We start from the raw sequence: 230,686 nt of genomic DNA on the forward strand, positions 1-230,686 counted from the left end.
TTTGAAAATGCTAACTATGAGGGTTGAATGAAAATATTCTGCTGGATATTTATATTTTTTTTGCTCAAAAACTAAAGGTGTTTCTTTTAATATTTCTTCTGCTTTTGCGTGTATTCTGTTATGCGTAAAAGTAATAGACTTGTATATCGATTTGACAGCTTTAGTTTTAGCTAAATTCCACCTCTCTTCATCTTTTGTTTCTGAAAAATTTTCTATCTCATCCTCAAAACCAATTAAATCCCTAAAAGACAAATGATTATCAAAATATTCAATAACAGAATTACATGCCATTTTAGATCCTTCTCTAGACAAAGGTGCACTACCCGCTCCGTCTGAAACTGAAACAATAGACCAACCTGTTTTTTTATAGTACTTATAGGCTTCATGATCATCTCTAAAACTACCTACATTTTGATGTGATCTTCCTCTTTTAGAACAAGTAATTATCGATTTCTCTCCCAATTTATCAAAAGAAGAATAATCATCCTCTTTCCAAAAAACAGCTTCTCTATCGCTCGGTAAGTTTTTCCAAAGCGACTTTGGATCTGGATTAACGACAAAATTCATTATTCTTATATTATCCTTTATGGAGTCATTTTGCCCAATCACCTTGAATAAAATATCAAACTCAAAATCCCCGCTATCTATCGGTATACCTTTGATAGTCATAGTCGTCTGATTAAATTTCAAACCTACTTTTTCTAATCCTAGGATATTAAAACTCTCTAAATTATTAATCTCCAAAAAGTTATCATCAAAAGAATAATTATATTCAACTCCATAATTACCATTAGGCATTTGGATCCCTAAATTATTAAAATGTATTATTCTACTATTTATTTGCCATTTTTCCATAATATTTTGCTGAGTTTTAAAGATTGAATCAAATTCTACAGCTATATTATGTTCAGATATAAAACTTTGTATTGAATCTTTTGACACCTTACTTGTATTGATTCCTTTTTTTGAAAGTAAAACAATTAAATTCTCTATAGTTTTTTCTTCCATCTAACCTAATGTTCTATTAACATCAAAATCTCCAGAACCAGATGTATAATGCCCTTTATTACCACATGAAGGACATGTAGAAACTTCCTCATTGCCAATACAATGAATTTGACCACATTGGCATACTGCAAAAGCTGTTTGATTACCACAACTTGGACAAGTTGGCACACCAACTAACTCTTCTGTATTTACTGTTAAATTCAATTTTTTTCCATCTGATAACTCTGTATAAGTTTCATCAACAAGAAATGCTCCTTTTAATTTATAAATCTTTGTTGCTAACTCAATACCCGCAAAATTGGAAGGTTTTATTTTCCTCTCATATTTCATTAAGTACTTTTTAGTTGTGTTTTGACATAAACCTGAGAGCACCACAAAATTATCATCAATACTTACTGAGTTATCTTTCTTAGTAATATCAATTGCAGAAAGGTTTTCAGTATCTGTTTTTGTTAATTCAAACGAAGACTTAGATTCTATATTCTCACTATTCGTTTTAATTGAAGCAGTAACCCATGCAATAAATTCCTTAAAACTATTCGCATCTGTTTTTTCTAGCTTAAGGACATTTTCTGATAGTTTACTTAGAAGACTAATATCGGCTCCATTACCAACTGAAATTGAAACTAGGTTTGAAGATTTTCTCCATTTATTATTCCATTCCTGAATAACTTTAGTCGTATTATCTGTTGGTACACCATCTGTTAATAAGAAAATTATGGGTTTCCAATCTCCTTTTGTTTCAGCTGTAGTCTTAACAATATTTTGTCTTAACTCATACATTAAATGACCTAACCCTTTACTTAAAGACGTGCCACTTCCGATCGGAAACTTTGGTGGATAAAAACTAATAACATCCTGTAATGGCACTAATGTTTTTGCTTCACCAGCAAAAACAATTATAGAAATCCAAACAGTTTCTAATGCTACAGGATCTGTCTTAAGCTCCTTAATTATAGTTGCAATTCCATCTTGAACCTGTTGAATAGGGTCTCCAACCATAGACTCTGAAACATCAATTAAAAAATAAATAGGTAATCTTCTCATTATTAGGAATTTAAAATAATAATTAGTAATAGTATTAATAAAACAATTTGAGAGGTATCAATAAAAAGATTCACACCTATTTTGTAAGGCTTAAATAATGTTTTTAGAAAATTTAAGACAGGCTTAAAAATTGATTTTATTATGGTAAAAATTTTTAAATATTTTTCTGAAATTTGATTTTCAAAAGAACCTACCTTACTATAAATAAATAGAGATACTATAAGCACAGCTAGTAAAAATTTAAATATGATCATCAAACAACAATTATATCTTCTGAAGGCGGAGGAGGCAATGTAATTTGATCTTTTGTCCCCATGCTTTTATTGCCTTGCTCAATAGTATCTGAAACCCAAAGAAAAAACTGTTTTAAAGTATTGCTATCTGCAGTTTGTAAGTGTACGACTGTATCTGTTAATTCTTTTAATCTTTCATCATCTGCTTTGTGTCCAGCTGCGCAACCAACTAAAGCCCCCCAGTTAATCCCTTTCACCATTGGAATAACCCTATTATACGCCTGTACATCAGAAGGTTTTCCATCGGTAAAAAGAAAAAGAAGAGGCTTCCAATCTCCTTTTTGCTCTGAGTCTCCTTTTTTCACGTCCCTTTTTACTTTTTGAAGTAAAAATTCTAACGCTTTACCCGTAAAAGTTGGACCGCTTTCTGGACAAATTATTTCAGGTAATTGAAAAGATTGCAAATCAGTTAATGGTACTAATTCTTTTATTACCGCATCAAAAGTTATGATACTTAACCAAAGTGTTTCTGAAGCTTGTGGATCTGACCTTAATGTATTCACCATTCCACTTAAAGCATTATTTAAAGCTACAATAGGTTCGCCTTTCATTGAACCTGATGTATCCAATAAAAAATATACTGGAAGTCTCCTCATAATGTTAGTTCAATAATTTTTGTAAAGATTCAGGTAAAACACCTAAAGTCTTTTTTAAACTTTCTAATAAAGCTTTTTCGGTATCATCTAGTTTTCCATCTCCCTGTATTTGCTCAAGTAAATAAGAAGCCTCGTCTGCATCTATTTCTCCATTTGAATCATCATCATCTAAAACAAAACTACTTATTGCTTTAATAAACAAATCTTTCCAGCTACTATGATTGGCTTTCTCTGATACCGCATCATTAAGATCAAATAAAAAATCAGCTTCTTCTTTATCTATTTTTCCGTCTGCATATATAATAGATTCTATTTCTTTAACCTCTGCTGCATCAATAATACCGTCTTCTAATATTTCTTCTTTTAAAATTTTTAATGATTTCATATTCTTATATTTTTATATTACAATGTTTAACTCTGATGGTGGTGGTGGTAGTTCATTCATTCCAGAACTCTCAGATCCTGATTCTTCAACTTTAGAAGAAGAAACTCCGATTGAAGCTGTTACCCAAGCAAAAAACTTTGATATACTTGGACCATCAGCAATATCAAGACTAACCACATTTTCTGTTATTCTTTTTAAAGTGGAAGTATCAGCTCCATTACCTGCTGCACATGCTACAATAAAGGCTGTTTTACGTTTTTTAATTTCATCTAAACCTCTTTGTATGTCATCTGTTGGTATCCCATCTGTCATTATAAAGACTAAAGGCTTCCAGTCTCCTTTGCTTTCTGCTGTAGTTGTAGCAACTTCTTTGTCAATACAAGTACTAACAAGCTCTAACGCACTCCCTAATGAAGTAGTTCCTGAAGCATTTAAATCTGGACTTTGAAATGTAGATAAATCTGTTAACGGTACCACCTGTTGTGCTGTAGAATTAAAAGTGATGATACTTAAATATGCTGTTTCAATTGCTTGAGGATTTTGACGTAAGGAACTGATCATTATCTGGACTCCGTTTCTTACTGCCTCAATTGGTTCTCCCATCATTGAGCCAGAAGTGTCTATTAATAGGTATACAGGTAGCCTTCTCATTATATATACTTATTAATAATTGTTGCTAATGTTCCTTTTAACTCTCTATCAGCTGTTGGCTCTCCAATGGCACTAAATTTCCATTCATTATTTCTTTTGTAAAGCTTGCCCATTACCATTGAAACGTACCCTCTAAAACTTGAGTCTGTAGCAATATCGTATGTAGCTACAATATTATTAACCCTAGTTGGTGTCCCTTCATAAAGCCTAATTGCCGCAAAAGGCACAGTCTCAAAATCCTGCCCCTTAAAACTATTTAAGAAGAACACTACTTGATCTACATTTTGTGGTATCCTAGATAAGTTAACACTAATTATTTCATTATCTAATCCATCATCTCCATCTGTATCACCTACTAAATCATCACCACTATGATTTATTGATCCATCTTTAGATTTTAATTGCCCAAAATAAACCACATCCAAAAGATTGTTGTTTTCATCAAAGAGTGCACAGCTTGCATCTAAATCAACAGCAACTTTTTTAGTACCGAAGAACCCTTTTTTTTGAATCATCCCCCAATTAACACCGACACAGAAATTGGTTAAAGCATCACCTGATTTTTTTCTTAAATCAATTTTTTGACCTTTCGCTAAGTTTATACTCATTTTTTTTACTTTTTAATAATTTGAATATTAATTATATTTATTTAAAAACTCTTCAAGGCCACCTTTAACACCTGTACCGATAGCTTCAAACTTCCATTCGCCATTTCTTTTATAAATTCTACCAAATTCAACGGCTGTTTCTACTGAAAAATCTTCATCCAATTCAAATTTCATTAATTCTGTATTTGATAGGTCGTCCACAATTCTAACAAAAGCATTTCTTACCTGTCCAAAATTTTGTTTTCTAGCTTCATAATCATCTATAGTAACCACAATACAAATCTCTGTAGCACCTGAATCTATTTTGGATAAATCAATTATTACAGATTCATCATCCCCATCGCCTTCACCTGTTCTGTTATCTCCTGTGTGTTCTACCGCACCATTTGGTGATATTAGGTTGTTATAAAAAATAAAATGTTTGTCTGATAATATTTTCTTATTTTCTCCTAAAATGAAAATAGACGCATCTAAATCAAAATCCACACCTGTAGCTGTTTCATTTGTGTCCCAACCTAGGCCTACCGTGAACTTGCCACTCGATAAAGTTTCTCTTTGCCCTTTTTTTAAATTAATTGCCATATATTATTTATTTATTATTTAATCACCTCTCCACTGTAATGCTTTCCGACGAAATATGATAAATCTTCTTTGTAGCCTATACCCGAAGCTTCAAACTTCCATTTATCATTTCTTTTGTATAATCTCCCAAATTCAACAGCTGTTTCTACTGAAAAATCTTCATCAAGCTCGTACATAGCAACCACTTCGCCTGTTATATCATTAACAATACGCACATATGAATTTCTTACCTGACCAAAATTTTGTTTTCTGGCCTCATAATCTTCAATAGTCACTACAATTAATATTTCATTCGTGTTTTTTGGTAATTTTGATAAATCTACAATCACTGCCTCGTCATCATCTCCTTCGCTTGAAGAGCCGTCAGGATCATCACCTGTATGTCTAATTCCATATTCTCCACTAGTGCATCCATGTTTATTACAAGGATCGCTTTCGTTGTGGCCTAACCCACATAAATTATTGTAAAAAATAAAATGATTTTCTTTTTCTAATTTCCTGTCTTTATTTAATAAGAATGCAGAGGCGTCCAAATCAAAATCATGACCAGTACCTTCATTTGGATCCCATCCTAAACCAATTGTTAGCTTTGAAAGACCTAAATCAATTTTTTGTCCTTTTTGTAAGTTAATTGCCATTGTTATTTGCTTTTCTAAAAAAATTAAATTAGTAAGAGGTTCAAACTTATAACCAAAAAAAAAGAGAACCTTACGGTTTCCCGTAAGCCCTCTTTTTTATTAAAAATAATTATTGTTATCACTATTTTTTTTTTCGTAATGGCCTAATTAAGAGGTATGACATTTATTTGAACACGTTTTGCACCCCTTGCTTCTGCTATAATATTTCTTTGCTTCCACAACTGCCGAATAATAGGCTAAGTATGTTCCTAAATATTTCTTTCTTGAAATTTTACTCAACCAATAACACCCTTCTTTATGAACCTCATGATCACCATTGTTTTGAGCTGTTTCATTTACATTATACTTTGACATCGTTTATAAGTTTAAATCAACAACTAAAACAAACCTAAAACTATTAAAAATCAAACCCTTACAGAAACCCTCAATTGAATAAAAATAAAAAAAGAGGAATGAAATATGACTTGATTTCATTCCTCTAAAGTGTTCACTGATATTATTAGCCACCAACTATTATTTCGTCTGACGGAGGTGTTGTTGGGGGTGTTGTTGGCGGCGGTGGCGGTGGTATTTCTCCATTTTCACCACAACAAGCTTGCGGGGCTGCTTCATCTATCATATTTTCTGGATTACATGATAAAAAAACTGAATTAAGGAAAACCGTAAGTATTATAACATATATTTTTTTCATTTTGCTTTGTGTTAAAATTGAACAATAGTGTGGCTGTCCGAGAAATTCTCAGATAGATTGTTGGACTGCTACACAGACTATTTTTGAGGTAGAAACCTCTATTAAGGGAAGTATGAAATTGAGACGTAAAAAGCGCATTACCTTCCCAAAATATTGCGGCTAATTACATTACGATTTCATTATAGAATTGCTATTCGTAAGTCTCATTACGAGTGAGACGGTTATCAATTCTGAAGCAAATGAATGGGTTTTATTTAGGAAACTATGGAAATCCTTTGGAAAGGATATGGAAAAGAAATTCCACATTATTTCCATTATGAATTAGTAACTTTAAATCCTTTTAAATCAATAAAATGCATAAAAAATTACTTATAAAAGCTTTTAAAAAGGCAGGAGAAGACATTAAAACAGAAAGCGTATCACCAAGGGCACAATTACTCTCTGATTTTATTTTAGAAGATAGTAAAGCTCCGTATGGTGAGCGTATACTACGTGATAATTACAATAAACTAACTCATGATTCGGAAGCAGAGATTCGCTTAAAAAAACATGCAGAAACTGCACTGAGTCATTATTTAGGTTATACTGATTATCTTGATTTTGTAGACAAGCATAAGCCGCCAATACGACCAACCCCTTTACACCAGGAGTCAGCACCTCTTAAGGCCAAGCGAACTTATGGTCCTAAGCTGCTTGTCCTATTTCTATTATTATTAGTTATTGGAACCCTTGCCTATCGTTATACGACCAGACAACGCTGGATGATTTGGGAAGAAGATCATTATGTAGAAGTGAACTTTGATGTTGAGAAGCACTCCCTTAATCAATTGAAAATTTATAAAGAAGAACGCATTAAGCTGTTTAAGAAAGTGACGCCTGCTTGTGACTATTTATTTTTTGATAAACTTGGTAACGTTAGATTATGGTATGGGAAGAATAAAGAAAAAGATTTGGATTATTTTACCAGCTTAGGTTTACACCCTGAAACGGGAAAAACACTGAAACCCATAACATCCTACATGATTCAGAAATATATATGTCCCCATTGATTCAATTTAACCGAAAAACTATTGTACGCTATACCTGTTGCTATTTACTTTTAGTGCTGGTGTTGCTTACGATAGAGACCTAAAAAAACATCTCATTTTCGACATCTTTAACTACATCCGTTTATCTGAGCTCCCGGCAGGAAAGGTCAATAAATTAAACATGGCTCGCATTCTGGATCTGACGCGCTCTCCGTATTTATCCTCTATTTCTTCAGCGTTGAGGTTTGTTGTTAAATGTGTTTTAATCCCTTTTTCTTTGAATAGATCGTAACGTGATAATAGAATTTCGCCCATAACATTACAGTCTTTTCCGTAATGCCTTCCGATATGCTCTACCCCCAAATCATCAAAACAGTATACTTTGTTGTCGCTGTAATCTTCAATCATTTTAAAGCCTAAGCTGTTAAAACCAAAGACGATATTTCGCGCTGGTATGACGTTATAACTTTTTCTGTGGGGTACTAGATATTGCAATAATTTTAGTAAAGTTGTTTTACCACAGCCTACTGGACCCGATAGTAGAATTCCTTTTGCGGTATCGATATTTAATTTTTGACAGTAGTCGTGATCTTGGATAAAATAGCTCGCTAATTTTAGTAAGAGCCGATGGTCGTCTTCGTAGATTTTGAAATTTTCACCAAAGCATATTTTCCCTTTTGCATCTAGGTAAGTGCGTATTTTAGGAAAATCGTAAACAATGGATTTACCATCAAAACTGCCTAACTGAAATTGTGTAGCACCTTCGTAAATGATACTCGGATTCTTTACATTATATGTGCTAGCTATTTTTGTCATTTTGGAATTCATTTAATAGATTCCCGCCTTCGCGGGAACTAAAGTGGTTGGTTATAATTTTTATTTCTGATTGTATGTAGGTTGTCTTTGATTTGGGACTGTCGTTTATCATTTGTTCTCGTATCTCGACTGCGCTCGATATGACCTGCTCGAACTGACAACTCCTCTGCTTTTAGCATCCAATTTTTAGCAGAAGCGTGCCAATCTTCCATTTTAATCTTCCCGCCAATTTTCCAGCCTATAGCGCAATAATGATTATAGAATTTTTGAGCTTCTATTTCTGGCCATTTTTCTTTTTTAAAAAATTCTAAAACTTCATTTTCATTTTTAGGCTGCGGTAGTTTATAACTGTTTTCTATTGTTTGTATATGTTTATTAGAAGGTACCAGTGCTTGTCCTTGATTTGGGACACCTAAGTCTAGTGCTTGTCCAGAGGTTGTCTCGAATTTGAGCATCTTAATAATTGATCCTTTGAATGGGTTATGTGATGGTTCATAAACAAGGTATTTATAATGGTGCAACTCTTTGGTGCAGCGATGGTATGTCGATTTTGAACCTATTTTAGATAGCTTCATTATATCGTCTCGGTTAACGTGAAAGCTGTTTCTAAACCGATTGTAGTTCCACACCTGAAAAAAGGCTAGATATAAACTAATATGCGTGGGATTAAGTCTACTGTCTTTTGAGAACAGACTAAATACTGCGTTGAGGTGCTTGATGTAATTAACTTCTGCCACAACATCTCTTATGAAGCGACACGATTATCTTTGAGTACTTTTAAAATTTCGTCATACTCGTAGAGTATAATGCCTCCAATTTTTGTGTAGGGCAGCGTCCCATTGATTCTTAAATTTTGTAATGTTCCTGGACTCACTTGAAGCATTTCCATCACCTCTGCAGATTTCAGGTATTTCTTTGGTGTTGCTGCAGGGTTTTCAGTAAGTAGCTTTTTTAACTCTCCGAATAATTGCATTTTGAAGTCGTAAAGGTCCTCTGTAGTTAAGATTGTTGTTGCCATTGTAGAATTTGTTTTAATGGTTATTAAAATGGTTAAAGATCCCCCTTTGGGAGGTTCCGCATTAAGTGCGAGATAACTTAAAGTACTACCATATTGAGTTTTTACTCTCTATGATAGCACTTAGGTTAATTTAGTTCACGAACTTTTCTATTTTAATAAACAGATGTTCATGAATCTATCGATTTGACTTTCGTTCTACAAAGCTGCTATTATTTGCGTGGTTTTCTTCGGTATGCGTTCGGTAGTACCGAAGTAATTTAACAGTTAAGACTTGTGATTTTATGCCCCTATATATTGCCTTTATTTAGCATTGTCAAGGTCTATGCGTTTTTCAAGACTCATTTTTAATTGATCTAAAAATTTAGTGGTGTCCTTCTCTCTATTCTTGATTTCAGCATAGGTTTTATAGACGTTATTTAGGTTGAGATCGAATAACTCAGCACATACTTCTACCATTTTACTAATTTCCACTTGTCCGTTTCTGATGGATCCGGCACTATGTAATGCGTACATTAATTCTACTAAATCTGTTTTTGAAGCCGTCCATGAAAGATCGCAAGACATCAATGGATTGTGCTCTTCTCTTTTCATATTTATGTTTTGATTTGTTAGCGCATGAAGTTCTTTTTGATAATACACGGATAATAAATCATAACAAACAACTTGGGCCGCCAGATTATCGTGACTGGTTGAGAATTCTGGATCCGAAAAATAATGCGATGTATCTACAGGGAAATTTAATTTACAATCGCCTCGAACGAAATAAATATGATCTAGAGACGAGCTATTATGTTTGATATAATGAAAAAATTCGAGGTTTCGGATCTTCTGTTTCTCTAATTCGTCTATTAATAAACACACATATTTTGCTTGTTTTTTGATGCCCGCATTAGGCCTCTCAAAAATAAACTGTCTTATTTTTGAGAAGTATTTAATACGACCATTGACAAATGGTTTTATAACTTTAAAGAAGTAAATTTCTGCTTCTTGATTAAATAGACATTCTTTTGTTCTTAATAGTACCCTTAATTGATTTAACGTATTTATTGAAAGTTCTAATTCTTGCGTTAAAACATTGATGTCTTGTAGGTTTTGATTTTTGTTTTGCTCGAGCTGGTTTTTATACTGCTCAACGATTGGGGTGATGTGTAGCATAGATAGGGTTTTAAATAAACCCCATAAATTATGCAAGATTTTATGAAACTCAAAACAAAAACCAAATTAAACGTCTAAATGACAGAAATTTAGCTACTTCATTCAATCTGATTTTTTCATTTTTGTTTCTTTATTTTTAAGATCTAAGATGTCTTTTAAGGCCTTCATATCACCACTCACTTTATGTTCTAAAACACGTGCGTAAATTTGAGTGCTTGAAATCTTAGTATGGCCTAATAACTTAGAAACGGTTTCTATAGGGACTCCGTTTGACAGGGTTATTGTTGTTGCAAACGTATGCCGCGCCATATGAAACGTGAGATTCTTTTCGATGCCTACGAAGTTGGCCACCTCTTTTAAGTAAACATTTAGTTTCTCGTTTGTCATTATAGGAAGAAGTGATTCTGTTACTTTTGTTACCGGATGGTCTTTGTATTTGGTTATGATTTCTAATGCTTTCCCTAACAATGGTACTTTTACTATTGTATTGGTTTTTTGTCTTTTGGTCATGATCCAGTTTCCCCCATCCATACCTAATACTAAATGACTCGATGTGAGATTCATTAGGTCTACATAACTGATCCCTGTATAACAGCTAAAAACGAATAAGTCGCGCACGCGATCTAAACGTTTTGAAATAAAAACCTTGTCTTCAAGGTTTTTTAATTCGACTTCAGACAGAAACTCTCTGTTTGTTTTGTCATAAGTCATTTTCCATCTTACAAAAGGGTCTCGGTCCATCCATTCTAAGTGATAGGCTAACGTTACAACTTTTCGTAAGCGTTGTATGTGTTTCATTCTGGTATTATTACTTAGTGCTTTGGGATGACCTACTGGCCATATATCACAAAGGAATAGTTCGAAATGACTTAAGAATTCAAAATTGAGTTGGCTGAGGTGGATGTCAGTGGTGCTTTTTTTCTTCTCCAGGAACTTAAACACGTAATTTTCCGTAATGCCGAAGTTCCTAATGGAACCAGATGCAAGTGTATTTGCTATTTTCTGACTGTGATAACTAAAAATATTTTTCAAGGATTTACTTTCTTGATTATCTCCTGTGTAAAGTGATTTAATCAGTTTTGCTGTAATAAGTTCGTCTTTAAATTTTAAGTCTTGATAGATTTGGAAGAGTTTTGTGCTAACTTCCTCAATGTAAAAGTTAATTTGCTTTGATTGTGCAGAGGTGCCTTTTGCTTTTTTCTTTTTAGCATCCCATAAAGAAACTGGAACTCTTTTTTTTAAACTAAGGTTTACTCTTTTTCCATCTACAGTAATTCTAATGTAGAGTGATGCTTCATTGTTGATTGCTCTTGTGGTTTGTAACCAGAAGAATGTTGAAAATGTGTGTTTTGTACGCATAGTTGTCGTCTTTAGATATTAAACATCGTTAGGACGAAAGTCAAATCAACTGTACTCTTTCAAAACTGTTATTTTTTCAAAGTGTCTGCTAAGCAGACACTTTGAAGTCTGCTATCCGAATAGCAAACCATTTAAGTTGAAATAGAATCAAATTAAATGATTGGCTAAAAACCAGAAAACCACTCAAATCATAGTGATTGAGTGGTTTTAGTAAGAATTTATATTCTTTAAAGTGACCTCGACTGGATTCAAACCAGTAACCTCTTGAGCCGTAATCAAGTGCGCTATTCAGTTGCGCCACGAGGCCTTTTTTTGTGGGTGCAAATATAACACTTTTATTTAAATACAACCAAATTTTTATTCTTATTTTTGAAATATGATTTCTAAAGAATTACTTGAACCTTTTAACTACCTATTCGATTCCGAAATAATCGACAATATTGCTAATGTTGCCTTACTCAAAAGTTTCCGAAAATCGGATATTATTATAGATATTGGTCAAGAATTAAACTTCATCCCGTTACTTATAAAAGGAAACATAAAAGTTTTAAGAGAAGACCCTAATGGTGACGAGCTCTTATTATATGTTTTAGAGTCTGGAGATACTTGTGCTATGTCTTTAACGTGCTGCATGGTAAAATCTGTAAGCAAAATTCGTGCAATTGCAGATGAGGATGTCACTGTTATAATGATACCTATCGCAAATATGAAACTTTGGTTTAACTCTAATGAAAGCTGGAGGAGTTTTATATTACAAAGTTATCAAGTCCGTTTTGACGAAATGTTAGAAACCATAGATACACTTGCGTTTATGAAAATGGACCAACGCCTATTTAAATACCTCACAGATCAAGTAAAATTAACAGCCTCGACAAGCTTAGAAGTCACGCATCAAGAAATAGCAGAAGACCTAAACACCTCTAGAGTAGTCGTTTCTCGCTTATTAAAACAATTAGAAAGAGAAAATAAAATTGAGCTTGGCCGAAACAAAATTCTTGTATTAGATTTTTAGTAACATTTATCACACAGTCTAAATTACAGAACTCTATTTTTGCATCAAATTAAATTTATGGAATATATTTCACAACCTTGGCCATGGTATGTCTCTGGTCCATGTATTGCAATTATCATGTTTTTACTTCTTTATTTTGGAAGAACTTTCGGAATGTCGTCTAATCTTAGAACGATGTGTGCTATTGGTGGTGCAGGAAAACGTATTGATTTTTTCAAATTCGATTGGAAAAGTCAACGTTGGAATTTAGTCGTGGTACTGGGAGCTATTGTTGGTGGCTTTATTGCACAATATGTCTTATCTAATCCCAATCCCATAGATTTAAGTCAAAATACAATTACGGATTTAAAAGCTCTTGGTTTTGAAAATGCAGGAGAAAATCTTTTACCACCAGAATTATTTAGCTGGGATGCTGTTTTATCTATCAAAGGTCTATCTCTTCTTCTTATTGGAGGAATTCTTGTTGGTTTTGGTACGAGATACGCTGGCGGTTGCACATCTGGACATGCAATAACAGGCTTAAGCAGCTTACAACTACCTTCACTTATAGCTGTTATTGGCTTCTTTTTAGGAGGTTTAATTATGATTCATCTTATTTTTCCAATACTATTTTAATTATGAGTAAGTATATAAAGTTCTTTTTAGTCGGTATCTTTTTCGGAATTGTTTTAGTGAAATCTGAAGCCGTTTCATGGTATCGAATTTATGAAATGTTTAAATTTCAATCCTTTCACATGTTTGGTATTATTGGTACTGCTGTTGCAACAGGTGTTATTATACTTTTAATTTCGAAAGCTCGCAAGGTGAAAAATACAGAAGGAACAGATTTAAAAGTTCCATTAAAAGCTCGTGGATTCACACGCTATATTTTAGGAGGAACAATCTTTGGTTTAGGTTGGGCCCTAAGTGGAGCATGCCCTGGACCAATGTATATTTTAATTGGTACTGGTGCATTTTCAATCTTAGTTGTAATTATAGGCGCTTTAATAGGAACCTATTTTTACGGATTAATCATGAAAAAATTACCACACTAAATGGAACTTGTTGAAATATTAGGATACATAGGTGCTCTTATGGTAGGACTCGTTTTAGGCTTAATTGGCGGAGGTGGCTCTATTTTAACGGTTCCTATTTTGGTTTATTTTTTAGGATTTAGTCCTATTGTTGCTACAGGCTACTCTCTTTTTGTTGTAGGAAGCACTTCATTGATAGGTACTTTACGAAACTTTAAAAAAAATAATATCGATTTTAAAACCGCTCTTGTCTTTGCTATACCATCGATAATAACCGTATTTATGGTAAGAAGCTTAGTCATACCTAACTTACCCGAAGTGTTATTTTCAATTGGAAGTTTCCAACTCACCAATTCGCTTTTTATAATGTTATTATTTGCTTTAATTATGCTTTTAGCAGGTTGGTCTATGATAAAATCTAAGGATATAAATACCGAAAGCGTCGTAAAGCAATTTGATAACACACATTATTTTGCTATAGGAACACAAGCTATCGGAATCGGAACTTTAGTTGGCTTAGTTGGTGCTGGCGGAGGTTTCCTAATTGTACCCGCTTTAGTTTTACTCGTAAAATTGCCTATAAAAAAAGCAATTAGTACTTCGTTATTTATTATTTCTATACAATCCCTAATTGGTTTTTTAGGTGATTTAAACACTTTAATTATCGATTGGAAGTTTCTGCTTACATTTACTTTTATTTCTATTCTTGGAATTTTTATCGGCTTAACGCTTTCAAAAAAACTAAGCCCAAAAGGCTTAAAAAGAGGCTTTGGATATTTTACTATTTTTATGGCGACCTATATCGTTTACAAGGAACTCTTTTAGTACACTGTAACAATTATCACAGTGTAAAAATTGAAGTTTATTAATTTTACAAAACATAATACAATTTATAAATGAAAATTGAACAATTATATACAGGCTGTTTAGCACAAGGTGCTTATTATATTGAATCTGAAGGTGAAGTTGCTATAATTGATCCACTAAGAGAAACACAGCAATATATTGATAAAGCAAACTCTAATAATGCCAAAATTAAATATATTTTAGAAACTCATTTTCATGCTGATTTCGTTTCTGGTCACGTAGATTTAGCACAACAAACAGGAGCTACTATTGTTTTTGGACCTGGAGCTACAACTGAATATGATATTCTTTCAGCTAAAGATGGGGAAGAATTAAAACTAGGAAATATTACGATAAAGGTTTTACATACTCCTGGTCACACTTTAGAATCTGCTACCTATTTATTAATTGACGAAAACGAAAAAAATCATGCGATATTTTCTGGTGACACACTATTTTTAGGCGATGTTGGTCGTCCAGATTTAGCAATCAAATCTGACTTAACAAAAGAAGATTTAGCCGAAATGCTTTTCGATTCTTTAAGAACAAAAATTATGCCTTTAGCTGACGATGTTATTGTATATCCTGCTCATGGCGCTGGTTCTGCTTGTGGAAAAAATTTAAGCAAAGAAACTATTGGCGTTTTAGGTGAACAGAAAAAAACAAATTATGCTCTACGCGCCGATATGACCAAAGCTGAATTTGTTAAGGAAGTTCTTGACGGTATTGCTCCACCACCACAATATTTCGCAAAAAATGCCATGATGAATAAAATGGGGTACGATGCTTTTGAAACTGTTTTAAAAACTGGTGATGTCGCTCTTAACCCTGATCAATTTGAAGCTGTTGCAAATCAAGAATCAGCTTTAGTTTTAGATGTAAGGTCTCAAGCAGATTTTATAGTTGGTCATATCCCTAATTCAATTTTTATTGGACTTAACGGACAATTTGCTCCGTGGGTTGGTGCTTTAATTAAGGACCTAAAACAACCGATTGTTTTAGTTGTTCCTCAAGGAAAATCTACAGAAGCTGTTACTAGATTGTCTCGCGTGGGTTATGATAATACTTTAGGCTATCTTGAAGGTGGATTAGAAGCTTGGAAAAAAGCAGGTAAAGATATTTCTATTCTAGATTCCATATCTGCTGAAGAATTTGCAAAAAGAGCAAAAGCAAATAAGCTTCATATTTTAGATGTTCGTAAAGATGGTGAATATCAATCTACACATTTAGAAGAAGCGACACATTTTTCATTAGACGTAATTAATGAAAACATGGATAAAATTAATAAGGATGACACCTATTATGTGCATTGTGCAGGTGGCTATCGTTCTGTAATTGCAGAATCGATACTAAAAGCGAGAGGTTTCAATAACCTAATTGATATTGCTGGCGGATTTGGAGCTATTAAAAATACGGATTTAAAGACAACTGATTTTGTTTGTCCTTCTACCTTATAAGAGGTTATTTTTTTAGACAGAACCTCAATTATATGTTTAATTATAATAAAAAAATCCCACTCAAGGTGGGATTTTTTTATTAAACTATTTCTGCACTAAGTCCTGCTTGTAGAAGCTTAGAACATCGTGGTTCTAAATCTTCATAAGAGCCTGTCTTAACAGTACATTTTCCTTTGTAATGCACCAATAAAGCACATTGCTCTGCTTGTTCTGGCACATGATCGCAAGCGTAGATTAATGTATCAATAACATGATCGAACGTGTTAACCTCATCATTAAATAATACAATCTCGTTTTGTTTTAACTCTACTTCTTCTAAAAGTAGATCTTCTGCATATTTTTCTTTTGTCATTACGTTAACGGATTTACGACTCTATTACAATAACAATCAAACTGTCAATGTAATAGACTCAATAATTAACTTTATACTAATTTATAAATTTTAACGAAACCCATTGTCCTTTTTGTATAGTTTCGTTCAATTTTAACATGTGTTTATTACATTCTTCCTCAATCATAGGAATATCCTCGTTGTAAAAACCACTTAAAAACAAGGTTCCGTTTTGATTTAAACATTTAGCATATTCAGATATATCTCCTAACAATATGTTTCTATTAATATTAGCAATTATACTGTCGTATTTTTTCTCTTTTAATAACATTACATCACCTTCATAAACTGAAATATTGTTACATTTATTGCGCTCCACATTTTCTAAACTATTCAGGTAACACCAATTATCAATATCAATAGCATCGAGTTTACTTGCTCCAACTTTTTCAGCTAATATAGCTAAAACACCTGTTCCGCAACCCATATCTAAAACCGTTTTACCCTTAAAATCGTTTTTTAGAATATGCTGAATCATCATATGTGTTGTTTCATGATGCCCTGTACCAAAACTCATTTTGGGTTCAATGATCAAATCGAATTTGATATCTGGTTTATCATGAAATGGTGCACGCACAGAAACCAAATCATCTACGATAATAGGGTTAAAATTCTTTTCCCATTCTTCGTTCCAATTGGTTTGCTCAATTTCTTCGAATTCATAAGTGATCTCAAATTCATCTGAAGTTAAAATGTAAACATCATCTAAAATATTTTCATTCCACTCTTCTTTCTGAATGTAAGCTATGACCCCTTCTTCATTCTCTACAAAACTTTCAAATCCTGCATACCCCAACTCAGCGATTAAAATTTCAACTGCTGGTTGTAAAGGACTTACTTTAAATGTGTAACCTATATATATTTCAGACATTAATCTTTTTTTTTGCAAATTTACTAATCATTAATTTAGTTACTAGTATTTTTGCTTCAAATTAAAATAATATGAATAAATATATTGTTGCCTTTCTATTTCTGATCTTATCACAAATAACTATTGCACAAGACAATAATGATATCAAACTATCAGCTTTACCCTACTACAGTTATGGTAAAGGTTTAGGAATTACATCACCAGATAGTATTTTTAAATTAAACATTCGTTTTAGAATGCAAAACCGATTTACTTCTTTATATAATGAAGATGCAGAAGATGGATACGAGGCTATGATTAGACGTTTGCGTTTGCGTTTTGATGGTTATGTTGGTGATCCAAGTATTATTTATGTTATTCAATTATCATTCTCTCCAAACGATGTTGGTGCCATTGAAGACGGTGACAATCTAAATATTATTAGAGATGCAATTGTGTTTTATAGACCCGATGAGCATTGGAATATCGGTTTTGGACAAACCAAACTTCCAGGAAACAGGCAACGTATAAACTCTTCGGGAGCCTTACAACTTACAGATCGTTCTATTAATAACGCTAGCTTTAATATTGACAGAGATTTTGGTTTACAAGTCTATTACCTAAATGAGTTGCAAGACAAATTTTCCTATAATGTAAAAACAGCGATTAGTACTGGTGAAGGTCGAAACTGGACTAAGGAACCAGATAATGGCTTAGCATATACAGGACGCTTAGAACTCTTCCCTTTTGGAGCTTTTAAAAGTAATGGAATGTTATTTGAAGGTGATATAAAGCGTGAAGAAAGTCCTAAATTAATGCTTTCGGGTGTTTACCATTATAATAACAATGCTCGAAGAACTCGCGGTACTATTGGCGATGATTTATTTGAAGCAAGAGATATACAATCATTATTTTTCGATGCTATAGTAAAATATAATGGCTGGGCGTTTCAAACGGCTTATATGCAAAGAACGGCTGACAATCCTGTAACGTTTAACCCAGATGACGTTTTAGATTCCGAATACGTTTTTACAGGAAGCGGTTTCGACACCCAATTGAGTTATATTTTTAAAAGTAATTATGAAGTTATCGGACGTTTTTCTCACCAAGAGCCACACAAAGATATTGAAGCACTAACACCACAAACCAATCAATACAGCCTTGGTGTTACTAAATATATTTGGGAACACGCTTTAAAACTACAAGCTGAAGTTACCAACACTGAATTAAACTATTTAGATTCTAGCACTACTAATAATTGGTATTTAAGATTTCAGGTTGAAATAGGTATCTAATTCATTATAGAACTCATATTCTTTAGAACAAAATCTCAATTTTAAACAAAGAAAAAAGCCTTAAATATATTGGTTATCACCAAATAATTAAGGCCTTTTTTATTTACTCTAAGCTTATCGATTAAGCTTTTTAGAATGCATTTACAATTGCAAAGAAATCTTCTGCATTAAGCGCTGCACCACCAATTAATCCACCGTCAACATCTGGTTTTCCAAATATCTCTTTTGCATTTGCTGGTTTTACACTTCCTCCGTATAAAATAGAAACAGAATCAGCAACATCGTTTCCATATTTGTCAGCTAACGTTTTTCTTATAAAAGCATGCATATCTTGTGCTTGTTCTGGACTTGCAGTTTCACCTGTTCCGATGGCCCAAACTGGTTCGTAAGCTAAAACTATACTTTTAAAAGCATCAGCTTCTAAATGAAATAATGCATTTTTAATCTGACCTTCTACAACAGCTTCATGATTTTCAGATTTTCGATCTTGTAATTCTTCACCAAAACAGAAAATTGAACGCATACCATTAGCTAAAGCTGCATCTACTTTTTTAGCTAAAGATTCATCTGTTTCATTAAAATAGGCACGACGCTCGCTATGTCCTAAAATAACCGTTTTAATACCAATACTTTTTAGCATACTTGCACTAATTTCGCCTGTATAAGCTCCATTTTCTGCAAAATGCATGTTTTGAGCAACAACTTCAATTGAATCTTCATTTAAAGTATCAAAGGCTTGCTTTAAATTTGTAAAAGTTGGAGCAATCATAACTTCAGCATCTGACGTTTTAGTTTGCTTTAATAAATCCGTTATTAAAAGTTCCGACTGTGGTAAATCGTTATTCATTTTCCAGTTTCCGGCTACGATATGCTTTCTCATAATATATGTATATTGATTTTATAAAATTCTTTCACAAAAATAACAATTTAAAGACGATAATAAATTGACATTTGTCAGTTATCCTCAAGATAATTTAACTCTAGGGTCTAACCATCCGTATATCATATCTACAAAAATATTGATTGTGATAAATATGATGGCAATAACCAAGACGGCACCCATTATAACTGGTAAATCTAAGGTATTAAGTGCATTTACAATTTCTTTTCCTAGCCCATTCCACCCAAAAATATATTCTACAAAAACAGCTCCAGCTAGCATAGAGGCAAACCAACCCGATATTGCTGTAACTACAGGGTTTAAAGCATTCTTTACGGCATGATTTTTAATGACCTGAAATTCACTCAAGCCTTTTGCTCTCGCTGTTCTTATATAATCTTGATTTAAAACTTCTAATAATGAATTACGCATTAACTGAATAACAACTGCTAAAGGTCTTATACCTAAAACGATGGCTGGTAGTATTAAATTTTTCCATTTAATGGTCATTTGTTCGCCAAAATCATCAAGCTCATATAAACTACCTGTCATTTCTAAATGGGTGTATTTATGTAATACAAAACCAAATAACCAAGCAAATAAAATAGCACTAAAAAAGGACGGCACACTCATACCAAAAGTACTAAGGACCTGTATGGTTTTATCGATCCAAGTATCTTTATATAATGCAGAAATAATGCCGAATATAACACCTAAAGAAATTGCTAAGACGATAGCTGATGTTGCTAAAACAAACGTATTAGGAATTGTTTCGCCTATAATCTGAGTGACTTTTTTTCCTTGTTTTGTAAAGGATTCTCGCAAGTAAGGCGCTTTTAAAACGGTTGTGATACTCCCTATTTGAAACAGCTTTGCTGCCGTATATTTATTTGGTGATAAATAGGTATAATCTTTTGGTGTATTAGAATGAAATGAGATTGGAGATAAGTCATTGAGGTAATACAAAAACTGCGTACTAATGGGTTTATCAAATCCGTATTTTTGTTTTACAGCTTCTACTTGGGCTTCCGTTTGATTCTGCCCCAACATCATTTTAGCAGGATCGCCTGGAAGAATGTTGAACAAAAAGAAAATAACAGTAATAACCCCCACTAAAGTGATGAATGCATAACCGATTTTATGAATTAAATATTTTATCAAAAAAAGATTTTATTTTAAAATAGAATTATTAAAAGAATAGACTAAGCTTCACGTTGATCTGCAACAACTAAAAATCCAGTTTAAAATAAACATGGTTATAACAGTAAACCCAGTACTATATAATATTGCACCTTGCCAATATGATAATCTTGCTGGCCAATGCTTCCACATTTTTGCACCATATTCTTTCTTAGCATAACCACTCGTCAACATCCAAAAAAGAAAAATGAATACTACAAAAATCAGTATTGTTATTAATAATATCCATTTATTTTCCATTTGTCTAATTTTTAGATTTTCACTTTATTATTATTAAAGCTTTCTCTTAAATATACTAAAAATTTAGTTTTATAATTCAACATCATCAAAATCATTCCAATGTGCTTTATTTGTAACGGTTCCTTTATTTAGCATAATGATGCCTGGATTTGCACGTACTATCGTTTTAGCAACTTTCTCGTCACATAGATAAATTTCAAAATTCAATCCATAGTCTAATTTTACTTGTGCCTTATCGGTAGCACCAGAAGAAGACAAACCAATAACTGTATATCCTTTTGTGATGGCTTTATCTGTAAACGATTTCAACTTCGTCATTCCTTCAGCTTCACTCTTGTTAACATTATACATGGTAACCATAATTAGCTTTTCCTTTTCTAAGAAATAATCTGTTAAATTTTCATCTTCAGATTCTATAGAAAAATCTTGAATTGCAGGAACATAACCTTCATCTATCGTTTCAGTTTCTACACCAACATATTCTCCATCTACCGTTGGGTAACTTCCATTGGTTACAAATTCTTGCTCCTCCCCATTCACATTAAATACCCATGTATATTCTAAAATAGGTTTTTGTGCTCCTTCTGGAGTTGCCATTTCATCGGGTAAGTTTTTACCAATAGCGTAAGCTCTAAAGTCTATAGATGGTAAATGCATTAATACATGGTAACCAAACCAAAGCGAAACAATAAAACTTAAGAATGCAATTATAGTTGTAGGTAAATTTCCGAAAATAGGTTTAATGTATTTTACACCTACAAACAAAATTAAAATAAGTACTAATAAAACTAGATCTTTAGAGAAGCTTTCCCATGGTGTTAATTTTAAAGCATCACCAAAACAACCACAATCTTTTACTTTATCGAAATAAGCCGAATAAAACGTTAAGAATGTAAAAAAGACAATCATTAATAACAAGCTCCAAACCGTAAATTTAGGTTTATAACCAATTAATAAAAATACGCCTAAAACAACTTCAAATACAACTACGATAACAGATATACCAAGAGCGTAAGGAATTAAAAACTCAATATTTAATACATCCGATCCAAAATACTCTTGCAACTTATAAGAAAACCCAAGCGGATCATTAAGCTTTATAAATCCTGATATGATAAATAATATTCCCGTAAATATTCGGCTAAGGTGTACTAAGTATTTCATATTCTTATTGAATTATTTTTTTTATGGATTCTTATTTCCGCTAGAATGATAAATTAATTGGCTTCATTTAAATGTATCAAAGCAAAAACCGAATAGTTAATCATGTCTTGATAATTAGCATCGATACCTTCGCTAACAATTGTTTTACCTGCATTGTCTTCAATTTGCTTAACGCGTAATAATTTCTGTAAAATTAAATCGGTCAACGAACTCACACGCATATCTCTCCAAGCCTCACCATAATCGTGATTCTTATCTAACATTAATTGCTTCGTAATTGCAATCTTTTCATCGTAAAGTTCTGTAGCTTCTTCAGTATTTAAATCGGGCTGTTCTACAACACCTTTTTCTAGCTGAATTAAAGCCATTAAACAATAATTTATAATACCAATAAACTCACTAACCTCACCTTCATCTACTTTTCTAACCTCATTTTGTTGTAAGCCTCTAATACGTTGTGCTTTTATAAAAATCTGATCGGTTAAAGATGGTAATCTTAAAATACGCCACGCACTTCCATAATCACTCATTTTATTTACAAAAAGCGCTCTACACTTAGCGATAACAGCATCGTATTGTTTTGAAGTATCTTGCATTTATTATATTATAATTTCCGTAAATTTCGGACAAATAAATTAGAAGTTCAAAGTTTGAGGTTTAAAGTTTTCTTAACACTTTTTTTAGATAAAACATGAATATAAACTGTAAAGGAAAATTAATCGATTTAGCCACACCAAAAGTAATGGGAATACTTAATGTTACTCCTGATTCTTTTTTTGATGGTGGCAAATATAAAGATGAATCTAAAATATTAATTCAAGTTGAAACCATGCTAAAAGCTGGTGCTACTTTTATAGATCTTGGTGGTTACAGTTCTAGACCAAATGCTGAAGATGTTACTAAAACTGAAGAATTGAAACGCGTGATACCTGTAATTCAGTTAATCTTAAAGCATTTCCCAGAAACATTAATGTCTATTGATACCTTTAGAAGTGGTGTTGCTCAACAAAGTATTGAAGCTGGCGCCGCACTTGTTAACGATATTTCTGCAGGACAACTTGATAAAAACATGTTGTCTACAGTAGGGAAACTTGGTGTTCCTTATATTATGATGCACATGAAAGGAAACCCAAAAACCATGCAAGAGCACACCAATTATAACGATTTGGTAAAAGAAGTTATTTCTTATTTTGCCGAACGTATTTCTGCTGCGCACCATGAAAAAATAAAAGATATTATTATAGATCCTGGTTTCGGGTTTGCAAAAACTATTGAGCAAAATTTTGAATTACTTAACCAATTAGAATTACTTCAACTAACCGATCAACCCATTTTAGCAGGTATTTCTAGAAAATCAATGATTTACAAAACATTAAACTCTACTTCTCAGAATGCCTTAAATGGCACTACCGCATTACATATGGTGGCTTTACAAAAAGGCTCTAAAATTTTAAGAGTCCATGATGTAAAGGAAGCTATGGAATGTGTTATGCTTTACAAACAATTGAAATCTAATTAACCTATGCGCTATATTTATTTACTTATTGTTTTATGTTGTTTTAGCTGTAACAATGAACGTACTTTATTTCTTCCTGAAATTAAAAACACAGAAATTACTGAAGTTTTAGATGTTTCACCAGCCTATCTTTTTTATGACGAAACTCAACCCGACTCAATACTCCTAAATCGTAAAAATCTAATTAGCACTACAAATTGGTTGGTAAACGTAGACAAACGACTAACTTTAGAACAAGCGATTCCGAAAATCATATTGATGCAAAATAAAAAGCGAAATGCTAAAATGCACAAGAATGAAGCGGCTAAAAATTATTTTACTTGCAACGCTACTAGCATTAATACTTTAGGATTTATTGAGTTTACTAATGTTTATTTTATAAGTGAATCCTCAGAAAGATTAGACTCAGAAAAACAAACTAATGAAATCATTTTAGACATCAAGAGTCTAAATGATATTTCTCTTTTTAATAGTAAGTCTAAAAGCTCAACAATTAAAAAATCAAACTTAGATCAATTAGTAAATGTCATTCACCTTTTAGCTGAATCTGAAGGTTTTACTTCTGCAACTTTACGTCTTAATCTAAAAAAGAGTTTAACTTTTCAGGAGTATATTTCGGTAAAATCAAAACTATTGGAGCTTTCTTCTAAAAATATTACGGTTAACAAAAATGAGTTTATATACTGAAAATCAAAACTTTGCCTATTAAATAAGCTAAATATTTTAATTATTGACAAGCATTATCGGCTTCCACTAAACATAAATTGTTAAATTAGCAAAAAGACTAAACTTTTGGAAAACTTACAACTTTGGGATTTTAGATTTATTGACTTTGTAGATGTCTTCCTTGTTGCCATACTGCTTTATTACATCTATAAACTAGTAAAAGGAACTGTTGCCATCAACATTTTTATTGGTATTCTAATTATTTATTTTGCTTGGCGCTTAACAGATTACCTCAACATGCATATGCTTTACAGCATATTTGATGGTTTTATGAAGGTAGGAATTATTGCTTTGATTGTAGTCTTTCAGCCTGAAATTAGAAAATTTCTATTAATGGTAGGGTCTACGAATTTAGGTGGAAAGCGAAATTTATTTAAAAACTTTAAATTCCTTAAAAACGACGATCAAACAACTACAGATATCGATTCAATTATTAATGCTTGTACAAAAATGGGCTCTTCAAACACAGGTGCATTAATTGTATTAGAGCGTAATAATAATTTAGATTTTCTAACCACAACAGGTGACGAAATGAACATATTAGTATCGCAACCTATCATAGAAAGTATTTTTTTTAAAAATAGTCCGCTGCACGATGGTGCAATTGTTATTGATAAAAATGTAGTAAAAGCAACACGCGTCATACTTCCTGTAAATAACGAGAAAAAAATTCCTGAGCGTTTTGGATTAAGACATAGAGCTGCTATAGGAATTACAGAAAAAACAGATGCCGTTGCTCTTTGTGTCAGTGAAGAAACCGGACAAATTTCTTATATAAAAAATGGTGGTTTTGAAATGTTTAAAAACACAGATGAGCTTAGAGAAAAAATAAAACACGATTTAGGTTAATGAATTGTAAAAATTGTAGTAATAATCTCAGAGCTAAACAAAAATTCTGTGATGAATGCGGGGCTAAAATCATTCAAAATCGACTAAAGCCAAAAGTATTGGCTCAACAAGTCAATGAACATTACTTTTCGATTGATAATAAATTATTACTTACCTTTTTAGATCTTTTTAGAAAACCAGAGGTCGTTATAGTAGGTTATATTAATGGTACACGAAAAAAATATATAGATGTACTCCAGTATTTTGCCTTATCATTAACTTTAACAGGAATTCAGGTCTTTTTAATGAGTACATTTTTTAAAGAATCTACTGATATAAGCTCACAATTTATAAACGGCTTTAATGATGCATCAACTACAACAGATAATCCATTTAAAGATTTTGATGTTAATGCTCTAAATAATTACCAGGGGCTAATTTACATTTTAACGGTACCTTTTTCTGCAGTTGGAAGTTGGCTTGCATATTATATTATCGGAGAGAGAACATACAATTTCACGGAACATTTAGTAATTAATCTATACTACTCTGCTCAAATCATAATTATTACAGCATTACTAACCATACTATTTTTAGTCTTTGGGTTAGATTACTTGATTATATCCTCAATTGTATACATACTTACATTTGTATATTTATTTTATATTCTAAAACGTATTTTTAAAACAAATTTCTGGAATACATTAGGACGTTTTTCATTAGTTATGGCTATATATATTGGATCGTTTTTAATTATTGGATTAATAACTATGCTAATAGTTGTAATAATAGCCGTAGCATTACATAAATGAATTGTAAAAATTGCCATACAGAATTACAAGAACAAGACGATTATTGCAAAAGTTGTGGTGGTAAAGTGATTAGAAATCGGTTGACTTTCAAAAATCTTTTTGAGCACATTAGTGAAACATTCTTCAATTATGACAACAAGTTATTACAAACTTTTATTCAACTTTTTAAACAACCTGAAGATGTCATAGATGGTTATATAACTGGCACACGAAAAAAATACGCCAACGTTATAAGTTATTTTGCACTAGCAATAACTATTTCTGGATTCTACCTTATAATAGTTAATAAATATTTTCCTAAAACCTTCGATTTTTCTCAAATGACCATTTCTGGTCAAGAAGATTTTCAAAAGAAAAACTCAACATTTGTTCAAGAATATCAATCGATACTTATGATGCTTTATGTGCCTTTATATGCTTTTATGGCTCGTATAACATTTTTTAATATTAAAAAATACAATTACACAGAGTTACTTGTCATTTTTATGTATATACAGGCACAAATATCAATTGCGAGTGCTATAGTGGTCATTACTTTAGGTGTATTGGGCATAAGCTCAAGTATTGTAGGAATACTGATGATCCCTTTAATGATCATCTATACGACATACGTTCTTAAACGATTACTAAAACTTAGTGCTTCTGATATTGTTGTAAGAACATTGTTGTTTTCTGTTGTACTAGGTGTAACTTTGATAATTATTACAATACTGTGTTTAGTTATAATGTACCTAACAGGTGATTTGCAAGAAACGTTTGGACCAGCTTTTGAAGCCGGTAAAAAAATAGGAGAAGAAGCAGCAAAAGCAAAATCGGCAAACTAAGCTATCTCAGCTTTTAAAAACTGAACTTCATACAGGTTTTTGTAATAACCTTTTTCTTTTGCAAGAAGTGATTGGTGTGTTCCAATTTCTACAATTTCACCAGCATCCATAACAATAATTTTATCTGCTTGCTGTATTGTTGCCAATCTATGCGCAATAACAATAGAGGTTCTACCTTTAGTTATTTTATTGGTAGCATCTTGTATTAACTGTTCTGAGTAAGAATCTACAGAAGACGTTGCTTCATCTAAAATTAAAATACTTGGATTGGTAACATAAGCTCTTAAAAACGAAATTAATTGCCGTTGTCCTGAAGATAACATCACACCTCTTTCTTTTACGTTATAATGGTAACCTCCAGGAAGACTTGAAATAAAATCATGAATACCAATTGCCTTTGCTGCATTTACCACATCTTCTTCAGAGATGTTTTCATTATTTAAAGTGATATTATTCAGAATAGTATCTGCGAACAAGAATACATCTTGTAGTACAACAGCAATCTGACTTCTAAGCGAAGCTAAAGTCATATCTTTAATATCAGTCTCATCAACTTTTATAATCCCTGAATTGATATCATAAAAACGATTCAATAAATTAATAATTGTAGACTTCCCTGCGCCTGTTGCTCCAACAATAGCGACCGTTTCACCAGCATTCACATTAAATGTTATTCCTTTTAAAACCTCTTCTTCTTTAACATAAGAAAATCTGACATCTTGAAATGAAATATGTCCTTTAAATTGTTTTGCTTCAATGGTACCAGAATCGTCAATATTAGAGGTCGTATCTAAGACTTTAAATACACGGTCTGCAGCAACCATACCCATTTGAAGGGTATTAAATTTATTTGCAATTTGATTTAGAGGTCTAAATAACATAGGAATAAACATGGTAAACGAAATTAAGTGCCCCAAAGTCGTCTCCGGATTATCAGAAATAGTATCAAAACCCCCAACTAATATCACCATAGCCATAGTTAAAGAGGCTAAAAATTCTGCAATAGGAAAGAAAATAGAATTATACCAAACCGTTTTTAACCATCCATTTTTATGACGATTATTTATAGCTTTAAATCTTTTATACTCGGTATCTTCACGTGTGAATAACTGTAATATTTTCATACCAGTTACACGTTCTTGTACAAATGAATTTAAATTAGAAACTTCGGTTCGTACATCTTCAAAAGCAATTTTCATATACTTCTGAAAAATCTTAGTAGCAAAAAGCACAATAGGCATTGTAATAAAAACAATTAAACTCAATTTTAAGTTTATAAATGCCATAAAACCAGCAACTACAATCATTTTTAAGATATCACTAAAAATCATAAAAAGACCTTCACCAAAGATATCAGCAATACGCTCCATATCTGTTACTGCTCTTGTAATTAAAACACCGACAGAAGATTTATCGAAATAGGTCATTTTAAATTTAAGCATATGCTTAAATAATTTTACACGGATATCTTTAACAACAGATTGCCCTAACCAACTTGCATAATAGATAAAAAGTAATTGAGATAAAACTTCTAAAATCAGTAAAACAAGCATAATTACCATGTAGAAAACAAATCCGTCGTATTCTTTATTGGCAATTTTTACGTCAATAGCTTCTTTTAAAACATAAGGTCTAAAAGCCCCAAATAAAGCTAAACCAACAACACAAAACAAGGATATAACAAAGACTGTACGATAGGGTTTTATGTACTTTAATAATCTTGTAAATAATGATATATCAAATATTTTTTTTCCTTTTTCTGCCATTTTATGCTGAACTAATTCTAGTACTTATTTTTCGATAAAAAATTAATTATCAATTCTTATTGTTTCTGGGTAAACTATTTTAACTAAATACAAACCATGTGCAGGAACTGAAAACCCAGCTTCACTCCTGTTTTTAGATTTTATGATTGTATGTAAATCGTCTAATTTTAATTTTCCTAAACCGATATTAACCATTGTACCAACAATAGCTCTAACCATATTTCGTAAAAAACGATCGGCTGTTATTGTAAAAACTAATTGGTCGTTATTTTTAGTCCAGAAAGCTTCTTTTATATCACAATTATACGTTTTTACATCTGTTTTATTCTTAGAAAAACATTGAAAATCTTTATACTCAAATAAGATTTTACAAGCTTCATTCATCGCATCTAAATCTAAAGGCAAATGAACTTGGTAGCTAAAATCGTAATTGAATACATTTTTTGATGTCGAAATTTTATAATGATACGTTCTGCTCGTCGCATAAAACCTAGCATGCATCTCTGGCTTTACTTCAAAAATAGTACTGACTGCTATATCTTTAGACAAAAAAGAATTTAGTTTATAAACTAAATCTTTAGGTTCAAAACCTCCATCAAAATCAAAATGAGCAAACATTTGCGACGCGTGTACACCAGCATCAGTTCTACCCGCTCCCATTATTGCTATTTTGGTTTTCAAAATTGTAGATAATGCTTTTTCTAATACTTCTTGTACAGAAATTGCGTTCGGTTGATTTTGCCAACCATGGTAATCACTACCATTATATGAAAGTTCAATGAAAAATCGCAATAGAAATCTTACTTTTGTTGAAGTACAAAGTTACTGTTTTAGTTGCTAAAGAAAACCTAAAATATAAAGTTATCCTTTTTCTGATTTGTTATAAAAAGATACTGAATTAATTAAACTAGATTTTCACATTTTCCGAAAATAAACATGAAAAAAATACTCCTTTTATCTGACACACACAGCTATATAGACGATGCTATTCTAAAGCATGTAAAACAAGCAGATGAAGTGTGGCACGCTGGTGATATTGGTGACTTAGAGGTTACGGATCAAATTAAAGCGCTGAAACCATTGAAAGCCGTTTACGGAAATATTGATGACGCAAAAGCTAGAACTGAATTTCCATTACATAATCGCTTTATGTGCGAGGACATGGACATTTGGATTACGCATATTGGAGGTTATCCACCTAAATATAATTTAACGGTTAGAGAAGAACTAACTAAAAATCCACCTGATATTTTTATTGTAGGTCATTCTCACATTTTAAAAGTGATGCCTGATAAAAAATTAGATTTACTACATATGAATCCTGGTGCCGCAGGTAAACATGGTTTTCACAAAGTAAGAACAATGCTGAGATTTAAAATTGATGGTAAAACAATTAAAGATTTAGAAGTTATTGAATTTGAATCTTAACTTTACACTAAAATATTAAAGCTGTTAGCTTTTATGAAATTTAAACTTTATCTAAAACTCTAGTTTGAAAAAGAATTTATAATTTTAAAAAAAAACCCAAACGGCAGCGTTTGGGTTTTTCACACTAATACTACTAAGATTTTAGGTTCATCGTAATCTATCTACAGATTTCACGAGGTCTTCATCCTTTTTAATAGCCTTGTTAGCCAAGACTAAACACACAATAGAAAAAATAGGAAGAAGAACCCCAATACCTTTCTCAGAAACGTTAATTTCTCCAGATAAGCTTAGAGATTGATATACAAAGACTCCTAGTAAAATAAAGTTTAATATTATATTAAGTCGTCCCAAAACAAATTGAGATTTCCTGTCTTTAAATCTAAAAATCGAAATCAAAGATAATAAAGCTGATCCCAAAAACAAACCTAGACACCAATAATTATCTAAAGCGTAAACTTTAGCTCCTTCGTTGTTTGTCCACAGGTGAAACACAAATATTAAGCCTGATGAAATGACAGCTGCTAAAAATAAATATAAGGTTTGAATGCGTTGAATCATGTCTTTAACTATAAATCGAATACAAAACTAGGAGTTTATTTTTTAAAAAGATAGAAATTATTTTAAAATAAAATTGTATTATTGCAGTAGAAAGAAGTAACACACTGAATTGCATCCTTCTAATCTTCCAAATTAATCTCACTTTTTTTCTTTTTATTTCATTTAGAAAATATTGAATTAATAATATCAAAATTATAATACATTATACAACATACGAATGTTTGAAATTTCACAGTTAAAAGCTAAGAAACTTCCTGAATTACAGGAGATAGCGAAAAAACTAAATGTACCAAAATACCGTACACAAAAAAAATTAGACTTGGTTTATCAAATTCTAGATTACCAAGCTACCAACCCTGACGCTGTAAAAGCTAAGGTGGCTGCTGAAGCTCCTGTAAAACAAGAAGAGCCACAAAGTAAACCACCCCAAAAACGTGCTAGGGTTACACAAAAACCAAAAATGGCACCAGAGACTAAAGACGATAAAGATCAAAAATCTTTAGATTTAGAGGAAAAAACGGAAGAGGTAAAACCAACACCTCAAGTACGTAAGCCAAGAGCTCGCAAGCCACAAGAGCGCAAACCTCAAGAAAACAGCGCTCAAGAGGATAAGTCTACTACAGACAATTCTACAAAAAACAAACCTACACCAAGACCACAAGAACAAAAGAAACCTAATCCGCGTAAAGACGATAAAAGACGTCCACAAAGCAACGATAACAGGCAACCACGTGCTAAAGATGGTAACACTCATGGTAATAACTCAAAAAACAATGGTAACAAGGATAGCAGAAATCGCTACCGTGAGCCAGATTTTGAATTTGATGCTATTATTGAAAGTGAAGGTGTTTTAGACATCATGCAAGATGGATATGGTTTTTTAAGGTCTTCAGATTATAATTACTTGTCTTCTCCAGATGATATTTATGTATCACAATCTCAAATTAGATTATTTGGATTAAAAACAGGTGATACAGTCCTTGGACATGTAAGACCACCAAAGGAAGGTGAAAAATATTTCCCTTTAATTAAAGTGAGCAAAATTAATGGCCAAAACCCAAATGTTGTAAGAGACAGAGTTGCTTTTGAGCATTTAACACCATTATTCCCAGAAGAGAAATTTAACCTTGCGGATAAGCAAGCAACGATCTCTACTCGTATTATGGACTTGTTTTCTCCTATTGGAAAAGGGCAACGTGGTATGATTGTATCACAACCAAAAACAGGAAAAACAATGCTTCTTAAGGATGTTGCTAATGCTATTGCAGCTAATCATCCTGAAGTTTATCAAATGATTTTATTAATTGATGAACGTCCTGAAGAAGTTACAGATATGCAACGTAATGTACGTGGAGAAGTGATTGCTTCTACTTTTGATAAAGAAGCTCACGAACACGTAAAAATCGCAAATATTGTATTAGAAAAAGCAAAGCGTTTAGTAGAATGTGGCCATGATGTGGTTATTCTTTTAGATTCTATTACGCGTTTGGCAAGAGCATATAATACTGTTCAACCAGCATCTGGAAAGATTCTTTCTGGTGGTGTTGATGCTAATGCTTTACACAAACCAAAACGTTTCTTTGGTGCTGCTCGTAATATTGAAAATGGTGGTTCTTTAACCATTATTGCTACGGCATTAACAGAAACAGGTTCTAAAATGGATGAAGTTATCTTTGAAGAATTTAAAGGAACCGGTAACATGGAACTTCAATTAGATCGTAAGATTTCTAACCGTCGTATTTTCCCTGCTATTGATTTAACGTCATCAAGCACAAGACGTGATGATATTTTATTAGATGATCTTACAATTCAAAGAATGTGGGTGATGCGTAAGTATCTAGCTGATATGAATCCGGTGGAAGCTATGGAATTCATCAATGAGCGTTTCAAAAGAACTAAAAATAATGAAGAGTTTTTAATTTCTATGAATGGCTAAAGTTCGTAACACAAAGTATGTATAATGTAAAAAGCCTTGAATTTATAAATTCAAGGCTTTTTTTTATGTTTTTTTATCTCTTAAATTAATAATAAATTTAAACTCTTGGTTTATTTACTCCCCTATCATACATAACAATACTACCTGCCACAGATACGTTAAGGCTTAATTGAGATTTAAATTTTATTAGAAAATGACTTTTTTCAATGGCTTGGTTAGATAAGCCGTGATCTTCTGCGCCGAGCAAATAAACACATCTACGTGGATGATGAAAAGTTTCTAAAGCGACGGCATTATCAGTTAATTCTACACCAACAAGTCTAGCTCCTTTGGGTAGATTATTAAAGAATTCGTCAAAATTATCATAATGAAAATAAGGCATCGATTTTACTGCATTATGTGTATCGCTAGATTGTTTTGCATAACGGTTCCCGATAGTAAATATAAAACTCGCACCAAGGTTTTGAGCAGATCTCCAGAGTACCCCTAGGTTTTTTGGTGTTTTTCCATTCTGAATCCCTATTCCGAAAAATTCATTTGTAAAATTATCATTCATTAATCAAAAATATAAATTTCATTTTATCTTTCATAAATAATAATAAAAGAGGTTGTATAAATACGACCTAAGTAATAATTTACACAACCTCCTGATTTTAATAAATGGTATATTATGCTGTTGCAGCTAACTTAATGTTTTGTTTGTATTCTATTGGTGAGCAATTATACTGAGCTTTAAAAATTTTAGAAAAATAACTTCTACTTGAAAACCCAAGTGAATAAACAATTTCAGAAATATTTAAATCCGTATTCTTAATTAACTCTTCTGATTTTTTAACTCTTACATAACGAATGTAATTATTAAGCGTTTTATCATGCATTAATTTAAATCCTTCTTGAACTTTTGCTGGACTAATAGAAATTTTTGCTGCAAGTTCTGTTACGCTTAAATTAGTTTCAGGAAAATTATTAATATAATCTGACAACTCTTTTATTTGTTTCAATTCAAAACCCGTAAGTGATCCTGTTGGATTTTGGGCGCTTTTTACATCTATTGAATGTTGCTCAATTTCCATTGCTAAAATTACATTTACCAATCCTTGGATTAATAACGTCCTAACCACACCACTTTGCTTTATAGCTTTTAGTTGATTAATACTATCTGCTATTTTTAAGTTATAAGACCCTATATAACTGTAATCTTCGGTACTGTTTTTTATAAAAATCTCTGATACCATTTTATTAATAGGGTGTTCTCTACTACTTGTTTTAGAAGTATTCACAGAAATTATTGTTGAGTTTACATAGATATCTTTGTAAAAACTTATATGATTTTCGTTTGTTGTTATGTTAGCTGAAATCCCTGTTTGAAATGTTTCAACTGTTTTACTTTGATTTGAATTTAAAAACGAATGTGATAACTTACCTTCCTTACAATAAAGAAAATTAGCTACTGCACGTTGTGGACTTTTAATAACAAATTTTACGTCTTCTTTAAATTTTATATCAAATTCTACAAAGATCGTGTCTCTTTCTAATTCTATACCTCTAATAAAACCTTTACCCACCCCATTATCAACGTATAGTTCTCCTTCATTAAGCTGTGTAGTAAATGTTCCTCCAATAGTACTTTTTAAAGTTTGAAACATCGATTGTAAATTAGTTGCTTTTATATCTATAGTTTTCATGAGTATTGTGTTTTGGTTAGACTGATTGTTGTTTTAGTTTGTAAAAAAGAAAAAGGGAATAGAATTTGGTGAAATTCTAAGCAAGTTGACTTTTTCTCTCTCTCTCTACATTATGGAGACTAGCATTTATTTGAGAAGTAGCCTTAAATGTAGGTTTTGGGAATATTCTTCCGACTTTAGCAAATTGCTTTTGTAGTTGTGATTGGAATTTCATGCTTGTAAGTTTTTAAGTTCGATTTTGTTTATACAAAGTAACGAATCTTAACCTCTTAGCTTGTTATACAATTCTCCAGTTTTGTTATATCATTCCTATTTATTGTTAAACAAAACTTAATAAAAGTATTAAAGAATACGCTTAGAGACATTACATACCTATCTCAAAGCATTAGTAAACTGACAAATGAGTATCAGGAAATAGAATTTGATAAATTGAAAAAATATGAAGTTTTAAAAATTCTGAATCTTTTTAGCTATTACAATTAGAATAATAACTGCAAAAACTAACAGCAAGTGAATTTTAGAATTAAGTGAAAATACAAAATAACCAAATGCCCATAATATAACGAGAAGTACCAGGAATATGTAAAGAAGGGTTTTCATAAATGAAAAAACTATTTAATTAAAGATCTAGCTCTAATAAAACATATTAAATTACTATGGGAAGACTGGTAATATATTATGAGTGCTAAATAACATTAACAAATGTCATTAATACGAATCGACCACTGTTATATAATTTTCGAAATTTGTTATATAATTTAAACACGCGTTTAATATTTCTATTTTAAGAATGGTAAATAGATTGTGAAACTTGCTCCTATTCCTGGTTCACCTTTAGCGATAATCACCCCGTGATGATTATCTACAATTTTTTTACAAATCGCTAGACCAATACCTGTACCCGAATATTCAGATTTACCATGTAGCCTATTAAATAGGTCGAAGATTTTTTTAGAATAAGTTTGCTCGAAGCCTATACCATTATCTTTAAAGATGATTTTATGATGATATTTAAATAACGATTTCTGTAAGCATTCTACATCATTAGATAACACCTCTTGATGTTTAATTTCTATTACAAGAGGAACACCTTCTCTAGAATATTTTAAAGAGTTACTTATTAAATTGATAAATAACTGCTCTATTTGAAAAGAAACCACTTCCATGGTTGGCAAAATACTACTGATAATTTCTGCATTCTTATCTTCAATACTATCTGAAAGCTCCTGTTTAGCTTGCTCTAACAATTGGTTTATGTCAACATTTTTGAAATCGTTCTTAGATTTATTGGTACGAGAGTACTGTAATAGGTCTTCTATTAACATTCGCATTCTAGATGAAGAAGACTTTATTTTATCGATATAAAATTGCCCTTTTTCTGAAAGATTATTGAGCTCTTTAGCTTCTATACGCGATATGAATGTTTGAATCTTTCTAAGTGGCTCTTGTAAGTCATGACTGGCAACATAATTAAAAGCAGACAACTCTTTATTATTACGTTCTAGTTCTAGATTACGTTCTTCTATAAGCTTAAAATTATCAAACTCATCCGTAACATCTAACGTAACACCTAATAGCTGTTTATCTTCAAAACCATTATCAATAAGCTGCGCATGCGCCTTAAAATGTTTAATAGTGCCGTTAGGTTGTACAATTCTATAATTTACAAACGGCAGCTCTTCATTTTTAATCATACTATTCACTTCCTGACCTAAACCCTCACGGTCTTCCTCATGAATAAATTCAAATAAATTCTCTAAACTGGGCTCAAAACTATTAGGTTCTACTCCTAAAAGCTTGTATAAATTATCTGAGAAATGATACGTGTTTTCATCAACATACCAAATCCATGTACCACTTTTACTTACGACTTCTGCTTGCTCTGTTAATTTTTTAAAGATTTCTAGATCTTCATTTGTTTCACTCAAAACTGTTAAATCTCTATTGATTTTAGCATAAGCTACGAGTAAAAGTACTAACGTTAATACCAGGATACCATATAAGAACAACGGTGTTAACCCTAAAGCTTGTTCACTCTTTTTTTGATTTTCTAATAGAAGTTTGTTCTCATAGACCAACATTACAGATATATCATTTCTAATACGATCCATTTTAATCTTGCCTTCGTGCAATAACAATAATAACTCTTGACTAAGTATTATTTTATCTTCAGCAATATTTAGAGACTTATTAAAAATAGCAAAACGACTAGCAACATCGACCTCTAATTGATTCAAGTTTTCCCGCTGTACTTTATTTTTAATTATTAAAGTATCTAACCTTAAAAGGTTATTGTTTACTTTTTCTGCACTTTCTTCATAAGGTTCTAAAAAGATAGAATCGTGAGTAAGCAAATAACCTCTATGACCTAATTCTGCATCTTTAAGATTAGAAATAATATATTCTAACTCACTTCTTAAATTGTAGGTATCCTTAACGACTTCGGTCGATTCTGAGAGCGAATTAATATGCTTGTAGGTAAAACCACCGATACATAAGATCACAAATAGACCTAAGCCAAATACAATTTTTAAGAGGTTACTGGGAGTTAAAAACATAGATTATAGTCGTAATAGAAAATTTTCTTTATTTAAACCACTTGTCTCGTACTGCCAATTTGTGGTAACTACTTCTGAAAGTACTTTCTTTAATTTTTCGAAATCATTAGGCTTTTTAATATAAATATTAGCACCTAAAACAAACGTGTTTTCTACATCTTCTTCAGAAGAGGAGGTAGAATAAATGGCTATGATCATCTCTTTAAATTTTGAGCTTGCCTTAATTTCCTTTAGACATTCAATTCCAGATTTCTTTGGCATGTTTAAATCTAAAAATAATAAATCAGGCAGTAAACTGGCTTTTTCTAAAAACTCCATTAATTCAATCCCATCTTTAAAAGTAGATACCCTATTTTTAATTTTTAGATCCTCGAAGGCTTCGGTAAAAAAAAACCTATCATCTTCGTCATCGTCAGCCAAAGCTATATTGATGTATTCTTTATTCATATTTTAACACGCGCTAATATTAGTCTATCCTACTCTCTTTTCTCTTTATTATAATACGTTGAAAAGCAGAAGGTGTTATCCCTGTTGTATTTTTAAACTGTTTACTTAAATGTGCCACACTAGAGTAATTCAATTTATATGCTATTTCCGTTAATGAGAGCTCTTCATTTGTCAGTAAAATTTTAGTATACTCTATTTTCTGTAAAATAATATAATTCTCAATAGATGTAAACGTAACTTCTGAAAATAAATTGGACAGATAGCTATAATTTTGATTCAGTTTTTCTGCTAAAAACACAGATGTTTTTACACCTATATCATTCTCATCATTGAACACCATATCTATGATAGCATCTTTAATTTTCTGAACCATTATATTTTTAGCATCTTCAATAACATAGATACCATAATCCTTAATGCTATTATTAAATGCTTCTAACTGTTGCCTAGACACTTGCTCTAAAAGTTCTATTTCGCCAAAAGCGGTTTGTTGGTATTTAAAATTACAAGCATTTAATTTCTCCTCTAAAAGCACATTGCAAATTTTCGTGAAATCGAATTTTAAAAATAATTTCATTTTAAAGTCTGTGTAACTGGGTTAATATGACATCAGTTATAATTAATCAAATTTAATATTAAAAATTACATAAATCATCATCTAATTTTTAAGATTTTAAAGGTAAATATTAGTAGAAAACAAAAATTAACTAACGTCTTCTTTACAATTACATGGCGTACACCATCAATATACATGATCATAGTGTATTTGCTAAGCAATGTTGCAATAAATTATTTCAAATTTTAGCATAAAAAAAAGCCGATTATAATAATCGGCTTTAAATTTATAATTATCGTGATCTTGGTTTAAAACTCAGAATAATTAAATTTCTGACCACCAATTGAAGCATCTGCCATTGCACCCGCTTTAGATTTAGCAAAAATCACAACGCCATCATTATAGTTTGCATTTTTACTAGCTCCTTTATCAACGATTACAGCTTTTGCTTCAGCAGAAAACTCAAAGTTTTCAGCTTTAAACTCATTTAAAGCATCTTCTGTTTCAAAGAAAATAACCTGAGTATAGGCCTCTCCACCTGCTTGCATCCCTACATCTATTTTTTTCAAAGAAGCCATCCCTGTTGCGACTCCGTTTTCATATAGAACACCGTTTCCTGAAGCCGCACCAACAATTAGCGCTCCTTCACCTACGTTTGGGAAAATTACATAGCCTGAAGCGCTACTAAAAAACTTTTCTAATCCTTTATCTGAATTTTTTAAAGTTGTCATTGCCTTTTCCGCATCTTTCATAACTCGCATATCATCTTTATTTTGACTGAATGCAAATACTGTTACAAACATCAATGCCATTGTTACTATTGAATTTCTAATTTTCATAATTCTAGTTTTATTGATTAAACATTTAATTAATGAAAGCTATAATAGATTTAATAATAAAATCCTTCGCTCTCATATTGTAAAATTACAAGTACTTTGAGTGGCTGATTAATGCAATTAAATGAATTCTTAATGTTATTAATTATTGTGTGTACTATTAGTGAAGAGATAAGGTATAAAGAAGATTTATTTTAAGAATGACAAAGAAATACTCCTAATTCGTCTCTTTTAAGTCTTATAATTTAGATTTTCTTTAGGGAGCAAAAAAAAAGAGTAACCATCTCTGATTACTCTTACTTAGTAGCGGGAACTGGACTCGAACCAGTGACCTTCGGGTTATGAGCCCGACGAGCTACCTACTGCTCTATCCTCATAAATATCAACACTTTAATACTCTATATTTATCATGGACCTTCATAAATATTAATATCCATTTATAAAGTGATGCCGAAAAGTGTGCCTTATTTACTCTGCAATACTACTTGGCAATGGTATTTATCTTTGATTAGAACTTCAATAGCTACTTCTTTAAATGTACACTGATTAACTTTAGATTTTAGATAACTGTAATGAGATAGCTCAAATTCGCAAATTACACTATAGAGTATATCTCCATTATATTGCAAAATTGGATTACTACAAAAAGCAATTCCAAATAGAGTTTTAAAATCTCCTTTTATATACTCGTAATTTTCATACTCTAATCCATTATTAAAAGTTGATTCTAAAATCTTAAGATTAAACTCATTTAACTCATACTGTTCTCCAATCTTAAATGGTAGTTCTTTTAATAAGGAATTACACATATATTAATTAAAATGAATGTGTTTGCTCTTCAATACTAAAAGTATCATTATCTACATTGTATGTAAAAGTAACTTCATACCTTGAATCTGTACAGTAATACAACTCACCTAAAGATTCATTTAAAACAATCTCTCCTTCTTCATTTTCTATACTAACACTTATATCATAAATGTGTATATCCTTATCGAGAACATTAGCATTAAAATCTTCTAAAGTTAATTTAGCTGATAAAATGTTACCAATGACAGCTTCCTCCTTATCTACCTGATAACCTGGAAGCATTGAATAGTCATAAGAATTGATTTCTTCTCCATCTGAAAGAAAGACTAATTTAGTATTGATATTTTCTGTCTCTGATGATAAGCCATAACAAGAAGAACCCCATGCTGAGTTTAACACATTACCAGTATCAAAAATAATTTTCATCATACCATTATTACTATTATAATTTGTTGCTCCTTCTCTAAAATAGTCTCCATCATAAGCATTTTCTCCTGTCACTCCTGTTTCTTGAAACTCTACCACATTTTCATTTATAAATATTACTTTTTGAACAAAAGTTAAACTCACATCTTCTGGAAATGTCATAGTCATAATATCTCCACTAAAACTAAAAACACCTGTTTCACTATCATAATTATTTCCTTGACCACCATCCCAGTAAGAATATGTTACATTACCACTAGAGCTAAATGTAAACGAGTTATTAATTGTTGGGTTATTATTAGGATTTTCAAATAGCCATTTCCCTAGTAATTGTGTTTCTAGTTCACTTGAATTGCTACTACTATCATCATCACTTGAACAAGCAACTAATGACAAAATCGCTATTAATGTTAAAAAGATATTCTTCATAATTTATTATTTATTGGTTAATTGATTTTTTGTTAAAATGGCAAGTCATTATCTGCTTCATCTAAAAAGCTAACAGGTTCTTGCTGTGTTTGTATTTGAGGTGTAGGTTGTTCACTATTTACAAGCTCTATTCTCCAACCTTGAATAGCATTAAAGTATTTAGCTACTCCCTCAGGGTTAATCCACTCTCTACCTCTTAAATTAAGAGCTATTTTCACTTCTTGACCTACATCAAAACTATCTAGCAAATCACATTTATCTTGAATGAATTTTACTAAAACATGTTGTGGGTATTGTTCTTCTGTAGTGATAACTACTTCTCTTTTTCTAAAGCCATTGCTCCCTATATTTTGAACATCATTTAAGACCTTTATTTTCCCTGTTAATTCCATAGTTTTTTATTTAAAAAGGTAATGGTAAAATGTATTTATAATACAAATCCATTTCCTTTGTGTTTTTCTTTACTTTTGGTTTAGCATCTAATATCTCTACACTCCAACCATATAAATGATGTTTATACTCTTTAGTGCCTTCAGAATTTTGCAGCTCTCCACCTGTGAGTCTTGCAAATACTTTTACAAACTGACCTACACTTAAATTATCTAAGTGTTTTACCCTTCCATCTGTAAAAACCACTTGAAGTTCACTACAGCAGAAATCATCAATTGACAGTACTATTTTACGTCTTGTGTATGCTCTTGTATTTTCAGTTTTTTTATAAACTTCTAAATCATCTATTGATTTGATTTTTCCTTCAAAGTGGATAGCTTTAGCTTCCTCTATAATACTCATGTATTTAAGTGTGTACTTAAAATCTTCAGGGTTTAATGTTAGTTCATCTAATTCTAAACGATAATGAGTAAGCTCTCTACTATCATAAAATACAGAAGAAAATAATTGATATTCATTTTTGTTTTCTGCTTGATAAGAAAACCAATTTTCAAGTTTCAATACACTGTCTTTAACTCCGTTATAGTTATCTAGTTGTTGCCTAAAGTAAGCTTCCTTCTTATACAGCCTTGATAAAATATCTAACTTACCATATAAGACCTCAAAATCCTTTTTCACTAATACCTCTATCGAATTCAGTTTAGAAGCATATCTCTTATCTTCTAGTATTGTAACCACATCATCATAGAAACCTCTGTACATTTCTAACCATAACACTATAGTCTTCATTTTACAAACACTTTTAGTGCTGAATGTATTGTATTCACAAATCGGATTGGAATCATTTAGATGTTTCCTATATTCTGAAATGCTTTCTTTGTTTTCATCTTTACTAATTTCATCCATTCTCTTCTATACTTTTATTTATAAGTGACTTTCAAAACGAAATTTTTTGAGATAGTTTTTTAGGAATTCAACAACTTCAAACTGTTCATTCTCCATTATAAATAATGATTGTTCTTCTGATGAAATAACAACGAAGTCTATTTCATTAACATTTGTAGTTAGTATTCTTTTGGGAAACAAAACATCTACCTTTCTAGTAAAAAGGTTCTGTTCTGAAATGGTTAAATGGTCAATAACTATCCTACACGGAACTTTGAGCCCTTTAAATGTACCGAAAAGGAATGCTAAACTGATTAATATGTATATAAAATTACTTGTTAGATTACCATCACTATCTATACCCTTGGAACTCTCATGTAAAACTACTAAAACTGGAAATGCAATCAAGGCGACATAAAAATAACTAGATATAAGATATTTGTGCAACATCTTTAAGTGATTTACATTTCTAAATACTAGCTTATCTTTAGAACTCTTACCTCTATCTAGTTCATAGGAACAAAAACTATCTGACTCTAAATTTATCTGCTCTTTAATACTACTCAATTTATGTTCTAAACTGAAATGAAAATCAGCTTCTGTTATTCCTGTATTTTGAAATTTTGAAATTTTTACTTTCATAATATTTTATTTATAAACTTTGAAATTGCCATAAACACTTATAGATAATAGATTTAACAAACATACTTTTTTTATCATTTATGATAACCATAACAGCTTACTTAATTATCATTTTTGACAACTAGATAATGTATGTTTTAAAATGGACGATAAAGACCAACTTCAAATAGCAATTGGAAAGCGAGTTAAAATGTTAAGAGAAGAGCAAGGTATTGCTCAACAAGACCTTGCTGCCAAATGTAATATTGAAAAATCTAACTTTAGTCGTTTAGAAGCTGGTGGAACCAACCCTACTTTATACACCTTAAAAAGGATTGCTGATAATTTAGGTATCACTTTATGTGATATTGTAAACCTTGAAGATAAAAAGTAAGATTTAGCTATTAATATTAATCTATAGGGCTTACAAACAGTAATTTTTTACTTAAAAAGCCTACTCACACACTCTTTCATACATAAACAAAAGACAAAAAGTCCCACTTTTTCCAATTCACTATATATAGAAATGGAAAAAAGAGGACTATTTTATCAATCCATTATCACTAAAACTATAAAAATCATCTTTAGTTACTATTAAGTGGTCTAACAGCACTATATCTAGATACTGCCCTGCTTGTTTTAGCTTTTGTGTTAAATTCTTATCTGCTTCACTTGGCTGAAGGTTTCCTGAAGGATGATTATGTGCTATTATAATGTTTGAAGCATTACACTTAAGAGCAACGCTAAACACTAATTTTGCATCTACCACAGTAGCAGAAACACCTCCTTTAGAAAGCGGATAAACACCTAATATCTGATTACTCCTATTCATCATCAATATCTTAAACTCCTCTTGTAATTCTATAGTAGAATCACTCCAACAAGCTCTTATAATATCATAAGACTGCTTACTATTACTTATTTTTAGCCTATCACTCCTGTTATTTGAGTATGAGACACTTATTTCTGAAATTTTCATGATAATTATTTTTTTTATATACAAGCTTCTTTCTCAAATACTTCTTAGAAAGTCTTCTACAAAGTCTCATAATATGATTTACCCTCTGTGTCAAACAATAGTATAGTACTTTGACACAAGTGGTATTTTTTATTTTTAACTCTATTATTCTTAAAGAAATTTACACTTGAACTTTAACATTTCAATCAATTAGGCGTATTTCAACTGACCTTCAATATTAATAATACATCCTTATAGTAATAAAGTAAACTCGCTACAGTTAGACTATCTTTTATTTATGAAGGTATGAGCAATCAAGTACAATATTGTAGCGTATTTTATAACTCAAAAAACAAAGCCCAATCTATTTACATAGACTAGGCTTATATTTTTACTCTGCATGCTCAAGAATACCATTCTTTGAAAACACATCAGAATTAGCTATAATATTATGTTTAGGCACAAAAGTTTCTTGCTTTGGCTTTACAGCATCTTCTGTAACATAAACCCATCTGTGGGATAATGTAATTTCCTCTCCCGTTTCCTTTACAACATATTCAAAAGGCTCACAGTCCTCTTTAATGATGCTCCCTGGCATTTCTGTACCAATAAGCCCAGTACACACCTGCTCATCAAATGTTGAAGGTATATAAGCTTTCTTAGCAGTAGCATAAAAGTTTCCTGTAACTTTGCTTAATACCATTTCAATTCCTCCTTGTAGTTCCAGAACGAAGAATGAAGTACCATCCTCTTTCTGTCTCTCTTTGTAATTTACGATTCTAACCATTTTTCTAAAAGTTTTTGAGTTGTAGTATACCACACACAGAAAATCAATTACCAACAGCATATAAATCTCAACTATCACCTTGAATTTATTAACTCTGCCAGAAAATCTTCTTTACTATATAAAGTGGTAGGGGCATCTTTATCCCCAGAACTTAGTGGGGGTTTTGCACAAGGTATCTGGCACTCTCACAAAGCATTCAAAAAATATATTTTTTAAAAATTTTTTATAACAAAATTTCTAATTAGATTTAGACAATATTTGACAAGAACTAATTTGACTACCAAATGATACTCTCAGAATTACTAAAATCTAAAAGGGAAACTAAAAACCTATTACTGCGTGAAGTAGCCTCTATGATAGATGCAGATACTGCTTTGATAAGCAAAATTGAAAAAGGAGATAGAAAACCTACTAGAGAGCAAATAGATAAATTAGCAATTGCTTTAGATATTGAGCATAGTAAACTTTTAAAGCTATGGCTTAGTGAGAAAGTATATGAAGATGTAAAAGGAGAAGATTTAGCTATTGAAGCTGTTAAACTGACTTTAAAAAGATTGAAAACGGAGAAATAAATGATTACAGATTACCAAGCTAAATATTTTGCTCACGAATTAACTAGAAGACTCCCTGCTAATGATATAGGTAAGTTTACAGCATCCTTACAAGATGCCCAAGTAGACATGAACCCTCATCAAGTAGAAGCTGCTTTGTTTGCTTTTCAATCACCATTATCAAAAGGAGCTCTTTTAGCTGATGAAGTTGGTTTAGGAAAAACTATTGAAGCTGGTATTATAATATCTCAAAAGTGGGCAGAAAGAAAAAGAAAATTACTTATTATTTGTCCTGCTAACCTAAGAAAACAATGGAATCAAGAATTATCTGATAAGTTTTTCATTCCTTCAACTATACTAGAATCACAGTCTTTTAATAAATTAAAAAAGCAAGGCAAAAGAAACCCTTTTGACCAAGAACAAATAATTTTATCATCATTCCAATTCATAAGGTCTAAAGAAGAGCTTGTTAGAATGATAGATTGGGACTTAGTCATTATTGATGAAGCCCATAGATTAAGAAATGTATACAAGCCTAAAAACAAAATAGCTAATGCTATAAAATCTGCTATACAACATGCTCCTAAAATACTACTTACCGCTACTCCATTACAAAACTCTATTTTAGAATTATATGGACTAGTAAGTTTCATAGACGAGTATGCTTTTGGGGACTTAAAAAGCTTTAAAACTCAGTTTGGAAAAATAACTACCGAGGATGCTTTTTTAGACTTAAAAGAACGTTTAAAACCAGTTTGTAAAAGAACTCTAAGAAGGCAAGTTTTAGAGTATATTAATTACACCAACAGAATTGCTATTGTAGAAGAGTTCTATCCATTTAAGGATGAAGAAACTTTGTATGACCTTGTTTCTGAATACCTTCAAACTCCAAGACTATATGCCTTACCTAATAGTCAAAGACAGTTAATGACTTTAATTTTAAGAAAGTTATTAGCCTCTTCCACTTATGCTATTTCAGGTACTTTAGAAGCTTTAGAAAACAAGTTAAAAGCTATTTTAGCAGACCAAAAGTTTTTAAATGAAAAGGTTGAATTAGGAACTGAATTTGAAACTATCAATGAACTTGAAGATGAATGGGGAGATGAAGAGTTAAATTCTTTTGAATTACTAACTGATGAAGAGTTAGATGAAGTACAAGCTGAACTAGACAATGTTTCTACATTTAGAGAACTGGCTATTTCAATTGAAAAAAATGCTAAAGGAGAAAAGCTGCTCACTGCATTAACTAAAGGTTTTGAAAAGCTAGAAGAACTTGGAGCTAACCAAAAAGCTATCATATTTACAGAATCTAGAAGAACACAACAATATTTATTAGACCATTTATCTAGTAATGGTTACAAAGATAAAATAGCACTGTTTAATGGTACAAATACAGATGCTAAATCTAAACAGGTATACAAAGATTGGATAGAAGAACATAAAGGTACAGATAGAGTTAGTGGTGCAAGAGCTGCTGATATGCGACAAGCTATTGTAGATTATTTTAAAAATACAGCAACCATTTTAATTGCTACTGAAGCTGCTGCTGAAGGTATCAACCTGCAATTCTGTTCCTTGTTGGTAAACTATGACATGCCTTGGAATCCACAAAGGATTGAACAGCGTATTGGTAGGGTACATAGATATGGACAAAAACATGATGTCGTAGTTATCAACTTCTTAAACCAATCTAATGAAGCAGACCAAAGAGTTTATGAGTTGTTAGACCAAAAGTTCCAACTCTTTAATGGTGTATTTGGTGTTTCTGATGAAGTTTTAGGGAGTATCAGCTCTGGTGTAGATTTTGAAAAAAGGATTGCTCAAATTTATCAAGAATGTAGACAACCTTCAGAAATAAAAAATGCTTTTGATGCACTTCAACAAGAAATGGATGAAAGTATTAACACTAGAATTGATGAAACTAGAGAGCAACTACTAGAGCATTTTGATGATGAAGTACACAAGAAACTAAAGGTAAACCTAGAGAAAGGTAAAAGCTACTTAAATCAATACGAAAACTGGTTATGGGCTGTTACTAAACATTACTTAAATGGTTGTGCCGAGTTTGATTTTAAAAGAGATGTATTTAGGTTAAAAAAGAATCCATTTCCTCAATTTAAAATTAATGAAGGTCCTTATCAATTGTTGAAAAGTGGAGATGTTATTAAAAAATCGCAACAAGAACTAGATACTAATGCCAATTTATATAGGATTGGACACCCTCTAGCAAAACAAATAGTAGAAGCTTGTAAAACAAAACAACTAGAAGTACAAAAAGTAATTTTTGACTACTCTAACCATCCTAAAAACATGGCTATTTTAGAAGATTATGTAGGTTGCAAAGGCACAGTAAGGGTTATCCAATTAAGTATTCTGTCTTTTGAAGAAGAAGACTATTTATTAATACAGGTTTTAGATGAACAAGAAAACAAGATAGATAGTGAAATAGCTCAAAAAATGTTTAGCTTACCTGCTAAAACAAGTAATGAAGTTTCTATTTCTAATGAAACAGACCAACTACTTAAAGAGGTGTTTAAAGCACAGAAACAAGAGGTGCTAGAAGATAACTTAAAGCGTAATGCAGAGTTTTTTGACCAAGAATATGATAAGCTAGATAAGTGGGCAGATGATATGAAGATTAGCCTTGAAAGGGAAATACAAGATATTGATGCAGAAATTAAACTCCGTAAAGCAGAAGCTAGAAAAAAGTTAGATTTACAAACTAAAGTAAAGGAACAACGCGCTATTAAAGAATTAGAAAAAAAGCGTAATGAAAAAAGAAAACATCTCTTTGAAGCTCAAGACCAAATAGATGATAAAAAAGATGATGTTTTAAGTAACATAGAAGAGCGTTTATCGCAACGTATAGTAGAACAAGAATTATTTACCATTGAGTGGGAATTGATATAAAATTATGGCAAGCAAAAAACAACAAAAATTAGAATTAACTTGGATAGGCAAAGGAGAAGAACGAACTCTAGAGCCTAGAATATTAATAGAGAATCCTGAATATAGTTATGGAGACCCTAATACAGAAAACCTACTGATTTGTGGAGATAACCTTTTAGCTTTAAAAGCTTTAGAACAAGACTATGCAGGAAAGATAAAGTGTATATATATAGACCCACCTTATAATACAGGTAAAGCTTTTGAATACTATGATGACAATTTAGAACATTCTTTATGGCTTAGTCTTATGAAACCTAGGATTGAAATTTTAAGAAACCTACTGACAGAGGATGGAAGTTTATTTATAAATATCGATGAAATAGAACATGCTTATTTAAAAGTACTTTGTGATGAAGTATTTGGTCGAAGAAACTATTTAGGCGACTTAATTTGGAAGAAAAGAAAAGGTGGGGGAAATGATTCAAGATATTTTGCTATTGACCATGATTACATTTTAGTTTACGCAAAAAACAATGATAAAAAAATCCATCATGAAAAATGGAGAATTCCATATGAAGGAGACTATTTAAAAAGATACAAAGAAACTGATGAAAATGGAGACAAATATTATTGGGATACTTTAGCTCGTGATGGATTGCAAAACCCAATACCGGTAGAAATTAATTGTCCAGATGGAGAAATATTGAGTATAAATTCTCAAAAATCTCAAGAGTCAGTTCTTGAAGGTTTAAAAACAGATCATATAAGATTAATAAAGAACAAAAAAAACAATTGGACTTTACACCATAGGGTTTATGTTCCACAAGCAGGAAAAGCGTTAAGAACTATATTAGATGATTCAGGAACAAATAAAACTGCTGGGGATGAAATAAAAGCTTTATTTGGAACTACTAAATCATTTGATTATCCAAAACCTGAATCCTTAATTAAAAGAATTATTGATTTAACAACTAAAAAAGGAGATATAGTATTAGATTCATTTCTAGGTTCAGGAACAACAAGTGCTGTAGCTCAAAAAATGGGTAGAAAATATATAGGCATAGAAATGGGAGACCATGCCTACACACATTGTTATCCAAGGCAAAAAATGGTTACAGATGGAGAAGATGAAGGTGGTATTACAAAAGCAGTAAATTGGCAAGGAGGTGGTGGTTTCAAATTTTATGAATTAGCCCCAAGTCTATTAAATAAAGATAAATATGATAACTGGGTAATCAGTAAAGAGTACAGCCCAGATATGTTAGCTGCTGCAATGGCTAAACAAGAAGGCTTTACTTATGCTCCAGATAAAGACAACTACTGGAAACAAGGCTATAGTGCAGAGCAAGACTTTATTTTTACTACTACACAATTTGTAACTGTAGAGCTGTTAGACCAGCTACAAGACCAATTACAACATGGAGAAAGTTTACTTATTTGTGCTAAGAAGTTTCAACCAGAATGTCATAATAAGTTCAAGAATATTGTACTTAAAAAGATACCAAAAATGTTACTAGGTAAATGTGAGTTTGGTAAAAATGATTATAGCTTAAACATCATCAATCCACCAGTATTAACCGAAGAAGAATTAGGAGATGAATAATAGTACTAGAGATTATATTATAGAACAAGCTAACCCTAGTGTAGATACTATAATAAACAGAATTAACAATAGGTTATCACTACGAGACCCTTTACGAGATTCTTTACAATTGGTGGCGTATTTGGCAGAAGAGTTAGAGCTAAAAAAAGAAGTAGATTTAAAAGCAGAATTAGACAAAGTAAAACAACGTTATCCAAGTTGTAAAGACTTTGAAAGAGACTTTGTATCTCTTTGCTTTTCCATTGCTACTGGTGTTGGAAAAACTAGGTTAATGGGTGCTTTTATTACTTATCTGTACCTAAAAAAAGGTATTCGTAATTTTTTCATCTTAGCCCCTAACCTAACTATCTATGATAAACTAATTGAAGACTTTGGTAATCCCAACTACAAAAAGTATGTATTTAAAGGTATTAGTGAGTTTGTAACCAACAGACCTGTCATAATAAATGGTGATAATTATGCTGAAAAAGGAAATCTTTTTGGAGACCAAGAAGTTAGAATCAACATTTTTAATATATCAAAATTCAATTCAGACAACAAAGTAGGAAGAGGTAAAGCAGATAAAGGCAAACCGCCAAAAATGAAACGGTTATCAGAGTATTTAGGTCAGTCTTATTGGGACTATCTTGCTGGTCTAGATGATTTAGTCATATTAATGGATGAAGCCCACAGGTACCATGCAGATGCTTCTAAAAAAGCAATTAATGAACTAAAGCCTATTCTAGGTTTAGAATTAACAGCTACTCCTTTAGATGAAAAAGGCAAAGCCTTTAAGAATGTAGTATATGAGTATAATTTAGCTCAAGCTTTAGAAGATGGTAAATATGTGAAAGCTCCTGCTATAGCAACTCGTAAAGATTTTGACAAGAAAAACCTAACACCAAAAGAGGTGGAACAGTTTAAGTTGGAGGATGCAATTTCTGTACATGAAGACACTAAAAATGAATTAGAACTCTATGCCAGAAACAATGATGTACCATTAGTAAAACCTTTTATTTTAGTTGTTTGTAAAGACATTAATCATGCTTCAGAAGTTTATAACTATATAAGCTCTAATGCTTTTTACAATGGTAAATATGAAGGAAGAGTATTGCAGATAGATTCATCTACCAAAAAAGTAGAAGAAATTGAAAGACAATTTTTGTCCTTAGAAAGTCCAGATAATGAGATTGAAATTGTAATCCATGTAAACATGTTAAAAGAAGGTTGGGATGTTACTAACCTATACACTATAGTGCCATTAAGAGCAGCCAATGCTTCTGTATTAATTGAGCAAACCATTGGAAGAGGTTTAAGACTACCTTATAATGGAAGAAGAACAGGAGTTGAAAAAGTAGATAAACTGACTGTTTTAGCACATGACAACTTCAATAGAGTTATCCAAGAAGCTAAAAATCCAGATTCTGTATTAAACAAACTAACATATATAGAGTTAGACGAAGAAGATTTAAAAACAGAGTCTACAATAGTGACTTCTGAAACTAAGATTAATGCAGAAATAAGAAGAGAACAAGCTAAAATAAATACTGTTGTTAATCCTGAAAAGAAACTAGAATTAACACATGCTTTAGAGGCTAAAAAAGCTATTGTAAATGCTATACCAACGTTTTCATCTAATGAAGGTGTTAATAGTGTAAACGACTTATCCAAACCTGAAGTTAAGCAAAAAGCTATTCAGAAAATAAAAGAGACTTTATCTAGAGGTCAGCAAAATATTTTTATGCCTCAAATAGTAGCAGAAGCAGAAGCCCAATATGATTCTGTAGTTGCTAATTTTAAAAGTCAGATTATAGAAATACCTAGAATGGACTTAGTTCTAGAAGAGGTGGAAACTTGGTTTGAAGATTTCGACTTAGATACTAACAAAGGCTTTGATTTAAACATCATGCAAGAAGAGATTTTAAGGATGGACCTAAAGGACCAAACTAAAATAGATTCTTTAGGGGTTAAACAAGGTGCATTTGTTAATGAAACTCCAGTCAATCAAGTTATAGCAGAACTTATTAACTTCCCTGAAATTGACTATGATGAAAGTGCAGACCTACTGCATAAACTGGTTACTCAAGCTTTAGAAAAGCTATCAGAAAACTTATCAGATAAAGAACAACTTCCTGTACTGATTAGACAGTACAGAAAAGTAATTGCTGGTAAAATTTATGACCAGTTAAAAATTCATTTTAAAATGAGTAACCCTGATTATGTACCACCAACAATTTTACCTTTTATAAAAATTGAAGACTGGAACTTTACTGTACCTAAAGAAAATGGCTATAAGCATTATACAGATGTAATTACACCTTTAAGTCTAGTTACAAAATATGTATATAGAGGTTTTGAGAAATCTTGTCACCCAGAGTATAAGTTTGATTCTAATACAGAAAAGGACTTTGCTTTTGTAATAGAAAATGATGCTTCTGTGTTAAAATGGTTAAGACCTGCCACCAATCAATTTAGAATTTACTGGGGAAAAAACTCTAGTAAATATGAACCTGACTTTATTGTAGAGACAGCAGACTCAATCTTCATGTGCGAACCTAAAAAAGCTAAAGATGTAGAAACTGAAGAAGTTCAATTGAAGATGAAAGCAGCTTTAAAATACTGCCAATATGCCAATGATTTCACAAGTAAAAATGAAGGTAAAACTTGGCGTTATTTATTAATCCCACATGACCAAGTTGATAAGACCTCAAGTTTTCAAAATTTGGTTAATAGATTTGAGAGAGTATCATAATGGGAAACAAAGCAACTAACACAAGTGTTCAAATTGAAACCTTAAAAGAAAGAGGTTTAAACCTTGACTATGAAGAAGCAAAAATTAAAGAATTTCTACTAGATATTGGGTACTATAGATTAGGGTTTTATTGGCATCATTTTGAAATAGATAATGACCATAATTTTGCTAAAGACAGTAAATTATCTGATGTTATTGCTCTTTACTACTTAGATGTAGACTTAAGAACGATCTTACTAAGATACTTAAATCGTATAGAAATACATTTTAGAACTAAGGTCGTTTACTATGTTTCTAATAAGTTTAAGACTTCACCTGCTTGGTTTGCTGATGACAAAATAGTGAATAACAGTTTTATTCATAATACACCATACAAGACAAGTATGCTTCATAGAGTTTACACCCCAGATTTTATAAGCAACAATAAAACATTAAAGAAACATCATCTAAATAACCCTGAAGACACCTATGCACCTGCATGGAAAGCTTTAGAGTTTTTCACTTTTGGGGTTTTACTAAACCTATTTAAAAACATTAGAGATGAGAATATAAAAAAAAGAGTGACAGAAAGTTTGGGTATTTTAAACCCTAACAAGTTTGAGAATTTAATGAGTACTGTAGTTTTAATAAGAAATATTTGTTCTCATGGAGATGTTCTTTATGACTTTAAAACACCTAGAGGGCTATCAGTTGTTCCTGGCATAAATTTTGAAGGTAGTGATAGGAGCTCTTTAAATGCTTGTATTAAAGTCATTGCATATTTGCTAGAACACATATCAGAGAACAGGAAAAATGATTTTCTAAAGGAAATAGACGACCTGTTTACAAAGAACTTCAACAATGAGACTATAAAAGAAATTATTAACGATAAGATTAATTATAAATAACTTTTTGTACCTTTGCACCAGTGCACTACTATTCATCTAATGCTTTAGTCTCTGCACTTAAAAAGAATAAAACATAAAACCCAGACTTGCTCTGGGTTTTTTATTGGAATAAATTTAAAATAACCCAACCTCTAAATAAATAGAGATTGGGTTCTACTCAACTCAAAAACCAACGATGTTTAGAATCACCATTGATAGCATTTGCCAGACCTTGAGTAAAATCAAAGGCATTGACATTTCTTGATAAAAAAGAGTCTATATAAGAGCTCTTATTAGCTCCTGTAAAGAGATTATATACATTCCAAAGGTTAATATCTCCATTATCGTTTCTACAAAAGCTATCATCTAAATAATAGTCTTTAGCTACTGTAGAAATCTGTCCATCATTAAGCATTAATTCTGGAATTAGAGTCTTTTCCTCTTTAGGTAAAAAGTTATATAATCTTGCTCTACCTATAAGCTGAGCAAATTGTTTTTCAGTAATACTCTGTTGAGATAGTTGCTTCATTTCCTGTAAATGAGATTGTGCATTATAATTCTCTATTAAGTCCATAATTTTAGACTGTAATAGAGAATAGTTACCTACTCGCATTTCATCTTGATAACCATCTGTAGAAATACATAGATTACAACACACCATATTTTGAAAACCTATAAAGAACTTAAATTTCTCATAAGTTTTTCTGTTATACAGGTTTTCTTGGTTGTAAGCCCTAACACCTCCAACAGTTAATGAAACTTCATTACCATTAATGGTTTCTGTTATAGATGGAATTCTAATGATAAATGCCATTCTTTCAAAATACTGGGTTTTCTCATGCTCTAAAAGCTCTTTTACTGGCTTGTAAATAGCATCAGCAGTTCTGCCTTTAATTTGATGAGAAACTCTAACCTCTGGAACTTCTATTGTATGATGAGAAAACACCTTACCAACACAGTCTTGAGCTATCTCTATAAACTCTTGATGCGCTAAAGTCTTTTCATTATCTTTACTGAACACAGGAATGATACAATCCTGTTTTAAAGTAGAAAGGCTAACCTCTTTTGTGTTAGCCTCTATAAATGGGTTATGTTGATATACTTTATTTTTTGAAGGTATTTGCAAAGGATGCACAATTTCAGGAATACCTTCAGGATAATTAAATACTCCATTACGTTGCTTGTTAAGCTCTGTTACTGATACTATTTCCATTTTGACTAAAATTTTGTGGGTTAACTAATTTTTCTAATAAATCTTTTTTAGCTTGATACAAAGCTTTTAATGGCAACTGAAAACTAGGATGCTCTTTGTATAGCTCCATTAACTGACTAACAGATAAGCAATCTTCTATCCTTTGTTTTACATCTTCCTCTTTTACAGGGGAAGTACACCATTCTAAAATGCGTTTTCCTGTAGAAGTATTTATCATAAATTCTGGTCTGCCAGAAAATAGATTAGTTCTGTCTTTACTCGCTATTGCAAAGTGTTTTATATCTATATCAAATACTATGGTAAATTCATAAGATACATTATCTCTTTGTACAGCTTTAAGTCCAACTTTTTCAGGAACATACTTTCCATCTTTTTGCTGTAGTACATAATCTTGTTTAGTTCTCATTGTAGCTATAACATGAGCATCACATTGTAAAATCTTATTTATAAATGCTTTTTGTCTAGGTGTAACTTTATTCCAATTAGCAAAAGAATTCCCTGGTAGTTTAGAATGAAAATCCAAGAGTTCATCCCACACTTGGGATATTGAATCTAAAATTATAACTTCCATTCCTGCTTCTTCACAAACAGTTATAGCCTCTATGAATTTCTCTGGTGTATAAGGTGGTTGCAGTGGCAGCACATTGTAGTTACCTAGATGTGCATAAAGGTCTGCTGAACCATTCTCTGTATCTATTACAGCCACTTTATCTAGTTGGTCATTAGTTAGTCCTTTAGCAAGTAAAAGAGAGCTTAAACTCTTGCCTGAACCTGATGAACCTTGTAGAGCCATTTTAATTTTTGCTTGTTGTCTTTCGGATTTTCTTAATTGCATAATCTTATGTTTTTGAAGGTTAATATTAATTGCATAAAAAAGCATCTCAATTTTTGAGATGCTAAAAGTCATTGGCGGAAAACTTCTAATAAAAGAGTACACTCTTACACTTCTTTTAGTAATAAATATGAAGTTTTATGAAAGAGTGTAAATTTTTATAAAGCTTCTAATATACTTAAGTTCAATATTAAATAATGAAATACTCTTTTATTGAAAGAATTCCGCTAATTGAAAAAGGCTACTTATTCAGTAGCCTTTTAATAAATATTAAAGAATTTGTTATTGCATAATAGATGAAATTGATTTACTTTCTTTATTTATTGATGGCTTTAGATATTTTTCAATATCAGGCTGAGTATAAACATACCCATCTTCATCTTCGTTGCTATGCAGAATCTGAGGCAGTAAATCTATTAATTTCCCTCCATCAATATCAAAGTAGTTTATTTGCATTGGTCTTCCATCAATTTTAGTTTTCACTAACTCCATAGAGAGAAACCCTAGCTCAACAAATTTTTTAATAATCTTATTGGCTCTGTCTTTTTTAATTCCGACTTCATGAAAAATTTTTTCTTTAGACCAATAGAAAGGTTTAAAATCAAAGCACTTAAATTTAACTAACAACGTAATAAAAAACACTCTTTCATCACAGGTGAAAAAGTTTGAATTATACTTCATGAAATTTAGCACATCTACCCCCATAAAGCTACTATAAGAGACTGGCATCACATTGAATTCCTCAGCTAATTCCAATGTAGAAGTATTAATAACGCATTTAGTTTGTGGACAAGGTATGACATTCACTTTATCAGACACGCCAAACTCGCCATCTTTAGTAACTTTAAAAAGCACAAATTTATCATCACTATTAGTAAAATTCTCTTCTTTTGTTAAGGTATGGTCATATAGCGAGATTTCTTTAATCCCTACATCCCTATTGGTATTTCCAAACCAACCTTCATTTTCATCAAAATCATCCTCTTTATTATTAGTATCAGACTCTGAATTAATTTTAGGACTTTTAACTGTTTCTAAAACAGTATCAATATCAAAGTCCTCTCTGTCCAATGTAGCTACTGGAAATTGATTTAAATACTCACTCTGCTCTGGTGTATAAGCAGTCTTCTCATTTTTTATTGCTTGGAATAGCTCTCCAGCAACATTTCTTTGTTCTTTCATCATTATAATGTTAAATGATTAAAAATCAAATGAACTCTTTCATTTGACATAAAGAAAACTCGGTATAAGAGCTTAATGCTCCTTTAAAATGTAGAAAACTCGGTGTTAATCAGTTGTAGTATGAGATTATTTAATAAAAACCTCTGACTGATTTCCTGCAAAGGTAATAAAAAAGTTTACATTTTTAATTTTTTTATTAAACTTTTCATTTGACTGCTCACTTTATGTTGAACTACTTTAGCATAGTGCTTTTGCGTAATAGAGATGCTTGAATGACCTAGAAGCTCAGAAACTGTTTCAATAGGAATATCATTATAAAGCAAAACTGTAGTCGCAAAAGTCTTTCTAGCTATGTGATGAGTTAATCTTTTATCAATCTCAACCAACTCAGCTATTTCTTTTAAATAAGAATTAAACTTTTGATTGCTAATCACAGGAAGTAATCTTCCTTCAGGTCTATACTTATCTAGAATTTTTGATGCAGTAGGTAACAAAGGGATTGAAACTCTAGATTTAGTTTTTTGTCTCATCATTTCAATCCAGATTCCACCATCAACCCCTTTTATTAAATGCTCTTCCTTTAAAGTTGACATTTCTTGATATGCCAATCCTGTATAACAACAGAAAATGAACATATCTTTTACTTGATTCAATCTAGCCTGTCTAAAAGTATGATTTTCGAGTTTTCCTAGTTCTTTTTGATTTAGGTAAACTACTTTACTTTCATATTTTTTAGGTTTGTAAAGAATGAATGGGTCTTTCTTCAAATAACCTTTTGCTAGTGCTAGTTTAATAATCTTTCTAACACGTTGAATACTCTTATTAATAGTAATCTGCTTTTGTTTCTTTTCAGATTTTAAGTAGAAATCAAAATCATCTAAAAAGTTTTGATTGATAGATTCTAGTAGTATATCTCCTTTCTTGTATTGAAACCTTATAAAGTTTGAAACATGGTTTCTAGCCTCTGTAAACTTGTTATAAGTAGACTTTGAATACTCAACATCTACTAGCTTCTTCATTCTATTGTTATGTAATTCAAACACCTCTAAAAGCGTTTTATTAGCCTTTACATTCTTTCCTGCATACTGTAAGTAAATATCCTCAACATCAAAACTCTCATTGTTAACTTGTAGCAACAAAAAAGCCTGATTAATTTTTTGCTTAATCAGACTTAGTTTAGTGTTAATCTCTTTAGAATTGCTATCACTAGCATTTACAATCTGTTTTTTCCTATCCCAATCTTTAGGGTCTAAAGAAATTCCAGTTGCAAACTGCTTCCTTTTTTGGTTGTAAGTAATTCTACAAAATATAGGAGCTTGATTATTTTTCTTAATCCTATTCAATGCTATAACAAAGAGGATTCTTAATTTATGGGTGTTCATTGTTTACTGTGTTTTGCGGGTATATTAAAAAAGTGATACCTCGACATTAAAAATTGATACCGAAAAGTGCACCTTTAAATGAAGATATTAAGCTAATGAAGGTTTTTACAGAAATAGAAGATAGCGTGTAAACCCTTGAATTTACTGCATAAAAAAAGAGTAACCATCTCTGATTACTCTTACTTAGTAGCGGGAACTGGACTCGAACCAGTGACCTTCGGGTTATGAGCCCGACGAGCTACCTACTGCTCTATCCCGCGATGTTAATCAAAAAACGATAATCTTAGCTCTTAACTTTCGGTTCATAATGCCGACATATCCTTTTGGGACTGCAAAGATACAACTTATTTTCAATTACCAAAGTAAATTCGAAAAAAAATGCTCAATATTTCTATTGAGCACTAAACTTTGTAATTAATCATGGCATATAATTAATCCTCTTCTTCTTCAGAATCTAGTGTTACTAGTGATCCTTTACTATTAACGTCATCTAAATCGAAGTCTACAATGTTTGGTAATTTCTCTTTTAAGGCTGCAAAATTGCCTTTAAATTGATTCTGACCTAACAGTAATGTTTTTAAATTTGTAAGTTGTGCTAACTCACTTGGTATTTCCCCGTAGAAAGCATTGTTTGATAAAACTAATTCTTCTAATCCTGCAAGCTTCCCAATTGATGATGGAATAGTGCCTAGTAACCTGTTATCAAAAACACTTAAAATCTTTAATGATTTTAAGCTTGATAAGCTAGATGGTAATTTACCTTGTAATTGATTACTACTTAACATTAATCTTTCTAACTTAGAAAGATTACCCAGAGATGATGGAATCTCACCGGTAAGATCATTATTATATAATTCTAGAGCTTTTAAATTTGCTAAACTTCCTATTCCTGCAGGTATCCCCCCGCTAAATTCATTAGAAAACAATTTGAGCTCCTCTAAATTAATCATACTAGATAAAGCATTTGGTAATTCTCCTTCTAATTTGTTGAAAGCTAGATTAAGTACTTTTAAATTTTTTAATTCTGAAATTGATTCTGGTAAATTTCCTTTTAGATTATTAAAACTTAAATTTATAGCTACAATTTGATCGTTCTCAATAGTAAGGCCGGACCAGCTTGAAACTGGTTGGTCTAAATCCCATGAGTTATTCCATGCGTCTCCATTGGTAGAATTATATAAATCTAAAAGTGCAGATTTTTGATTTTGAAATACATCAGCGAAGGAATATACTGATACTAAACAGAGTAGTAATGTTATTTTTAGTGTCTTCATGGTGGTTCATTTATGTGGAGGGACACAATAACAACACGAATATATACTCAATAAGCTTAAACAGCAAACTTATTCGATGAAATACGCAATTTAAATTAAGATTTCAAATTCTAAAACTATGAGTTAAGCTCTTATTGTTCAATGTTTTCGGCTTTAAAACTTAAAATTTCACGATTTTCAGCTTGAACTGTAATTTGAATAGGATTACAACATGTTTCACAATCTTCAATATAGCTTTGTAAGCTTTGAGAGACATCAATAAGCATTGAAATCTCTTCCCAACAGTATGGACATTGAAAAAAATACTCGTTCATACTTTATTTATAATTGAACGTTGAGTAACTCACCACTTATTTGAAGTACTTCTAATTCTGATAATTTAGCTTCAAATTTAGCTTCATTTCTGCTTAATTCTACATTTAGTAAATTAAGTTGTGCTTGTCTAAATTCAATAGAATTAACTTGACCAACTTTAAATTTCTCTTGTGTTCGTTCAAAATTATTTTCAGCGGTTAATATATTTTTTTCTTGAATGTTATAAATTTCTAATTTGTTCAAATAATTATCCCAAGCATTACTAAAGTCACGCTCTATACTTAATAAAATATTTTCTTTTTCTAATTTTTGAGTTTCTAAATTCACTTTGGCGTTTCTAACAGTTGTAATCGTAGATCCACCATCAAACAAATCCCAAGTAAAATTTAATCCACCAGACAGACCTGTATTAGTGGAAACAGCAACAAAAGATGCAGCATTATTGTTATTCTTGTTCCAACCATAGGTTCCTATTAATCCAATTGTTGGTAGGTACGCGGATTTACCAGAATTAATATCTAATGTACTTATTGCTATATTTCTTTCGGTTTGCAATAAAGCCACATTTCTAGACTTTGCCTTTTCAAATAAACTATCTTTTTGAAATTGTAAGGTAAACTCTACTTCTGTTTCTATACCGTAATCAGTTGTATAAGTTTCGCCCAAAACAAGTTTTAAATCGCGTTTCGCATTTTTAATATCTTGTTTAATATTAATGATATTGATACTATCGTTGTTAATATCAACTTCTGCATTTAAAACTTCTAATTTTGTATTCTGACCATAGTCAAATTGATATTGAGCTCTTATCAATCGATCTTTTGTAATATTTAAAGTTTCCTCTAAAGTATTTAAATTATCGGTTAGCTGGGCTACATTATAATAGACTGAAAATAATTGGATAATAGTATTCTCTATCGTTTCTCTAGCTTGAAGTTCCGATAACCTGTACTGTTCCTTTAACCGTTTATAATTATAGCGTCTGCCTAAACCATCAAAAATTGTATAGTTTAAACTGACACTAGCATTATAATTAGTACTTTCTGCTCCGTTTAATACTGTAGTTGACCCATCAGAAAATTCAGCTTCCGTATTATCTAAATTATAGGTTGCACCAGCGCTACTAGTTACGGTAGGTAAAAATTCAGTATTAAGAATGCTTTTATTATTCTCTGCCACTGTAACGGCGTTTTTTGCAATCTTAACTCCGTAATTATTTTCTAAAGCTAATGCAATAGCTTCTTCCTTGGTTAACACTTCTTGTGCTTGTACATTAAAACAGCACATTAGAAGTAGTGTAATTAATTGATATTTAGTGCTCATTTTCTTCTTGTTGTTCTTTAATTGCACGTTCTACTTCTTCTTTTGTTACTTCCTTTCCGGAAGCTAACCATTTGCTTTTAGCTTTAATGGTATTGCTAAAGGATAAAAATAATGGCAACACTAATAATGTTAATATTGTAGCATAGGCGATTCCGAAAGAAATAGAAATGGCCATTGGTTTTAAAAATTGTGCTTGTCTACTTTTTTCTAATAGTAAAGGTGCTAAACCCGCAATAGTTGTTAATGAGGTTAAGAATATAGCTCTAAACCTAGATTTTCCAGCTTCAGATAGTGCTAAATCAAAAGTCATACCTTCTTTTAAATTACTATTAAATTTACCAATGAGTACTAAACCATCATTCACCATAATACCAATCAAAGCAATAATACCTAATAAGGATAAAACATTAACCTGAAAATCTAATAACCAATGTCCCCAAGCTACTGCTGTTAAACTAAATGGAATTAGTAGTAGTAATAAAAATGGTTGAGAATAACTTCTAAACGTAAAGGCAATGGTAATATATATTAATATTAAAATAATTGGGCCTGCCAATTTTAATGAATCCGTTAGTTTACTTGCCTCACGATTTTGACCTTCATATGATGTATTAATCGTTGGATATTTAGATTGCAATTGGGGTATAAAATCTGTTTTTATATCTTCTATAATATCTGTTGCACTAGAACTCGGGTCTTTTAAATCTGCATAAACTTGAATTTCACGCTTTCCTTCTAAGTGATTAATAGCAACATCCCCTCTTGCAATGGAATAATTAGCAATATCCTTAAGAGTTACACGCTCACCTGTTGGTGTTACAATTCGCATGGCATCTAAATCGTTGATAGAGCTTCTGTTGGTTTTATCGTAACGTACCCAAACTTTAATTTCATCTTGACCACGTTGAAATCGTTGTGCTTGAGCTCCAAAGAATCCAGAACGTATCTGAGACATTACAGTTTGTAAGTCTAACCCTAACAAATAAGCGCTTTCTTTCAACTCTAAACGAATCTCTTTAATACCTGCAGGATCATTATCTCCAATATCTTTAAGTAGTGGATTTGTTTGCATGTACTTTTTAAGCTCTAGTTTAGAAGCTTTTAATTCTTCTATATTATTACTTAATAAAGACACCGATACTGGACTACCACCAAAATTTCCACCAGAACCATAAATAAGACGTTCTGTACCAATTACAGGGCCAACTAATTCTTCTAGTCGATCTGTAATTAAGTTAGATTTTATGGCGTCTGGGCGTTCTTCTCCTGGTAACAAATTAATTCTAAGTCTTGCACTAGAACTACTACTAATATCTACAATCGTATTTTCGAAGAGTTGTTTACCTGTTCCTTTTAAATATTTTTCAGTTAATTCTTGATTTACAATAAACGATTTTTCCTCTATTAAAGAAATAATAGAATCTGTGATTTTTACGTTAGTACCTGCTGGCATAACCAATTCTATATTTGCCGCATCACTTGCTACTCTAGGAAATATAGTTACTCCGATAACTCCACCACCTAGCGAACCTAATGTTAATACTAATAAAGCTATGAAAACACCAAGTGAAAACAATTTAAATCTTAAAACAAGATCTAAAATTGGTGTATAAACCCGATCTCTTAAAAAAGACATAAGCATATCACCTCCTTTATTTATATATCTCATAAAAGAGAAAAACTGCTTAATTTTTGAAGGATTCTCATCAGCCTTCTGAGCTCTCAAAGCTTTAGAATGTGCTAAATGCGCAGGTAAAATAATAAGTGCTTCAATTAAGGATACTATTAATGTTAATATAACTATAACGGCGACTTCACTAAAAAACTCTCCTATCCTACTGTCTAAAAAGAAAAATAATGAGAATGCTAAAAGTGTTGTTATAATTGCTGAAACTACAGGTGGAATAACTTCAATTGTACCATCAATAGCAGCTTGAATAGGACTCTTACCTTTTTCGTAGTGTTGGTAAATATTTTCAGCAATGACAATACCATCATCTACTAAAATACCAATAACAATAATCATCCCGAAAAGAGACAACACGTTAATAGTAACATCAAATTGAGCAGCAAACATAAACATCCCTAAAAAAGAAATAGGTAATCCGAAAGCAACCCATGCCGCTAATCGCATGTTTAAAAATATAGATAGAAATAATAATACTAACAACATACCCACAATAGCATTTTCTGTTAAGAGTTGCGTACGTTGCATAAGTGTTATGGATAAATCCCTAACAACATCTAAGCGTATATTGGAATGTTTCTGATTGTATTCTTCAATGTAAACATTAATCTTATCTGCAGAGCTAATTAAATCTTCATTATTAGTACTTGTAATTGCAATACTGACTGCTAATTCTTGATTAAAATAAGTTGCATTTGGAGTTTCTGAAAATCGATCTCTAATAATAGCGACATCTTTAAGTCGGATTACTTTTCCGTCTGAAGAAGCTCTTACTACAATATTAGAAAGCTCACTTCCGTAGTATTGTTTATTATTTGCTCTAATTAAATACTCTTCAGCATCTGTTTTTACATTACCACCGGTTACTAGAATATTAGCATTCGTTACTGCTTCTGCAACTTCGTTAAATGTAATATTGTAAGCTAATAAATCTATTTCATTTACTGCAATCTCTATTTCTTCTTCAGGAAATCCAGACAATTCTATTTGAGAAATGCCCTCTATAGCGCGTAGATCTGTTTCTACCTGGCGGGCCAATTGTTTTAAAGTTACCAAAGGAATATTTTTTCCACTAATAGCAAAAGAGATTGTTTCTCTAACAATTTCTTGTTTAGAAACCACTAAAGGTTCCATACCTGTTGGAAATGTTGGCACTCTATCTACCGCATTTTTAACTTCGAGAAGCATAAAATCGATATTCTCACCTTTTTCAATCTCTACCGTAATAGAGCCGCTATTTTCTTGCGAAGTAGATGTTACCCTATCTACTCCTCTAAGACCTTTTAAGTTATCTTCAATTTGAAGTACAATACCTTCCTCTATTTCTTGTGGAGATGCACCAGGATAAGCAATAGTAATATTTATAATCTTGGTTTCTGTAAGTGGAAAGTAAGATGATTTTAGGGATAAAAGTCCTATTATTCCGAATACAAAAAATGCTACAATTAAAATGTTGACAGCAACATGATACCTGATGAAATATTCAATTATTTTTCTCATTACGGAATAGAATCAGTATTTGTAGGGTTAGTGGCTGCCTTAACATGCATACCAGCATAAGCACCTGGTACCGGTTTTCTTAAAATTATAGTTCCATTTGGTACATTCTTTAAAACAACCTTTTCATCAGAAAAATGAACTGGCTTTACAGAAATCACATCTAATAGACTATCTCTAACGACATAAACCTCTTCGCTATCTAATAATAAGTTTCTATCTATTTCTATTGCATCTTCTACTTTTTCAGCATTAAGTTGTGCTTCAAGATACATACCTTCTTTAAGGTCATCATGTTTTACTTCAATATAAACTGTAATTGTTTGTGTAGTTGCATCAATGCTTCCATTAACACGAGACACTTTAGCTTCATATTGCTTTGTGTTATCTAAGCTCGTTAACGTTACGCTTTCTCCTTCTTTTAAAATATCTGCAAAAGATTTACTTATTGCAACTTCCATTTCATAGACAGAAGGATTAATAAACTCACCCAACTGCTGACCACTTCTAACAAAAGTTCCTTCAGTTACTAAGGCCTCTGTTAGAATCCCAGAAAAAGGGGCTATAATTCTATACTTTGTTAAACGTTGTTCTAACGTTTTTACATTGTAATAAGCGCTTACAATACCACGACCTGTTATAAAGTAATTTTCTTTCTCTTCTACAATTTCTGGTAGCTTTGGTGTGGTTTTATTTAAATTAAATCCATTTAAATAATTCTGCCATTTTTGAAATACTTCAGGGAAGTCTAATCTTAAATCTGGCATAATAGCAGCGATACTATTATATAAATCACTTTTTGCAGATTGAACGCTTGCATAATATTCAGAGGCATCTAAACGAATAAGCGTTTCTCCTTTATTAAATTTCTGACCTGGTTTAAATAATTTAGATCCCGTTTTAAAAATCCCTTGTACTTCAGAATATAATTCTACCCGTTGTTTTGCTACCAAATTACCATTTGCAGAAATCACTAATGGTATTGTTCTGTTAGTTACTGTTTCTACAAGTACAGTTTTAATAACCTTTGGTATAATAGGCTTAGGTTTGTGCTTATTATCGATTAGATAATTAGCTACTAAAAATGCACCAATAATTAATGCAACTCCTATAACGGATAAAATAATTTTTCTCAACATAAAGCAAATAGTCGTAAGTATTTTACAAAACTAACTTTATAGTGAAGTGCTAACGTTAAAATAATCTTAATACTTAAGAAGAAAACTTATCTAAATCTGCCTGTACTTGTTCCCAATCATTTAGTAATTTATCTAATGATTTTTTCTTTATTTGATAAGCATCGAAAAATTTAGGATTTGAAGCCGTCTTATCATAATCTGAAGCAAGTTTTGCATCATCAGTTTTGATGTCTTTTTCAAGTTGATTTATCTTAGATTCAATGTTACTCAACTTATTATTTAAAGATTTTAATTTCTTTTGGTCTTCGTAACTCTGCTTATTACTTTCTTTAGGTTTATTTGCAACTACAGTTCTTTTTTCTGCTTCTCTTAAATTTTCAAGATTACGTTGTTCTAAATAAAAATCAATATCACCTAAATATTGCTTAATATTCTGATCCTTAAATTCGTAAACCGTATCTGTTAAACCTTGAAGAAAATCTCTATCGTGAGATACTAAAATTAAAGTCCCTTCAAAATTCTGTAAAGCTATTTTTAATACATTCTTAGATTTGATATCTAAGTGATTGGTTGGCTCATCCATGATAAGCACATTTAAAGGTTGCAACAATAATTTAGCCAAAGCTAAACGGTTACGTTCGCCACCAGAAAGTACTCTGACATACTTTTCAGCCTCTGACCCTCTAAATAAAAAGGATCCTAAAATATCTCTAACCTTACTTCTATTGGTTTCATTAGCAGCATCAATCATGGTATCTAAAACGGTTTTATTTCCGTCTAAATATTCTGCTTGATTCTGTGCAAAATACCCAATCTGCACATTATGTCCTAAATTTAAATTTCCTTCGTGCTCAATATCTCCAACAATAATCTTAGCTAGTGTTGACTTCCCCTGACCATTCTGACCAACAAAGGCCGTTTTCATATCTCTAGGTACAGATAAATTTACGTTATGTAAAACCTGTAAATCACCATATTTTTTTGAAATATTATCAATTTCAACCACTACTTTTCCTGGTGTAACAGAAACAGGAAAGTTTAACGTCATTACACTATTATCATCTTCATCAACTTCAATACGATCAATCTTATCTAATTTTTTTATTAAAGATTGTGCCATTGTTGCTTTAGAAGCTTTAGCTCTAAATTTCTCAATTAACTTTTCAGTCTGTTGAATTTGTTTTTCTTGATTTTTTTGAGCTGCTAATTGTTGCGTTTTCATTTCCTTACGTAGCACTAAAAACTGTGAGTAAGGCTTACTATAATCATAAATACGGCCTAATGAAATTTCAATAGTACGATTGGTTACATTATCTAAAAACATTTTATCGTGAGATACAATTACAACGGCACCATTATACCCTTTTAAGAAATTCTCTAACCAAATAATAGATTCTATATCTAAGTGATTGGTTGGCTCATCTAATAAAAGCAAATCATTATTCTGTAGAAGAAGCTTTGCTAATTCGATACGCATTCTCCATCCTCCCGAAAATGTATCGGTAAGTTTATCAAAATCTTCACGTTTAAATCCTAAACCTTGAAGGATTTTTTCCGTTTCTCCTTGATAGTTATAACCTCCTAGTATTTCGTATTGATGCTGAACATCGTTTAAATCGATCATTAATTGATGATACAATTCACTTTCGTAATCTGTACGTTCTGCTAATTGAATGTTAATCTCTTCAAGTTTAGCCTCACATTCTTTTATTTCTTTAAATGCTTCGTAAGATTCTTCTAGAACGGTCTTCCCTAAATCGAAATCAATATCTTGTTTTAAAAAACCAATTCTCATATCCTTATCAGCAGCAATCTGACCTGTATCTGGCTCTTGTTCTTTAGATAAAATTTTAAGCATGGTCGATTTACCAGCTCCATTTTTACCAATTAAACCGATACGGTCACCAGGCCCCAGTTTAAAGGTGATTTCTTCAAATAAATATTCTCCTTGAAATGATATAGAAAGATTGTGAATGTTTAGCATAAGTTTTATAAATAATTCAATTGCTTTTTGAGTTACAATTGTTACAATGTGTCAGCAATAAAATTTTATCTTTGCCTTGTTTTAAAAAACGTAAAAATAAAGGTTTTAGTTATGATTAGAAAAGGAATGAAACTTTATAGTATTCTTTTTGGGGCTTGCCCTAAATGCCATCAAGAATCAATGTACATCAATAAAAATCCTTATGCGCTTTCAGATGTTATTAAAATGCATAAAGAATGTTCTCATTGCCATACAAAATACGAAATAGAACCTTCTTTTTTCTATGGCTCAATGTACGTCAGTTATGCTGTAGCTGTAGCATTCGCTGTAGCTGCTTTCATTATTACCTTTGTTATTTTAGAACTTTCGTTAACAGCTGCTTTTGTTGCTATTATAGTCACACTGATAGGATTTATGCCTATCATTATGAGATTATCTCGTAATATATGGATTAACATTTTTATGAGTTATAACGAAGATCTAGTTGAAAAATCTGTTACAAAAGAGAAACACGCTTAATTAAGCGAAGCGAGAAATATTAATTTCTTCATCTAAATCCTCTTCTTTCTCAATAAATCTAAATAATTGATTAGCAACATAAGGTGCAATCATGACGCCTCTTGTTCCTAAACCATTAAGTACATAAAGATTTTTATATTCTGAATGTCTGCCTACTAGAGGTCTCCGGTCTTTTACAGTTGGTCTTACACCAGCAATGTGATCTACAATTTGAAAATCACAAGTAATAAAGGTTTTTAATTTTGAAATCAATTCCTCTTTAGCCAAATCAGTAGGCGTATTTGTTTTATCTTCATTATTATAAGTTGCCCCAACATTATACAAATCATCACCTAACGGAATAACGAATACTGATGATTTTATAGCATAATCAATTTTTAAATTTGGGGCTTTTACGGTAAGTATTTCACCTTTAGAACCTGCAAGTGGGATGTTATGAAAATAAGGATTCTTCTTTACTCCAAATCCTTCTGCAAATACAATCTGTTTTGTTTTTATGTTTTCATAATGAATGGCTTCTTCTTCAAACTGTATCTTATCATGAATAAAAGAAGCTCCAATAAAACTATTATTAGCTATTAAAAAATGTCTATAATTTGTAATAAGTGTTTCTGTATCTAAACGTCCTGCATGCAAAACTTCACCGAATCCAAAGTTAGCATCCACAAAAGGATTGTTGTTTTTAACAAGGTTAGTAGATAGATAAGGCTCTAATAGTGGTTTATCTGAAGCACTAAACCATTTATTTTGTTCTTGAATAGAAGTAAAACGTCTTAAAATAGGTAACTTATAATCGAATTTTATTTTTAAATCGTTCTCTATTTTAGCATAAAGTGGTGCTGCTAAAGCTAATTGCTCTTTTGCTTTCCAAACGGCTGAAAAACGTTTTAAAATAACAGGGTTATATAGTCCTGCGGCAACAATTGAAGACTTCTGCGATTGATTATCAAACACCACAAAAGTTTTATTATTAGCTCTTAATACCTCACAAAATGAAATGCTAGCTAGTCCGCAGCCCACAACAATATAATCTACTTCTTTCATAGTTACAAAAGTAAATAAATGTCAGTCATTTTGAATAGAGGTGAGAATCTAATTTTTAATTACGCATAAAAAAATTAAATTTATCGAGAAATAGAGGTAATAAAAAACGCCCACTTAAAAAGTGAGCGTTTATATATCTTATGTTATAGCCAATTAGTAGCTCCACATATCTTGTTCAAAGTTTCTGATTTTATCCTTGATACGTTCAGATTCTAAAAGTTGCATTAATGCATTTTCAGCAACGTACTCTTTAACTTCTCTATCACCATAAACATTTTCTTCTTTATAGATAAAAGAACTAAAACGTCTACTATTTAATAAGTGATCGAAAGATAAAGGCACAGCACTATTCTTATTATTGAATGCTTTAGCATCATGAAGAATATCTCTTATTTCTGGATAAAATATCCAAAATAAACCGATAGGTTCTTTATTAGCTTCATCATCAGAGTCAATAAAATTAACATCTGGTGCAGCAGGAGCGATACCTAAAATACGATACTTTAATTCACCTTGACGCTTATCAAAATACCATAATCCTTTAATTAAATAAGAATTAATATCTGCAGGCCCGATCTCTCTACGAATAACATATTCTTCAGGGATTAGAGACGTATCAGAAACACCTTCAGCATTCATCCAATCGATTCCTTGATCTGTTATTTCTTCTTTTCTTAAAGAAGGAGCCAAATCCTCCATAGTACGTTCTTCAGTAAAGTATGCATCAGCATATACCTTTGGTATAGTGCCATTGGCAACACCTTCCTTTATAACCATATATAAAGATTTTCTATCCTCACCTAAATTTTCTTCTATAGGAAAATATAAAGGAAAGTTAGCACGTTCATCTAAAACAATCTTTTCCCAAGTCATTTTAGAAAATAAGATATCTCTATCTCCGACATATCCATACTCTAAAGGCTTGTCGTTATCTAGAAGTAACTGCGCTTCAGTTTTCATACCAATTTCTTCTGGTATTTTTGCATTTAGGAGATTAGCTTGAGCAAACATACTGTTTACGGCTAAAACACCTATTCCTATACATAAAAAGCTTTTTAAATTCATCTTATTATTTATTATAATTTGGGATTTTCTTTTAGAGCTATAAACTAATTAAACAATTAGTTAGTTACCTCTACTGTTATAGGAGATACACCTTTTAAATTATAGCTAGAATTACCTTGAATTTTTGCTTTAATATTAAAAATTGTAACGACATCACCTTTACGAGCTCTACCTATTGCAGATTTTGCTTGACTATTCATTTTAGTACCTGCAACATTTACTGTTGGTTGACCAGGAACCTTAACTTGAAATGATGTTACGTTAATTGGTAAATCGAATACAAAATCATCTAATGCAGCACCAATAGTACCAATTTCTAGGTTACGTTTAGGCAATTTAACCATGCCATCTTTCCCTGAAATCGTACCTGTAGGCTTAGGAATATCTTTAATTCTAAAGGTTTTCTTATCATTAGCTGGAGAACCATCATCTAAAGTTGCTGATACACTAATAGTAACTTCTTTTCCTGTTCCTGGATTCATCACATAGCTACCACCACCTTTTGAAGAAAGACCTGCACCTGTAGCTCTAACTTTATTATCTGGAACACCAGCAAAAGAAATAGTCATTGGGTTAGCAACACCACGATAAACAACGTTCATCTTATCTGCAGAAATAGTTGCAGAATTTGGTCTTGGTACTACTACGTATTGACCTGTAAAATCGATTGGTAAATCTTGACCTTTCTCTGAAAAAGTAAACTGACCATTAATATCATGTTCACCAACATTACCAACTTTAAATTCGATACGTGCAGCTCCTGTAGAGTCAATTGCATTTTCTCTATTTAAATCTAATTCGTTATCTCCAACTTTTAATTTTGTTGGGATTACGTTAGCATACTTACCAAGAACAACTCTACCTGTAAATGTTTCACCTGCAAAAAAAGCATTTTTATCTGGAATTACAATAGCTGTATAGTTCTTCAAAGATGTTACTTCATCTACTGTGTTACCTAAAAACACATTGTAAAGGTTAGCTTCAGTACTTTTAATATCATTCTGCATAGCCGTAAGCTTAGTATATGATGCTACAGCTGGAAAATTCTTAAAATTATACTCTAACCAACTTTGGTTATTACCGTCCTTGTCTTTCATTTCAGCAGTAGTAAAACGGGCTTCAAGTGTTTCTTTCGCTGGATTAAAAGCTACATCTTCACCTAAAACATTTCTAATATCTGATTTATACTTTTCAATTCTAGCAACAAACGCATCACCATCTTTTGTTAAACGGTCACCAGTAAACCACGCTTCATCTAATACAGTACCCTTATCCATCTTTTCAGCTGGCAATAGTCCTTTTTCTTTATACTCTTCTGCATATCCGCCTTTGTCCAAAATCATTTTCTTTTGAACTTCTAAAAACGTGTAAAATTCATCAGATAAAGAACTGATCTTTTTCGCATTATTATACGTTACACCAAATTCATTTGGTTTTTCTTCAGCTTGTTTTTCTAAACCTTTTAATAAGGTTGTATTTGAATTTACGGCTAATTCATTTGCATTTTCAAATTTCTTATCAAAAAGACTAAATGCTGATAATATTTCTTTACTTGCAGTCATTGCAATCATTGCAATAAATACCAAATACATCAGATTAATCATTTTTTGCCTTGCGGACTGTTTTCCTCCTGCCATTTCTAACTAGTTTTTAATATTAATAATTTGATTATAAAAACTAATTAGTTTTTGTTCATTGCAGTTAACATACCTCCGTAAACACCATTTAAAGATGATAAGTTAGATGCTAATGATTGCATTTGTTCTTTTAATTTAGTTGCATTTTCTACAGCTTCTTCATTAATTGCAGCGTGACGGTTAGCAGATTCAACTTGTACTTTATAAAGACTATTTAAAGACTCCATTTGAGCAGCAGCTAAAGACATTTCTTCACTATATTTCTTTTGAGAAGCCATTGAGTCTACAGTAGGAGAAATTCCTTTTGCAGCACCTTCAAAGTTTTTAATACTATCACCTAAGCTAGCCATAAGTGCTCCATCAATTTTAGCATCTTTTAATAAGTTATCTAATTTTTTAGATAACATTCCATCTACTTCTGTAGGCGCTTCTACTTGTTTTTTACCACCTAACGACTGACCTCCTGCTAATTCAGGGTATACTAAAGACCAGTCTAAATCATCTCCTTGCTTTTCGAATGCAGATATAATAAATACAAGTGCTTCAACAACCATTCCTAATGTAAGAATAGCAGAACCGTACGGCCAGTGTTGAATTTTGAATAATGCTCCAACAATTACAATTGCAGCTCCTAGTCCATAGACCATATTCATTGTTGATAGTTTCTTTTTTGCCATGATTTTAGTTTTTGTTTTCAAATGAGCTTGGTTAATTAATACTCATTTTGGATTAATATTTAAGTTAAAGTTAAGTTTAATTAGTTAGTTGCTGCATTTTTAGTTACTTCTACTCCCATGTAATCTTGTACAGTACGGAAACCGATATAACTTCTTGCAGAATCAGCATATTCATAATCTCTTGAGCTTACTTGTAAGTAATAAGCAACATCTTTCCAAGAGCCACCTCTTACAACTTTACGTGCATTATCAGGATCATTTACATTTGGATTTATTGATGAAGCATATTCGTATGAAGATGGATCATAAGAACCATTTACCCATTCTGAAACGTTACCAGCCATGTTGTATAAGTTGAAATCATTTGGATCGTAAGAATCAGCTTCTACAGTATATAATGCTTGATCTGCTGCATAATCACCTCTCATAGGCTTAAAGTTAGCCATAAAACAACCTCTGTCATTTTTAGTATAAGGTCCTCCCCAAGGATAAGTTGCTCCTTGTAAGCCACCACGAGCTGCATATTCCCATTCTGCTTCTGATGGTAATCTGTAAGAGTTTACAGCTTGTTGTCCTCTTTTCTTTCTATCGGCATTATGGTATAATGTTCTCCATTGACAAAAAGCTTGAGCTTGTTTCCAAGACACACCTACTACAGGATAATCTCCATAAGCATCATGCCAGAAATAATCATTATGCATTGGCTCGTTGTAAGAGTAAGCGAAATCTCTAATCCAAGCTGTGGTGTCTGGGTAAATCTCAACTTCTTGTTGAACAACAACCTCTGAACGTTTAAGACCTCTATTTTTAGCTGCCTTTTGAATGTCCATATAAGTATACTGAAATTTAAATTGCTTTACATCCCAAGTACGTTGACCATTATAAGACTCTTCTAATGGCAAATACATTCCATCCATTACCTCTGCATATAATTCATCTGGATAATCGTTAGTATCAAATAATAACTCTGCATCGCGATTAATTTTTCTCTGCTCGTTACCATAAGTGTTAACCATGTAACTTTCATAAGCATTAAGATTTTCTGGATCAGAATCTACATAAGCAAACTCTCCGATATCTCCATTTCCAGGCGTCTTACCTTCTAAGTCTGCCATTTCAGCTAACTTTAAGCGTAGCGTTGAATCTCTAACCCATTCTACAAATTGACGATACTCGCTATTTGTGATTTCTGTTTCGTCCATATAAAAAGCACGAACTGTTGCCGTCCTTGTTGGTGCATCTTGTACGCCAGCTAAATCATCATCTGACTTACCCATTATAAATGCTCCACCAGGCACCAACGTCATCCCATAAGGCTTTTCTGGATGCCATTTCTTACCTTGCACACCCACTAACTGTCCTCGATCTCCAGAATTACAACTGGCTACCATAACTAGTACTGTGGTTAATAAAATAAACTTCTTAATATTCATAGTAACTCTAGGTTAAATTAGTCCTTATTATTTTTGAGGTCGTAAACATATTTATATATTTCCGAATAAACAACTTTTTTTAAATATTTTTTACACTTTACCCTAAAAATAAGTATTTCATCGATTAAAAAAGTGTTAAAATCCGATAAAGCGCTCATTTTAAAAGCTATTCTTGCGGTAGGCCTTATACCAACGTTCAGGTATTTCACCCTGAGTTGCGTGCACATAGTCTAAATGCATGCATGGTAATAACGTATGCTTTTTTAATTTATTATTAACATTTGGCAAAAATGGAATCTCGATCCACCAACGTCCCGTTTTTAAACTTTTGAAAAATATTAACTCATCTTCTTCTACTAATACGTTATATTTTTGGTAATGATTTTCATTATGAAAATCATCATCCTTAACTCGGCAGTTAACCCCTTCAATAAAATACCAGATCATCTGAGCCACTAACATTGATGTGGCGCTGTCGTTTTTAGACCCTTGGTATTCATAAATCCCGAATGAAGATACTTTATTACTTATACCTGCATATCTGCTTATAGCGCAAATCTCTTTACCTGAAAACCCATTAGGGGAATACTTTTGATTCTCACTAACCTCTGATGCTCGAACGGACTTTAAATCTAAAGAAACAATGTGTGCATCCCTCATTAAAGGTTCTACCTTACTGATATCTCCAGAGATTTCACCTAAACGATAGGCCTCAAAGTACAACTTTTCTAGGAGATCTATTTCTTCTTGGGAGTTAAAATAGGTTTGATACCCAATTGTAGTGTAATTAAAAAGATTATAAGGTTCTTCTACAATAACTTTACCGACGTAACTATTGTTTCTAATAGGTAAATTAGCGTCTCCGAGATCGAAATTTGTATCTACGCTAACAACATTTACCATTGGCATTAGTTCATCGTAAGCACGATAGTTAGCGTAAGTTAAATCTTGACTTCCTCCTAGGATAATAGGAATAACTCTTTTCTCTACTAGGTTTGTAATAGCTGTTCGAATAGCAAAATAAGTATCTTCGACAGTTTCACCTGGTTCTATATCTCCTAAATCGGCAAGCGTAGTATGCCAATTTCCCGGAAACAATGTATAAAGTGTTTTTCGAATAGTATCGAAATTAATAGGCGCCCCCATATAATTGACGTCATTTCTACTTTCTAGAACACCTATAATAGCCATTTGCACACCTTCTAAATCAGGTATTCCATGCTGGCGAGAATGGACCTTTATTTTTTTTCCTAGCGCTTGTTGTACAGTAAGTTGATTATGAGCTAAAACTGCGTCTGATACTGGCGTGAGAAAACTAAAATTCATATTCAATTACTTCTTTTTAGCTGTTGTTTTTTTCTTTGTAGTAGTCTTTTTAACGGCTTTCTTTTTAGTCGCTTTTTTCTTGGGTGCATTTTTTTCAAGCAGTGCTACAGCTTTTGCTAATGTCATTTTACTAACATCAACCGTTTTAGCTAACTCTACTTTTTGCTTACCTTTTATGATATTGTGCCTTCCCCATCGTGCTTTCTCAACTCGCACACCTTCATCTTCCCAGTTGTGGATCACTTTATCAATTTCTTTCTGAATCTTCTCTTCAATTAAAGTTACAATGTCTTCGTCTGATAAATTATCCCAGTCATACTTTTTATTAACATTGATAAACATGTTGTTCCACTTAATAAATGGTCCAAAACGTCCTTTCCCTTTTATAACTTCTAAATCCTTATAAATATAAATGGGTGCATCAGCTAATTCTTTCTCTTTAATATAAATTAATGCCTCATCCATTTCTACACCTAAAGGATCGACTCCTTTTGGCAATGAAACAAACTTTTTACCAAACCTAACATAAGGTCCAAAACGTCCATTATTTACCTCAACATCTTCATCTTTATACTGACCTAATGCTTTTGGAAGCTTAAATAAATCCATCGCTTCTTCATAAGTAATGGAATTAAGTTGTTGGTCTGGTGATAAGCTAGCAAACTCTGGTTTATCTTCATCCTCCATCGTTCCGATTTGAACCATAGGACCAAATTTACCTAAACGCACACTAACCTGACGGCCAGATTTTGGATCTTTACCTAAAATACGTTCTCCGGATTCGCGATCTGCATTTTCTTGAACATCTTTTACATGCGGATGAAAGCCTTCGTAGAACTCTTTCATCATTTCTCTCCAGTCTTGCTTACCTTCAGCAATATCATCAAAACGATCTTCAACTTTTGCTGTAAAGTTATAATCTAAGATACTTTCAAAATGATTAACTAAGAAGTCCGTTACAATAATACCGATATCTGTAGGTACTAATTTTCCTTTATTAGAACCCGTTTGTTCTGATAATGTATTGTCTTTTATTTTTTGATCTTCAAATACTAATTGCTTATAGCTTCTCTCATCTCCTTCATGTACTCCTTTTTCAACATAATTTCTATTCTGAATGGTAGAAATAGTTGGTGCATAAGTAGACGGACGACCAATACCTAATTCTTCTAATTGCTTAACCAAAGAAGCTTCTGTAAACCTTGCAGGGGGACGTGTAAAACGTTCCGTTGCTGTGATGTATTTGTTTTGAAGTGTTTCCCCTACTTTTAAATCTGGAAGAATACCTTCTTGTTCTGTATCTTCATCATCAGTTCCTTCCAAATAAACTTTAAGAAACCCTTCAAACGTAATGATTTCACCGTTTGCTGTAAATTGCTCGTTAATTTTTTTCTTAGCGTTAATTTGAATTTTAAGATTGGTACGTTCTAATTTTGCATCGCTCATTTGAGATGCAATAGCACGTTTCCAAATTAAATCGTATAATCTTGCCTGATCACGTTCTGCATTAACAGTGTGGTTTGAAAAATCTGTAGGTCTTATAGCTTCGTGAGCTTCTTGAGCACCTTTAGATTTCCCTTTATAGTTTTTAGGATTACTAAATTCTGCTCCATAAGCTGATACAATTTCGTTTTCAGCTCCTTTTTTTGCTTCATCAGATAAGTTAACACTATCTGTCCTCATATAGGTAATAAAACCAGCTTCATACAAACGCTGTGCATTGGTCATAGTTCTACTCACTGAATAACCTAATTTACGAGATGCTTCCTGTTGTAAGGTAGATGTTGTAAATGGTGCCGCAGGTGATTTTTTAGCGGGTTTCTTTTGCAAATCTGCAATCTCATAAGAAGCACCTACATTATCTTTTAAAAACTTTAAAGCTTCTTCTTCAGAGTTAAAATTCTTTGGAAGCTTTGCTTTAAATGAATTTCCTTTTTCGTTTGTGAATTCTGCATCAACTCTATAAGTTGCAGTCGTTTTAAAAGCTTGTACATCGCGTTCGCGCTCTACAATTAAGCGTACGGATACAGATTGTACTCTTCCTGCAGACAAACCTCCTTTTACCTTTCTCCATAATACAGGTGATAACTCATAACCAACAATACGGTCTAAAACACGTCTAGCTTGTTGGGCATCTACTAAGTTATAATCTATACTTCTTGGATTCTCTATAGCTTTATTTATAGCTGTTTTTGTAATCTCATGGAATACAATACGCTTTGTCTTATCTTTATCTAATTTTAGCGTCTCTGCTAAATGCCATGCTATCGCCTCACCCTCGCGATCCTCATCACTAGCTAGCCATACAATGTCTGCTTTTTTTGCTAAATCCTTAAGTTTCTTTACAACGTCTTTTTTATCTTTAGACACTTGATACTTAGGCATAAAATCACCTTCTACATCGACCCCTAACTCTTTAGAAGGAAGATCAGCAATATGTCCAAAACTGGACTCTACTTTATAGTCTTTTCCTAAAAATTTTTCAATAGTTTTAGCCTTTGCAGGTGACTCAACAATAACAAGATTCTTTGACATTCTTCAAAATTTACGTTTACAAATGTATATGAAATTTAAGATACAATCCTAATTTGGTCGTAAATACAATACATTTTATCGTGAAGCATACACCTCAAATTATAGTAAAAGCCCTACAGATTGTAAGACTTTTACGGTTAATAACATTTTATAAATCTAATAACAGATCTAAAATTTGAACGAAATGAATAACGCACTTATTTCATATAGGTCGTTAGATAATATGTATTTAAAATACACGACTTACTCTATACCTAACTGCTCAATGCGACTTAATTGATCGTTTTCATAATTAAAACCAACAACGTCTTTATAAATAAAATAAGCTGGTAATTGCCCAAATGATGATGTAACATAAACTCCAAAACCACACATTAAAAATCCAATAATCATGGCTAAAAAACCAGATACTATCATAAGCCCTGCTGAGAACAGCCATTTTTTGTTACCGAGAAAAAAAGCTAATTTTATGATATCTTTAATTGCCAAATCAGGATTAAAGGCGTAAACAACAACCATAAAGGACAATGGCACTATAACATATATAAGAGGTAGAAAACATAACATTGCAGATGCAATTGCAATACCAGAAAATGCCAAACTTAATTTAATGGTTTTCCCTAAGTATGGTTTTCTAAGAAAGTAAAAATAATCTTCTTTACCTAATTCTTCTAAATCTCTAAGTTTACAAATTCTGTAAAAAGCAGCTTTCAATGCTAAGCCTATAGTACTCAAAGCTACAATAAGGACTATATATAGCACAAACATTACTAAACTAATAAATATTGAAATACCTGTACTTCCATAAGAATCATACGAATTATAATCACTAGAGCGACTAAATGCATCTGCGACACCAAAAAGAATAAGAGGAATATAAACGGTTAACACAACCGGTATTGCTAAAACGACATTAAGCAATAATGTAATTAACCCTTGTACCCAAACTTTTTTAAACAATTCAATAGATTGATTAAATATAGTACCAAAGTCTAAAACCTTTGCATTGTTAATTCTTTGATTGATTTCTGTAGTATCCATTTTTACTATTTGTGATTAGAACGCCAAAAGAACTCTATTTTTTACATATATTCAAGAAAAAAGAATGCATAAGTAATAACAACACTAATCTCACAAAAGATAAATCTCAATCAAATTTTAACTGCCACTTTGTCAGAATCTATAAAATAATATTATCTTTGCATTCTTAAATGAAAATTGAAAAAGGAGATATTCCGTTTTCACGGAGCACTAACGATGGAGAAAATTATAGACGAAAACAAACAAGGTGAATCTTTAATACTAGACAATAAAGAAGAAAACAAACGCAAGCTTTTCATTGAAAGTTATGGCTGTGCTATGAATTTTAGCGACAGTGAAATCGTAGCTTCTATTCTGTCTGAACAAGGGTTTAATACGACTCAAATACTTGAAGAAGCAGACCTTGTTTTAGTAAATACATGTTCTATTAGAGATAAAGCAGAACAAACGGTTAGAAAAAGATTGCAAGAATACAACGCTGTAAAACGTATAAACCCAAAAATGAAAGTTGGTGTTTTAGGTTGTATGGCAGAACGATTAAAAACTAAATTTTTAGACGAAGAAAAAATCGTAGATTTAGTTGTAGGTCCAGATGCTTATAAAGATTTACCTAACCTATTAGCAGAGGTTGATGAAGGTAGAGATGCTATTAACGTTATACTTTCTAAAGAAGAAACTTACGGGGATGTTTCGCCTGTAAGATTAAACAGTAACGGAATTACAGCTTTTGTTTCCATTACACGTGGTTGCGATAATATGTGTACATTTTGTGTTGTTCCTTTTACAAGAGGAAGAGAACGCAGTAGAGATCCACAAAGTATCATTGAAGAGGTAAATGATTTATGGTCTAAAGGCTTTAAAGAAATTACGCTTTTAGGACAAAACGTTGATAGTTATCTATGGTACGGAGGTGGTTTAAAGAAGGATTTTGATAATGCTTCTGATTTTCAAAAAGCAACAGCGGTTAGTTTTGCAAATCTTTTAGAATTATGCGCCAAAGCACAACCAAAAATGCGTATTCGATTTTCTACATCTAACCCACAAGATTTCACTTTGGATGTTATTGAAACCATGGCGAAATATGATAATATTTGTAATCACATTCACTTGCCGGTACAAAGTGGAAGTGATCGTATTTTAAAAGAAATGAATCGTTTGCATACACGCGAAGAGTACTTTGAGCTTATTGATAATATAAAACGAATCATCCCTGAATGTTCTATAAGTGTCGATTTAATCGCTGGTTTTCCAACAGAAACAGAAGAAGATCATCAAGACACATTATCTTTAATGGAGTATGTAAAATATAATTTTGGTTACATGTTTACCTATTCTGAACGTCCTGGAACTTTAGCGGGTCGTAAAATGGAAGATGATGTACCAGAACCTGTTAAAAAACGTCGTCTAAAGGAAATTATCCTGTTAGAACGAAAGTATAGTGAAATGAACACACGAGCCCACCTCAATAAAACAGTAGAAATTTTAATAGAAAAAGCATCTAAAAAATCAGATTTGCAATGGTCTGGAAGAACTTCAGACAATACTGTTGCAGTTTTTCCAAAAGAACATTATAAAGTGGGTGATTTAGTTAATGTACTTATAACAGATTGCACAAGTGCTACACTTATAGGAAAAGCCATTGATTATTCAAAACATAATTAATAAACAACATTGATGAAAAAAATAGCTTTAATAGTATTCGCCTTTATCTTAGTCCTATCTTGTGACAATGAACCTCTTGATCCAGATTTAACTTCTGATGGTGAAGATGCAGGAACCGAAAATTCAGACTTAACACTTTCTAGTTACCAATTAGATACGCAGATTAGTTTAGAGTTTTTCGGAGCTCCTATTGAGACGACGACCAATTCAAGTTTCAATATTACAAACAATGCAATTAACTCTGGGACCAATGCTGTTTCTATAAACGAAAGTCCTTCTGAAACAGAAAACTTAGTTATTACAAGAAATAGTTCTAATCAAATAACAAGCAATACCTCGGTAAACACACAAGGTACAACCACCAATGAAACGTTAATTACATATACCAACGGAATTATTTCTCAAATATCTTACAACTATTACGGAGAAGATGCAGAAAACTACATTTACAATTTCACTTACAACGGTAATACCATAACGAGAACGAATGGAGACACTTCAATCTCTACCGTATTTACAGTTGATAGTTCTGATCGTATTGTTAAAAAAGAATCTTTCGATGGTGGTTTCTCTATCCAGACAGAAACAATTGCATACACTACAACAGGAAATATTAGCAGTAGCACAACTACAGGCGAAATAGAAAATAATACAATTTATCAATTTGATGATAACACCAACCCTCTAAAAGTAGTTTTTGAAGATAATTATTTGTTACAATTTTTAGAAGATGATTACTCGGATGAAATAGGGCCGCAAATTGCTCAATTCCTATCAACAAATAACTGGAACGGAGTTAGTTTTAATGGTACATCATTTAATTTCGAATTAGATTATAATACATCTGGAAGAATTACAAGTCGTGATATTGCTTACAACTTTGGAGAAGAATTATCTTTTGAATTTAATGAAAGATTTAATTACGTTAATTAAACTATGGAATCTATTCAAGCTATAAAACAACGTTTCGGTATTATAGGAAACGACCAAAAACTTAATCGCTCAATAGAAAAAGCGATACAAGTATCACCCACTGATATTTCTGTTTTAGTTACAGGAGAAAGTGGTGTTGGTAAAGAAAGTATACCTCGAATTATTCACCAACTATCACACCGAAAACACGGTAAGTATATTGCTGTTAACTGTGGTGCAATACCTGAAGGAACAATTGATAGTGAATTATTCGGACATGAAAAAGGAGCATTTACAGGTGCAACCTCTACCCGATCTGGTTATTTTGAAGTTGCAGATGAAGGCACTATTTTTTTAGATGAAGTTGGCGAATTACCACTAACGACTCAAGTTCGGTTACTACGTGTTTTAGAAAATGGCGAATTTATAAAAGTAGGTTCTAGTAAGGTTCAAAAAACAAATGTTAGAATTGTAGCGGCTACTAACGTTAACATGTTTGAAGCCATAAAAAAAGAAAAATTCAGAGAAGATCTATATTACAGATTAAGTACTGTAGAAATCAATTTACCGCCCTTAAGAGATCGTAAAGAAGATATTCATTTATTATTTAGAAAATTTGCCAGCGATTTTGCTCTAAAATACAAAATGCCAACTGTAAAATTAACAGATGAAGCGGTTGTTTTACTTTTAAAATACCGTTGGAATGGTAATATTCGTCAACTTAGAAATGTTGCAGAACAAGTTTCGGTATTAGAACAAAACAGAACTATTAGTGGTAGTACAATTCAAAACTACTTACCAAATATAGGAAGTAATTTACCCGCTGTAGTAAACAATTCTAAGTCTGAAAGTGACTTTAGTAGTGAGAGAGAAATTTTATATAAAGTTTTATTCGACATGAAAAGCGATCTTAATGACCTTAAGAAACTCACCATGGAACTCATGAAAAAAGGTAGTGATTCTGATGTTCAAAAAGACAATGAACATTTAATTCAGAAAATTTATGGGGAAGAGAAAGATGAAGAATTTGAAGCAGCTGTAGAAGATTTAGAAGTTTTATCTATTCCTGAACACACAGAAGATATGGACGAAACAATTTCCGAGCTAGAAGATAAATATCATTTTGCTGAAGAAATTGAGGAAGAAGAAACACTATCGCTACATGATAAAGAATTAGAATTAATTAAAAAATCTTTAGAACGCCATAGCGGAAAACGTAAATTAGCTGCCGCTGAATTAGGTATAAGCGAACGTACGCTCTACAGAAAGATTAAACAATTTGATCTTTAAAATAAGTTTTAGAACCTAAAGAGCAAGAAAGCTAGCTTAATTCAGTTCTTATATTAAAACATATAAGATACTTACACTCTAAAATCATTTAGGTGTATCTATCATAAAAAGACCTAACACCTATATTTAATGAAAATATTAAAATATCTTTTAGTAGTTGCCGTTTGTTTTACCTTCCATGGCTGTAAAGTAAATTATTCATTTACAGGGATTACGGATATGCCAGAATCTTTTCAAGTTAACTTCTTTAGAAATACAGCAGATATTATAGAACCTGGCTTAGACCTATTATTTACTAACTCACTTCAGGATTACATCGTCAATCAAACAAGTGCTAGTTTAGTTAACAATGGCGGAGAAGTTATTTATGAAGGTGAAATTGTTGAATATCGTATTTCTCCAATGACGGCAACAGCAGATAATACCGCGGCTCAAAACAGACTTACCATTAGTGTAAATGTTCGTTTTATAAATAGTAAAGATCCAGAAAAAGACTTTGAAACGCGTTTCTCTTTTTATTATGATTATCCAGCAGAAAGTCAACTTTCGGGAAGTATACAGGCCACTGCTTTTGACGAAATTATAGAGCGATTAACACAAGATATTCTTAATGCCTCTTTAGCAGACTGGTAATATTATGCAACCTCAAGAACTAACCTATTTATTAAAACATCCGCAAGCTGTAACCGCAGCTCAAACCGAAGAACTAGCTTCGGTTATTAAAGAGTATCCTTATTTTCAACCCTTAAGAGCACTGCACCTTAAAGGTTTAAAACAAAAAGAAAGTTACAAATACAATAATGCTTTAAAAACTACGGCCGCCCACACCGCCGATCGTAGTGTTTTATTTGACTATATTACATCAGACATCTTTAATCAGAATGAAATATCCGAACAAATAAAATTAAATATAGAGCATCTTAAAGCTATTGAAGTCAATGCGGCAGATGATATTTCTGTAAATAAAACAGTTACTATTGATGATGCTTTAAAAGCGCAAATTAAAGCAACTGAAGGTGTTTTAGATCCTGATTTATTTGAGGTTAAACCGCTACCAACACTACAAATTACAGTTAACAATCAAGAAAGTGAAACTTCAATCATCGCTATTGATAACAAAAAGAATACAGCAGAAAAACAATTAAAGATAGGTAAGCCTTTAGATTTTAATAAAACGGAAAATCATTCGTTTACAGAATGGTTAAAAATAACAAGCTTTAAACCTATTGAGCGTGAAAAAGTAGATATAGAAATCTCTACTGAACAAAAAAATGATGTTTTAAAGCAAGATTTATTAACACCGTTACAGAATAAATTAGCGATTATAGATAAATTTATCAGCAATAATCCAAAGATAAAACCTGTTTCTAAAAATGCTCCAAAACCTAAGCTAGTTAACAATGATAGCGATATTTCAGACAATTTAATGACTGAAACTTTAGCTCGAATTTATCTCGAACAAAAAAACTATGATAAGGCAATTCAATCTTACAAAATTTTAAGTTTGAAATATCCAGAAAAAAGTAGTTTCTTTGCACACCAAATAAAATTGGTAAAAGAATTAAAAGATAATAATACAATATAAAAATGAGTGCATTTACAATATTCCTAGTACTAATCATAATCGTTGCCTTTTTGCTTATCGTAGTAATTATGGTACAAAACCCTAAAGGTGGAGGATTATCATCATCATTTGGTGGTGGTGGAACTCAACAATTAGGTGGTGTAAAGAAAACTGGTGACTTTTTAGATAAGAGTACATGGTTTTTAGCTACAGCTTTAATTGTTTTAATCTTAGCTTCTAATTTAACTATTGGATCTGGTGGCGGAACTGAATCTAAAGCTTATGATGCTGACGAAGCTACAGATATGCCTGTAACACCTGCTGCACCAGCAACAAACGATAATACTGCAGAATAACAAAAACGTTACTCTTCAAAAAATATTTAGCCAACTTATTTAAGTTGGCTTTTTTATGCCCACAAATTTCGTCAGACCTATCTGAAACTTTGTCAGATATTCTCTATTGGCATAATTTTCGAACATTACATAAAAGATTAGATTAATAATTAACTAAAAAAACATATAGTAATGAGTTTAAATATTAAACCTTTAGCAGATCGCGTTCTTGTAGAACCTATGCAAGCTGAAACTAAAACAGCTTCAGGTATCATTATCCCTGATAATGCAAAAGAAAAACCACAAAAAGGAACTGTTGTTGCTGTTGGAAATGGTAAAAAAGACGAACCTTTAACGGTAAAAGTCGGAGATACTGTACTTTACGGAAAATATGGAGGAACTGACCTTAAACTAGAGGGTACAGACTATTTAATGATGCGTGAGAGCGATATTTTAGCAATTATATAATTGCACAATCTCATTAGATACAACTAAATTCTCTAATTAAAAACAAATTGATTTCTACATTAATAGAAATTACAAATAAAATTAAATTATGGCAAAAGATATAAAATTTGATATTGAAGCTCGCGACGGTCTTAAACGTGGTGTTGATGCTTTAGCAAATGCAGTAAAAGTAACTTTAGGCCCAAAAGGTCGTAATGTAATTATCGGAAAATCATTTGGTGCACCACAAGTCACTAAAGATGGTGTTTCTGTAGCAAAAGAAATTGAGCTTGAAAATGAGCTTGAAAACATGGGAGCGCAAATGGTAAAAGAAGTTGCTTCTAAAACTAATGATTTAGCTGGTGATGGAACAACTACTGCTACCGTTTTAGCACAAGCAATCGTTAAAGAAGGACTTAAAAATGTTGCTGCTGGTGCCAATCCAATGGATTTAAAACGTGGTATTGACAAAGCTGTTGAGGCTATCGTAAAAGATTTAGAAAAACAAGCTGTAAAAGTAGGTAGCGATTCTGATAAAATCAAACAAGTTGCTGCTATTTCTGCAAACAACGATGATACCATTGGTGATTTAATAGCTAAAGCTTTTGGTAAAGTTGGTAAAGAAGGTGTTATTACTGTTGAAGAAGCTAAAGGAATGGAAACTTACGTTGACGTTGTGGAAGGTATGCAGTTTGACAGAGGTTACTTATCGCCTTACTTCGTAACAGATTCTGATAAAATGATTGCTGATTTAGAAAATCCATACATTTTATTATTTGACAAAAAGATTTCTAACTTACAAGAAATTCTTCCAATATTAGAACCTGTAGCACAATCTGGTCGTCCGTTATTAATCATCGCAGAAGATGTAGAAGGGCAAGCCTTAGCAACTTTGGTTGTAAACAAATTACGTGGTGGATTAAAAATAGCAGCGGTTAAAGCTCCTGGTTTTGGTGACAGACGTAAAGCAATGTTAGAAGATATCGCTATCTTAACAGGTGGTGTTGTTATCTCTGAAGAAAGAGGTTTCTCTTTAGAAAACGCAGATCTTTCTATGCTAGGTACTGCAGAAACAGTAACTATTGACAAAGACAATACAACAATTGTTAATGGAGAAGGTAAAGCTGAAGACATTAAGGCCCGTGTTAACCAAATTAAAGCTCAAATTGAAACGACGACTTCTGATTATGATAAAGAAAAACTTCAAGAACGTTTAGCTAAATTAGCTGGTGGAGTTGCTGTACTTTATGTTGGTGCCGCATCTGAAGTTGAAATGAAAGAAAAGAAAGATCGTGTTGATGATGCTTTACATGCTACTCGTGCCGCAGTAGAAGAAGGTATTGTTGCTGGTGGTGGTGTTGCTTTAGTGCGCGCTAAACAAGTTTTAGAAAAGATTGTAACTGAAAACTTAGACGAAACTACTGGTGTACAAATCGTAAATAAAGCAATTGAAGCGCCATTACGTACTATTGTAGAAAATGCTGGTGGTGAAGGCTCTGTTGTTATTAATAAAGTATTAGAAGGTAAAAAAGACTTTGGTTATGATGCTAAATCTGAAACTTATGTAGACATGCTTAAAGCTGGTATCATTGATCCTAAAAAAGTAACTCGCATTGCTTTAGAGAATGCAGCTTCGGTAGCTGGTATGATCTTAACTACAGAATGTGCTTTAGTAGATATTAAAGAAGATGCACCTGCAATGCCAATGGGCGGTGGCGGAATGCCAGGCATGATGTAAGCTTACACTTATTATATATAATTGACTTTAGACAATTATTATTTAAAGCCTTTGATGAAAATCAAAGGCTTTATTATATTTACATTTTAATTAAACATTAGCATATATGACGACTGCAATAAAAAAAATTACACTATTCTGTTTACTCGCTTTCGTTTCCTTTTCGCTTTTCTCTCAAATAGATTCTACTTTAACGATCTCTAAACCCAGTAAAATATGGGATAATCTGAAATATGATGCTAAAATAACAGCCAAAGGCATTGGCCATTCTTTTACGAGACCTTTAAGTTGGAAAGGTAAAGATTTTGCAACATTGGGTGGTGTGGTTGCTGGTACCAGTTTATTATATTTAAGTGATAAAGAAGCTAATCGTATTTTTTATAAACAAGGCGTTGGCGCACCACAAGTCTTAAAAGACTTTGGTTGGTACTTTGGGAGTCCACAAAACTTCTTTATGGTATCTACAGGTATTTATGGCTTTGGTCTATTAACAGATAATGAAAAAGTAAGAAAAACTGGTGTATTAATCTTTTCGTCTGCAATTACTACAGGAATCATTCAATCTATTTCTAAAACCGTTGTTGGTAGAGCAAGACCCAATAGTGGTGATTATAATGAGTTTGAACCATTTAGTAACAAACCTGGCTTTCATTCATTTCCATCTGGACATAGTGTTTTATCATTTACTATGGCACACTCTATAGCTAAACAATTTAGTAATATTTGGGTTAAATCAGGGATTTATGCTATTGGTTCTATCGCCCCTATTTCAAGATTATGGGAAGAAGCACATTGGTTAAGTGATGTTGGTTTAGGTATGGCTATAAGTGTAATCGTTGTAGATAGTATTGATAATTTTATGACTGGAAATAATTCTTATTCAGACTCGAAACCAAAAACTGTAAGCTGGCGTATTAGTGCAGGTATGAGTACTATTGGCGTTGTTGGTACTTTTTAAATCTATATATTCAATTTTAAAAAAACTAAATGTTTTATTGATAATTTCTAATTCAGAATATAAATCAATGAAAATATTGAGATAAAAACCCATAAGGAAGAGGCTAAAATAAATGGTTTAATACCTGAAGATTTTAAATCTTTCACTGAAATTGTAGATCCTACAAGAAACAACGTAGCTATTAATAAACGTTTAGAGATGGTAACAATAAAACTTGTTGCTGGTTCAGGTATAATATGATAACTATTTATTATAATAGCTCCGATAAACAGAATAATAAAGTAAGGGATTTTAATTTTTTCTCCTTTCGTTTTAAAAAGGAACATTGAAAAAATTGATAATGGAATAATCCATAAAGTTCTTGATAACTTTACTGTTGTTGCTATCCTTAATGCTTCGTCACCATAACCTATTGCAGCGCCCACTACAGAACTCGTATCATGTATAGCGACTGCACACCATAACCCAAATTGTTCTTGTGTTAAGTTTAGCAAATGACCCAACGCAGGAAAAACAAATAAAGCTATAGAATTTAATAAAAATACAATTCCTAAAGCAATACTAATTGTTTCATTTTTTGCTTTAATAACAGGTGAAATTGCAGCTATTGCACTCCCTCCACAAATTGCTGTTCCTGAAGTAATGAGATGACCCAATTTTAAATCTATTTTTAATATTCTTGTAAGAGACAAACCTAACCCTACGGTTAAGAAGATTGAAAATGCTGTTAACCCTAATCCTTCTTTACTTGTTTCTAGTGTTTCTTTAAGTAACATTCCAAAACCTAATCCTACTACAGAAACTTTTAGCAGATAGTTGATCGCTTTGTGACTAAAAGATTGAAATGGATTATTAAAAATTAAGGTAAATATAAATCCTAATACTAATGCCGTAGGACTATTTAGCCATCCTAAAAGTGCAGATAAAATTAATAAGACATAAATTATTTTTGAAACAGAAACTTTCATATCACTTATTATTTGATACAAAAATAAGCCTAAGAAATAACTATTAAGAACATCAATTAGTTATTACAAATAACTAAAAGTTATAGTTGTTTCTAATGAAATTTTCAAAAAACAGAATATTACTCGATTGATACCCTGTTCGTTTTACAAAATAAAACCAACGTTCTATACTTAAATCTGTAATGTCTATTATTTTTAATTTATTATGTAACAGATCATTATTAATAGCACTGATTGAAAGCAATGCGTAATGATCAGAGTGATATAAATAATTTTTAATAGCTTCTGTACTACTCAAAGAAACAACCGTATTCAACATTTTTATGCCGTTATTTTTTAAGAATTCATCAATCACTGCTTTTGTACCAGATCCTTTTTCGCGTTCGATGATAGGAATTGTCTGTAATGTTTCAATATCAATACTTCCTTTTTTAAACACATTATTATTAACGTTGGTTACTAAAACAATTTCATCTTTTATAAATTTTTCAAAATGTAACTTGGAATGATTAGTCCGTCCTTCAGTAATACCAAAATCAATATCTTCATTCAATAATAAATCTTCGATATGAGATGAATTATCACTAATAATCTCGAATTTAGTTTGTGGAAACTGAACCCTAAATTTAGCAATCACTTTTGGTATAATATAGTTTGAAAGTGTTGTACTCACTCCGAAACTTACAAAATCCGGGAATATTTCTTTCTTATGAAGAAATTGTTCTTCCATTTCAGAATAGATGGCTAATATTTTATTGACATATAACAGAAACGACTTTCCTTCTTCTGTAAGCTCTATTGAGTTACGTTTTCTTATAAAAAAGGTTGTTTTATATTCTTCTTCTAAATTCTTTATTGACTTGGAAACGGCTGGTTGAGAAATAAACAATTGTTCCGCTGCTTGCGTAAAGCTTAAATGCTTAGCTACAATTTTGAATATGTGTAATTTAGTTTTCATGCGCTATATTCAATTTTAATAAAATAAGTATTTCAAAGGTATTGTTTAGTAATAACACAGCATAAAAAAGCCTGAACTTAAAATTCAGGCTTTTTCTAATTATTTTGTTTCTTTAATCGTTTTTATGATCATCAATGACTGCTTCATCACGATATCTACAACAAGGATGCACTGAATTATATTGTTCTTCCGTCGCTTTAATTTCTTTGGTATCATGACCAACTGAAGCAACTTGTTTAGAAATTGTCTCTAAATTTGTTTTACGCGCATCGTAAATTAATTTTAACTCATGAGTATCAACAGTCCAAACTGCAGATTTTACACCTTTAGTTCTCACTGCGGCTTTTTCTATACGTTCTTTACACATAACACAAATACCATCGACTTCTAGACTTGCTTTTGCATTTTTATTTTTATTTTGAGAGAATGCTATTGTTGTTATTAATAGCGAAAAGATTAAAATTATTTTTTTCATATTGTTTTGTTTTTTGTTAATCCCGTAATAACAGGAAACGAGTTATTTTAAGTTGATTTTTTATTTATAAAATTTTCTACAATCACAGAAAGGTACTAATTCATTCTAAATCGTAATCCTGCATAATACATACTTCCATAAATTGGACCATACACAAAATTACTATCAAAATTAGAGCCAAATGGGTTATCTGCACTTATAACTGGCTTATCTTGTCTTACGTTTGTTACGTTTTCACCTCCTAAATATAATTCAAATTTAGGCGAAAACACTTTAGTAATCTGTAAATTAAGAGTCGCTACAGTTGGGGTTCTATCTGATAATTGATATTGTGAAGGGCTTAAATCTGTACTAGAAAAACGTTGAGCACTTAACCAATTATAAGTCGCATCAAACTTCCAATGTGCTCCGTTTATTTTAACTTCTGTTTCATAAGAAGCATTTGCAAACACACGGTGCTTTGGTACTAAAGGTTTTTCTAATTTACCTGAATTATAATCCGTTTTAATGTCATAGAACTTATAAGCTGTTCTTAGGTCAAAACCTTCAAACACATTATAATTAAATTCAAATTGAAAGCTATTAGCATAACTATCTCCATCTAGGTTATAGAAATTAACTTGATAAGGATTTTCCCAATCTACAACCACTTGATTCTGAAAATCGGTTCTGTAAAAATCAAATGTAACATCTGCTTTTCTATCAAATAAATTAAAGCCTTGCAAATAACTAATACCGTAATTCCATGCAATTTCTGGATCTAAACCATAAATTTCACCACCAGAACTTAAGATATTGATTTGTCTAGAGCTCGAAAACATATTTTGGTTTTCAGCAAAAATATTAGCACTTCGTTTCCCTCTTCCTATAGACGCTCTTAATGCTGATTTTTCCCAAGGTGTATAACGAACATGTAAACGCGGCGTTACAAAAAAGCCTAATTTATTATGCTGATCTACCCTTACTCCTGCCGTCATGGTTAGCTTATCTAAATTATCGTAAGCATATTCAAAAAAACCACCAACAGAATTTTCTGTCCGTTCGTAAGTATTTGTGTTTACCAATTCATCATAGTGATCGTAAGTAAAACTTACTCCCGTTTTTACTTTATGACGCGAATCTGAAATAATGGTATTGTAAACAATGTTTGAATAAAAGCTATTATGCTCTATATCGTATAAATTTAATCCAAAATAAGAATCTTGTTTATGATGACTAAAAGCAATCTGAAAACCAATACTTTGATAAGGAATTTCAGGATTTACATACCCTAATTTTGTTGTTACTTCAAAACGTTCAGTATCTATTTCACTTCCCCAAAAATTAGTGGTTCCTTTATCTGTTTCAGGATCAAAATCAACTTGTCCGGCTTGTTTTTCGTCATTTAAGTATCTTAAATTAATAAAACTTACCAATCCTTTTTCGGAATTAGTATATTGCCAACGGTTCATTACATTGATCTGATTATAGATGGGCATATCCATAAATCTATCATTATTTACATCATGTTTTTCTTGATGTGTGTTACCATGTAAGTATAAACCTGTACTCCACTTATCAGAGACCTTTGTATTGAAGTGTGTATTTAATTCTAATCGTTCACTAGATGCTCCATAAAGATTTATAAACAATTTATCATCTGTTGTTGGCTTAACCAACTCAGCGTTAATCTGGCCTGCAATACTTTCAAAACCGTTAACTACACTTCCTGTCCCTTTTGTAATTTGAATACTTTCTACCCAAGTACCAGGAATAAAACTTAATCCATAAGCTTGAGAAGCACCTCTAATAGCAGGAATATTTTCGGTAGCAATTAATATATAAGGAGATGTTAATCCTAGCATTTTAATTTGTCGTGTTCCAGAAACTGCATCTGCAAAATTAACATCAATAGAAGGATTGGTTTCAAAACTCTCTGCCAGATTACAACAAGCTGCTTTTAATAATTCGTCACTTGTAACAGTAAATGTGTTTGTAGCTTGTAAGTAAGATTTACGTGTAGCCTGTTTCCGAGATGAAATTTCTACAGCATCTAATTCTTCACTTGCTTGAAGTACGTGTCTAATATTTTTATTTTCGTCTACAGTAATTGTATCGGTTTTAAAACCAACATAACTTACAACTAACTTGTTATAAGAAAACTTATAGGGTAACGAAAATGTTCCGTCTTCTGCAGTAATAGCTCCAATAGACGAATCTAGCCAATACACATTGGCGCCAGGTAGTGGCATTGCTTTTGTACTACTTGTTTCTAAAATAGTACCTGTTAACTGTTCTTGTGCAATTGCCACATAAGACAATAACGCAAAACTTATAATAAAATATGTTTTTTTCATTTATTTGATTTGTATGCATAACTAATAGCACAAAAGTATGTGCCTCCTTTTTTAAGGGTTATACACTATCAAATAAGGTAAGTTTCATCTAAAACATATATGTCTTTGATGAGTTTGGGTGGTGAATAGTTTTTATGAGGAATTACAGCATTAGGTAACTCTTCAAAAAGATTAATGTAAGAATAACTATAAGCTATAAGCACTAGCTTTTGTAAATCATGAAAATCGTCAAATGATTTTGTAACTAATTTATTGACACCATCAATAACTTCTTTCTCATTTTTACAACACGATTTTTCCATCATGTTGTCTTGATCCATCTTTATATCTTGCATTCCACATATTTCAGCTTCTGAAAATATAGCAATATCTATTAAAGTATCTCCACAGAAATGTTTCTCAATCGTTAATGACAACGTTGTAAACAATACCAGAAATGATAAAGCAATTGAAAAAACTTTATGTGTGTATGAAAATTTCACGATGTAAAGTTACAAAATTCTCGAATACTCTATATTTAATATTAGACTATTAACGATTTAACTTATAATAATAGAATGCTGGAAGCAGCAGTATAATACCAATAGGTTGAATTAAAAAGCGTCTGATATTAAAGAACAAATAATAATCGTCTTGATTAGGATTGATAACAAAATATACAAACGGAATAAGCAATAACACATAAGCGATACTGTAAATTAACATTGAAAATTTAATAATACCAGCATCCCTAAAAACAACAAATAAAATACCTAAAGAAATAAGGGTGTTTAATAAAAATCGAAGTGTTGTAAATAAAATTAGCTTTGCAATTTCTCTTCTGGGATTATCTAAATACAAATAGTCATTTTCAAAAAAGGTTAAATACGGATCGTAAAACAATACATCTTCAAAAGCTCTGATGAGCATTAAAAGCAAAATCAAAACCCCTAACAACAGTAACTTAACCAATTTACTCATACTATTTCTTATTATTTGAAAATCGATTAACCCAAAACATCCATAATAAAAAAACGGTTCCATAAATAATTACAGGAAATATAACAGAATGAAGAATTTCTTGTCTCCAAGGGTAATGATATAATCCTATAGTAAGTATTACCATTCTAATAAGGTTAAATGCATAAATTATAATACTACCAGCAAAACAATAAAATAAAGTCGTTTTAAACTTACCTGCAAATGCTGTTATAAATGACAAAAACAAGATAATAACACTAGCACTATTACAACCTTCAATAACTCGCGCTACATATTTTCCATTAACAATTACTTTTAGTGATGGCTGATCGGGATGCGGAATAACCTGAGAATCATAGCCTATGGCCGTCAGTAAAGAATTAGTTTGCTCAGCGACTAAATTTGTTAAATAATCTGGGTAGTATTTACTACCATCAGACATATTTAAGTATAAATTATAACCCATACTCAACACTCCATAAACCACTAAAAACGTAATTATAAAGCGAATAACTGACTTATATTTTCTCAAAAGAGCTTTCAAATTTGCTTCGTTATTAGTTTGGTGTTAAATTTATAAAAACAGTAATTTAAAATAGTGTATTTTAGATACTTTTGTAAAAAGTTATTACAACTATGAATTTACAAGACTTAAAACCAGAAATAAAATCGATCATCGCGCAAGAAAATCTAAGCTTAGATGAGCGATTATTGAAGATTTGTGAAACTCTAGAAGCTAACATAAGTTACTATAACTGGGTTGGATTTTACTTCAAAAATGGAGATAAAAACGAATTAAAATTAGGACCATACGTTGGTGAACCTACAGACCATGTTATTATTCCATTTGGAAAAGGAATCTGTGGACAAGTTGCTGTAAGTAATGAAAATTTTGTAGTTCCTGATGTCGCTGCACAAGATAATTATATTGCTTGTAGTATATCTGTGAAAGCCGAAATTGTGATTCCTATTTTTGTTAATGGAGAAAACGTTGGACAAATAGATATTGATTCTGGTACTCCAGACCCTTTTACCGAAGCTGATGAACGCTTTTTAGAATTTATATGTAAAGAAGTTGCGACACTATTAGTTTAAAAACTTCTATCATAAATTACATTCCTGTTCTAATAGCTTCTACAGGATCTAACCTTGAAGCTCTTAAAGCAGGAATTACACCTGAAATTAAGCCTATTATAGAAGATATAAAAAATCCTAAAAGCATATTTTGTATCGAAAGAACAAACTCAAAATCATCGGTAAGGCTACTCCCTATTAAGGTACCTATCCAAACTAAAAACAAACCTACAAGACCACCGACTACTGCTAAAATCACAGCCTCGAACAAGAACTGGAATAAAATGAATCTATTTTTAGCCCCTAATGATTTCTGAATTCCAATAAGATTCGTTCGTTCTTTTACACTTACAAACATAATATTAGCAATTCCAAAGCCACCTACTAAAAGTGAAAAGCCACTAATAACCCAACCGATGAGGTTTAATATCCCTAAAATTTGATCAATAGCATCCTGAAAACCAGAAATAACACTAATAAAAAACGTATCTATTTCATCTACCTTTAAACCACGTTTATTCCGCATCATTTGAGTAAGTTCAGCTTTTACTCCGTCGATATCAGCTCCTTTTTCAGGTTTTATGATCACAATATATTTCATAAACGGATTGTTATCACCGTATCTATTTCTTACATAATTAGCAGGTAGAAATATAGAAACATCATTACTATCACCAAACAAGCCAGAACCCTCTTTTTTAACAACTCCAATCACAGTAAATTTTTGGCCATATAGACGTACTTTTTTACCGATAGGCTCTAACTCTCCAAAAAGCGATTTTGCGATTTCTGAACCAATAACCACAACTGGTCGTCCCGAACTTGATTCAGATTCGTTATAAAACCTTCCTTTTTCAAATTCCATAACCTGAATGTCAATAAACTCATGAGATACAACAACCGTATTTACACTACTTACTAATTCAGATTCATATCTTATATTTTCACGCTTTACAAATAACTGCAATGCAACATGTTCTACTTCAGAAACGGAAGCTTTTATACTTCTATATTCATTATAAGACACCTCATCAAAAGTTTCTCTTTGCCATCGTGGTACATCTGTTGGTCCAAAAGACATATTTGCTAAATACATGGTATTACTATCTAGAGAACTTAATTGAGAAGTAATCGTTTTATCCAAAGAATCTACCGCTGCCAAAACAGCTATGATAGAAAAGATACCAACAGTAACACCTAAAAGTGATAAAAAAGTTCTGAGTTTATTATTACGAAGTGCATTAATTGCAAATGAAAAACTTTCTTTTAGTAAACGTAAATAGACCAGCATGCAACGGTTGTTTTTATATAAAATTCATCCTAAAATATTCTATTTCCTACAAAATAAAACGTCTTATGAATTCAACATTTTAAATATAGGACGTTTTCAACAATTTATTGTTACAAAAAACTGAAAGAAACTCGTTTTAGGACAAAACTATAACTCTGAATATACGTATTTTTGCACCATCAAAATCACAATACAACATACAACACAACATTATGAGTAACAAAACCATTTCGTCAGCACTAATTTCGGTATTTAGTAAAGATGGATTAGCACCTATTGTAAAAAAATTAAACGACTTAAATGTTACAATTTATTCTACAGGAGGGACAGAAAAATTTATTAAAGACTTAGGTATCGATGTCGTACCTGTAGAAGATGTTACATCTTACCCATCCATTCTTGGTGGTCGTGTAAAAACATTGCACCCTAAAGTATTTGGGGGTATTTTAAATCGTCAAAATCACGAAGGTGATGTGGCTGAAATCAAAGAATTTGATATTCCTCAAATAGATGTAGTCATTGTTGACTTATATCCTTTTGAAAAAACGGTAGCGTCAGGAGCAAGCAACCAAGATATTATTGAAAAAATTGATATCGGAGGAATTTCTTTAATTAGAGCGGCTGCAAAAAACTATGCAGATGTTACTTGTGTTTCTTCTGTTGATGATTATGCTGAATTTTTAGAATTATTAGAATCTAAAAATGGTGAAACGTCTGAAGATGACAGAAAGCAATTTGCAGCAAAAGCATTTAATGTATCCTCTCATTACGATTCTGCAATTTTTAATTACTTCAACAAAAATCAAGAAATTCCGACATTAAAAATTTCAGAAAACAACGGAAAAGTTTTACGATATGGTGAAAACCCACATCAAAAAGGATTTTTCTTCGGTGATTTTGATGAGATTTTCACAAAACTACACGGTAAAGAATTAAGCTACAACAATCTTTTAGATGTTGATGCCGCTGTAAATTTGATGTTAGAATTTAAAAACGACGCACCAACATTTGCTGTTTTAAAACATAATAATGCATGTGGTTTAGCGCAACGTGATACTTTACATCAAGCTTATGTAGATGCTTTAGCTGGTGATCCTGTTTCTGCTTTTGGTGGAGTTTTAATCAGTAATACTGAAATAGATGTTGCTACTGCCGAAGAGATTCACAAATTATTCTGTGAAGTTGTTATTGCACCTTCATTCTCTGCTGAAGCTTTAGAAATATTAAAAGGAAAGAAAAACAGAATTCTTTTAATTTTAAAAGATATTGAAATGCCTCAAACAAATGTAAGAAGTTGTTTAAATGGTGTTTTAGTTCAGGACAGAAATAACATTACAGATACACTTGAAGGTTTAAAAGCCGTTACAAAAACAACGGCAACTTCAGAAGAATTAGACGATTTAATATTTGCTTCTAAAATATGTAAGCATACAAAATCGAATACCATTGTTTTGGTAAAAAACAAACAATTGTGTGCTAGTGGAACAGGACAAACAAGTAGAGTTGATGCTTTAAACCAAGCGATTCATAAAGCGCAATCATTCAAATTTGATTTAAAAGGAGCTGTAATGGCTAGTGATGCATTTTTTCCTTTTCCAGATTGTGTAGAAATTGCGGACAACGCAGGTATTTCAGCTGTTATTCAACCAGGTGGTTCTATCAAAGATGAATTAAGTATTAACTATTGTGATGATCATGATGTAGCTATGGTATTTACAGGAACTCGTCATTTTAAGCATTAAAATAAAAACGTAACAATATTTTATTTAGAACCTAGAGTCAAAAATTGATTCTAGGTTCTTTTTAGGTTAAAGCATCAAGCAAACCTATCCTGGACGGACTTATTTTTTAAAATCAAAAAAAGTACAGCAATAAACGTCTAATATCATATAAATATCGTATTATTTATTACATTTACAGATAGTCTAATTAATTAAGACAAAATCAACCCAAAATAATCAATAATAGCACATGGGATTTTTTGATTTCCTTACGGAAGAGATAGCCATAGATTTAGGAACCGCAAATACATTAATCATCCACAACGATAAAGTTGTTGTTGATAATCCATCGATAGTCGCAAGAGACCGCATTAGCGGAAAAATCATAGCCGTTGGTAAAGAGGCCAACATGATGCAAGGAAAAACGCACGAAAACATTAAAACCATTCGTCCTTTAAAAGACGGGGTTATTGCTGATTTCGATGCCTCTGAGCAAATGATAAGTATGTTTATTAAAAACATTCCCGCATTGAAAAAGAAATTTTTCAATCCTGCTTTACGAATGGTTGTTTGTATTCCATCTGGAATTACGGAAGTAGAAATGCGTGCCGTAAAAGAATCATGTGAGCGTGTTAACGGTAAAGAGGTCTATTTAATACATGAACCTATGGCAGCCGCTATTGGTATTGGTGTAGACATTATGCAGCCAAAAGGAAATATGATTGTTGATATCGGTGGTGGAACCACTGAAATTGCAGTTATCGCTCTTGGAGGAATTGTTTGTGATAAATCTGTAAAAGTAGCAGGTGATGTTTTTACAAATGATATTATCTATTACATGAGAACACAACATAACCTATATGTTGGTGATAGGACTGCTGAAAAAATAAAGATTCAGATTGGTGCAGCAACAGAAGATTTAGAATTACCTCCAGAAGACATGAGCGTTCAAGGACGTGATTTATTAACAGGAAAACCAAAACAAGTTCAAATTTCATTTCGTGAAATTGCTAAAGCCTTAGATAAATCTATTTTAAGAATTGAAGATTCTGTAATGGAAACCTTATCTCAAACTCCACCAGAGTTAGCTGCTGATATTTATAATACCGGAATCTATTTAGCTGGAGGTGGATCAATGTTGAGAGGATTAGACAAACGTCTATCTCAAAAAACAGATTTACCTGTATATATTGCAGAAGATCCTTTAAGAGCTGTGGTTAGAGGTACAGGAATTGTCCTTAAGAGCTTATCTAAATACAAAAGTATATTGATTAAATAAGAAGTAAATAATGCAACAAATATTCAATTTTGTTATAAGAAACAAAACCTTTCTGTTGTTTTTATTACTTTTAAGTATAGCCTTATCGCTCACTATTCAGTCGCATTCGTATCACAAAAGTAAATTTATAAATTCAGCTAATATTTTAACTGGAGGAGTTTATGGTACAATGAACTCTGTAGACCAATATTTCTACTTAAAAAAAGAAAACGACCTCCTTGTTGAAGAGAATAGGTTTTTAAGAGAAAAACTGCTTAATTTACCTATTGTAAAAGATTCAACTCTTATAGATACCACATATCAAAAATCTAAATATAGAGTGACCACCGCTGAAGTTTATAAAAACAGTTATTCTTTACCGAATAACTATCTTACTTTAAACAGAGGAAAAAACGATAGCATAAAGGAAGATCTTGGCGTTATTACTTCTAATGGTATTATAGGAATTATAGACAATACGTCTAAAAATTATTCTAGAACATTATCTATCTTAAATCAAAAGAGTCAAATTAACGCGCAACTGAAGTCTTCTAATCATATTGGATCATTAACATGGAACGGAAAATCTCCTGTCTTTGTACAATTAGAGGATGTGTCTCAATTCGCACCAATTAAAGAAGGAGACACCATTATAACAGGTGGTGAATCTTCAATATTTCCAAAAGGAATTGGCATTGGTACAATTGATAGTTTTAAAACAGATATTAGTGGAGATACTTACACAATAGAGGTTAGGTTGTTTAATGATATGACTAATCTTGGCACAGTGTACATTTTAGAAAATCTAGACCGAAATCAAATTAGAACATTAGAAAACAAAAGTGATGAATAATGTGACTGGTACAAATATCGTTCGGTTTATTTTACTACTTTTAATTCAAGTTGTAATATGTAATCATATTAATTTTTTAGGCTACATCAATCCTTACGTCTATATTATTTTCATATTTCTATTTCCTGTTAGAGAAGAACGACTTCTATTTCTCTTTATCAGTTTTATGTTAGGACTTCTTGTAGATTTATTTTCAGATTCTGGTGGTGTACATGCAGCAGCTGCAGTAAGTTTAGCCTACGCCAGACCATTACTTCTAAAAAGCTCTTTTGGTATGCTTTACGAGCATCAATCGATTAAGTTTAATACCACCGAAATCGGAAGCTTACTTAGTTATATTACAATCGGGACGATACTTCATCATTTAATTCTTTTTTCTTTAGAAGTTTTTAACGTTTCTGAAATACTTTTAATCTTAAAGAAAACGTTATTCGCTAGTATTTTCACTATTATACTTAGTGTCTTACTAATAATTTTATTTAGTCGAAACCGAAAATGAGAAAACTGTTATTACTTACAACTGTTATTCTTGTTGGCCTTGTTTTTATAGCGCGTTTATTTTACCTTCAAGTTTATGATAATTCTGCGTATAATATTTTTGAAGATATTGCCATCAAAAAAGAATATAATTACCCCAAACGCGGTTATGTTTATGATAGAAATGGCCAATTACTAGTTGCTAACCAACCATCTTATGATGTTATGGTTATTCCTAGAGAAGTAACCCCTCTAGATTCGTTAGAAATTAATGAGTTTTGTAATCTTTTAAAAATAACAAGAGAGGATTACGATAAAAAACTAAAAAAAGCAACAAACTATTCACCTAGACTTCCATCACCTTTTGTGCCTCAGCTTTCAAAAAAAGATTATGCTGTGCTTCAAGAAAAAATGAGAAAATTTGAAGGGTTTTATATTCAAAAACGCTCACTTAGATCTTATCAAACAACCATTGGTGCTAATGTTTTAGGAGATATTGGAGAAGTTAATCGTTCTATCATTGAGAAACAACCCTACTATAAGTTAGGTGATTTAATTGGTAATCAAGGTGTAGAAAAAACATACGAAGACGTTTTGCGTGGCGTTAAGGGTATTAAATTTATTCAAAAAGATAGATTCAACAAAAATATTGGCCCTTACAAAGAAGGTATTTATGATACCTTACCAAAACCAGGCAAAGACATTACCATTACTATTGATGCAGAGTTACAAGCTTATGGTGAATTATTAATGAAGCATAAACGTGGGGGAATCGTAGCCATTGATCCAAATAATGGAGAAATATTAGCCATGGTAACAGGTCCTAGTTATAATCCAAATGATTTAGTCGGAAGAAATCGTTCTAAGAATTACACAAAATTACATTATGACACAATAGCAAAACCGTTATATGACCGGGGACTACTAGCGCAATACGCACCAGGGTCACCCTTTAAAGTTATGAATGCACTTATTGGACTACAAGAAGGAGTTGTCGATGTTAATGATACTTACACATGTAGAATGGGCTATTATTATGGTAGTAGAAAACTAACAGGTTGTCATCACCATAGCAACCCAACCAATATGAATTGGGGTATTTCTCAATCTTGCAATGGTTATTTTGTTAATGTGTATCGCAAAATCATAGACAAATATGATGATGCTGGTGAAGGAATGAACGTTTGGGCTAATCATGCTAAAAGTTTTGGCTTAGGTAACTTTTTAAATAATGATTTGTCTGTAGGTAGAAAAGGTAGAATTCCAGACGGGGATTATTACGACAGAGCTTACGGTGATAACCGTTGGGGTTCAACATATATTGTGTCTAACGCCATTGGCCAGGGAGAGGTTGAAACAACCCCTATTCAATTAGCCAACATGACAGCCGCAATTGCCAATCGAGGTTATTATTACACACCTCATATTATAAAAAATATTGAAGGAGATACTATTCCAAAAAAATATACAACACCAAAATACACAACAATAGATAAAGAAAATTTTGAACCCGTTGTACAAGGAATGTTCGATGTTTATAATTATGGTACTGCAGTGCATTTAAAAGTTCCTGGTATTGACATCTGTGGAAAAACGGGAACCGCAGAAAACTTTATTAAAATAGATAGCGTAAAAACACAACTGACAGATCATTCCATTTTTGTTGCTTTTGCTCCAAAAGACAACCCGAAAATAGCAATTGCTATTTTTGTTGAAAATGGCTATTGGGGAGGTCGTTTTGCAGGAAAAATGGCGAGCTTAATGATTGAAAAATACATTAACGGTAATATTACACGAACAGATTTAGAAGATTGGATTTTAACTCATAGCTTAGAAAACGAATACAAAAAACCTTATTCTGGTGAACCTTTTCAAATAAACAGAGGATCACAACTCCAAGTCATTGATAATTACGCTGTAGAACTGCCGGATACAAGCGACTTAAAATTATAAATTTACATGCTAAGAGCAAATCAAAGACACTTTAAGTTCGATTGGATTACTATTATTCTATTTTTATTATTAGTAGGTTTTGGGTTTCTTAATATTTTATCAGCTTCACATATAGGTGAAATTACTAGTTATTTTGACACCGATCAACTTTACGGTAAACACATGATGTTTATCGGGTTAACCCTTGTCCTCATTGTCTTAATACTCTCGGTTGAAGCTAAATTTTATGAACAATTTGCGAGTGTCATTTACGTCGTCGCCATGCTTGCCTTAGTTGGCCTATTCATTTTTGGAAAAGAAGTGAATGGAGCACGCTCATGGTATGGTATTGGTAGTATGACGATTCAACCTAGTGAATTTGCTAAATTTGCTACAGCACTTGCTGTTGCTAGGTATATGAGTGATTTGCAAACCAACATGCAAACCATTAAAGATCAAATTAGAGTGGCGGCTATAATCTTTACCCCTGCGCTACTAATTTTACTTCAAAATGATGCTGGTAGTACTATTGTCTATCTATCCTTTTTCTTTGTTTTTTATAGAGAAGGTTTACAACAAGTATACTTAACAATAGCTTTAAGCCTGATTATACTTGCCGTAATTGGTTTAAAATTTGGTATTTTAATTACTGCCATAGTCGTTGCTGTTATCATTTTTACTTTCTATTTTTCAAGAAAGAAAAAACGAGGAGCACTTATTCAACATATTACTGTTCTCGTTGCTTGTGTCCTATTTTCTTATGGTGTAAAATTGTTTTATGACCATGCTTTACAGCCACATCAACAAAATAGAATTAGTCTTTGGTTACGTTTAGAAAAAGACCCTGCTAAACTTGAACGAATGAAAAAGGTAGAAGCTTACAACCTTATTCAGTCCGAACACGCTATTAGTTCTGGTGGCCTTAAAGGAAAAGGATTTCTTCAAGGGACAAGAACTACAGGTAAATTTGTACCAGAACAACACACCGATTATATTTTTAGTACCGTTGGTGAAGAATGGGGTTTTATGGGGACGAGTTTTGTTGTACTCCTTTTTGTGATGCTTATAATTCGAATATTATATCTTGCTGAAGCACAAAAATCTCAATTTAGTCGTGTCTATGGCTACGGAGTTGCGTCAATATTATTTGTCCATTTCACCATTAATATAGGTATGGTTATGGGCTTAATTCCAACTATCGGAATCCCTCTACCCTTTTTTAGTTATGGAGGCTCAGGACTTTGGGGTTTTACTATTCTACTCTTTATTTTTGTAAAATTGGATAGTAATAAGATTAATGAATGGTAAATAAAAAAGACCACCTTTACGGTAGTCTTTTTTATTATAAAATATTTTAAAAAAATTTTATTTCAAACTCGCTAAACTCGCTTTGATTGTTTCAATCTTAGCTAAAGCATCAGCTTCTTTCTTTTTCTCAGAAGCTACAACTTGCTCTGGTGCACCTGCTACAAAACGCTCGTTAGATAGTTTCTTTTGTACAGACTTAAGGAAACCTTCTGTATAACTTAACTCTTCAGTAAGCTTCGCTATTTCAGCCTCAACATCTATACTTCCTTCCATCGGAATAAAGTACTCGTTAGATTTTACGCGATAAGTTAAAGCACCTTCTACAGCTTCCGTTACATAATCATAACTCTCTAGATTACCCAATTTAGAAATTACAGCATCAAAAGTAGTTGTTGCATTTTCATTATTAACCACAGAGAAACTAATAGCATCCTTAAAAGCTATATTCTTTTGTTTTCTAATGTTTCTAATTCCTGAAATAACTTCTGAGGCAAAATCGAACTCAGAAATTAAAGTTTCATTAATAGGTTTTGCTTCTGGCCATTTTGCTATAATTAAAGCTTCTTCTGGTGAACGCTCTTTAATATATTGCCAAATATCTTCCGTTAAGAAAGGCATAAATGGATGAACGATTTTTAAGTTATCTTCAAAAATAGACATTACTTTGTTGTAAGTTGTTCTATCTATTGGTTGTTGATAAGCGGGTTTAACCATCTCTAACATCCAACCACAGAAATCATCATAAATCAACTTATAAATAGACATTAAAGCATCACTTAATCTGTATTTACTAAAATGATCTTCTATTTCTACTAATACAGACTGAAACTTAGCTTCGTACCATTCTAAAGCAATTTTACTTGAGTTTGGTTGTTCAATATCTGCAACTTCCCAAAGGTTCGTTAATTGAAAAGCATTCCATATTTTGTTACCAAAACCTTTACCTTGTTGGCATAATGTTTCATCAAACATTAAATCGTTTCCGGCTGCAGAACTTAATAATAAGCCTACTCTTACACCATCTGCTGTATATTCTTCAATAAGTTTTAAAGCATCTGGTGAGTTACCAAGAGATTTAGACATTTTTCGTCTTTGTTTATCTCTCACTAATCCTGTTAAATAAACATTTTCAAAAGGCTTTTCATCTTTATATTCATAACCAGCAACAATCATACGTGCAACCCAGAAGAATAAAATATCTGGACCCGTTACTAAATCGTTGGTTGGGTAATAGTATTTTATTTCTTCATTTTCAGGATTACGAATACCATCAAAAACACTCATTGGCCACAACCAAGAACTAAACCATGTATCTAAAGCATCTGTTTCTTGTCTTAAATCTTCTGTTTTTAAATCTGAATTCTTTGTTTTCTCTTGTGCTAATTTTAAAGCTTCATCTATAGTTTCTGCAACTACAAAATCTTCTTTTCCATCCCCATAATAAAATGCAGGAATTTGTTGTCCCCAAAGTAATTGACGTGAGATATTCCAATCACGAATATTCTCCATCCAGTGTCTGTAAGTATTTTCAAACTTCTTAGGAAAAAGTTTAATATCACCATTCTTTAAAACAGCATCGATAGCAGGTTGCGCTAAATCTTCCATTTTTAAAAACCATTGATCACTTAAACGTGGCTCAATAACAGCCTTTGTACGTTCAGAAGTTCCTACTTTATTAATATGATTTTCAGTTTTAACTAAAATACCAGCTTCTTCTAATTCTTTAGAAATTGCTTTTCTAACTACAAAACGATCTTGACCTTCGTAATGCATTCCGAAGCTATTTAAACTCGCATCATCATTAAAGATATCAACCACTTCTAAATTATGTTTATCTCCTAAACCTTTATCGTTTTCATCGTGAGCAGGTGTTACTTTTAAACAACCTGTACCAAATTCAACATCTACATATTCGTCTTCAATAATAGGAATAACGCGTCCACAAATAGGAACAATCGCTTTCTTTCCTTTTAAGTGTGTAAAACGCTCATCATTTGGATTAATACAAATGGCGGTATCACCAAAAATTGTTTCAGGACGTGTGGTTGCGATGGTTAACTTTTCGTCACTGCCTTCAATTTTATATTCTAAATAATAAAGTAAGCCTTGTTTTTCAACATGGTTTACTTCTTCATCAGATAACGTTGTTTTTGCTTCAGGATCCCAATTCACCATTCGGTAACCTCTATAAATTAAGCCTTTATTGTATAAATCAACAAACACTTTAATTACAGCTTCAGACATATCATCGTCCATGGTAAATTTAGTTCTGTCCCAATCACAAGAACATCCTAACTTTTTAAGTTGGTCTAAGATAACACCACCATATTCTTCTGTCCACTTCCAAGCGTGTTCTAAAAATTCTTCGCGAGATAGGTCATTTTTATCAATGCCCTGCGCTTTTAGCTTAGCCACAACTTTTGCTTCTGTAGCAATAGAGGCATGATCCGTTCCAGGAACCCAGCACGCATTTTTCCCCATTAAACGTGCACGACGAATCAATACATCTTGAATGGTATTGTTCAACATATGCCCCATATGTAATATTCCTGTAACATTTGGAGGAGGAATAACTATAGTATAAGGTTCTCTTTCATCTGGCACAGAATGAAAGTAGTTATTTTGCATCCAGTAGTCGTACCACTTATTTTCTACTGACTGTGCATTATATTTTGATGGAATTTCCATGTTTTGGTATTGTTTTTGTAATATAACTGTCAAAAGTACTTATAATTCCTATTTCGAAAAATTATTAAGGTAATAATATGAGCTTAAAAACCGTAAAATCTGTTAAAAGCCATGCATTACAACTAATAAATTTTGATTGGAACGAAAAAGTGACTAGTTTTGACTAATCAATTTTAAAATTAAAATGATGAAAAATTTAATAGCAATTTTATTTGTAGGACTAATAAGCTTTGGTTCTTTCGCTCAAGAAAAAATAGCAAAAATCGAGTTTAAGACAGATGTTATTGACTACGGAACCATTGAGAAAGGTTCTAATGGAGTAAGAGTATTTGAATTTACAAATACAGGAGATGCACCTTTAGTAATTTCTAATGTAAAATCTACTTGTGGTTGTACGGTACCAAAGAAACCAAAAGATCCTATTATGCCAGGAGAAACCGGTGAGATAGAAGTAAAATACGATACTAAAAGAGTTAACCCTATTAGAAAAACAATTACTGTATTTTCTAATGCGGAAACACCTACTGTAGCTTTAAAAATTAAAGGTTTAGTGGTAGATTCTGATAAGACAAGTGTTTTAGAAAAGAAAAATAAAAGTATGCTAGAACAATAATCTAGTTTACAAATAACAGCTTAGAATGAGTCCTTAAATTAAGGGCTCATTTTTTTTACGCTTTTTAACCTATAAGCTTTAATAATTTTCAGAACTTTGCACTTTTAAAAATCATATTATATGCCAATAATATCAAACAAAGGCATCAACATGCCAGAATCGCCAATTAGAAAATTGGTACCGTATGCTGAAGCTGCACACAAACAAGGAAAAAACGTTTACTACCTCAATATAGGTCAGCCAGATATAAAAACTCCTCAAGTGGCTCTTGATGCCGTTAAAAACCACAATTTAGAAACTATAGCTTATAGTAGGTCTGAAGGTTCTGAGACTTATAGAGTGAAAATTGCGGAATATTACAAACGTAATTCTATAAATGTATCTCATAGCGATATCATTGTTACTACTGGAGGAAGTGAAGCTCTTTTATTTACATTTGGTAGCATCATGGATAAGGATGACGAAATTATAATTCCAGAGCCATTTTATGCTAACTATAATGGGTTTTCTATTGCTTCTGGTGTTAAAGTAGTTCCTGTAATTTCTAAAATTGAAGATAATTTTGCTTTACCTGCAATTGAAGAATTCGAAAAGCTTATTACTCCAAAAACCAAGGCTATATTAATCTGTAATCCAGGAAATCCTACAGGCTATTTATATTCTAAAGAAGAAATAAAACAATTGGCTGCAATTGTTAAGAAGCACGATTTATTTTTAATTGCTGACGAAGTTTACAGAGAATTTGTATACGATGGTATTGAACACTACTCTATTTTACAAGAACCAGGTTTAGAAGAAAATGCTATAATTATAGATTCTGTTTCTAAACGATATAGTATGTGTGGCGCACGTATTGGTTACTTAGTTTCAAAAAACAAAGAATTTATAAAAACAGCTTTAAAATTTGCGCAAGCAAGATTAAGTCCTCCTACATTAGCACAAATTGCTAGTGAAGCAGCTTTAGATACACCTCAAAGTTATTTTGATGATGTTAAAGAAGAATACGTAAAACGTAGAAATACGTTAATTACTGAGCTTGAAAAAATTGAAGGTGTAAAAGTTGCAAAACCTAATGGTGCATTTTATTGTATTGCTGAATTGCCCGTAAAAAATACGGACGATTTTGCTAAATGGCTTTTAGAATCTTTTGAATACAATAATGACACGGTAATGGTTGCTCCTGCTGCTGGTTTTTATTCTACACCTGGTGTTGGATTAAATCAAATTAGAATTGCATATGTATTAAACGAAGAAAGTTTAATCATTGCAGTTAAAATACTTGAAGAAGCTTTAAAAGTATATAAAGACTAATGACTATTATTAATAACGCTTCTTTAAAACCTTTTAACACCTTTGGTATTGATGCTAATGCACAATCTTATTGTGATATTAGGTCTATGGAAACGCTTAAAAATATTCTTAGAGAACAGCATTCTAAACCGCTCTTTTTTTTAGGAGGCGGGAGCAATATGCTATTGACCAAGGATATTGAAGCACTCGTTCTTCATATTAACTTAAAAGGTATCGAGGTTGTTAGCGAAACAGACGATAGCGTTATTATTAAAGCCATGGCTGGCGAAAACTGGCACAACTTTGTACTCTGGTGTTTAAAGCATAATTATGGTGGTATTGAAAACCTATCCTTAATTCCTGGAAATATGGGTACAGCACCAATACAAAACATTGGTGCTTATGGTGTAGAGCTTAAAGATGTATTTGTAAGTTGTGAAGCTATAAACGTAAATCATCAAAATTTAAAAATATTTTCAAAATCAGATTGTAATTTCGGTTATAGAGAATCTATTTTTAAACAAGATTTAAAAGGTAACTATATAATTACTAGCGTAAATTTAAAATTGACTAAAAACAATCATAAATTACGAGTAGATTACGGAGCTATTAAAAATGAATTACACGCTTTACAAATAGTAAACGCAACAATTCAAGACATCTCTAACGCCGTTATAGCTATTAGACAAAGCAAATTACCAGACCCTAAAGAAATTGGAAATAGTGGTAGTTTTTTTAAAAACCCAATAGTATCAACAGAAGTTTTTAAAACATTACAAACTAACTTTTCTGACGCTCCATCTTATGCAATTTCAGCAGATGAAGTTAAAATCCCTGCAGGTTGGCTTATTGAAAAAGCTGGATTTAAAGGAAAGCGGTTTAAAGATTATGGAGTTCATGATAAACAAGCCTTAGTCTTAGTCAATTATGGTAATGCTAGCGGAAAAGACATTTTAGAGCTAGCACAACTCATTCAAAAAACTGTAAAAAGGTTATTTAATATTAAGATTGAGACTGAAGTTAACATTCTATAATAACAAAATACACAGTTTAAATTGTGACTTATAATTTAGAATAGTTTTACCTTCTTAAAACACTATTAATCAATCCCTTTTAAGATATAGAACTATTCTATTTTTTTATATAGGTCACCATTTGGTGTATTTAATTATATTTACGCCTACAAATTCATTATTAGACGTTTTAAAACATCAAAAAAAACAAGATTTTAGTATTTTGAGTATTACTCCTACAGAACAAAAAATTATCGATTATCTTCAAAAAGGAGATAAACGAGCGTTGAATTTGCTATATGAAAATTATTCTAATAGTCTTTATGGTGTGATTTTAAAAATCACCATTAATGAAGAAGTAGCGCAAGATGCCCTCCAAGAAACCTTTATTAAGGTCTGGAAAAATCATTTGAAATACGACCCAAAAAAAGCAAAACTTTTTACATGGTTGTTCCGTATTGCTAGAAATACAGCCATAGATAAACTAAGAAGTTTTAATAATCGTTATCATAAAGAAGTCCAAATTGAAACTTCTAACGTATATATTCTACCAACAACAAATTTCAATGAAGATGTCATGGACATTAAGAAACATGTTGGAACACTAGAAGAAAAATATCAAATTGTGTTAGATGCTTTATTTTTTCAAGGTATGACACAACAAGAAGCTAGCGACGAATTAGATATTCCGCTAGGAACAATTAAATCTAGATTAAAAATAGGATTGAGAGAGCTGAAAAAAGTCTATAATCCATAAATTATTTGATCATGGAAAAACAAGTACAAACCTTTTTAAATTCCGACCTACTTCAGAAGTATTTGGTTGGAGACATTTCCTCAGAAGAGTCTAAAGAAGTCGAGCATTTTATTTCAAATTATCCTGAAGCAGCAGAAGCTTATGAAAAACTTCAAGATAATTTAGAAATTATTGCGAAAGCTGGCGCTGTAGATTTACCAAAAGATCTTCTCGGAGATATTTTAAATTCTTTAGATGAATCTAGCGATACTAAAGTGATTCATTTAACACAAGAGCGAAAAACCCCTTGGTACAGTTTTGCTGCGAGTGCAGCAGCAGTAATCTTTGCGGTAACATCTTTTATGTTTTATCAGAAAAATGAAGAACTTAAAAATGAAAACAACGTTGTAGTAGAAGAAATTTTTGATCTGCGCAGTGACATTCAAAATAACAATTCTAAATTAGATGATTTATCTAGAGAGTTATTAAAACTTAACAATCCGGATGCTAAGAAATATGTTATAAATGGTAATGAACGTGCTAAGAACTTAAAAACCGTAGCTTACATTAATTCTGTTGAAAAAACATCTATGATAGATGTTGTTACACTTCCTCAATTACCGAAAGAACAACAATATCAAATTTGGGCAGAACTACAAGATAAAATGGTTAATCTAGGTATTCTAGATGAGTCTGACCGTAGGTTAAAACAAATTCCTTACATGGAAGACGCTTTAGCACTTAGTATAAAAATTGGTACAAAAGGAGATAACGCTAACGAAAACGATACTGAAGTTGCAGAAATTTCTTTAAAAGACAACTAATAAATTATTAGTTAATTAATCCTAAAAGAGGCGCAATATTAATTGTGCCTCTTTTTTTGTTTAAAAAACAATCCCCTTAAAAGCTTATATAATTATTATTTGTGATGAAGTACCAACTAAAGGAACATTAAAATAAATGTAAAAGCGTTATCTTTGCATTAAATTCAAGAATTCAGATGAAATTACTCTTACTTACATTAGGATTATTAGCTTTAGCAGTAGCAGGAATTGCAATAAAGATTTGGGCAAAGAAAGACGGGAAATTTGCGGGCACTTGTGCGAGTCAAAACCCTATGCTTAATAAAGATGGAGAGGCTTGTGGTTTTTGTGGAAAATCGCCAGACGAATACAAAGACTGTAGCGAACCTCAACATTCATAAGTATTAATGACTCTTACTTTAATACTATTTTATGCATTTATTGCAGTAGTTAGTGTTCAAATTATTTATTACCTCAGTTTTCTCTTTTCTTTTGGAATTAAACATGCTGAAACACGCATAAAGAAACACATTCCAATATCTATTATTATCTGCGCTAAAAATGAAGCAGAAAATTTAAAGAAAAACATTCCTTTAATATTAAATCAGAACTATTCAAATTTCGAAATTGTTCTTGTTAACGACAGTTCTTCAGATGATTCATTAGAAATCATGGAAGAGTTTGCCTCTAATTATAATTCTATAAAATTAGTTAATGTTAAAGTAAGTGAAGCATTTTGGGGCAATAAGAAATACGCACTTACCCTAGGTATTAAAGCCTCTAAACATGAGTTTTTAGTTTTTACGGATGCAGATTGTAAACCAAACTCAAATGAGTGGTTAGCCCACTTAAGCAGTCATTTTTCTAATGAAAAATCTATAGTTTTAGGCTATGGAGCCTATGCTAAAAAGAAATTTTCTCTTTTAAACAAACTTATTCGGTTCGAAACTGTAATGACAGCCTTACAGTATTTTTCATATGCTAATATGAAATCCCCGTACATGGGAGTTGGCCGTAATATGGCTTACAAAAAAGATTTATTTTTTAATAATTGCGGGTTTAGCAGTCATATGTCCATTAAATCTGGAGATGATGATTTATTCATCAATGAAGTCTCTAACCCTTCAAATACAGCCATTTGTTTTACTAAAGAAAGTTTTACAATATCAGAACCTAAGACATCATTTAAAGCTTGGGTATTACAAAAAAGAAGACACATTAGCACTGCAAAACACTATAAGTCTAAACATAAAATATTGTTAGGCTTATTTTACATAACACAATTGTTATTCTGGATTTTAGGAATCGTATTATGTTTTATTGGATTCTCATGGCTATGGGTTACGATTTTAATAATATTGAGGTTTATAATTCAATGGTTTTGTTTTGGGTTCTCTGCTCAAAAACTTAAAGAATCAGATCTCATTTTTTGGATGCCTATTTTAGAAATATTACTTGTTACCTCTCAATTAAGTATCTTTATAATTAATTTGATATCTAAACCCAAGCATTGGAAATAAAAGAAGCTATAAGTAAAGCAAAAAACAACAATCAAATTGCGTTCAATTTCCTTTTGGATACGTATTGGAATGATGTTTTTGCGTTTCAACTTAAGCGAACTTCTAATGAGAATGATGCAGAAGATATTACCATTCAAACTTTCTCTAGAGCTTTTGACAAGATTGAGACTTACAATGAGGATTATAAGTTTAAAACGTGGCTTATTACCATTTCCAAAAATATCCATATAGACTTAGTTAGAAAACAAAAACATTCGATTAGAAATACCTCTAAAGATAACGACGACAATTATTTTAATATCGTTGATAATTCACCTACACCTGAAGATAAAATTATTACAGAACAAAATTTAGCAAAATTACTCCGAGATATTAAAAAGCTAAAACCACATTATCAAGAAATAATTAACCTTAGATATTTTCAAGAATTGAGTTATAAAGAAATTTCAGAAGTACTTAACGAACCTATTAATAATGTTAAAGTAAAACTCTTAAGAGCTAAAAAACTACTCGCTGCTATTATTACAAAAAGCTAACTCCTAAAGCTTTAGTTAAAGCACTACCTAGTTCTAAATTTTAAGGCGAGATTATTTCAAATTCTTTTACAATTAAAATCATATGCAATACAATAAAGTTAAGACTATAGTCCCTTTATACTATAAAGTATTTTAGTATTTACTTTGTATCTTTGTTCTAAGAAATTGATAATTGCATGGAAACTACAGTTGCTTCAAATATTTTACCAGAAAGAAAACCTAAATGGTTAAGAGTAAAATTACCTACAGGTAAAAAATATACGGAACTTAGATCGCTAGTTGATAAGTATAAATTAAATACTATTTGTACATCAGGAAGTTGTCCTAACATGGGAGAATGTTGGGGAGAAGGTACTGCTACGTTTATGATTTTAGGTAATGTATGTACAAGGTCTTGTGGTTTTTGTGGTGTTAAAACAGGACGACCAGAAACTGTAGATTGGGATGAACCTGAAAAAGTTGCACGTTCTATAAAATTGATGCAAATTAAGCATGCCGTTTTAACTAGTGTAGACCGTGATGACCTTAAAGATATGGGAAGCATTATGTGGGCAGAAACAGTAAAAGCTGTTCGCCGCATGAACCCAGAAACGACTTTAGAAACACTTATTCCAGATTTTCAAGGTCTAGAAAAACATATTGATCGTATCATTGATGTAGCACCTGAAGTTGTTTCTCATAATATTGAAACTGTAAGACGCTTAACACGTGATGTAAGAATACAGGCAAAATACGATCGTAGTTTAGGGGTTTTAAAATATTTAAAATCTCAAGGACAGCGCAGAACTAAATCTGGCATAATGTTAGGTCTTGGTGAAGAACGAGAAGAAGTGATACAGACGCTTCACGATTTACGAAATAATGATGTAGACGTTGTTACTATTGGGCAATATTTGCAACCAAGTAAAAAGCATTTACCTGTAAAATCTTTCATCAATCCCGATCAATTTAAAGAATACGAAGAAATTGGTTTAGAATTAGGATTTAGACACGTTGAGAGTAGCGCATTGGTTAGATCATCTTACAAGGCTCAAAAACACATTAATTAATGATTACTGTAGCGATTAATGGTTTTGGAAGAATAGGCCGTCGTGTATTTAGGTTGGCTTTAAATCATCCTCAAATTCAAATTGTAGCTATTAATGATTTAGCAGATACTAGAACCTTAAGTCATCTTCTTAAATATGATAGTATTCACGGAGTTTTAAAAGATGAAATTTCATTCGATGAAAAGCATATAATAGTAAACAATACTGCAATTCCGTTATACCGTAAATCACACCCTAAAGATTTAGATTGGTCTACAGTATCTCCAGATTTTGTTATTGAATCTACAGGTAAATTTAAAACGAAATCAGAATTACAACATCATATTTCAAACGGAGCAAAACGTGTTATTTTATCTGTGCCTGCGCTTGAAGATGATATAAAAACAATTGTTATAGGGGTTAATGATGATACTATAGATGGTACAGAAACTATTTTATCTAATGCATCTTGTACGACCAATAATGCAGCACCAATGATCGCCTTAATAAAAGAACATCTTGGTATAAAGCAAGCCTATATAACAACCATTCACTCATATACTACAGATCAAAGCTTACATGACCAACCTCATAAAGATTTAAGACGGGCAAGAGCAGCAGGCCAATCCATAGTACCTACAACAACAGGAGCAGCAAAAGCATTGACAAAAATTTTTCCTGACCTATCCGACGTAATTGGTGGTTGTGGTATTAGAGTTCCCGTTGCAAATGGCTCTTTAACAGATATTACAATTAATGTTGAAAAACCAACGTCTATTGCAGAAGTAAATTCAATTTTTAAAAATGCTGCAAAAAATCATTTAAAAGGCATTCTTGAATACACAGAAGACCCCATAGTATCTATTGATATTGTTGGAAATTCCCACTCTTGTATTTTTGATGCTCAAATGACCTCTGTTATTGGCAACATGGTAAAAATAGTAGGCTGGTATGATAATGAGACGGGCTATAGTTCAAGAATTTTGGACTTGATTAGCGATTAATCGGACAAAAAATAACTTTTGCCGAATAAATAATTATATTTGTTTAAATTAAACCGAGCTGAATGTCTCTTATCAAACATTGCCTATTTATCACACTAACCTTTTACTGCATAATCAGTTACGGACAACAAGAAGGTGTAATAGATAATGAGATGCTCTCCCTTAGACTTCTCGAACGTATCAATCAAGCAAAGTCAGATAGTGATCGTGGTAAATATCATAACGCTTTAGAAAACTTAGATGAAGCGTTAAGTATTGCCTTAAAAATTGAAGACCAATCTAACTTAGGTAAAATTTACACTAAAATATCAAAAATTCAATTCTTAGTTGGGGAAAAAGATAAAGCCGACGTTTCTATAAAAAAAGCCATGCAGATTCAACGAGACATCGATGATTATGGCAACCTAGCAATTGCCTATAATATAAAAGGTGTAATGCATAGCACACAGAATGAATATGAAGATGCTTTAGAATATTTTAACTCTGCTAAAGGCCTCTTTGAACAAGAAAATTTAGAGGAGTACACTTCAGATGTTTTATTAAATGAAGCAAAAATATATATTCAACAAAACCGATTAGAAGAAGCAAAATTCAACTTAGAAAAGACTATTATTTTAGCAAAAAAATACAATCAATTAAATCGTCTAAGTGCTGCTTTAATATATAGCGCAAAAGTTTATTTAGCTTTAGGAAATACTAAAATAGCATTATCTCAAGTTGAAGAAGGTTTGGAAATAGCGCAAGACAACAATATCATTCAAGATAAAAATGAAGCTTATTTAACTTTAAGTGATATTCACGAAAAAAATGAAGATTATAAAAATTCTCATTTATACATTAAAAAACATATTCACTTATCAGACTCTATTTTAAATGTAACTAGGGAAAACTTAGATATTGAAGCCTCTGGTGAATCAATTAATAATTATAAAGAAGCACAAAACGCACAGCTAAAAGCTCAGATTGATGAAGTAAGTGCAGAAAGTGCCTTTATAAGAATTACAACGATACTGAGTATTGCTTTAATTACAATACTCTCATTACTCACCTTATCATTGTATAAAAACAACAATATAAGACTGAACACCAACACAATGCTTCATAAAAAAAATGACGAACTTATTCTTGCTAAAGAAAAAGCCGAGTTAGCATCAAAAACAAAAGCAAACTTTTTATCTACAGTTACCCACGAGTTAAGGACACCATTATACGCTGTAACAGGTCTTACCAATATGTTGTTAGATGAAGACCCTAAACCGCATCAATTATCTCATTTAAAGTCTTTAAAATTCTCTGGAGATTATTTACTTACTTTCATTAACGATATTCTTCAAATAAATAAAATTGAAGCCAATAAAGTTGAAGTAGATCCAGAGCACTTTAATTTAAGAAATAAATTAGAAAATGTAATCTCAGCACTTAGCAACTCTGCAAACAACCAGGATACAAAAATTCATTTTGAATATGAAAATGGTATACCTGAAACATTTATAGGAGATCAATTAAAAATCTCTCAAATTTTAATCAATCTACTTGGTAATGCTATTAAATTCACGAAAGATGGAGATATTTGGGTAAGGACGTACAAAATTGACAAAAAAGATAACATTTATTATCTTCGTTTTGAAATCGAAGATAATGGTATAGGTATTACAAAAGAAAAGCAGAATCACATGTTTGAGAGTTTCTCTCAGGGTTCGGTACAAATTAATAGAAAATATGGCGGAACAGGTTTAGGTTTATCGATTGTTAAAGGACTTATTCAGATCCTTAAAGGAAAAATTTACTTGAAGAGTGAACTTGGAAAAGGCACAACATTCTTTTTTGAAATTCCTTTGGAGTATGATAAAAATGTAGACAAAACTGAAGTTGTAGAAGTTATAAAAGCAAATAAAATGGAAAGTTTAGATTTAAGCAATGTTAAAATTCTTATTGTAGAAGATAACAAGATTAATCAAATGATTACTAAGAAGATCCTTAATAAAATGAACCTCAATTGCGATGTCGTTGATAATGGTGAAGATGCTGTAGAAATTGTAAAAACAACGAATTATGATATTGTTTTAATGGATATACATATGCCTGGAATTAGTGGATTAGAAGCTACTAAAATGATTAGAGCATTTGATAAAAAAATAACCATATTTGCTTTAACTGCGGTAACTCTCGAAGATAAAATGCACGAATTTGGTGATGCTGGTTTTGACGATATTATATCTAAACCATTTAAGCAAGATGACTTTGAAGACAAGTTACATGCCGCTCTTACTGGAGAAAAAATTGTCTCCAGCTTCTTTAGTTAACAAACTGCTGTACTGCTGCATTAAATTGAGCAGACCTATCTATTTTTATTTCAATAGGTAAATAGTATAATTTGCCATTTAAACTTTTATAATCCTTTAACCTCACGTAATCTTTCTCAGTTGTAATCACCAGTCCTTTTGATTCTAGGTTATTAATATCAGAAGCTTTAAAATCATAATGATCATTAAATTCCAAATGATCAAACTCTAATTCTTTTTCTGTTAAAAAATCAACCAAAGGTTTAGCGTTAGCAATACCTGTAACCAACGTAAATTTTGGTAACGCAGATAATTCTAATGCTTCAAATTCAGATTTCACTTGAGGTGCATAATCGATATAACTAAAAAACAATTGCTGATTTCTACTTAATTTTAATCTTGAAGTTATCTCTTGTTTCTCTAGCGCTGTAATCCCTTTATCACATTTAGTCACCACAATTAAATCTGCACGATTAGCGGCAGATCGCGGTTCTCGCAAATTTCCTGTAGGCAGAACGATGTCTTTATAGTATAAATTATTATAAGCTGTTAAAAGCACATTAAACCCTGCTTCTACTTTTCTGTGCTGATAAGCATCATCTAATAATACAACGTCAGGTTTTACATCTAATGTTCTCAATTGCTCAATACCATTCTGCCGATTAGCATCTACGGCTACAATTACATCGTTAAACTTTCTATGGAACTGAAAAGGTTCATCTCCAATAGTATCTGCAGTGGCTCTTTCATCGGCTAATACAAAACCTTCTGTTTTACGCTTATAGCCTCGACTTAAGGTTGCTAATTCTTTTTCATCCTTTAACAATCGAATTAAATACTCTATCATCGGCGTTTTCCCAGTACCACCTGTACTAAGGTTACCGACGCAAATCACAGGAAAATCATAAGATTTAGACGTTTTTAATCCAACATCAAACAACCAATTCCGAAACCAAGTAATGAGGTAATAAATTGGTACTATAGGAAACAATATGATGCGGATAAACTTCACGACGGCTAAATTATATTATTTTTGAAAACAAATATACACTTATGATTATACAAGACGTCATTAATCACTTACACAACTTAGCTCCTTTAGCTTATGCTGAAGATTTTGATAACGTAGGTCTTTTAGTTGGTGATAAAAATGAAAGCGTTACAGGTATCCTTGTTACATTAGACACACTTGAAGAAGTTGTAGATGAGGCTATTGAAAACAAGTGTAACCTTATAGTAAGCTTCCACCCTATTATTTTTAAAGGTTTAAAAAAACTCACCGGAAAAACTTATGTAGAGCGTGTTGTAATTAAAGCGATTAAAAATAACATCGCCATATTTTCAATTCACACGGCTTTAGATAATGCTTTTCAAGGTGTTAATTCTATCATTTGTGACCAATTAGGCTTATTGAGTAAAAAAGTTTTAATCCCACAAACAGGCACGATTAAAAAACTGCAAACTTATGTTCCAAAAGAAAATGCAGAAGCATTAAGAATAGCTTTATTTGAAGTTGGAGCTGGAAGTATTGGCAATTACGAATCCTGTAGTTTTAATGTTGAAGGTGAAGGCACTTATTTAGGTAACGAAAATTCAAATCCTGTAATTGGTAAAAAAGGTGAGTTCCATACAGAAAAAGAGATCGCCATTTCTATAACTTACACAAAACATCTTGAGTCTAGTATTTTAAAGACACTTTTTGAAATGCATCCTTATGAAGAAGTCGCTTATGAAATTACAACCTTAGAAAACACCAATCAACATATAGGTATAGGTATGATAGGTGAGCTCGAAACAGCTTTAGAAACCAAAGATTGTCTTAATTTCATTAAAACTAGAATGAATACAGAATGTATTAAACATTCTAAATCATTAAGCAAACCTATAAAAAAAATCGCTGTTTTAGGCGGATCAGGCAGTTTTGCAATTCCGGCTGCAAAAGCTATGAATGCTGACCTTTTCATTACTGCAGACTTAAAATATCATGATTTTTTTAGTGCCGAAAACGATATTATTTTAGCCGATATTGGTCATTACGAAAGCGAACAGTTCACAAAATCGTTTTTAGTAGACTATCTGTCGAAAAAAATCACTAATTTTGCCATCATTTTATCAAAGACAAATACAAATCCGATAAAGTATTTATAATTATGGCAAAGAAAGCTGAAGTTTCTGTTGAAGAGCGATTAAGAGCACTATATGATTTACAATTAATTGACTCTAGAGTAGATGAAATAAGAAATGTCAGAGGTGAGCTTCCTTTAGAAGTGAGAGATTTAGAAGACGAAGTTGAAGGACTTAACTTAAGAATGGATAAGCTAAATGATAGCTTAACTATTATTGATGAAGACATTAAAGGAAAGAAAAACTTAATTGAAGAAGCAAAAACTTTAATTAAAAAATACACTGAGCAACAAAAGAATGTTAGAAATAACAGAGAATATAACTCATTGACAAAAGAAATTGAATTTCAAGAATTAGAGATTCAATTGGCTGAAAAAAACATTAAAGAATTCAAAGTTCAGATAGAGCAGAAAAAAGAAGTTATTTCTGGAACTAAAGATCGTTTAAAGGATCGTGTAGCACACTTAAAGCATAAAAAAGGTGAACTTAACGAAATCTTAAAGGAAACTGAAAAAGAAGAAGATGCTTTAAAAGGAAAGTCTGAAGATTTTCAAAAGAAAATTGATGACCGTTTAGTTAAGGCTTACCAAAGAATTAGAAACAACGTTAAAAATGGTTTAGCTGTTGTTGCTATTGAGCGTGGTGCTTCTGGAGGTTCTTTCTTTACAATTCCACCACAAATTCAAGTAGAGATTGCTTCTCGTAAAAAAGTAATTACTGATGAGCATAGTGGACGTATCTTAGTTGATGCTGAATTAGCTGAAGAAGAAAAAATAAAAATGAACAAATTATTCGCTAAACTTAGCAAGTAGTTTTTCAATACTTTATATAAAAAAAGCCTTTGCATTAGCAAAGGCTTTTTTTTGTGACTTAAAAGTAGAACATTGTTCTTAACATTATTTTACAATAATTGAGATTAAGGTTTTATAACTTAACCCGACTAAAAAAGAAAAATTAAAAGATGAAAAAGTTACTATCTGTTTTAACCATTGCCTTATTATTTAGTTGCCATAATCAGGCACAAGTAAACCCGAAACAACAAGCTGTTATAGATGCAGAACCTGTAACTGTTCCTTTAAAAGACGGAAAAGCCAAAGCTTATTTTGCAAGCGGATGTTTTTGGTGCGTTGAAGCTATTTTTGAAAGTGTAAAAGGTGTTGACGAATCTATATCAGGTTATTCTGGTGGATTTTCAAAAAATCCTACGTACGAAGCTAGCAATACAGGTAAAACAGGACATGCAGAAGCCGTAGAGATTATTTACGATCCAGAGATTATAAGTTTTAAAGAACTAGTTGACGTGTATTTTGGTTCTCAAATTCCAACGCAAGTTAATGGACAAGGACCAGATCATGGGTCTCAATACCGTTCTATTATATTTTACCAAAATAACGAGCAAAAGAAAATTATCGAAGATAAGAAAGCTGCTTTAGCAAAAGAATTAGATGCTGTAATTGCCGCTGAAGTTTATCCTTTTCAAAAATTTTGGATCGCTGAAGATTATCACCAAAACTATGAACGTCTTCATCCTAATCAAGGTTATATTCAAGGGGTTTCTATTCCGAGACTAAACAAGTTTAAGGCTAAATTTCCTGAGTTATTAAAAAGTGATTTAAAACATTAGTATATAGCAAAAGACCTATAACGTTATTTCAACATTATAGGTCTTACTGTTTTACTTCTCTAAGAGTTATTCAATCTCAACACTTATTACTGGATTTAATATTCCAATTTTAATAGGTTTGAGGTTTTGCATATTGATTCATTAACCATCTCCTAAAGGTAATTCTGGTTCATTATTTGATTTCGACTTTAAAAACGGATGTATAAATACATAAATTAACAACGCTATAGCAGCCAAAGTAATAGGTATCACAAGAGCATAAATTAAAATAACCTTATTAGGTGATGCTTCACTTATCCATCCTTTAATTTCCGTAACAACCAAACTAATATTAAGATATACAATAATGGCCGTACTAATCCAAGCTAAAATTTTAACCCATAATTTTATTGCAAATTCCTTCATCATTTTTTTATCTGAATTAAAATGAATGAGAGGAATAATAGCAAACCCCAATTGTAAACTTAAAACAACCTGACTCAATACTAAAAGGTTTCCTAAAGCAGATTCACCAAAATATAATATGGTAAACAACGCTGGGATTATAGCCAATAAGCGCGTTATTAAACGCCTTAACCACGGCTTTATACGAAGATTTAAATGCCCTTCCATAACAATTTGCCCCGCTAGTGTACCAGTAATCGTTGAACTTTGCCCTGCTGCAATTAAAGCAATCGCAAAAAAAGCTGGAGCTACACTTCCAAAAAGATTCTCCAATAATTTAGACGCATCTTGGATTTCTGCAATGTTATAGTATCCATTAACATAAAATGCAGATCCTGCTAAAACTAAAATAGCGGCATTCACAAAAAAAGCGAGATTTAAAGCTATTGTAGTATCTATAAAATTATATCTAATAGCTTTTGTTATCCCTTTAAAAGTTCGGTCAATCTTTCTTGTTTGTACTAATGAAGAGTGTAAATACAAATTATGAGGCATTACAGTTGCACCAATAATCCCAATACCAATATAAAGTGCGTCATCAGATAAACCCGTAGGCATAAGTCCTTTTACCACATCCGTATAAACAGGCCCCGTAATTAGCATTTCAACCACAAAAGATGCTCCTATGATAAAAACAAGACAAACGATAAATACCTCCATAGTCCGCATTCCTTTTTTTAGCAAGTATAAAAGTAAAACAGTATCTAGAGCGGTTAGACTTATTCCCCATATTAGAGGAAGACCAAAAAGTAAATTTAACCCAATGGCCATACCAATAATTTCAGCTAAATCGCATGCTGCAATAGCAATTTCAGCCAAAATATATAAAGGTATATTAGCCCAACTAGGATAGGCATTTCTAGAAGCTTGTGCAAGATCAAGTCCTTTTACAATTCCTAATCTAGCACTTAAAGACTGTAATAAAAGGGCTATAAGGTTAGACATTAAAAGCACCCAAATTAATTTATAGCCAAATTGAGAACCTGCTGCAATATCGGTAGCCCAATTTCCTGGATCCATATACCCTACACTTATAAGGTATGCTGGCCCTATGAAAGCTAGTATTTTTCTCCAGCCTTTTTTATTTGTGCTAACTGAAGAATTCACCTCACTTAATGATTCTAAACTCATAAGTCTTTGAAATTTTCCATCATAAACTAATTATAACTTAAGGCTACAAAACTACAACGGAAATTTGAGGAATAGCACTTCTAATACCGAACAAATCTCATTAGTAATAAAGAATAAATATATTTCAATATTTATTGTATTGAATTACATATTTCAACATTACGTAGAGAATAAATCAGAATAAAGCAATAATAAATAAAGAGCTTTAATAAGAGATTCTTTTAGCAAGTAATCCCTTTTTTACTTCAAAATAATTAGTCTCATTATACATCGTTGATTAATTTTGTATTGAATAAAAATCACTTTTACTATGAAATCATTTTATCTTGGCTTAATATGTTTAATGCTTGTTTCAAGTTGCAAATCCGATAACAAGGAAGAAATTGCAGTAGAAACTAAGAAAGAAATAGCATTAGCAGAAAAAATTGCCAATGCCCATGGTTTTGAAAATTGGAAAAATGTTTCAAAGGTAAGTTTCACATTCCAAGTAGATAAAGATACTCTTAAAGGAAAAGGAAGAACTTGGACCTGGTTTCCTAAAGAAGACAAAGTCCTTTTAAGAGATAACGACACGACTTATAATTATATAAGAAGCCAAGTAGACAGCACAACGATTGCTATAGATAAAGCATTTATTAATGATAAATTTTGGTTATTAATCCCTTTTCAAATGGTTTGGGATACCTCTGCAAATATAAGTGAGCCAAAAAAATCGGAAGCTCCAATAAGTAAAACAGAATTAAACATGACGACACTTACTTATTCTGATAATGGTGGTTATACACCAGGAGATGCTTATGATATTTATTACGATGACAACTACATCATTAAAGAATGGACTTATAGAAAAGGAAATTCTGAAGCACCTTCACTTTCTACGACATTTGAAAATATTAAAATTTTTAATGGTATCAAAATTGCTATAGATCACAAACAAGAAGGTGCAACCTGGAATCTTAATTTTACAGATGTGAGCATTACTTTGGACACCAAAAAATAAGGTCTTACATTTACAACCTATAATGTAAGTTTCACGCAGATAGTTTCGACTTAAAGCGTATAGCTTACATTTTCCGCCTTTTGGCGCCTATATATATTTAAAGCATCTCATCTTTTAAGATTGAGGTGCTTTTTCATTTAAGTCAATATCAATATTAAATAAAAAGGATGTTCCTTCTCCTTCTTTACTTTCTATGATTAAATTATCGCCTAGCATTTCAATGTAAGCTTTAGATATAGAAAGTCCGATGCCGCTGCCATGAAGTGCATTTTTGTTAGCGACATCGACTTGATAAAAAGGATTAAAGATGGTCTCTATTTTGTCTTCAGGAATACCAATTCCTGTATCTCTTAACATAAATTGTATTTGAGGTTTAACACTATCTAAATGACAACTTAGTGAAATATGACCACCTTCAGGCGTGTATTTTATTGCATTTTCTACCAAATGCATTAATGCTACTTTGAACTTATCAAGATCTGAGTTAACGTAACATTCTTTTTTAGGAATAAAATTATTTAAAACAAACTGAACCTTTTTAGATTTTGCTTCAGGTAAAAATAATTGATGAATTGACGCAACCGTTTCGCTAATATTAAAAGTCGATTTATTTGTACTCATTAAGCCTGTTTCTATTTTAGATATGTTCATAATATCCGTCATAGCGTTTAACAACTCTTGGCCATTATTTTCTATAATACTAATATATTCTTTAAAATCCTCATCCTCTACATTATAAGACTTTAATAGATCTGCACAGCCAAGAATACCGTACATTGGCGTTCTAATCTCATGACTCATATTAGCCAAAAATGCAGTTTTTAACTTATCGGTTTCCTCTGCTTTTTCTTTAGCCATAATTACATTTTTGTGTTTTTCCACTAATTCTTTCTGTAAATGATTTTCTTTTAAAAGAGCGTCGTACAAATGGCGTATTAAAAATGAAACCGAAAATACAGTCATCAAAATAAAAAGAGTGTTATTAACACATATAATGATTAAGACTTCAAGTCGTTCTCCTGTAAAAACTTTTAAATCAAAAAGCTTAAAATAAAATATTACAATAATAGTTAAGTACGCTAACCCAATAAAAACAACAGTTTTAATCCCCGCCTTTCGGCCACTAAACAAGGTGACCAAAATACTAAGCATAAATAATATAAGTCCACTACTACTTTTTAGTCCTATATATAAAATAAGAGCAAATCCTAATAGAAATAGATTAACAGAGAACACTTTTTTCTTTGTTTGCAAACTCATTTTATTATTAAAAAATAAAAATGCAATTACAGAAATAGCTACAGTATCTACACAAAAAACATACCATTTATCTAAAATAATAGCAGTAATAGCACTTGGCACATAAGACATTAAACCTAGAGGGAGAATTAATATCAATATAGAAACGAATAGTTTATCTCTAAAATAAGACAATTCATCTTGCCCACTTTCTCTAGAAAAACGACTATACGTAATATACCATTGGTGGTAAGAAGACCAAAGTTTCTTTAGCATCTATAAGTTGATTGATTTCACTAAATTTAATCAGAAAATATTAATTATACTAGTATTTCTTTACAATTAATCAACTGATAACGTATACTTTAATCTATTATTAAAATATCATATAATTATGCTATTTTTGTTAGCAACCGAAAACTTACTCACTTTGCCCAATTATAAAATAGATCTTGACTACGCTAAACAACAAGACAATTTAGACGAATTATCACACTACAGAGAACAATTTCATATCCCAAAAGATAAGAATGGCAATGAACTCATTTACCTCTGTGGAAACTCTTTAGGCTTACAACCTAAATCTACAAAAGCTTACATTAATCAAGAGTTAGACGATTGGGCCAACTTAGGTGTCGAAGGGCATACTGATGCTAAAAACCCTTGGCTACCTTATCATGAATTTTTAACGGAAGCTACTGCAAAATTAGTTGGTGCAAAACCAATTGAAGTGGTAACCATGAATTCCTTAACTGCGAATCTTCACTTCATGATGGCTTCATTTTACAAGCCAACCAAAGAGCGCCATAAAATAATTATTGAAAGTGATGCGTTCCCTTCAGATAAATATGCTGTAGAATCCCAATTACGTCATCATGGTTACGATGATAAAGAAGGTTTAATTTTATGGTCACCAAGAGAAGGAGAAGAATTATTACGCTATGAAGATTTAGAAGCGATTTTAGAAAAACACGGAAACGAAGTTGCCTTAGTGATGGTTGGTGGCGTTAATTATTACACAGGCCAGTTTTTCGACTTTAAACGCATTACCAACCTTGGACATCAATACGGCTGTAAAGTTGGTTTTGATTGTGCTCATGGCGCAGGAAATGTAGATTTAGATTTACATAATTCCGGTGCAGATTTCGCGGTTTGGTGTACTTATAAATATATGAATTCTGGTCCAGGAAGTTTATCGGGTTGCTTTGTCCATGAGCGTCATGCTTATGACAAAACCTTAAATAGACTTACGGGTTGGTGGAGCCACAATAAAGACACGCGTTTTAATATGCGTCATGAATTTGATGTTTTACCAGGTGCCGAAGGTTGGCAATTAAGTAATCCACCCATTTTATCTATGGCTGCCATTAAAGCGTCTTTAGATATGTTTAATGAAATTGGAATTAAAAAACTCATTGATAAATCAAAAAAACTAACTGGTTATTTCGAGTTTCTATTAAAAGAACTAGGCGAAGATACCATTAGAATCATCACACCCGAAAATCCTGAAGAACGCGGTTGCCAACTATCCATCCAAGTTTTAAACGCAGATAAATCCTTACACAATAAATTAACTGAAGCCGGAGTCATTAGCGATTGGAGAGAGCCCGATGTTATTCGTTGTGCACCAACACCATTATATAATTCGTTTGAAGATGTGTATTTAATGGTAGAGAAATTGAAAGCACTTTTATGAATAAAATATTTTCCATTATAAAAGATGAAAACATACTTTTAAAAATCAGAAAAAAATCAGAAACGAGTTTTTCAGAATATCACTTTTTAGGATTCCTCTCTTTTTTCTACAACTTAGGGCATGATTACTTAATAATTACAAATAAAAGAATCGTAGTCATTATTAAAGATGAATTGATAAAGAATGTAGAATATCAAGTATTTTCTAGTCTCGAATTCAATTCTAATAACAATAATTTACAATTCAAGAATCATAAAGGTCAAACGCAAATTATTAATTTAAATAGATTTAGACCTTCGTATGAAGACATTCAGAACATCAAAAAAATATTGAATAAGACAAGTGTTTAATCTGAATTCTAAAATATCAACACTTCAAATATAGCATTAGCAACAATTTGAAACCATAAAACTGATTTCTGCCTTTGTAGAGATAACAAAAACATTATGAGTAACAAACAACAAAACATACTGATTATTGGAGCAGGACTCTGTGGAAGTTTACTCGCATTAAGATTAGGGCAAAGAGGTTACAACGTTACCGTTTACGAAATGCGCCCCGATTTAAGAACAACAGATATTTCTGCAGGTCGTTCTATTAACTTAGCTTTTTCTGACCGTGGTAATAAAGCCATGAAACTCGTTGGTTTAGAAGACAAAGTAAAAGAATTGTGTATCCCCATGAATGGCCGAATGATTCACGATAAAGAATCGAACACGTTTTTATCTAATTACAGCGGAAGAGATCACCAATACATTAACTCTATTTCTAGAGGAGAACTTAATGCCCTACTCTTAACGGAAGCCGAAAAGCATGAAAATGTAAAAATTCACTTCAATAAGAAATGTAAATCTGTAGATTTTGAAAACACAGCAGCATTATTTCAAGATTATAACTCTAAAGATGAATTTGCAGAAGACGCAGATATCATTATCGCAACAGATGGCGCTGGCTCTGCACTTAGAAAAAGTTATTATTTAGGAAAGAAATTCTTATTCAGTTTCTCTCAAGATTATTTAACTCATGGTTATAAAGAATTAAGCATTCTACCCACAGAAACTGGTGATTACAAAACCTATAAAAACGCTTTACACATCTGGCCAAGAAGCAGCTTTATGCTCATTGCACTACCAAATTTAGACGGTAGTTTTACCGTTACTCTATTTTTAAGTTATGCTGAAGGTGAATACAATTTCAATAATTTAACAACCCCAGAGCTTGTTACAGAATTCTTCCAAAAAGAATTTCCAGATGCCTTAAAAATAATGCCCAATTTGGTTGATGATTTTTTCGAAAACCCAACCGCAGCATTAGGAACTGTAAAATGTTCCCCTTGGCATTATAAAGGCAACACTTTACTCATGGGAGATTCTGCTCATGCTATTGTTCCTTTTTATGGACAAGGCATGAATGCCTCTTTTGAAGATGTTGTAGAATTCGATAAAGTTTTAGACCAAAATTTAGAAAATTGGGAAGCTACTTTTACAGCTTACGAGAAAAACAGAAAGAAAGATACTGATGCCATTGCAGATTTAGCTATTGACAATTTTCACGAAATGAAAGGCCACGTATCAAATCCCATTTTTCAAGAAAAACGCAAGATTGAAATGGCACTCGAAAAAGAATTTCCAACAGCATACAATTCTAAATATAGTTTAGTAACTTTCAAGGAAACGGTTGGCTATAGAGAAGCGATGCTAAGAGGAAGAGCCCAAGACAAAGCGATTTTAAATATGCTTACAGATGGAATTATTTCCGTAGAAGATAATTTAAAAGATATTTTAGAAAAAGTAAAAAAAGAAACCGAAGCTATTTTAGAAGACGATAGGATTGCTGGGTTGTAGTGAGCAGTAAGCAGTAAGCAGTAAGCAGTAAGCAGTAAGCAGTAAGCAGTAAGCAGTAAGCAGTAAGCAGTAAGCAGTAAGCAAAATTTAAAATATAACTTGGGAAGAAAACAAAATTAAGTTAAAATTAATGTCCCAAATTTCGACGCAGTCGGAAACAACGATTTTAAGAAATAATGAGCGAAGAAGCGGAACTGCGAAGCGAAGCTTCAAGCATGTAGCTTCGAAAGCGAATGGTGCTTTAGCAATTTCCTGATAAATCGTTTTGAATTTTTGGTTCGTTTTGTTCCAAGACAAAATGAACATTAACAATAAAGAAGAAAATGAGTAATACAAAAAATGAGGTTCCTACTTCCGCAGGAACTGGCGTAACACCAAGAGGAGCCTATCCACACGTAAAACAAGTAGGCGATTTCATTTTCGTCTCAGGTACAAGTTCTAGACGTGCAGATAATACCATTGCAGGCGTTGACCTCATAGACGACATGGGAACAAAACGTTTAAACGCTTATGTACAAACACAAGAAGTCATAAAAAACATAGAAAAGAACTTAACTAAGGTTGGAGCAACATTAAAAGACGTGGTTGATGTCACTTCATTTTTAGTCAACATGAACGACTTCGCTGATTATAACAAAGCCTACGGAGAATTTTTTGAAAAAGAAACAGGACCAACCAGAACAACGGTTGCAGTACACCAATTACCACATCCAGATTTGGTGGTTGAGATTAAGGTAATGGCTTATAAGAAACAATAACTGTCATTCCTGAGAAGGCAAGAATCTTATCATGCTATTCTTAAATCATTCCGCTTTTAGAAATAACAAAAGAACAGAATAAATCGTAAAACCTTTGGCAACTATAAAAAACTACATCAACGGAGAGTTTACACTTCCCATGGCTAATGAATGGATAGACAATTATTGTCCAGCAAACGGAGAAATCTATGGGCAAATTCCAAATTCAACCAAAGAAGACGTAGAAGAAGCGTATAAAAGTGCCAAATCAGCCTTTAGGCTGTGGTCGCAAACCACATTAGAAGAACGCAGCAGAATTCTTATAAAAATTTCAGAATTACTAGAAGCGAACATAGACCGTTTTGCAGAAGCGGAAAGTAAAGACAATGGCAAACCTATAAGTTTAGCAAAAGCAATAGACATTCCAAGAGCTGCAAGTAACTTTAGATTCTTCGGTAATGCCATCACACAATTTGCAAGTGAAAGTCACGAATCTATTGGGCAACAAGCCATAAATTACACCTTACGTCAACCCATCGGTGTTGTAGGCTGTATTTCGCCATGGAATCTTCCACTCTACTTATTTACATGGAAAATTGCACCAGCAATCGCCGCAGGAAACTGTGTTGTTGCTAAGCCAAGTGAAGTCACGCCGATGACGGCTTATTTGTTAGGCGAAATCTGTAATGAAGCTGGTTTACCCAAAGGCGTTTTAAACATTGTTCACGGTTTAGGATCCACCACAGGGCAAGCCATCATTGAACATCAAGATATTAAAGCCATAAGTTTTACTGGAGGCACAGCAACAGGAGCACATATTGCAAGAGTTGCTGCACCAATGTTTAAAAAATTATCTTTAGAATTAGGTGGAAAAAATCCTAACATCATTTTTGCAGATTGCGATTATGAAGACATGTTAACAACAACGGTTCGTTCATCATTTGCAAATCAAGGTCAGATTTGTTTATGTGGCAGTCGTATTTTTGTGGAAATGTCTATTTATGAAAAATTCAAAACCGATTTTGTTAAAAAAGTAAACGCATTAAAAGTCGGTCATCCTTCACATGAAGACACCAATATCGGAGCTTTAGTTTCAAAATCACATTTAAAAAAAGTAAAAGAATATATCGCAATTGCTAAAGAAGAAAATGGAACCCTTTTATGTGGAGGAAATGAAGTCGTTGTCAAAGGTTTTGAAAACGGTTACTATTTAGAGCCAACAGTCATCGAAGTTATTAATGATGAATGTCGCGTCAACCAAGAAGAAGTTTTTGGTCCCGTAGTAACGATCATGCCATTTAACACCGAAGAAGAAGTTTTAGCGATGGCTAACAAAGTAAAATATGGTTTATCTGCTACACTTTGGACGAATGATTTAAAACGCACTATGAAACTAAGCAGCCAATTACAAGCCGGAATTATTTGGGTAAACACGTGGATGCTTCGTGATTTAAGAACCCCTTTTGGAGGTATAAAAGCTTCTGGTATCGGCAGAGAAGGCGGATTTGAAGCATTGCGCTTTTTTACGGAACCTAAAAATGTTTGTATAAAATATTAATACTTTTTGTAATGCAAAATCTCTCTCAGTAATACAATCTAATTTCAATCAATGAAGAAAATAGCCTACCTATTATTATTAATCTTAATCAATTGTTCTAACGATGATCAAACAGATAAAGCACTTTTAGAAAAAGACAAAAAAATGTTAGTTGAAAACCTGGATGCAGGAAAAGTAGCGGGCTATAAATTTGGTAAAATTTTAATTAGAGCATCTGCAAAAAAAGATTCTACATTTTATTCTCTAGAAGGCGATGAAATAGATGCTGAAAACTTTATCGATTTTAAATCTACTTTAAATAATACATTTCAAAAAGTTGAAAAAGTTAGTAAAAATGAAGAGTTATCTGTTTTAGACTATATTTCAATATACCGAGACTATAAGGAAATGGAAACATTTATTATGGAAACGGATGAAGACCTATTCCCAACGCTCGCTGAATCAATAAATGAAATTTATGGTGACACATCAAAAGTTCATCCAAGGTTAAAAGGAATTAAAAAGAAGGAGGCAGAAGCTTTTGAACATGCTGCTTTAAGCGCAATTGTTTTATTAAGCAAAGATTTAGGAAAAGAAGTAGCACTATATGAATGCTCTAAAACTGAACCTAAATTTCTACCCGATTCTGAATTTAAAACATTAATTCAATTTTTTAGAGGTTTTATATTTTTTGAAAAAAAACTTTTTTACCTTTCTGAAGATGAAATTACTAGAAATATAAATTGGCTCGATGCTAACAAAAATATAGACCTGCCATTAACAAGATCTATGTTCAAATGGGGCAACTTAGATAATAAGAAAACTCATATAGGCTTTCATTCTATCAATCATTTGTTTAGAGGCTTTGATAGACTTATGATGGATAGAGCCATCGATGAAAAGAGAGCACTTGAAGATTTTGAAATTTTCTTATCAGATTCTAAAAAATTAGGAGTAGACAATGAGCTTATATGGTCTGTTGAAACTTATTTATATTTAAAAAATGAAGAAAATGAAAAAGCCATAATAGCATTACAGAAACTAAAAACAAGCTCATTCCTAACTAGTAATGATAAAAAAAACATTGATCAATCTATAACGTATTTAAAAAACAGAGAACCAGGTAAAGTCTTAAATGGTTTTTATGATAAATATTTTTTAAGTAAAATAGCTACTAAATATATTTTCTCTATACTATCTTCTATTGATTGGGAAAGAATACTAATTGAGAATGATGTTAAGCATACAAAAGAAATTTTTGAAATGATTGAAACATTAAATAACCTCTCAAAAAAAATAGATAACCAACTAAGTGGCAAAACAATCAATGAAGCAAGTAAAGCAATAAAAGAAACAGGTAATAGTTTTTTTAATACCGCAAAAGACCTATTGAATAATGAGTAATTATTCATTTTTAATAAATTAAATATTAATAAAAAAACCTCATTTCTTATGAGGGCTATCGATAGAAATGAATCTAGAATTAAACAATAAATACGCATTAGTTTGCGGAAGTACAGCAGGAATAGGAAAAGCAACAGCTATGGCATTAGCTGCAGAAGGTGTTCAAGTAACTTTAGTCGCTAGAAATGAAGACAAACTTAAGGCCACATTAGCAGAATTACCGAAACAAAATCAGTATGATTACATTGTTGCCGATTTTTTAAATCCAGAAGATTTAAAAGCAAAAGTTTCTAATTATATTATCAAAAATCATGGGTTTCATATTTTAGTAAATAACACAGGCGGGCCAGCTGGTGGACCTATTTTTTCTGCAGAAATCAATGAATTTGAATCTGCTTTTACGCAACATTTAAAATGCAATCATGTCTTAGCGCAAACTGTCGTTCCTTTTATGAAAACCGAAGGTTATGGAAGAATAATCAATGTAATTTCTACTTCTGTAAAACAACCTTTAGACGGTTTAGGTGTTAGTAATACCATAAGAGGTGCTGTTGCGAGTTGGAGCAAAACTCTAGCAAATGAATTAGGGCAATTTGGTATTACCGTAAACAATGTTTTACCTGGTGCCACAGGAACCGATAGACTTGCTGAGATTATTAAAAACAAAGCAGCAAAATCTGGTAAAACAGAAGAAGAATCTGCTACGGCTATGAAAAGCACAGTACCAGCTAAACGTTTTGCAAAACCAGAAGAACTTGCGGATGCCATTACATTTTTAGCGAGTGAACGTGCTGCTTATATTAACGGAATTAATCTTCCTGTTGATGGAGGAAGAACAAAATCTTTATAATCCTTAAAATCTGTCAGGTTTTAAAAACCTAACAAGTTTGTGTAGTAGAATTTTGATTTTTTATTACTAATTTTAATGCATTGATGAATCTGCGTTAAGGGTTGCAACGGCATCCTTTTTTTGCTGCCATATATGGCAAAAAAAGATAGAGTGTAAAGCCTGACCCTTTTTCAGGGTAACGCCCAAAAACATAAAATAATGAGTAAAATATATCCACCAATCAATTTTAAAAACTGGATTAACGAAAATCGTCATTTATTAAAACCACCTGTAGGGAATAAAGTGGTTTGGAAAGATGGTGACTATATTGTTATGGTGGTTGGTGGTCCTAACAGCAGAAAGGATTATCATTATAATGAGACACCAGAATTTTTTCATCAAATTGAGGGTGATATTATCCTAAAAATTATTGATGAAGGTGTGCCTAAAGATATTCATATTAAAGAGGGTGAAATTTTTCTTTTACCACCTAAAGTTCCGCATTCACCTCAGCGTGGTGCTAACACGGTAGGTTTGGTTATTGAATATCCTAGAGAAGAAGGTGTAAAAGATGCGTTATTATGGTTCTGTGAAAATTGCACCACAAAATTATATGAAGAGGACTTTACCGTAAAAAATATAGAGACGGATATGCCTAAAATTTTTGATCATTATTACAATGACAAGGAAAAACGCAGCTGTCCTAATTGTAGAGAAATAATGGAGCCACCTAAAAAAGTACAAATTGATGAGTAAACGCAAACTTAGAATAAACGGCCATTCACACCTACTTCCCTATCCTGAAGAAATCCCTCAGTTTATGAAAGATAAAGAAATTTTTTGGGTGGATAAAGACCGAAAGTTTATGCTTCAAAAAGATTGGAACCGTCCGATTACTGATTCTAGTTTTTTCTTGGATGAAAAGTTAGAATGGATGGAACGCAATAAACTAGACCATGCTGTTGTCTTAAATTTATCGCAACTTTACGGAAATGGTTTAAGGGTTGAAGAAATGAAACAAGCTTTGAGGTTTCAGAATGATTTCAATGCCAAAATACAACATAATCACCCTAGTAAATTTACTTGTGGCTTTGTCGTTCATCCAGGTTTTGTAAGAAGTGCTTGTTGGGAAATTGAGCGTTGCGTAGAAGTTTTAGGCATGCAACTTTTGTGTTTACCTACACATTACATGGATTCTATTGGAACTTGGCGCTGTATTTTTGATGAAGAAAATGAACCCATCTTTGAAATGGCTAACAAATATAATTTGGCTATTGAAATTCACCCTTACGATGGTGAGAAATTTATAAAACTTGAAAACACGTCTTGGCGTTTTCATTTAATTTGGATGTTAGCACAATGTGGAGACGCTTATCATTTTTTAACTTTAAATGGCTATCAAGATAAATACCCAAATATGCGTACTTGTTTTGCTCATGGCGGACAATTAGCTCAGATTAACTTAGGAAGACGTATTCAAGGATTTGATGGACGCCCCGATTTATTTGAAGGCAAAAGTCATCCTAGAAAAGCGGTTGGTCATAAAAACATATTCTTTGATACACTAGTACATGATACTGGCGGATTAGAATTATTAATAAGAAATCAAGGTTCTAAACAGGTCATTATGGGCTTAGATGATCCTTATCCGTTAGGTGAAATGGAAAGTGAACAACAATCTTCTTATCCTGGTAAAATCATTGATTTAGCCATAGACAGAAAAATCATAACGGAGACTGAAGGTGATGCTATTTGGGAAGACAATGTTATTCAATGGCTTTGCGGAGATGATGAGGCTGCAAAACAAAAATTAGTTTCTCGTATTATGTCTTAACGATTTCTAATTGGTTTATTAATTTTGCGTTTAGGATTTCTAATCCTGAAGCAAACTCAAAAACCTATAGACTAACTGCATCTCTTTTAAATAAAAAATATTCCAATGTATTTCTTACCCGAAGCCTTAGACAATTATGTTGTAAAACACTCTGAACAAGAGCCCGATTTATTGCAACAACTAACAAGAGAAACGTACCAAAAAATATTACAGCCTATTATGCTTAGCGGTCCTTATCAAGGTCGGGTGTTGAGTATGATTTCTAAATTAATGCGACCTAAATCTATCTTAGAACTAGGAACATTTACGGGTTATGCGACTTTATGTTTAGCGGAAGGCTTACAAGCAGACGGAGAATTACATACTATAGATGTTAATGAAGAATTGGTGGATTTTCAACGTAAGTATTTTGACAAATCTAATTACGGGTCTCAAATTAAGCAACATACAGGAAGCGCCATCGATATCATTCCGACGTTAGATAAAACATTCGATTTAATATTTATTGATGCTGACAAACCTAATTACAGTAATTATTTCCACTTAATTATAGACAAATTAAACCCAGGGGGCATTATACTTTCTGATAATGTGTTATGGCACGGAAAAGTAGTAGAACCTGTTGGTGCAAAAGACATTTCTACACAGTCTATTTTAGATTACAATACGCTTTTAAAAAATGATGAGCGCATTGAAACGGTTGTATTACCTATTAGAGATGGCTTAACGATTAGTCGAAAATTATAACCACAACTATGAGTAAAATTGAAATAAGAACTGTAGATGTGGTAAAATACATCACACCTTTGCGAGAAGGCGGCTCACTGCCTGCCATTGTTGAGGCTAGTGATGGTTTTCTCTATGTTTTAAAATTTAGAGGTGCAGGGCAAGGAAAAAAAGCATTAATCTCTGAGTTTATTGGAGGTGAATTAGCCCGAGCTATTGGATTAAAGGTTCCTGAATTAGTCTTTATGAATTTAGACGATTCCTTTAGTAAAACCGAGCCAGATGAAGAGATTCAAGATTTATTAAAATTTAGTGTAGGTCTTAATTTAGGCTTACATTATCTAAGTAGTTCTATTACTTTTGACCCTTTAGTTTCTGTTGCAGATGCAATGACGTCTTCTAAAATAGTGCTTTTAGACAGTATTATTAGTAATATAGATCGTACTGTAAAAAACACCAACTTACTAAATTGGAATAAAGAATTATGGGTTATAGATAATGGCGCTAGTTTTTATTTTCATCATAATTGGAGTACTTGGAAAAATCACCTTGCAAGAACATTTCCTTTGATTAAAGATCACGTTTTATTAGAACGTGCTTCGCTTTTAGATGAAGCTTCTAAGGCTATTATTTCAGCTTTAAATTCAGACACTATAGAAGATATTGTTTCTAAAATTCCTGAAGATTGGTTGATAAATGAATCTGACACATTATCACCAGATGAAATGCGAAATGCTTATATAGAATATCTAAATTCTAGACTTTCAAAAATTGATTCATTAGTTAAAGAAGCCAAAGATGCCAGATAAAGTGACTTTTGAATACGCTATAATTAGACTCGTACCAAGAGTGGAACGCGAAGAATTTTTTAATATTGGGGTTATTTTATTCTCAAAACGAAAAAAATATCTCGGTGTTAAATTTAACGTCAATGAAAATAAATTGAAGGCTTTTTCTTGTGAATTAGACTTAGATGCGATTAACAACTACTTAAAATCTTGGGAATTAATTTCTAAAGGAGAAGTTTCTGCTGGAAAAATTGGTCACTTTGAAATTTCAGATCGGTTTAGATGGTTAGCCGCTTCACGAAGTACCATTATACAAAGTTCTAAAACACATTCGGGCTTAACAGATAATCCAGAAAAAGAGTTGAATTCTATTTTTGAAAATTATGTATTAGAGGCATAAATATTAATTCATATATAAAAAAAAGCAAGCCTTATTAATTAATAAGGCTTGCTTTTTTTTTGACTAATTTACTTCAATTACAATTTATTGAACAGCTTCTAAAGCATCAATATTACCATAACCAAAACTACCATTCTTACTAGGATAAAACTCAGCAGACTCCTTTAATCGATTTAATACTTGAGTTCTACTCCAAGAAGGATATTTAGACCAAATTAAAGCTGCAATACCTGCTGTAGTTGCTGTAGCTACAGAAGATCCGCCTGTGTAACGTCTCTCTCCATTATTAAAACCTAATACAGGAGGTGCTTTACTGGTATCATTATCTCCTTCCATAATAATTGTAAAATCTATTTTACTTCCGCTATGGCACACATCACATCTTTCATAACTAGAACCATCAGTAACACCTGTAACCGCAATAGTTTCATCCATTGTTGCTGGAAAAATAACACCATATCCATTCGTAAAACTAGTAGAAGTTCCACCTGCTGCAAATATTAATTTACCTTTACTATAGGCGTATTCAACAGCATCTTCAATATTACCTATAGACCAGACATAACCAATAGACATTGAAATGATTTTTACATCACTTCGATCACCTAATTGTGTTAAAGCGTCTGATACCCCCTTACGTTCGTGATAATCGTTTAACAAAACATCCTCTGTTGCTCTATAAGCCACTAAATTTGCATTATATGCTACACCAACAGGCATACCGTTATCATTTCTTGGAGAAGCCATCGTTGATCCCATAGCGGTTCCGTGTCCACATTTATCATGTTCACCATCATAATTACTAGACCACCACCAATTAGAATCTATAAAAGTCCCATATTTTTCTACAGTACGCCCCGAAGAATAACCATCATTAATTCCTGAAGAATTTAAAAGCAATTGCGACTTTGAAACTCCAGTATCAATTAAACCAATAGTAACACCTGAACCTGTAGATTGATTCCAAGCTTGTGGAATATTGTGCTCATCAAAATGCCACGATACTTGAGCATTATTAGGTGAAATTGTTGAGTAATGAGCGGCACTAATAGAAGCTCCTTCTGTATCACAGCCTGAACTTGATTTTTGTTCTACTGTATATTGATTATAACCATTAGGCTCTAAATACCTTACATAGTCACTTTCCATAAGTGCTATTACAGTTTCTATTTTAGTAACTTCGACATCAAAAACAGTTAAAATTTCATCTGCTCTAAATTTGAAATCTTCCTTACTCACTTCTTCTTGATCCTTGATTAAAGCAAGTAAATTATTTTTTTTCTCTTCGAGTTCTCTATCAAATGCTTCACTGAAACTTTGTCCTTCGTTACCATAGCCAATAGTCAATACATTTTGACCATGACCTAAGGCACTCCATAAGAAATGAGCGTCTTGTTTATTCCAATCAAAATCTCCAGAATCGTCGAGACTTTCTGTTATTTCCTGATTGATTTGATCTATTGTTAATGGGGTTTCAGAAAATTGAACTACTTCTGATTCGGTTTGAATAACTGCATCTTTAGAACAAGAGACAATGGTTATAACTAATAAAAGCATCACCAAAGAGTTGATTTTTTTCATAAAATATGATTTAGATATTTAATTAATTACCTAAATATATTAAAATAAAAATGCCTTAACGACAATACCTATTTTAAGAAATCTTAAAAAAAGTAGTTTATCGTTTCATAAAAAAAATTACTTATTACGTTTTAAGGAGCCGGTAAAGTCTTCTAAATCATCCTTTACTTTTTTAATTTCGTCATTGATGTTTTTAGTCACATCTGTGTCTATAATATTATTTTCTCTTGCGCTTTTGGTAACTTCATTCTTAATATCGTTGGTAGCATCTTTTATTTGACGCATTCCTTTACCTAAGCCACGTGCGATTTCTGGAAGTTTATCGGCACCAAAAACTAAGACTACAATAAATAATACAAATACTATTTCTGTGCCTCCTATGAATAAAAAAGTTAATTGCTGTATCACGTTGCAAATATAAAGTGAGTTTGTGAATAATACGACTTCAAATAAAGAAATAAAAAAGCCGACTTCAAAAAAAGTCGGCTTAAATTTATGTTATAATTATTAATCTCTAGTGCTTTCCTTAAACTTATCGAAATCACTTGCTTTAACTTCTTTCGGCCAAGCGTTGTTTGAAGTATCAACATCAGCTGTTTCTAAATCCGGATCTACCATAACTCCTACAATTTCTTTATTGCTAGCAATAGCTTTACTGACTTCTTTATCATTCAGTCTCCAGATTTGCGCAGGATATGTTTCTCGTTTTTTAGTCCCATCTGCATAAGTGTACTCTACTATAAGTGGCATTACTAATCCTCCTGGTTTTTCAAAAGTAACTTCATAGAAAAATTTAGGCGTTTCCTTCATTTCCTTTTGCTCTGCAGGAGTAAAGTTATCCATAATATATTCTTTTACCGTTGGTAAATCATTCATAGTAACACCTTTCTTCATGGTTTCTTCATAACCTTCTTCGCCTTCTTCAATAAAATAAATTAATGTTTTAGCATCAATGTTATTACGCTCAGCTATTTGCTTTCCATTTTCGTTTGGTGTAGATGTTACTGCAAATTTCTTCACACTTTTTACTCCAATATCTGTATAGTCAGTGGTATAAAACCAACCTCTCCAGAACCAATCTAAATCAATAGCGGAAGCATCCTCCATTGTGCGGAAAAAATCTTCTGGTGTTGGGTGCTTAAACATCCATCGGTTAGCATATTCTCTGAATGAATAATCAAACAATTCGCGCCCCATAACAGTTTCTCGTAATATGTTTAAACCTGTTGCTGGCTTACCATAAGCATTGTTACCAAATTGATAAGTGTTTAATCCTTTACTCATTATTGGAGCAATAAAATCTTGTTTTCCTCCCATATATCTCACTATGTTTTTAGCAGGACCTCTTCTAGAAGGATACGTCTTATCATTTGCAGATAGCGCTTTAGGATACCATTCTCCAAAATCTTGTTCTGCGACGTATTGTGTAAAGGTATTTAAGCCTTCATCCATCCATGTCCATTGACGCTCATCACTATTTATAATCATTGGAAACCAGTTATGACCAACTTCGTGTATAATAACGCTAATCATTCCGTATTTTACTCTATCAGAGTAATTACCGTCTTTATCAGGACGTCCATAATTCCAACAAATCATTGGGTATTCCATACCTTGCTGTTTAGCATGAACAGAAATTGCTTTATGGTAAGGGTAATCAAAAGTCATTCTAGAATACGACTTTAATGTACTCGCTACTGCTTTAGTTGACCATTCTTCCCATAACGGGTTCCCTTCTTTAGGATATAACGACACAGCCATTACATCTTTCTCCCCTAATTTCACAGCCATCATATCCCATAAAAACTTACGAGAAGTTGAAAAACCAAAATCACGAACCATTTTAGCTGATAATTTCCAAGTTTTTTTCTTTTTACTTTTAGACTTTTCTGCTTTTTCAGCTTCATCTTGTGTAACGATCATTACAGGTTCGTCGTATGATTTCTTCGCCTTTTTATAACGTTTCATCATATCTTTTGTAAAGACCTCTTCTCTATTCGTTAAGACACCTGTACCATCTAAAATATGATCTGCAGGTACAGTTATATTTACATCAAAATCACCAAATGGTAACGCGAATTCATCACGTCCCCAAAACTGAGAATTTTGCCATCCTTCTACGTCATTATAAACAGCCATACGAGGGTAGAACTGTGCTATGACGTAGGCACGATTATCATTTTCTTCGAAATATTCGTATCCAGAACGTCCACCATCCTTAACGTGATCGTTGATATTGTACCACCATTTTATCTGAAATGAAAATTGATCTCCAGATTGCATTGCCTTTGGTAACTCAACACGCATCATTGTACGATTGATAGTATGCGCTAAATCTTTACCATTTGTATCTTTTACATGCTCAATATGAAATCCACCATCAAAAGATTCTTTTAAATAAGATTTTACAACACTAGAAGATGTTGTTGCTGGTCTTACAACAGAATTACTAATTAAAGGAGTCTTAGAATCTTTAGCACGTACATTTTGGTCTAATTGTACCCAAAGATATTTAAGCTCGTCTGGTGAATTGTTTGTATACGTGATTGTTTCGTTACCGTACAATTTTGCAGTGGCATCATCAATTTCGATGTCCATTTTATAATCTGCTTGTTGCTGGTAGTATCCAGGTCCTGGTGCTCCAGATCCTGTTCTAAAAACGTTAGGTGTAGAAAACTCATCATACAATTGCTTGAATTTGTTCTGATTAGTGTGACCTTGTTCACGTTCTGGTTTTACATCATCTTGAGCATATGTGCTAAACGAAGCTAACAGCATTGCGCATAAGAAGTACTTAAGTCTTTTCATAGTTAAAGTTAGTGTTATTTAAAGTGATGCCTAAAATAAGAATTTATGATGGCTTTGGTAGTGTTTTACTCAAAGTTTAACAAGCAAGTATCGTTTTCTGGTACCAATAAAAAGCTCTTATTTCTATTTAAAAGTTTCATTCTAACGATATTCTGCTGGCTTGAATAAACATCAAATAAAACTTGATTGGTAATCTCAATGGACTTAATAGTTTCAACATTTTCTAGTTCTATATAACAATAAGCTATGTCTTCCTTGTACGCTTTACCTAGATAATTATAAGCTGCGGGTTTTCCATTAATATTAATCTGTAATTTACTAGTCAAATAACGCTGAATATAGTCATCAACAACTCTAGATTCTTCGTCAACACCTAGCGTAATACGCTCGTCGTAACGTTTACGGATTAGAACCTCTAAATCATCAATAAATATTTGACTTATAATTTGAAGTGATTGCTGTTCTTTAGAATATGCAACTTCGGTTACACTAACATAATATTCATGTTCTGTGTTACTAGAAATAAAAAGAGGTGAAATTAAAATGGCAATTAAGAGATGTAGTGGTTTCATATTTACAGTGTGAATTCAATTTTAGCAAGAACACAGCTCAAAATTAATCTTTAATGACCAATTTTCTATTTTCTAGATATAATTTTAATTTTGCCTGTAGAAATTCTATTAAAGCAAACTCATCTTTTTTATTGCATAGCCCTAAAAACCTAGCATCTTCTTCACAATATAGAAAATACTCTGCTCGTAAATTTTGAGTTAAAGTATCCTTTTCAAAAAGAAAAGATTCATAATCACGTTTTAAACGTTGAATACATCCTTCTCTATTATCTAGCTCTACAATGGCTTTTAATTTCTTTGTTCTTCCGCTTATAGTGTTCAGTAGTTTGTTTAGGTTAACACTAGGGCCTGTACCGTATGCGCCAGCAACTAAATCTACCATACTTCCTCCATTAGCATCATACAGTTTACGCTCGTTTTGAGTTAGTGGTTTCCCTGTGTAACCAGGGATTCCTAAATCGTAAAAATTAATTTCAGGTTTAACCTTTAAATTTTCTATATCGGACTCTAAGCTTCCTGTAAAAATCTTACCAACCACAACCTCATTTAGCGCACTTATATTCTCTATTAGTTGTACTCTTAAATAACCTGAATTTATAATTGAATCTGTAATTACAATTTCTTTTAATTGATATTTAACTCCTGAAATTATCAAAGTATCTGAAACCCTTGCAGGTATTACAAAACTTCCATTTTCTTCTGAAATTGTATATTTTAATGCCGACTTATTAAGTACATGAAGTCCTTCAACTTCATCTTTAGCTATGAGTTGCCCTTCTAAATCGATTCGTTGTGCACCTGCAAAACCTACAATTGAGAATAATATGATTAAAAAAAGAAATTTACTCTTTTTCACTAGATTCTTTTAAGAACGCTTTACTTAGTTGAGAAATACGTTCTAAAAGTTGCATTTCCTTACCTTCTTCAAACAAATTATGATCAACACCTTTTTGTTCTACGTAATCTGTAAATGCTCCAACTTGATCAAGAGGAATATTGAAATTATTATGAATATAATTAACACTATAGGTATCTAAAGCCTGTTTAAAAGGTGTTAATTCTTGTAGTTTATCTTTCTTTGTTTTTGGCTTTTTAGAGTCCAAATTAACAACTTGTTTTAATAAAAAACCTGCAACATTAACTATATCTAGCATATTGCCAACGTAAGGATTATACTCATTAAAAGCCAAATTATCTGCTTCTGTTTTATAATCTGCCGAAAATTCGAAATCTTCAATATGATCTAATCCAAAATAAACATCATCTAAACTAACATTGTATGTTCTTACATTTTCTAAATCTGCATATAAATTCCCTGTTAAATCAAAGGGTAATAAAACAACCTCATCTAATTTATTAACCTCTTCAACAAGAATTACAGTCAATTTTTTAGAAGCAACTATTTTAGCTGTAATAGTAACTTTAAAATCCTCAAACTGAACTGCGCCAAATTCTACAACTTCATTGAGACCAACGTTTATTTTAAAGTTTCCGTCTGCATCTGTATAAGTGCCTTTGTTAGAAGAAGAATTATAAACCGCCACTCCTCCTTTTTCGTCTGCAGACACTACAATCTTACCATCAACAGTGACTCTGTCAATGTCTTGTGCATAAATAGTAAATGAGAAAATCGTAAATAATAAGAGTAGTGTTTTTTTCATAATTAAGTTGTTTGACTAAATTTCGGTTTTATTCTTGACTTAGCATAGCTATCCACTAGTAAATATTTGTTAAATGATTAAATTGCCTTTTTAAAAAAGTTTAATTTTCTTTGCAAAATAAAGCTCTAAAACATAAATTTTGAAATCAATTATAATAGCGAGCACTTCTACCGTTCATGGAAGTGGTTATTTAGAATACCTATTAAAAGAACTCGAAATCCATTTTAAATCTGCGGACACCATTATTTTTGTGCCGTATGCAAGGCCTGGGGGCATATCTCATGATGCGTATACAGAGACTGCTGCAAAAGCATTTGCTAAAATTGGAAAAACAGTAAAAGGGCTTCACGAATTTGATAACGCAGAAGAAGCCATAAAAAAGGCACAAGGTATTTTTGTTGGTGGCGGAAACACCTTTGTTTTGGTGTCTCAACTTTATAAAAACAATGTACTATTACCTATTAAAGATGCTGTAAAAAATGGAACACCTTATTTAGGCACAAGTGCAGGTAGTAATATTTGTGGCTTAACGATGAATACAACTAATGATATGCCCATAATATATCCTCCTAGTTTTAAAACCTTGGGATTAGTGCCTTTTAATATAAATCCTCATTATTTAGATCCTATTGAAGGCAGTACACATATGGGAGAAACTAGAGAAACTAGAATTAAAGAGTTTCATGCCTATAATAGCCAACCAGTTATTGGTATTAGAGAAGGGAGCTGGATTGAAGTAAAAGATGACAAATTAACATTGAGAGGAACTTTAGAAGCCCGTATTTTTGAGTATAACAAAGCTCCTTATGAAATAGCAACGAATTCGGATCTTGATTTTTTAAAATAAGTTAAATTTTCTTTAGAAAATGATAACCTAAAACTTGAAACCCTTCATTATAATAAAATTTATGTGAAGGGTAATTTTGTACATAGGTATTCAGTTCAACCGCATTGCAACCTTTACTTTTTACATAAGTATTAATCCAAGCCATAAATTGCTTTCCTAAACCACTGCCTCTATATTCGGATTTAATATAAACATGATCCAGTTCTACTGACTTCCCCATATAGTGGCGTGTACAAAACCACATACCAGCAACTCCAATAATAACTTCTTCATCTGTAATAACGGCGCATTCGTAGTTTTGATCTTTCATTTCATTAAAACGAGATTTCAAGACATCTAAACTAATCTTAGCATTATTAAGTTCGTAAACTAAAGGAACAATTTTCTCCAATGCTTCATTCGAAAGAATTCTAAACTGATAATTCATAAGGTATAAATAAAAGGATAAAAGTAAATCTTTTCTAGCCTTCTTTTATAACTCTAGCCTGTAACTGATGTTAAAATAGTTGTAAAATATAAAAAGCGCCCTTTGGACGCTTTTTAACTGACTAACTTAAATTTTTGTCTACTCCTAGACGTTTTTATTTTTTAAATCGCTTAAGAAACATTTCAGCATCTTTAGCATTAGATTTTTCTGCATATCTTACTGCTGTAATCCCCTTATCACAAGATTCGTGAATTTCCGAACCTGCTGTTATTAAAGCTTTAATAATTTCTACACGGTTATATTTTGCAGCGTAATGTATGGGCATCATACCATTTGATTTTGCATTAACGTCTGCCCCATTTTTAATAAGCCCATTGACCTCCTCTAAATTCCCCATTGCAACAGCTTTACACAAAGCGCTAACTTCAACTGTTTTAATAATAACTTCATTTGTTTTTGATGTTAATAAGCCATTAGATGCATTTAAATTTGAAACCGAAAACCCTAATGCTAAGGCTAATAATATTACTGATTTTTTCATGATGAAAGATTTTAATTTAATTGATTTGTTTTTTGATTATACTAAATAGACGACATATCTCTTAAAATGTTACACTTTAAAATAGTTGATAACCATTTTTTAACACTTTGGATATTAATTTGTTAACATTATCACAAAAATCAACATGAAGTTGATCAGCTAATTATAAAAACATAAAATAGAGTTAACATGCCAAATTTTTTCTTGTTACAGATTTGTTGTAGCGTTGTAAGTGTTATCTTTGAGGAACAAATTTTATACAAATGAACAAGAAGGTTATTTTAATGATTTTAGACGGTTGGGGAAAATCTCCTGATCCTAAAGTTTCGGCTATAGACAATGCACAAACTCCATTTATTGATTCGCTTTATACAAAGTATCCAAGCGCTAGTTTAAGGACCGATGGTTTACATGTTGGTTTACCTGAAGGGCAAATGGGAAATAGTGAAGTTGGACACATGAATTTAGGTGCCGGACGCATTGTATATCAAGATTTGGTGAAAATTAATCTTGCCGTTGAAAATAAAACATTACGCGAAGAGCCCGTTTTAAAGACAGCTTTTGAATATGCGAAAACTAATAATAAAAATGTTCACCTATTAGGTTTAGTAAGTAATGGTGGTGTTCATTCTCACATTAATCATCTTTTTGGATTGCTTGATGCTACTCACGATTATGGTTTAGATAATGTATTTGTGCACGCTTTTACAGATGGTAGAGATGTAGATCCTAAATCTGGAGCTGGTTTTATTTCGGACTTAGAAAACCATTTAGAAAATAATTCTGCAAAAATAGCAACCGTTACAGGTCGTTACTATGCAATGGACAGAGACAAACGTTGGGAACGTGTAAAATTAACTTATGATGCTCTAGTAAGTGCTGAAGGTGATAAAACGCAAGATCTCGTAAAGGCTATTAAAGATAATTATGAAAATGATGTAACCGATGAGTTTATAAAACCATTGATTGCAACAGATAAAAATAACGAACCTTTAGCAACGATTAAGGAAGACGATGTGGTTATATTCTTTAACTTTAGAACAGATCGTGGACGTCAATTAACTGAAGTATTATCTCAAAATGATTTTCATGAGTTTAACATGCACAAATTAAACCTGCACTATGTAACGCTAACAAATTACGATGATAAGTACAAAGGGATCAATGTTGTTTTTAATAAGGATAACCTACAAGAAACTTTAGGTGAAGTTTTAGAAAAACACAATAAGAAGCAAATTAGAATTGCTGAAACAGAAAAATATCCTCACGTCACATTTTTCTTTTCTGGCGGACAAGAAAAACCTTTTGAAGGCGAAACTAGAATTTTAAGAAATTCCCCTAAAGTAGCAACCTACGATTTAAAGCCCGAAATGAGTGCTTACGAATTACGCGACGCTTTAGTGCCGGAATTAGAAAAAGGTGAAGTAGATTTTGTATGTCTTAATTTTGCCAATGGAGATATGGTTGGTCATACAGGTGTTATGGAAGCAGCAATCCAAGCTTGTGAACATGTTGACAAATGTGTAACTGATGTTGTAAACACAGCTTTAGATAATGGCTATACAACTATTTTAATTGCTGATCACGGCAATTGTGAAACAATGATAAATCCTGATGGATCACCAAACACAGCCCATACTACTAACCCTGTGCCTATTATTTTAATCGATAAAGACTTAAAAAATATTAAAGATGGAGTTTTAGGCGATATAGCACCAACAATCTTAAAATTATTAGATATACCTCAACCAAAAGCAATGACGCAGCACAGTCTTGTGTAGTACCTTTATTTAATATTGTACCTTTACTTTTGAATTGAATTATAGCATGAATTTTCACAATAAATTAATTATAGCCGTAGATTTTGATGGCACTATAGTAGATGATGCCTATCCTAAAATTGGTAAAACACGCATATTTGCTTTTGAAACCTTAAAACGTCTTCAAGAAGATGGACACCGATTAATTCTGTGGACTTATAGATGTGGCATAAAACTGCAAGAAGCGGTAGATTTTTGTAAAGAAAACGGCATAGAATTCTATGCCGTAAATGCTAGTTTCCCTGAAGAAAAATTCGACAATAAAAGAAGTCGAAAAATCCATGCAGACTTATTTATAGATGATAGAAATATAGGGGGAATTCTAGGTTGGGGAGAAGTTTATCAACTGATCACCAACGAAGAACCCAAAATCACAACTCCCCCTAAAAAATGGTGGCAGTTTTAATTACTTTATCATATCGTAGTAAGCTCTATCAATAGCTTCTCTATGATCTGGATGTGCAATTTCAACTAATGCCTTCGCTCTATTCTGAATTGTTTTACCATACAAATTTGCAATTCCATATTCAGTGACCACATAATGTACATGAGCTCTAGATGTTACAACTCCCGCACCTGGTTTTAATACTGGTACAATTCTACTTATGCCACTTTTAGTCACCGATGGTAATGCAATAATGGCTTTACCTCCCTGACTTAATGAAGCTCCTCTAATAAAATCCATTTGCCCTCCAACTCCTGAATACATATTAGAACCAATAGAATCTGCACAAACTTGCCCTGTTAAATCAATCTCAATAGCCGAATTTATAGCCACCATTTTTGGATTCTGCTTAATATAAGCAGTATTATTAGTATAATTTGACGCGCGCATTTCTACAAACGGATTATCATCTACATAATCATATAATCGCTTAGAACCAATTAAGAAAGTAGATAACGCACGTCCACGGTTAATTTTTTTATAATTCCCTGTAATTACATTACTAAGTATTAAATCGATAACACCATCTGAGAACATCTCAGTATGTAACCCTAAATCTTTATGGTTGGTTAAACGTGTTAAAACTGCATTAGGAATAGAACCAATTCCCATTTGTAAGGTACTTCTGTCTTCTATTAAACTGGCTACGTGGTTTCCTATTTCACTTTCAATAGCGCTAGGCTCTGCCATATGATGTTCAGGAAGCGTCTCATCAACTTCAACAAAATAATCAATTTCAGAAACGTGAAGAATACCTGCACCGTGCGTTCTTGGCATCTGAGGATTCACCTGAGCAATAACAATCTTTGCATTATCTATAGCAGCCAAAGTAGCCTCTACAGAAACGCCCAATGAACAATAACCATGACGATCAGGAACAGACACATGAATCAATACCACATCAATGTCTAAAATACGTTGCTGAAAAAGTCGTGGTAATTCACTTAAAAAAACTGGTGTATAAGAACCATTTCCGGCTTTCAGCGTATGTCTAACATTTTTACCAATAAAAAAGGAATTAACATGAAAGCTATCTCTATATTTAGGATCTGCATATGGTGCTACACCTTCGGTATGTAAATGACACACTTCAACATTTCTAAGCTCTTCATGTCTTGCGGACAATGCTTTAACTAACGATTGAGGCGCTGCTGCAGCGGCTTGAATATAAACACGATCATTAGACTTTACAACTCTTAAGGCTTCTTCTGCGGTAACGGTTTTGTACATAATAATTATATTTTATATTACAAATTTAGAGTAGAAAACGCTCCTATAAACTGTTATTTATCATGTTTTAAAAAAAAATTAATAATTTATGAATTAAATGCTTGATAAGATTAAACTACAGCAGTAGAATGTTTTAGTAACAAGCCTTCTAATCCTAGATCTGTCCATTTAATGGAGCTTCAAGTTTTTATAAAAGAAAACAACTCTGATAGATCATCTTTTCAGTTTTCACCTTTTTTTATCAATGCGAAAAAAACCAGAGATTCTTTCGCTGTATTTTCTAACAAGAAATACGGAATACCTATCTTTGTAATTCAATATTACGAATCATGATTATAGTAAAAACAGCAGAAGAAATTGAATTGATGCGTATCAGCGCACTTATCGTATCTAAAACTTTGGGTATGTTAGCAAAAGAAACCAAAGAAGGTGTGACCACCAATCATTTGGATAAAATTGCAGAAGAATACATAAGGGATATGGGTGCAATCCCTGGTTTCAAAGGCCTTTACGATTGTCCGTCTACCTTATTGTGTAGTGTAAATGATGCCGTAGTACATGGCTTACCTACAGATATTCCGTTAAAAGATGGAGATATTGTTTCAATAGATTGTGGTTCTATAATGAATGGTTTCTATGGGGATCATGCTTATACTTTTGAGATTGGAAATGTAGCTGAAGAAACTAAAAAATTAATTCAGACTACTAAAGAATCGCTTTACAAAGGTATTGAGCAATTAAAAATTGGTAACAGAGTTGGTGATGTTGGTTATGCCATTCAACAATACACTGAAGAACAAGGCTATGGTGTTGTTAGAGAATTAGTGGGGCATGGACTAGGTAGAAAAATGCATGAAGATCCGGAGATGCCTAACTATGGTAAAAGAGGTCGTGGTAAAAAGTTTATTGAAGGAATGGTGGTGGCCATTGAACCTATGATTAACTTAGGAACACATAAAATAAAACAACTTAGTGACGGTTGGACGATTGTAACCCAAGACGGAAAACCGAGTGTCCATTTTGAACACGATGTGGCCCTTGTTGATGGTAAGCCAGAAATACTTTCTACGTTTGCTTATGTACACCAAGCTCTAGGCATAACGTCTACTGAAGAAGATTCATTTAGAAAAAACGCGTTAGTTCTTTAAAAAGCAGCCATGACAGTTAAATATTTAGAAACAGAGTTAACAAGCTTAAGAACTGAACTTAATAACCATAAACTATATAGTGCTTTAGCTTCTATTGAAGATATAAAGATTTTTATGGAGCAACATGTGTTTGCCGTTTGGGATTTTATGTCCTTGTTAAAAGCACTTCAAAATCAATTAACAAATACTACAGTACCTTGGACTCCTGTTAAAAATCCATCGACCGCTCGTTTTATTAACGAAATTGTACTGGGTGAAGAAAGTGATATTAATGAATTAGGAGAACCTAAAAGTCACTATGAAATGTATTTGGAGGCTATGGATCAAATTGAAGCGAGTACCACGCAAATTGAAAATTTTGTATGTCATATTCAAAATGGTTTTTCAGTTAAAAACACAGCGACTAAAGTGGAGTTAAATACAGAAACTTCAAAATTTGTAGACTTTACTTTTGATGTTATTGCAACTAACGAACCTCATAAAATTGCTTCGGCTTTTACATTTGGACGTGAAGATGTGATTCCGGATATGTTTTTTCAAATTATAAACCAATCTAAAACTAGCGACAATACGTATAGTAAATTAACCTACTATTTAAAACGTCATATAGAGTTAGATGGTGACGAGCATGGACCACTTTCTTTAAAAATGATTGAAGAATTATGTGGTAATGATCAGCAAAAATGGAATGAGGTTTTAGAAGTTGCTAAAGAAGCTTTACAGCATAGAATTGCGCTTTGGGATGGTATTTATAATTTAATTTCGAGCCAAGTAGATGCTTAGCTATTTTTATTTATTAATATAATTTTCATTGAGTTAACTTGTATTAATTATTTAACAGAGATACTTAGAGGTTACACAGAGGTGCCCGGAGAGAGTTTTTTGTTCAATTAAAATATATGGTTTACAATAAGATTACAGAAAATATTATTGGAGCAGCCATTGAAGTGCTTAAAGCTCTTGGGCCAGGATTGTTAGAATCTGCTTATCAAGAATGCTTGTTTTATGAATTAAAAAAAATGGGATATTCAGTGCAAAAAGAAATTACTCAACCCATTACTTACAAGGACATAACACGAGATCACGGCTACAGAATTGATTTGTTAGTCGAAAATAGTATTGTTATTGAGCTCAAAACAGTTGAAAAATTCACAGATGTTCATACGGCTCAAATATTGACTTACATGAAATTAGGAAATTACCCTATTGGACTATTACTCAATTTCAAAACTAAACTTTTAAAAAATGGCATAAAAAAGATTCATCAATACTATCACGTAAACCCTCTGCGAAACTTTGTGAATCTCTTTTAGTTCTGAGTAATAAAAATGAAAAAACTCTTTAAACTTATATTAAACACCATACCAAGACCCTTATTAATAAGACTTAGCTATGTAGCACGTCCCATTTTGGCGTTCTTTTTAAAAGGAAACACATTTACGGATCCTATTGATGGTAAAAGTTTTAAAACATTTTTGCCGTATGGTTATGGTAATCAGCGAAACAATGTATTATCGCCTTCGACATTAAGTTTAGAGCGACACAGATTACTATGGTTGTACCTAAATAAGGAAACAAACTTCTTTTCTGCTGAAAAAAGTGTGCTTCATTTTGCACCTGAACAATGTTTTTTAAAACGCTTTAGAAAGCTGAAAAATTTAAAATACACAACGACAGATTTACTTTCTCCTATTGCTGATGTAAAAGCGGATATTTGCGATTTACCTTTTGAAGATAACAGTTATGATGTTATTCTCTGTAACCATGTCTTAGAACACATCCCAGATGATACCAAGGCAATGCAGGAATTATACAGAGTAATGAAACCTGGTGGATATGGTGTTTTTCAGATTCCACAAGAATTAGATAGAGCGCTTACTTTTGAAGATGATGCTATTACGGATAAAGAGGAACGTGCTAAGATTTTTGGACAATATGATCACGTTCGTGTGTATGGTCGTGATTATTTTGATAAGCTACGTTCTATTGGCTTTAAGGTTGAAGAAGTTGATTATACCGCTTCGCTTTCTAAGGAAGACATTGAAAAGTACTGCTTGGCTAAAGGCGAAATTATTCCCGTAGTTTATAAATAAATCAATTAACTTAAATGACACAACACATTATAATTGCTACAGGTGCTTTATTTGGCATGTTAGCTGTAATCTTTGGTGCTTTTGGTGCTCATGCCTTAAAGAAAATTTTATCTACAGAGCAATTACATAGTTTTGAAGTTGGTGTAAAATACCAAATGTATCATGCTATTGTTTTATTAGCCTTGAGATTTAATGCTAACAATATCACCTTAGCAACGTACTGGTGTTTTACTATAGGAATTATTTTATTTTCTTTCAGTATTTATGGTTTAATCTTATCGGATGCTAAAGGAAAAAAACTTCGCTTTTTAGGTCCTGTGACTCCGATTGGCGGATTGCTATTGGTAATAGGTTGGTTATTACTATTTATTAATGCTTGGTAATATATTGGCATAGCTGCACTAAAACAATGAAATGTAACCAGGATCGGCAATCATTAAGATTTTAAAGTTGCTTTTCCTATTCTGGAAAGTTATTTAAATTTAAAGTCTGAAGTTCTTTATGAGCATCTTCATAGATAAAATAGACTTTAATTTCTTTATGTTGTTCTGCAAAATCAATGACTTCTGCTATTCCCATAGCTTGAAATGCGGTTGCATAAGCATCTGCTGTCATACAATCTTCTGCTAAAACAGAAACACTTAATACATTTGTTTTTGAAGGATAACCTGTTTTAGTATCTATAATGTGCGCATAACGATTTCCATTCGCATCGATTTTAAATTTACGATAAGTACCTGATGTTGCCATAGCTTCATCTTTAAGCTCTATGACTTTTGAATACGATTGCTCACCTTTAAAGTTAGGATCATCAATACCAACTCTCCATGGCGCCTTTTTTTCTAGATTAATTCCTCTTGTTCTTATTTCACCTCCTATTTCTACTAAATAATCAGCTACATTCTGGCTTTCTAAAAACTCACCAATAACATCTACCCCGTAACCTTTAGCAATGGCATTAAAATCTAGATAAGACGAATTATTCTTAACAACCTTATTATTTTTTATCCCTAACCTGTTAAAACCAACAAACTTCATTAAGCGATCTATTGCAACACTATCTACATCAGTAATTTTTCCTTCTGGTCCAAAATCCCAAGCATTAACTACTGCTCCAATTGTTGGATCAAAAGCACCTTCGGTCATTCTATAAATTAACTTTGCTTTTTTAAATACACGTATAAAATGAGCATCAATTTCAATAGCTTCACCTTTATTTATTCTTGAAATTGTTGAACTAGGAATATACGTAGACATTGATTGATTGATCACATTAAAAAGACTATCAAATTGTTTTTGAAAGTTAACAGCTTCGTCTGAGTGGTATTGAACACTGTAAGAAGTCCCAAAAATTGGACCAGAGATTTTAATGTTTTTCGGGGCTTTCTGACACGAAAAAAAGATTAGAATAAAAATCAGGTAAATTATATTTTTCATAAGTAGGTAACTTGGGTTAGCTATTGTATTCTTAATTTAAATTCATCTCAATGACCTGAATGCCGTTATATTCAATAAGGTATTCTTCATTTAAATAAATGGGGTGATCATCTCCTTCTGGACTGCCTAAACCAACACCTGCATATAATACCTTAGCATCTTTTTCAAAAGCGTGCTTTTTAAAGGTCTCCATCCAAACGACATCATAGTTATTTGGATTATCTGGTAAACTAACAGCCCTCACGATGACAAAATAATACTGACTATTCTTATCAATACAAACAAATTGTGGATGACGTTTCAACTTGCTATTAATAGCTATGAACTCAAAACCACGAGCTTCTAAGTCCTTACCAACATGGTTCATGGCTAAATTGTGGATGTCTTGAGGTGTAAGTGGTTTACGCATTGTACAAAAATACAAACTTGATATGAAAAATCCACAAATTTAATATTACATATTGGGTTATAAAAAAGGTAAACATCTAAACCATCCGAATGCTATTAACAAAACCACAAAAGAAAGATTAACCCTACAAGAATAACAGTTTAGACATCCATTTATTGTGTTTTATCTATTATTTTACAAAAAAAAACTATATTTACGCAATAAACCCCCTTAACCTATCTATTTTGTTTATCCCCAATACACAAATAAAAAGTAGTATTAATTTATTAGATTTCATACAAGAACGTGCCTCAATTGGTACTTGGGAGTATGACCCTATTTCTAAAAATTTAAATTGGAGTAATGAAACAAAAAAAATTCATGAACTCCCCTTAGATTACATACCAGATTTACAGCAAGGTATTTCATTTTATAAAGAAGGCTATAGCCGAAATACAATCACCCAATTATTTACGCTTTGTATCGAAAGTCATATTGACTTTGATACTGAAGTGCTAATCGTTACACCTAAAAAAAAAGACAAATGGGTAAGGGTCATTGGTATCGCTATCATTGAAAATGATAAATGTATTTTAGTACAAGGACTATTTCAAGATATAGATAAAAAGACTAAAAATGCAAAAGAATTAGCCTTTAAGGAGCAGCAACTTAGAAAGACATTTGAAACTGCTTTAATTGGTATGGCAATCGTAGATTTAGAAGGCAACTGGATTGACGTAAATAATAGTTTGTGCAATATACTAGGTTATAATAAAGTTGAGATTAAAAAATTAACTTTTATGGATTTAACTCATCCTGAAGATTTACGTAGAGACCACCAAGCTCTTATGAGAATGATAAAGGGAGAACTAGATGATTATGAAATTGAAAAACGTTATATAAGTAAAAATGGAGAAACTGTTTGGGCTCAATTATCCGTATCAATTGTTAAAGATAATTTAGGACAACCAGAACATTTTGTTGCTCAGATCAATAATGTAACTCAAATTAAAAAAAACAGAAAAAAAGTTTCACAATTATTAGAAACGACAAAAAACCAAAATAAACGTTTACTAAATTTTGCACATATCGTATCTCACAATTTAAGATCTCATTATGGTAATTTAGATATGTTATTAGACATTGTAAAAATAGATTTACCTGAAACTACAAATAATGAAATTTTCCCATTAGTAGAGCTAGCGGTAAGTCATTTAGGTGAAACACTCACTAATCTAAATGAAGTAGCTGCAATTAACGTTCAAAAAGATTTAAAAACAGAACCATTAAATTTATTAAATAGTTTCCAAGGTGCTTTATCGAGTATTTCAGCACTCATTAGAGAGTCTAAAACTACGGTTTCTATTGATATAGATACGGACCTATTTATTCTAGGCGTCCCCGCGTATTTAGATAGTATAATTTTAAATTTCTTAACAAATGCTATCAAATATAAAAAAGCAACGGAACCTGCTAAAATCGAAATTAAAACGAACATCTCTAACGATTTTGTTGTATTAGAAATTAAAGATCATGGACAAGGTATAGATTTGAAAAAATACGGTGATAAACTGTTTGGAATGTATAAAACCTTTCATAGACATGAAGACTCTCGCGGTTTAGGTCTATTTATTACAAAAAATCAAATTGAAGCTATTGGCGGAAAGGTTGAGGTTAGTAGTATTGTTAACGAAGGAACAACCTTTTTCATCTCTTTAAAGAAATATGCGTAAAATCGATTTAGCATGTATCATCGATGACGACCCTATTTTTATTTTTGGCGCGAAACGAATGATGGAATTATCTGGTTTTTGTAATTCGTTTATAGTTTTCAAAAACGGAGAAGACGCCATTAATAATTTAAAACCTATGATGAATACTAGGCAGCCTCTTCCAGATATTATATTATTAGATATTAATATGCCCATTATGGATGGTTGGCAATTTTTGGATGAATTTATTCAAATTGACTCTCATAAAGAGATTACTATTTATATTGCAAGCTCATCAATAGACCCCATTGATCTTAAACGCGCAGAACGTTACGAAAATGTTTCTAATTACATTATAAAGCCTATATCGTTAAATACTTTAAAACGTATTTTAGGGGGATCTTTGTGATAATACAAACTTGTAACAAATAAGAAATATTGCAAAGTTTTAAACTATGAACGTTTTTGTAAATTTTATCGCAAGAAACTAAAATTTCAAAGTTATGACATCTTTAAGATATGTGTCAAATAATAAAATATCATGTAAATATTTTAAACATAGTATATTTTTATTGCTACTCATTTTCTATGCTTAAACTAATAATTATTAAATAACTATAATTTTGTTAAAAAAAAATAAATTATCTATCATTAATATGATATAATTGTAGCGAATGCAAAGAAATATCAACAACAAGTATGAGTTCTTTCATTTGTTTTTATCTATTTTTAAAAGCCAAGAAAGAATTCATAAAAAAACAATACATTACCTTATATTTCTGCTTTTTTTTAATAGAACGATTAATATATGCTTTTGAAAAAACTCAAAAATTTTAAATACTTCATCGATTTGTTTTTACAGAAAAAGTAAATTTCGTTTTATAGCAACGTGTAATTAATATACAATCTGATTTAAGAAATCTTAATCCTTAGCTTACATGAAATTGAAAACTCTTAGAGAAATATTATTCACTACTCTTAAAAATCTTTTTATAATTTATTTTATATTAAATCATGGTAATATATCAGGACAAAATAATGAAACAAACAATTGGATTTTTGGTGAGTATGCTGATTTAAATTTTACAGAACCTTCATCACCTTTATCAACTCAAAATAGTGCAATGCTAGCCACTGCAGGTTCTGCAAGCATATCTGATGTCGACGGGAATCTACTTTTTTATACAAATAGCGAAATGGTTTGGGACAAAAACAATAACACTATGGTTAATGGTTCTGGTCTTTTTGGCAACGTAAGTGCAGATCAAAACTCTATAATTGTACCTATCTCTGGTATTAATAATCTTTATTATTTATTTACTATTGGAGCACAAGGACTTTTCTATTCAAAGATTGACACATCTTTAAATAATGGACTCGGAGAAGTTATAGCATTGAATGTCCCTCTATTACCTGCTCTAGGAGTTGGTAAAATCTCAGCTGTACATCATGCAGATGGTGAGTCTATATGGGTAACAACAACTAAGCTAAATGAAGCAAATGAATATACTTCATTCTATACATATAAAGTTTTAGCTGATGGTAATATAGAAACTCCAATAATTAACGATAATTTATTTTTCAAAGGGGTTCCTGAAGGCATAATGAAATATTCCCCCAATGGAGAAAAATTGGCGATTACCAATATTTTACCAACAAGTATAAATAACCACCTTTTCCGTTTTAAATTTAATCCTGAAACAGGGCAGCTAACTAATAAAGTTAGTATTTTAACTACTTTTGAATTTTTTAGCGTAGTATCAGCCTATGGTATAGAATTTTCAAATGACTCTAATCGATTATATGCAAGCTTAATGAAACAAGGTTTTATTAATTCTTCAGATAATGGAAATCTAGCCGAGGATTCTCTTAAAAACGTATTATTATATAAATACGATGTAACATCATTTACTGCAAATGCTTCACCTAGTTTTCTATTACACCAGCAATTAGGAGATTTAATTCCAGCTAGCTTGCAACTTGCTAAAAATGGAAAAATTTATAGGGCTTTATCTGAGAATGAAAATGAAGGTATCAGTTTTTTGGGAGTAATTGATAGTCCGAATCTATCAGGTCCATTTTCATCTTACAATCATGAAGATTTAAATCTTCAGCAAAAGAAATCAAGACTAGGGCTCCCAAATTTTATACAATCTTACTTTAGAACAAGGATTTTAAATGAAAATATTTGTAATGGGGAATTTATAGATTATGAAATTGATACTTATGCAGAAATTACCGCGGCACAGTGGGATTTTGGAGATGGAAACATCTCAAATGAAATAACTCCAAATCATGCTTATGACGATGCCGGAAATTATGAAATTTCAGTAACTATAACCGTAAATAATCGTGAAATTACAACATCAAAAATAATTAATGTTTATGGGGTTCCAAATTTATTAACTAATCAAGAACTCATACAATGCGATAGCGATACGGATGGTATTTCTTTATTTAATTTAACAGATATTAAATTTAAAATAACGGATCCGAGTTTGAATGAAGAACTTGTTTTCTATGAATCAATTGAAGACGCTGAAGAAAATCTTAACATTATTGCCAATTATAATAGTTATACTAACATTGTACAAAATCAAGAAATATATGTTAGGGTTATTAATGCTAATGGATGCTTCTCCATAACATCCTTCACCCTAAATGCAAGTTTTATAGATGTTATAAATATCCCTAATTTTTATAGTTGCGAAAACTCAGACGGAATCATTGGAGATGAATCAGCAGTATTTAACATCGCAGACATAAGAACAGAAATTGAACTTTTACTTGAATTAACTGATGCGACAAGTTTAAAATTCTATCCTAGTTTGGTTGATGCACAAACGACACACAATTTAATAAGAACAACATTGACATCAGAGTCTACAACTATATGGATACGTTTAGAAGCTAATGATGCGTCATGTGGTGGTATTGCTCCTGTTAATTTGATTGTTAATAGCACACCAATAATAAATTTAAATGATACTTATACCTTTTGTGGTGATTCACCTATAATTTTATATGGTGATACTACTAATGATAGACTTGAGTGGTTAGATGCTGATGGTCTCGTTTTGTCAAATTCAAATCAATTCTCAACAAGCATTAGCGGTACGTATACACACGTAGCATATATCATAGAGAATGGATTAGAATGTTATGTATCAAAAACATTTACTTTAATAGAAAATGAGCCTCCATTTTTTGAAGATATAAACGTCATTTTAGATTATGATAATAATACCATTTCAATGCGTATTGGTGGAAATAGTGATTACGAATTTTCTTTAGATAATCTTAATTTTGTAGGAAACTCTAATAACTTTACTTTTAACAATCTTCCTTCTGGAACACAGACAGTATATGTTAGGAATATAACCCAATGTGAAGCAACAATAAGTAAAACATTCCACCTTATCGGATATCCTAAATTTATTACACCTAATAATGACGGTATCAATGATTTTTGGAAAATAAAAGGAGCCGATGAAAACAATTTAGAAACTATAAGAATATATGATAGGTATGGTAAAATTATAATTACCCTTAATCAAAGAAACGGATATAGATGGGATGGAAGAATTAATGATATATTAATGCCCACTACTGATTATTGGTTTAAAGTGTTTTTCACTGATGGACAAAATACCACAGGACACTTTACGGTTAAAAATTAGTTAATCTATTTTGATAAAAAAAATAAACTTCATCCTGTATTAATTGAACCTTGGTTACCTAACAAACTGCGCTCTTTTAAATAAAAAAAATATATCTAAATTATTAATTATCTAGAAAATTAATTTAGAATAAAATCTTGTAACAAATAAGAAATATTGCAAAGTTTTAAACTATGAACGTTTTTTTGTAACTTTTTAGCAAGAAACCAAAATTTTACAGTTATGAAAAGTTCGCTTCGTTTCGACAACGCTATCACTAAATTATATAAAGCTTTCCACCATAACACTTTAAATCCTGAAGATTTTAAACAGTGTGCTGTTGGCAATATCTTAGATAATAAAGATAGCTGGCAACATCTTACTAACAGACACGGCACTACCCAACTTAATTACATAGGATTAGTACATCAAAATATGAAAAGAAGGTTTAATGGCTATTTACCTAATGAGTTATTATCCATAGAAAATGCTTTTTTAAAAGGCTGTGATTATCATTTCACCGCTACAATGCAATTACATAGACCTGAAAATATAAACGACGATAAGCTTTTTAATGGCCTTTGTGCTGTAGTATCATTACTCTGTTCTTTTGATGGAAGAATGGATGTTATGGATTGCTCAAAATTATTTAATTACGAACGTTCCAATTCTAATAGAAATCTAAATAAACAAATAAATCACTTTAGATAAACCTTTAATCTTGTCTAACACAGTTCTAAATTAACTAGAGATAAAATCCGACATCAATTTCTCATAAACCTAAAAGGGCAGATAAAAATTCCTAATTATAATATGGTAAATACCATTTTATGGCATAAAATAAGCAAATCCTCTAACTGCTGTTATCACTAATGCAATCATATACAATTTCTATTTAAAAATCAGTCGAGATGAACAGGCATAGACATTCCTATTAAGCCTGTTATTAACGTATCGACAATCAAAAAATCAATATTTCATAACGCTTGGGACCGATGGTACAAGGCTCACTAATATTAAATAATATCCCAGCTCATGCCGAGTATGTAATTCCAAAGTGATTAAAATGAGTTAAATTTTTTATCCATAGTCTACTAAAAATCATAATAAGATAGTTAATATAAAATCGGTATGGTATTAAACAAAAAAGCCAACGCTATTGCGTTGGCTTTTTATTTATATATAAATCTTTAGATTATCCTCCAAAGTCATCAAATCTAATGTGCTCATCCGGAATCCCGAAATCTTCACCCATTTTCTGAACAGCTTGGTTCATTAATGGGGGGCCACAGAAGTATAATTCAATATCTTCAGGGGCATCATGCAGGCTTAAATAGTTATCTATAACACAATTGTGTATAAAACCTACAAAACCATCTCCTGGCGCATCCACCGTTTCTTTTACTTTCCAATTATCTTCTTCCATTGGTTCAGACAAAGCCAAGTAAAATTTAAAGTTAGGAAAATCTCTTTCTAACTCACGGAAGTGCTCTAAATAAAATAATTCACGTTTAGAACGTCCACCGTACCAATAAGTTACTTTACGACCTGTCTTTAAGGTCTTGAAAAGATGATATAAATGAGAACGCATTGGTGCCATACCAGCACCACCACCAACATAAAGCATTTCGCTATCTGACTCATTGATGAAGAATTCACCGTAAGGTCCAGAAATAACGACTTTATCACCTGGTTTTTGATTAAATATGTAAGACGATGCGACACCTGGATTTACATCCATCCATCCGTTTTTAGCACGATCGAAAGGTGGTGTTGCAATACGCACGTTTAACATCACCTCTCGTCCTTCGGCAGGATAAGAAGCCATAGAATAAGCACGCTCTACAGTTTCTGTATTTTTCATGATTAAAGGCCATAACGCAAATTTATCCCATTCTGCTTGAAACTTATCTGGTGTTTCATGCTCTTCAGGATGCGCTGTAATATCCATATCTGCAAATTTTACTTCACATGGTGGAATTTCAATCTGAATATAACCTCCAGCTTTGTAACCCATATCTTCAGGAATCTCTACAACGAATTCCTTAATAAAAGATGCAACATTATAATTTCTTACAACCGTTGCTTCCCATTTTTTAATACCAAAAACTTCTTCAGGAATTGTTATTTCCATATCCTGTTTCACTTTTACTTGGCAAGATAAACGTGCACCATGTGCAAGTTCTTTTCTACTAAAGTGAGGTGTTTCTGTTGGTAATGCTTCTCCTCCACCAGATAATACGTGACATTCACATTGAATACATGTTCCACCACCCCCACAAGCAGATGGTAAAAATATTTTTTGATTTCCTAAAGTGCTTAATAAAGAACCTCCTGAACCAACTTCGATTTCACGTTCACCATTAATGGTAATCTTTACAGGACCAGATGGTGATAATTTTTGTTTTACAAATAATAGTAATCCAACTAATAACATCAAAATGATTAAAAATGCTACTACGGTAACTAGAATTGTTCCTGCTGTACTTGCTGCTAATAAAATCATACTACTCAATTACTTTAATTGTGTTATCAGCTAATGCTTTTGTTTCCTCTAATTTCGTCTCTGCTTCTACTGTATCAGTAGTCACTTCTGCTTTAGCTTCTTCTTCATCACCACCTGTTAACATACCTCCAAAACTCATAAAGCCGATAGCCATTAAACCTGTAATAATAAAAGTAATACCTAAACCACGTAACGCAGGTGGTACGTTAGAATATCTAATTTTCTCACGAATAGCAGCAATCGCTAAAATGGCTAAAAACCATCCAATACCAGAACCAACTCCATAAGTTGTTGCTAATCCTAATGTAGGGATCTCTCTAGATTGCATAAACAATGATCCACCCAAGATGGCACAGTTTACGGCAATTAGGGGTAAAAATATACCTAATGAATTATATAATGATGGTGAAAATTTCTCTACAACTATTTCTACCAATTGTACCATGGTTGCAATAGTAGCAATAAACATAATAAATGATAAGAAACTTAAATCATAACTAGCATATTCTTCACCTAACCATGTTAAAGCACCTGGTTGCAATAAATACTGATCTAATAACCAGTTTAAAGGGACTGTAATGGCAAGTACAAATATAACTGCAGCACCAAGACCTACAGCCGTACTTACTTTTTTAGATACAGCTAAGTAAGAACACATTCCTAAGAATGTTGCAAATACCATGTTGTCTATAAAAATCGATTTAAAAAATAATTCTATATGTTCCATATTTTTTATTTTGTTGAAGTTCTAAACCAAAGTTAAGAACCACAAGTCAATTTAATCTTCTATTAAAGCTTTGTTTCTACTACGTTGTATCCAAATGATTATACCTACAACAATTAATGCCATTGGTGACAATAACATAAAACCGTTATTTTCATAACCTATAGCATACAATCCTGTTTTTTCAATTGGATCTCCTAAAACTTTAAATCCTAATAACGTACCAGAACCTAATAGCTCTCTAAAGAAACCAACGATGATAAGAATTAAGCCATAACCTGCCGCATTTCCAATACCATCTAAAAAGGATTGCCATGGTTTATTTGCCAAAGCAAAAGCTTCAAAACGTCCCATAATAATACAGTTTGTAATAATTAACCCTACAAATACAGAAAGTGTTTTACTTAACTCATAAGCAAAAGCTTTTAAAACTTGATCAACTATAATTACCAAAGCAGCAACTACGACCAATTGAACAATAATTCTAATTTTTGAAGGAATGATGTTTCTCATTAAAGAAATAACAACGTTTCCTATACCTAAAACAGCCATTACAGATACAGCCATTACAATAGAAGCTTTTAGCTCTGCTGTAATTGCCAAAGCAGAACATATACCTAATACCTGAATAGTAATTGGGTTATTATCCGCTAATGGATCTGTGATTAACTTGGCATCTTTCTTTGATAAAAGTCCCATAAATTAATTGTTTTTTAAATTTTTAAAATAAGGTTCGTAAAGCTTTAAATCACTTTTTATCATTGCTGAAACACCGTTACCTGTAATTGTAGCTCCTGCAATGGCATCTACCTCATTATCTGTTTTATCTAAATTCTTTGGGTCTGCATTACCTTTAGCAACATCAATACCTTTAAAAGTACCTGATTCATTTAAAAGGTGTTCACCAATAAAATCATCCATAAAAAAACGTTGCTTAATGTTAGCCCCTAATCCTGGTGTTTCACCAGCATGATCAAAAAATGCACCTTGTACAACCATGTTTTCATCCATTGAAACATAAGCCCAAATAGCATCCCAAAGCCCTTTACCTCTTATGGGTGCGATATAAAATGTTTGACCATCTTTTTCACCAACAAATAAGGGTAATTTTCTTGTTTTACCTGCATTTCCGTTTGCCTGTTGCTTTTTAACATCTATTAAATAAGCCTGATCATCTTCGCTAACTTTTCCGTCTTCGATAACCAATTGCTTTAAGATGAATTTCTCAAATAACGCTGGCGCATCGTCTGTAGAAACAAAATTTGCACTGCTCTCATCATTCTCATTAACACCCATGGCATACAGAATGTTCTGTTGCTTTTCTATACGTTGGTTCTCTGTAATAGTCGGTTTTAATGAAGATGCAGTAAACGCTAATAATGAACCTACGATTAGTACCATAGCAATGGCAAAAATTATAGTGTATGAATTTTTATCTGTTCTATTTTCCATCGTTATGCAGTTTTTGCTTTTAGACGTTTCATTCTTTTCTTAACATTTCCTTGTACCACATAATGGTCAATGGTTGGCGCAAACACATTCATTAATAGAATAGCTAACATGACACCTTCTGGATATGCAGGGTTGAATACACGAATCATTATAGAAAGGAATCCGATTAAGAAACCATAGACCCATTTCCCTTTATTAGTTTGTGATGCGGTTACAGGATCTGTAGCCATAAACACAGTACCAAAAGCAAAACCTCCAATAAGTAAGTGATGCCAAAATTCGGTACTCATTAATCCGTAAAATTTGCTGCCTTCTGTAATAACCTCAGCACTGACAAGACCATTAAAAATAAGTCCCATGACTAAAGCTCCTACAACAGAGGATAACATAATTCTCCAGCTTCCAATTTTAGCGAAGATTAAAAATAACGCTCCTACTAAAATTAAAAGTGTTGATGTCTCTCCTACCGAGCCAGGTATAATTCCGTAGAACATATCCCAAACCGAATAGGCAACTTCTTTACCTTGTGCTAAGGTTCCTAATATCGTTTCTCCAGAAATAGCATCGACATTCTGTCCTGCAGCAATCATTTGATCACGTTCTACAGCTCCATGAATCCATACTTTATCTCCTGACATCCACGTTGGATAAGCAAAGAATAAAAAGGCTCTAATGGTTAAGGCAGGATTAAGAATATTCATTCCTGTTCCACCAAAGACTTCTTTACCAATAATAACACCAAAGATTACTGCTACAGATAGCATCCATAATGGGATATCTATAGGTACAATAAGTGGTACTAACATACCCGTTACTAAATAACCTTCTTCTACTTCATGACCTTTAATGATAGCGAAAACAAATTCTACTGCTAAACCAACACCGTAAGAAACAATAACTAGTGGTAGTACTTTCCAAAGTCCAACAACAAGATTATCTAAAGTCCAAAATGAAGCTCCTAAAAACCCATTTGCAGATTCAATTAAACCTTGTGCTAAATAATGCTGATAACCTGCATTGAACATACCGAATATTAAACAAGGCACTAAAGCCATGATTACAGTATTCATTGTACGCTTTAAATCATCAGCGGCCTTTATATGAGTCCCATTATGAGTGGTTTCATTAGGCATATATAAAAACGTAAAAAGGGCGTTAAATCCAGGAAGCCACTTCTTGTCTTTATTCTTTTCCTTAAAATTATGTAAATTACTTTTTAAACCCATTATCCTATTTCTTTAAGCATTAAGTCTAAACCTTCTCTAATTATTTTTTGATGCGGTTGCTTAGATACACACACAAATTCTGTTAATGCGAAATCTTCAGGTGCAACTTCGTACATCCCTAAAGCTTCCATTTCATCTAAATCTTTATACATACAAGCTTTTAGAATTTGCATTGGGTAAATGTCTAAAGGAAAAACTTCTTCGTAAGTTCCTGTAGTTACAAATGCACGATGCTCTCCGTTTGTATTTGTATTTAAGTCGAATTTCTTCTTTGGTGTTAACCAAGAAAAAGTTAAGGCTCTAGATGTCGATATTTTATTAAAAATAGGCTTATTCCATCCGAAAAATTCATAATCATCACCTTCTGGTATCACAGTGATAACATTACTGTAATAATCTAAATGACCATCTGGCTGAATTTGTTTTCCTGACAATACATTACCCGAAATAAAACGTGCATTGCTATCTCTTTCAACTCCGTTATCGTAAACCATAGTCGCGATTTCAGCACCTAATTTAGTTTTAAAATAACGTGGCTTTTGAACAGAAGATCCCGCTAAAGCAATAATACGCTCAGCATTGAATTTCCCTGTAAGAAGCAACTCTCCGATAATCACTAAATCTTGTGCATTAACCGTCCAAACTGTTTCACCTTTATTAACAGGGCTTACCTTATTAATTAAAGTCCCAACATTCCCTGAAGGATGTGGCCCCGAAACTTTATGTGTGGTTGCATTCTGTAGATTAGCTAAAGGCGACTTTGACTGATCACCAACTGAAACATGTACACTACCCTCTGTCAGTTTAGACAGGGCCGTAACCGCGGCTTGTAATTCAGCTTCTTTACCCGCTAAGGTAAAGTCTAAATCTGCCGCTAACGGTGCACTTGCATAACCAGAAATGAATATTGCTTTTGGCATAACATCAGCCTTGGCAATAACATCGTAAGGACGTTGCTTTATAAAAGCCCAACATCCCGAAGCTAACAAATGTGCTTTAGTTTTTTCAGCATCCGAATTTAAGTCAAACGTTCCATGATCTAGAAAGGTCTGCGCTTTGTCTGCAATTATTTTAATAGCGTCTATACGACGTCTAGGTCCACGAAGTACTTCCGCTATCTCACCAGAAACTGGCGAAACAAACTTCATGTTCTCGTTATCTTTGTTGTAAAATAAAGTTTCACCTGCTTTAACATGTGTCCCCTCTTTAGCAACAAGTTTTGGAATAATACTGTGGAAATCCTCGGGTCTAATTGTATAAGAATTACTAATAATAGCATTCTCTATAGTTTTCTCGGCTTCACCGATTAACTCAATATTTAAACCCTTTTTTATTTTGATGTCTTTTGACATATACTTAAAGATTAGTTATCTAAAAATCGCTGCGAATTTACAAATTAATGCTTAAAAAACTCTTAAATTCAAGCATCTTTTTTATTTGTAATGATTATAAATAACTCAATTGTTTTAAGGTATAGATTTTGATTATCTTTATACGCTTAGAATCAATCACAATGAAAAAAAAAATTAATCTTCTTTTACTTTTACTCGTTCCCATAGCATTAATTGCGCAAGCTGTTGAAGAACTTAATCCTCCCGATTTTATAAAAACAATCACTTTTAAAAGTAATACAACCCAAGGTCAATTACCTATTTTAAAACTTGGGGAATCGCTAATGCTAGAGTTTGATGCCTTAACAGGTGATGAAGAAGACTTCTACTACGTTATTGAACATTATAATTTTGATTGGACTCCTTCTAATTTAGTTAAAGCAGAATATTTGAGTGGTTTAGATAATCAAAGAATATTAACGTACGAAAACTCATTTAACACCTATCAGATATATTCTCATTATACACTAGAGATCCCCAACACACAAACACGTGCGTTATTAAAAAGTGGAAATTATATGCTTTCTATTTACGACGATTATGATGAACTAATGTTTAGTCGAAAATTTATGATCTACGAAGATGTTGCAAGTGTTGGCGTACAGGTAAAACGATCGAGAGATGTTAAAACTATTGCTGGTAAACAATCTGTGGATATCGCAGTAACCACAAATGGCACCAATTTAAACAACCCTTTAGAAACGATAAAAACACTCTTAATTCAAAATAATAATCTGAATACATCAATTTCAAATTTAAAACCTCAATATACACTTGGTAACGAATTGATATACCGCTATGACACGGAATCTGCTTTTTGGGCAGGAAATGAATATAATTTTTTCGAAAACAAAGATGTTAGAGCTGCCAATATAGGGGTTCAATATATTGAACTTAAAGAGCTCTATCATAATTTTTTATATACTAATATTTCCCGAAAAGATAGACCATATACTTACAATCCCGATATTAATGGTAATTTTCTTATTACAGCTTTAGACAAAACAAATGTAGGTATTGAAGCAGATTATGTTATGGTTCATTTTTCATTATTACAAGAGGAATTAAAAGACAAAAACATATTTATCTACGGTAACTTTAACGCTTATACTTTAGAACCATTAACGCAAATGGTCTTCAACCAAGAGGCTAAACGTTACGAAAACATTATGCTTTTAAAACAAGGATTCTACAACTACAAGTTTGTCACTGTAGATAAGAAAACAGGCCAATTAGACGAAGGGGCCATTAGTGGAAACTTTTGGCAAACAGAAAACAACTATAAGGTTTTAATTTACTATAAAGATCTTGGTTCACGTTATGATCGTCTTATAGGTTTTGGTGAAGCATCTTCTGTAGACATTACAAACTAAACATTTTAAGATGGCAAAGGTTAAATTTATGGAAATGAGAAATATCCGTGTCTCAATTAGCGTTATTTTTATATGGACGCCTTAATAAATTGACTTTTGCTAAAAAACAGAACCTCATAACAGAATTACAATGATCCGACAAAAAAATACGTTACCTTAGCATAGATCAATACTAAAAGTCATGGTACAACAAGTTACAAGTGGGATAAAGATCTCTGTAGAAACTAATTTTGAAGGTACATTTTATAAAAATTATAAAGTACACTTTGCGTTTGGTTATAAAGTAACAATTGAAAACCAAAGTAAAGATTCAGTGCAATTAAACTCAAGACACTGGAGAGTTTTGGATGCTTTAAATAGCGAAGAAACTATAGAAGGTGAAGGAGTTATTGGTAAGAAACCTATTTTACAACCAGGCGAATCGCATACTTACAATTCGGGTTGTCTTTTAACTTCTCCCTTTGGAGCTATGCAAGGTTATTACAACATGGTAAATAATACAAAATCTAACCACTTTAAAGTTTACATTCCCTCGTTTAAATTGAGTGCTCCTTTTGCTTTAAATTAACACGCGTTATTTATTATCAAAATATTAAATATCAATTAATTGAAGGTACTCCACTCAAACCGCAACATTATAACGATGCCATCACGTAAAAGCTATTAAATACACACGATTAATCTTCACAGAACTATAACATTTCAAAAATAAATTCTCTTATAAAAATTGTACCTTTGTTTTTACAAATTCAAACTGAAAACTAAATAGAGTTTCATTGTCACAAAGACACGCTCAATGTGATATTTGAAAACATAAAAAAAACAATTAAACTATGGGAAAAGGATTCTTTAATGTACCAGTAGCAGTTAACGAACCTGTTATGTCTTATGCGCCTGGTTCTGCAGAACGCAAAGCTGTTTCAGAAGCTTATAAATCAATGTTTAACGCTAAGGTTGAAGTCCCTTTATACATAAATGGTAAGGACGTAAAAACTGGGAACACCAGAACGATGTCTCCCCCGCACGATCACCAACACATAGTAGGTGAATATCACTTAGCCGAAAAAGCACATGTCGAAGACGCTATTTCTACAGCATTAGAAGCACGCAAATCATGGTCACAAATGCCATGGGAACAACGCGCAGGTATTTTCTTAAAGGCAGCTGAATTAATTGCTGGCCCTTACAGAGCAAAGATCAATGCAGCTACAATGATAGCGCAATCTAAAAATATATATCAGGCTGAAATTGATGCAGCTTGTGAATTGATTGACTTTTTACGTTTTAATGTTCAGTTTATGTCTGACATTTACATGGAACAACCAGAAAGTACAAGTGCGGCATGGAACAGAGTAGAATACAGACCGCTTGAAGGTTTTACTTACGCTGTAACACCATTTAACTTTACTGCTATTGCTGGTAACTTACCTGCTTGTATGGCTTTAATGGGGAATGTTGTCGTTTGGAAACCTAGTGACAGCCAAGTCTATTCTGCAAAAGTGATCATGGATATTTTTAAAGAAGCAGGGGTGCCAGATGGTGTAATTAATGTTGTTTTTGGTGATCCTGAAATGATTACCAATACGGTATTAGCAAGTCCAGATTTTTCTGGCTTACATTTTACAGGTTCTACCCACGTCTTTAAAGAATTATGGAAACAAATAGGAAATAACATACATAACTATAAAACATACCCAAGAATTGTTGGTGAAACTGGTGGAAAAGATTTTATAGTTGCTCACAAAACGGCAGATGCTAAACAAGTAGCAACGGCTATTGCTCGTGGCGCTTTTGAGTTTCAAGGTCAAAAATGTAGTGCAGCATCTCGAGCTTATGTTCCTAAAGGAATTTGGGCTGATGTAAAGAAATATCTAATTGAAGATATGGAATCTTTTAAAATGGGATCTCCAGAAGATATGAGCAACTTTATCACTGCTGTAATCCATGAAGGTTCGTTTGATAAATTAGCAAAATACATAGATGAAGCTAAAGCAGATAGCGATGCTGAAATTATTGCTGGTGGTAACTACGACAAATCTAAAGGTTACTTTATAGAACCTACGGTGATCTTAACTACAAACCCAAAATACACAACAATGTCTACAGAATTATTTGGTCCTGTAATTACAATATATGTGTATGAAGATGATGCCTATACAGAAACATTAAAATTAGTAGATGAAACAAGCGAATACGCCCTAACTGGCGCTATTATTTCTAGAGATAGATATGCGGTTGAAGAAGCGACAAAAGCGCTTCAGAATGCTGCCGGAAACTTCTACATTAACGATAAACCAACAGGTGCTGTTGTTGGACAACAACCTTTTGGTGGAGCGAGAGCTTCTGGGACAAACGATAAAGCCGGAAGCCCTCAAAACTTACTACGTTGGGTATCTCCTAGATTAATTAAGGAAACATTTGTAACGCCTGTCGATTACAGATATCCTTTTTTAGGCTAAGCAGTCACAACTTAATTTAATAATTAAATCCTTAGAAGCTTTTTGCTTTTAAGGATTTTTTTTTAGCCCCACTCAAAATCACGCTCATAATCAGTAATTTATAAATCAAACGTTGTATCTTTTCAACATAATAATTTAAAATTTGCACTTATGAATAAATACTACGTTTCTATTTTATTGATTTTTCCACTCCTTAGTTTTTCTCAAACGACTTTTACTTCTACAATAACACCAGATTTATCAGCTTACGGTGAAGTAGCAAATCATCCTGGAGAAGGAGAATATGAAATCTTTTTAAGTACAGATGGTATCTTAGACAAACCTATAATTGTTGTGGATGGTTTTGACACTGGTGACCTTAGAGATATTAATGGTATTTATAGTTTATTAGATTTTGCCGGCACATCGGGCACCGATAACTTAGCGGATCAATTGCGTGCGCAGGGCTTTGATGTTATTATTCTTAATTTCCCTGTTTATACAAGAAATGCAGATGGTGCTACTATTGATGGAGGCACAGACTTCATAGAAAGAAACGCGCTGCTTTTAGTAGAGTTAATTAATAGCATTAATACAGATAAAGCTTCAAACAGCCCTGAACAAAATGTAATTATTGGTCCAAGTATGGGTGGGCTAATAGCACGTTATGCCTTAAATTATATGGAAGCTAATGTAATTGATGCAGATACCAGACTTTATATTTCTTTTGATGCACCTCACTTAGGCGCTAATTTTCCTATTGGTTTACAACATCAATTAAATTATTTAGCAAACAACCCACTGAGTCCTGTAACAGAATTACAGCCGGTTATTGAAGGCTTATTACAATCGCCTGCAGGAAGACAGTTGTTAATTGATCATTTAGAATCACATTTAACTGGTGACGACTTATTTACTTTTGATGCTAACGCTACTCTGCCAGTTCCACACCCATATAGAATAATTTTTAACGCAGACATAAATAATCTTACACCAAATGGTTTTCCTGAAAACGTCCGTAATGTCGCCATCGCAAACGGAAGTGGTAATGGAAGTTTTTACTTAGCTGCAGATGGAATTACACCTGTAACTAATGGATTTACCATTGTAGATGTTTCACTTCCTGTAGATTCACCTTTAGGAGGAACTATAGATGTTGACATCGATATAAATATGACGCCAGCCGCTGGTGCACCACAACAAGTAAGTCGGTTTTTCGCACCGCTTTTTCCTCCATTCGTGCCAGATATATTAAACGCTGCGAGTTCGGGAACTGTACACTTTGACGGTGTAGATGCCGCACCAGGAGGATTATTTGACTTATCGACTTTAACAGCGTCTTTTGGAACAACAGGTGGTATTGGTGATGCTTTTTTTGCCGCTTTACAAATTGATAAATTCAGCTATATACCTACAGTAAGTGCCCTTGCACTAGACATTACTGATGCAGCTACAGGAAATGAAATTAATTGGCATTATAGCGATGATTTTACCAACGCCACTCCTTTCGTTAATAGCTTTGTCCCTGAGGATAATGAACCTCATGTTTTGCTTACTGAAGCTAATGTTGCTTTTGCTTTGGTTGAGATATTAAATACTCCTTTACACGTTTTAGATTCAGAATTATACACTTTTAAATTAGAAAAGAACCCTGTTCAAAACCAATTAATATTGCGTTCTAATTTAAATAGTGCTGCTACTATTACAATTAATGATTTAACAGGGAAAACGGTTTTTAATTCTACTAAAGAATTAACAGAGCGAACAATTATAAATATAGCTTTAAATACTGGCTTTTATATCTTAAATGTCGCTAGTGATTACAATACATTTACGACCCGATTTATAGTCAATAGATAAGACAAAGTTGATAATAAAAAAACCGCTTGAGGAAGCTCAAACGGTTTTTTTATTTTATACACTCCTTTAGTACAGAGATTCAGGGCGCAAATTATTAATATAAATATTTAACCTGTCAATATATTTCAGACCATAGCCTTCATCTATATTTTCTTCTACATAAAAAAGCGTTTCATCTTTATGTCCTACTAAAGTCAATTGCACCATATCATTTTTTCGCTTTAATATAATATAAGCTACACGATTATCATATAAACTATAGGCTGACAAATAAACAGTACCAGATTCTAGTTTATAATTTTTAATAATACCACGATGTTGTTCCTTTCCTTTTTTATCATAACGAATAACTTCTCCATCAACATAATTTTTACTTAGAGCATATTGTAACCGCTTAAGATCAGAATCTTTATAATAAGCTATTGTTTGCGCAATCGCTCCGTCTTTAAATGTTGAAATATTTTTACCTTCCTCGGTATAAGAAATACGCTTAACTAAAAGTCCGTTTTTATAAATCTCTTGACTAGGCGCACTACTATAACTTGAAGAAAGTACTTTAGTGCCTTCAAAAGGTTCTCCGTTTTTGTATATAATACGAGACGTCTCCTTTCCATTTTCATCATAATTAATTGACTTTCCTTCTAAAATATCATTCTCATAATTTTTCGTAAATTGTAGTTGACCTAAACGATTAAAAGCGCTAAAAGTTCCTTCTTTTTTATCATTTACATATTGCCCTTCTTCTAATATAATGTCGTGATTATAATTAAATTTTTTATAAAACCCATTGCGCTTTCCTTCATTGATCTCATACTTAATTCTTGATACGGCATCATACATTGTGCCTTTCCATGGCAATTTATTTTTAAAATTAACCCTAGCGATAACTTCACCATATTTATCATAAGACATAGCACAACATGAAATATCCGTTTCTTCAATTAACACAGGATTTATAGCACCATAACTTGTATTTAAACCATAATCATAACGTTTAGAAGTTTGCAAAACTCCGTTATTTTCTTTTTTAAATAACCGAACCTCGTTTGAGGTATTAAAAAACTCATATAGTGCTCCGTCTTTTTTAAGATAATCATAAGTCCCGATAAGTTCTCCCTTATCATTATAAAACTTACCTAACTTTTTTTCGTAATCCTCAAATATTATATCACTTTGCTTAGATCCATTACTATAATAAAAAACTTCTCTGTATTTACTATAACTACCATCTTTATAATAAGAAGTATTCTTAAAATCCACTAAACTATCCTTAGCAATTGATTTTGTAATAAAGTTGGTACGCGCTATCAGTTCTCTATTTTTATAAGTTTCTATACCATTAATATCAGAATTGTAGCCTATGTCGTATCGTTTCCCTTCTATCGGTTTTGCATATTTATTTTTATACTCAACTTTTAAAGTCCCCATTACAACACCTTCCTTGTTATAATAAAGCTCTTCCTCCTTATTCTTTTTACTAAATACAAGATTTGTATCGGGATAATATTTTAGCTCCTCTACAAGCTCCCCTTCTTTATAAGTTGATTTTCTACCTCCTTTAATTTCTACACCTGAAAATGGATAATAGTTTTTATATGCCATTCTTGCAAGTTCCTTTCCCGTTTCATCAAAACTTACTTGAAGTATTTTAATATTGTCTTTATAGCTTGTAATTGATTTCACCTTACCATCATCGTAACGCTGTTCCTCCCTTTCAAGTTGTCTATTATTATATATTCTAGTGGATAGAACTTGATTAAAATCTTCTTTTTCATAGCCATAAGAAAAAATAACTTCTGTACCTTTTATGGGTTTTAAATAATCGTCCTGAAGTTCATAAATGACACTTCCTAGTATCGTGCCGTCATCATTAAAAAAAGTTTTTTTGTATTCAGAACCGATCTGAAACAATGTTCTCAGTTGACCATTAGGGTAATAATCGGTGCTCCCTAATAGTCTGTCATAAGGGTAATAGCTAATCTGTTTAACACGCATCGGTTCAAAATAATAAAAAACCTCAGCGCCCTTAAGAGACCCATTATTTAAAGTTTTAATTGTACCTATTTTACTCCCTTTTTCATCGTAATACTTAGATAGATAGCGACCAGATTTTACGGTACTATAGTTTTCATAACGAATACCTGATATGTCATCGTCATAAACAACCTCTTTGATGGTATCATTTTTTATTTCCGTATATATAGCACTAGAAAATCGAGTAATATTCTGAATACCAGACTTAATATAACCATTTTTATAAATAGCTATTAATTTTTTATCACCTAAAAAAGTAGTAAACGCTCCATCTAATCGGTTGTTCTTATACTGACCTTGTTGATACAATTTGCCATCTTCGGTATACCAACTCACTTTTTCTACCCAGTAATCTTTATTTTCATATTGAGACAATCCACTCATTTGTTTTTGACCTGAGATATAATAATCTTCAACTCGAAACAAATCACCCTCCTTTTTTATTGGCGGTCTAAAAAAAGCGGCACTATCTTTTATGGTTGTTCTCCAGGATATAGTGTAATAAATAGTATCCTGTTGTGCCTCTAAACTTAGAGGTATAAAAAAGCCACTTATAATAAAAAGGATAATACCCGTTTTTAGATGATCTAATAAATTCATTATTGAAGAATTTTAAATTGAGCTAATAATTTTTAATTTCTGACAACACAGTTTACAGTCATAATTTTTACAGCATAAATAGCTGAATAATAAGCACACACTGTTAGCCTAAATTCAGAGATTTCATTGATGGAATAAAATAATACGATATAAAAATGACGTTAAACGGTTAATTAGGCTTTGAATTTTAAGGGCAGATGAATCACTTTTTTAGTTTCGAAAAATGATTCTTCAAAATAATCTGAAAGTAAAAAAGCCTTTACCGTTTTGTATTGTTTAAGCTCTTCTGTTAAGTCTCCTCCTTTTAAATAAAGAATCCCATTTTTTAATTCATTTTTCTGAGTTCTAGAAACCTTACCTTTTACCCAAGTTGTAAATTCTGGCATGGTAGTAACGGCTCTACTAACTATAAAATCAAAAGTTTCATCGATAGCCTCTACTCTACTATGGGTTGTTCTTATGTTGGTTAGCTCTAACGCTTCTGCAACAGCATTAATTACCTTAAGTTTTTTATTAATACTATCGACCAAATGAAATTGACACTCAGGAAATAAAATAGCTAAAGGCACACCTGGAAATCCACCTCCAGTTCCAACATCTAAGATCGATGTACCTGGAACGAAATCAATAACTTTTGCAATTCCTAAAGAATGTAAAACGTGTCTTAAATATAGTTCGTCAATGTCTTTTCTAGAAATAACATTAATTTTACTGTTCCAATCTTTATACAAAGCCTCTAAAGCTTCAAATTGTTGAATCTGAATTTCGGTTAAATTCGGGAAATATTTAAGGATAAGTTCCATAGCTGTTCTTTCTGCAAAAGTACTTATTTTAAAGTTTTGATTATTATACTATTCGTATTTATCTAAATGATATTCACTTAAATCTTATATCGTTCACTTTTTTTTAAATCACAAAAATGTCAGGATCAATTCAGCTGTTGCATTTTGAAACCACTTAAAATGAGACTCTTGAAGTCTATTATCTAATCCAAACCATCCTATTTCTATTATAATTTTAAGTTAATCCATAACAATTTCTTTTTATTTAATGACTATCTTTGCTTTTGTATAATGTATTATAATCCCTTACGTTATCATATAAAATATAGAATACATGAAACAGCAAACACTAACATTCTCTAGAACAGACTCTGCTAAGTTCTTTAGAACCCTCAATAAACGAGTCAATAATTATTTTAAAGAAAACGATATTAAACGAACAGGTAATTGGCAACTTTGGGTAAAAACCATTGTAATGTTTACCTTGTTTCTAACTCCTTATTTCTTATTATTAACCTTAAATATTCCTACTTGGGCACAGTTATTATTGACCCTTGTTATGGGAATCGGTATGGCTGGCGTTGGAATGAACGTCATGCATGATGGTAATCATGGTGCCTTTTCTAATAAAGAATGGGTAAACAGAATTATGGGAAGCAGTATTTACATTTTAGCAGGAAACGTTTACAACTGGAAAGTACAACACAACGTTTTACACCATACATACACTAACATTCATGGGCATGATGAAGATTTAGAAGCTGGAAGAATTTTACGTTTCTCTGAACATACAGAATGGAGAAAACATCATAAGTTTCAACATTATTATTCTATTTTGCTTTATGGCCTATTGACTATAAACTGGGCAATTACAACAGACTTTCAACAGATGAAACGCTACATGAAACGTAAATTATCTTATGGGAAATTCCCAAGTCCTGTGGCTAACTGGAGTAAGCTAGTGATTTCTAAATTGATTTATATTTCAATGTGGATTGTAATACCACTTGTACTTACCGACATCGCTTGGTATAAAGTCTTAATCGGATTTTTAATTATGCACTATGTGGCTGGCTTAATCTTAAGTGTCGTTTTTCAATTAGCCCATGTTATGGACGAAGCTGAAATGCCTTTACCAGAAAAAGATGGTACAATGAAAAACACTTGGGCAATTCACCAATTAAATACGACGGTAAACTTTGGTGCTAAAAGCAAAATTATCAATTGGTATACAGGGGGATTAAATCACCAAGTGGAGCATCATATATTTCCAAACATTAGCCATATCCATTATGGTAAAATTGCCGAAATTGTAAAATCTACAGCTAAAGAATTCAATTTACCTTATAAAGAATACGAAACCACAAGAAAAGCAATAGCTGCGCATTTCAAATTTTTAAAAGAAATGGGAACGCGCCCTGCAATACAAGCCTAATCTTATATTTTAAAGCATATGAACGACCAACTTTCGGATAGAATTAATAATTTAGCAACATCAGCTACATTAGCCATGGCGGCAAAAGCCAGAGAACTTCGCGCAGAAGGAAAAGATATTATTGGATTAAGTTTGGGGGAACCCGATTTTAATACTCCAGATTTTATTAAAGATGCTGCAATTGAAGCAATCAACCAAAACTACAACAGTTATACTCCTGTAGATGGTTATGTAGAATTGAAAGAAGCGATCATAAAAAAGTTTAAACGCGATAATAACCTTAACTACACTTTACCACAAGTTGTAGTATCTACTGGTGCAAAGCAATCTTTAGCAAATATTGCTTCTGTAATGCTTAATGCTGGGGACGAAGTTATTTTACCTTGCCCATATTGGGTAAGTTACAGCGATATTGTAAAGTTGAGTGATGGAGTTCCTGTAGAGGTAACAACTTCAATAGAAAATGACTTTAAAATGACAGCCGCACAATTAGAAGCTGCCATTACTCCTAAGACTAAAATGATATGGTACAGTTCTCCTTGTAACCCAAGTGGCTCTGTTTATAGTAAAGAAGAATTAAGAGCTTTAGCAGACGTACTAAAAAAGTATCCTAATATATACGTTGTTTCAGATGAAATATACGAACATATTAATTTTAAAGGAGGGCATTTTAGTATGGCTGAATTTGAAGATATGTACGACCGTACCATTACCGTAAACGGTGTGTCTAAAGCTTTTGCTATGACAGGTTGGAGAATTGGTTATATTGGAGCGCCAGACTGGATCGCTAGAGCCTGTAATAAAATGCAAGGTCAAATTACGAGTGGTGCAAATTGTATTGCACAACGTGCTGTAATTAAAGCGTTAGAAGCAGAGCCATCTAGCATTAAATATATGGTCGATGAGTTTAAAGAAAGACGTAAATTGATCTTAAACTTATTGAGCGAAATAGACGGTTTTAAAACCAACGAACCTGAAGGTGCTTTTTATGTTTTTCCTAATGTAGCTTCTTATTTTGGTAAAACCATAAAAGGTAAAACGATAAATAACGCCACTGATTTCTCTCTATTTTTACTAGAAGAAGCTTTAGTCGCAACCGTTACTGGTGAGGCTTTTGGTAATAAAGATTGTATAAGAATTTCTTATGCAGCATCTCAAGATGAGATCAAAGAAGCTATAAAACGTATTAAAACAGCGCTAAGCTAAATACCTTTTTTATATGATATAAAAAAAGCTGTAACATTGAATGTTACAGCTTTTTTTTTGTGAATAGCGCTCGTCTACAAATCTAAAACAGATGAATAAAGACGAAGCTACTTATTGTTTAAAATAAAATTAAAATAGCAACACTCCCAAACACGGCCAATTTTAAAACCATAGAAGCCCTAAGGCTTTCTTTACTTATTTTTAAAGTTTTTGCACGTTGCCTTACTGCGAATATTGACTTTCTACGCGCTTTTTTAAAGCTATATTTTACAACACGTTTATAATTTGAATTTAATAAACCTCGTTTTGTAAAATGAGTCTTTTTCTTCCTCTCATTTATGCTGCCAAGGTCTTGTTCTACGTCTACGTTCATCATCGAGGGATTTAATTATTCGTCTTAATATACGAATTAAAATGACAAATCATAAATTAAATAACATAAAACTAAATATTTAACACAAAATCAATTAAAATAATACGAATCAGATGAAATTAAAAAATGATAAAGAACCAAATTTTGCTTAATGTTATCCCCTATATTAGAACCATAATGATGATTTTAAAACACTAGAATAACGTATCAACAAGAAGAGTATTGTAAAAAATATCACTAGGGTTAAAATAAGGACTTTAAGCATTCTAACCTTACGCTCCTTGCGCAACCGCTTTCCTATGGCTTTTAATTGTTTGGTCGTAGCACTAGGGAAATCATATTCGGTGGTTACATGCGGATCATAACCCCCAAGCCTATTCTTAAATTTAGCGCGTTGCGGAAGTAGTCTTCGATTATTTTTTATTACCGTATTCATAGCACTTCCAGACATAACAAATAAGTTTTAAATTAAAAAAAAGATAAAGACTAGCCTTTATTTACATGAGTATAAAAGGACGTACAGCATAAAAGACCCCAATAAGAAAGCATCAGTTAAAGCTCCTAAAAGAGCTAGCAAAACAATGAAGGGGAATTCCTGTAAAACAAAATAATCAGCTTATAGAACCCACCTTACAATAAGATTGATCAAAAACTCTGTGATTAAAATTTTAAAGACTAAAATAAATGCAATAGGATTAATCACACAAATAGGACGCAAGATGATTTAAAATGTTACAGGTTGAGAAGGAAAACACAGAAATTGAAGACACTAAAAAAAAGGAGAAAAACCAGTAGAATTATAGACTAGCGAGGTCTAAAAACAATTCAGGTTATATTAAAAATTATTTTTGTTCTTTCATTATTATACGAGTAAAAAGAACCAAACCAATTTGTTTTAAAGAGTAAAATTAACGGATGCTATTTTAAGTCGTTTAAAAACAAGTAAAACAGAACACCCTATTACAATGGTTGCCGTTAATAATTTGGGTTCATTGACAACCATAAAGCACACTATTTACCGATTTCTCCAGAAGAAAGGAGTTAACAATATCAGAACCGTAAATAATTCTAAACGACCAATAAGCATTAAAAATGAAGCCCACCATTTACCTAAAGCTGGTAAAGCAGCATAATTATTCACAGGACCAAAATCACCTAATGCAGGACCTACATTTCCTAAACTAGATGCTGATAGACCGATTGCAGATGCAAAATCCATATCAAACATAGAAAACACTAATGCACCAACAATAAAAGACAACATATAAAGGATAAAGAACCCTAAAACATTAAATACAATATCTTTTGATACTGACTTACCGTTATAACGGACAGGAATTATAGCATTGGGATGCAAAGTTCGTTTAAATTCTAAAAAACTATTTTTAATCAAAATCAATTGACGCATTACTTTCACTCCACCAGAGGTACTTCCTGCAGAGCCTCCTAAAAACATCATCCCAAAGAAAAAAACGGTTAAAAAGGGAGTCCACATCGTGTAATCTGCACTCACAAAACCTGTAGTGGTAATAACACTTAACACTTGAAACAAAGCATGTCTCAAAGCACTTTCTGCTTCACCCCAAACCATCGGATGTGCTATAGATGATAAGGATAAATCTGCTTTAAAATAGATAAGAACAGAGGCTATTATAGTGAATATAATGATGAATTGAGAATAGAGTCTAAATTCTTCATCATATAAAATTTTAGAAACTTTTCCTTTAAACAGATAATAGCTTAACACAAAATTAGTACCCGCTAAAAACATAAAGAAAATAATGATGTATTGTATTGCAGGATTATCATTCCAATACGCCACACTTGCATTTTTAGTTGAAAAACCACCTGTAGACAATGTACTTAAAGCATGATTAATGGCATCAAAAAATGACATCCCTGCAAGTTGTAACAATAATGTTTCAACAACCGTATATCCTACATAAATAAGCCACAAGCGCTTTGCGGTATCTGTGATTCTTGGGTGTAATTTATCCGCACTTGGCCCAGGCGCCTCTGCTGTAAATAATTGCATACCTCCAACACCTAACAGAGGTAATATCGCAATCGCTAAAACGATAATCCCCATACCACCAATCCAATGCGTCATACTTCTCCAGAATAAAACGCCTTCGGGTATAATTTCTATATCATTCAAAATACTGGCCCCTGTTGTGGTATAGCCAGACATGGTTTCAAAAAAAGCATCGGTAAAAGAAGGTATTGCTCCAGTAGCAATATAAGGTAGCGTTCCGGTTAGTGACATTACAATCCACCCAAAAGCAACAACAATGTAGCCTTCACGCTTATTCATTTCCTTGCGGTGGTCTTTTGTTCTATACATCGCTAAAACCCCAATTAAAACGGTGGCAAGCCCCGCTAGAAACAACTCTAAAGTAACCCCATCTTTATAAATAAGACTGATTAATGTTGCGGTTAGCATAAAGCCTCCATTGAACAACAAGAGCAGTCCAAAAAAGTGAAAAATAATTTTATAATTGAGTTTTATTCGAGACATAATATGTATTAAGAGAAAAACCGTTCAACTTCTGAAATAGACCGTGGTAAACAACACACTACGACACGATCTCCGGCCTGAATGCTAAAACTCCCTAACGGAATAGAGCCTTTACCATCTCTAATAACACCTCCAATGATAGCAGATTTAGGAAACTTCACATTTTTAATAACCTTATTGGTTATCTTAGATTTCGGTTTAACAACAAATTCTAAGAGTTCGGCGTTCATGTTGGTCAATTTGGTCATCGCAACCACTTCCCCCTTTCTTATATATCTAAAAATATTATTTGCTGCTAATAATTTTTTATTAATTAAAGTATCTATTCCTATGGACTGAGATAATTGATAATAATCCATATTTTCTACCAAAGCAATCGTTTTCTTAACCCCTTTTGATTTGGCTAAAAGACAAGACATAATATTGGTTTCAGAGTTTCCTGTAACGGCTATAAAAGCATCCATATCTGAGATATTTTCTTCATCTAAAATATCTACATTTCTACCATCACCACAAATCACTAAAGCATTTGGTATATCATCTGCTAATTCTTCTGCTTTACCTCGTCTATTCTCAACAAGCTTCACATTAAACTTGCTTGAACATAAATCTTGAGCTGTTTTGTAACCGATTTGACTCCCCCCAAGAATCATAACATTTTTAATGGTAACCTTAACTTTTCCAGATAATTTAAACAACTCATCATCTCCGCCTTTAGAAGTTACAAAAACTACTTTATCACCTTCTTTAAAAATAGTATCACCACGAGGAATGATGGTATATTGCGTTCCCAACCGTTGAATGGCAATAGGAATAAAATTAAGTTCGGGATAAATCTCTGCAGCTTCTTTAACCGATTTATCGACAAAGGTTGCCGTTCTAGACAAACGCAAACCTAGCATTGTTAATTCTCCTCCTTCAAATTCATAAGTATCATTAAAGCCATATTGGTTTAATAATAATTCTATTTCAGATGCCGCTAAAGATTCTGGCGAAATAAGTTCATCGATTCCAAATTTAGAGAAGCCTACAGTTTCTTTATTTTCTATAAACTCGGTGTTTGAAATACGTGCAATGGTACGTTTGGCTCCTAATTGCTTAGCTAATACACAAGCGGTAATATTTGTAGTTTCAGACGATGTTACAGCGATAAAAAGTGCTGCTGTATCGATACGCGCATCTTTTAGAATTGAAATGGATGTGGTATCCCCTTTTATAGTTCTAATATCCAAGTGCTCGCCGGCATACCCTAAACTGTCTTTTTTAGTATCAATTAAAGTAATTTCTTGTGACTCGTAAGATAAAAGTTTAGCTAAATGAAACCCAACTTCACCTGCACCTGCAATTATAATTTTCATGCGTTTACATTTATTGTTTTTAAAAGATGACACGCTGTTTTTAACTAATCAATGCTTTGATTAATAAAATTTTAAACAGACGCGTTTCATTGTATTGCTTTAGAGTAAGTATGCAAATATACTTATTAAGTTACGAGTTCTAAAACGCCTCAAATATTAATAGGGATTAGTCTTATATTAATTCATAAGATCAAGAGGGTTTATGCTTTACGATTAAGAAGTAATAAACTATTAAAGTTAAGAGATCGGCTTTTTTTAAACTTTAATGATTAACAACTTTAAGTACTTATAACTTCTTTAGTATATTTGCCAAAAATTTTTATGGCTGAAAAAGTAAATCCATATAAGAACAGTGATCAATCTAAAAAAGTACAGGTCACCAAAATGTTTGATACAATCTCTAAGGAATATGATGGGTTAAACCGTGTAATTTCGTTCGGAATAGATATTAAGTGGAGAAATAAAGTTGTAGATTTAGTCGCCGATACAAATCCCAAAAACATTTTAGATATAGCGACCGGAACTGGTGATTTAGCCATTAGCTTAACGGCTACAAGTGCTGAAGAAATTATTGGTTTAGATATCAGCGATGGTATGTTAGAAGTCGGCCGTAAAAAAATAGCGTCTAAAAATTTAGAGGGTATAATCTCGATGGTAATTGGTGATTCTGAAGATTTACCTTTTGAAGATCATACTTTTGATGCGATTACGGTTGCTTTTGGTGTTAGAAATTTTGAACACCTAGAAAAAGGATTAGCTGAAATTTTAAGAGTGCTAAAGCCAAATGGTATTTTTGTAATTCTAGAAACGTCTGTTCCAACAAATCCGTTGTATAAAGCTGGGTATCGTTTTCACACAAAATTGATTATGCCAACCATAGGAAAAATCTTTTCTAAAGATAAAGTAGCCTACAGTTACCTTAGTGAATCTGCTTCACTTTTCCCTTATGGAGAAGCTTTGAACAATATTTTAAGAAAAATTGGGTTTATTAATGTCGTAGACCGTCCGCAAACCATGGGCGTAGCTACAATTTACTCAGCATCTAAAGCATAATATGAAGCAAGCCCTTGTCCTTTTAGCATTTTTATTCGCATTTCAAAGTTCGTCTGCTCAACTTTTCACTAAAGAAAAAGTGACAAATTCTGTTAATAATATTGACCAAAAAACTTTAACATGGGGGTATTTCCTTGGCTTCAATCAATATGATTTCAATTTTGATTATAACCAAGACTTAAAAGATATTCTTGTCGATGAATCTTCTGGGTTTCACTTAGGCCTTGTTGGAGATCTGCGGATTAATGACTTTATGAATCTTAGATTAGAGCCTGGTGTATTCTTTACCTCTAGAAACCTTATCTATGACGAAAGTTATTTTCAGGGTACCGAATTTAACGATTCGGATTTATTAAGAGAAGTAAAATCGACATACGTTCATATACCGCTTTTATTAAAAGTATCGACCAAACGTATCAATAATTTTAAACCATTTATTGTGGGTGGTTTTTCTACAGCTTTAAACTTATCTAGTAATCAAGACAATCCTAACGATAATAGTTCTGGAGAATTTAGAATGAAGAAAAACACATATTTCTACGAAATTGGTTTCGGAATTGACCTGTATCTCGAATATTTTAAATTCACTCCTTCTATTCGTGGTATTTTCTCAATGAATGATGAAATTATTCGAGATGTGGACCCCAACAGCCCTTGGACTGGTAATGTTGCAAAAATGGAAACAAGAGGTGTGTTTATCAATTTTACTTTTCAATAGTCCGTCTACGAAATTCGCTTAATAGAATTGCTGTAGCATTGGCTACATTTAAACTTTCAGTAGCCTTTACAGTTCCGAACTGAGGTATGGTTATTTTTCGACCAACTTTAGCTTCAATAGCTTCAGAAATACCATTGGCTTCATTCCCTAAAACAATAAGACCTTCGGTCGGCAAGGTTGTAGTGTATATGTTTTCTCCGTTTAAAAACGTCCCAAACACGTCTGTTTTACAAGAACCTAAATAGTTAGGCAAATCTACATATTGCACATTAACGCGTGTTAACGATCCCATTGTGGCCTGCACGACTTTACTGTTATAACAATCTACGGTGTTATAACTACAGATTAAATTTTTAATACCATACCAATCACAAAGCCTAATGATAGTACCCAAGTTCCCAGGATCTCTAACATCATCTAAGGCGACAATTAAACCTTTTTCTTGAGCCGAAATCTGTTCTGGAATTTCAAAGATCGCTAAAGCCGTGTTTGGGTTTTTAAGGGCTGTAATTTTTTTTAAATCAGCTTCCGATATTTCAGAAATTAAGCGTTGTGGAGCTTCAAAGAGAGATTGAGTGGTATAGAGATGTTTCAACGTATAGTCCGATTTAAGAAATTCTGAAATCCCTTTTATACCTTCAACTATAAATAAACGGTTTTGTTGTCGGCCTTTTTTTTGACTTAAACTCTTAATTAACTTTATTTGATTCTTTGATAACATTAAAATGTCTTTACATTTGTTAGACGAAGCACTTACAAATACAAAGTAAACCTTTTTTACTTTAATAGCGTTTCCAAAATAGAGTGACAATACTATTTTCTTATAGGGAAATGGTATTATTTTTGTTTTATAAACGTTATTTAAATAATATATCCCTTTTTAGATTTGCACAAGATCCCTTTAATAACATTTACCAATTTTAAAACTTTGCGCCGCAATACGCTATGGCTATTCTGTATATTGGCACTGAGCTCGTGTAGTGTTGTAAAACGTGTTAAAGACGGTCAGCACCTTATTGTGAGCAACACCATTTTAGAAGATAGTGTGCACGTTACTAATGAACGTATCAATAATATCATTGCTCAAAAAACCAATTCTGGTATGAGAAAGTTTATGGGCTTTCCGTTAAAACTTCACATCTACAATCTTGCAAGGCCTAATATTGATTCTATTTTAAATGCTAATATTTTAAGTGATTCTACCAAAGTAAAAAGAAGAGTCGCTTTACTTTCTAAAAAGCAATTTGATAAAACATTAAAAAACCGACGCGATTTTAATGCTTGGTTAAAAAAAACGGGGGAAGCTCCAGTTATTTTTGATGAAGAAAAAGCCATAAAAACCACAAAGAATTTAAAAAAATATTATTACAGTAAAGGTTGGTTTAATAATGATGTGACTTACGAAGTTGAAAAAGACAGTAATAAATTTGCAAAAGTAACTTACAAAGTTAACAGAAGTGAGCCTTACATATTAGATGCGCTAATCCCTATAATTAGTAGCCCCGCAATAGACTCGATGTATGCTAAATTTAGTACTGGGACTTTACTAAAAAAAGGAGAACAATTTGACGAACAAAACTATGAAAACGAGCGCGAACGAATAAATACGTATTTGCGAAATGCTGGTTTCTATTATTTTGCACAAGATAATGTCCGTTTTGAAATGGACACGATTAACACAAACCACAAGGTACATACAGACCTAATTATAGGAGACCGCATAATTAGAGGAGACGACTCTACAACCACCAAGCCCTTTAAAATTTATAAAATAAAAGAAGTTAATATTTTTACGGACGATAATTTTGAAAACCGATTTAACAGCATCTCAGATAGCGTCACTTTTAAAGGCATTAACCTTTATAGTAAAGAAAAATTACGCTTTAGACCCAAAGCATTAACAGATGCGGTGTTTATTAATAAAGGGCAAACTTATAGCGATTTAGCCAGAAGTAGAACAGCACGTTACCTAAATGATCTCAACATGTTTAGGTATCCTAATATTGATTTTGTAGAAAACGAAGACGATTCTACGCTAACCGCTAATATATTTCTAGAACCTAAAAAGAAATACGGCTTAAGTTTTGACTCAGATATCAATCAAAGTAACATTCAATCTATTGGGTTCTCACTTAGTTCTGGTTTAAAAATAAGAAATGTATTTAGAGGTGCCGAAACTCTAGAAATAACAGGAATAGCCGCTATCGGAGCTTCTAAAAGCAGAAGTGCGAACTCCACGTCCTTTTTTGATATCAACGAATTTGGTGGTAATATCCGTTTAACAATCCCGAGACTATTTAGCCCTTTTAAAACTGAAAAGATCATCCCTAAATACATGTCGCCAAACACAGCCATAAACCTTTCTGCTACAAGCCAACAAAACATAGGATTGGACAAACAGTCTATCTCAGGGATCTTTAGTTACAATTGGTTTCCTTCTAATACGGTAACAAATACATTAGAATTATTTAATATTAATTTTGTTAAAAACCTGAATACCAACAATTATTTTGGAGTTTACCAAAATTCATTTGGGAGATTAAATGCAATAGCTAGAGATATTGATTATATAGAGGATGACGGCACATTATCAGACAGTTCTTTAGCCAACCAATATGAACCTGCTGATATTTTTATTTCTGATGTTTTAACAGGAAACACAACACTAACAGCAAGTGATGATGATTACGTAAATGTAAATAATATCGAAGAACGAAAAGAACGACTGACAGAAAACAACCTTATTTTTTCTACTAGTTTTGACTATAAAAAAGACAGGAGAAAAAACATATTTGACAACGACTTTTCAATTTTTAAATGGCGTATTGAACTGGCAGGAAACTTAATGTCTAACATTTCTAATATTGCTGGGTTATCTAAAAATGATGATGATAATTACGAAATATTCGGAGTCGCCTTTTCGCAATATATTAAAACGGAAATTGATTATATTAAATACGTAGATTTAGGTCGGAAAAATGTGTTTGCCTTCCGCAGCTACGTTGGTATTGCTATTCCTTATGGAAACTCTAATAGTATTCCTTTTGCAGAAAGTTTCTTTGCTGGTGGACCGAATGATAATAGAGCTTGGACGGCTTACAACTTAGGGCCAGGGAGCTCTTCTTCTACAAACGAATTTAACGAGGCCAATTTTAAATTGCATTTAAGCGCAGAGCAGCGCTTTAGTTTATTTGGCGGGTTTCAAGGGGCTATATTCGTAGATGCAGGTAATATTTGGAACGTTCTAGATAATGTTACTGAAGAAGCAGCAACATTAAATAACTTAAGTGCTCTTAAGGATATCGCCATCGGTTCTGGTTTGGGTATCCGCTACGATTTTGACTTTTTTGTGTTGCGCTTTGATGTTGGCTTTAAAACCCACGATCCGGCCCAAGAGATTGGTAACCGTTGGTTTAGAGATTACAATTTTGGAAATGCTGTCTATAATATAGGGATAAACTACCCCTTTTAAAATAATAAGCACAGCATACAGTCATTATCTCATACGTCAAATTTAGACGTTAAGATTAAAAAAACAAAAACAGCCTCATAAATGCTATACGTTTAATTTCCAAAGTAGTAATCAAAAATTGACTACAACGTTTTCGGTATTTTATAACGAATTAGACACTATAAATTATCAAAAATTATGTACTTTTGGTAACATAAATTATCAATTCAATAATTATGAGTCATAATATCAAACCTGGCGTTGCTACAGGAAAAGAAGTTCAAAATATTTTCAACCACGCTAAAGAAAAAGGGTATGCTTTACCTGCTGTAAATGTTACGGGTTCTAACACAATTAACGCTGTATTAGAAACAGCGAAATCATTAAATGCACCTGTTATTATTCAATTCTCTAACGGAGGTGCACAATTTAATGCTGGAAAAAGCTTAAGTAATGAAGGTCAAAAGGCAGCTATTGCAGGTTCTGTAGCGGGTGCTAAGCACATTCACCTTATGGCAGAAGCTTATGGGGTACCAGTAATTTTACACACCGATCATTGTGCTAAAAAATTATTACCTTGGATCGACGGTTTACTAGAGGCTAGTGAACAGTTTTTTAAAGAAACAGGGAAGCCTTTATACAGTTCTCATATGATTGATTTATCTGAAGAACCAATTGAAGAAAATATTGCTACTTGTAAAAAATATCTTGAGCGCATGAGCAAAATGGGTATGACATTAGAAATTGAATTAGGGATTACAGGTGGTGAAGAAGATGGTGTAGATAATTCTGATGTAGATGATTCTAAATTATACACACAACCAGAAGAGGTAGCTTACGCTTACGAAGAGTTAAGTAAAGTGAGTGATCAATTTACGATTGCAGCTGCTTTTGGGAATGTGCACGGAGTTTACAAACCTGGAAACGTTAAATTAACACCAAAAATCTTAAGAAACTCTCAAGACTTTTTATCTAAAAAACACAACTTACCACACAACCATATTGATTTTGTTTTCCACGGTGGATCAGGTTCTACGACAGAAGAAATTAAAGAAGCAATTGGTTACGGAGTTATCAAAATGAATATTGATACCGATATGCAATATGCATTTTTAACTGGTGTTAGAGATTACATACAAGACAACAAAGACTTTTTACAAACGCAAATCGGTAACCCTGAAGGAGACGATGTGCCTAACAAAAAATATTACGATCCACGTGTTTGGTTACGTAAAGGAGAGGACGCTTTTGTTGCTAGATTGAAAAAAGCTTTCGAAGATTTAAACAATGTGAACACACTTTAGTTAGCAAAATCATAATACTTTTTAAAAACCCGTTAAAACTTATAATCAGAGTTTTAATGGGTTTTTATTGCTGTAAATTTCACCTTTTTAGAGATACATACCTCTATTTTTGAGTTATGTTTAATAAAATAGTAATTTTGTACACTTGGTTGAGTAACGAACGACTCAATTAAATTAGTGATTAAGGATTAATAAAAACCTAAAATCATAAACCTGTCCTAAGCATGGTCTTAGGATTAAAAAATCGTAAATTTATATGGCTTGGTTTAAAAGAAAAGATAAAGGTATTCATACCTCTACAGAAGAAAAGAAAGATACACCTAAGGGCCTTTGGTACAAATCCCCAACAGGAAAAATTATAGATACTAAAGAATTAGAACAAAATTTTTATGTCAGTCCAGAAGATGGCTATCATGTTAGAATTGGAAGTAACGAATATTTTCAAATTCTGTTTGACGACAATAAATACACAGAGCTAGATGCTAATTTAACATCTAAAGATCCGCTGAAGTTCGAAGACACAAAAAAATACCCAGACCGTTTAAAAGCAGCTCAAGCAAAAACAAATCTTAAAGACGCGGTGCGTACAGCTGTTGGTAAATCTAATGGTGAAGATTTAGTTATTGCATGTATGGACTTCGCTTTTATTGGAGGATCAATGGGAAGTGTTGTAGGTGAAAAAATTGCTAGAGCAGCTGATTATGCTTTAAAAAACAAAACACCTTTAATGATTATTAGTAAATCTGGAGGAGCCAGAATGATGGAAGCTGCACTTTCTTTAATGCAATTAGCAAAAACATCTGTAAAATTAGCACAATTAGCAGATGCCAGTATTCCATACATTTCTCTATGTACCGACCCTACCACAGGGGGTACCACCGCATCTTTTGCAATGTTAGGTGATATTAACATCGCAGAACCAGGTGCATTAATAGGTTTTGCTGGTCCAAGAATTGTAAGAGATACTACTGGTAAAGAGTTACCTGAAGGTTTTCAAACTTCAGAATTTTTACTAGAGCATGGATTCTTAGATTTTATAACCCATCGTAGAGAATTAAAAAAACAAGTTAACTTGTACATCGATTTAATTAAAAATCAAGCTGTACGGGCTTCGTAGATACAATAAGAACATAAAAGAGAGCCTCTCAAAATAAATATTGAGAGGCTCTTTTTGATTTCTGCATTATATAACTTGTTAGGTGATCTTTACCAATACGATAACAACTAAAAAAATTAAAAAGCTGTAACACCTTAAGTCTTATTGTTTTAATAAGAATTAAAAACAAAACATTTCGATATCTAATTTATAATTTTAAGAGCATCTTAAGGAGTTCAAAAAGTTGTAAAAAAAATCTCAAATCACAAAAAAGTAGTATATTTGCAGCTCGAAAGAAAAACTTTCGTGTACATAAAAATCATTTACAATAATATTAGCATGTATTTAGATCAAAAAGCAAAAGAAGAATTATTCACCAAACATGGTGGTAACGCAAAGAACACAGGTTCGGCAGAAGGACAGATTGCATTATTCACACATAGAATAGAGCACTTAACACAACACTTAAAGAAAAACCGTAAAGATTACAATACGGAACGTTCTTTAGTAATGTTAGTAGGTAAGAGAAGAAGCTTATTAGATTACTTAACTAAGAAAGATGTCTTAAGATATCGTGCGATAGTTAAAGAATTAGGATTAAGAAAATAATCTAAATATAAAGGCCACGCATTTAGCGTGGCCTTTTGTTTTTTATATAACTCAAACGTAAGAGTAAAACAATCGTAAAAAAATAGCAGAAAAATCCTAAAATGATTTTAGGATTCGCGGTTTTTCATTGGTCAACAACGACAACAACGACACAACAACACAACGACCATTGTTTAATTAGAATTAAAAAATTTATGATTCCAAAAGTTTTTAGAGAGGTCATAGACCTTGGTGATGGTAGAGAAATTTCTATCGAAACCGGAAAATTAGCAAAGCAGGCACATGGTTCTGTTGTTGTTCAGTCAGGAAAATGTATGTTATTATGTACAGTTGTTTCCAATTACGAGCAAAAAGATGTGGACTTCTTACCCTTAACAGTAGATTACAGAGAAAAATTTGCTGCTGCAGGGCGTTATCCAGGAGGTTTCTTTAAAAGAGAAGCAAGACCTAGTGATGGAGAAGTATTAACAATGCGTCTAGTAGACAGAGTTTTACGTCCATTATTCCCAAAAGATTACCATTCTGAAACGCAGGTAATGATTCAATTAATGTCTCATGATCCTGAAGTTATGCCAGATGCTATGGCAGGTTTAGCAGCTTCTGCAGCAATTCAATTATCAGATTTCCCTTTTGAATGTGCAATCTCTGAAGCTAGAGTTGGTCGTATCAATGGAGAATTCATCATCAACCCAACATTGGCGCAATTAGAAGAGTCTGACATCGATATGATGATTGGGGCTTCTGCAGATTCAGTAATGATGGTAGAAGGTGAAATGGATGAAATTTCTGAAGAAGAAATGGCGGATGCAATTAAGTTTGCGCACGAAGCGATTAAAGTACAATGTGCAGCTCAAGTTAAATTAGCAGAAGCATTTGGAAAGAAAGCAACACGTGAATACCAACCAGAAAGAGAAGACAAAGATTTAGAGAAGAAAGTACATGATATGGCATACGATAAAGTATATGCTATAGCAAAAGCAGGATCATCTAAACATGAAAGAACTGCAGCTTTTCAACAAATAAAAGAAGACATTAAAGCAACATTCTCTGAAGAAGAAACGGCAGATTATGGTGGATTAATTTCTGATTATTACCGCAAAGCGGAAAAAGCAGCGATTAGAGATTTAACTTTAGACGAAGGTTTACGTTTAGATGGTCGTAAGACTGACGAGATTAGACCAATTTGGTGTGAAGTAGATTACTTACCATCTACACATGGTTCTGCAATCTTTACACGTGGAGAAACTCAAGCTTTAGCGACAGTAACTTTAGGAACTTCTAGAGATGCTAATCAAATCGATATGCCATCGCAAGAAGGTGAAGAGCGTTTCTATTTACACTATAACTTCCCTCCTTTTTGTACAGGTGAAGCAAGACCAATCCGCGGAACGTCTCGTAGAGAAGTGGGGCATGGTAACTTAGCACAACGTGCATTAAAAGGAATGATTCCTGCAGACTGTCCTTATACAGTACGTGTGGTTTCTGAAGTATTAGAATCTAATGGTTCTTCTTCTATGGCAACCGTTTGTTCTGGTACAATGGCACTTATGGATGCTGGTGTAAAAATGACAAAACCGGTTTCTGGTATCGCAATGGGATTAATTTCTGATGCCGATTCTGGAAAATATGCTGTATTATCTGATATTTTAGGTGATGAAGATCATTTAGGAGATATGGATTTTAAAGTTACAGGTACTGCAGATGGTATTACGGCTTGTCAAATGGATATTAAAGTAAAAGGACTGTCTTACGAAATTCTTGTAAATGCTTTACAACAAGCGCGTGCTGGTCGTTTACATATCTTAGGTAAAATTACAGATACAATTGCAACACCAAATACGGAAGTAAAAGAACATGCTCCTACAATGATTACAAGACGTGTTCCTAACGAATTTATCGGAGCCTTAATCGGACCTGGTGGAAAAGTGATTCAGGAAATGCAAAAAGAAACTGAGACAACGATCGTTATTAACGAAGATCCAGTAACTGAAGAAGGTATTGTTGAAATTTTAGGGGTTGGTAAAAAAGGTATTGATGCGGTAATGGCTAAAATTGATGCTATTTTATTTAAGCCAAAAGTAGGTAGCGTATACGAAGTAAAAGTAATCAAAATGTTAGATTTTGGTGCTGTTGTTGAATATATGGAAGCACCAGGAAACGAAGTATTATTACACGTATCTGAATTAGCTTGGGAACGTACCGAAAACGTAACTGACGTTGTAAACATGGGAGATGTTTTTGATGTGAAGTATTTTGGACAAGATCCAAGAACACGCAAAGAGAAAGTGTCTCGTAAAGCATTGCTTCCAAAACCAGAAGGTTATGTAGCAAGACCACCAAGAGAGAACAATGATCGTGGTGGACGTGATAACAGAGGAAGAGATAATCGTGGACGTGATAACAGACGTGATGATCGCAAACCAAGAGAAAACAAGAAAGAAGATTAATTCTTATTTTAATTGTTAATATAATAACCCTAAATGGAACTTCCATTTAGGGTTTATTTTTGTCTTAAAAAACAACTTAAAACACTAGAAAAGAGAGGTATTAACTTCTAAAAAAAACAGATGAAAGGATTTCAAAAACAGTTTACAGTATGTTAAATAAAAATTAAATTCAGTCTAAAAGGTAATACTCCACGTACATCTTATGTCAATTAATCCTAATAGAACTAAATTTATGAAACCGAAAGAAACCGCTTCAACAAATACATCGAGAACTAAAAAGTTCACCAATAGATTTCTCAATAGCACCCCTAAAACGCATAATTTCCATAATAGAATAGTTTTATTCAGTACGTTCTTACTTATAAGTATTGGTATCTATTTCTTTTATGTGTTTTTCAATGATTTTGAAAAGTTTAACGCAGACCGTAGAAGTACAACACTTGGATATGCATTCATGTCAATAGCATTTGGCTTATTTATCTATAAAGCATTCTTTTTTATATATACAGCATACAATTATTTCAAATACAAACCTGTAGCATCAGTTGGAGATAAAGATTTACCTACAATTACAGTAATTGTACCAGCTTATAATGAAGGGAAACAAGTATGGGATACACTAATGAGTTTAGCCGAGAGCAATTACCCAAGAGATAAAATGCAAATATTATCAATTGATGATGGTAGTGTAGATGATACTTGGGATTGGATGTTAGATGCGAAAGATAAATTAGGCGAACGTTTATCAATATTTCAACAACCAAAAAATAAAGGAAAACGTCATGCATTATACAGAGGTTTTAATGTTGGAAACGGAGATGTTTTTGTTACCGTAGATAGTGATTCTATTGTAACCGAAGATACCATTAGAAACTTAGTGAGTCCTTTTGCTAAAGATGAACAATGTGGTGCCGTTGCAGGAAACATTAGAGTGTTAAACAACAAGAAAGAAATGCTTCCTAAAATGTTGGATGTAAGTTTCGTTATGAGTTTTGAATTTGTGCGTTCGGCAGAAAGTAACCTAAATTCAGTGTTGTGTACACCAGGAGCATTAGCAGCATATAGAAGAACAGCGGTATTTGGTTGCTTAACTGAGTGGATCAATCAGACATTTATGGGCCAACCTTCTGATATTGGGGAAGATCGTGCTATGACTAATATGATTTTAAAACAAGGTAAACACGTATTATTTCAAAAAGATGCTGTTGCTTATACCAACGTACCTGAAGAGTATTTAGGACTGTATAAAATGTTTATTAGATGGGGACGAAGTAATGTAAGAGAAAATATTTCAATGGCAAAGTATGTCTTTACTAATTTTAGAGAAGGAAAAAAATGGGGTACGCGTCTATTATTTATTAGTCAGGCTTCAGGCATTATTATGAGTTACCCATTTGTAATATTTATGCTATTCTTTGTAATAGCACATCCGTTATTATTTTTAGGGTCTACGCTATTAAGTATCTTAGTTTTTTCATCATTTTCAGCGCTATTCTTTGGTTACCGTTACGAGTTAAAAGAAGCAATCTGGGCATATACATATAGTATTGTTTTTACATTTGCCTTATTCTGGATTACTCCTTACGCTATTGCAACAGCCAGTAGAAGAGGTTGGTTAACACGTGGCTTGGCCGAAAAAAAATAAAAAAGTCCTTATTAATAATTGATAAGCCTATAAAATTCAGATTTTATAGGCTTATTTTTTTACCCCCTATTTTGTCACCGACACACTGTCACTTTTAGCGATTCATCGTTTTAATGAATTATGACATCTTTAAGAATTGTACTTTAAATTTAAAGAAACCACAACAATAGCAACAAAATCACTAAAATATGAAAATTCTTTAAATGATAATTTCATTTTGGCACTATCGCACAGTAATTGCGGCTATAAAGGCAATTGTCATTAATGTCAGTTAATATATAAAATAAATTATGAGAGTATTAGTAATCGGAGCCGGTAACATGGGTTTAACCTATTCAGAAGGCATGGCAGCATCGCCTTTACTTAGTAGACACAAACTAAGAATATATGATACCGATCCACAAAAAATTAAGAGTTTAAATATCGATTCACGATTCAACGTATTCGATAACCTTGCAGACTGCTTACCAAAAGCAGATATTGTATTTATAGCTGTAAAACCATACCACAGCGATGACCTGTTTAAAGTAATGAAACCAATGATCAACGATAGTCAAATATTTGTATCGTTAATGGCTGGTGTAACAATTAATACAATTCAAAAAGGATTGAGTATTAAAAAGGTGATAAGAACAATGCCTAATTTACCAGCACAGGTCGGTAAAGGAATAACATCGTATACAGAATCTGTAGAAGTCTCTAAAGTAGAACTCATTATGGTAAGAAACCTGTTAGATACCACAGGGACTTCAATACATGTAAACACAGAGAAATTTATTGATGCTTCTACAGGAATTTCGGGGAGTGGACCTGCTTATGTGTTTTATTTTATGCAATCCATGTTAGAAGCGGCTTTAAAAATGGGCTTTTCTGATGATGATTCTAAAAAATTAGTGAGCAGTACGTTTGAAGGGGCTATCGAGCTCTTCAATCAAAATAACATTTCACCTAAATCGTGGATAGATAAAGTAGCCTCTAAAGGCGGAACTACGCAAGCGGCCATAGATTCTATGGACGACAACAATGTAAAGCAATTGATACAAGATGCCGCATATGCAGCATTTGATCGTGCAATAGAATTAGGAAAAGAATAATAAAACAGATTGAAAATTAAGTAAGTAAAAATAATAAAGAATTAAAAAATATAATGATTACACTTCAGAATTTTAATCTGATACATAATACAAAACAATGAATGACGATATAAAACGGGTGGTTGTAAAAGTAGGAACCAACGTATTAACAAATAAAGACAATAGAATTTTAGGACCAGTACTTCGTGAATTGGTGAGGCAAATCGCGGTACTAAATGAAGAAGATATCAAGGTAATTCTTGTATCTTCTGGATCGGCAATGGCTGGTATGGAAATACTAGGCAAAACAAACATTAAAGACAAGTCGATAAGAAGACAAGTATATTCGGCGGTGGGGCAACCAAGAATGATGAGGCACTACTACAGTTTGTTTCATGATTACGGCATGAGATGTGCACAAGTATTAGCCACAAAACGAGATTTTGACATCGGAAAGCACCGTGAAAACATGATTAATTGTTACGAGGGTTTACTTGAGGAAGGCGTCACTCCTATCGCAAACGAAGATGATGCGGTGTCACTGACCATGTCAATGTTTTCAGATAATGATGAATTAGCAAGCTTAATAGCAGAGCTTGTAGATGCAGACCGTTTAATTATATTATCAGATACCGACGGCCTCTATAACGGACATCCAGATGATGATGATTCAAAACTTTTAAACACCGTAATTACAAATCAAAACGTTGAGAAATACGTTCAAGATTCTGACAAAAAAGAAGGAGAAGGTCGCGGTGGTATGGCGTCTAAATTAAAGATCGCCAAAGGAACAGCGAACAAAAATATTCCAACTTACATAGCTAATGGAAAAAAAGAAAATGTAATTGTGGATATTATTAATAATAAAGAAGTAGGAACTAAATTTATTTGTGCCTAGATAAACTTCGAATTAAAATACAATAACATGAAACTTTTAAATACAGAAATAAAAAATAACGTTTTAAAATCGATGCTTCAAATTTTAGAGCGCGAACGTAAAACAATCATTACAGCTAATAAAAAAGATTTAGAGGCATTTCAAAGAGAAGATCAAGCGCTTTACGATCGTTTAATTGTTAACGATAAAAAGGTGGATGAAATGATAGCAGCTGTTAAGGCAGTAATGCTTCAAGATGATCCTGTTGGAAGAGAAATCACCAACAGAACCTTGCCTAATAAATTGAATATAGTCAATACAACGGCACCATTCGGAACCATTCTTATTATTTATGAATCGCGTCCAGATGTCACTATTGAAGCCGCTGTTTTAGCCTTTAAGGCAAATAATAAAATCCTTTTAAAAGGGGGAAAAGAAGCTTTAAACAGTAATTTAGTTTTAGAAAAACTATGGCACGAAGCTTTAGAAGAAAATGGGTTATCTAAAGATTGGATAAAACTGCTGCACTTAAAGCGCGAAGAAACTCAAGAATTCTTAAAAAACCCAACAGAGCCATTAGATCTCATTGTACCTCGTGGTGGAGAGCGCCTAATTAATTTTGTAAAAACACACGCTACATGTGCTGTTTTAATCAGCGGAAGAGGAAACAACTTTTTATATATTTCTGAGCACGCCGATTGGGGAAAAGCGGTGAATGTTATTATTAATGCGAAGACACATAAAATTTCGGGATGTAATGCGTTAGACAAAGTGCTTATTGATAAAAATCTACCGCAGTACGACACTAAGGTTAAAATGTTGCAAGAAAAATTAGAACAACATAATGTTGAAGTTGTAGTGGACCAAAAAATAGCGACCATTTTAACTGACAAGGAAGTGATTGCTAATGAGGAGGTTTGGTATGAAGAATTTTTAGCCTTAAAAATAGTTATCGGACAGGTGGATTCATTAGACGAGGCTATTGAAACGATTAATAAATATTCAGGAAAACATTCAGCATCCATCATCACTGAAGACAAAACGGAAGCCTTAAATTTTATGCACAACGTAGATAGTGCGGCCGTATATCACAATGCGTCTACTAGATTTACAGATGGAGGTCAAATGGGCGTTGGTGCAGAGTTAGCCATTAGTACCGATAAATTACATCACCGTGGGCCTTTAGGTCTAAATCAATTAGTGACTAATAAATATTACATTTATGGAGATGGCCAAGTTAGGGTTTAATAAAAGCCTAACTTCTTTTAGCTTGAATTTTAGCAACATATAATAAGGGGTATTCGTGGATTTAATTGATAGGGAAACCCCTTTAGAACAAACACAACTACTAATAAATCAGAATATTAAGCCTGAATAATTTGGTTTAAACAGCATTTTTTCGTATCATATAAGCTATGATTATACAAGATAAAGTGAAGTACACAAACCAATTAAGCAATTCAATAGCTTATCTCAAAAATTTAGGATATGATAATATCAAAGCAGATATTGAGGGTTACGAAAAACCAAAATCATATCATAAACAAGGGACTGATATTGATGTCACCCCAGACATTGTTGCAGAAAAAGAAGGAAGAAAGCATATTTTTGATTTAAGTCTAAAATCCGAAAAACCCAGACTATTAAAATCCAAATGGCTTTTCTTAAATACCTTAAGCCAAATTAAAGCTTACAGATTTAGACTCATAACCATGAGAGGACATTATAAGTTTACCAATGAAACGGTGGAGGCGATAAACTTAGAAAGCATAAAACTTTTAAAGATTTAAAAGTTTTTCATATCATTGTGTAACATTTAATTGCTTTTGTACGTATAATAAGAGCAACATGTTGTTGTAATCAAATTGCACAAATCATAAAATGACATGAGACAGCTTAAAATTACCAAGCAGGTAACCAATAGGGAAACTGCGTCGCTAGATAAATATTTACAAGAAATTGGTAAGGTAGATCTTATTACAGCAGATGAAGAGGTAGAATTGGCACAGCGTATTAAAGCTGGGGATCAACTCGCTTTGGAAAAATTAACCAAAGCAAATCTTCGTTTTGTCGTATCGGTTGCTAAGCAATACCAAAATCAAGGATTAACATTACCAGATTTAATTAATGAAGGGAATTTAGGTTTAATTAAAGCGGCACAACGTTTTGATGAAACACGTGGTTTTAAATTTATATCTTATGCGGTATGGTGGATTCGTCAATCCATCCTTCAAGCTTTAGCAGAGCAGTCTCGTATTGTGCGTTTGCCATTAAACAAGATTGGTTCTATTAATAAAATTAATAAAACCTTTGCGTTTTTAGAGCAAAGCCATGAGCGTCCACCTTCTGCCGAAGAAATTGCTAAAGAATTAGACATGACCATTAACGATGTTAAGGAGTCTATGAAAAATTCTGGCCGTCACGTCAGTATGGATGCACCTTTAGTTGAAGGCGAAGATTCTAACTTATATGATGTATTACGCAGTGGAGAATCACCAAATCCAGATAGAGATTTATTACACGATTCTTTACGTACCGAAATTGAACGTGCTTTAGAAACATTAACGCCTCGTGAAGCTGATGTAATTCGTTTGTATTTTGGATTAGCAAATCAACACCCAATGACATTAGAAGAGATTGGTGAGACGTTCGATTTAACCCGTGAACGTGTAAGACAGATTAAAGAAAAAGCAATAAGACGCTTAAAACATACATCTAGAAGTAAAATATTAAAAACATACTTAGGATAACCGTAATTGTTTATGCAATGACAGAATAAAGATGTAAGCATTGAATAAACGATTCGACTAACCTAACTAAGGTAACAACAGTTACAACATAACTGTTCGTTTTTTGATTGATGAAAGAACCCACGGCTGATTACCGTGGGTTCACTTTTTTTAATACCTTCCACCACCTCACCACCTCACCACCTCACCACCTCACCACCTCACCACCTCACCACCTCACCACCTCACCACCTCACCATCTCACCATCTCACCACCTAACCCCCTTCACCACCTTCACCACCTCACCAAATCACCACCTTCACCACCTCACCATCTCACCAAATCACCTTTTCACCACCTTCACCACCTCACCAAATCACCTTTTCACCCCCTTCACCACCTCACCAAATCACCTTTTCACCCCCTTCACCACCTAACCACCTCACCAAATCACCACCTCACCATCTCACCATCTCACCATTTTTAATTACATTTGCCTAAACATAAAAACAACTGAATACAATGGCTTCTAAATTAATTGCACCCTCAATGCTTGCTGCAGATTTTGGCAATCTACAGCGCGATACTGAAATGGTTAATAACAGTGATGCAGATTGGTTTCATATCGATGTTATGGACGGACACTTTGTACCAAATATATCTTATGGAATGCCCGTAATTGCAGCAATAAAAAAACACGCTACAAAACCATTAGATGTACATTTAATGATTGAAAAGCCTGAACGCTACATTGAAGAATTTGCAAAAGTTGGCGCGGATATGATTACGGTGCATTATGAATCTACAGTGCATTTGCATAGAACGCTAAGACAGATTAAAGATGCCGGTTGTAAAGCAGGTGTAGTTCTTAACATAAGCACCCCGCTTAACGTTTTAGAAGATATCTTGCCAGAATGTGACATGATATTATTAATGTCTATAAATCCAGGCTTTGGTGGTCAAAAATTTGAAGACATAACGTACAAGCGTGTCAAAAATCTAAGAAAAATGATTAATGAGCAAGGTTTGGAGACCCGTATTGAAATTGATGGGGGGGTCACAGATAAAAATATCGAAAAATTAGTAGAAGCTGGTGCAGATACTTTTGTAGCAGGTAGTCATGTCTTTAAAAGCAATGATCCAACAGCAACGATTAAGAGGTTAAAAGATTTAGCAAATGCATAAAAACAATAAAAAAAAGCGCTTTTAAGCGCTTTTTTTTATAATTGTTCTAAAAGGTATTTGATTAAATCTGTCGTCGTTATAATACCAACCAATAAACCATGATCAACAACAGGCAACGCATGGAATTCTTTGGTGGCTAAAATTTGAGCGACCTCCTTAATTGAGGTGTCCGATGAAACAGTTTCTACATTTTTTATCATCACTTGATCTATCGTAAACATATTATAAACGAGAGAATCGACATCGGTATCATCTTCATAAACCGCATCTGCAAAGCTAATTCTTAACAAATCAGTATAACTGAGCATGCCCACAACAACTTCTTCCTTTACCACTGGAATATGTCTAATGTTATGTCTCTTAAATAACTGTTCGGCCATCTCAAGATCATCCTCTCTATTTAGAGCAATGATATTGGTGGACATAATTGAAGAAATAGGCGCTATAACTTTCATGAGTCTTGTTTTATAATTCACCATTAAAAGTAGGTGATAATACTTTTAAAAATCATGACATATATCACGTATTGAAAAACAACGCCTTTAAAGCGGTTTATTTTTTATTTCCATAGCCATAATTATAACCGTAGTTATAACCATAACCATAGGATTTATTAGTATCAACACTATTTAAAACATAGGCAACATTTTTCAATTTACCAGATTCAAATAAATCCTTAGAATAATTCAATAATTTCTTTTCGGTATAATTGGCGCGAGCGAGGTAAATCGTAGCATCGGCCAACTGAGAAATAAGCATCGTATCGGTCACTAAAATCGTCGGTGCGGTATCAACAATAATATAATCATACTCCAGTTTAGCCTCTTCAATAAGTTTGCTAAATCGTCCATTGGTTAATAAGTGAGCGGGATTGGGAGGGATCGTACCCGATAAAATAATATCATGATTAGGATGTCTTTCAAAACCTTTTATAAGAGCATCTTGCCATCTAAAAGCGCCATCATGTAAATAATTGGATAAACCCGGCTTATCTTTATCGGCATTAATATGGGTATGAATTTGAGGATTTCTCAAATCGGCTCCAATCAACAAGACCCTTTTATTAATACTAGACAGTGCCAACGACAAATTAATACTGACATAAGTTTTCCCTTCGCCTTTAATTGTTGAAGTACAATAAATAACCTTCGCAGCTTCTCCAACTTTAACGGGCAAGATATAATTAACATTAGAGCTCAAAATGCGGAAAGCTTCAGCTTGTACGGATCGATCATCGGGATCATTAAAAATAAGGTTGTCAGTTTTTACCTTAGGGATCTCGCCTACGATAGGGACTTTAGGATTAACAGCTAACAAGTCGTCTCTGCCTTTAATTTTCGTATCCAAAAGCATCAGTAAATAAATAATACCAAAAGGAATAATTAATCCTGCTGCCAACGCTTGTATATAGATACTTCGGGCATTAGGTGAAACAGGACTCCAATTAGAGATCGCATATTCCACAACCTTTATAGACGGCTCTGTAATGGCTAAATTAATAGCGGCTTCTTCTCGTTTTTGAAGTAAAAACAAATATAAACTTTGCTTAATCTCACGTTGCCGCGTAATATCCGTAATAATTTTTTCTTTAACTGGTAATTGATAGACTTGAGAAGCAAACTTTCTATTCTCTCGTGCCAATTGCATCTTAGAAGCTTCCAATTGCTTTCGATACGATGAAATGGAGACAAAAATATTGGATTTTAAATCGTTCAATTTTGAACTTAAAGCAATAACATTTGGATTATTCACACCGCCACTGGTCAATAAATTATTCCGTTCTAATGCAATAAGATTATAATTAGTGATTAAACTATTAATGCTTGCATTAGAAACACCGATATTTTCAGGGAGTAAATCTGAAGTTCCATTAGGACGTTCTATGGTCTCTTTAAGCAAACTAGAAATCATCAATTGATTTTCAATAGTAAACAATTCTTGTTCTGAAGCGGTACGTTGACTTAGGCCCAATTCAGCATCAGACTCTAAGGTAATAATATCATTTTTTTGCTTATAATCTTTTATTCCAGACTCTATCGAATCTAATTCTTTAGCTAACAAACCAAAGCGTTCATCGATAAAATCAATAGTACGTCTCGAAATCTCTTGGCGATCATTAATACCGTCTTCATTAAAGACGTCAATTAAAGTATTTATAACGCGCTCGTTCTTTGCTTTACTTTGGCTCGTAAAGCTCAACTGCAACAAATCACTTGTACCCAAAATATTAACGCCAATCCCCCCTTTGATACCATTAGCGATGGCGGATACAGGTGAAAAATTCACAATATAAACTTTATCTTCGGTGGTACTAATATCAAAATTTTGAGGTAAACTTAATTCAAAGGGCAGGTTATGATTGATTTTGGTAGTATCAAATCCTGGAAAGACTAAAACTTGATGCGTCGAACTATCCGTCACTTCAAAGGCTGAAGACTTTACTATTATGCGATAAGAAGAGCCTTTAAAAATACTGTCGTTACTGACGGTTTTAAGAATATGAAATGGAAATTGACTAACTTCAGTGGTAATAACACTGCCTTCCACATAAAAACGCATCGTTAAATCTAACTGATCGACAACAGCTTCGCTAATACGTAAGGACTTAAGCACCTCTATTTCATTTTCTAAATTAATATTAGAGCGGTTAAAGACAAATGCTGCTGAAGGCAGTTCTAAACCTTTAGTTTTATTTAAGATTTTAATTTTAGCGCTAGAATTATAAACTTTAGGGGTGTATCTTAAGTATAAGTAGGCGCCAATAATGGCTATAATCAACCCCAAAGCAAACCAATACCAATAAACAAGGTATTTTTGGACTTCATTTTTAATACTTTCCCCTTTATCGTTAGTGGTCTGATAGGGTGATGCTGTAAAATCGCTCATTGAATTTAATTCGTAATTAAAAGGACTGTGGTTAATACAAGAGAAACAACGGAGAATAACGTTGGTAAATTACCGACAAAACCTGCACTCTTCACTTTAGGGTCACTAGGGTTAACAATGATAACATCATTAGGTTTTACATAACTAAATTCACCATCCAACCAATCTGACGAGGTCAAATCAACATGTCCAATTTTACGCAGCCCATCGGTTTCTCTAATCACGGTAATATCTTCCCGCTTTCCTGTAATGGCTAAATCACCAGCATTAGCTAGCGCCTGTAGCAATGTAATATTTTGTTCTGTAAAATTATAGGTCCCCGGACTATTGACTTCTCCAAGCACCATCACTTTAGAATTAATTAAGCGAACGTTGACCGAAGGATTCTTTAAATGCCCTTCGCTTTCTAATTTATGCTTTAAGAAATCTGAAAATGCCTGAGTCGTCATATCGGCAACGGATAACAGTCCTAAAACAGGAAAATTAATCGTTAATGTTTCAGATACTAAATAGCCATCCAATTGCATGAGCTCAAGACTGTTTCCCCCATTATTAGTAGTGACGTTATTATAAGGAATGGTGGATTCAGGAATTAAGGCACTCACATTAATCCGTAAAATATCATTGGGCTGAATGGTAGTAGTCGTATATCGAATTTCGGTATTATGATGCTGATCGACATCTTGTAAATACAAAATTTCTTTTTTAGTAGAGCACGAAAAAACCAACATGAGACAACAAATAAATACTATAGTTTTAAACATCATATACAGATTAGAATAAGAGAACAAATATAAGGGCATTAACAATAGACACCAACTAATTAGCCTTAGACCTTATAAATTAGAGACTTCTTTAATTTTATTGGGGCGTTTACCAAATAGCCAATGGTAAACAAAATATAAGGAATATAAGACAGTACCAGAAATTAACAAGATGACCAATTGTAAATTAATACCAAGAGCAGCAATAAAAAAAGCAATGAAAACAAGAACACCATTAATAAGAACAACAATAGTGGTTGTCTGTCGGTGAGAAAACCCTAAACTTAAAAAGCGATGATGCAAATGGTTTCGATCGGCCGTAAAAGGGCTCTTTTTATGGATAACGAGACGTATAAAAAAAATACGTAACGTGTCTAATAATGGAAAGAATAAAAAAGATAAGACAAGTACAGGAGAAGAATTATGATAAATCGCGTTAGGCGTCAACTCAGAATTATTAATAAACCGCACAGCAAAAACAGCAATGATAAAACCTAAGATCATAGACCCCGTATCACCCATAAACATTTTATTGCGTTTTGAAAAATTCAGATACAAAAACGGAATTAAGGCACCTACAACCGCTCCTGCCAAAACAAACATGCTAATATCGTTGTACTTGTAAAAAACATAAGAAAAACTAACAATAGCCAATAAGGCTAGAGTCCCAGCTAGACCATCAATACCATCGATTAAATTGAAAGCATTAATCACAAGGATATATACAAAAAGAGTGAATAGTACGGAAAGCCAATAAGGCATAATAGTAACCCCAAAAATCCCTGATAAACCTATAATACGAGTATCCGTGAATATGATCAATAATAAGGCAGCTAACAATTGCCCTATAAATTTTTTACGAGGAGATAGAATAAGAATATCATCTTTTAAGCCTAAAAAAAACAATAAAGTAATCCCTCCTAATATTAATAAAAGAATCTTAGTATCTAATACCGCACCTATAATGGTGATAGTAACAACGATACTTAAAAACATCCCAATACCTCCTAAGTTAGGCACACTCCCAGAGTGACTACTACGCCCCCCTGAAGAGTCCATCAAATTTTTAGATTTCGCTACATTGATGATCGCGGGATAACTTGTACTTGAAACAAAAAATGAGATACATACAGCCAAGAAAAAAAGCCAGCCTATATAATCTTCTGGATTGAAATTTTCTAGTAATTCTTTTACCATTTGTTTTTACTTAGACTTAATTTGGGGGACAAATATCAGTTAAAAAAGTTAAACTGATGTTATTAAATTGTAGCGATATAAGCAACGTTTAATATTAGGATTTAAACTGCTTGAGCTTACTCACATTTTTTAGGAGAACGGTGAACCAGTTCCCTATCTTATTTGTTTTTATGGCACGATAATCTTCTTTAGATTTTTGTAAAATATTTTTTAAGCTTTTATTACTGGCTCCTCCAACACGCATTTTAACAATGGTTTTGGGTAAGTAATGAAATTTTAAATTAGGTTGCTTAAAGATACGTAAAATAAAATCATAATCCGCTGCTATACGATAGTTTAGATCAAATACACCGTATTTTTTATATAAATCTCTCTTGACATATAAAGTAGGGTGTGCAGGCATCCAGCCTTGTCTTAACAAACGATGATCAAAGGGTTCACTTACCCAATTACGAATAATTTTAGCCGTATTTTCTAATGCAACATAATGTAAATCGCCGTATACACCATCTACCTCCTGTGCCTTGAACGCTTCAACAATAGCCGAAATAATTGAGGGATCAGCAAGAAAATCATCGGAATGTACAAAGCCAACGATCTCCCCGGTGGCTTTTGCAATACCTTTATTTAAAGCGTCGTAGATGCCTTGGTCGGGTTCAGAACTCAGTATAATGTTGGAGTGTTTTTCTGCGGCTTCATTCAAGTACTTTAAAGTTTTTTCATCAGAACCACCGTCAACAATAATATATTCAATATTGGGGTAAGTTTGGTTAAGGACAGACAGCATGCAATCCTCAATAGTCGCTTCACTATTGTAAGTGGCGGTTATTAGAGATACTTTCATTTTATACTAATTGAATTGACGTGATTTCACTTTTACAGCAGGATTGCCTTGATAAATACCATAAGCTTCTAGAGGTGAGGTGGCAACAGCTCCCATGCTTAATATGGCATGACTTTCTAAAGTAACCCCTGGGGCAACTTTCGCTTTTGCTCCAACCCAACTCCCTTCTCTTAACGTAATCGGAGCTACAAACAGATCAAAACGTGTCGATTTATAATTATGATTTCCACAAAGCAATAAGGCGCCCTGAGAAATACAGACATGATCTTCTAAGGTAACCTGATCTAAATTATCAATCCAAACAGACTCCCCAATCCAACAATGATTTCCTATAGTGAGTAACCAAGGGTATTTGATATTCACGCCTGGCTTTATGACAACTCCAGCTCCTATTGTAGCTCCAAAACGTTTTAAAATAAAGACTTTTAAACGAGAAGAAAAGTTTAACGGATTTATAAAAAAGAACACATTAATAAAATACCAACACAAGATTTTTAGTCGACCTCCGGGCTGGTACCAATCGTTATTATAAGAAGATAAATCCGTTTTCAATTTACTGATCTGATTTAAGTAAGGTATCGAAATAACTTATAGTTTTTATTAAACCTTCTTCCAAGTGTATTTTAGGCTCCCAACCATTTAATTCCTTTTTAGCCAAATCAATAATAGGTTGACGTTGTAAAGGATCATCTTGAGGTAATGGCATATGAATAATTTTAGAGGTTGAGTTGGTCAACTCAATAACCTTACTAGCCAATTCCATCATCGTAAACTCTACGGGGTTACCAATATTTACAGGCCCTGTAAAACCATCACGACTATTCATCATTCGCGTAGTCCCTTCCACTAAATCATCGACATATTGAAAAGATCGGGTTTGCGATCCATCTCCAAACATAGTAATATTCTCCCCTTTTAAGGCTTGAACTATAAAATTAGAGACCACACGACCATCATTAGGATTCATGTTGGGCCCATAAGTATTAAAAATTCTAATAATTTTAACAGCAACATCATTTTGCAAATGATAATCCATAAACAAAGTCTCTGCACAACGCTTCCCTTCGTCATAACAAGAACGCAGGCCTATGGGGTTTACATTTCCCCAATACGTTTCGGGTTGTGGGTGTACCGCAGGATCTCCATAAACTTCACTTGTAGAAGCTTGAAGAATTTTAGCTTTAACACGCTTAGCTAAACCCAACATATTGATAGCTCCCATTACCGATGTTTTAATCGTTTTTATAGGATTATATTGATAATGTACTGGTGAGGCAGGACAAGCCATATTATAGATTTCATCAACTTCAATCATAAATGGCTCCGTCACATCATGACGTACCAATTCAAAATAATGATGATCCATTAAATGTTCAATGTTCTTTTTACTGCCTGTAAAGTAGTTATCTAAACAGATCACTTCATGGCCTTCGTTTAACAAACGCTCACATAAATGTGAGCCTACAAAACCGGCGCCTCCGGTGATTAATATTCTCTTCATTGTACTTTTCTATTTAAATAATTTTTTAGTATCGATTATAAGTTGTGGCTTTTGAGTAAATGACTCAGCAAAACCATAAGCCGATTTAGACCACTTATTAAAACAATCGGCATCCATCTCAGAGAAATAATTCAATTGTTTGACAAACATATCAGATTCAGACAAAGATAAGGCAAATCCTAAGTGTTTGTCTTCAAGATCTAACCAAGGGGTTTGATCTGAAATTAACACGGGACAGCCATTTTGCCAGGACTCCATAATAACATGACCAAAATTTTCATGCATAGTGGGTAATAATAAAATATGTTGATCTTTTAAAACAGCATGAAGTTGATCATTAGGAATAGCTCCTAAATAATTCACTTCAACATGTTTTGGCAGCTTTTTAATAAAGGCTTCACAAGAACCCCAGTAATCTTGCTCATCTATAGGACCAATGATTGAAAATTTAATATGATGTGAGACATTGGTATAAGATAGATATTCTAAAGCTTTTAATAAATTTTTCTTTAAAGCGATCCTAGAAAGAAAAAAGACATTCAAACGGTTGGCTTGTTTTTCTTTAAAACTAAAAGGAGTCATTTTAGAAGATAAATTTGAAGCGATTCTTATATCTAAAGCATCACCAAATTGTTGTTCTATTTCTTGTTGTTCTAAATGAGAAGTGGCATGCCAAATCAATCTTTTCTGTAAACCCTTTAGCTTAAATAGGCTAATAAACAATTTCTTCTTAAAAGGTTTTATAGCTAAGGCACCTTTACCAACCATGCCTCTAGGCGCTAAAACACACTTTAATGAAGAGTTTCGCATCACCCACAAAGGAAGTAAGGTGAATTGTATTGAAAATAAAGAATTAAAATACACATACTGATAAGTTTCCTCTTTTAATAAATTTCTGTAAAAGCTTATATTTTGATGGTTTTTATCCAAATAAATAATCTTATAAGTACCTTTAATCTGCCATGTATTAAATGCCAGGTTAGGATAAGGTAAGGTTTCACCCAAATCTTTATTTGAAGTGACGATCGAAATATCAAAGGCATCGTGAAGATGAAAAACAATATTATTAACCGATTGAATAGGACCACCCGCTTTATAACCTGGCAAGAACCAATCGATAAAAATTAATAGTTTTTCTTTTTTAAGCATGAGCAACTTCCTTATAAATATTTAAATAATCTTTGGCTATTTTATTAATATGAAATCGTTTAATATTAAGTTGTCCTTTTTGTATCAATTCATCTCTTAAGGCTTTATCTGAAAGAATCGTTTTAACAGCGGTGTTTATCTCCTTTACGTTATAAGGGTCTACAAGATAAGCACTACCTCCTGCAATTTCTTTCATCGCACCAATATCTGAGGTGATAACAGGCCGACCAATAGCCTGCGCTTCTATAATTGGCATGCCAAAACCCTCATAGGTTGACGCAAACAAAACCAAATCACAGGATTTATAAGCTTCAACAATAGCAGGATAAGGAATTTGAAACATGGATTTATAAGCTAACTTGTACGTTTTTAACAACGCTAATTGTTCCTTCGTTAATTGACCTATGATCGTTAATTGACAAGGAATACCGTTTAAAGCCTCAAAAATACGCTCTAAATTTTTATTAACCTTAGTTCCTATCAATAAAATATGAGGATAAGAGGTGTTTATTTCTTTTGGACAATAAACCAATTGCGAATGCACAGGGTTATAAACAACCCTAATTTTATGTGCTGCAAATGGAATGACCTTACATAATTCTGATTTTGTGAATTCTGAAATCACAGTAATACGTTTTACAAATAGAGCAGGTAATGTAAACCAAACGAGTTTTAGGTAGAAACGTTTAAGAATAGAGCCTCTTAAAACAGAACGAACATCATGAATGGTTAATACAGAGGTCTTACCGGTAACTAAAGCCATATAATTAACATCTCCTGTAATATGATTAACTTGAGTAGCGGACCTGTTTTTAAAACTAAATATATTTTTAAGAACAACGAGAGGACTCCCCCCTGAAAACTTTAGTTCTTGATTATCCAAATCAACATCACACTTAAGTCTTGTTTGCAATGTCCCAAACAGCTCTTCAATACTATTGTATTGAGCTAAGCGTTTTCTAAAAATATAATTAACGTTTAGTCTCATGAGAAAAATTCCAATTCAAATAATTCTTAGCATACCAAAAGAAAAAAAGGATGACGATTAACGATTTTATTAAGTGATTTAAAACCACGACAAGTTCAGTCTCTGCTTTTATAACTTGTAAAAAAGCCAAAGGTAAAAAACTGATAAAAACAATATTATTTAAAACGATCTTGAACAACTTAGACCATACTTTAACTAAGAAAACCCCCCACAGGCCCATAAAAATGATACCTCCAGTTTTGCCAAAATTACCATAAGCTTCCCCTATAATACTAATACCCATAGAGGTACCATCGGATAAACTTAAACCCGTAAACGTTCTAAAATTATCTTGGCCTCCGGCTTCAGCTTTATTAGGATTTAAAAATCGTGGTAAAAGAGAGGAATAAACAGCTGTTTTAATCGTTTCACCATTAAAAAAAGGTTCATATTTAGGAATATTATTTATCACAGCACTAATAATCCAGCCTTGATTCAACCTGACATTAGTCCCTATTTCACCTTGATCAGCCTCTTCAGTTGCATTTCCCATTACAAATGACTCTGCCATTAAAGTCACAAACAATTCTATTTTATTTCCAGAATAGCCTTGCCAGACTTGGCTTCGATAGGCGGTTTTTATCGTCTGTAACGTAGCTAATGATAAAGTGGCAATTAAAAAAGTAGTTAGAATAAAACTAATGGAGGGTTTATTCTTTATAGCCCAAAACATATAAAAGAAAACGGACCATAATATGAGATCGTGAAATAAAGCTTTAGCCAAAGCGATAACAAATAAATAGGCGATAGCCCCATAAAAAACCTTTTTAAGTAAAGGGTCCTTCGAAAAAAACAAGATAATAGCACCTGCAAATTTAAAATTCGATAATATAAAAGCAAAGAACCCTAAAGCGCCTGGTAAAAAACCACCGATCAAATCAAAGAACACCCCAATACCAAAGATGATTAAACCATATTGAGAATAATGTTCTAAATGAGAAATTGGGACTTTAAAACGGGCACTTTTCTTTACCCCATAAAGGATAACAAACATAAAGGCTAAATAAGCCGGAACAACAAAACCCATATAGATTTCCTGATCTACATACATAAAATACTTATAATGACCAGAAGGACTAGAATACTCTATGATGGGACCAATAATCCATTGTAAACCGCCTATTAAAGTCATTAACTCTAATATAGGTACGCTTTTTCCTAAACGTTTAACGAATAGAATCCCCAAATAAACAACGGCAATACAGCCTATAAGAGTCCATCCTCCCATCTAAATTAATTTCACTTTAAATTAGTTTCTAAAGCTTCAACAATAGCTTTAAAATGCCATTGTGTAATATCTTTTTTTGCTTGGTGTCCCATAAGCTTTAAATCGGCTATTGAGATCGTACGAAACACCTCTAATAATGCGGCCTCGTCATTAGAATCAAAAACATAACCATTAGAACCAACGTTGACAATATCCGTAGCACAACCAACCTTGTCACTAGATATAACCGGTCGAGAAGAGGCCATAGCTTCATTGATCGCTAAGCCCCAAGTTTCCCCAGGACCTTTTGAAGGCAAACAAAATACATTGCCTAAACGATATAAAATCGGCATCTTGCTCTGATTTTGGAAAGGTATAAATTTTACATGAGAATCATTTTGGGCTAAGGATTTTAAATTCGCTTCTAAAGGGCCATGACCAACCAGTAACAACTTTAAAGGGTGCCTTAAAGTTTTATTGGCTTTTTGAACGGCTTTCAATAAAAAATCAGGTTGCTTTTTAAATTCAAATTTACCGGCAAATAAAATCACTAAATCATCAGGTTGATAACCTAATGCTTTTCGCCATACTAAGGCTTGGTCTTCATAGTGTTTAGATTCAGAATCATTAAAGCGCGCATTATCGATCGCATGTGGCGCCAATATCAATTGATGTTCTTTTAAGCCTACAGATTTAAAATAAGCCTTGTTTTGAGACCCCACATAAAAGGCTTTATCTATAAACCGATAGATATAAGTCAAATAATATTTTCGTAATAGTTGTTTAATTCCTGGGGTATCATCGAGCAAAGTAGAATCTCCTCGAAACCAAACGGGTATTTTACCCTTAAAGTACTTCATCGCCTTTAAGTGACTTTTTAAATACCAACCAAATATTAAAATAGCATCGGGTTGCCAGTCACTAATTTTAGCATTTAATTCTGGGCAATCTATCCCATTTTTATGATGCGTTCCTGGATCTTCAGAAACATTTTCTATAAACTCATAAGCATACCCTTCTAATAAAGGAATATCCCATTTAATGGTTTTTCCAAACGTTTTATCTTTAACTTCTGCTGCGGCTTGAGACCAAGTGTAAAAGACTTTAACATCTATTTGTTGTCGTTCTGCTAATAACTTAAACCAAGGGGCATAATATTGTATAGGATGCGTAGTAACGATGGCTAATTTTTTCAAATTATTTAAAATATAAAATTTATTAAACAAAAACACAAATCAAAAAAAGCTCTTATTACCAAACACTTAACGAATAAACCTATTTGATATTAAAGCTTTATAATAAGCTGTTTTTTTCTCAAAGGGTAAATAAAGCAAATAAGATATAAGCATACAAATGAAAATCATAAAAAAGAATACACCAATGGATTTGATATCAAATGTATTAAATTTTACACCATAAAAATTTTTATAAACCTCAAGCAATGGATAATGTATTAGATACAATGTATAAGAAAATGCAGCTAACTTAGATCCGTATTTGTTTAATGATTTCCAAAACTTTTTTTGAGGTTCAATTAATAAAAGTTGCTGTATTAATATTCCAATAAATAATGATAAAATCAGTATTAAAGCTTTAACATTTGGTATATACTCCATGAATATAAGCTTATCTATCGATTTCGTTTCTATCTTGAATTGAATACCTACAATAGACATAATTATCATAAAAAAGCTAAGAATCAAAAGACCTATATTCAATTTCACAGGTTTTAAAAAATAAATCAAAGCTCCTATCAACCAACTAAAAAGAAAAGTAGAATCTAGAATACTAAAAATAATTAAATTTGTGAACAATAAGAAAAAACCAACTATTCTATATTTTTTAGAATAAATAAATATTCCAATAGAAAAAATTATCATGTAAAACCAAAACTCATAAGCTAAAGACCACAAAGGAGCATTGCCCATAAATGACTCTGAAAAAACTCCTTGTAAAGAAAATATATTTCCAATCAATTCAAGAAAGCTAAATTTAAAATGAGTTATTAATCCACAAATAAAAGTTAGAATTAAAGCAGGAATTAAAGGAATATATAATCTAATAATTCTGTCTAACAAATAAACTTTAGAATTAAATGTTCCTTTAATTAATCGCTCTATAGATTTGCCCCCTACCAAAAAGCCACTTAAGACAAAGAATACAATTACCGATTCTTTACCTAACCTTGTGATAAAGTAAAATAACGTTATGAATATATTCTTTTCTTCAATAGGCAAACTTCCATATTCCACAAATAAATACCCTCTAACATGAACTGTTAAAACAATAAAAGCGGCTATAAATCGTATTAAATCTAGCCAAGGTAAATGTGTATGTTTTTTATGCATTTTATAATTAGATCAATTTTTATTTTTTAAACAACGCTAACCAATTATTTGATTTAAGCTAAATCTTTAATTTAATCCAGAACTTCATCCATAACTTCAGCCAACACTTTCGCTGATTGTTTAGAAGAATATGGATCTAACAATTGTAATTCTGGAGACCAAGATGCAACATTTTGAAAGGGATTTAAAACGGTTACCATTTTAGCTACAATTTTAGATTTGGTATCACCTTCATTATAAGGCACCAAATACGCATCGGCTTTAACATCTTGAATAACGTTTACCGCAGAACTTTCGGCATGTAAAACCGTAAATAAAGGACGTTCGCTTAATAAACATTGAAAGGTTTTTGAAGCCGTATAATGGCGTTCTGTACTTCCAAATAACAGCACACGATCGGCATGCGATAAATAGTTTAAAATATGTAAAAAGGGTTGACGCTCTCTTTGTTCTATTACAATACCTTCTAAACCATAATCTGCAGCATAGGCTGTAATACGTTTAGCAGGATAAGGTCCTGTTCCTATAAAAAATAACTTAATATCGGTATCCCAATTGCCATTATCTTTTAATGTTTTAATGGCCTCAAAAAAGCAATCCATAAACAAATGCGAATTTGGAAGAAAAGCTCCTGCATAAATCCATGGTTTGCATTGCTCAATACCATCCCAGGGCATTTTTAAACCCTCTATTTTTAATTTATGATCGTTAGGATCAAAACCATAAGGCATGCCAGCGTGTACAGGTGGGGTCTTAAAATTACGTTCAATCACTGGCCAATAATAAGGTGTTGAAACGCCTGTTATAAACGCTGCTTTTTTTACGGCATAAGGTTCTAATGTTCGGGCAACAGTCTGACTTAATTTTGCGCGGTTATCATTCTGATTGGTAATATCACGCACCCAAGGATCGATATAATCAATCCCATAAGGAATCCCCGTTTTATCATGTATAATACGCCCTAAAATAGCGGTGTAAAACGATGGTATAGGAATCCAAATACAATCTATCTGACGTTCTTTACAGAGTTGTAGTGCTTTTGCTTTTAGAAAAGGAAAGGCTCTAAGACCAATATCGCCTATAATACGTGGTTTTGAGACCTTATAGGCTTTGGTATAGATGACTTCAATGTCTTCTGAGACCGTTTTAGAGATATCTGGATCTGGTGTTTCCTCGTAATATTTAGAAGCTACAGTAAGCAATAAGGGGTGCCAACCAAATTGTTTTAAGTAGTTACCTATTAAACGAGGTCTTTGCACGCCTGCCAAATTTGCGGGAACCCAGTGTGGATATATAATGAGTACTGTTTTCAATATTTTAATTTTTTTTGTTAGTATTGTTCTTAATTGATAGACTATTTAAAATATTTAGAAAAAAATTAAAACTAAGACACAATATGTCTCCCTAATAACTCTTAAATTATTTCAATATCCTTTTCCACCAACGATTTTTTTTGATTTTAACAATTGCATTGCTCCAATCAATCATTGAACTATTCACATCGTAATGTCCACGTTGTTCATGAGGTACTGAATCATTCTTCACTTTTTCAATTAACATTGGTAACTCTTTATAAAACTGTTCATTTCGATACGGAGGATGTAAAGAATAGAAACCGGGTTCTCCATAAAAATCAAGTCGATACTTAGATTTATTTCTAAGTTGATTTGTTAATATATTTTCAGGCAATTCATAAATACCATTCCCCTCAACCTTACCTTTAATCCTTGATCTTAAATTTCCTTTTTCAAGAGGTAACGGTAACATTTCATATATAAAATGCGCTTTGTTTATTAAGAAAAGTCTTGTACTGAAAGAATCAAATAAATAAGAATAAGGTTCTTTTTGATCTTCAATTTGATTGTTGTATATTATTTTATCAGGATGTGGAGGTCCTGGCAAAGGAGAACAACTCATAATATCCTGATTTTCTTCAAGTTTTAATATAGCTTCTGATAACCACTTATATGAGTCTCCTGAGAATATAATATCTGAATCAACATGAAAAATATACTCACTTTTACAGCTGTAAATTCCAAATAAATAGGCATAATAAGGACCTCCCCTAAAATCTTTCACGGGACAAAATGAATTATTAAAAAATGTCTGCCCGATTTCGCCGTTTTTGCTATAATCGACCTCTATTACTTCTAATTCTTTATATTCCTTTTGCAATGAATTTATTAAACTAAAAAGTTTATTTTTCCCATATTCCCAATTGTCAGAAAAACGACCTTTACTTTTATGTAAATCAACTACAAGAAGTATTTTTTCCGTAATTCCAGAAAACAATTCTAAATGATGAGGTAATAAATGAATAGAATGTTTAAAATCGCTTGGAGCTAAGTTAATTTGGACTGTTACAGGTAACCTTGTTGACATGGATAATAAGTTTATTAATTTAATTTTATTCCTAAAAATGTAAACGTATTTGTACGTGTTTACATTTAAAGATTTGTTTTAAAATTCCTCAATTTAGCTTTAACTTTGCGAAAAAATTGATTTTTATTATTTATAATTATTATAAATTCGTAGAAAATCTTGAGTATTCACTATTCTTTTCCACATTATATATAACGATATCACGAATTTCGGAAGCAACATCCTTGTTGTTACACACCCTTAATAAAATATCGGTAAATTCCTCGACATTTTTTGCAGTGATAGTATCTAATTTTTCAAGTAAATATCCTCTATTCCCTTGATTAGTTGTTATTATAGGAAGACCTAAATTCATACCTTTTGCTAATTTAGTACTTACACCTTTCGAGTAATATAAAACAATATTTAAATAAAAAATCCAAGACCCTAATTCTTTCTTTAAATCTTGCTCGTCTAAATAGCCTAAACGCTCTATAAATGTATATTTAGCAACAACAGAATTAATTCGTTCATCGCCTTGACCTACCAAAATTATTTTTAAATTAGAAGGTATTTCTCTTTTATTAAGTTCTTCACATAATTTCTCAACGCCATATAAATTAGGCAAGTGTGTAAAATCTGCTAAAAAGCCTATTCTTCCTTCAATGGGATCCCATTCCAAGAAGTCGGGTTCATAAATACGTGGTAAATAAACGACTTTATTACTATGTAACCAATACTCTAAATTTTTTTCTACCTCAGATACAACTACAACCTTGTCTATATACTCCTTCCGGTATTTTGCTTCTAGAACCAATTGTTTACCTAATTTATAATAGCTTGATAACAAATTATTTTTAGAGGATTGTACTAATTCATGCATATAGTCTCCGGACTCGTTACCGTGCGATAGTAGTACAACAGAACAGTTACTACTAATTGTCTTGCAGACTTTAGCAAATTCCATAGACGATGTATGATTGATAAAAACTTTATCTATACCTTTCTTAATAATTAAATTTTCTAAAACATCTTTGTAGTTTTCAGCATCGTAATAGTCGTAAACATCAATTCCTAGTTTAAATTTTAATTTCTTAAAAAAACTACTGGTAAAATCTACCACTACAATTTCAAGATCATATTTAGTTTCCAAAACCTTAATAAAATCTTGTGTACAAAGTTTAACTCCACCACTTTTAGTTTTGGAAGATACATATCTATAATTAGTTATGAAAACTGCTTTTGTTTTGTTATTTAAATCCATTAAATAAATATTATCTTTATTCTCTATTTAGTTTTACTATATAAATGCCCATAATAGGATACTGCTTTAGCTAATTTCCAACCAAATTTAAACTTTATAGTTTCTATTATTTTGCCGCCAAGCACAGGTAAATAGTCACTGCCTCCCAACTTATTACTTTTTTTTAATGCCTGTCGGGTAATACCTGGAAACATAGGCCATGCCTCTATAGCTACCCATTTAAATTGTGAAGCTATTGCCTTTTTAGCTGATTTGGATTCTGTTTTAGAAAACAAATACTTCGCTTTCAAATCGGTGGCTAGCAAATTACTTTCTAAATGTTCTCGTTTATTATGTGATGCAATGTTACTTCCATTAATATACTTTCTGTAATAATTCTTTACTTCCGATACATAAACAATCCCTTTAGATTGTAAACCAACTCGAGCAAAAAATTCGCCATCCTGATCCTTAGCTAATAAGTTATTCCAAGGTCCAGCATTTTCAATAATTGCTCTTGGAGTTAGCCATGCACTAGTTTGGACCATATTTGTAGGTAAACTATTTCCTCCCCACAGATTAATAAAAAATTTTTCTGGAGCAGAAGTAGAAAACAGGTGATTCCCATCTGTACAAATACCGTCCTCTAATCTATCTATAAAATGAATTGTATTACAAACCGCTAATTGATCTAAAGCTCCCTTTAATGCTTTTACTTGTTTTTCAATTTTATCTGGGCTTAAAATATCATCTGCATCCAAAAACTGAATGTAATCTCCAGTACTTAAATCAAACCCATAATTGCGTGCAGAACAAGCTCCCTTTCCTTTGTTTTTTACTACCATTAAATTATCAGACTTAAAGCTTAAAGCTTTATCAAAAGAATCATCTGTGGAGTTGTCATCAATAATAATAACTTCAATATTAGAATACGATTGTTTTAAAACAGAATTAATAGTAGTCGACAAAAACTCGCTAGCATTATAGAGAGGGATGATTACTGAAACTTTTTTCATTAATTTTTTATACTATTAAATATTTAAATTCTTTCTTCGGTATTCCGCAAACTTATCTTGTTTAATATAGCCATGATATTTTATATCATTTTGATATTTCACACATTCTTTTGGATCAAGTGTCTTAATAATTTTAGCTGGAACCCCGCCAATAATACAATAACCATCAGGAAAAGATTTAGTTACTACTGATCCAGCTGAAACTATTGTATGGTCACCTAAAACTACACCTCCTAAAACAGTTGAATTCATACCAATCCAACAATATGAACCTATAGTTGTATCCCTTGCAGTAAGTTTTCTATAATCATATAAATCATGATTACCACTAAGAATACCAGAATTTTGTCCAATTATTGTATAATCCCCAAATCTAAGATTCCCAGTACCTTGTATATAAATATTTCTTTGAAAACCTGGAAAAGTACCTATTCCCACTAAAATGTTTTGCTCTCCAACAACTCTACTACTTTTATGTACAGGCCAATATGCGTTTTTATTGTTACCTAACACTTTTTGATTAAACCACATATTAAAAGTTATTCTTTCAATACCTTTTTCCGTTACTTTTAAAAAACGGAAATATGGTAATCTAGTAATACTCCATACTATTATATTGAGTGGGTTTCGAAGAATATGATATACTTTTTCCTTTGTAATCTTCATTATCCTAATTTATTTTTAATGATATCTATATAATTTAAAGAACAAGCTTTTTTCATTTCCATCGCTTTAGCAATGGAATGATGTTTAGCGGCAGATAAAATTGAAACAGCTTGTTGTTTTCTAACTTTCTTTATAGCACGAGATTTATCTTCATCCATTAAAGGACATTTATCACTGTTTAATAATTCTTCTGCTGCTAAAATATATTTAAACGGAACATATGGATCTGTACGATTATCATTCATTTGTTGATCATCATGCTCTCGATACCATACAATTCCATGAGGCATTAAAACTACAGGGTATTTTTGAGATAATACATGCCACATTTCAAAATCTCCTAAATGTTGTTTTCCACTAAAACGACCAACATCCTCAAAAGCACTTTTTCTAATTATTGACGACAACGGCGCTTTATAAAACAAGTGCTGCTCGAAATAATGTCTCTTATAAGCATCTGTTGTACTTAATTGAAAAGGAAATATTCTAGCCTTATCTTGAGGTAAAGAACATAAACCATAGCCTGCATCTGGATATTGTTCCATATAATAAACCAAAAGTTCTAGTCCATGAGGATAAATCATATCGTCTGCATCTACATACTTTATATATTTACCTTTTGCATACGATGCTGCCTGATTCCGATTGGGATAGTCTCCTAAATTATTCTCGTTAATATAAACTTTAACTCGGTCATCATTTTCTGAAAAAGATCTTCCTAAATTAACAGAGTTATCTTTACTTCCATCATCGACAATAATTAATTCGAAATTTTTATATGTTGAAGCTAATACACTATCTATTGCTTCTGCAATATATTTTTCTCTATTATACACCGTCATTAAAACGGAAACTAATGGTTGCTTATTCATTGCTTTATTTTTTATATCCAACTATCGTCATCGTAAAACTTATTGGCTACTAACTCTGTCTTACTATTAATTTTAAAAACTTCTTCTTTTGTCAATATATTTTTCCAAGACTTAATATTATCTAGAGAATTTCTATTTAAATCGTTTTTAACCTTACCAGATGTACTAAGTTCTATTTGATTTATAACATCTTCACTAAAATCTAAATCTAAATATTGAAATATTTTTTCAAATTCTTCCAGAGGCGCTACAGATAGCTGTTCATGAGTAATAAAATACCAATCCTTATTATGCTTTGCTTCAAGTTGGTTAACAAAATCATACATTATATTCCAAACTAATATGCCTTGATCTATTAAAGGATATTCTTTTCGACTAAACTCTTTTATCTCCTCCTTATACTTTAACAGATGAAGATCTATCAGTCTTTCTTGATCTAATAATGCATCAAAAGTAAAACCCCAATTTTTTCTAATTATACTTGCTATAAAAGCAGCTGGATGTCTTATTGAAATTATAACTTTACAGTTCAGCTCTTGTGCTAAAAATTCCGAAGAAAACAATGCTATCGGATCTTTTAACAGAGGTCTTTGTGTTCTGCTTTTTAACTCATGTCTAAACCTCTCAAAATCCTTTACACCTCTAATTTTACCAATTTCATGCATCACAGAATGCGTATTCAATGTGTAAAAATTTTTAATAAATTTTACTACTTTTTTTCTTTTAGTTAAGGACGATTTATCGTCAATATATTCAAACATATATGAGAACGGAGATTGCTTGGTTTGAATACCAAGCTTCCGGAACGGATTTGCCCATTGAATAAACACATTAAAAGGTTCATGGATATATTTTACCTCTGACGAAGAACTAATAACTTTACCTATCCAGGTAGATCCTGACCTATGAATTCCTGTTACTAATATTGGTTGTTTTATCATAATTTAGGGGATAAACTTAATTTTCTAATAATTTTAACTACTGTGTTAGGTATATAAGGTTGATTTAAAATACCTCCCTCAGTTTTCCCATGATATTTCTTATATGATTTTTTTGCATTCACTATTAAATTCTCATACCCTTCGGCATTTTGTTCTGGATTGAACTTTAGTGAAACCTTATTATGCGCTTCGACGGCTATTTTCTCACGAAATATATCATCCTTTATCAATGAAATTGCATGCAATGCAAAATCCTCAATATCTCCTATTGGTATTTTAAAACCAGTTACCTCATGCTCTATCAAATCTGGAATACCACTTTCTAAATCACTACAAACAGGAACGCAGAAAGATTTCATAGCCTCAACAACAACATTTGGTAATCCTTCTACTAAAGATGGAAATATTAACACTTTTGAATCATACATCGCAGCAGAAACTTGATTGCTATTTAACTGACCAAAAAAATATACATTACTATTATCCTTAAACTGATTTTTTAACTTATTCTCAAACTCTCCAGAACCAATTATTGTAAGGTTTACGTCAGGTAATACTTTTTGAATTTCTGTATAAATTGGTTTTAAATATTGAACACCTTTACGTTCATTTAAAGCACCTACAAAAATAAGATCTATAGACTTACTTTTTATATTTGTCCAATTTACTCTCGAAACTGGAAAATATTTTAAAGATATTTTACCTGTATTTTCTGGATTTAATTTCTCCTTCAGTTTAAGATCCAAGAATTTACTAATAGCAATATATTGATCTATAACCCCTTGGTTCCGCTCTATCAGATTATAGTAGAAACCAAAATCACCATGCATAATATAAATGAGTTTGTTAGGTAATTTTAACAATTGAACCATTCTTAATTCTAATCCGTCGTTGGCAACTAGAATTGAATCTGATGAAGAAATATGATTTTTTAGACGCTTACTAATACTATATAAGTTCTCAAATTTACTGTAAGTAAATACAATCGTTTCATCGGCTTCAAAATCAACTGATACATGAGCTTCATCACGTTCAATTAGCCTTGTTAATATAACCTTATAGTTTATGTCACTTCCTTTTCTATACTTCAATAAATTATGAACCACCGAAGTCACTCCTCCTGCAACATCTGGCAGAAAATAAATAATTTCACACTTTCGAACTAACTCCATCATTTAAAAACACAATTAAATAAATATCAACTAAACAATAATTCTATTTAAAAAAATACTTTAAAACAGAAGCCGTTTTTCTATCTAACGGTTTTAAATAAATCATTTTATTTATAAATTTCAACAGAAAAGCAGATTTAACTTTATGTTTGTAACTAGTAAATATGTAGCTATACGAAGCATTATATTCAGATCTATCTATATCTTTATCCGATATGGAGTTGATATAAATAGGTAACTTACTACTCCATTTATAAAAAAATATTTTAGAATATTTTAACCAATCTAAATTTAAAGATCCAATAGACAAATGCTCTAATAAAATATTATGATTAATAACTATTTTTCGTTTCTGAATGATTTGCATAGAGAAATCTTGATCATAAAAATGAAACCCATCAAAATTTATTTCATCAAATTTATTCTCGTCCCATATCTTTTTTGTCGTAGCGAGAAACATACCATCTACTACTACTACATCTGAAAGCGAATCATCTATAGTATCTCTTACAACGTTTAATTGTTGTTTTTCACCCTCACTCTGAATGAAATTAGATCTATAAAATTCTTTTGGAACTGATATCCAACCAGCAGGAACATTAGGTTTTATTTTGGCACCACATGCACCTATCAATCCAATATCGGTATCATTTAATGTTTTAAATAATTCTTTTCCCCAATCCATGGTATGAAACAATATATCCTCATGACAAAAAGCTAAAACATCATATTTAGCTTTTGTAGCTCCTACATTATAAGCTTTACATATACTAAATTGCTCTTTATTATTATCTATAATTATAAATTCATGTGGTACACCAATTGTTTCTAAAACATTAGCTTTAAAATTCTTTAATAAATCTGGTTTTATAGAACAAACTATTATAGAAATCATTTAAAATATTATTAATTATTAAACTACTTAAAATTAGGGCTTAAATAAATTATAAATAGGTTGTCTTATTTTATAATCAAGTGCAAATTTAAAATCCATAAGCTTCTTTTTTCTATTAAGTAAACTCAAATCAGAAGCATTCACTTCACTTTTAACCAATTTTTCAAATTCAGTTTGAATGGTCTCATAAAGTTTAAAGTCTAAAGCATTATATTTTTTAATTATATCGATATCTTCTTCTGATAACAATTTCTTTTTTTTGCCGTTATTCTTAATTCGATACGCAGGCATCTCGGGCCAATCTAAAGTCTGTTTTAAAAGAATTAAAGATTCATCATACTGCTCAACTAATCCTACGAACAAAAATTCATTTTTTATATTTTCTAAAGCTAGTTGCAAAACGTAGTCTCCGTTTCCATGATCTCCTGCTATTAAATGAGTTTGACCATTATTAAACTCTCCATCTGGAGTTGATTCCACAAACTCCCTTAAACTTAGGTTATTTGAGTGAATTCTATCGTAATGTCTATTATGAGGAAGAGCCTTTACAAAATGATAATAAGAAGAAATACGATCAATCGGATTTCTCAATAATGTAACATATTTCATCTGTTTTGAAAAATTATTATGTAAACCATAAGTCATATGCCCTTTCAACACACTAATAGCGTCTTTATTTGGTAATGCTTTAAATTCTGGTTCAGTTGATTTTTCATTAACAACCTTTATAGAGAAAACTTCCTGTGAATTATAGTTTTTCTCAATAATACTATGCAGGGTTGTTCCCCCATTTTTAGGAATATGAAGAAAAATAAAAGGTTTCATATATTATTATTTTAGTATTGATTAATATGTCGAAAGATTTACTATCTGAAAATATGTAATAAATACTTCGGATTAAATCCTGAAATATGAAATGCTTGAAAAGAAAGTTTAATACTTTCATTAATGGATTGATTCGATTTAGACCAGTTTATTTTTCTAGATAAATCCTTTAAGATATAAGCGTCATTAATTTTATGAACTGTATTTTTTCCACTATTATTTCTAAGCCATTTTTTAAGCGCTAAACGCATGGTCATACTATAATACTCGTAAAACTTATTTCCAGTAGCATCTCCTTTTTTAATTGAGTTAATAACAGAGTTACCGTGTCTTCTAAAGGCATTTAAAGGTTCTGAAACAAATGCAACATGACCTCTACTTAACATTTTTATCCAAAGTAACCAATCTGCACAGTTTGGTATATTTTGATCTACACCTCCTATTTCTTTATATAATTCTTTTTTAAAAAGTACAGCACTCGCATTTGGAATTCCATTTTCAAAAATTAAATTTTTCTCAATAAAATCCTGACCATTCATTTCAAAGTCCGTTTTGAATATTGATTTGTTGGGCCCCTTAATATTTAAATCACACCATAATCCTTTCTCTTCTCCATGTTCGTTAACTACTTTAGATTCAGCAAAGCAAAGATCACTTTTATACGATTCTATTTTTTGTAAAAGCTTTTCTAATAGTGTTTCAGAACAATAATCATCTGCCTCTGCAATCCAGATATATTTACCCTTAGACAATTGAATGCCTTTATCCCATTGCGGAAAAGGACTACCAGCATTGGTTTCATTATAATAAACGCTTATTCTTTTGTCTTTAAAACCTTCTATAACTCTTTTACTATTATCTGTAGAACAGTCATCTAAAATTAGCAATTCAAAATTAGTATACGTTTGATCTAAGATGGATTGAATTCTTTGAGGTAAAAAGTGTTCGTAATTATAATTTGGAAGAATTATACTAACTAATGAATTATATATATTCATTTCCATATTTTGAAAGTTTTTTTATTGAATTCTGAGTCGAGTCTAAATCAAAGTTCAGATTTTTTAAATAATTCAGATCATTTTTACGTTTAAATCCAAAAACAAGTTGTCTTTTAACTATTGGTATATTATTGTTTAAAAGAGAATCTATGCTAAAAAACATTGGGTTTAAATTAATCTTACTACCCTCATCAAACATTACACTTGCGGCAATACTATTAGCTGATAGGTATGAGAACATACAAAGTTCATAATCATTTACAACATCTTGATAAGTGTCTTTAAGTCCTTCTTTCTCAAATTTATTATAAAGCCATTTAATAGAATTACCTTTAAAAACATGAAAATAAGATTGGTAGTGGTATGTATTTTCATTGGAACTAACTAAACCAATATATTCAGATTTTTGTTGTGAATACCAATCGAAAAAAGGTTTAAAAGGATTAACAAGAACACAAGAATCATTTGTAAGTAAAATAGAGTTATAGCTTTCTAAATTAATATTCTGCATAGCTTTATACCACATACCAAAATCATACCCTTCATTTTTAACAAATAATACATTTAAACTATTTAATTTAAATAAGGAACGGTTAAACGATTTTAAAAAAGTTTTATTTGTAGTAACTAAAATTATTTCAGAACAATATTTAGATAATTCTAAAATATATTGTTTTAGATATTTTGGAATTATATTTCCTTTGAAGTAGCATGATATAATGCAGACATCTACAGGTAACTGATTATTTGCATTACTTTTGGAAAGCATATATTTCGTTTTCTATCGTTTTTATTTTTGAAATCACATTAGGATTTATTAAATTAATTATATTTGCATTTATACTTGACACCTGATTTTTATCGAAAACCTCGTCAAATTCAACCATTTCAATATTAAAATTATTAGAATTTAAAAATTCTGACATTTTTACATTCGGGTTATCAATATCAACAATTATATAATTCTTTTCATCCATGTGTTTGACATGGTCTAAAATATATTCTAAATACTGACAATAAACTTCCGCATATTGATTTGATTTCTGATAATATTTTTTTTCATTAAGATATAATAATTCATGAACCTTTCTAGACGAAGGACTTCTCTGTGAAAGTTTCAATTCTTTCTTTCTCACACTTATATCTCTTTTTACTAAAGAATTTATGACATTTTCATAATTTCTTAATACTATAAAATACTTTGCATTAGGAATAAGATTTCTATAATGTTTTAAAAACAGGCAAGTTCTTGGGTCTTTCCAACCCCATTGTTTCCTTAGATTAGATTTAAAATTAATTATAGACTGCAGTCTTTCTATCTCATAATCGTTCAATTCAAAAGGTTTCAAATTACTTAATCCTCCAAAACCTATTCCAACTCTAGCCATAACAGCATCATGAAATTCTATAAAATCTAAATCTTCAAAATGCCCTTTATTATTACCAATATCTACTCCCAATAAACGATCGCCCAAGTCTAATCCAATAGCATTTAACCATTGGGACGTTAAAGATGTCCCTGACCGATGCATTCCTACTACGATTAATATATTACTACTTGACATACGGTCTATATTTTTTTAAAATCTAATTCCTTATTAACTATTTTTTTATCTTTTATTTCAAAAATTCTGTTACAATGAGCCAATGTACTTAGTCTATGCGCTATAATAATAATTGTTAACCTATCATCTGACAATGATTGTATCGAATCTGTGATATCTTTTTCTGTCTTAGAATCTAAGGAGGATGTAGCTTCATCTAAGAATATAACATCAGAATCAAAATATAAAGCTCGTGCTATTCCAATTCGCTGTCGCTGTCCTCCAGATAGTTTTGTACCATTCTCACCAATAATTTCATTCACGCCTTCTGGCAAATTAGATAACATACCTAATAAGTTCGCTTTGTTTAAAGCTTCATTTAGTTTTTCTTGATTAACCTCCTCATGTTTACAACCAAAAGCCACATTCTCGGCAATAGTACCATCTATTAAATACACCTGTTGTTGTACATAACCAATTTTGTTGTAAAAAGATTTTTCATGACTCACGTCTAATATCGTATCATCTATAAAATAGTTTCCTTTTGTGGGTGTAAGAAAACCAAGTAAAATATTCATTAATGTTGTTTTTCCTGCTCCAGAAGGTCCAACTAGTCCAATAACTTCTCCTTTTTTAATAGTTAAATTAATATTTTCTAATACAGGATCAGTACTACCAGGATAGGTAAAGTATACATTTTCTAACTTCAGATGCTTATTATACACTATCTCTTCTTCAATCACTGGTGTCAAGTTAGCTTGATCATTCTTTAACTGCCCTAGAACATTTAACACCCAATATGATCTATTTAGTCCGTTTATGGCAATCATCATCCTGTTTATGGAAGGCATTATTCTGTAACCCGCTATTGCAAAAAGTCCTAGCAACTTTAAAAGTTCAATTTTAGAAGGTAAATAATAAATTCCAAAAGATACTATAAGAGCTACTGCCAACATAATGGAACTTTCAATAACACGTGTTGGAGCTAAATTATAAACATTCGTTTTAATATCAACATCAACTAAATCATCTAAATTATCTTCAATTTTATTTCGAAAATCGTTCTCAGCTCCCATTATTTTAACATCTACAAAACCAAAAATACTCTGAAATAAATTTTTACCTATGATAGGACCTATTCTATTACTTATTTCACCTAGTTCCACAGACCGTTTTCTTACCCACATATAAAATATAATAAAAGGAGGTAATACAGTTACAAGTAATAGCAATAAGATTTTAAAATTGTATAATGCAATTCCTCCAACTATAAAAGTTAAAACAATCACTTCATTTAAAAAATTTAAAGTTCCTAACACCTGTATATTAGCAAATTGATTCGTTGCTGCTCTTAAATTTCGAACCACAACATTTGAATTTGTTGTCTTAAAAAAAGAAAATCCTTTTTTATAATATAACTTATGTAATCTTAACGTAAATTCTTTCGAAAGCCCTAATGCAAATTTTGAATTATATTTAATTATTAAAAGACCTATAATATTTTTTATTACCACAATAACAAACAAAACAATGGCAAGAATAACAATTAATTGATTTTCATTTGTAAGGCTTAATATATCATAAATCCATCTTAAAAAAGCATATTTTTCTATTACATTATCCTCTAATAAAACGGTAAATACAGGTATTAAAGCGCCTAATCCAAGTAAATCTAGAAAAGAGTTTACAAAAAGTAAACAAAAGACAATAAATAATTTCATTCTATCTTTGCCTGGTAAAACATCTAAGATAAACTTAACCGTCCTTATAACTATTTTCATTTTATATGTATTGTAATTATTATAGCTTATTAAAAAAGTGATAACACTTCTCTAATATGTTTTTTTAGGTTAAATGACAATTATGTTTACAGAAAACAACTAAACCAATATACTTTTTCACTTCACCAAAAACCAATGGTTCAATAAGGCTTCTCTATTATAGAGCATCGTTTGCTTCGTATCCCAATCAATAACGTCAAAACCAGCGTGTTCACAAATGGCTTGTCCGGCTGCCGTATCCCATTCCATGGTAGGGGCAAACCTTGGGTAACAATCGGCGGTGCCTTCGGCCACCATACACAACTTTAAGGAACTGCCCTTTGATATTAAGTTCACAGCACCATGCGTTTTGCGCATTTCGCTAACGTAATCTTCTGTTTCTGGTGACATATGCGAACGACTAGCCACAACAGTAAAAGTTTGATCGTCACGTTGCATCGGTAATTTTTGACTTTGCGCTATAAAAGAAGCAATGTTATAAGCATCAAGATTCACGGTGATTTTAAAAGCACCTAAATCGGTACTCGAAAAATAAAGCTCACCAGATACCGGGACAAAAACAACACCTAAAACTGTTTTCTGATTTTCTATTAAAGCGATATTAACGGTAAATTCACCATTACGCTTTATAAATTCTTTGGTCCCATCAATAGGATCTACAATCCATAACTGATGCCAATCTTTACGTTCGGAATAAGGTATAGCTTTGCCCTCTTCAGATAACACAGGGATATGCGTTTGGTCTAAATAACGGACAATAACATGGTGTGAAGCCACATCGGCTTTAGTCAAAGGAGAATCATCGCCTTTAAATTCCACACCAAAATCATCAGTGTTATAGATATCTAAAATAGATTTACCCGCCTCTAAGGCTGCTGTTATTGCTGTATGTAATAGTTTTGGTAATTGAGTATGATGATCACCACTTAAGTCAGTATGTCCTTGATTCATTTTAGGCCTTTATTTTTTTATTTAAAGCGTGCTTTAAACGGTATAACATTTTTTTTATGCTATTAATATTATTTTTTAGTAATTCAGGAAATGTAACATAACCAATACGTTCGGCTATAATTAATTGGGTATCAACCTCAGATAAGGATCCTGATGCAATATTCAAAAACCGTATAAAATCTTTAGTAGACCCTCGACTTGCCCCCTCGGCTATATTTGATGGTATTGAAACCGCCGCTCTTCTGAGTTGAGAAGTTAACCCATAATTTTCAGAAGAAGGAAAATCCTTAGTTAAGCTATAAATGTCCTCAACCAAATCTAAACTTAGTTTATAAACCTCTAAATCCTTATGAGTCATATGCTAATATTTTAAAATTCCTATTCTAAAGATTCACCATCTCACCCCTTCACCATCTCACCAATTCACCACCTCACCACTTCACCATCAAATCACCCCTTCACCATCTCACCATTAAATCACAACCTCACCACTTCACCATCAAATCACCCCTTCACCATCTCACCATCTCACCATTAAATCACCCCTTCACCATCTCACCATCTCACCACCTCACCATTAAATCACCATCTCACCATCAAATCACCATCAAACAATCATCCCAGCACCAATAGTCTCATTAGTCTGTTCATCAATAATGATAACACTTCCAGTTTGACGGTTCTTTTTATAAGCATCAAAAAACAAAGGCTTCGCGGTTCTTATCGATAAGCGCGCAATATCATTCATTTCTACTTTATCAATACCTTCAATACGGTGTAACGTATTAATATCTATTTTATATTTTAATTCCTTAACCATACCAACCGTTTCGTTTGTGGTATGCTTAATCACCACTTTAGTACGAGCATGAATAGGAGTACTACTCATCCATGACACTAAAACTTCAATATCTTGGCTAACTTCAGGAACATTATTTTCACGTACGATCATATCTCCACGACTGTTATCAATTTCATCTTCTAGAGTCATCGTCACAGACATAGGCGCAAAAGCTTCGGCAATCTGTTCGCCATTAAGCTCAATAGTCTTAATCGTCGTCACAAACCCTGAAGGTAAGGATTTCACCTTATCACCTGGTTTAAAAACACCACCATCAATACGACCAGCAAAACCGCGATAATCTTGGTGTTCTATAGTATGAGGACGAATTACAGATTGAATAGGAAAACGACAATCGACAAGATTATGGTCACTAGAAATATGAACCGTTTCTAAATGGTACATTAGAGTACTACCATCGTACCAGTCCATGTGTTCTGAACGGTTAACAACATTGTCTCCATTTAAGGCTGAAATAGGAATAAACTGAATATCTTTTATATCTAATTTTGAAGAAAACGCTTTAAAATCAGCAACGATTTTAGTATAAACCTCTTCGCTATAATCGACCAAATCCATTTTATTAACACATACAATAGCATGCGGTATACGTAATAAGGAAGCGATAAAAGCATGACGATGCGTTTGCTCTAACATCCCCTTACGGGCATCGACAAGAATAATAGCTAAGTTAGCCGTTGATGCACCAGTGACCATATTACGGGTGTACTGAATATGACCTGGGGTATCTGCAATGATAAATTTACGCTTTGGCGTTGCAAAATAACGGTAAGCCACATCAATAGTAATCCCTTGCTCACGTTCGGACTTTAAACCATCAGTTAATAAGGATAAATCCACATAATCAAAACCTTTACTTTTACTAGACGCTTCAACAGCATCTAATTGGTCTTGAAAAATTGATTTACTATCATAAAGCAAGCGCCCTATTAAAGTACTTTTTCCATCATCTACACTTCCTGCAGTTGTAAAACGTAATAATTCTATATTTTGATAATCCATTTTTTATGTCTTTATGAGCGTTGAGTCTTTTACTGTTGACGCTAAGCCCTCTAATCTATTCTCTTTATTTTTAATATACTGACGCAGAGTAAACACGAAGTTAAACAGAGAAAAACAAAACAATTGACCTTGTAAAAATAATGGCGAGTTGACTAAGCGGTAATTAGCAGTCTTCAACCTTCCTTTTTTTGTCAAGATTCTTTTCTCTATTTTCTCTTATCTATGCTCTATCCTCTTTTATCTATCCTCTAGACTCTTTTATCTATCCTCTAGACTCTTTTATCTATGCTCTAGACTCTAACCTCTAAAAATACCCCTGTTTTTTACGATCTTCCATAGCGGTTTCGGCACGTTTATCATCAGCACGACCACCACGTTCTGTGGTACGGGTTGTGGCTATTTCTTCAATGATTTTATCTAAATCATCGGCCGTAGATGCTACAGCTCCTGTAATAGGCATATCGCCACACGTACGGTAACGAATAGTCATATTAACCACTTCCTCACCTTCTTTTAATTTTATAAATTCAGAATTCGCTAAAATCACACCATCTCTAACAACACAATCACGTTGGTGAGAAAAGTATAAGGATGGCAAATCGATATTTTCTAATTTAATATATTCCCAAACGTCCATTTCTGTCCAGTTAGAAATTGGAAACACTCTAAAGTGCTCTCCATAATTTTTACGTCCATTGAATAAATTCCATAATTCTGGACGTTGATTTTTCGGATCCCATTGCCCAAATTCATCACGATGAGAAAAGAAACGTTCTTTGGCACGGGCTTTTTCTTCATCACGTCTTGCACCACCCATAGCAGCATCAACTTTATAGGCTTCAAGAGTGTCTAAAAGTGAAACGATTTGAAGGGAATTACGCGAAGCATCGGCTCCTGTTTCTTCTTTAGCACGCCCGTTATCTATAGCCTCTTGAACAGAACCAACAATAAGTGTGACCCCTAATTTCTCAACCAATGCATCTCTAAAAGCAATGGTTTCAGGGAAATTATGCCCCGTATCAATGTGTATTAAAGGAAACGGAATCTTTGCTGGAAAAAAGGCTTTCTTTGCCAAATGGGTTAATAAGATAGAATCTTTTCCCCCTGAAAATAATAATACAGGATTTTCAAATTGAGCAGCGATCTCTCTAATAACAAAGATGGCTTCAGATTCTAATTCTCTTAAGTGATTTATAATATAATTGCTCATGCTTCAATTTTTAATTTTTCAATAATAACGTCTAATATACTTTTAACGGAGACTTCAATCGGTTGACCGTCGGTAATAATTTCAATATCGGGGTTTATGGGCGCTTCATAGGGCGCTGAAATTCCTGTCATATTTTGTATGTCGCCAGCGCGCGCTTTTTTGTAAAGCCCTTTAACATCTCTTCGCTCACACTCTTCTAACGAAGTATTAACGTAAATTTCTATAAAGTTTTCAGCTCCTACAATAGCTTTAATGTTTGCTCTATCTTCTCTATATGGAGACACAAACGCTGCAATAGTAAGCAAACCTGCATCAACAAACAAATTGCCAACTTCTGCAATACGTCTAATATTCTCACTGCGGTCTTCTGGGGCAAAACTCAAATCTTTGTTAAGACCATTTCTAATATTATCACCATCCAAAACATAAGTGCTAACACCTAATTGGCGCAATT

Annotated in this window: 216 protein-coding genes, 3 tRNA genes and 1 pseudogene (2 of these 220 cut by a window edge); 96 read left to right on the forward strand and 124 right to left on the reverse strand. The window is 32.3% G+C overall.

Annotated features, from left to right (window positions below; all coding sequences use genetic code 11):
- From HM985_RS00530 to HM985_RS00565, 8 genes are all read right to left on the reverse strand, one after another.
- Positions 1–1,008, reverse strand: the 5' portion of a protein-coding gene (locus HM985_RS00530; RefSeq protein ID WP_179374360.1) for a protein phosphatase 2C domain-containing protein. Its footprint begins 444 nt before the window's first position; 1,008 of the gene's 1,452 nt are visible here — the first part of the coding sequence; it begins with the start codon at positions 1,006–1,008; its stop codon lies beyond the left edge, outside the window.
- Positions 1,009–2,055: a TerY-C metal binding domain-containing protein gene (locus HM985_RS00535; protein WP_179374361.1), complete on the reverse strand. Its 1,047-nt coding sequence runs from the start codon at positions 2,053–2,055 to the stop codon at positions 1,009–1,011.
- 253 nt (positions 2,056–2,308) lie between these two features.
- Positions 2,309–2,944 (reverse strand): vWA domain-containing protein, encoded by a 636-nt coding sequence (locus HM985_RS00540; protein WP_179374362.1) that lies wholly within the window; start codon positions 2,942–2,944, stop codon positions 2,309–2,311.
- Positions 2,945–2,948: 4 nt separating this feature from the next.
- The gene (locus tag HM985_RS00545) at positions 2,949–3,329 is read right to left on the reverse strand and encodes a TerB family tellurite resistance protein (RefSeq protein ID WP_179374363.1); all 381 of its coding nucleotides are present in this window, start codon (positions 3,327–3,329) and stop codon (positions 2,949–2,951) included.
- Positions 3,330–3,341: 12 nt separating this feature from the next.
- Positions 3,342–3,980, reverse strand: coding sequence for a vWA domain-containing protein (locus HM985_RS00550; protein WP_179374364.1), 639 nt, complete (start codon positions 3,978–3,980; stop codon positions 3,342–3,344).
- On the reverse strand, positions 3,980–4,588 hold the full coding sequence (locus HM985_RS00555; RefSeq protein ID WP_179374365.1) for a TerD family protein: 609 nt from the start codon (positions 4,586–4,588) through the stop codon (positions 3,980–3,982). The genes HM985_RS00550 and HM985_RS00555 overlap by 1 nt, the downstream gene beginning before the upstream one ends.
- Before the next feature lie 27 nt (positions 4,589–4,615).
- Complete coding sequence (locus tag HM985_RS00560) at positions 4,616–5,170, reverse strand: TerD family protein (RefSeq protein WP_179374366.1); 555 nt, start codon at positions 5,168–5,170, stop codon at positions 4,616–4,618.
- A 14-nt stretch (positions 5,171–5,184) separates the two neighbouring features.
- The gene (locus tag HM985_RS00565) at positions 5,185–5,808 is read right to left on the reverse strand and encodes a TerD family protein (RefSeq protein ID WP_179374367.1); all 624 of its coding nucleotides are present in this window, start codon (positions 5,806–5,808) and stop codon (positions 5,185–5,187) included.
- Between the two features lie 1,044 nt (positions 5,809–6,852).
- On the opposite strand from HM985_RS00565, the gene HM985_RS00570 reads away from it, so the two are divergent.
- On the forward strand, positions 6,853–7,548 hold the full coding sequence (locus HM985_RS00570; protein WP_179374368.1) for a hypothetical protein: 696 nt from the start codon (positions 6,853–6,855) through the stop codon (positions 7,546–7,548).
- 111 nt (positions 7,549–7,659) lie between these two features.
- Here the strand turns inward: HM985_RS00570 and HM985_RS00575 are convergent, their stop codons facing one another.
- From HM985_RS00575 to HM985_RS00600, 6 genes are all read right to left on the reverse strand, one after another.
- Positions 7,660–8,343: a P-loop NTPase family protein gene (locus HM985_RS00575; RefSeq protein WP_179374369.1), complete on the reverse strand. Its 684-nt coding sequence runs from the start codon at positions 8,341–8,343 to the stop codon at positions 7,660–7,662.
- A 38-nt stretch (positions 8,344–8,381) separates the two neighbouring features.
- Positions 8,382–8,798: a hypothetical protein gene (locus HM985_RS17190; RefSeq protein ID WP_246284864.1), complete on the reverse strand. Its 417-nt coding sequence runs from the start codon at positions 8,796–8,798 to the stop codon at positions 8,382–8,384.
- A gap of 290 nt (positions 8,799–9,088) precedes the next feature.
- Positions 9,089–9,361, reverse strand: a complete 273-nt coding sequence (locus HM985_RS00585; RefSeq protein WP_179374371.1) for a helix-turn-helix domain-containing protein — start codon at positions 9,359–9,361, stop codon at positions 9,089–9,091.
- Positions 9,362–9,661: 300 nt separating this feature from the next.
- Positions 9,662–10,516 (reverse strand): RteC domain-containing protein, encoded by an 855-nt coding sequence (locus HM985_RS00590; protein ID WP_179374372.1) that lies wholly within the window; start codon positions 10,514–10,516, stop codon positions 9,662–9,664.
- 102 nt (positions 10,517–10,618) lie between these two features.
- Positions 10,619–11,875, reverse strand: a complete 1,257-nt coding sequence (locus tag HM985_RS00595) for a site-specific integrase (RefSeq protein ID WP_179374373.1) — start codon at positions 11,873–11,875, stop codon at positions 10,619–10,621.
- A 233-nt stretch (positions 11,876–12,108) separates the two neighbouring features.
- Positions 12,109–12,182 (reverse strand) — tRNA-Arg (locus HM985_RS00600).
- Positions 12,183–12,251: 69 nt separating this feature from the next.
- Here HM985_RS00600 and HM985_RS00605 point away from each other — a divergent pair.
- From HM985_RS00605 to HM985_RS00625, 5 genes are all read left to right on the forward strand, one after another.
- Positions 12,252–12,887 (forward strand): Crp/Fnr family transcriptional regulator, encoded by a 636-nt coding sequence (locus tag HM985_RS00605; protein WP_179374374.1) that lies wholly within the window; start codon positions 12,252–12,254, stop codon positions 12,885–12,887.
- Between the two features lie 57 nt (positions 12,888–12,944).
- On the forward strand, positions 12,945–13,502 hold the full coding sequence (locus tag HM985_RS00610) for a YeeE/YedE family protein (RefSeq protein ID WP_179374375.1): 558 nt from the start codon (positions 12,945–12,947) through the stop codon (positions 13,500–13,502).
- A gap of 2 nt (positions 13,503–13,504) precedes the next feature.
- Positions 13,505–13,921, forward strand: a complete 417-nt coding sequence (locus tag HM985_RS00615) for a DUF6691 family protein (protein WP_179374376.1) — start codon at positions 13,505–13,507, stop codon at positions 13,919–13,921.
- A complete protein-coding gene (locus tag HM985_RS00620) occupies positions 13,922–14,725 on the forward strand; it encodes a sulfite exporter TauE/SafE family protein (protein WP_179374377.1) in 804 nt (267 codons plus the stop codon). It begins immediately after the preceding gene.
- Between the two features lie 71 nt (positions 14,726–14,796).
- Positions 14,797–16,203, forward strand: a complete 1,407-nt coding sequence (locus HM985_RS00625) for an MBL fold metallo-hydrolase (RefSeq protein WP_179374378.1) — start codon at positions 14,797–14,799, stop codon at positions 16,201–16,203.
- A gap of 79 nt (positions 16,204–16,282) precedes the next feature.
- Here the strand turns inward: HM985_RS00625 and HM985_RS00630 are convergent, their stop codons facing one another.
- Together HM985_RS00630 and prmA are read right to left on the reverse strand one after the other, a co-directional pair.
- The gene (locus tag HM985_RS00630; RefSeq protein ID WP_179374379.1) at positions 16,283–16,555 is read right to left on the reverse strand and encodes an ATP-dependent Clp protease adaptor ClpS; all 273 of its coding nucleotides are present in this window, start codon (positions 16,553–16,555) and stop codon (positions 16,283–16,285) included.
- 76 nt (positions 16,556–16,631) lie between these two features.
- Positions 16,632–17,465, reverse strand: a complete 834-nt coding sequence (gene prmA / locus HM985_RS00635) for a 50S ribosomal protein L11 methyltransferase (RefSeq protein ID WP_179374380.1) — start codon at positions 17,463–17,465, stop codon at positions 16,632–16,634.
- A gap of 71 nt (positions 17,466–17,536) precedes the next feature.
- On the opposite strand from prmA, the gene HM985_RS00640 reads away from it, so the two are divergent.
- Positions 17,537–18,739 (forward strand): porin, encoded by a 1,203-nt coding sequence (locus HM985_RS00640; RefSeq protein ID WP_179374381.1) that lies wholly within the window; start codon positions 17,537–17,539, stop codon positions 18,737–18,739.
- A gap of 130 nt (positions 18,740–18,869) precedes the next feature.
- On the opposite strand, the gene tpiA is transcribed toward HM985_RS00640, so the two are convergent.
- The 4 genes from tpiA to HM985_RS00660 form a co-directional block, all read right to left on the reverse strand.
- The gene (gene tpiA / locus HM985_RS00645; protein WP_179374382.1) at positions 18,870–19,619 is read right to left on the reverse strand and encodes a triose-phosphate isomerase; all 750 of its coding nucleotides are present in this window, start codon (positions 19,617–19,619) and stop codon (positions 18,870–18,872) included.
- Between the two features lie 84 nt (positions 19,620–19,703).
- Positions 19,704–20,780, reverse strand: a complete 1,077-nt coding sequence (locus HM985_RS00650) for an ABC transporter permease (protein WP_179374383.1) — start codon at positions 20,778–20,780, stop codon at positions 19,704–19,706.
- Positions 20,781–21,128: 348 nt separating this feature from the next.
- Positions 21,129–22,223: a BT_3928 family protein gene (locus tag HM985_RS00655; protein ID WP_179374384.1), complete on the reverse strand. Its 1,095-nt coding sequence runs from the start codon at positions 22,221–22,223 to the stop codon at positions 21,129–21,131.
- 53 nt (positions 22,224–22,276) lie between these two features.
- Positions 22,277–22,819 carry a DUF1599 domain-containing protein gene (locus HM985_RS00660; protein ID WP_179374385.1) on the reverse strand — a complete coding sequence of 181 codons (543 nt, stop codon included), beginning with the start codon at positions 22,817–22,819 and terminating at the stop codon, positions 22,277–22,279.
- Between the two features lie 95 nt (positions 22,820–22,914).
- Between HM985_RS00660 and folP the strand changes: the two genes are divergently transcribed.
- The 5 genes from folP to HM985_RS00685 all read left to right on the forward strand — a co-directional run bounded on the left by folP (position 22,915) and on the right by HM985_RS00685 (position 26,929).
- Entirely contained in the window at positions 22,915–23,742 is an 828-nt protein-coding gene (gene folP / locus HM985_RS00665; protein ID WP_179374386.1) for a dihydropteroate synthase, read from the forward strand.
- A gap of 3 nt (positions 23,743–23,745) precedes the next feature.
- Positions 23,746–24,426: a hypothetical protein gene (locus tag HM985_RS00670; RefSeq protein ID WP_179374387.1), complete on the forward strand. Its 681-nt coding sequence runs from the start codon at positions 23,746–23,748 to the stop codon at positions 24,424–24,426.
- Positions 24,427–24,531: 105 nt separating this feature from the next.
- The gene (cdaA, locus tag HM985_RS00675; RefSeq protein WP_179374388.1) at positions 24,532–25,314 is read left to right on the forward strand and encodes a diadenylate cyclase CdaA; all 783 of its coding nucleotides are present in this window, start codon (positions 24,532–24,534) and stop codon (positions 25,312–25,314) included.
- Entirely contained in the window at positions 25,314–26,105 is a 792-nt protein-coding gene (locus HM985_RS00680; protein WP_179374389.1) for a DUF3667 domain-containing protein, read from the forward strand. The genes cdaA and HM985_RS00680 overlap by 1 nt, the downstream gene beginning before the upstream one ends.
- Positions 26,102–26,929 (forward strand): DUF3667 domain-containing protein, encoded by an 828-nt coding sequence (locus HM985_RS00685; RefSeq protein WP_179374390.1) that lies wholly within the window; start codon positions 26,102–26,104, stop codon positions 26,927–26,929. The genes HM985_RS00680 and HM985_RS00685 overlap by 4 nt, the downstream gene beginning before the upstream one ends.
- Here the strand turns inward: HM985_RS00685 and HM985_RS00690 are convergent.
- Positions 26,926–28,695: an ABC transporter ATP-binding protein gene (locus HM985_RS00690; protein WP_179374391.1), complete on the reverse strand. Its 1,770-nt coding sequence runs from the start codon at positions 28,693–28,695 to the stop codon at positions 26,926–26,928. The two genes, HM985_RS00685 and HM985_RS00690, sit on opposite strands and share 4 nt — an antisense overlap.
- Positions 28,696–28,737: 42 nt before the next feature.
- On the reverse strand, positions 28,738–29,487 hold the full coding sequence (gene truA, locus HM985_RS00695) for a tRNA pseudouridine(38-40) synthase TruA (RefSeq protein ID WP_179374392.1): 750 nt from the start codon (positions 29,485–29,487) through the stop codon (positions 28,738–28,740).
- A 144-nt stretch (positions 29,488–29,631) separates the two neighbouring features.
- Between truA and HM985_RS00700 the strand changes: the two genes are divergently transcribed.
- The gene (locus tag HM985_RS00700; protein ID WP_179374393.1) at positions 29,632–30,123 is read left to right on the forward strand and encodes a metallophosphoesterase family protein; all 492 of its coding nucleotides are present in this window, start codon (positions 29,632–29,634) and stop codon (positions 30,121–30,123) included.
- Between the two features lie 147 nt (positions 30,124–30,270).
- On the opposite strand, the gene HM985_RS00705 is transcribed toward HM985_RS00700, so the two are convergent.
- Positions 30,271–30,681, reverse strand: coding sequence for a DUF4293 domain-containing protein (locus tag HM985_RS00705; RefSeq protein ID WP_179374394.1), 411 nt, complete (start codon positions 30,679–30,681; stop codon positions 30,271–30,273).
- A gap of 217 nt (positions 30,682–30,898) precedes the next feature.
- On the opposite strand from HM985_RS00705, the gene rho reads away from it, so the two are divergent.
- Complete coding sequence (gene rho / locus HM985_RS00710) at positions 30,899–32,617, forward strand: transcription termination factor Rho (RefSeq protein ID WP_179374395.1); 1,719 nt, start codon at positions 30,899–30,901, stop codon at positions 32,615–32,617.
- 97 nt (positions 32,618–32,714) lie between these two features.
- Here rho and HM985_RS00715 read toward each other — a convergent pair whose 3' ends face one another.
- The 13 genes from HM985_RS00715 to HM985_RS00775 form a co-directional block, all read right to left on the reverse strand.
- On the reverse strand, positions 32,715–33,173 hold the full coding sequence (locus HM985_RS00715; protein ID WP_179374396.1) for an RNA methyltransferase: 459 nt from the start codon (positions 33,171–33,173) through the stop codon (positions 32,715–32,717).
- Positions 33,174–33,285: 112 nt separating this feature from the next.
- The gene (locus HM985_RS00720; RefSeq protein ID WP_179374397.1) at positions 33,286–34,302 is read right to left on the reverse strand and encodes a helix-turn-helix domain-containing protein; all 1,017 of its coding nucleotides are present in this window, start codon (positions 34,300–34,302) and stop codon (positions 33,286–33,288) included.
- A gap of 447 nt (positions 34,303–34,749) precedes the next feature.
- The gene (locus HM985_RS00725) at positions 34,750–34,902 is read right to left on the reverse strand and encodes a lmo0937 family membrane protein (RefSeq protein WP_179374398.1); all 153 of its coding nucleotides are present in this window, start codon (positions 34,900–34,902) and stop codon (positions 34,750–34,752) included.
- Positions 34,903–35,081: 179 nt separating this feature from the next.
- Entirely contained in the window at positions 35,082–36,860 is a 1,779-nt protein-coding gene (locus HM985_RS00730) for a sensor histidine kinase (protein WP_179374399.1), read from the reverse strand.
- A 3-nt stretch (positions 36,861–36,863) separates the two neighbouring features.
- Positions 36,864–37,307 carry a response regulator gene (locus tag HM985_RS00735; RefSeq protein WP_179374400.1) on the reverse strand — a complete coding sequence of 148 codons (444 nt, stop codon included), beginning with the start codon at positions 37,305–37,307 and terminating at the stop codon, positions 36,864–36,866.
- Between the two features lie 19 nt (positions 37,308–37,326).
- Positions 37,327–37,884: a helix-turn-helix domain-containing protein gene (locus HM985_RS00740; RefSeq protein ID WP_179374401.1), complete on the reverse strand. Its 558-nt coding sequence runs from the start codon at positions 37,882–37,884 to the stop codon at positions 37,327–37,329.
- Positions 37,885–38,171: 287 nt separating this feature from the next.
- The gene (locus tag HM985_RS00745) at positions 38,172–38,702 is read right to left on the reverse strand and encodes a lipid-binding SYLF domain-containing protein (protein WP_179374402.1); all 531 of its coding nucleotides are present in this window, start codon (positions 38,700–38,702) and stop codon (positions 38,172–38,174) included.
- Positions 38,703–39,006: 304 nt separating this feature from the next.
- A tRNA-Met gene (locus HM985_RS00750) sits at positions 39,007–39,073 on the reverse strand.
- A gap of 90 nt (positions 39,074–39,163) precedes the next feature.
- Complete coding sequence (locus HM985_RS00755) at positions 39,164–39,508, reverse strand: hypothetical protein (protein ID WP_179374403.1); 345 nt, start codon at positions 39,506–39,508, stop codon at positions 39,164–39,166.
- Between the two features lie 7 nt (positions 39,509–39,515).
- Positions 39,516–40,364 (reverse strand): hypothetical protein, encoded by an 849-nt coding sequence (locus HM985_RS00760; protein ID WP_179374404.1) that lies wholly within the window; start codon positions 40,362–40,364, stop codon positions 39,516–39,518.
- A 32-nt stretch (positions 40,365–40,396) separates the two neighbouring features.
- Positions 40,397–40,756, reverse strand: coding sequence for a DUF3127 domain-containing protein (locus tag HM985_RS00765; protein WP_179374405.1), 360 nt, complete (start codon positions 40,754–40,756; stop codon positions 40,397–40,399).
- Positions 40,757–40,766: 10 nt separating this feature from the next.
- Positions 40,767–41,660 carry a DUF3127 domain-containing protein gene (locus HM985_RS00770; protein WP_179374406.1) on the reverse strand — a complete coding sequence of 298 codons (894 nt, stop codon included), beginning with the start codon at positions 41,658–41,660 and terminating at the stop codon, positions 40,767–40,769.
- An 18-nt stretch (positions 41,661–41,678) separates the two neighbouring features.
- Entirely contained in the window at positions 41,679–42,281 is a 603-nt protein-coding gene (locus HM985_RS00775) for a hypothetical protein (RefSeq protein WP_179374407.1), read from the reverse strand.
- A gap of 142 nt (positions 42,282–42,423) precedes the next feature.
- Here HM985_RS00775 and HM985_RS00780 point away from each other — a divergent pair, with 142 nt between their 5' ends.
- Positions 42,424–42,654: a helix-turn-helix domain-containing protein gene (locus tag HM985_RS00780; protein ID WP_114677285.1), complete on the forward strand. Its 231-nt coding sequence runs from the start codon at positions 42,424–42,426 to the stop codon at positions 42,652–42,654.
- A gap of 147 nt (positions 42,655–42,801) precedes the next feature.
- Here the strand turns inward: HM985_RS00780 and HM985_RS00785 are convergent, their stop codons facing one another.
- Together HM985_RS00785 and HM985_RS00790 are read right to left on the reverse strand one after the other, a co-directional pair.
- On the reverse strand, positions 42,802–43,239 hold the full coding sequence (locus tag HM985_RS00785; RefSeq protein WP_173587586.1) for a JAB domain-containing protein: 438 nt from the start codon (positions 43,237–43,239) through the stop codon (positions 42,802–42,804).
- Positions 43,240–43,609: 370 nt separating this feature from the next.
- Positions 43,610–44,005, reverse strand: coding sequence for a hypothetical protein (locus HM985_RS00790; protein ID WP_179374408.1), 396 nt, complete (start codon positions 44,003–44,005; stop codon positions 43,610–43,612).
- Positions 44,006–44,289: 284 nt separating this feature from the next.
- Between HM985_RS00790 and HM985_RS00795 the strand changes: the two genes are divergently transcribed.
- Genes HM985_RS00795 through HM985_RS00815 form a run of 5 tightly spaced genes read left to right on the forward strand, consistent with a single transcriptional unit; the run spans position 44,290 to position 52,666 of the window.
- Positions 44,290–44,577: a helix-turn-helix domain-containing protein gene (locus tag HM985_RS00795; protein WP_179374409.1), complete on the forward strand. Its 288-nt coding sequence runs from the start codon at positions 44,290–44,292 to the stop codon at positions 44,575–44,577.
- On the forward strand, positions 44,578–47,466 hold the full coding sequence (locus HM985_RS00800) for an SNF2-related protein (RefSeq protein ID WP_179374410.1): 2,889 nt from the start codon (positions 44,578–44,580) through the stop codon (positions 47,464–47,466). It abuts the gene before it with no gap.
- 4 nt (positions 47,467–47,470) lie between these two features.
- Positions 47,471–49,048: a site-specific DNA-methyltransferase gene (locus HM985_RS00805; protein ID WP_179374411.1), complete on the forward strand. Its 1,578-nt coding sequence runs from the start codon at positions 47,471–47,473 to the stop codon at positions 49,046–49,048.
- Positions 49,041–51,779, forward strand: a complete 2,739-nt coding sequence (locus tag HM985_RS00810) for a DEAD/DEAH box helicase (protein WP_179374412.1) — start codon at positions 49,041–49,043, stop codon at positions 51,777–51,779. Before HM985_RS00805 ends, HM985_RS00810 begins: the two co-directional genes overlap by 8 nt.
- The gene (locus tag HM985_RS00815; RefSeq protein ID WP_179374413.1) at positions 51,779–52,666 is read left to right on the forward strand and encodes an Abi family protein; all 888 of its coding nucleotides are present in this window, start codon (positions 51,779–51,781) and stop codon (positions 52,664–52,666) included. The genes HM985_RS00810 and HM985_RS00815 overlap by 1 nt, the downstream gene beginning before the upstream one ends.
- A gap of 157 nt (positions 52,667–52,823) precedes the next feature.
- Here HM985_RS00815 and HM985_RS00820 read toward each other — a convergent pair whose 3' ends face one another.
- The 11 genes from HM985_RS00820 to HM985_RS00870 form a co-directional block, all read right to left on the reverse strand.
- The gene (locus HM985_RS00820; RefSeq protein WP_179374414.1) at positions 52,824–53,858 is read right to left on the reverse strand and encodes a DUF3871 family protein; all 1,035 of its coding nucleotides are present in this window, start codon (positions 53,856–53,858) and stop codon (positions 52,824–52,826) included.
- On the reverse strand, positions 53,830–54,693 hold the full coding sequence (locus tag HM985_RS00825; RefSeq protein WP_179374415.1) for an AAA family ATPase: 864 nt from the start codon (positions 54,691–54,693) through the stop codon (positions 53,830–53,832). Before HM985_RS00825 ends, HM985_RS00820 begins: the two co-directional genes overlap by 29 nt.
- Before the next feature lie 279 nt (positions 54,694–54,972).
- Positions 54,973–55,872, reverse strand: a complete 900-nt coding sequence (locus tag HM985_RS00830; RefSeq protein WP_179374416.1) for a hypothetical protein — start codon at positions 55,870–55,872, stop codon at positions 54,973–54,975.
- A 176-nt stretch (positions 55,873–56,048) separates the two neighbouring features.
- Entirely contained in the window at positions 56,049–57,254 is a 1,206-nt protein-coding gene (locus HM985_RS00835; protein ID WP_179374417.1) for a site-specific integrase, read from the reverse strand.
- Positions 57,255–57,441: 187 nt separating this feature from the next.
- Positions 57,442–57,514, reverse strand: a tRNA-Met gene (locus HM985_RS00840).
- Positions 57,515–57,685: 171 nt separating this feature from the next.
- Positions 57,686–58,528, reverse strand: a complete 843-nt coding sequence (locus tag HM985_RS00845; RefSeq protein ID WP_179374418.1) for a leucine-rich repeat domain-containing protein — start codon at positions 58,526–58,528, stop codon at positions 57,686–57,688.
- A gap of 131 nt (positions 58,529–58,659) precedes the next feature.
- Positions 58,660–58,842 carry a CPXCG motif-containing cysteine-rich protein gene (locus HM985_RS00850; protein ID WP_179374419.1) on the reverse strand — a complete coding sequence of 61 codons (183 nt, stop codon included), beginning with the start codon at positions 58,840–58,842 and terminating at the stop codon, positions 58,660–58,662.
- A 7-nt stretch (positions 58,843–58,849) separates the two neighbouring features.
- Positions 58,850–60,166, reverse strand: a complete 1,317-nt coding sequence (locus tag HM985_RS00855; protein WP_179374420.1) for a TolC family protein — start codon at positions 60,164–60,166, stop codon at positions 58,850–58,852.
- On the reverse strand, positions 60,156–63,353 hold the full coding sequence (locus HM985_RS00860) for an efflux RND transporter permease subunit (protein WP_179374421.1): 3,198 nt from the start codon (positions 63,351–63,353) through the stop codon (positions 60,156–60,158). The genes HM985_RS00855 and HM985_RS00860 overlap by 11 nt, the downstream gene beginning before the upstream one ends.
- A complete protein-coding gene (locus tag HM985_RS00865; RefSeq protein WP_179374930.1) occupies positions 63,353–64,486 on the reverse strand; it encodes an efflux RND transporter periplasmic adaptor subunit in 1,134 nt (377 codons plus the stop codon). Before HM985_RS00865 ends, HM985_RS00860 begins: the two co-directional genes overlap by 1 nt.
- 76 nt (positions 64,487–64,562) lie before the next feature.
- On the reverse strand, positions 64,563–66,473 hold the full coding sequence (locus HM985_RS00870) for an ABC-F family ATP-binding cassette domain-containing protein (protein ID WP_179374422.1): 1,911 nt from the start codon (positions 66,471–66,473) through the stop codon (positions 64,563–64,565).
- A 111-nt stretch (positions 66,474–66,584) separates the two neighbouring features.
- On the opposite strand from HM985_RS00870, the gene HM985_RS00875 reads away from it, so the two are divergent.
- Positions 66,585–66,992 carry a DUF983 domain-containing protein gene (locus HM985_RS00875; protein ID WP_179374423.1) on the forward strand — a complete coding sequence of 136 codons (408 nt, stop codon included), beginning with the start codon at positions 66,585–66,587 and terminating at the stop codon, positions 66,990–66,992.
- Here the strand turns inward: HM985_RS00875 and HM985_RS00880 are convergent, their stop codons facing one another.
- The 8 genes from HM985_RS00880 to HM985_RS00915 all read right to left on the reverse strand — a co-directional run bounded on the left by HM985_RS00880 (position 66,993) and on the right by HM985_RS00915 (position 77,750).
- On the reverse strand, positions 66,993–68,036 hold the full coding sequence (locus HM985_RS00880; protein ID WP_179374424.1) for an NAD(P)/FAD-dependent oxidoreductase: 1,044 nt from the start codon (positions 68,034–68,036) through the stop codon (positions 66,993–66,995). It abuts the gene before it with no gap.
- A 153-nt stretch (positions 68,037–68,189) separates the two neighbouring features.
- On the reverse strand, positions 68,190–69,101 hold the full coding sequence (gene porN / locus HM985_RS00885) for a type IX secretion system ring subunit PorN/GldN (protein WP_179374425.1): 912 nt from the start codon (positions 69,099–69,101) through the stop codon (positions 68,190–68,192).
- Between the two features lie 56 nt (positions 69,102–69,157).
- The gene (gene porM, locus HM985_RS00890; RefSeq protein WP_179374426.1) at positions 69,158–70,738 is read right to left on the reverse strand and encodes a type IX secretion system motor protein PorM/GldM; all 1,581 of its coding nucleotides are present in this window, start codon (positions 70,736–70,738) and stop codon (positions 69,158–69,160) included.
- 44 nt (positions 70,739–70,782) lie between these two features.
- A complete protein-coding gene (gene porL, locus HM985_RS00895) occupies positions 70,783–71,415 on the reverse strand; it encodes a type IX secretion system motor protein PorL/GldL (RefSeq protein WP_179374427.1) in 633 nt (210 codons plus the stop codon).
- Positions 71,416–71,495: 80 nt separating this feature from the next.
- Positions 71,496–72,842: a type IX secretion system lipoprotein PorK/GldK gene (gene porK / locus HM985_RS00900; RefSeq protein ID WP_449489489.1), complete on the reverse strand. Its 1,347-nt coding sequence runs from the start codon at positions 72,840–72,842 to the stop codon at positions 71,496–71,498.
- Between the two features lie 165 nt (positions 72,843–73,007).
- Positions 73,008–74,174 carry a formimidoylglutamase gene (locus tag HM985_RS00905; protein WP_179374429.1) on the reverse strand — a complete coding sequence of 389 codons (1,167 nt, stop codon included), beginning with the start codon at positions 74,172–74,174 and terminating at the stop codon, positions 73,008–73,010.
- Positions 74,175–74,180: 6 nt separating this feature from the next.
- Positions 74,181–76,709, reverse strand: coding sequence for a type I DNA topoisomerase (topA, locus tag HM985_RS00910; protein WP_179374430.1), 2,529 nt, complete (start codon positions 76,707–76,709; stop codon positions 74,181–74,183).
- 243 nt (positions 76,710–76,952) lie between these two features.
- Positions 76,953–77,750 (reverse strand): hypothetical protein, encoded by a 798-nt coding sequence (locus HM985_RS00915; protein ID WP_179374431.1) that lies wholly within the window; start codon positions 77,748–77,750, stop codon positions 76,953–76,955.
- A 216-nt stretch (positions 77,751–77,966) separates the two neighbouring features.
- On the opposite strand from HM985_RS00915, the gene miaB reads away from it, so the two are divergent.
- The 9 genes from miaB (at position 77,967) to HM985_RS00960 (ending at position 86,656) form a co-directional block, all read left to right on the forward strand.
- The gene (gene miaB / locus HM985_RS00920; RefSeq protein ID WP_179374931.1) at positions 77,967–79,412 is read left to right on the forward strand and encodes a tRNA (N6-isopentenyl adenosine(37)-C2)-methylthiotransferase MiaB; all 1,446 of its coding nucleotides are present in this window, start codon (positions 77,967–77,969) and stop codon (positions 79,410–79,412) included.
- Positions 79,413–79,424: 12 nt separating this feature from the next.
- Positions 79,425–80,345 carry a hypothetical protein gene (locus tag HM985_RS00925; protein ID WP_179374432.1) on the forward strand — a complete coding sequence of 307 codons (921 nt, stop codon included), beginning with the start codon at positions 79,425–79,427 and terminating at the stop codon, positions 80,343–80,345.
- Between the two features lie 3 nt (positions 80,346–80,348).
- A complete protein-coding gene (locus tag HM985_RS00930) occupies positions 80,349–81,614 on the forward strand; it encodes a sigma 54-interacting transcriptional regulator (protein ID WP_179374433.1) in 1,266 nt (421 codons plus the stop codon).
- 129 nt (positions 81,615–81,743) lie between these two features.
- Positions 81,744–82,247 carry an LptE family protein gene (locus HM985_RS00935; protein ID WP_179374434.1) on the forward strand — a complete coding sequence of 168 codons (504 nt, stop codon included), beginning with the start codon at positions 81,744–81,746 and terminating at the stop codon, positions 82,245–82,247.
- 4 nt (positions 82,248–82,251) lie between these two features.
- On the forward strand, positions 82,252–83,199 hold the full coding sequence (locus HM985_RS00940; protein WP_179374435.1) for a hypothetical protein: 948 nt from the start codon (positions 82,252–82,254) through the stop codon (positions 83,197–83,199).
- A 2-nt stretch (positions 83,200–83,201) separates the two neighbouring features.
- Positions 83,202–83,534, forward strand: a complete 333-nt coding sequence (gene secG, locus HM985_RS00945) for a preprotein translocase subunit SecG (RefSeq protein WP_179374436.1) — start codon at positions 83,202–83,204, stop codon at positions 83,532–83,534.
- 171 nt (positions 83,535–83,705) lie between these two features.
- Complete coding sequence (locus tag HM985_RS00950) at positions 83,706–83,981, forward strand: co-chaperone GroES (protein ID WP_173587352.1); 276 nt, start codon at positions 83,706–83,708, stop codon at positions 83,979–83,981.
- An 88-nt stretch (positions 83,982–84,069) separates the two neighbouring features.
- The gene (groL, locus tag HM985_RS00955) at positions 84,070–85,698 is read left to right on the forward strand and encodes a chaperonin GroEL (protein ID WP_179374437.1); all 1,629 of its coding nucleotides are present in this window, start codon (positions 84,070–84,072) and stop codon (positions 85,696–85,698) included.
- 106 nt (positions 85,699–85,804) lie between these two features.
- Positions 85,805–86,656, forward strand: a complete 852-nt coding sequence (locus tag HM985_RS00960; protein ID WP_179374438.1) for a phosphatase PAP2 family protein — start codon at positions 85,805–85,807, stop codon at positions 86,654–86,656.
- Between the two features lie 47 nt (positions 86,657–86,703).
- Here HM985_RS00960 and HM985_RS00965 read toward each other — a convergent pair whose 3' ends face one another.
- From HM985_RS00965 to xrtF, 7 genes are all read right to left on the reverse strand, one after another.
- Positions 86,704–87,624, reverse strand: coding sequence for a YeiH family protein (locus tag HM985_RS00965; RefSeq protein ID WP_179374439.1), 921 nt, complete (start codon positions 87,622–87,624; stop codon positions 86,704–86,706).
- A gap of 73 nt (positions 87,625–87,697) precedes the next feature.
- Positions 87,698–88,582, reverse strand: a complete 885-nt coding sequence (locus tag HM985_RS00970) for a LysR family transcriptional regulator (protein ID WP_179374440.1) — start codon at positions 88,580–88,582, stop codon at positions 87,698–87,700.
- A gap of 112 nt (positions 88,583–88,694) precedes the next feature.
- Complete coding sequence (locus tag HM985_RS00975) at positions 88,695–89,057, reverse strand: heavy-metal-associated domain-containing protein (protein WP_179374441.1); 363 nt, start codon at positions 89,055–89,057, stop codon at positions 88,695–88,697.
- A 95-nt stretch (positions 89,058–89,152) separates the two neighbouring features.
- Complete coding sequence (locus HM985_RS00980) at positions 89,153–91,393, reverse strand: TonB-dependent receptor (protein WP_179374442.1); 2,241 nt, start codon at positions 91,391–91,393, stop codon at positions 89,153–89,155.
- 68 nt (positions 91,394–91,461) lie between these two features.
- Positions 91,462–91,875 carry an HYC_CC_PP family protein gene (locus HM985_RS00985; RefSeq protein WP_179374443.1) on the reverse strand — a complete coding sequence of 138 codons (414 nt, stop codon included), beginning with the start codon at positions 91,873–91,875 and terminating at the stop codon, positions 91,462–91,464.
- A 49-nt stretch (positions 91,876–91,924) separates the two neighbouring features.
- Entirely contained in the window at positions 91,925–92,353 is a 429-nt protein-coding gene (locus tag HM985_RS00990; RefSeq protein WP_179374444.1) for an exosortase F system-associated membrane protein, read from the reverse strand.
- A gap of 1 nt (position 92,354) precedes the next feature.
- Positions 92,355–92,897: an exosortase family protein XrtF gene (gene xrtF / locus HM985_RS00995; RefSeq protein WP_179374445.1), complete on the reverse strand. Its 543-nt coding sequence runs from the start codon at positions 92,895–92,897 to the stop codon at positions 92,355–92,357.
- A 92-nt stretch (positions 92,898–92,989) separates the two neighbouring features.
- Here xrtF and HM985_RS01000 point away from each other — a divergent pair, with 92 nt between their 5' ends.
- Positions 92,990–93,448: a GAF domain-containing protein gene (locus HM985_RS01000; protein WP_179374446.1), complete on the forward strand. Its 459-nt coding sequence runs from the start codon at positions 92,990–92,992 to the stop codon at positions 93,446–93,448.
- Positions 93,449–93,464: 16 nt separating this feature from the next.
- Here the strand turns inward: HM985_RS01000 and HM985_RS01005 are convergent, their stop codons facing one another.
- Positions 93,465–94,718 (reverse strand): ABC transporter permease, encoded by a 1,254-nt coding sequence (locus tag HM985_RS01005; RefSeq protein ID WP_179374447.1) that lies wholly within the window; start codon positions 94,716–94,718, stop codon positions 93,465–93,467.
- Between the two features lie 212 nt (positions 94,719–94,930).
- On the opposite strand from HM985_RS01005, the gene purH reads away from it, so the two are divergent.
- From purH to rodA, 6 genes are all read left to right on the forward strand, one after another.
- Positions 94,931–96,460 carry a bifunctional phosphoribosylaminoimidazolecarboxamide formyltransferase/IMP cyclohydrolase gene (gene purH / locus HM985_RS01010; RefSeq protein WP_179374448.1) on the forward strand — a complete coding sequence of 510 codons (1,530 nt, stop codon included), beginning with the start codon at positions 94,931–94,933 and terminating at the stop codon, positions 96,458–96,460.
- Between the two features lie 229 nt (positions 96,461–96,689).
- Positions 96,690–97,718, forward strand: a complete 1,029-nt coding sequence (locus HM985_RS01015; protein WP_179374449.1) for a rod shape-determining protein — start codon at positions 96,690–96,692, stop codon at positions 97,716–97,718.
- A 10-nt stretch (positions 97,719–97,728) separates the two neighbouring features.
- Positions 97,729–98,550, forward strand: coding sequence for a rod shape-determining protein MreC (mreC, locus tag HM985_RS01020; RefSeq protein ID WP_179374450.1), 822 nt, complete (start codon positions 97,729–97,731; stop codon positions 98,548–98,550).
- On the forward strand, positions 98,543–99,049 hold the full coding sequence (locus tag HM985_RS01025; RefSeq protein ID WP_179374451.1) for a rod shape-determining protein MreD: 507 nt from the start codon (positions 98,543–98,545) through the stop codon (positions 99,047–99,049). Before mreC ends, HM985_RS01025 begins: the two co-directional genes overlap by 8 nt.
- On the forward strand, positions 99,046–100,980 hold the full coding sequence (locus HM985_RS01030) for a peptidoglycan D,D-transpeptidase FtsI family protein (RefSeq protein WP_179374452.1): 1,935 nt from the start codon (positions 99,046–99,048) through the stop codon (positions 100,978–100,980). The genes HM985_RS01025 and HM985_RS01030 overlap by 4 nt, the downstream gene beginning before the upstream one ends.
- A gap of 6 nt (positions 100,981–100,986) precedes the next feature.
- A complete protein-coding gene (gene rodA / locus HM985_RS01035; RefSeq protein WP_179374453.1) occupies positions 100,987–102,267 on the forward strand; it encodes a rod shape-determining protein RodA in 1,281 nt (426 codons plus the stop codon).
- Positions 102,268–102,324: 57 nt separating this feature from the next.
- Here the strand turns inward: rodA and HM985_RS01040 are convergent, their stop codons facing one another.
- Positions 102,325–104,955 carry a valine--tRNA ligase gene (locus HM985_RS01040; protein WP_179374454.1) on the reverse strand — a complete coding sequence of 877 codons (2,631 nt, stop codon included), beginning with the start codon at positions 104,953–104,955 and terminating at the stop codon, positions 102,325–102,327.
- Positions 104,956–105,142: 187 nt separating this feature from the next.
- Here HM985_RS01040 and HM985_RS01045 point away from each other — a divergent pair, with 187 nt between their 5' ends.
- From HM985_RS01045 to HM985_RS01095, 11 genes are all read left to right on the forward strand, one after another.
- Entirely contained in the window at positions 105,143–105,568 is a 426-nt protein-coding gene (locus HM985_RS01045) for a DUF1573 domain-containing protein (RefSeq protein ID WP_179374455.1), read from the forward strand.
- A gap of 120 nt (positions 105,569–105,688) precedes the next feature.
- Positions 105,689–106,879 (forward strand): pyridoxal phosphate-dependent aminotransferase, encoded by a 1,191-nt coding sequence (locus tag HM985_RS01050; RefSeq protein WP_179374456.1) that lies wholly within the window; start codon positions 105,689–105,691, stop codon positions 106,877–106,879.
- Positions 106,879–107,892 (forward strand): UDP-N-acetylmuramate dehydrogenase, encoded by a 1,014-nt coding sequence (murB, locus tag HM985_RS01055; RefSeq protein ID WP_179374457.1) that lies wholly within the window; start codon positions 106,879–106,881, stop codon positions 107,890–107,892. The genes HM985_RS01050 and murB overlap by 1 nt, the downstream gene beginning before the upstream one ends.
- A 202-nt stretch (positions 107,893–108,094) precedes the next feature.
- The gene (locus HM985_RS01060) at positions 108,095–108,628 is read left to right on the forward strand and encodes an RNA polymerase sigma factor (RefSeq protein ID WP_179374932.1); all 534 of its coding nucleotides are present in this window, start codon (positions 108,095–108,097) and stop codon (positions 108,626–108,628) included.
- An 11-nt stretch (positions 108,629–108,639) separates the two neighbouring features.
- Positions 108,640–109,431, forward strand: coding sequence for an anti-sigma factor (locus HM985_RS01065; RefSeq protein ID WP_179374458.1), 792 nt, complete (start codon positions 108,640–108,642; stop codon positions 109,429–109,431).
- 176 nt (positions 109,432–109,607) lie between these two features.
- Complete coding sequence (locus tag HM985_RS01070; protein ID WP_179374459.1) at positions 109,608–109,811, forward strand: membrane or secreted protein; 204 nt, start codon at positions 109,608–109,610, stop codon at positions 109,809–109,811.
- Positions 109,812–109,817: 6 nt separating this feature from the next.
- Positions 109,818–110,930: a glycosyltransferase gene (locus HM985_RS01075; RefSeq protein WP_179374460.1), complete on the forward strand. Its 1,113-nt coding sequence runs from the start codon at positions 109,818–109,820 to the stop codon at positions 110,928–110,930.
- Positions 110,921–111,466, forward strand: coding sequence for an RNA polymerase sigma factor (locus HM985_RS01080; protein ID WP_179374461.1), 546 nt, complete (start codon positions 110,921–110,923; stop codon positions 111,464–111,466). The genes HM985_RS01075 and HM985_RS01080 overlap by 10 nt, the downstream gene beginning before the upstream one ends.
- Before the next feature lie 176 nt (positions 111,467–111,642).
- Positions 111,643–112,515, forward strand: coding sequence for a lipoyl synthase (gene lipA, locus HM985_RS01085; RefSeq protein WP_179374462.1), 873 nt, complete (start codon positions 111,643–111,645; stop codon positions 112,513–112,515).
- Positions 112,515–113,498 (forward strand): type I glyceraldehyde-3-phosphate dehydrogenase, encoded by a 984-nt coding sequence (gap, locus tag HM985_RS01090; protein ID WP_179374463.1) that lies wholly within the window; start codon positions 112,515–112,517, stop codon positions 113,496–113,498. Before lipA ends, gap begins: the two co-directional genes overlap by 1 nt.
- A gap of 62 nt (positions 113,499–113,560) precedes the next feature.
- Positions 113,561–115,801 carry an ATP-binding protein gene (locus tag HM985_RS01095; protein ID WP_246284877.1) on the forward strand — a complete coding sequence of 747 codons (2,241 nt, stop codon included), beginning with the start codon at positions 113,561–113,563 and terminating at the stop codon, positions 115,799–115,801.
- On the opposite strand, the gene lpxK is transcribed toward HM985_RS01095, so the two are convergent.
- On the reverse strand, positions 115,794–116,792 hold the full coding sequence (lpxK, locus tag HM985_RS01100) for a tetraacyldisaccharide 4'-kinase (protein ID WP_179374464.1): 999 nt from the start codon (positions 116,790–116,792) through the stop codon (positions 115,794–115,796). The two genes, HM985_RS01095 and lpxK, sit on opposite strands and share 8 nt — an antisense overlap.
- A 41-nt stretch (positions 116,793–116,833) precedes the next feature.
- Between lpxK and HM985_RS01105 the strand changes: the two genes are divergently transcribed.
- From HM985_RS01105 to msrA, 3 genes are all read left to right on the forward strand, one after another.
- Entirely contained in the window at positions 116,834–117,928 is a 1,095-nt protein-coding gene (locus tag HM985_RS01105; RefSeq protein ID WP_179374465.1) for a Nif3-like dinuclear metal center hexameric protein, read from the forward strand.
- Positions 117,929–117,930: 2 nt separating this feature from the next.
- Positions 117,931–118,716, forward strand: a complete 786-nt coding sequence (locus tag HM985_RS01110) for a zinc ribbon domain-containing protein (protein WP_179374466.1) — start codon at positions 117,931–117,933, stop codon at positions 118,714–118,716.
- 149 nt (positions 118,717–118,865) lie between these two features.
- Positions 118,866–119,528 (forward strand): peptide-methionine (S)-S-oxide reductase MsrA, encoded by a 663-nt coding sequence (gene msrA / locus HM985_RS01115; protein ID WP_179374467.1) that lies wholly within the window; start codon positions 118,866–118,868, stop codon positions 119,526–119,528.
- 171 nt (positions 119,529–119,699) lie between these two features.
- Here the strand turns inward: msrA and HM985_RS01120 are convergent.
- Positions 119,700–121,103 (reverse strand): annotated as a pseudogene (locus HM985_RS01120) (Nramp family divalent metal transporter); the annotation flags it as partial.
- A gap of 310 nt (positions 121,104–121,413) precedes the next feature.
- On the opposite strand from HM985_RS01120, the gene HM985_RS01125 reads away from it, so the two are divergent.
- Positions 121,414–122,103 carry a hypothetical protein gene (locus HM985_RS01125; RefSeq protein WP_179374469.1) on the forward strand — a complete coding sequence of 230 codons (690 nt, stop codon included), beginning with the start codon at positions 121,414–121,416 and terminating at the stop codon, positions 122,101–122,103.
- Positions 122,104–122,217: 114 nt separating this feature from the next.
- Here HM985_RS01125 and HM985_RS01130 read toward each other — a convergent pair whose 3' ends face one another.
- On the reverse strand, positions 122,218–123,618 hold the full coding sequence (locus HM985_RS01130; protein WP_179374470.1) for a sensor histidine kinase: 1,401 nt from the start codon (positions 123,616–123,618) through the stop codon (positions 122,218–122,220).
- Positions 123,619–123,736: 118 nt separating this feature from the next.
- Here HM985_RS01130 and kynU point away from each other — a divergent pair, with 118 nt between their 5' ends.
- From kynU to HM985_RS01190, 12 genes are all read left to right on the forward strand, one after another.
- A complete protein-coding gene (kynU, locus tag HM985_RS01135) occupies positions 123,737–125,038 on the forward strand; it encodes a kynureninase (RefSeq protein ID WP_246284885.1) in 1,302 nt (433 codons plus the stop codon).
- Positions 125,035–125,388: a hypothetical protein gene (locus HM985_RS01140; RefSeq protein ID WP_179374471.1), complete on the forward strand. Its 354-nt coding sequence runs from the start codon at positions 125,035–125,037 to the stop codon at positions 125,386–125,388. Before kynU ends, HM985_RS01140 begins: the two co-directional genes overlap by 4 nt.
- Positions 125,389–125,484: 96 nt before the next feature.
- A complete protein-coding gene (locus HM985_RS01145; protein ID WP_179374472.1) occupies positions 125,485–126,882 on the forward strand; it encodes an FAD-dependent oxidoreductase in 1,398 nt (465 codons plus the stop codon).
- A 323-nt stretch (positions 126,883–127,205) separates the two neighbouring features.
- Positions 127,206–127,640, forward strand: coding sequence for a RidA family protein (locus HM985_RS01150; protein ID WP_179374473.1), 435 nt, complete (start codon positions 127,206–127,208; stop codon positions 127,638–127,640).
- A gap of 139 nt (positions 127,641–127,779) precedes the next feature.
- On the forward strand, positions 127,780–129,177 hold the full coding sequence (locus HM985_RS01155) for an aldehyde dehydrogenase (protein ID WP_179374935.1): 1,398 nt from the start codon (positions 127,780–127,782) through the stop codon (positions 129,175–129,177).
- Between the two features lie 51 nt (positions 129,178–129,228).
- Positions 129,229–130,560: a short-chain dehydrogenase gene (locus tag HM985_RS01160; RefSeq protein ID WP_179317296.1), complete on the forward strand. Its 1,332-nt coding sequence runs from the start codon at positions 129,229–129,231 to the stop codon at positions 130,558–130,560.
- A gap of 67 nt (positions 130,561–130,627) precedes the next feature.
- Positions 130,628–131,410 carry an SDR family oxidoreductase gene (locus tag HM985_RS01165; RefSeq protein ID WP_179374474.1) on the forward strand — a complete coding sequence of 261 codons (783 nt, stop codon included), beginning with the start codon at positions 130,628–130,630 and terminating at the stop codon, positions 131,408–131,410.
- Between the two features lie 198 nt (positions 131,411–131,608).
- A complete protein-coding gene (locus tag HM985_RS01170; RefSeq protein ID WP_179374475.1) occupies positions 131,609–132,145 on the forward strand; it encodes a 3-hydroxyanthranilate 3,4-dioxygenase in 537 nt (178 codons plus the stop codon).
- A complete protein-coding gene (locus HM985_RS01175) occupies positions 132,138–133,223 on the forward strand; it encodes an amidohydrolase family protein (RefSeq protein ID WP_173587307.1) in 1,086 nt (361 codons plus the stop codon). Before HM985_RS01170 ends, HM985_RS01175 begins: the two co-directional genes overlap by 8 nt.
- Before the next feature lie 105 nt (positions 133,224–133,328).
- On the forward strand, positions 133,329–133,970 hold the full coding sequence (locus HM985_RS01180; protein ID WP_179374476.1) for an O-methyltransferase: 642 nt from the start codon (positions 133,329–133,331) through the stop codon (positions 133,968–133,970).
- 8 nt (positions 133,971–133,978) lie between these two features.
- Positions 133,979–134,758, forward strand: coding sequence for a HipA family kinase (locus tag HM985_RS01185; RefSeq protein ID WP_179374477.1), 780 nt, complete (start codon positions 133,979–133,981; stop codon positions 134,756–134,758).
- Positions 134,748–135,137, forward strand: coding sequence for a DUF3037 domain-containing protein (locus HM985_RS01190; protein WP_179374478.1), 390 nt, complete (start codon positions 134,748–134,750; stop codon positions 135,135–135,137). The genes HM985_RS01185 and HM985_RS01190 overlap by 11 nt, the downstream gene beginning before the upstream one ends.
- Before the next feature lie 84 nt (positions 135,138–135,221).
- On the opposite strand, the gene HM985_RS01195 is transcribed toward HM985_RS01190, so the two are convergent.
- The 6 genes from HM985_RS01195 to HM985_RS01220 all read right to left on the reverse strand — a co-directional run bounded on the left by HM985_RS01195 (position 135,222) and on the right by HM985_RS01220 (position 141,759).
- Entirely contained in the window at positions 135,222–136,718 is a 1,497-nt protein-coding gene (locus HM985_RS01195) for a S8 family peptidase (RefSeq protein ID WP_179374479.1), read from the reverse strand.
- A 117-nt stretch (positions 136,719–136,835) separates the two neighbouring features.
- Positions 136,836–137,126: a Sec-independent protein translocase subunit TatA/TatB gene (locus HM985_RS01200; RefSeq protein ID WP_179374480.1), complete on the reverse strand. Its 291-nt coding sequence runs from the start codon at positions 137,124–137,126 to the stop codon at positions 136,836–136,838.
- Between the two features lie 99 nt (positions 137,127–137,225).
- The gene (locus HM985_RS01205; RefSeq protein ID WP_179374481.1) at positions 137,226–139,526 is read right to left on the reverse strand and encodes a M1 family metallopeptidase; all 2,301 of its coding nucleotides are present in this window, start codon (positions 139,524–139,526) and stop codon (positions 137,226–137,228) included.
- 65 nt (positions 139,527–139,591) lie between these two features.
- The gene (locus HM985_RS01210) at positions 139,592–140,098 is read right to left on the reverse strand and encodes a DUF6702 family protein (protein WP_179374482.1); all 507 of its coding nucleotides are present in this window, start codon (positions 140,096–140,098) and stop codon (positions 139,592–139,594) included.
- Positions 140,099–140,141: 43 nt separating this feature from the next.
- Positions 140,142–140,954 (reverse strand): peptidase associated/transthyretin-like domain-containing protein, encoded by an 813-nt coding sequence (locus HM985_RS01215; protein WP_179374483.1) that lies wholly within the window; start codon positions 140,952–140,954, stop codon positions 140,142–140,144.
- A complete protein-coding gene (locus HM985_RS01220; protein ID WP_179374484.1) occupies positions 140,941–141,759 on the reverse strand; it encodes a carboxypeptidase-like regulatory domain-containing protein in 819 nt (272 codons plus the stop codon). Before HM985_RS01220 ends, HM985_RS01215 begins: the two co-directional genes overlap by 14 nt.
- A gap of 139 nt (positions 141,760–141,898) precedes the next feature.
- Here HM985_RS01220 and pepE point away from each other — a divergent pair, with 139 nt between their 5' ends.
- On the forward strand, positions 141,899–142,606 hold the full coding sequence (pepE, locus tag HM985_RS01225; protein ID WP_179374485.1) for a dipeptidase PepE: 708 nt from the start codon (positions 141,899–141,901) through the stop codon (positions 142,604–142,606).
- A 1-nt stretch (position 142,607) separates the two neighbouring features.
- On the opposite strand, the gene HM985_RS01230 is transcribed toward pepE, so the two are convergent.
- Entirely contained in the window at positions 142,608–143,033 is a 426-nt protein-coding gene (locus HM985_RS01230) for a GNAT family N-acetyltransferase (protein ID WP_179374486.1), read from the reverse strand.
- Between the two features lie 154 nt (positions 143,034–143,187).
- The gene (locus tag HM985_RS01235) at positions 143,188–143,574 is read right to left on the reverse strand and encodes an ankyrin repeat domain-containing protein (RefSeq protein WP_179374487.1); all 387 of its coding nucleotides are present in this window, start codon (positions 143,572–143,574) and stop codon (positions 143,188–143,190) included.
- 263 nt (positions 143,575–143,837) lie between these two features.
- Between HM985_RS01235 and gpmI the strand changes: the two genes are divergently transcribed.
- The gene (gene gpmI, locus HM985_RS01240; protein WP_179374488.1) at positions 143,838–145,355 is read left to right on the forward strand and encodes a 2,3-bisphosphoglycerate-independent phosphoglycerate mutase; all 1,518 of its coding nucleotides are present in this window, start codon (positions 143,838–143,840) and stop codon (positions 145,353–145,355) included.
- Positions 145,356–145,401: 46 nt separating this feature from the next.
- Positions 145,402–145,800 (forward strand): BT0820 family HAD-type phosphatase, encoded by a 399-nt coding sequence (locus HM985_RS01245; RefSeq protein WP_179374489.1) that lies wholly within the window; start codon positions 145,402–145,404, stop codon positions 145,798–145,800.
- Here the strand turns inward: HM985_RS01245 and HM985_RS01250 are convergent, their stop codons facing one another.
- The gene (locus HM985_RS01250; protein WP_179374490.1) at positions 145,801–147,069 is read right to left on the reverse strand and encodes an acetyl-CoA hydrolase/transferase family protein; all 1,269 of its coding nucleotides are present in this window, start codon (positions 147,067–147,069) and stop codon (positions 145,801–145,803) included. It abuts the gene before it with no gap.
- A gap of 329 nt (positions 147,070–147,398) precedes the next feature.
- On the opposite strand from HM985_RS01250, the gene map reads away from it, so the two are divergent.
- The 5 genes from map (at position 147,399) to HM985_RS01275 (ending at position 150,693) form a co-directional block, all read left to right on the forward strand.
- Positions 147,399–148,217 (forward strand): type I methionyl aminopeptidase, encoded by an 819-nt coding sequence (map, locus tag HM985_RS01255; protein WP_179374491.1) that lies wholly within the window; start codon positions 147,399–147,401, stop codon positions 148,215–148,217.
- A 9-nt stretch (positions 148,218–148,226) separates the two neighbouring features.
- Positions 148,227–149,000 carry a DUF3050 domain-containing protein gene (locus HM985_RS01260; protein WP_179374492.1) on the forward strand — a complete coding sequence of 258 codons (774 nt, stop codon included), beginning with the start codon at positions 148,227–148,229 and terminating at the stop codon, positions 148,998–149,000.
- Positions 149,001–149,116: 116 nt separating this feature from the next.
- The gene (locus HM985_RS01265; protein WP_179374493.1) at positions 149,117–149,530 is read left to right on the forward strand and encodes a GxxExxY protein; all 414 of its coding nucleotides are present in this window, start codon (positions 149,117–149,119) and stop codon (positions 149,528–149,530) included.
- Between the two features lie 15 nt (positions 149,531–149,545).
- Positions 149,546–150,310, forward strand: a complete 765-nt coding sequence (locus HM985_RS01270; RefSeq protein WP_179374494.1) for a class I SAM-dependent methyltransferase — start codon at positions 149,546–149,548, stop codon at positions 150,308–150,310.
- A gap of 14 nt (positions 150,311–150,324) precedes the next feature.
- Positions 150,325–150,693, forward strand: a complete 369-nt coding sequence (locus HM985_RS01275) for a DUF423 domain-containing protein (protein WP_179374495.1) — start codon at positions 150,325–150,327, stop codon at positions 150,691–150,693.
- A 76-nt stretch (positions 150,694–150,769) separates the two neighbouring features.
- On the opposite strand, the gene HM985_RS01280 is transcribed toward HM985_RS01275, so the two are convergent.
- Together HM985_RS01280 and HM985_RS01285 are read right to left on the reverse strand one after the other, a co-directional pair.
- Positions 150,770–151,747 (reverse strand): FAD:protein FMN transferase, encoded by a 978-nt coding sequence (locus tag HM985_RS01280; RefSeq protein ID WP_179374496.1) that lies wholly within the window; start codon positions 151,745–151,747, stop codon positions 150,770–150,772.
- A 31-nt stretch (positions 151,748–151,778) separates the two neighbouring features.
- The gene (locus tag HM985_RS01285) at positions 151,779–152,156 is read right to left on the reverse strand and encodes a Na(+)-translocating NADH-quinone reductase subunit F (RefSeq protein WP_179374497.1); all 378 of its coding nucleotides are present in this window, start codon (positions 152,154–152,156) and stop codon (positions 151,779–151,781) included.
- Positions 152,157–152,380: 224 nt separating this feature from the next.
- On the opposite strand from HM985_RS01285, the gene HM985_RS01290 reads away from it, so the two are divergent.
- The 4 genes from HM985_RS01290 (at position 152,381) to HM985_RS01305 (ending at position 158,217) form a co-directional block, all read left to right on the forward strand.
- Positions 152,381–153,868, forward strand: coding sequence for a sensor histidine kinase (locus tag HM985_RS01290; RefSeq protein WP_179374498.1), 1,488 nt, complete (start codon positions 152,381–152,383; stop codon positions 153,866–153,868).
- Positions 153,861–154,256 (forward strand): response regulator, encoded by a 396-nt coding sequence (locus tag HM985_RS01295; RefSeq protein ID WP_179374499.1) that lies wholly within the window; start codon positions 153,861–153,863, stop codon positions 154,254–154,256. The genes HM985_RS01290 and HM985_RS01295 overlap by 8 nt, the downstream gene beginning before the upstream one ends.
- A gap of 529 nt (positions 154,257–154,785) precedes the next feature.
- Complete coding sequence (locus tag HM985_RS01300; RefSeq protein ID WP_179374500.1) at positions 154,786–157,527, forward strand: T9SS type B sorting domain-containing protein; 2,742 nt, start codon at positions 154,786–154,788, stop codon at positions 157,525–157,527.
- Positions 157,528–157,749: 222 nt separating this feature from the next.
- Entirely contained in the window at positions 157,750–158,217 is a 468-nt protein-coding gene (locus HM985_RS01305; RefSeq protein ID WP_179374501.1) for a Na(+)-translocating NADH-quinone reductase subunit F, read from the forward strand.
- A 484-nt stretch (positions 158,218–158,701) separates the two neighbouring features.
- Here the strand turns inward: HM985_RS01305 and nqrF are convergent, their stop codons facing one another.
- Genes nqrF through HM985_RS01335 form a run of 6 tightly spaced genes read right to left on the reverse strand, consistent with a single transcriptional unit; the run spans position 158,702 to position 164,766 of the window.
- On the reverse strand, positions 158,702–160,009 hold the full coding sequence (nqrF, locus tag HM985_RS01310; protein ID WP_179374936.1) for an NADH:ubiquinone reductase (Na(+)-transporting) subunit F: 1,308 nt from the start codon (positions 160,007–160,009) through the stop codon (positions 158,702–158,704).
- A 4-nt stretch (positions 160,010–160,013) separates the two neighbouring features.
- The gene (nqrE, locus tag HM985_RS01315; RefSeq protein WP_179374502.1) at positions 160,014–160,739 is read right to left on the reverse strand and encodes an NADH:ubiquinone reductase (Na(+)-transporting) subunit E; all 726 of its coding nucleotides are present in this window, start codon (positions 160,737–160,739) and stop codon (positions 160,014–160,016) included.
- A gap of 51 nt (positions 160,740–160,790) precedes the next feature.
- Entirely contained in the window at positions 160,791–161,435 is a 645-nt protein-coding gene (locus HM985_RS01320; RefSeq protein WP_114310612.1) for an NADH:ubiquinone reductase (Na(+)-transporting) subunit D, read from the reverse strand.
- Positions 161,436–161,438: 3 nt separating this feature from the next.
- On the reverse strand, positions 161,439–162,188 hold the full coding sequence (locus HM985_RS01325; protein WP_179374503.1) for a Na(+)-translocating NADH-quinone reductase subunit C: 750 nt from the start codon (positions 162,186–162,188) through the stop codon (positions 161,439–161,441).
- A 2-nt stretch (positions 162,189–162,190) separates the two neighbouring features.
- Positions 162,191–163,414 (reverse strand): NADH:ubiquinone reductase (Na(+)-transporting) subunit B, encoded by a 1,224-nt coding sequence (locus HM985_RS01330; protein ID WP_179374504.1) that lies wholly within the window; start codon positions 163,412–163,414, stop codon positions 162,191–162,193.
- The gene (locus tag HM985_RS01335) at positions 163,414–164,766 is read right to left on the reverse strand and encodes a Na(+)-translocating NADH-quinone reductase subunit A (RefSeq protein ID WP_179374505.1); all 1,353 of its coding nucleotides are present in this window, start codon (positions 164,764–164,766) and stop codon (positions 163,414–163,416) included. The genes HM985_RS01330 and HM985_RS01335 overlap by 1 nt, the downstream gene beginning before the upstream one ends.
- Before the next feature lie 161 nt (positions 164,767–164,927).
- Between HM985_RS01335 and HM985_RS01340 the strand changes: the two genes are divergently transcribed.
- The 4 genes from HM985_RS01340 to HM985_RS01355 all read left to right on the forward strand — a co-directional run bounded on the left by HM985_RS01340 (position 164,928) and on the right by HM985_RS01355 (position 170,476).
- A complete protein-coding gene (locus HM985_RS01340; RefSeq protein WP_179374506.1) occupies positions 164,928–166,178 on the forward strand; it encodes a type IX secretion system plug protein in 1,251 nt (416 codons plus the stop codon).
- Between the two features lie 181 nt (positions 166,179–166,359).
- A complete protein-coding gene (gene apaG / locus HM985_RS01345) occupies positions 166,360–166,746 on the forward strand; it encodes a Co2+/Mg2+ efflux protein ApaG (RefSeq protein ID WP_179374507.1) in 387 nt (128 codons plus the stop codon).
- Between the two features lie 265 nt (positions 166,747–167,011).
- Positions 167,012–168,637, forward strand: coding sequence for an L-glutamate gamma-semialdehyde dehydrogenase (gene pruA / locus HM985_RS01350; protein WP_179374508.1), 1,626 nt, complete (start codon positions 167,012–167,014; stop codon positions 168,635–168,637).
- Positions 168,638–168,787: 150 nt separating this feature from the next.
- Positions 168,788–170,476 carry a T9SS type A sorting domain-containing protein gene (locus HM985_RS01355; RefSeq protein WP_179374509.1) on the forward strand — a complete coding sequence of 563 codons (1,689 nt, stop codon included), beginning with the start codon at positions 168,788–168,790 and terminating at the stop codon, positions 170,474–170,476.
- 66 nt (positions 170,477–170,542) lie between these two features.
- Here the strand turns inward: HM985_RS01355 and HM985_RS01360 are convergent, their stop codons facing one another.
- Together HM985_RS01360 and rsmG are read right to left on the reverse strand one after the other, a co-directional pair.
- A complete protein-coding gene (locus HM985_RS01360) occupies positions 170,543–173,110 on the reverse strand; it encodes a toxin-antitoxin system YwqK family antitoxin (RefSeq protein WP_179374510.1) in 2,568 nt (855 codons plus the stop codon).
- A gap of 173 nt (positions 173,111–173,283) precedes the next feature.
- On the reverse strand, positions 173,284–173,913 hold the full coding sequence (rsmG, locus tag HM985_RS01365) for a 16S rRNA (guanine(527)-N(7))-methyltransferase RsmG (protein WP_179374511.1): 630 nt from the start codon (positions 173,911–173,913) through the stop codon (positions 173,284–173,286).
- A gap of 313 nt (positions 173,914–174,226) precedes the next feature.
- On the opposite strand from rsmG, the gene HM985_RS01370 reads away from it, so the two are divergent.
- Both HM985_RS01370 and HM985_RS01375 read left to right on the forward strand, forming a co-directional pair.
- A complete protein-coding gene (locus HM985_RS01370; protein WP_179374512.1) occupies positions 174,227–175,327 on the forward strand; it encodes a fatty acid desaturase family protein in 1,101 nt (366 codons plus the stop codon).
- A gap of 18 nt (positions 175,328–175,345) precedes the next feature.
- Positions 175,346–176,533 carry a pyridoxal phosphate-dependent aminotransferase gene (locus HM985_RS01375; protein WP_179374513.1) on the forward strand — a complete coding sequence of 396 codons (1,188 nt, stop codon included), beginning with the start codon at positions 175,346–175,348 and terminating at the stop codon, positions 176,531–176,533.
- Between the two features lie 118 nt (positions 176,534–176,651).
- On the opposite strand, the gene HM985_RS01380 is transcribed toward HM985_RS01375, so the two are convergent.
- From HM985_RS01380 to trkA, 4 genes are all read right to left on the reverse strand, one after another.
- On the reverse strand, positions 176,652–176,909 hold the full coding sequence (locus HM985_RS01380) for a hypothetical protein (RefSeq protein ID WP_179374514.1): 258 nt from the start codon (positions 176,907–176,909) through the stop codon (positions 176,652–176,654).
- Between the two features lie 163 nt (positions 176,910–177,072).
- Positions 177,073–177,357, reverse strand: coding sequence for a hypothetical protein (locus tag HM985_RS01385; protein ID WP_179374515.1), 285 nt, complete (start codon positions 177,355–177,357; stop codon positions 177,073–177,075).
- 564 nt (positions 177,358–177,921) lie between these two features.
- Positions 177,922–179,424 (reverse strand): TrkH family potassium uptake protein, encoded by a 1,503-nt coding sequence (locus tag HM985_RS01390; protein ID WP_179374516.1) that lies wholly within the window; start codon positions 179,422–179,424, stop codon positions 177,922–177,924.
- Between the two features lie 8 nt (positions 179,425–179,432).
- On the reverse strand, positions 179,433–180,782 hold the full coding sequence (gene trkA / locus HM985_RS01395) for a Trk system potassium transporter TrkA (protein WP_179374517.1): 1,350 nt from the start codon (positions 180,780–180,782) through the stop codon (positions 179,433–179,435).
- A gap of 321 nt (positions 180,783–181,103) precedes the next feature.
- Between trkA and ubiE the strand changes: the two genes are divergently transcribed.
- Positions 181,104–181,835, forward strand: coding sequence for a bifunctional demethylmenaquinone methyltransferase/2-methoxy-6-polyprenyl-1,4-benzoquinol methylase UbiE (gene ubiE, locus HM985_RS01400; protein ID WP_179374518.1), 732 nt, complete (start codon positions 181,104–181,106; stop codon positions 181,833–181,835).
- Between the two features lies 1 nt (position 181,836).
- The gene (gene porT / locus HM985_RS01405) at positions 181,837–182,553 is read left to right on the forward strand and encodes a type IX secretion/gliding motility protein PorT/SprT (RefSeq protein WP_179374519.1); all 717 of its coding nucleotides are present in this window, start codon (positions 181,837–181,839) and stop codon (positions 182,551–182,553) included.
- On the opposite strand, the gene HM985_RS01410 is transcribed toward porT, so the two are convergent.
- Positions 182,540–183,274 (reverse strand): TrmH family RNA methyltransferase, encoded by a 735-nt coding sequence (locus HM985_RS01410; protein ID WP_179374937.1) that lies wholly within the window; start codon positions 183,272–183,274, stop codon positions 182,540–182,542. The two genes, porT and HM985_RS01410, sit on opposite strands and share 14 nt — an antisense overlap.
- 207 nt (positions 183,275–183,481) lie before the next feature.
- Between HM985_RS01410 and tamL the strand changes: the two genes are divergently transcribed.
- The 12 genes from tamL to rpe all read left to right on the forward strand — a co-directional run bounded on the left by tamL (position 183,482) and on the right by rpe (position 198,970).
- Positions 183,482–186,025, forward strand: a complete 2,544-nt coding sequence (gene tamL, locus HM985_RS01415; protein WP_246284893.1) for a translocation and assembly module lipoprotein TamL — start codon at positions 183,482–183,484, stop codon at positions 186,023–186,025.
- A 215-nt stretch (positions 186,026–186,240) separates the two neighbouring features.
- Entirely contained in the window at positions 186,241–187,308 is a 1,068-nt protein-coding gene (fbaA, locus tag HM985_RS01420) for a class II fructose-bisphosphate aldolase (RefSeq protein ID WP_179374520.1), read from the forward strand.
- A 256-nt stretch (positions 187,309–187,564) separates the two neighbouring features.
- Positions 187,565–188,425 carry an acetyl-CoA carboxylase, carboxyltransferase subunit beta gene (accD, locus tag HM985_RS01425; RefSeq protein WP_179374521.1) on the forward strand — a complete coding sequence of 287 codons (861 nt, stop codon included), beginning with the start codon at positions 187,565–187,567 and terminating at the stop codon, positions 188,423–188,425.
- 318 nt (positions 188,426–188,743) lie between these two features.
- Complete coding sequence (rpsO, locus tag HM985_RS01430; RefSeq protein WP_020895709.1) at positions 188,744–189,013, forward strand: 30S ribosomal protein S15; 270 nt, start codon at positions 188,744–188,746, stop codon at positions 189,011–189,013.
- 194 nt (positions 189,014–189,207) lie between these two features.
- Positions 189,208–191,460 carry a polyribonucleotide nucleotidyltransferase gene (locus HM985_RS01435; RefSeq protein ID WP_179374939.1) on the forward strand — a complete coding sequence of 751 codons (2,253 nt, stop codon included), beginning with the start codon at positions 189,208–189,210 and terminating at the stop codon, positions 191,458–191,460.
- 232 nt (positions 191,461–191,692) lie between these two features.
- A complete protein-coding gene (locus tag HM985_RS01440) occupies positions 191,693–193,105 on the forward strand; it encodes a glycosyltransferase (RefSeq protein ID WP_179374522.1) in 1,413 nt (470 codons plus the stop codon).
- Between the two features lie 290 nt (positions 193,106–193,395).
- Positions 193,396–194,199: a pyrroline-5-carboxylate reductase gene (gene proC, locus HM985_RS01445; RefSeq protein WP_179374523.1), complete on the forward strand. Its 804-nt coding sequence runs from the start codon at positions 193,396–193,398 to the stop codon at positions 194,197–194,199.
- Positions 194,200–194,296: 97 nt separating this feature from the next.
- Complete coding sequence (gene proB, locus HM985_RS01450) at positions 194,297–195,076, forward strand: glutamate 5-kinase (RefSeq protein WP_179374524.1); 780 nt, start codon at positions 194,297–194,299, stop codon at positions 195,074–195,076.
- Between the two features lie 27 nt (positions 195,077–195,103).
- Entirely contained in the window at positions 195,104–196,303 is a 1,200-nt protein-coding gene (locus tag HM985_RS01455) for a glutamate-5-semialdehyde dehydrogenase (protein WP_179374525.1), read from the forward strand.
- A 167-nt stretch (positions 196,304–196,470) separates the two neighbouring features.
- Positions 196,471–196,845 carry a hypothetical protein gene (locus tag HM985_RS01460; protein ID WP_179374526.1) on the forward strand — a complete coding sequence of 125 codons (375 nt, stop codon included), beginning with the start codon at positions 196,471–196,473 and terminating at the stop codon, positions 196,843–196,845.
- Positions 196,846–196,941: 96 nt separating this feature from the next.
- Positions 196,942–197,805, forward strand: a complete 864-nt coding sequence (locus HM985_RS01465) for a sigma-70 family RNA polymerase sigma factor (protein ID WP_179374527.1) — start codon at positions 196,942–196,944, stop codon at positions 197,803–197,805.
- Between the two features lie 502 nt (positions 197,806–198,307).
- A complete protein-coding gene (gene rpe, locus HM985_RS01470; RefSeq protein ID WP_179374528.1) occupies positions 198,308–198,970 on the forward strand; it encodes a ribulose-phosphate 3-epimerase in 663 nt (220 codons plus the stop codon).
- Positions 198,971–199,005: 35 nt separating this feature from the next.
- On the opposite strand, the gene HM985_RS01475 is transcribed toward rpe, so the two are convergent.
- The 31 genes from HM985_RS01475 to cysC all read right to left on the reverse strand — a co-directional run.
- The gene (locus HM985_RS01475; protein ID WP_179374529.1) at positions 199,006–199,425 is read right to left on the reverse strand and encodes a CBS domain-containing protein; all 420 of its coding nucleotides are present in this window, start codon (positions 199,423–199,425) and stop codon (positions 199,006–199,008) included.
- A gap of 97 nt (positions 199,426–199,522) precedes the next feature.
- Complete coding sequence (locus tag HM985_RS01480; RefSeq protein ID WP_179374530.1) at positions 199,523–201,856, reverse strand: GumC family protein; 2,334 nt, start codon at positions 201,854–201,856, stop codon at positions 199,523–199,525.
- Positions 201,857–201,861: 5 nt separating this feature from the next.
- A complete protein-coding gene (locus HM985_RS01485) occupies positions 201,862–202,551 on the reverse strand; it encodes a polysaccharide biosynthesis/export family protein (RefSeq protein ID WP_246284901.1) in 690 nt (229 codons plus the stop codon).
- Between the two features lie 141 nt (positions 202,552–202,692).
- Complete coding sequence (locus tag HM985_RS01490) at positions 202,693–203,817, reverse strand: MraY family glycosyltransferase (RefSeq protein WP_179374531.1); 1,125 nt, start codon at positions 203,815–203,817, stop codon at positions 202,693–202,695.
- 94 nt (positions 203,818–203,911) lie between these two features.
- Positions 203,912–204,661, reverse strand: coding sequence for a glycosyltransferase family 2 protein (locus tag HM985_RS01495; protein ID WP_179374532.1), 750 nt, complete (start codon positions 204,659–204,661; stop codon positions 203,912–203,914).
- A gap of 6 nt (positions 204,662–204,667) precedes the next feature.
- Complete coding sequence (locus HM985_RS01500; protein ID WP_179374533.1) at positions 204,668–205,213, reverse strand: WcaF family extracellular polysaccharide biosynthesis acetyltransferase; 546 nt, start codon at positions 205,211–205,213, stop codon at positions 204,668–204,670.
- 1 nt (position 205,214) lies between these two features.
- A complete protein-coding gene (locus HM985_RS01505) occupies positions 205,215–206,162 on the reverse strand; it encodes a UDP-glucuronic acid decarboxylase family protein (RefSeq protein WP_179374534.1) in 948 nt (315 codons plus the stop codon).
- Between the two features lie 9 nt (positions 206,163–206,171).
- A complete protein-coding gene (locus HM985_RS01510) occupies positions 206,172–207,311 on the reverse strand; it encodes a glycosyltransferase (RefSeq protein WP_179374535.1) in 1,140 nt (379 codons plus the stop codon).
- Positions 207,304–208,299, reverse strand: coding sequence for a glycosyltransferase family 4 protein (locus HM985_RS01515; RefSeq protein ID WP_179374536.1), 996 nt, complete (start codon positions 208,297–208,299; stop codon positions 207,304–207,306). Before HM985_RS01515 ends, HM985_RS01510 begins: the two co-directional genes overlap by 8 nt.
- A complete protein-coding gene (locus HM985_RS01520; RefSeq protein WP_179374537.1) occupies positions 208,283–209,566 on the reverse strand; it encodes a hypothetical protein in 1,284 nt (427 codons plus the stop codon). Before HM985_RS01520 ends, HM985_RS01515 begins: the two co-directional genes overlap by 17 nt.
- Before the next feature lie 11 nt (positions 209,567–209,577).
- Complete coding sequence (locus HM985_RS01525; RefSeq protein ID WP_179374538.1) at positions 209,578–210,741, reverse strand: glycosyltransferase family 4 protein; 1,164 nt, start codon at positions 210,739–210,741, stop codon at positions 209,578–209,580.
- A gap of 66 nt (positions 210,742–210,807) precedes the next feature.
- Positions 210,808–211,893, reverse strand: coding sequence for an acyltransferase family protein (locus HM985_RS01530; RefSeq protein WP_179374539.1), 1,086 nt, complete (start codon positions 211,891–211,893; stop codon positions 210,808–210,810).
- Between the two features lie 71 nt (positions 211,894–211,964).
- Entirely contained in the window at positions 211,965–213,206 is a 1,242-nt protein-coding gene (locus HM985_RS01535; RefSeq protein WP_179374540.1) for a glycosyltransferase family protein, read from the reverse strand.
- 106 nt (positions 213,207–213,312) lie between these two features.
- Positions 213,313–214,275, reverse strand: a complete 963-nt coding sequence (locus HM985_RS01540; RefSeq protein WP_179374541.1) for a glycosyltransferase family A protein — start codon at positions 214,273–214,275, stop codon at positions 213,313–213,315.
- 139 nt (positions 214,276–214,414) lie between these two features.
- Complete coding sequence (locus tag HM985_RS01545; RefSeq protein ID WP_179374542.1) at positions 214,415–215,518, reverse strand: glycosyltransferase; 1,104 nt, start codon at positions 215,516–215,518, stop codon at positions 214,415–214,417.
- 23 nt (positions 215,519–215,541) lie between these two features.
- Positions 215,542–216,513: a glycosyltransferase family 2 protein gene (locus HM985_RS01550; RefSeq protein ID WP_179374543.1), complete on the reverse strand. Its 972-nt coding sequence runs from the start codon at positions 216,511–216,513 to the stop codon at positions 215,542–215,544.
- A gap of 15 nt (positions 216,514–216,528) precedes the next feature.
- Entirely contained in the window at positions 216,529–217,179 is a 651-nt protein-coding gene (locus HM985_RS01555; RefSeq protein ID WP_179374544.1) for an acyltransferase, read from the reverse strand.
- The gene (locus tag HM985_RS01560) at positions 217,179–218,051 is read right to left on the reverse strand and encodes a glycosyltransferase family 2 protein (RefSeq protein WP_179374545.1); all 873 of its coding nucleotides are present in this window, start codon (positions 218,049–218,051) and stop codon (positions 217,179–217,181) included. The genes HM985_RS01555 and HM985_RS01560 overlap by 1 nt, the downstream gene beginning before the upstream one ends.
- A gap of 11 nt (positions 218,052–218,062) precedes the next feature.
- Complete coding sequence (locus HM985_RS01565) at positions 218,063–218,992, reverse strand: sulfotransferase domain-containing protein (protein ID WP_179374546.1); 930 nt, start codon at positions 218,990–218,992, stop codon at positions 218,063–218,065.
- Complete coding sequence (locus HM985_RS01570) at positions 218,989–220,164, reverse strand: glycosyltransferase family 4 protein (RefSeq protein ID WP_179374547.1); 1,176 nt, start codon at positions 220,162–220,164, stop codon at positions 218,989–218,991. Before HM985_RS01570 ends, HM985_RS01565 begins: the two co-directional genes overlap by 4 nt.
- A 43-nt stretch (positions 220,165–220,207) precedes the next feature.
- Entirely contained in the window at positions 220,208–221,059 is an 852-nt protein-coding gene (locus HM985_RS01575; protein WP_179374548.1) for a glycosyltransferase, read from the reverse strand.
- A 33-nt stretch (positions 221,060–221,092) separates the two neighbouring features.
- Positions 221,093–221,884 carry a sulfotransferase family 2 domain-containing protein gene (locus HM985_RS01580; RefSeq protein ID WP_179374549.1) on the reverse strand — a complete coding sequence of 264 codons (792 nt, stop codon included), beginning with the start codon at positions 221,882–221,884 and terminating at the stop codon, positions 221,093–221,095.
- A 41-nt stretch (positions 221,885–221,925) separates the two neighbouring features.
- Entirely contained in the window at positions 221,926–222,882 is a 957-nt protein-coding gene (locus HM985_RS01585; protein WP_179374550.1) for a glycosyltransferase, read from the reverse strand.
- Positions 222,869–223,651, reverse strand: a complete 783-nt coding sequence (locus tag HM985_RS01590) for a hypothetical protein (protein WP_179374551.1) — start codon at positions 223,649–223,651, stop codon at positions 222,869–222,871. Before HM985_RS01590 ends, HM985_RS01585 begins: the two co-directional genes overlap by 14 nt.
- On the reverse strand, positions 223,635–224,447 hold the full coding sequence (locus tag HM985_RS01595; protein WP_179374552.1) for a hypothetical protein: 813 nt from the start codon (positions 224,445–224,447) through the stop codon (positions 223,635–223,637). Before HM985_RS01595 ends, HM985_RS01590 begins: the two co-directional genes overlap by 17 nt.
- A gap of 5 nt (positions 224,448–224,452) precedes the next feature.
- On the reverse strand, positions 224,453–226,207 hold the full coding sequence (locus HM985_RS01600; protein WP_179374553.1) for an ABC transporter ATP-binding protein: 1,755 nt from the start codon (positions 226,205–226,207) through the stop codon (positions 224,453–224,455).
- Between the two features lie 117 nt (positions 226,208–226,324).
- The gene (gene cysQ, locus HM985_RS01605) at positions 226,325–227,158 is read right to left on the reverse strand and encodes a 3'(2'),5'-bisphosphate nucleotidase CysQ (RefSeq protein WP_179374554.1); all 834 of its coding nucleotides are present in this window, start codon (positions 227,156–227,158) and stop codon (positions 226,325–226,327) included.
- A 1-nt stretch (position 227,159) separates the two neighbouring features.
- A complete protein-coding gene (locus HM985_RS01610) occupies positions 227,160–227,516 on the reverse strand; it encodes a four helix bundle protein (protein WP_179374555.1) in 357 nt (118 codons plus the stop codon).
- 249 nt (positions 227,517–227,765) lie between these two features.
- The gene (locus HM985_RS01615; RefSeq protein ID WP_179374556.1) at positions 227,766–229,022 is read right to left on the reverse strand and encodes a sulfate adenylyltransferase subunit 1; all 1,257 of its coding nucleotides are present in this window, start codon (positions 229,020–229,022) and stop codon (positions 227,766–227,768) included.
- Positions 229,023–229,326: 304 nt separating this feature from the next.
- The gene (cysD, locus tag HM985_RS01620) at positions 229,327–230,232 is read right to left on the reverse strand and encodes a sulfate adenylyltransferase subunit CysD (RefSeq protein WP_179374557.1); all 906 of its coding nucleotides are present in this window, start codon (positions 230,230–230,232) and stop codon (positions 229,327–229,329) included.
- Positions 230,229–230,686, reverse strand: partial view of an adenylyl-sulfate kinase gene (cysC, locus tag HM985_RS01625; RefSeq protein WP_179374558.1) — the 3' portion only. It continues 142 nt past the right edge of the window; the window shows 458 of its 600 coding nt (coding positions 143–600); its start codon lies beyond the right edge, outside the window — the gene reads right to left on this strand; its stop codon occupies positions 230,229–230,231. Before cysC ends, cysD begins: the two co-directional genes overlap by 4 nt.

This window comes from Winogradskyella wichelsiae (genome assembly GCF_013403925.1).
Lineage (GTDB): Bacteria > Bacteroidota > Bacteroidia > Flavobacteriales > Flavobacteriaceae > Winogradskyella > Winogradskyella wichelsiae.

Excerpts from the sequence above, each read along its gene's own strand:
- HM985_RS01285 (WP_179374497.1), bottom strand. The coding sequence starts at position 152,156 with ATGCGTAAACCACTTACACCTCAAGACATCCACAATTTAGCCATGAAC.
- HM985_RS00655 (WP_179374384.1), bottom strand. The coding sequence starts at position 22,223 with ATGAAATACTTAGTACACCTTAGCCGAATATTTACGGGAATATTATTT.
- HM985_RS01380 (WP_179374514.1), bottom strand. The coding sequence starts at position 176,909 with ATGATGAACGTAGACGTAGAACAAGACCTTGGCAGCATAAATGAGAGG.
- HM985_RS00565 (WP_179374367.1), bottom strand. The coding sequence starts at position 5,808 with ATGGCAATTAACTTACAAAAAGGACAAAAAATTGATTTAGGTCTTTCA.
- HM985_RS01150 (WP_179374473.1), top strand. The coding sequence starts at position 127,206 with ATGAGTAATACAAAAAATGAGGTTCCTACTTCCGCAGGAACTGGCGTA.
- HM985_RS00640 (WP_179374381.1), top strand. The coding sequence starts at position 17,537 with ATGAATAAATATATTGTTGCCTTTCTATTTCTGATCTTATCACAAATA.
- HM985_RS01580 (WP_179374549.1), bottom strand. The coding sequence starts at position 221,884 with ATGAAACCTTTTATTTTTCTTCATATTCCTAAAAATGGGGGAACAACC.
- HM985_RS00595 (WP_179374373.1), bottom strand. The coding sequence starts at position 11,875 with ATGCGTACAAAACACACATTTTCAACATTCTTCTGGTTACAAACCACA.
- HM985_RS00590 (WP_179374372.1), bottom strand. The coding sequence starts at position 10,516 with ATGCTACACATCACCCCAATCGTTGAGCAGTATAAAAACCAGCTCGAG.
- HM985_RS00575 (WP_179374369.1), bottom strand. The coding sequence starts at position 8,343 with ATGACAAAAATAGCTAGCACATATAATGTAAAGAATCCGAGTATCATT.
- HM985_RS01475 (WP_179374529.1), bottom strand. The coding sequence starts at position 199,425 with ATGAAAGTTATAGCGCCTATTTCTTCAATTATGTCCACCAATATCATT.
- HM985_RS00690 (WP_179374391.1), bottom strand. The coding sequence starts at position 28,695 with ATGGCAGAAAAAGGAAAAAAAATATTTGATATATCATTATTTACAAGA.
- HM985_RS01210 (WP_179374482.1), bottom strand. The coding sequence starts at position 140,098 with ATGAAACCACTACATCTCTTAATTGCCATTTTAATTTCACCTCTTTTT.
- HM985_RS00940 (WP_179374435.1), top strand. The coding sequence starts at position 82,252 with ATGCAACCTCAAGAACTAACCTATTTATTAAAACATCCGCAAGCTGTA.
- HM985_RS00725 (WP_179374398.1), bottom strand. The coding sequence starts at position 34,902 with ATGAAAACCCTTCTTTACATATTCCTGGTACTTCTCGTTATATTATGG.
- HM985_RS01195 (WP_179374479.1), bottom strand. The coding sequence starts at position 136,718 with ATGAAAAAAATCAACTCTTTGGTGATGCTTTTATTAGTTATAACCATT.
- HM985_RS01505 (WP_179374534.1), bottom strand. The coding sequence starts at position 206,162 with ATGAAGAGAATATTAATCACCGGAGGCGCCGGTTTTGTAGGCTCACAT.
- cysD (WP_179374557.1), bottom strand. The coding sequence starts at position 230,232 with ATGAGCAATTATATTATAAATCACTTAAGAGAATTAGAATCTGAAGCC.
- HM985_RS01265 (WP_179374493.1), top strand. The coding sequence starts at position 149,117 with ATGGTTTACAATAAGATTACAGAAAATATTATTGGAGCAGCCATTGAA.
- HM985_RS00680 (WP_179374389.1), top strand. The coding sequence starts at position 25,314 with ATGAATTGTAAAAATTGTAGTAATAATCTCAGAGCTAAACAAAAATTC.
- HM985_RS00990 (WP_179374444.1), bottom strand. The coding sequence starts at position 92,353 with ATGAGTAAATTGGTTAAGTTACTGTTGTTAGGGGTTTTGATTTTGCTT.
- gpmI (WP_179374488.1), top strand. The coding sequence starts at position 143,838 with ATGAACAAGAAGGTTATTTTAATGATTTTAGACGGTTGGGGAAAATCT.
- HM985_RS00870 (WP_179374422.1), bottom strand. The coding sequence starts at position 66,473 with ATGCTAAACATTCACAATCTTTCTATATCATTTCAAGGAGAATATTTA.
- HM985_RS00605 (WP_179374374.1), top strand. The coding sequence starts at position 12,252 with ATGATTTCTAAAGAATTACTTGAACCTTTTAACTACCTATTCGATTCC.
- HM985_RS00560 (WP_179374366.1), bottom strand. The coding sequence starts at position 5,170 with ATGGCAATTAATTTAAAAAAAGGGCAAAGAGAAACTTTATCGAGTGGC.
- HM985_RS01110 (WP_179374466.1), top strand. The coding sequence starts at position 117,931 with ATGGCAAAGAAAGCTGAAGTTTCTGTTGAAGAGCGATTAAGAGCACTA.
- proC (WP_179374523.1), top strand. The coding sequence starts at position 193,396 with ATGAGAGTATTAGTAATCGGAGCCGGTAACATGGGTTTAACCTATTCA.
- nqrE (WP_179374502.1), bottom strand. The coding sequence starts at position 160,739 with ATGGAACATATAGAATTATTTTTTAAATCGATTTTTATAGACAACATG.
- HM985_RS00855 (WP_179374420.1), bottom strand. The coding sequence starts at position 60,166 with ATGAGCACTAAATATCAATTAATTACACTACTTCTAATGTGCTGTTTT.
- HM985_RS01180 (WP_179374476.1), top strand. The coding sequence starts at position 133,329 with ATGTATTTCTTACCCGAAGCCTTAGACAATTATGTTGTAAAACACTCT.
- kynU (WP_246284885.1), top strand. The coding sequence starts at position 123,737 with ATGCTATTTTTGTTAGCAACCGAAAACTTACTCACTTTGCCCAATTAT.
- HM985_RS01015 (WP_179374449.1), top strand. The coding sequence starts at position 96,690 with ATGGGATTTTTTGATTTCCTTACGGAAGAGATAGCCATAGATTTAGGA.
- HM985_RS01385 (WP_179374515.1), bottom strand. The coding sequence starts at position 177,357 with ATGTCTGGAAGTGCTATGAATACGGTAATAAAAAATAATCGAAGACTA.
- HM985_RS01070 (WP_179374459.1), top strand. The coding sequence starts at position 109,608 with ATGAAATTACTCTTACTTACATTAGGATTATTAGCTTTAGCAGTAGCA.
- HM985_RS01340 (WP_179374506.1), top strand. The coding sequence starts at position 164,928 with ATGAAAAAAAAAATTAATCTTCTTTTACTTTTACTCGTTCCCATAGCA.
- HM985_RS01330 (WP_179374504.1), bottom strand. The coding sequence starts at position 163,414 with ATGGGTTTAAAAAGTAATTTACATAATTTTAAGGAAAAGAATAAAGAC.
- porT (WP_179374519.1), top strand. The coding sequence starts at position 181,837 with ATGAAGCAAGCCCTTGTCCTTTTAGCATTTTTATTCGCATTTCAAAGT.
- groL (WP_179374437.1), top strand. The coding sequence starts at position 84,070 with ATGGCAAAAGATATAAAATTTGATATTGAAGCTCGCGACGGTCTTAAA.
- HM985_RS01390 (WP_179374516.1), bottom strand. The coding sequence starts at position 179,424 with ATGTCTCGAATAAAACTCAATTATAAAATTATTTTTCACTTTTTTGGA.
- HM985_RS00755 (WP_179374403.1), bottom strand. The coding sequence starts at position 39,508 with ATGTGTAATTCCTTATTAAAAGAACTACCATTTAAGATTGGAGAACAG.
- HM985_RS01460 (WP_179374526.1), top strand. The coding sequence starts at position 196,471 with ATGATTATACAAGATAAAGTGAAGTACACAAACCAATTAAGCAATTCA.
- HM985_RS01065 (WP_179374458.1), top strand. The coding sequence starts at position 108,640 with ATGGAAAAACAAGTACAAACCTTTTTAAATTCCGACCTACTTCAGAAG.
- HM985_RS01295 (WP_179374499.1), top strand. The coding sequence starts at position 153,861 with ATGCGTAAAATCGATTTAGCATGTATCATCGATGACGACCCTATTTTT.
- HM985_RS01530 (WP_179374539.1), bottom strand. The coding sequence starts at position 211,893 with ATGCATAAAAAACATACACATTTACCTTGGCTAGATTTAATACGATTT.
- HM985_RS01510 (WP_179374535.1), bottom strand. The coding sequence starts at position 207,311 with ATGCTTAAAAAAGAAAAACTATTAATTTTTATCGATTGGTTCTTGCCA.
- HM985_RS00780 (WP_114677285.1), top strand. The coding sequence starts at position 42,424 with ATGGACGATAAAGACCAACTTCAAATAGCAATTGGAAAGCGAGTTAAA.
- HM985_RS00790 (WP_179374408.1), bottom strand. The coding sequence starts at position 44,005 with ATGGTTAGAATCGTAAATTACAAAGAGAGACAGAAAGAGGATGGTACT.
- HM985_RS00845 (WP_179374418.1), bottom strand. The coding sequence starts at position 58,528 with ATGAAGACACTAAAAATAACATTACTACTCTGTTTAGTATCAGTATAT.
- HM985_RS01610 (WP_179374555.1), bottom strand. The coding sequence starts at position 227,516 with ATGACTCATAAGGATTTAGAGGTTTATAAACTAAGTTTAGATTTGGTT.
- HM985_RS00935 (WP_179374434.1), top strand. The coding sequence starts at position 81,744 with ATGAAAATATTAAAATATCTTTTAGTAGTTGCCGTTTGTTTTACCTTC.
- HM985_RS00760 (WP_179374404.1), bottom strand. The coding sequence starts at position 40,364 with ATGAAGAATATCTTTTTAACATTAATAGCGATTTTGTCATTAGTTGCT.
- rho (WP_179374395.1), top strand. The coding sequence starts at position 30,899 with ATGTTTGAAATTTCACAGTTAAAAGCTAAGAAACTTCCTGAATTACAG.
- HM985_RS00620 (WP_179374377.1), top strand. The coding sequence starts at position 13,922 with ATGGAACTTGTTGAAATATTAGGATACATAGGTGCTCTTATGGTAGGA.
- HM985_RS00785 (WP_173587586.1), bottom strand. The coding sequence starts at position 43,239 with ATGAAAATTTCAGAAATAAGTGTCTCATACTCAAATAACAGGAGTGAT.
- proB (WP_179374524.1), top strand. The coding sequence starts at position 194,297 with ATGAATGACGATATAAAACGGGTGGTTGTAAAAGTAGGAACCAACGTA.
- HM985_RS00670 (WP_179374387.1), top strand. The coding sequence starts at position 23,746 with ATGCGCTATATTTATTTACTTATTGTTTTATGTTGTTTTAGCTGTAAC.
- HM985_RS01220 (WP_179374484.1), bottom strand. The coding sequence starts at position 141,759 with ATGAAAAAAACACTACTCTTATTATTTACGATTTTCTCATTTACTATT.
- HM985_RS01155 (WP_179374935.1), top strand. The coding sequence starts at position 127,780 with ATGGCTAATGAATGGATAGACAATTATTGTCCAGCAAACGGAGAAATC.
- HM985_RS01595 (WP_179374552.1), bottom strand. The coding sequence starts at position 224,447 with ATGTCAAGTAGTAATATATTAATCGTAGTAGGAATGCATCGGTCAGGG.
- HM985_RS01000 (WP_179374446.1), top strand. The coding sequence starts at position 92,990 with ATGAATTTACAAGACTTAAAACCAGAAATAAAATCGATCATCGCGCAA.
- HM985_RS01160 (WP_179317296.1), top strand. The coding sequence starts at position 129,229 with ATGAAGAAAATAGCCTACCTATTATTATTAATCTTAATCAATTGTTCT.
- HM985_RS00685 (WP_179374390.1), top strand. The coding sequence starts at position 26,102 with ATGAATTGTAAAAATTGCCATACAGAATTACAAGAACAAGACGATTAT.
- rsmG (WP_179374511.1), bottom strand. The coding sequence starts at position 173,913 with ATGGAACTTATCCTTAAATATTTCCCGAATTTAACCGAAATTCAGATT.
- HM985_RS01275 (WP_179374495.1), top strand. The coding sequence starts at position 150,325 with ATGACACAACACATTATAATTGCTACAGGTGCTTTATTTGGCATGTTA.
- HM985_RS00830 (WP_179374416.1), bottom strand. The coding sequence starts at position 55,872 with ATGAAAGAACAAAGAAATGTTGCTGGAGAGCTATTCCAAGCAATAAAA.
- HM985_RS00835 (WP_179374417.1), bottom strand. The coding sequence starts at position 57,254 with ATGAACACCCATAAATTAAGAATCCTCTTTGTTATAGCATTGAATAGG.
- HM985_RS01480 (WP_179374530.1), bottom strand. The coding sequence starts at position 201,856 with ATGAGCGATTTTACAGCATCACCCTATCAGACCACTAACGATAAAGGG.
- HM985_RS01270 (WP_179374494.1), top strand. The coding sequence starts at position 149,546 with ATGAAAAAACTCTTTAAACTTATATTAAACACCATACCAAGACCCTTA.
- HM985_RS00960 (WP_179374438.1), top strand. The coding sequence starts at position 85,805 with ATGACGACTGCAATAAAAAAAATTACACTATTCTGTTTACTCGCTTTC.
- miaB (WP_179374931.1), top strand. The coding sequence starts at position 77,967 with ATGGAGAAAATTATAGACGAAAACAAACAAGGTGAATCTTTAATACTA.
- HM985_RS00740 (WP_179374401.1), bottom strand. The coding sequence starts at position 37,884 with ATGAAATTATTTTTAAAATTCGATTTCACGAAAATTTGCAATGTGCTT.
- murB (WP_179374457.1), top strand. The coding sequence starts at position 106,879 with ATGACTATTATTAATAACGCTTCTTTAAAACCTTTTAACACCTTTGGT.
- HM985_RS01375 (WP_179374513.1), top strand. The coding sequence starts at position 175,346 with ATGAACGACCAACTTTCGGATAGAATTAATAATTTAGCAACATCAGCT.
- HM985_RS01560 (WP_179374545.1), bottom strand. The coding sequence starts at position 218,051 with ATGAATAAGCAACCATTAGTTTCCGTTTTAATGACGGTGTATAATAGA.
- HM985_RS01540 (WP_179374541.1), bottom strand. The coding sequence starts at position 214,275 with ATGTCAACAAGGTTACCTGTAACAGTCCAAATTAACTTAGCTCCAAGC.
- HM985_RS01205 (WP_179374481.1), bottom strand. The coding sequence starts at position 139,526 with ATGAAAAGACTTAAGTACTTCTTATGCGCAATGCTGTTAGCTTCGTTT.
- HM985_RS01515 (WP_179374536.1), bottom strand. The coding sequence starts at position 208,299 with ATGAGACTAAACGTTAATTATATTTTTAGAAAACGCTTAGCTCAATAC.
- HM985_RS17190 (WP_246284864.1), bottom strand. The coding sequence starts at position 8,798 with ATGCTCAAATTCGAGACAACCTCTGGACAAGCACTAGACTTAGGTGTC.
- HM985_RS01325 (WP_179374503.1), bottom strand. The coding sequence starts at position 162,188 with ATGGAAAATAGAACAGATAAAAATTCATACACTATAATTTTTGCCATT.
- HM985_RS00630 (WP_179374379.1), bottom strand. The coding sequence starts at position 16,555 with ATGACAAAAGAAAAATATGCAGAAGATCTACTTTTAGAAGAAGTAGAG.
- HM985_RS01165 (WP_179374474.1), top strand. The coding sequence starts at position 130,628 with ATGAATCTAGAATTAAACAATAAATACGCATTAGTTTGCGGAAGTACA.
- HM985_RS00915 (WP_179374431.1), bottom strand. The coding sequence starts at position 77,750 with ATGGATACTACAGAAATCAATCAAAGAATTAACAATGCAAAGGTTTTA.
- HM985_RS00980 (WP_179374442.1), bottom strand. The coding sequence starts at position 91,393 with ATGAAAAAAACATATTTTATTATAAGTTTTGCGTTATTGTCTTATGTG.
- HM985_RS01370 (WP_179374512.1), top strand. The coding sequence starts at position 174,227 with ATGAAACAGCAAACACTAACATTCTCTAGAACAGACTCTGCTAAGTTC.
- HM985_RS00820 (WP_179374414.1), bottom strand. The coding sequence starts at position 53,858 with ATGGAAATAGTATCAGTAACAGAGCTTAACAAGCAACGTAATGGAGTA.
- HM985_RS00730 (WP_179374399.1), bottom strand. The coding sequence starts at position 36,860 with ATGTTTTTAACTCCCAGTAACCTCTTAAAAATTGTATTTGGCTTAGGT.
- HM985_RS00585 (WP_179374371.1), bottom strand. The coding sequence starts at position 9,361 with ATGGCAACAACAATCTTAACTACAGAGGACCTTTACGACTTCAAAATG.
- HM985_RS00950 (WP_173587352.1), top strand. The coding sequence starts at position 83,706 with ATGAGTTTAAATATTAAACCTTTAGCAGATCGCGTTCTTGTAGAACCT.
- HM985_RS01305 (WP_179374501.1), top strand. The coding sequence starts at position 157,750 with ATGAAAAGTTCGCTTCGTTTCGACAACGCTATCACTAAATTATATAAA.
- HM985_RS01250 (WP_179374490.1), bottom strand. The coding sequence starts at position 147,069 with ATGTACAAAACCGTTACCGCAGAAGAAGCCTTAAGAGTTGTAAAGTCT.
- topA (WP_179374430.1), bottom strand. The coding sequence starts at position 76,709 with ATGTCAAAGAATCTTGTTATTGTTGAGTCACCTGCAAAGGCTAAAACT.
- rodA (WP_179374453.1), top strand. The coding sequence starts at position 100,987 with ATGCTAAGAGCAAATCAAAGACACTTTAAGTTCGATTGGATTACTATT.
- HM985_RS00625 (WP_179374378.1), top strand. The coding sequence starts at position 14,797 with ATGAAAATTGAACAATTATATACAGGCTGTTTAGCACAAGGTGCTTAT.
- HM985_RS01235 (WP_179374487.1), bottom strand. The coding sequence starts at position 143,574 with ATGAAAAAATCAGTAATATTATTAGCCTTAGCATTAGGGTTTTCGGTT.
- map (WP_179374491.1), top strand. The coding sequence starts at position 147,399 with ATGATTATAGTAAAAACAGCAGAAGAAATTGAATTGATGCGTATCAGC.
- HM985_RS00825 (WP_179374415.1), bottom strand. The coding sequence starts at position 54,693 with ATGCAATTAAGAAAATCCGAAAGACAACAAGCAAAAATTAAAATGGCT.
- HM985_RS00770 (WP_179374406.1), bottom strand. The coding sequence starts at position 41,660 with ATGGATGAAATTAGTAAAGATGAAAACAAAGAAAGCATTTCAGAATAT.
- HM985_RS00615 (WP_179374376.1), top strand. The coding sequence starts at position 13,505 with ATGAGTAAGTATATAAAGTTCTTTTTAGTCGGTATCTTTTTCGGAATT.
- HM985_RS00930 (WP_179374433.1), top strand. The coding sequence starts at position 80,349 with ATGGAATCTATTCAAGCTATAAAACAACGTTTCGGTATTATAGGAAAC.
- HM985_RS01040 (WP_179374454.1), bottom strand. The coding sequence starts at position 104,955 with ATGGAAATTCCATCAAAATATAATGCACAGTCAGTAGAAAATAAGTGG.
- msrA (WP_179374467.1), top strand. The coding sequence starts at position 118,866 with ATGAAAAAGTTACTATCTGTTTTAACCATTGCCTTATTATTTAGTTGC.
- secG (WP_179374436.1), top strand. The coding sequence starts at position 83,202 with ATGAGTGCATTTACAATATTCCTAGTACTAATCATAATCGTTGCCTTT.
- HM985_RS01045 (WP_179374455.1), top strand. The coding sequence starts at position 105,143 with ATGAAAAATTTAATAGCAATTTTATTTGTAGGACTAATAAGCTTTGGT.
- purH (WP_179374448.1), top strand. The coding sequence starts at position 94,931 with ATGAGTAACAAAACCATTTCGTCAGCACTAATTTCGGTATTTAGTAAA.
- HM985_RS00970 (WP_179374440.1), bottom strand. The coding sequence starts at position 88,582 with ATGAAAACTAAATTACACATATTCAAAATTGTAGCTAAGCATTTAAGC.
- HM985_RS01455 (WP_179374525.1), top strand. The coding sequence starts at position 195,104 with ATGAAACTTTTAAATACAGAAATAAAAAATAACGTTTTAAAATCGATG.
- HM985_RS00610 (WP_179374375.1), top strand. The coding sequence starts at position 12,945 with ATGGAATATATTTCACAACCTTGGCCATGGTATGTCTCTGGTCCATGT.
- HM985_RS01440 (WP_179374522.1), top strand. The coding sequence starts at position 191,693 with ATGAAACCGAAAGAAACCGCTTCAACAAATACATCGAGAACTAAAAAG.
- porM (WP_179374426.1), bottom strand. The coding sequence starts at position 70,738 with ATGGCAGGAGGAAAACAGTCCGCAAGGCAAAAAATGATTAATCTGATG.
- HM985_RS01320 (WP_114310612.1), bottom strand. The coding sequence starts at position 161,435 with ATGGGACTTTTATCAAAGAAAGATGCCAAGTTAATCACAGATCCATTA.
- HM985_RS00700 (WP_179374393.1), top strand. The coding sequence starts at position 29,632 with ATGAAAAAAATACTCCTTTTATCTGACACACACAGCTATATAGACGAT.
- HM985_RS01125 (WP_179374469.1), top strand. The coding sequence starts at position 121,414 with ATGAAATCATTTTATCTTGGCTTAATATGTTTAATGCTTGTTTCAAGT.
- HM985_RS01565 (WP_179374546.1), bottom strand. The coding sequence starts at position 218,992 with ATGATAAAACAACCAATATTAGTAACAGGAATTCATAGGTCAGGATCT.
- HM985_RS01615 (WP_179374556.1), bottom strand. The coding sequence starts at position 229,022 with ATGGATTATCAAAATATAGAATTATTACGTTTTACAACTGCAGGAAGT.
- HM985_RS00775 (WP_179374407.1), bottom strand. The coding sequence starts at position 42,281 with ATGAAAGTAAAAATTTCAAAATTTCAAAATACAGGAATAACAGAAGCT.
- HM985_RS00765 (WP_179374405.1), bottom strand. The coding sequence starts at position 40,756 with ATGGAATTAACAGGGAAAATAAAGGTCTTAAATGATGTTCAAAATATA.
- HM985_RS00795 (WP_179374409.1), top strand. The coding sequence starts at position 44,290 with ATGATACTCTCAGAATTACTAAAATCTAAAAGGGAAACTAAAAACCTA.
- rpsO (WP_020895709.1), top strand. The coding sequence starts at position 188,744 with ATGTATTTAGATCAAAAAGCAAAAGAAGAATTATTCACCAAACATGGT.
- HM985_RS00555 (WP_179374365.1), bottom strand. The coding sequence starts at position 4,588 with ATGAGTATAAACTTAGCGAAAGGTCAAAAAATTGATTTAAGAAAAAAA.
- lipA (WP_179374462.1), top strand. The coding sequence starts at position 111,643 with ATGGAAACTACAGTTGCTTCAAATATTTTACCAGAAAGAAAACCTAAA.
- HM985_RS01185 (WP_179374477.1), top strand. The coding sequence starts at position 133,979 with ATGAGTAAAATTGAAATAAGAACTGTAGATGTGGTAAAATACATCACA.
- HM985_RS01590 (WP_179374551.1), bottom strand. The coding sequence starts at position 223,651 with ATGCTTTCCAAAAGTAATGCAAATAATCAGTTACCTGTAGATGTCTGC.
- HM985_RS00535 (WP_179374361.1), bottom strand. The coding sequence starts at position 2,055 with ATGAGAAGATTACCTATTTATTTTTTAATTGATGTTTCAGAGTCTATG.
- HM985_RS01005 (WP_179374447.1), bottom strand. The coding sequence starts at position 94,718 with ATGCTGGTCTATTTACGTTTACTAAAAGAAAGTTTTTCATTTGCAATT.
- HM985_RS01410 (WP_179374937.1), bottom strand. The coding sequence starts at position 183,274 with ATGTTATCAAAGAATCAAATAAAGTTAATTAAGAGTTTAAGTCAAAAA.
- HM985_RS00805 (WP_179374411.1), top strand. The coding sequence starts at position 47,471 with ATGGCAAGCAAAAAACAACAAAAATTAGAATTAACTTGGATAGGCAAA.
- HM985_RS01025 (WP_179374451.1), top strand. The coding sequence starts at position 98,543 with ATGAATAATGTGACTGGTACAAATATCGTTCGGTTTATTTTACTACTT.
- HM985_RS01570 (WP_179374547.1), bottom strand. The coding sequence starts at position 220,164 with ATGGAGTTAGTTCGAAAGTGTGAAATTATTTATTTTCTGCCAGATGTT.
- HM985_RS01495 (WP_179374532.1), bottom strand. The coding sequence starts at position 204,661 with ATGAAAGTATCTCTAATAACCGCCACTTACAATAGTGAAGCGACTATT.
- HM985_RS01280 (WP_179374496.1), bottom strand. The coding sequence starts at position 151,747 with ATGAAAAATATAATTTACCTGATTTTTATTCTAATCTTTTTTTCGTGT.
- HM985_RS01140 (WP_179374471.1), top strand. The coding sequence starts at position 125,035 with ATGAATAAAATATTTTCCATTATAAAAGATGAAAACATACTTTTAAAA.
- porN (WP_179374425.1), bottom strand. The coding sequence starts at position 69,101 with ATGAATTTAAAAAGCTTTTTATGTATAGGAATAGGTGTTTTAGCCGTA.
- HM985_RS01550 (WP_179374543.1), bottom strand. The coding sequence starts at position 216,513 with ATGAAAAAAGTTTCAGTAATCATCCCTCTCTATAATGCTAGCGAGTTT.
- HM985_RS00925 (WP_179374432.1), top strand. The coding sequence starts at position 79,425 with ATGAAAAAAATAGCTTTAATAGTATTCGCCTTTATCTTAGTCCTATCT.
- HM985_RS01490 (WP_179374531.1), bottom strand. The coding sequence starts at position 203,817 with ATGGTAAAAGAATTACTAGAAAATTTCAATCCAGAAGATTATATAGGC.
- HM985_RS01520 (WP_179374537.1), bottom strand. The coding sequence starts at position 209,566 with ATGGGAGGATGGACTCTTATAGGCTGTATTGCCGTTGTTTATTTGGGG.
- HM985_RS01175 (WP_173587307.1), top strand. The coding sequence starts at position 132,138 with ATGAGTAAACGCAAACTTAGAATAAACGGCCATTCACACCTACTTCCC.
- folP (WP_179374386.1), top strand. The coding sequence starts at position 22,915 with ATGAATATAAACTGTAAAGGAAAATTAATCGATTTAGCCACACCAAAA.
- HM985_RS00705 (WP_179374394.1), bottom strand. The coding sequence starts at position 30,681 with ATGATTCAACGCATTCAAACCTTATATTTATTTTTAGCAGCTGTCATT.
- HM985_RS01300 (WP_179374500.1), top strand. The coding sequence starts at position 154,786 with ATGAAATTGAAAACTCTTAGAGAAATATTATTCACTACTCTTAAAAAT.
- HM985_RS01600 (WP_179374553.1), bottom strand. The coding sequence starts at position 226,207 with ATGAAAATAGTTATAAGGACGGTTAAGTTTATCTTAGATGTTTTACCA.
- mreC (WP_179374450.1), top strand. The coding sequence starts at position 97,729 with ATGCAACAAATATTCAATTTTGTTATAAGAAACAAAACCTTTCTGTTG.
- fbaA (WP_179374520.1), top strand. The coding sequence starts at position 186,241 with ATGAGTCATAATATCAAACCTGGCGTTGCTACAGGAAAAGAAGTTCAA.
- HM985_RS00550 (WP_179374364.1), bottom strand. The coding sequence starts at position 3,980 with ATGAGAAGGCTACCTGTATACCTATTAATAGACACTTCTGGCTCAATG.
- HM985_RS00860 (WP_179374421.1), bottom strand. The coding sequence starts at position 63,353 with ATGAGAAAAATAATTGAATATTTCATCAGGTATCATGTTGCTGTCAAC.
- prmA (WP_179374380.1), bottom strand. The coding sequence starts at position 17,465 with ATGTCTGAAATATATATAGGTTACACATTTAAAGTAAGTCCTTTACAA.
- HM985_RS01575 (WP_179374548.1), bottom strand. The coding sequence starts at position 221,059 with ATGATTTCTATAATAGTTTGTTCTATAAAACCAGATTTATTAAAGAAT.
- pruA (WP_179374508.1), top strand. The coding sequence starts at position 167,012 with ATGGGAAAAGGATTCTTTAATGTACCAGTAGCAGTTAACGAACCTGTT.
- HM985_RS00660 (WP_179374385.1), bottom strand. The coding sequence starts at position 22,819 with ATGCAAGATACTTCAAAACAATACGATGCTGTTATCGCTAAGTGTAGA.
- HM985_RS00715 (WP_179374396.1), bottom strand. The coding sequence starts at position 33,173 with ATGAATGATAATTTTACAAATGAATTTTTCGGAATAGGGATTCAGAAT.
- HM985_RS01555 (WP_179374544.1), bottom strand. The coding sequence starts at position 217,179 with ATGAAGATTACAAAGGAAAAAGTATATCATATTCTTCGAAACCCACTC.
- HM985_RS00570 (WP_179374368.1), top strand. The coding sequence starts at position 6,853 with ATGCATAAAAAATTACTTATAAAAGCTTTTAAAAAGGCAGGAGAAGAC.
- HM985_RS00850 (WP_179374419.1), bottom strand. The coding sequence starts at position 58,842 with ATGAACGAGTATTTTTTTCAATGTCCATACTGTTGGGAAGAGATTTCA.
- HM985_RS00745 (WP_179374402.1), bottom strand. The coding sequence starts at position 38,702 with ATGAAAATTAGAAATTCAATAGTAACAATGGCATTGATGTTTGTAACA.
- HM985_RS01545 (WP_179374542.1), bottom strand. The coding sequence starts at position 215,518 with ATGGATTTAAATAACAAAACAAAAGCAGTTTTCATAACTAATTATAGA.
- HM985_RS00965 (WP_179374439.1), bottom strand. The coding sequence starts at position 87,624 with ATGAAAGTTTCTGTTTCAAAAATAATTTATGTCTTATTAATTTTATCT.
- HM985_RS00815 (WP_179374413.1), top strand. The coding sequence starts at position 51,779 with ATGGGAAACAAAGCAACTAACACAAGTGTTCAAATTGAAACCTTAAAA.
- HM985_RS01095 (WP_246284877.1), top strand. The coding sequence starts at position 113,561 with ATGTCTCTTATCAAACATTGCCTATTTATCACACTAACCTTTTACTGC.
- HM985_RS01245 (WP_179374489.1), top strand. The coding sequence starts at position 145,402 with ATGAATTTTCACAATAAATTAATTATAGCCGTAGATTTTGATGGCACT.
- HM985_RS00720 (WP_179374397.1), bottom strand. The coding sequence starts at position 34,302 with ATGAAAACTATAGATATAAAAGCAACTAATTTACAATCGATGTTTCAA.
- HM985_RS01355 (WP_179374509.1), top strand. The coding sequence starts at position 168,788 with ATGAATAAATACTACGTTTCTATTTTATTGATTTTTCCACTCCTTAGT.
- HM985_RS00810 (WP_179374412.1), top strand. The coding sequence starts at position 49,041 with ATGAATAATAGTACTAGAGATTATATTATAGAACAAGCTAACCCTAGT.
- HM985_RS00540 (WP_179374362.1), bottom strand. The coding sequence starts at position 2,944 with ATGAGGAGACTTCCAGTATATTTTTTATTGGATACATCAGGTTCAATG.
- HM985_RS00800 (WP_179374410.1), top strand. The coding sequence starts at position 44,578 with ATGATTACAGATTACCAAGCTAAATATTTTGCTCACGAATTAACTAGA.
- HM985_RS01465 (WP_179374527.1), top strand. The coding sequence starts at position 196,942 with ATGAGACAGCTTAAAATTACCAAGCAGGTAACCAATAGGGAAACTGCG.
- HM985_RS01050 (WP_179374456.1), top strand. The coding sequence starts at position 105,689 with ATGCCAATAATATCAAACAAAGGCATCAACATGCCAGAATCGCCAATT.
- HM985_RS01230 (WP_179374486.1), bottom strand. The coding sequence starts at position 143,033 with ATGAATTATCAGTTTAGAATTCTTTCGAATGAAGCATTGGAGAAAATT.
- porL (WP_179374427.1), bottom strand. The coding sequence starts at position 71,415 with ATGGCAAAAAAGAAACTATCAACAATGAATATGGTCTATGGACTAGGA.
- HM985_RS01145 (WP_179374472.1), top strand. The coding sequence starts at position 125,485 with ATGAGTAACAAACAACAAAACATACTGATTATTGGAGCAGGACTCTGT.
- HM985_RS01335 (WP_179374505.1), bottom strand. The coding sequence starts at position 164,766 with ATGTCAAAAGACATCAAAATAAAAAAGGGTTTAAATATTGAGTTAATC.
- accD (WP_179374521.1), top strand. The coding sequence starts at position 187,565 with ATGGCTTGGTTTAAAAGAAAAGATAAAGGTATTCATACCTCTACAGAA.
- rpe (WP_179374528.1), top strand. The coding sequence starts at position 198,308 with ATGGCTTCTAAATTAATTGCACCCTCAATGCTTGCTGCAGATTTTGGC.
- HM985_RS00905 (WP_179374429.1), bottom strand. The coding sequence starts at position 74,174 with ATGAATTTTAGTTTTCTCACGCCAGTATCAGACGCAGTTTTAGCTCAT.
- ubiE (WP_179374518.1), top strand. The coding sequence starts at position 181,104 with ATGGCTGAAAAAGTAAATCCATATAAGAACAGTGATCAATCTAAAAAA.
- HM985_RS01075 (WP_179374460.1), top strand. The coding sequence starts at position 109,818 with ATGACTCTTACTTTAATACTATTTTATGCATTTATTGCAGTAGTTAGT.
- HM985_RS01170 (WP_179374475.1), top strand. The coding sequence starts at position 131,609 with ATGAGTAAAATATATCCACCAATCAATTTTAAAAACTGGATTAACGAA.
- HM985_RS00545 (WP_179374363.1), bottom strand. The coding sequence starts at position 3,329 with ATGAAATCATTAAAAATTTTAAAAGAAGAAATATTAGAAGACGGTATT.
- gap (WP_179374463.1), top strand. The coding sequence starts at position 112,515 with ATGATTACTGTAGCGATTAATGGTTTTGGAAGAATAGGCCGTCGTGTA.
- trkA (WP_179374517.1), bottom strand. The coding sequence starts at position 180,782 with ATGAAAATTATAATTGCAGGTGCAGGTGAAGTTGGGTTTCATTTAGCT.
- HM985_RS01435 (WP_179374939.1), top strand. The coding sequence starts at position 189,208 with ATGATTCCAAAAGTTTTTAGAGAGGTCATAGACCTTGGTGATGGTAGA.
- HM985_RS00735 (WP_179374400.1), bottom strand. The coding sequence starts at position 37,307 with ATGAATAAAGAATACATCAATATAGCTTTGGCTGACGATGACGAAGAT.
- HM985_RS01105 (WP_179374465.1), top strand. The coding sequence starts at position 116,834 with ATGATTATACAAGACGTCATTAATCACTTACACAACTTAGCTCCTTTA.
- HM985_RS01190 (WP_179374478.1), top strand. The coding sequence starts at position 134,748 with ATGCCAGATAAAGTGACTTTTGAATACGCTATAATTAGACTCGTACCA.
- HM985_RS01260 (WP_179374492.1), top strand. The coding sequence starts at position 148,227 with ATGACAGTTAAATATTTAGAAACAGAGTTAACAAGCTTAAGAACTGAA.
- HM985_RS01360 (WP_179374510.1), bottom strand. The coding sequence starts at position 173,110 with ATGAATTTATTAGATCATCTAAAAACGGGTATTATCCTTTTTATTATA.
- HM985_RS00875 (WP_179374423.1), top strand. The coding sequence starts at position 66,585 with ATGATTAGAAAAGGAATGAAACTTTATAGTATTCTTTTTGGGGCTTGC.
- cysQ (WP_179374554.1), bottom strand. The coding sequence starts at position 227,158 with ATGAATCAAGGACATACTGACTTAAGTGGTGATCATCATACTCAATTA.
- HM985_RS01585 (WP_179374550.1), bottom strand. The coding sequence starts at position 222,882 with ATGAATATATATAATTCATTAGTTAGTATAATTCTTCCAAATTATAAT.
- HM985_RS00880 (WP_179374424.1), bottom strand. The coding sequence starts at position 68,036 with ATGAAAGAAGTAGATTATATTGTTGTGGGCTGCGGACTAGCTAGCATT.
- HM985_RS00975 (WP_179374441.1), bottom strand. The coding sequence starts at position 89,057 with ATGAAAAAAATAATTTTAATCTTTTCGCTATTAATAACAACAATAGCA.
- HM985_RS01130 (WP_179374470.1), bottom strand. The coding sequence starts at position 123,618 with ATGCTAAAGAAACTTTGGTCTTCTTACCACCAATGGTATATTACGTAT.
- HM985_RS01030 (WP_179374452.1), top strand. The coding sequence starts at position 99,046 with ATGAGAAAACTGTTATTACTTACAACTGTTATTCTTGTTGGCCTTGTT.
- tpiA (WP_179374382.1), bottom strand. The coding sequence starts at position 19,619 with ATGAGAAAGCATATCGTAGCCGGAAACTGGAAAATGAATAACGATTTA.
- apaG (WP_179374507.1), top strand. The coding sequence starts at position 166,360 with ATGGTACAACAAGTTACAAGTGGGATAAAGATCTCTGTAGAAACTAAT.